Raw genomic sequence first — 230,686 nt, 5'->3', positions numbered from 1 at the left:
CTTTATATGTATATCGTTGCCATACGGTTACTGTTACCGCTGATAAGGACTTCATTTACCCATCCTTTGATTCAGACTATTATCCGAATCACCGAACCACTCTGCGCTCCGTTACGCAGTTTTATGCCCAGTACCCGAAAATTTGATTCTGCCGTTTTACTGCTATTGATTCTGGTCACATTAGTCAAACTGACGTTGTTGCTGAGTCTGGCTGGGGCATGGCCCGCCCTTATTGGCCTGGTTCTGCTGACGGCTGCAGAATTATTTTCCCTGTTTATCAGCCTGTTTACGGTGACGATTATTATCGAAGTACTGCTTAGCTGGCTGGCCCCTCAAGGCTATAATCCGGTCGCCAGTCTGATTCAGGCGATAAATGCCCCTTTGCTGGATCCAGTTCGTAAAAGAATGCCGTTAATGGGTGGCATTGATTTATCGCCATTGGTCGTCATATTAGGGTTGCAGGTACTGTCGATGTTAGTCATGCCCATCTTGCTTGGCACAGCGTACCCCCAGTATTAATTTTATAGGACACAGTAGCTTATGTCGGACTCCCTGCCAGCTGACTCTGTCGGATTGGTAACCCCTTCTCAATTGCATATTGATACGCCGTTGGCGCTGGATTGTGGGCGAACGTTGCCACAATTCGATTTGATTTACGAAACTTATGGCACGTTAAACGCAGAAAAGAGTAACGCTGTACTTATATGTCATGCCCTGTCTGGTGACCACCACGCTGCAGGGTTTAATTCACTGGATGATCGTAAACCCGGCTGGTGGGATACAGCGATAGGTCCAGGAAAAGCCATTGATACCAATCAGTTTTTTGTCGTTTGCCCGAATAATCTTGGCGGTTGTAAGGGTTCCACTGGCCCTAATACCATTAATTCTGAAACCGGCAAATTATATGGTCCGGACTTTCCCATTGTGACAGTAGCTGACTGGGTAAAAAGTCAGGCGATACTGGCAGACTCATTAGGTATTCATAAATGGGCTGCGGTGGTTGGCGGTAGCCTTGGTGGCATGCAAGCTCTGGATTGGGCAATTACATTGCCCGAGCGGGTTTGTCATGCACTGGTTATCGCTGCAGCGCCAAAGTTATCCGCACAGAATATTGCATTTAATGAAGTGGCCCGGACAGCCATTAAGTCTGACCCTGAATTTCATGAGGGCCGCTATCAGGAATTCGATACGGTTCCACGACAGGGACTGGGACTGGCCAGAATGCTGGGGCATATAACCTATCTTTCCGATGAAGCAATGGGTGAAAAATTCGGTCGTGAACTGCGCAGTGGCAAGATTCAGTATGGCTATGATGTTGAGTTCCAGATCGAGAGTTATTTACGTTATCAAAGCTCCAGCTTTGTAGAACGTTTTGATGCCAATACTTATTTATTAATGACCAAAGCACTGGATTATTTTGATCCGGCCAAGGAATATGACGACGATCTGACACAAGCAGTCAAAGCCATTCAGGCCAAATCATTGATTATTTCGTTTACCAGTGATTGGCGTTTTTCACCTTTACGCTCACTGGAAATCGTTGATGCCCTGCTCAGTGCTGGCAAGTCCGTATGTTATGCCGAAATTGAAGCCACGCAGGGACATGATGCCTTTTTGATGCCGATCCCCCGCTATATGGAAATTTTTGCCAGCTATATGCAGCAAGTTGCAAAAGAGGTGAATAGCTGATGACTTTACGGGTTGATTTACAAATTATCAGTGACTGGATCCCAGATAATGCCCATGTGCTCGATCTGGGCTGTGGCAATGGGTCTTTGTTAAAACATCTGCAACAACGCAATGTCACCGGCTACGGGTTGGAAATAGATAACAGCAAATTTTCCGAATGTATTGCCGGTGGTGTTAACGTCATTCAGGCAGATTTGGATGAAGGTCTCAGTCAGTTCGGTGATCAGAGCTTTGATTTTGTCATTCTGTCACAAACCCTTCAGGCAGTTAAACGACCTGACTTTTTGCTCAGAGAAATCATGCGAGTTGGCAAACAGGGAATTATCGGTTTTCCTAATTTCGGCCATTGGCAATGCCGTTTTCAACTGGGGTTACGGGGCAAAATGCCGGTGTCCAAAAACCTGCCAAATGCCTGGTTTGATACACCCAATATCCATTTATGTACGTTGAAAGATTTTGAAAAGCTCTGTGACCAATATGGATTTAGTGTGGTGAACCGCAGTGTCGTTAATCACGAACATAAAGATACACTTGGCATTCGCTTATTACCTAACCTGTTCGGCCAGATAGCTGTTTATTTGATTCATAACGGAAACTCATGAAAGATTATCAACGCGACTTTATCGAATTCGCCCTAGCAACCGGTGTTTTACGCTTTGGTGAATTCACCCTCAAATCCGGACGTATCAGTCCTTATTTTTTTAACAGTGGTTTGTTTAACAGCGGTGCAACACTGGCCCGGCTGGGACGTTTTTACGCCCAGGCAATAAGCGAATCCAAGCTTGATTATGATGTGTTATTTGGCCCGGCCTATAAAGGTATTCCATTAGCATCCACCACGGTTGTCGCATTGGCTGATCAGCATGATCGCGATGTACCCTATGTGTTTAACCGCAAAGAGAAAAAAGATCATGGTGAAGGCGGACAATTGGTCGGCGCGGAGCTTAAAGGTAAGGTGCTGATAATTGATGATGTAATTTCCGCCGGGACCTCCGTAGGAGAATCCGTCGATATCATTCGCGCGGCAGGCGCTCACCCAGCAGGCGTCATCATTGCACTGGATCGCCAGGAACGCGGTCAAGGCGAGCTATCCGCTATTCAACAGGTTGAACAAACGCATAAGATTCCCGTCGTCAGTATTATCTGTCTTAATGACTTACTCAGCTATCTGCAGGATCATCCCAACTTACAAAAGTATTTAGCTGCGGTGAAATCTTACCGCGAACAATATGGGGTCTGAGTTTTAGGGCTTGTTGGTCTTTCATATCCACCACTGCTGGCGGCTATTTTTGTGTCCGACAAGGCGGAAAGCACGCCGTGTAGCTTTCCTACATAAGTGTTTGACAACGCAGGCGGTCGCAAAAATAGTCCCAGCCCTTCGGGTTGTGACTGAAAAAGCGCCACTCTGCGTTGCTCGTCACTTATTTAGAATAACTAAAAGGCGCTCCTCGTGCCTTGATTGACGCTTTTTCAGCTCACAACAGAGGCGGAGATGAAAAACCAACAAGCCCTAGAAAGGCCCCCAAATCAATCTGATAGCAATTAATAAAGTCACAATTTCAAAGCTGCGCTTTATCCACTGGTTACCCCAACGCAAAGCCAGATGGGATCCCAAATAACCACCCAATAACGATCCTAACAGTAACGCAGGAAGCCAATCCCATTGTATTTCGCCCAGAATACCCAACGTAATCGCGCCTGCACCATTCCAGAATAATCCAACCAGAATCAGCGTGTAAGCCACTGCACGCTGGTAATCCATGCCAAACCATAATATCAGCCATATTGTGACAAACAGCCCGGTTCCCGAGGTGAGGGATCCATTTAGAATACCCAGAAAAAACAATACAACCGCACCAATCAGGTAACCATGACGCTCACGATTTAACGGCGTGTATAACTGTCCTAAAGCCGGTTTAAATACAGAATATATGCCCAAGGATCCGGTTAATAAGCCCAGGGCAATCTCTGCGATTCGGTCTGGAACCATTAAGATCACACTGCCACCAATAACTACCCCCGGCAGACCGGCCACCAACAGCAATATCACAAACTGACGTTCAAGCCGGCTGGTAGTAATGTAACGCAACGCTGCACCTAACCCTAACGCCACACTGGCTACTTTATGGGTGGCTAACGCCACAGAAAAGGTTAAGCCAAGGAATATCAAAACCGGGAACTGAATTAATCCTGCACCGCCGCCACTTAATGCCGAAAAAGTATTTGCCAGCAAAGAAATGACAAACAGAATAAAATGTTCAATAAAGCTCAATTTAATAAGGCTCTCTGGGAAAACATAATGATTTCAATACGCTTTGTAGCGGCTTCGATGCTAAGCGCAACATTATTAATTGCCACAACCGTAACCGCGGCTCAACTGTACCGTTTTACTGACGAAAACGGTACACCCACTATAAGCAAAACGTTACCGGCAGAAGTTGCTCAACAAGGTTACGATATTCTGGATGAGAAAACGATGCGGGTGATTGAACGGGTTCCCCCTGCACCGACTGAAGCGGAAATAGCTGAGCGTGAAATACAGAAAAAACTAGAGTTCGAGCAGCAAAAACAGGCTGAAGAAGCCGCCAGAATAGAAGCCGAAAAACGACGTAAACAGGCTATTTATGATCATAACCTGCTTTCCGCCTATCAATCCGAACAGGATTTGCTTAATGAACGTAATAAAGACCTGCAATACCGAGAAAAACGTATTGAAGTATTAAAAAAGAAGCGTAAGGGTTTGCAGCAACGATTGCAGCAGGTGCAACAGCAAGCTGCCGATAATGAATTAAGTGGTATTGGTCTCAGTGCCAATCTGCAAAGTCGCCTGCAAGCTGCGCAACAGGAACTTGATAATAATCAGTCAAGCATTCAACAGTTACAAACTGAAATTGATACGCTGAATATGCAATATGAACTGGATCGTCAGCGCCTGGATGAACTGTTGGGAACCGCAACTAAAGATTAAACCAGCAAATCCAGTTGACTCATTAATAATTGATTTTCAGCATGATTGCCAATACTGATCCGTAAAAACTGATCAATTCTCGGCTTGTTAAAGTGGCGAACAATCACCCCTTTTTCCCGCAAGCCCATCGCTAAGATTGCAGCATCGTGTTGCCGATGCCGGACAAACACAAAATTCGCCGCCGAAGGCAAAACCTCAAACCCCAGTTCTGTCAGAGACAGAGTTAGCCATTCGCGCTCGGTAATAACCTGTTGCTGACATTGTTTAAAGTAGCTTTCATCCTGATAGGCTGCGACGCCGGCTGCAATCGCCAGACTATCAAGCGGATAGGAATTAAAGCTATCCTTTATCCTGATCAGTGCTTCAATCAACTCTGGATGACCTACCGCAAAGCCAATACGCATACCTGCCAGAGAACGAGACTTAGACAAGGTCTGGGTGACCAACAGATTAGGGAATCGCTGAGTTAACGGAATGGCTGTTTCCCCGCCAAAATCGATGTATGCCTCATCAATGACCACTACCGTGTCGCGGTTCGTTTCCACCAGCCGACGAATGTCGTCCAGCGATAATAAACAGCCGGTCGGGGCATTGGGATTGGGCAGGATAATACCGCCGTTATCTTGTTCGTAATCAGTGATATCGATTGCAAAGTCAGCATTCAACGGTACTAAAATCGAATCAATTTCATATAACTGACAATACACCGGATAAAAACTATAGGTGATATCGGGAAATAAAACCGGCTTTTCATGCTTGAAAAAAGCATTAAACACATGCGCCAATACTTCATCCGAACCATTGCCAACAAACACACTTTCGGCTGGCACCTTATGGTAATCAGCAATTGCCTGTTTTAACGGGCCGCCATCAGGAACAGGATACAAACGTAAACGCTCGGTTGTGGCCATGCGAATGGCTTCCAGCACTTTGGGTGAGGGACCGTACGGGTTTTCATTGGTATTGAGTTTGACCAGATTATGGCCGCGCGGTTGTTCACCCGGCACATAAGGTTCTAATGAATGAACAAAATCACTCCAGAAGCGGCTCATTATTTTTCCTGTAAACGATACTCAGCACTGCGAGCATGTGCAGTCAGACTTTCACCGCGAGCCAGTACTGATGCAACTTGTCCGAGACTTTGGGCACCTTGTGGTGAGACCTGAATCAGGCTGGAACGTTTTTGAAAGTCATAAACGCCCAGAGGCGAACTGAATCGGGCAGTTCGGGAGGTTGGCAACACATGGTTTGGTCCGGCACAATAGTCACCCAATGCTTCAGGCGTATAACGTCCCATAAAAATCGCACCGGCATGACGGATTTGTTTGGCCATTTCCATCGGTTCATCAACAGATAATTCCAAATGTTCTGGCGCAATAAAATTGCACACTTCAACCGCCTGTTGCATATCATTGACCAGAATCATTGTGCCACGATTATTCAGTGACGTTTCAATAATAGCCTTACGTTCCATGGTGGGTAACAAGCGAGCAATGGATTGTTTCACCTTCTGCAGAAAATCTGCATCAGGAGAAATCAGAATCGATTGCGCATCTTCATCATGTTCAGCTTGAGAAAACAGATCCATGGCAATCCAGTCTGGATCGGTCTTGCCATCACAAATCACCAGAATTTCGGATGGTCCGGCAATCATATCAATACCCACGGTCCCGAACACCATGCCTTTTGCAGTCGCTACAAAGATATTGCCCGGACCAACAATTTTATCAACCTGTGGAATTGTTTCGGTGCCATAAGCCAACGCTGCAACAGCCTGCGCGCCACCAATTGCAAAAATTCGATCAACACCCGCTATCGCTGCAGCCGCTAACACCAGATCATTTACTTCATCATCCGGCGTAGGCACCACCATGATTAATTCCTGGACTCCGGCGACTTTGGCTGGGATGGCATTCATCAATACCGATGAAGGATAGGCGGCTTTACCACCAGGGACATACAGCCCGGCCCGATCCAATGGCGTGACCTGTTGACCTAATAATGTCCCATCAGCCTCTACGTAATGCCAGGATTCCTGTTTCTGGTGTTCATGGTACTGACGTACACGTTCTGCAGCTTTTTCCAACGCCTGACGTTGTGCAGCGGGGATAGATTCCAATGCTGCTGCTGCCCGTTCCAATGGAATTTCCAGTTCCGTCATAGCGGTTGCTTTAACCCGATCAAATCGTTGGCTGTATTCAACCACGGCCTGGTCGCCACGCTGTTTAACGTCTGCCAGAATATTTCTAACCGTGTCGGCTATTGCCGCATCAGAGACACCTTCCCAGGCCAACAGCTCGGAAAGCTTTGACCAGAAATCAGCTTGCTGGAAATTCAATTCGCTTATATCAATCATTTGCCTGCTCTTTTACTGCTATGCGGATCTGCTCAATAAATTGCTGGATCCGCACGTGTTTGGTTTTCATAGATGCCTTATTGACCACCAATCGCGAACTTATATCCGCGATATGTTCCATTGGTATCAAACCATTCGCTCGTAACGTATTACCCGTATCCACTACATCGACAATTCGATCCGCCATACCTACAAGCGGTGCCAGCTCCATTGAGCCATAAAGTTTGATGATTTCGACTTGCTGACCCTGCTCGGCATAAAAACGCTTGGTGCTTTCGACGAACTTGGTTGCCACTTTCAAACGGCCCTGCGGTTCTTCAGCATCTTTTTTGCCAGCCGTCATCAATTTGCAGCGGGCGATATTCAAATCAACCGGCTCGTATAGCTCGGCTTCCGGATGTTCCATCAATACGTCTTTACCTGCCACGCCCAGATCAGCCCCACCATATTCCACATAAGTAGGAACATCAGAGGCACGCACAATAATGAGCCTGACATCTGGCAGATTGGTTTCCAGAATCAATTTGCGGCTTTTTTCAGGATCGTCCAATGGTTCGATACCAGCCGCCTTTAAAAGCGGTAGCGTTTCCTCAAAGATGCGTCCCTTGGACAGAGCGAGCGTTATCATTTCAGCCATTAGAGGCCACCCTTGCCTGGGTCGGAATACGGCGGATACGTGCACCTAATTGCTGCAGTTTTTCTTCTATACATTCATAACCACGATCAATGTGATAAATACGCTCGACCTGGGTTTCTCCGTCAGCTACCAGAGCAGCCAGCACCAGACAGGCTGATGCCCGCAAATCTGTTGCCATCACCGGTGCTGCAGTGAGCTTTTCCTGTCCCTTGCACACCACCGTGTTGCCTTCGATTTGCAGATTTGCGCCCATACGCTGCATTTCCTGCACATGCATAAAGCGATTTTCAAAAACGGTTTCGACAATAGTGGCCTGCCCATCTGCAATACTGTTCAGCGCAGTGAACTGAGCCTGCATGTCCGTTGGAAAGGCAGGGTAAGGTGCGGTTCGGATATTCACTGCTTTAGGACGTCGGCCTTCCATATCCAGCGTGATCCAATCCTCACCAATTTCAATTTTTGCTCCAGCCTCTTCCAGCTTGAGCAATACTGCTTCCAACTGATTGGCGTCGGTATCCTTCAGTTTGACACGGCCACGGGTAATTGCCGCTGCAACCAGATACGTGCCGGTTTCAATACGATCCGGAAGAATCGCATAGTGCGTACCGTTGAGTTTTTTGACTCCTTCAATCTGAATCGTTGTCGAACCGGCACCGGTAATTTTCGCGCCCATTTGATTCAGGTATTTGGCTAAATCGACTACTTCGGGCTCTCGCGCCGCATTTTCGATAATGGTTGTGCCTTTCGCCAGCGTTGCCGCCATCATCAGGTTTTCAGTACCTGTCACCGTGACCTGATCCATAAAGATATGGGCCCCCTTGAGACCTTTACCACTGGTGGCTCGGATATAACCATTTTCCACTTTAATTTCTGCGCCCATCTGTTCCAGACCACGCAAATGCAGATCCACAGGACGCGAACCAATCGCACAGCCGCCCGGTAACGATACATCCGCTTTACCGAAACGGGCCAGTAAAGGTCCCAGCACCAGAATTGATGCCCGCATGGTTTTGACCAAATCATAAGCCGCTTCGGTAATGGTCAGCGTTGAAGGATCAATTAATACTCCTGAACGTTCATCAACGGTTAGTGTTACGCCCATACGGCCTAACAACTCAAGCGTGGTTGTAATGTCATGCAAATGTGGCACATTACCAATACGAACTGGCGAGTCAGCTAACAATGCGCCCATCAATATCGGCAACGCAGCATTTTTGGCACCGGAAATACGGATCTCGCCATCCAGCGCGACACCACCTTTAATGATTAATTTGTCCATGAGTTTGCTCTGGAAGATTAAGGGAATGGATTAGCGAGAGACGCCCGTTTTCAGTGACAATGCGTGTACAGCACCGCTACTGAAGCTGTCACCCAAGGTTGCTTTGACTATACGGTGTTGTTCTATCAGGCTTTTTCCAGAGAATGACGGACTAAAAACCCGAGCATCAAAATGCTGGCCATCTTCACCAAACACTTCAACATCAGCATCGGGTAAGCCTGCTTCAATCATTACTTTGATATCTGCTGCTTTCATGTTTCACCACTTAAATTATAGTTATTGCAGAGGAAGAAGTTCTTCCAGTCCGCTTGCTTCTGCCATCGCCAGCATCTGTGCCGGCATATTAAAATAACGAATCGGCTTGTTTAATTTTTCAGCCTGACGCATCCATTCGATCAATAAAGCCAATCCGGCACTATCACTGCGACTGACTTCAGTTAAATCAACATCGAGCGTATCCGTTTCAACAAACAATTGATCCGTCATATAGATACCGCTGGCCGCCGTATCAAACGTCAACTCTCCGGACACCAGGATACGTTTGGTGACATCATCAAAAATCAGCTTCATCATCTGGCTTTATCATTGCGTTTGGCAAGGTTTTCAATCAACGCATCCATGCCACTAGTTCGGATATCACGGTTAAAGGTTGAGCGGTAATTAGTGACCAGACTGATGCCTTCGATTTTGACATCGTATACTTTCCATTCATCGTTCTTGTCTTTATAAAGCGACAATGCCATTGGAACCGAAGGACCATTTGGCTGAACTACTTCCATTGGCACACTTACCCGGCCTTTTTCCACATCATCACGAAAAGGCAGAAAGCGGATTTCTTCGTTGGTATATTCCAGCATTGCCGTGGCATAGGTTCTGACCAGCAGCAGACGGAATTCCTCAACAAATTTGGCCTGTTGTTCAGCAGATGCATCGCGCCAGCTTAGACCTAATGCCAGTTTGGCCATACGCTCGAAATCGAAATGTGGAAACAGAATATCCTGCACCAGTGTATAGATTTTCTGCGGATTGGTTTCCAGTTCAGCTTCATTCTCCTTCAAAGCTTTCAGCATGTTGTCTGAGGCTTCTTTCACTAAAGCCTGTGGTTCCGGCATCGCCTGAGCAGATGCGCTGAACGCCAGCATGCCCAGCAAAAATGCTGCCATTAACTGGAGAGATACCTGTTTAAATTTAATCATCTTATTCACCTTCCGCTGTACTGTACAAGAATTGACCAATCACCTGCTCCAATACCACCGCTGGTTGAGTCAAATCAATCACATCACCGTCTTCCAGGAAAAAATCATCCGCACCTGGCGATAGACTGATGTATTGCTCTCCCAGCAGACCTGCAGTAAAGACACTGGCAGAGGTATCTATCGGAATGTTGTCATACTGTGGATAGATATTAATGGTGACTTTTGCATCATAGGTGTCAGGATCCAGTGATATTGATGTCACACGACCAACTCTTACGCCAGCCATCGTCACTGGAGATCGTGGCTTCAAACCACCAATATTCTGAAAATTGGCGACGACTTCATAGCCTTTTTCATCAGTAATATCGCCAAGGTTACTGACCTTCATAGCCAACACAAATAAGGCTGCCATGCCAGCGGCGACAAACAAACCGACCATAATTTCGGTACTTCTTTTCGAATTCATTTAAACATCTCCAAACATCAACGCAGTCAGAACAAAGTCCAGGCCGAGAATAGCGAAAGCGGAATGGACAACTGTCCGCGTTGTGGCGCGCCCCACACCTTCCGAAGTTGGTGAAGCATCATAACCTTCAAACAGAGCAATCCATGTCACGACAAAACCAAAGACAATACTTTTTATTACCCCGTTCAGGATATCTTCATACCAGTCAGTTTTAGCCTGCATCTGCGACCAGAAAGCACCATCATCGACACCGAGCAGGCCATGTCCAACCAAAAAAGCACCAAATATTCCTACAGCACTGAAGATAGCGGCCAGTAATGGCATGGATATAAGACCGGCTAAAAATCTTGGAGCAATGATACGGCGCATCGGATCGACAGCCATCATTTCCATCCCTGATAACTGTTCTGTACTTTTCATTAAACCGATTTCAGCCGTCAGGGCTGAACCAGCTCGACCAGCAAACAGTAATGCACTGACAACCGGACCAAGTTCTCTGACTAATGACAATGAAACCAGCACACCTAAGGATTCTTCAGCACCAAAATCTACCAGCGTATTATACCCCTGAAGCCCAAGAACCATGCCGACAAATAAGCCGGATATCAATATGATGAGTATTGATAAAACGCCCACATAAAATAATTGCTGAACAACCAGTGAAAAGCGGAATACCGAGCTTGGAATCCCTGCCAGCATCTGCACTAAGAACAAATGGCCCCGTCCAAGTCGCTGAAAGGTATTTTGTCCCCAGCGACCAAGGCTGCGCAGCAGCTCGATCATTGTGTTTCCTTTGAATTCAACAGATCATTTTTAAAATCATTACCCGGGTAATGAAACGGAACCGGTCCATCTGGCAAACCCTGTAAAAATTGCTTCACCCACTCCGAGCCAGAAGTTTTCAGCGTTTCTGGATTACCTTTCTCAATGACTTTTCCACCGGATAACAGATAAATTTCATCCGCAATTTTGGTGGTTTCAGCGACATCGTGAGATACGATAATACTGGTGAGCCCCATGGCATCGTTGATACGGCGTATTAGGTTCACCAGCGTTCCCATTGAAATGGGATCCTGTCCGGTAAAGGGCTCATCATACATAATCATCATCGGGTCCAGTGTGACGGCTCGGGCCAAAGCAACTCGGCGTGCCATACCACCAGATAACTCAGCCGGCATCATCTCCCGGGCATTTCTTAAGCCCACGGCCTGGAGTTTCATTAACACCAGATCACGAATCATGGATTCGGGTAACCTGGAATGTTCACGCAATGGAAAAGCAACATTTTCAAAAACATTGAGATCGGTCAGCAATGCACCACTTTGAAACAACATTCCCATTCGCTTGCGCAATTCGTAGAGCTTGGAGTGAGAAAGCTTGTGGACATTTTGACCGTCAACTTCAACAGTGCCGCGATCCGGTTTAAGCTGACCGCCAATCAGTTTCAACAGCGTGGTTTTACCCGTACCACTCGGCCCCATGATAGCGGTTACCTTACCTTGGTAGATATCAATATCCACACCGCTGAAGATAACTTTGTCTCCACGGTTAAAATACAAATCCCTGATTTTGATCAGTGGCGCCATTTATTACTGCCGATATTAGATATAAAGATCAGTAATTTTCTTGAATCGCTGTAGTTAAGTCAAATCGCTGTGTGGAAAAACCATTCTGTATCGGCTAAAGTGTTGTCGCCATGTTAAGTTTGAGGAACTAGCTCCATGGGTATTGACTCAAAGTTCCTGCAGATGTTTTGGTAAACCACCGATCAAACGGAGAAATTTAAGAATGAAGAAATTTTTGCAAATCGTTGCAGCCGCAGTTATCGCCTTACCTTTGGTAGCCACAGCGCACGGCCCTACTCGTCAGGAAGTTGATGAGAAAATAGTGATTAATGCTTCACCTGAGAAAGTCTGGACCATGCTCAAGGATTTTAGCGCCATTGATAAATGGCACCCAGCAGTTGAAAGTGTTGAGATGAAGAGCGATAAGGTTCGCGTTTTAACATTGAAAAGTGAAGGTAACCCGACTATTACCGAAGAGCTGGATAAAATTAACGACGAAAAAATGTCCTTGATTTACAAAATCACCGACATGAGCGTTGTTAAAACCATTACGTTTAATAGTAAAGATACGCCTTACTACACACTGCCCGTTTCTACCTACAAATCATGGATGTTTGTAAAAGAAGTTGATGGTGGTACAGAAGTCAGATGGCGTGGAAAGTTTTATCGTTCTTTCATGGGTAACCCCCCAGTGCCAGAAGGTCAGTCTGATGCTGAAGCAGTTGAAGCTGTAACGGCTGTATATAAAAGCGGTTTGGAAAACCTGAAAAACATTATGGAAAAATAATGCTTTTTTCAAAAGACCAAAATGCTTTTCTGAAAGCGGCCCTTAATCGGGTCGCTTTTTTTATATTTGTAACGACCAGCCTAAGCGCCTGTGCGGAATCAGCTAACTATGCCTTTATCACTAATCAGCTCAGTGATGACATTACGGTAATTGATATCAATAAACAGGAAGCTATTAAAACGATCACGGCAGGCAAAGCCCCGGCAGGCGTGGCATTAAGTCAGAATGGACAACGGCTGATGGTGACCAATCCAGACAGTCAGAATATTTCCGTGATTGATGCGCGTAAATTAACTGAAATCAGCCAGATTACAGTCGGTCAGGGACCGGTAGGTATCGCCACTAACCATGATGGCAGCATTGCTTATGTAGCTGACTGGTATGAACATAAAATCAGTATTGTCGAAGTTGATGAACAACAAATCCGTCACCGTATCGATGTAGGGAAATCACCTGCAGGTATTATCCTCGATGAATCACGTAACCGATTATATGTTGCTAACCGTGATGACAACACTGTCAGCATCATTGACACTATTACTGAACAGGTGCTGGAAACCGTAAAGGTTGGCAAATCACCGTTTGGCCTTGCATTAACGGCGGATGGTCAACGGCTTTTCAGCGTGAATGTTCAGGATAACAGTGTAACGATGATTGATACTGATAACTTGACTGTAGCGGCCACCATTGCGGTTGGTGAATGGCCCTACTGTGCGGTGGCTAGCCCTGATGGCAAGTTTCTTTATGTGACCAATCAGGATGAAAACAGCGTATCGGTGATAGACATTGCTTCACAGAAGAACATTAATACAATTGAGGTAGAAGACAGTCCGGAAGGTATTGATATAACAGCCAATGGTAAACATCTCTACGTTTCCAACTGGGGTAGTGACAGTGTATCCATCATTGATACGACTACAGGCAAACGTATTACTGATGTTAAAACCGGAAAAGGCAGCCGTGCTTTTGGTGATTTTATTATCAGTCAATAATCTGCTGTGACAATTCAGATAACTTCTCTGGCTGTAACCGATGCCACTTTGAGCGATAGGGCAGTATTACTGGCCGAGCAGCTTAATCTTGAATTGAAGTTGCCTGATGCAGAACAAGCCCAGCTGATTTTAACCCCTACCCGGCTGGAAATTCGTTATCCCGAGCTGGGGGGGCCGGTTTTTATCGATTTTGTTAGCGGTAAAAATCAGCACCGACGTCAATTTGGTGGGGGACGGGGTCAGCCACTGGCGAAAGCTGTAGGCCTTAAAAAAGGTGCTAATCCAACTATCATTGATGCCACTGCCGGTTTTGGCAGAGATGCTTTTGTATTTGCCAGTCTCGGTTGTCAGGTGACAATGATTGAACAGCAACCACTTGTAGCAGCTCTATTGGCCGATGCGATGCAACGAGCACAAACTGATGCAGAGACGGCACAAATTATCTCGCGCATGCAGTTACACCAGGGCGATGCTACCAAGTATTTAGCCAGCCTTAGCGAAGCAGAAAGACCGGATGTGGTTTATCTGGATCCGATGTATCCAGCACGAGAAAAATCAGCTCTGGTCAAAAAGGAAATGCAGCTTTTACATCAGCTGGTCGGACCCGATAGTAATAGTGCCGAATTAGTCAATATTGCACGTAAAGTTGCGTTAAAACGGGTAACCGTTAAACGACCAAAAGGTGCTGAATTTTTTGCCGATCAAAAACCACACGTCAGCATTGAAAGCAAAAATACCCGTTACGATATTTATACTGGTTAATTTCAGTTAGCGGCGTTGTTTATCCAGTTCTCTCAAATGCGCCAGTTTTTCGGCAATTTTGATTTCCAGACCACGGTTAACCGGCTGATAATAGTGTCGCTGAGGCATCGTTTCAGGAAAGTAATTTTCACCCGCCGCATACGCATCGGGCTCATCATGTGCGTAACGATATTCCTTGCCATAATCCAGCTCTTTCATCAGCTTGGTCGGGGCATTACGCAAATGCAAAGGCACTTCGGCTGAACCAAAGTTCCTGGCATCCTGCATCGCCGCTTTAAAAGCGGTATATACAGCATTACTTTTTGATGCACTGGCCAGATAGACCACGGCTTGAGCAATCGCCAGTTCGCCTTCAGGACGACCCAGTTTATCAAAACTTTCCCAGGCATCCAGCGCAATACGCAAGCCCCGCGGATCAGCATTACCGATATCTTCAACCGCCATCCGCACAATACGTCGCATCAGATAAACCGGATCGCAACCGCCGTCCAGCATCCGGCACAACCAATACAACGCTCCATCGGGCGAAGAGCCGCGGACCGATTTATGTAATGCCGATATCTGATCGTAAAAAGCTTCTCCGCCCTTATCAAATCGTCTTAAAGTGCCCGATAACACTTCGGCCAGATCTGTCTCATCGACTTCGGTTTGCTGTTTACTGTCTGCTAAATCAATGGCAATTTCCAACAGGTTCAGCACCCTTCGGCCATCACCATCAGCTGCTTGTGCCAACTGTTCACGTAACTTATCGCTCATAGCGATATCACGGCCAGCAAGTCCACGAATACCATCCTGCATCGCCCGCTCAATGATCAGTTTTAAATCATTAATTTCCAGCGACTTGAGCACATACACGCGTGCCCGTGATAACAATGCGTTATTTAATTCAAATGATGGGTTTTCAGTGGTGGCACCGATAAAGGTAAAGGTGCCGTCCTCTACATAGGGAAGAAAAGCATCCTGCTGCGACTTGTTAAACCGATGTACTTCATCGACAAACAGCATGGTGCGGCGACCACGTTCCTGTTGCAGCTGTTTGGCTCTGGCGACGGCTTCACGAACTTCTTTGACCCCGGCCAATACAGCCGAAATACTGATAAATTCCGCATCACAGTAACCGGCGATCAATCGTGCCAGCGTTGTCTTACCGGTTCCAGGAGGGCCCCAGAAGATCATTGAATGCGGCTGGCCTGTGGCGATGGCTTGCCTTAATGGCTTCCCCTCAGCCAGTAAATGTTGCTGACCGATATATTCTTCAAGCGACTGTGGCCGCATCCGATCAGCCAATGGGCGGCCGACCTGTGGATGCAGGTTATCAAACAGACTCATTAGGGAACGTCGCCCACCACATCAACACCTGACGGCGCTTTGAATTCGAATCTTGATGCCGGTAAATCGGGATTAATCTGCAGATTTTTAAACACCAGACGGGTGCGCTGGTCAAAACTATCTACCATCAGCATTTCACGAATCCCCTTTTCATCAAAAGCCAAAGCGACGGTCTGGTAATTGTTATCATCCGCTTTTGGTACCAGTCGAACCCATTGCAAATCGTCTTCCGATTCCAGTTCCTGAATATCGTATTCCGATTCTGGCAGGGTATTGCCTGATAATAAACCTGCCGGCGTCTCAGCTAAGGCTTCATCCTGTAACTTGACAGTAATTTGTTCCAAATCGACATCGTAAAACCAGATCCGCTCGCCATCAGCTACGATTTGTTGAGGGAAAGGCGTTTCATAATCCCAACGGAATTTACCAGGTCTGGATAACAGAAACTGGCCGGTTGCTTCTTCTACGACCTGACCATCAGTATCAATCACGGTTTGCTGGAAGTCCGCTTCCAACTGGGAGACCTCCTGAACAAATGTATTGAGCCTATCAACAGCTGATTCTGCAAATGCCAATGATGGCAGAACTAACCATCCAAGCATCAACCACTGTGTTGCACAGCGTTTTATCATTTCTTTACTCCAAATCATTTCAGGAACAACTAAGACATCAACTGTTACTAACTAATTGCATTAATTACGCGGAGGGGGTGCTAATACTTCACGACTACCATTGGTTTGCATTGCTGAAACCACACCTGCAGCTTCCATCGCTTCGACAATGCGAGCCGCGCGGTTATAGCCGATTTTCAGGCGACGCTGTACTCCGGAAACAGAAGCGCGGCGGCTTTCAGTCACAATCTGCACCGCTTGATCATAGAGTGGATCAGATTCTCCATCACTGGCATCACCGATGCCGCTGCCACCCTCGTTATCATCATCAGTATTATCCTGGGTAATTTCTTCCAGATAATTTGGGCCGCCCTGAGTTTTCAGAAAATTCACCACAGCATGCACTTCATGATCATCGACAAAGGCACCATGCACACGCTCCGGTAATCCACTGCCCGGGGGCAGATACAACATATCGCCCTGTCCTAATAGCTGCTCCGCTCCCATCTGATCAAGGATAGTGCGTGAATCAATTCGCGACGATACCTGAAACGCCATTCGTGTGGGTATATTGGCTTTAATCAAGCCGGTAATGACATCGACCGATGGTCTTTGGGTTGCCAGAATCAAATGAATACCGGCAGCACGTGCTTTTTGGGCCAGTCGAGCAATCAGTTCTTCAACCTGTTTGCCGACCACCATCATCATATCTGCCAGCTCGTCGATAATCACCACGATAAATGGCAAGGTTTCTAGTGTTGGAATCGGTTCCCCGGGTAAAACTTCAGCCATTGGATCCGGAATAGGCTCGCCATTATCAATCGCATCCTGAACTTTTTTATTAAACCCAGCGATATTTCTCACGCCCAGTGCCGCCATCAATGGATAACGTCGTTCCATTTCAGCAACACACCAACGCAACGCATTGGAGGCTTCTTTCATATCGGTAACCACCGGCGTCAATAAATGTGGAATATCTTCATAAATCGATAATTCCAGCATTTTGGGATCCACCATAATCAGCCGAACCTCTTTCGGGGTGGCTTTGTATAGCAGACTTAAAATCATGGCATTTACTGCGACAGACTTACCTGAACCCGTTGTACCCGCAACCAGTAAATGCGGCATTTTTTCAAGGTTAGCCACCACAGGCCTACCGGCAATATCTTTACCCAAGGCCATAACCAGCGGTGATTTACTGTTTTCATAATCACTACAGGCGAGAATTTCGCGTAACCGAACTACTTCACGGATTTCGTTGGGAATCTCCAAACCCACATAGGGTTTACCCGGAATAATCTCAACAATGCGCACACTGGTGATCGATAAGGCTCTGGCCAGATCTTTCGCCAGACCACTGATGCGGCTAACCTTGATACCGGCTGCAGGCTGTAATTCAAAGCGGGTGACTACCGGGCCAGGCTGAACCTCGACCACCTGCACTTCCACGCCAAAGTCTTTTAACTTCAACTCCACCAGACGCGATAGCGCTTGTAATACATCTTCACTGTAACCGGCTGTGACAGCTTTTGGCAGATCCAGTAACGACAGCGTCGGCATGCCGGGTGCGTCAGGTGTCTCGAATAAGGGTTGCTGACGTTCTTTTTCTTCGCGCTTGCTGGGCTCTTTTACCTGCAACTTTGGCTCAACTCTGACTTTGGCCTTGTGCTGCATTTTTTCTTTCTGGGCAATAAACGTTTCTTCGCGTTGCTGACGGGTGCGTCTAACCTGCAAATTTTCCTTTAATTCACGACTCCAGCGAGCCACATGAATTAACACCACCATGGCCATCGCACCAAGACGGTCAATAACCATCAGCCAGGATAAACCGGTAAACAACGTTACCCCGGTCAATAGCAGCGCCAATAGCAATAAACTGGTTCCGGAAGCACCAAAAACCGATTCAAAACCATGGCCGACCACTTCACCCAGCACCCCGCCAGCCCCTAATGGCAACAAATCGGCGTAGTCCATTAAACTCAAGGAAGACAAACCACTGGCTGCGGCCAAGGCCATTACTAATCCAACTGATTTCAATACCCAGAAATGTAATGCATCGTCGCCATCGGCACGTTTGCCCCAACTGAATAAAAGCCAGCCACTAAAGCCCACCATAAATGGCGCAAGATAAGCCGGGAAACCAAAGCCGTACAGCAAAGCATCCGCAAGCCATGCGCCGACAATACCACCGCGATTGGCAATCAGATCATCTGTTCCGGTGGTTGACCAGCCGGGGTCGGTAGGTTCGTAGGTTACTAAAGACAGTAATAAATAAGCCGCTAATGCGAGCGCCAGAATCAGTGCCGCTTCACGAAGTCTGAATCCGACTGCGCCAGCGGTGACATCCTGTTTATTTTTGTCGTTTGCCCGTGTCGCTTGTGCCAATGTGATAATTCCAATGAAGCCAATTGATTAAGCGCAAATTCTAACACAGGTTTTAACAGCTGATGCTTGTCCAAAAGCAAAGCAATGGGTACTCTAGGGCCTATTTATCTTTCACAGCCTACGCTGTTGTGAATTGAAAAAACATCACACAAGGTGCGAGGAGTGAAGTTTTGTTGTTCTAAATGAATAAGGAGCAACACCGGGTGGCGTTTTTTTCAATCACAACCCGAAGGGCTGGAGCTCTTTTTCCGCCCTCCTGCGTTGGAAATGATTGAGGTAGAATAACTACATCGCATCATTTCCGCCTTGTTGGACGAAAAAAAAGTCTCCAGCAGCGGAGGCTGTGAAAGATAAACAGGCCCTCATCACTTACTTTTTTATTCGATACTGGGAGACACTCTTATGGCGGACAGCAAACACTGCCGACTACTGATTTTAGGCTCTGGTCCGGCGGGCTATACGGCCGCGGTTTATGCTGCTCGTGCTGCTTTGGAACCCGTTTTAATTACTGGTATTGAACAAGGAGGTCAGTTAACCACCACCACCGATGTCGATAACTGGCCTGGTGATGCCGATGGTGTGCAAGGCCCGGAATTAATGCAGCGTATGCAAAAACATGCAGAACGTTTTGGTACCGATATTATCTTTGATCATATCCATACTGCGGATGTAACTCAGCGCCCATTCAAATTAACCGGCGATGCTGGAGAATACACAGCTGATGCATTAATCATTGCTACCGGAGCGTCTGCAAAATATCTGGGTATGGATTCTGAAGAAGCCTTTAAAGGCCGCGGTGTTTCAGCCTGTGCCACCTGCGATGGTTTCTTCTATAAAAATCAACCTGTTGCCGTCATCGGTGGCGGTAACACAGCAGTTGAAGAAGCATTGTATTTATCGAATATCGCTTCCAAAGTCACCGTAATTCATCGCCGTGATAGCTTCCGCAGTGAAAAAATTCTCAGTAATCAGTTACTGAAAAAAGCCGAAACCGGTAATGTGGAAATTCTCTGGAATCATACGCTTGATGAAGTGCTGGGGGATGATGCCGGCGTCACGGGTATTCGTGTTAAAAGCACGGAAACAGACAATACCCAGGAAATTGCCGTTCAAGGTGTGTTTATTGCCATCGGCCATCAACCTAACACCTGGATGTTTAAAGGTCAGCTGGAAATGCAGCACGACTACATTATCCTCAAGAAAGGTACCCAGACCAGTATTCCTGGGGTATTTGCCGCAGGTGATGTGTCGGATCCTATTTACCGTCAGGCGATTACCTCAGCCGGAGCCGGCTGTATGGCGGCGCTGGATGCTGAACGTTTTCTGGAAAGTGAAAAATAAAAACTATTCAGGCAGGGGCCTCCCCTGCCTTGTATATCCCTAGGAGAAAGACCCATGGCACTTTATCAACATATTCTGATTGCAGCGGATTTTTCCAACCATACGGATATGGTGATTCATCGAGCCAAAGCACTGGCAGCGGCCAACAATACACGTTTGAGTTTATGTCATATCGTAGAGGATTTTCCACTTACAGATTTTGCTTATGAGCCAATGATTAGTGTTGATGCCGATATGCGCGAGGCCTTACTCGATGCAGGCAAAAAACAACTGACCGCTTTAGGACAAAAATTTGATATTGAGCTAAACAATCAATGGATTGAATTTGGCAGTCCAGGGCGGGATATTGTGCGTATTGCCGAGGAAAATAATGTTGATTTGATTGTCGTGGGCTCTCACGGTCGTAAAGGCATTAAAATGCTACTGGGTTCCACCGCCAATGCTGTACTGCATCATGCTGGGTGTGACGTTTTAGCGGTCAGATTAAAGGACGAAAGTTAAGTCACAGATGACTTTACGCCTGTCCTCTTTAGGACCGTTTCTTGCTGTGGCGTTTATCAACGCCATGGTGGATCTGGGCCACAAAATTATTGTGCAAAACACCATCTTCAAAATTTATGATGATGCAGCGCAAGTCGGCCTGACAGCCGTTGTGAATGCATTAATATTATTACCCTTTATTTTATTGTTTACCCCGGCAGGTTATCTTTCAGATCGATTTGCCAAACCCGGTATTATGCGCTGGTCGGCTTTTTCTGCCGTCATTGTGACTTTATTGATTACACTCTCCTATTATCAAGGCTGGTTCATTTTTGCCTTTGCGCTAACCTTTGTTTTAGCAGCACAAAGTGCGATCTACTCTCCCGCCAAATATGGCTATATCCGCGAGCTGGCCGGTAAAACTGAACTTGCCCCTGCCAATGGTTTTCTGCAAGCCACTACCATCGTGGCAATACTAAGTGGGATATTTGTCTTTACCATCTTGTTTGAAAGCATGTTAAGCGGTCAGGTGTATCAAAACGAAGCCGATATTATTCGGCTGATTGCACCTCTCGGATGGTGTTTAGTGGGACTGTCATTATTCGAGTTATGGTTGGCATGGCGTCTGCCAATATTGCTTCCCAGCCAGGCAGAGCGGCGTTTTAACTGGGGAGCCTATTCGCAAGGTAAGCAACTAAAAACCAACGTAAAACTGGTGACGACCAATCCGATAATCTGGTTTTCGATACTGGGATTGTCTTTATTCTGGGCTTTATCCCAAACCATGCTGGCCGTCTTTCCAGCTTTTGCCAAAATCGTGCTGAGTGAAGACAATACGATTGTCATTCAGGGGTTATTAGCCTGCTCGGGCCTGGGCATTATCAGCGGTTCTCTTCTGGCCGGAAAACTCTGTCGTAAACAGATTCACTTCCCAATTATTGTGTTGGGAGCATTAGGGTTGATAGTAATGTTATTTCTCATCCCCTACCTCAGCTCTGTCTGGCTATTCGCCCTGGCAATAATTGGCTTTGGTTTTTTTGGTGGTTTGTTTATTATTCCACTCAATGCATTAATTCAGATGCATGCTGATATCACGCAACTGGGAAGCGTATTGGCTGCTAATAACTGGGTACAGAATCTGGCGATGATCAGTTTTTTAATGCTGACATATCTGGTAGCCAAAGCAGATACACCCAGTGCATTATTTTTACAATATTTACCTTGGTTAGCTGTACTATTGATTATCCCAATTCTCATTAAATTAAAACGCAAATTTGTCTGATAAAAACTCACTAAGAAGGATTTTTTGTGTCAACGTCATCATCATTCCCACCCGTTTACACTGAACCTTTTCATCAGGCCTCTGAAAATCTGCGCCGAGCATTACCCTTTATCAATCAGCATCAAACCCCGGTTAACCCGGTAAATTACGCCGTCTGGTATGAATATGTCTCAGGCACCAATCAGGCATTAAAAAAAGCGATTGACAGTCGATTACAACAGAAACAGAAAATCACAGCGGAAATCACTCAGCAGCTTTATGAAAAATACGTCTTAATGGGCATGCCTGAAAGGCTTGAGGCCACTAATAATGGCCTTAGACTGGTCGTCGACAACACGATGAATCAAATCAATAAGGTTGAACTGGCAGCTGATGACTTTTCAGAAGATTTAGCTGTTCAGCAAACGAGACTGGAACAATCCGAGGATATTTCAGTAATCAAAGGTGTGTTGTCAGAAATACTGGAAAATACTCGTCGACTCGGACAGTCAGGTAATGAACTGAAACAAGAACTGGCTGAAACCACACAGGAAATTCTGAAACTCAGATCAGAATTGGAAGCCGTAAAACAGGAAGCCATAACTGACGGGTTAACTGGTCTGTTAAATCGTCGCTACCTCAACAAAGAACTTGCCGAGTTGTGCCATCAAGGTAAAAACGTATTTACATTAGCCCTGTTTGATCTCGATAACTTTAAACAGGTGAATGACAGGTTCGGTCATTTACTTGGGGATCGCGTCCTGCAATTCTTTGCCAGTCTGCTGAAAAAACATTGTGAGAATCAACAACATATTGCAGCACGTTTTGGTGGTGAAGAGATGGCGTTGATTTTTATTGATACTCCATCAAACATAGCAATGCAAATTGCCGATACTATTCGTCAGCAACTCGCGGGAAGTAACCTGAAGAAAAAAGACAGCACTGAAACCATTGGAGCGGTGACTGTTTCGGTTGGCCTGAGTCAATATCAGCCCGGGGATACCACATTGAATATTATTGAACGTGCCGATGTCGCTTTATATGAATCAAAAGCGGCTGGCCGAAATTGTATTACGTTACGTTAATTAGAACTTGTAAAACTGGCTATTGAGATACTCGACCACCTGTTTTTGTTGATCAGGTGTCCAGTTAACGTCAGCAGCAATCGCACAATTAGCAACTCGTTTATTTAATCCATCCAAACTCTTAACTCCTCGCTCATCTCGCGTGTAGAGAGAGTTTGGCTGACCACCAGTCAATGACGCATGGCATTGCATACAGTTGGCATCATGTAATTGTTTTCCCTGTGCCAGCGCCGTAGCGCTGACAGTGAGGAAAATCATAGCCACTAAATAACGCATAGATCAGACAACCGCTCGTGTTTGTAATGCAGCAATACGCAAAGATGCGGGCGGATGCGAATCATAGATAGCCGACACCAAAGGGTCCGGTGTTAACGTACTGGCATTTTCTTTATACAAAGCCACCAACGCCGTTATCAAGTCATCGGCATTGGAAACCGATGCCGCATAGGCATCTGCTTCAAATTCATATTTGCGTGACATCGACGTCATCAGTGGATGCAGAAAGAAACTGAAGACCGGAATGACCAGCATAAACAGAATCAGTGCAATCGCGTTGTTTTGTGTGTCCACGCCAAGACCTGTGTAGAACCAGGATTGTGTTGATGCCCAACCAAGCAATGCCAGCCCAATCAAGCTCAGTACGGCCATCATCAGCATATTTTTAATAACATGTTTGCGACGGAAATGTCCCAGTTCATGAGCCAAAACCGCTTCAATCTGATCTTCATTCAACGTATTCAGCAACGTATCAAAAAATACGATGCGTTTGTTATTACCCAAGCCTGTGAAATAGGCATTGCCGTGACCACTGCGGCGTGAACCGTCCATCACATAAATACCCTGACTTTTGAAGCCACAGCGCTGCAATAAATTTTCGACCTTCTGTTTCAGGTTGGCATCATCCAGAGGGGTAAATTTATTAAATAACGGCGCGATAAATGCTGGATAGGCCCACATCATCACCACGGCAAAAACCATCCAGGCGGCCCATAAATACAACCACCAGAAGTCACCTGTACTGTTCATCAACCACAAGGTCACCCAGGCAATCGGTGCTCCGAGAACCAACATCAGCAACATCTGTTTACCAAAGTCACCTAAAAATAAGGCAGGTGTATTACGGTTAAAGCCGAATTTCTCTTCCATTACAAAAGTGCGATACCAGGACAACGGTAATTCCAGCAATGAACCAATTACCAGAAAACTCAGAATCAAAACCACACCAGTTGTCATTGCTGACCATCCCAGACTTTCCCAGGCTCCGGACAATAATGCCAAACCACCGCCCAATGTCCACAAGATTAAGACAATTGCACCAAACCAGCTTTCGCGGCGCATTTGAGCACCTTTAGCCACAGTGTAATCAGCAGCTTTCTGATGTGCAGCCAAACCGATCTGCTCACGAAATGCGGCAGGCACTTCATCGCGATTCGCCAGCACATGGCGACGTTGACGCAATGACAACCAGATCTCAATCCCCGTCATCAGGGCGAGTGCAATTAAAAATATCCAGCTAAATTCGTTCATAATTTTTTAAACCAGTTAGAATCGTATAATGTGTGGTGTACATTAGCCTTTGATACAATCAATGGCAACATAGTTCACTTAAATCTGCAGTAATAAAAAGACGGAGCCCATGGCCAAAAGCAAACATAACCTGATCTGGATTGACCTGGAAATGACCGGTCTCGATACCAATAACGACTATATTATCGAAATTGCCACCATTGTCACTGACAGCGACCTGAATATTTTGGCAGAAGGCCCGATCATTGCTATTCATCAATCTGACGCTATTCTGGCGGGTATGGATGAATGGAATACCAAACAGCATGGTGGTTCTGGGCTGGCTGACCGCGTTCGTAACAGCATTGTTACGGTCGAACAGGCCGAACAGGAAACCCTGGACTTTTTGAAAAAGCACGTCCCTGCTGGCATTTCCCCTATGTGTGGCAATAGTATTTGTCAGGATCGTCGCTTTATGGCGCGGTTGATGCCGGACCTGGAAGCCTATTTCCATTACCGTAATCTTGACGTCAGTAGCTTCAAGGAAATCGCGCGGCGCTGGGCGCCCAAAGTCGAAAAATCCTTCAAGAAAAAATCGTCACATCTGGCGATGGATGATATCAAAGACTCTATTCGCGAACTGCAGCACTATCGTGAGCATATGATTAAAGTGCCAGAGTAAATTTACAATTTATAACAACCTGAGATCTGCTTAAGCAATCACCATAGAATTACGCTCTACGTCAGTTAAATTAAGAGAAGGCTTATCTTTCTTTAAACAATAGGCTACCAATCCAGCAAGTAAATTAAGCATAAAGCCATTCATACTGCGATGCCTCGAGTGCTCTATGAATGAAATATTCTTCAATTGGTCATTGATTGTTTCAATAATAAAACGTTTCGAAAGCATTGCCCTGTCCCATAAAAAGAGGGCTTTTGCTTTCATATTTTTGCGAACGGTGGTGATGAGCGTTACACCCTCTTCGAATAGATCAGCTTCGAGCGCCTTACTCAAATAGCCTTTATCGCCATACAATTTATCCGTTAACCCTTTTGCCATCTCTGCTACTGGGCGAGTGTCATGCACATTTGCGGTGGTGACTTTTGCCGCCACAATTTCCCCCAGATAGTTCACAATTAAATGAAGTTTGAAACCATAGAACCACCCCATCGTCCCTTTCCCGCGTTGCGCTATGCCATCAAACGTTTTGTGCCTTGGTATACGAAAACTGTGGCACACCTTTATACTTGTAGAATCAATGAATTCAATGCCTGTAGGCTTGCCCTTGAGGGATGTGAAGTAAGCGCACATTGGCACAATGACTCTGGGCATAATCGCTAGAAACCGGGTGTAACTCAGCAAATGTGGAAATGCCTTTTTGTGTACAACAGAAACATACCCAAGGTAATAGTTTTTAAAATCACGATAGTGTGACATGTGAAATCCAATCACAATTGTCATGACTTCGCTAGTCGTCAGACGACCATCACGCCGACGTTTTTGAGTGCCATCATCTAACAACTGTTTTTGCCATTGGGGAATAAATACTTTGCAAAAATCATCGACATCGCAGTACAACTCAACTAAATTCTTCACATCTGTTCCTTGTTTTAGATAAATCTTTTTTTGTCGAAAGATCCGATCTAGGAACAGGTATTTAGTTCATTTTTCTTAAACGAGATTCAGGTTATAACAATTTCAATTCACGGTAATTTCACGACAACCGCAGGATGATTATTACACTCAATTAAATTGTTATTGTAATGGCGCATCTCAAACCACACTTACCATCCAAATTTTGTATGGTCTGCAACCGTCCGTTCAGCTGGCGAAAAAAATGGCGTGAGTGTTGGGAGCAGGTGCTTTACTGCTCAGAGCGGTGTCGTCGTCAGCGTAAGCAGGTCAACTACTTATGAAACCCTTATTTGGGTTCCCTGAAAAAATGGTATTACTTGATTGTGAGACCACCGGCGGTAATTCAATTCGTGATCGTCTCACCGAGATTGCTTTGATTGAAATCACTAATGGGGTGGAAACCGATCGCTGGCAAACCTTGATAAATCCGGGGGTCAGCATTCCACCGTGGATTAGCAAACTCACTGGCATTACCGATCCAATGGTGGCAAACCAACCGTCCTTTGCCGACATTGCTGAAGAATTACAGCAACGTCTAGCGGACAAAGTGTTTGTTGCCCATCATGTTCGATTTGATTATGGTTTTATCCGCGAATCGTTTCGGCGTATTGGTATAACCTTTTCTGCCAAAACGCTGTGTTCGGTCAAAATCAGTCGTTTGTTATACCCTGAGCAACGTCGTCATGGTATTGATGCGATTGTTGCCCGGCTCGGCCTGAACATTAATCAACGGCATCGGGCAATGGATGATGCCCAGGTTATTCTTGAGTTATTCCAGCAGACTCAACACGATTTTGATGAATCCACTATCCAGCAAGTGTGTAAGCAATTATCACAACAAACCCGATTGCCCAGTCATCTGGATATTGCTGAAATTAATAAACTGCCAGAACGCCCAGGTGTTTATCAGTTTTTTGATGAACAAGGCGCGCTGTTATATATCGGTAAATCCGTTAATATCAAACAACGTGTGCTCAGTCATTTTGTGCAGAATGGCAAGCTACGCAACACCGAAATGCAACAACAGCTGCAACATATCGATTTTATCGAAACCCCTTCCGATTTTGGTGCCCAGCTACTGGAAAACCAGTTAATCAAAAGTGAAACCCCACGCTATAACCGTCGCCAGACCAAAGCCAGACGACTGTATCAAATCGCTTTAACGGTTGATGATAAGGGGTACCACCGTACCACGATTGAAATGGCCGATTTGCATCAGCCGCCGGATATCAGTCAGCGTTATGGGTTGTTTCGCAGTCAGAAACAAGCAGAAAAAAAACTGCTCGATTTGATTAATGAACATCAGCTGTGTCAGAAACTTTGCGGCCTGGAAAAAACCAAAAACGGCTGTTTTGATCATCAATTAAAAAAATGTCGTGGGGCCTGTTGCGGTGAAGAACCGGTATTACATTACAACCTGAGATTGCAAACAGCGTTATCCGATATTAAAAATCAGGCCTGGCCTTGGTCAGGCCCGATTGTGATTACTGAACTGCCAGCAGATGGTGATTATGATTCAGCGCATTTTCATTTGGTCGATCAATGGCTTTATCTTGGGACCATCAAAAATCAGCATGATGTTTATGAAAAGCTGCAACAGCAATATGCTGACCCCCAGTATTTTGATTTGGATGCGTACAAAATCCAGCTACGATTTTTATTAAAACTCCGCCCTAAACAGTTACTGATTGAAACCTTACGTTTACCTGCAGAGGAGGCTTTATGATCTCCAAAAGTCATAGAATTTTAGGTTATGCCGGACTGCTGCCTTTCTTAGGATTGGCGATTATGAGCTGGCTGGGCTTTTTATATGCTATCTACTGGCTGCTCAGTTATGCTGCATTAATTTTCAGTTTTCTGGGAGGTCTGCTCTGGTATGTCAGCAGCGTTGAAAAGCTGCCCCGACATGTAGTGATTGTCAGTGTTTCCACCATGCTATGGGCCTGGTGTTGGCTATTATCTCCGACTCATTACTGGCTGTGGCTGGCTGCTTTATCATTTATCGGCTTGCACTTATACGAACGGCAGCATCTCGCTGAAATTTATTCTGCCGAATTGATGCAGCTGCGTGGACATCTCTCTTATGGTGCTGCGTTTTTTTTGTGGCTGGCCGCGCTGTCGACATTAAATGTCTGAGCTGCGTTATCTCAATCTTATCCTCGGTGATCAACTTGATGCCGAGAGTCTCTTGTTCGATGACTTTGATTCTCAGCGTGATCGACTGTGGATGGCTGAAGTGTCGGCTGAGTCCACAGAGTATTTATCGAGTAAACAGCGCACGGTTTTATTTTTATCAGCGATGCGGCACTTTGCTGAACAACTCAAAATTAATAGCTATCCTCTGATTTATTGGACGTTAAAAGATAAAAAATCCAGTTTCCCAGAGGCTTTATCTGCCACGTTAAAACACAATTCATTTGAAAAAATCCGCTGTGTATTGCCTGGTGATGTCCGTGTTATAAATGAAATACAACAATGCGCTAAAGGCTCTGATATCGAGATTGAATGGCTGGCCGATCAGCATTTCATCAGTGAAAAAGGAGAATTCAAAGCCTGGTTAGCCAATCGCAAACAACCGCGAATGGAATTCTGGTATCGCCAACTGCGTAAAAACCGGCAAATCCTGATGGAAAATGATCAGCCGATTGGCGGTCAATGGAATTTTGATAAGGACAACCGCAAAAGCTTTGGCAAAAAAGGCCCATCCAAATTGCCTGCTCCTTTATTGTTTGAAGCGGATGACATCACCAGACAAGTCACAGCGGATGTTGAAAAATTTCTGCCCAATCTCTACGGTAATATTAAAAGCTTTAACTGGCCAGTCACTCGTCAGCAGGCATTAGAAGCATTAAAAGATTTCATTAAACACCGGTTGAAACATTTCGGCGATTATCAGGATGCGATGTGGACTGATGAACCATGGCTTTATCATTCACGCTTATCGACCTGCCTGAATCTCAAACTACTCTCCCCTGCAGAAGTTATTGCAGCGGCTGAAACAACCTATGCCAAAAATGAAGCACCATTAAATGCTGTGGAAGGTTTTATCCGGCAAATCCTCGGCTGGCGGGAATATGTACGGGGACTTTACTGGAGCTATCGCGATGACTGGCTGCAGATGAATGCACTCAATGCCCGGCGTAATCTGCCAACGCTTTATTGGGATGCCGAAAGCGAAATGGCCTGTCTGCATCACAGTGTCAAACAGGTGTTAGATCATGGATACGGGCATCATATTCAACGGCTGATGGTGACGGGCTTGTTTGCGTTGTTATGGGGCGTCAAACCAAAGGCTATTCATGAATGGTATCTGGGGATGTATGTTGATGCGGTTGCCTGGGTGGAAATTCCTAATACCTTGGGTATGAGCCAATATGCCGATGGCGGCATCGTCGGCTCCAAACCATATATTGCCAGCGGTGCTTATATTGATCGCATGTCCAATTATTGTCAGTCTTGTCCATTTAATCCCAAGCAAGCCAGTGGAGAGAATGCCTGTCCATTTACCACGCTGTACTGGCATTTTGTCGACCAGCATCAGGATTTGCTGAGTAAAAACCCTCGCCTCGGTATGCAGGTCAAAAACTGGCACAACAAATCTCAAGAAGAACAACAGGCCATCAGCCAGCGTGCTGAGTTCCTGTTTAGAAATTTACCGTAAGGAAACAGTATGAAAGCAACGCAACTGGTCTGGTTACGTAATGATTTACGCCTAGATGATCATCCGGCATTGGCACTCGCAGCCGAACAAGGTCCCATTCAGGTAGTATTCTGCGCCACGCCTGAACAATGGCAACAACATGATGAGTCCCCGGCAAAATTAGGTCTTCGCGCAGCGGTATTACAGGATATCGCTGATCGACTTGCCCAGCTTGGCATACCGTTTCATTTACTCGAAGTCGATTTTTTTACCGATGTGCCCGATGAATTATTGAAATTTTGCCAGCAGCAAAATATCAGTGAACTCTGGTTTCAGGCCGAAACGCCGCTGGATGAACAACGCCGTGATCAGGCGGTAAATAATGTCTTAAGCAAAGCCAATATAAATGTACATTTGCTCGCCGAAGATTTACTGGTCGCCTTACCAGTAAAAACCCAGCAGGATGAGCCTTTTAAAGTATTTACGCCCTATTACCGTCGCTGGCTGCAAATCCTCGAAGATATTCAGCAAGCCCCGTATGCTGAGCCGAAACCACAGGGCAAAGCCTTAAAAACTGACTTATTGAAATGCGATTGGGCCGGTGAGTTTCGTGATGACTTATGGCCCGGCAACGAACAAAAAGCCTTGGAACGCGTTTCAGCTTTTTGTGAAATCAAACTCGATGATTACAAAAGCCAACGCGATTTTCCGAGCAAACCGGCCACCAGCACCCTGTCACCGTATCTGGCCAACGGTCAGTTAGGTCCGAGAAGATTACTGGCTACCATTCAGTTTTATTGCGGTGAGGCCAACCGTGACTGGCGTCATGATGACTGGCTTCGCGAACTCGCCTGGCGGGATTTTTATAAACAATTATTGCTGTATTTTCCACGCCTCAGCATGGGTAAAGCATTCAAACCGGAAACCGAAAAAGTTATCTGGCGCGAAGATGAAGCCGGATTCAAAGCATGGTGCGAAGGTAAAACCGGCTTTCCAATTGTTGATGCTGCTATGCGCCAACTTAATCAAACTGGCTGGATGCATAATCGTCTCAGAATGATCACCGCCAGCTTTCTCAGTAAACTACTGCTGCTCGACTGGCGACGGGGTGAACAGTATTTTATGCAGACTTTAATTGACGGTGAATTCGCCGCCAACAATGGTGGCTGGCAATGGAGCGCTTCAACTGGCGTTGATGCAGCCCCCTACTTTCGAATATTTAACCCAACACTACAATCCGAACGTTACGATCCACAAGGATTATTTATCAAACGCTTTGTCCCGGAATTAAAGGACGTTCCGATCAAACAAATCCATAACCCACCAGCAGATTTACGCGAACAATGCGGCTACCCGCAACCTGTAGTGGATTACAAACAAGCCAGAAAGGATGCCATCGCAGCGTTTAAGGATTTGCCGAAAGATTAATTTTCAATTGAATCCGAAGCTTTTGGTAACGGAACTCCAAAGGTTTAATCCGCAGATTACGCAGATGGACGCAGATTTTTTGGATTAACCACAGAGATGTATGGACTCCCTCCCCCTAGGGGGGATAACGTAATAAGCGAGTTAGCAGCTTGCTTTTACACATAAGGAGTCCATACATGATTGAGTCTAATGTAATCGCGATAGACCTCGCAAAAAATGTTTTTCAGGTGTGCAAGTTGTCCTCCAGAGGACAGGTCATTTGGAATAAGCAAGTTAACCGCTCAAAGCTGATAGCGCTATTAGTCAACGAACCTGTCTCGCTAGTAGCGATGGAGTCCTGCGGTGGAACCCATTACTGGGCACGTTTCGCCAAGACATGCGGGCACAGCATTAAAGCGATGTCTGCACGACGGGTAAAAGCGTTTTTGCAAGGCCATAAAACAGATGCCAATGATGCGATAGCGATTGGCCTGGCCGCCTTGCAACCGGCAGTCAAATCGAGCCGAACCATCACACTGGAAGAGCAATGTCAGCAAGGTATCACGATGATGCGCGACTTGGCGGTTCGGCAAAAAGTTGCCCTGGCCAAGCAATTGCGCGATCAGTTACTGGAGCTAGGCCATCCGATCAATAAAGGCGATGCCGCGTTGCTACGACGTGTGCCTGAAATAGTAGAAGACGCCGAAAATGGATTGCCGGATTTTTACCGTGAAGCGCTTTACCACCAATACCAGCAACTGAGAGCGTTTTTCGCCCATGTTGATGCCTTAGAGAAACGTTTCAAAGAAGCGGTCAGGCAAGATCCGGTGTGCCGTCGTTTAAGCGCTTTAGAAGGCGTCGGTCCGGTTGGCGCCATGCTGTTGAAACTGGCACTGAGCCAGCCGGGGCATTTTAACAATGCCCGACAGGCGGCCGCCTGCGTGGGGGTCACCCCAGTACAGCACAGCTCTGGAGGAAAGGAAAAGCTCGGCTCTATTAGCAAGTTGGCGGGTGATAAAAAGCTGCGTAGTGTCCTATTTGAAGGGGCATTAGCGGTTATCCGAAGCTTGGACAAGCGAGAAGCAAAAACCATCAAAGAGCAATGGTTAAAGCAATTAATCCACCGCCGAGGTAAGAAGGTCACGGCGATAGCCTTGGCTAACAAGACCGTCAGAACGGCTTATGCCATGCTGAAAAAGAATACCGACTACCAGCCAGCTTTGCTGGCTGGATAGAAAGTCCAGGATATGTTGGTCAATTAAGGCGTTAGTGAACGGGTAAGACCGACCTTCAAGAGACTGTTTTGTGTCAAGGCAATACATGCCGCCACAGAGATGAGTCATGAAGGGGCGAATACATGATAGGGCCGAGTTCGCTACTCAATCAGAGCCCGTATATAAGCTCGCATCTATTCTCGTTTAATCGCGTAACTTAATTGACAACATTGAGGGAGTCCATATAAGACACGGAGAGCACAGAGATTAATAAACAATTTAGATCGAGTTAACACAGCGTAACCGGACATATGAAGATGTGATTGTTATGCTTCGTTAATTAAGCGCCAACCCACAAAAGTTTTTTTGAATTCACCAATCATGATGGTTTATGCAGCGAGGTTAAATCAAAGTTACTTTCCATTAATCTGCGCCCATCGGCGAAATCTGCGGATAAATATCTATACAAACCTCTGTGCTCTCCGTGCCTCTGTGGTTAATACATTGGAATGTCTCAGCCATTTAAAACAATGATGCCCAAGGCGATCACATAAACAGAGAGAATTAAGGCACTTTCGAAACCAATTCGACCAATACCATATGTCTCGCGCCGCACCATGCCCAGCAACAGAATGGCAGTCATCAGAATACTGACCAACCCCCATGTCATCTGGACGGGTGACATATCGTGATAGATGGAATTATGCGGATAACCAGCATCGGCCGCGGCTACCACGAGAATATTAAAACAGTTGGTGCCGAAGATATTACTTACTGCCAGGGTCAGCGCGCCATAGCGTATCGCGGCAATAGTGGTCACCAATTCGGGAGTGGAAGTCGCCAGGGCAGTAAACAGGCCACCCACCAGGGTGTCAGAAAGGCCAGTGTGATCGGCAATACCTTTGGCTGATTCCATTACCATCCAACCCGCGATGCAGGTCACCAAAGCCAAAGCAATAAACCCAAGCCATGTTGCCGCCAAGCTACCATGATGTTGTTTTTCAGGTTTATCCGGAACTGTCTGCCGGGTTGATCGGGGAAACCACATGGGTATTGACTGCGTCTGGTGAACCAAGTGCAAACCAAACAGATAGGCGACGACGATCACCGGTGTAACCGGATGCACACCCCAGAAGGAAACCGAAGGTGTGACGATCGCCAGTAACGGCAGGGTTAGTAAAACAATCAACAAGCCTGCCAACATCAAGTTCACAGGGGAAGCAGCCGCATGCTCCAGATTGGCTTTGCGATACACTATGTCCGCAATGCCAAGAAACACCAGATTCACCGCCATGCTACCCATAACATTGCTCATGGCCAGATCGGGCCGTGAATCCATCGCGGCGCTTAAGGTCGCGGCAAAGTCCGGTAGCGAAGTCACCCCCGCCAGCAGCAATACTCCGAACATGGCTTCGCCCATACCAGTACGATCAGCCAGTTCATCGGCCAGCCTTGCCAGCCGGCTGCCAGCGAGCACAATGGACAGTGCAGCTATGCCAAAGACTATCAGATGAAATGTTAGGGATGAGAACATTTGAACCGTTAACCGCTATAAATCACATGTCATTTTCACAACCGTTTTCATATTGGAAAGGAGGGCTATTTATCTTTCATAGCCGTCGTTGTTGTGACGACTGGGGTTCAATGCTCAGTACCAAAATTGAAAAATAACGGCGCTATCCTTCTTTAACGCTACAACTACGTTTTGCCTTCAGTTTATGGCTTTACTTGCTAGTACCAGCCAAACTTCCCACTCCACTTTACATAATCTACTGGCAAATCAGAACATTAAGAACGCTTTTTGGCCCGGGGATGCGCTGCATCATAAACCTTTGCCAGATGCTGAAAATCCAGATGGGTATACACCTGTGTGGTACTGATATCGGAATGTCCAAGTAGCTCTTGCACGGCTCTCAAGTCACTGCTGGATTCAAGCATATGTGAAGCAAACGCATGACGCAATCGATGAGGATGCACATGCTCTGAGATACCGTGTTTTTTTCCCCAGAAAGCCAAACGTTGCTGAATGGATCTTACGCCAAGTCGTTTGCCCTGCTGGCTAGTGAATAAAGCCTGTTGTTGATACAGGCCGTTCTGATCACGTTTATCGAACCAGACTTTTAACGCATCAATCGCGGTGCGGCCAATCGGCAAAACCCGCCCTTTATTACCTTTACCGGCGATGATATGTACCAGTTGCTGGCCGAAATCGACGTCGCGTAAATCTAAAGCTGCCAGCTCTGCCAGCCGCAGGCCGGAGGAATAGAATAATTCCATAATCGCTCTATCCCGACAGGCGACAAAAGTGTCAGCCGGCGTGTTGTCGAGTAGCGAATTCATTTGATCGACATCGAGAGTTTTCGGTAAACGTTTTTCGGCTTTGGGTGCCTGCACCGACTGCGCCGGATTATGATCCACCAGACCTTCTTTCAACAGATAGTGATAAAAGCTGCGAACGGCTGACAGTAAACGCTGAATACTACGGGCACCTAAACCTTTTCGATGCAAACGGGCGATAAATAAACGGATATCCGCCGGTTTAAGTTGTTGCCAGTCGTTAAAGGATTGCTGATGACAGTAATCGACTAACTGCTGACAATCGCGCTGATAATTGAGTACGGTGTGCGGCGAAACCCGGCGCTGTTGCTCGAGATATTGCAGAAAATCCTGCAAGGATGTTTGCAGTTCAGCTGTCATTCTGTCCGTGGCAGAAACGGCGCAGCAGGCGCATAAATACTTCGCCAAGAAAGCTTAAATATTCAGTGCCCATATCGGCATGAAATCGGTTGGGGTCACTACTGGCAATGGCCAGTAAGCCGGCACAAGGCTCATGCCCTAATGGTAAGCAGGCCACCGAATGCACGTTATCGGCTTTTTCACCGAACAGTAATTGTTTCTGCGCTTTGGTCAGTCGACCACAAACCGGTTGTTGCTTGTCCAGAATATGATCAAACGCTTTGAGTTGGCTGTCATCAGCATGTATTTCGACAATGTTGCCTTCGACAGGCGGTAATGTCGGTTTTTGATCACCGCTGTAAAACAGTCTTAACGACACTTCGTCAGCCGAAAATTCTTGCTGTAATTGTTGCATCAACGTTGCCAGCAGGCTTTGCATATCCTGACAATCCATCAGCCGCAGACAGAGTTGATGGACGCGCTGCTGCAATGCAGCATTGCTATGCGCATTATCGATTAAGGCATGCAGCTGTTCATGCAGATGCTGATTTTTCTGGCGTAATTGCTGACGTTGGCGCTGTGCCAGCGAGATGGTGCCTTCAGGTGTGTTTTCGAATTCCAGTTCGGACAATAAATCCGGCTGATCGATTAAAAAATCTGTGTGCTGACGTAAAAATTCACTGACCTGCTCAGCGCTTACAGATTGTTGAGGGTTGCCCACGCAATTTCTCCATCAAATACATGTTGTGCCGGTCCGGTCATCCATACGGAAGAATTTTCATCCGGCCAGCTGATTTCTAATGTGCCGCCCGGCAGTAAAACACTGACCTGACGTCCAAGTATCCCGCGACGAATTCCACTGACTACTGCCGCACAGGCCCCGGTACCACAAGCCGTTGTCTCAGCAGAGCCGCGTTCATATACCCGCAATTTAATATGCTCGTGATCTACCAGCTGCATAAAACCGACATTGACCCGTTCCGGAAACTGCTGATGATTTTCAATTTTAGGTCCCAATTCGCCCACTGGCGCGGTCGTCACATCATCGACCAATAAAACCGCATGGGGATTCCCCATGGATAATGCAGCAATTTCCACCTGACGTCCTGGTTCGACCGCCAGCATATAGGTATTACTCTGCTCAGCCACGTTAAATGGGACTTGTTCTGGCGAGAAGCGGGGTTTGCCCATATCAACACAGACCTGACCATCAGCCTGCAAGATGGGATAAATCACCCCGGAAGCCGTTTCAACGGCAATGGAATCCTTTGTAGTAAGGCCATTATCACGTACATATCTGGCAAAACAACGTGCGCCATTACCGCACTGAGATACTTCGCCGCCATCAGCGTTAAAAATCCGATAACGAAAATCGACATCTTTCAGATCACTGTTTTCCACCAGCAATAACTGATCACAGCCGATACCAATATGTCGGTCCGCCATAAAACGAATTTGCTCAGTGGTCAGCTGCACAGACTGATTGATGGCATCAATCACCACAAAATCATTACCAAGACCATGCATTTTGCTGAATTTCAACATAGGATTAATCCTGCAATATCTGCTCACTTGCATAGAGACTTTCAACCGATTCGCGTTGTCGCGCCACATGCATATTTGTTCCATCTACCATAATCTCAGCCGCCCGTGGCCGTGAGTTGTAGTTGGAACTCATGGTAAAACCATACGCCCCAGCAGAGCGAATCGCCAGTAAATCCCCGCTTTGAATAGCCAGACTGCGATCCTTGCCTAAAAAGTCACCGGTTTCACAGACTGGACCGACAATGTCAAAGTTCTGTTCAGCTTCATCTATCCGAGGTTTAACGGCTTCAATTGCCATCCATGACTGATACAGGGCTGGGCGTAATAAATCGTTCATAGCAGCGTCAACGATGGCGAAGTTTTTGGCTTCTGTGACTTTGATATATTCCACTTTCGTCAACAATACACCGGCATTGCCTGCAATCGCCCGACCAGGTTCCAACATGATTTCCAGATCACGATCTTTTAATAATGCCTGCATCGCTTTGGCATATTCAGCTGGAGTCGGCGGTTTTTCATCGCGATAACAAATCCCCAGTCCGCCACCGATATCGAGATGTTTAATATGAATGTCCTGCTCCGCCAACGCATCGATCAACGCCAACACACGTTCCAGAGCATCAACAAATGGGGAAACAGAGGTCAGTTGGGAACCAATATGGCAATCCACACCAATCACTTGCAGATTTGGTAACGATACTGCCTGTTGATACACTGCCAGCGCATCATCAATGGCAATGCCAAATTTGTTTTCTTTCAGGCCAGTAGAAATATATGGATGGGTTTGCGCGTCAACGTCTGGATTTACCCGGATAGAAATTGGTGCTGTTTTTCCAAGGTTGACTGCGACATCACTGATACGCTGCAATTCAGAAATCGATTCCACATTAAAACAGCGAATACCCGTTTTCAGCGCATAATCAATTTCTTCAACGGTTTTACCAACCCCGGAAAACACGGTTTTCTCTGCTTGGCCCCCTGCCGCAATAACGCGAGCCAATTCACCGGCAGACACAATATCAAAACCCGAACCCAGTCTGGCCAGCACATTCAGCACTGCCAGATTTGAATTGGCTTTTACGGCATAGCAAACCAGATGTGGGTAAGCACTGAATGCATCATCAAAGGCTTTCCAATGCTGTTCGAGTCCAGCTCTGGAATACACATAAGTAGGGGTGCCAAACTGCGCCGCTAAATCCATCAATGATTGTTGCTCGGCATACAACTCACCGTGTTTTTGAGTGAAATAATCCTGCATTTTTAGGCGACCTTCACAGAATTAGCTTGTCCTTCCGGCAGGTATAAATCACCCTTTAAACCGCATGAAGCCAGTATTGACGTGGTACACAGAACAAAAGCCAGAACTTTCCAGCCAGGTATTTTTCGCATGATATCTTCCCCGATGCTTTAATGGCAGGCAGTATACACAGGAATATCCGCGACAGGCCCACATTGGAAACTAGAATTTATTATTTAACTTACATACTATTAAGCTCTATTTATTTTTCATAGCCACTACTGTTTGAAGCTACAAAAAATAAATAGACCCTAGTGCATTGAACGTAAGCAGTATATTAAGGAATCACGTCCAGTAATGGCAAATATGACAGCACCAATTAGATTAAGCGGTCTTGCTAGGCGACTAGTCAGTGAAGGATTGCTGAGTGAAGAGCAGGCACATACTGCTCAGGTCACCGCTAAACAGGCCTCACAATCTTTTGTGACCTATCTGGTCAATAATAAATTACTTAAAAGTGATGTAATTGGTGCTATTGCTTCGCAGGAGTTTGGGGTTCCTCTGTTTGATCTTGATAGTATGAATATGGAGCTTGCCCCTACCAGTCTTTTTCAGGAAAAACTGATTCGTCAGCATAATGCTTTACCGTTATTTCAACGGGGAAAACGCTTATATATAGCGGTATCCGATCCAACGAACCTGCAAGCACTGGACGAATTTCAGTTTAATACCGCGCTGAATACCTTTCCAGTTTTGGTTGATGAGCAGAAATTATCCATCACTATTGAAAAGGCTCTGGATAATAAAAACCAGGTTTTAGATGATTTTGATGACGCGGAACTGGATGATATTGATCTTGGGCCGGATGATGATGCCGAAGCTGGTGCTGAACTGACTGAAAAAAATATTGATGACACGCCTGTTGTCAGATTTATCAATGGCATTTTGACTCAAGCGATTAAAGCGGGTGCATCAGATATACACTTTGAACCTTATGAGAAAAAATATCGAGTCAGAGTGCGTATTGACGGTATTTTACATGAAACAAAAACAGCTCCTGTCGCTTTAGGGGGAAGGATTGCCGCTCGTCTTAAAGTTTTATCACGTATGAATATTGCTGAACGTCGGGTACCTCAGGATGGCCGAATGCGGTTGAAGATTTCCAAATCCAAAGCCATCGATTTTCGTGTCAGTACTTGCCCAACCTTGTTTGGTGAAAAAATCGTATTACGTATTCTGGACCCAACCAGTGCCCAATTGGGGATCGATGCCCTGGGTTACGAGGAAGATCAGAAAAAAATCTTTATGGAAACCATGCATAAACCCTATGGCATGGTGCTGGTCACCGGCCCGACGGGTAGTGGTAAAACCGTTTCTTTGTATACAGCACTGAATATTCTCAACACTGACGATCGTAATATCTCTACAGCAGAAGATCCTGCTGAAATTAATCTTCCCGGCATCAATCAGGTCAATGTACATCCGCAGATTGGTTTGGGATTTACTGAATGCTTAAGAGCGTTCTTACGGCAGGATCCAGACGTTATCATGGTGGGTGAGATCCGCGATCTGGAAACGGCTGAAATTGCCATTAAGGCTGCGCAGACTGGTCATATGGTGTTTTCAACATTGCATACCAACGATGCTCCCCAAACACTTACCCGTTTGGCCAATATGGGTGTGCCTGCGTTTAATATTGCCTCCGCCGTAACATTAATTATTGCGCAGCGTCTGGCACGTCGACTTTGTCAGCATTGTAAAAAGGGAGAAACATTACCAAAAGAAACCTTGATTGAAGAAGGTTTCAGTCCTGAACAAATTGCGACAGATTTCAAAGTTTACCACGCTGTAGGTTGCGAACATTGCACCGAAGGGTATAAAGGTCGTGTTGGTATTTATCAAGTCATGCCCGTATCCGAAGCAATGGGCCGCATGATTATGGAAGGCGGAAATTCGATTCAACTTGCGGATCAGGCAAAAGCTGAAGGGATTGATGATTTGCGTGCATCCGGTCTGAAAAAGGTCATGGCCGGAGCGACTAGTTTGGAAGAAATTAACCGCGTCATTAAGGAATAAACCGTGGCCACAGCAGCTAAAGCTAAACGCAAACCTAAAAAAGCCGAATTACCGAACCTGTTTATCTGGCAAGGCACAAATAAATCCGGCCGGAAAGTTAAAGGTGAACAAGCGGGTGAGAGTGTTCAGGCTGTTCGTGCAGATTTACGCCGACAAGGTATTACGCCGGGAAAAGTACGACGCAAACCCAAGGATTTATTTGCTCCCCGCAAACCCAAAATCAAACCGGTTCACATTGCAATCTTTAGCAGAATGCTGGCCACTATGATGTCTTCCGGTGTGCCGATGATGCAATCACTGCAAATCATTGGCGAAGGCCATGAAAATGCCAGCATGCAGGAAATGATTCTGGCGATTAAAGCCGATGTTGAATCAGGCACCAGTCTGGCGGAGTCATTAGCCAAATTCCCGTTACATTTTGACGATCTCTATATCAGTCTTATCAACGCCGGTGAACAGTCCGGTACGTTGGAAGCCCTTTTACATGAAATTGCGACCTATCAAGAAAAAACTGAAGCACTGAAATCCAAAATTAAAAAAGCGCTGGTCTACCCTACTGCCATTATGGTGGTGGCGTTTATCGTCACGGCGATTTTGATGATTTTTGTTATTCCACAGTTCCAGGCTTTGTTTACCGGGTTTGGTGCGGACCTACCGGGCCTAACCAAAATGGTCATCAGCATTTCCCAGGTATTTCAGGATTACTGGTGGTTAATTTTCGGCAGCATTATTGGTTCGGTAATGGGCTTTATGGCAGCACGACGCCGCTCTCGCAAGGTTCAGCATTTTATGGATCGTATGTTATTAAAATTGCCGGTTATTGGTGATGTATTAACAAAAGGTGCAATTGCCCGTTTTGCCAGAACCTTTTCGGTTATGTTCAAAGCCGGCGTGCCAATGGTTGAGGCGATGACCTCGGTAGCGGGTGCAACGGGCAATATCGTCTACAACGAAGCGACATTGGAAATGCGCGATGATGTCTCAACAGGTACTCAATTAAATAAAGCCATGACCGATACCGAGCTGTTCCCTAATATGGTGATTCAGATGGTTTCCATCGGTGAAGAATCGGGTTCTTTAGACGCGATGCTGGCAAAAGTCGCTGATTTCTTTGAGCGTGAAGTAGATGATGCCGTTGATAATATGACCGCATTGATGGAGCCATTTATTATGGCTTTTCTCGGGGTGTTAATCGGTACGCTGGTTATTGCAATGTACTTGCCGATTTTCAAACTCGGCGCTGTCGTTTAATCCTATGTCGCTAATTTATCTGCTGGAAACCTCCAGCATTTTTTTTATTGCCAGTATTTTCATTCTGGGATTACTGGTCGGCAGCTTTCTCAATGTGGTGATTCACCGACTGCCGCTGATGATGCAGCGTGAGTGGGCCCAACAGTGCCATGAATTGATTGGAACGACTGAACCTGAGACAGATGAACTTACGTTAAGCAAACCGCGTTCTCGCTGCCCGCATTGTGGTCATGCGATTACTGCATTGGAAAATATTCCGGTACTCAGTTATCTCGCTCTGAAAGGTCGTTGCAAGGAATGCAAAGCGCCAATTTCCAAACGCTATCCGCTGATTGAATTATTCACTGCAGTGATCTCGGCGATAGTGGCATGGCACTTTGGTTTCGACATTGCCGTAGTGGGCGCCTTATTGTTAAGTTGGGCTCTGCTGGCATTGACGTTTATCGATGTTGATCATCAACTGTTGCCCGACAGCATTACTTTACCCTTATTGTGGTTAGGACTCAGTTTTAACCTGTTTGCTATCTATACCGACATTAGCTCTGCCGTTATTGGTGCCATTGCCGGTTATCTGGCGCTTTGGCTGGTGTATCACGCCTTTCGTTTGGTCACAGGTAAGGAAGGCATGGGCTATGGCGATTTTAAGCTGCTGGCAGCCTTGGGAGGCTGGATGGGTTGGCAGGCGTTACCGATGATCATTTTATTATCCTCTTTAGTCGGTGCATTGGTTGGTATCAGCCTGATTTTGTTAAAACAACAGCATCGTGATATTCCCATTCCATTTGGTCCCTATCTGGCAGCAGCCGGTTGGCTGGCGCTGGTCTGGGGCGACTCCCTGACCACCGGATACCTGAATTGGAGCGGATTAAGCTGAGATGGTGTTTCGGGTTGGCCTAACCGGCGGAATTGCATCGGGCAAATCAACTGTCTCAACATTATTTGCAGATCTGGGCGTTACTGTTATTGATGCCGATATTATTGCTCGCGAACTGAGCCAGCCTGGTACAACCCAATTCCATAAAATTGTTGAGCAGTTTGGCAATCAATACGTGCTTGCAGATGGCCAGTTAAACCGACCAGCATTACGCAAGCTTTTGTTCTCGGATGCTGCAGCCAAAAAAATGCTCGAACAGATCCTGCATCCAGCAATTCGCCAACAACTGTTACAACAGGCAGAAAATGCCAAAAGCCGTTACTGTATTTTGAGTGTACCGTTATTAATTGAAGCCAAGATGCAGTCGTGCGTGGATCGTATTTTGGTCGTTGATGTGGATCACCAAACCCAACTAGCCCGTATGCAAACCCGAGACAATCTAACCATTGAAGAGGCTGCTCAACATCTTGCGGCTCAATCAAACCGCGAACAGCGATTGCAATGTGCTCACGATATCATCGACAATAGAGATGGAATTGAAAAATTGAAATTTCAAGTCACTCAACTGCATGCGTTATATTGTCAGTTGGCTGAGACAGCGCAAAATTAATCCCGGTCATCAAGCTGACCTTATGTAAATGATAAAAAACACACTATGCCCGACGTTATCACATACGAACAACCACTTAATGAACGCATAAGAACATTCCTGAGACTGGAATTTCTGTTGGCGCGCGTGGACTTTGCCATGCAGCATGATGATGAAATGAGTCATCGTGAAGCCATTGATGCCATGTTGAGTATGTTGCAGGTATTTGAGCGTGGCGATATGAAGTCCGAAGTGACCAAGGAAGTTGAACGGCTGATTACCAATCTATCCGCATTGGAAAACTCACCCGGTGTCGACAAAGAAACCTTGGATGCATTACTTGCTGAATTGGACCAGACGCTTGATGCTCTGCAGATTCGTAAAACTTCCATAGGTCAGGTTTTAAAAGAAAATGAATTTCTTTACAGCATCCGTCAGCGTTCCAGCATTGCCGGCGGCACTTGTGATTTTGATTTACCTGCCTACCATTACTGGTTACAACATTCCTCTGTTGAACAACGCCAGCAACAATTAAATTACTGGCTGGAACAGTTTGTAGCAGTACGTGGAGCGATAAATATTTCGTTGCAACTGATTCGTGGCAGTGCTGGTTTCAGTGGTGCTCAGGCAGAGAAGGGATTTTACCAACGCAGCCTGGACAGTAATCTGCCAACCCAGTTAATTCGGGTTCGTATTCCGTCAAGCACGCCTTATTACCCGGAAATAAGTGGTGGCAAACACCGTTTCACGGTGCGTTTTATGACGTTTGATATTAATCAACGTCCTCAACAAATTAATGATGATGCGGATTTTCAGCTTAGCTGTTGCACGATGTAATTATGGTATTGAAAGTAAATTGTCCACAATGCGGACGTAAAGTTGAATGGATTGATGACAACAAATGGAAGCCGTTCTGCTGTGAACGCTGTAAATTAATTGACTTGGGTGAATGGGCGGCGGGAAATCACCGCATACCCGGAGAATCGGTTATTGATCCGGAAGACGATGCCAATTCGTTTCATTAATTATTACTAATGCGCTTTCTTAATCACTACTGGCGGCGATGAAATAACTCTAGTTGCTAAACGAGGTAGAGGTTAGTTAACCGCTCAATAATCTGCATATTCGCAGCGGGAAACTCTCTGGCAGATAATTCAGCTAAGGGACACCACACCAAAGGCTGTCCTTCCTTGCCCGTTGCTTCACCGGAAAATTCTGAGACTAACCAGACATCAAGCTCGACCTGCAATTCTGGATAATCATGAATGATCTGCATTAAGGGTTCAGCCTGCTCAACCTGTAAACCGACCTCTTCGTGAATTTCCCGCTGCACAGCCTCTAACCGCGTTTCATTGGCTTCACGCTTGCCTCCAGGAAACTCCCACAGATCACCTTGATGCTGATGTGCATGACGGCGTGCAATTAAAACCTGTTCATCATTATTAACAATAATCGCAACAGCGACTTGCAGACGTTTTTTCATCAATCAATTTTTCAGCACAAATAGTGTACTGCAGTACGGACACAATACTTCACCATGGCTTTTGATTTCAAGATATACCCGTGGATGAGCATTCCATGCCGGCATATCCGGCATGGGACAGCTGATAGGCAAATCTTTTTTGCTCACTTCATAGCGTCGCTGTGTACAGGCTTGTTTGGTCTCTGACATAACGCGCTACTCCTGAATTAAATTGGTAAGGCGAGCATTCGATCCAGCGCCAGTTTGGCCTCTTTAGCAGTCACCGGATCCACTGACACCTGATTAACCACATGGCCTTCCACTAGGTTTTCCAGTACCCATAACAAATGCTGCGGGTCCACACGGAACATGGTCGAACACATACATACGGTCGGTGACATAAAGTGAACAGATTTACCCTGATCCTGGAAACGTTCATGTAAACGATTCACCAGATTCAATTCGGTACCCACCAGCCAGCGGGTGTTAGGTTCACTGTTGGCGATCGTGTTCACGATATATTCAGTGGAACCGACATAATCTGATTTCTGGCAGACTTCAAAGCTGCACTCCGGGTGAGAGATGACTTTGGTTTCCGGATATTTTTCCAGAAAGTTATCAATCTGTTGGGGCTGGAACATCTGATGTACAGAACAGAAGCCTTTCCACAGAATAATTTTGGCTTTCTTCAACGCTTCCGGCGTCAATCCACCCAGTGGTTTATCAAAATCCCACACCACCATTTCTTCCAGTGGAATACCCATCTTGTAACCGGTATTACGGCCTAGATGTTGATCCGGGAAGAACAGTACTTTTTCGCGTTGAGCAAATGCCCAATCCAGCACATGGGGTGCATTGGTAGAAGTACAGACAATACCGCCATGTTTACCACAGAAGGATTTCAGGTCTGCAGCCGAATTGATATAGGTGATCGGCGTAATCATCTCATCCGGATCCAGCACTTCACTCATTTCCTGCCAGGCACGATCCACATTTACCCGGTTCGCCATATCAGCCATTGAACAACCGGCGGCCAGATCGGGCAAAATCGCGATTTGATCGGGACGGGAAAGGATATCCGCTACTTCCGCCATAAAATGCACACCACAGAACACAATGTACTGAGCATCTGATTCGGCAGCATTGCGTGAAAGCTTTAGCGAATCACCTGAAAAATCTGCATGTTTGAAAACTTCATTACGCTGGTAGTGATGCCCCAGAATAACCAAATCATCGCCCAATTTCTGTTTAGCGGCATCAATACGTTGATCGCATGCCTCATCATCAATTGAGAAGTACTGTTCAAACGGGATTGCCGTTGTTGCTAGTTTTGTAGCCACTTCGCTTTCCTCTTAAATCCGCTATTGCTGTTTTGCTCAGACTTATGCTGTTGGCACTCTACGCAGACGAATATTCAATTCTTTCAACTGTTCATCACTGACGTGGCTTGGTGCATTGGTTAACAGACAAGCCGCTGACTGTGTTTTCGGGAAGGCCATTACATCACGAATCGATGCTGAGCCCGTCATTAACATCGCCAGACGGTCCAGACCAAATGCCAAACCACCATGTGGTGGACAACCATATTTCAATGCCTGTAACAGGAAGCCAAATTTCTCTTCCGCTTCTTCAGCAGGAATACCCAGCATTTCAAATACTTTCTGCTGCACATCGGTTTTATGGATACGAATCGAACCGCCGCCCAACTCAGTTCCGTTTAATACCATGTCATATGCACGAGACAGACACTTACCTGGATCGTTGCTTAATAGATCAATGTCTGACTCTCGTGGCGCAGTGAAAGGATGATGCAATGCATACCAGCGCTGCGTTTTGTCATCCCATTCAAACATTGGGAATTCAACCACCCATAACGGGCGCCAGCCATGTTCAACCATATCTAAATCATGGCCAATTTTGACACGTAAAGCACCCAAAGATTCATTCACAACTGAAGCTTTATCGGCACCAAAGAACACCAGATCACCTGTTTCAGCTGCCGTTCTTTGCAGAATCGCATCAACCACATTATCCGGCAGAAATTTCAGAATAGGTGACTGCAAACCTTCCCGGCCAGCCGCAAGATCATTCACTTTAATGTAAGCCAGACCTTTTGCACCGTAGATGCTGACAAATTTGGTGTAATCATCAATTTCTTTACGGCTTAAAGAGTTGCCACCTGGTAAGCGTAAAGCAGCCACACGTCCATTTTCATCATTGGCTGGTGCAGAGAAGACTTTAAAATCAACACCCTGCATCAAATCACTTACATCAACGAGTTCTAACGGAATTCGCAGATCCGGTTTATCACTGCCATAACGATCCATGGCGTCTGCATAGGTCATTCTTGGGAAAGGATTCGGTAACGGTTGCTCTAATACATTGGCAAACAGATCGCGGATCATTTCTTCCATCAATTGCATTAAATCTTCTTCTTCGACAAAAGAGGTTTCAATATCCAATTGGGTGAATTCCGGTTGGCGATCAGCACGCAAATCTTCATCGCGGAAGCAACGAACAACCTGGTAATAGCGATCCATACCGGCCACCATCAGCAGTTGTTTAAATAACTGTGGAGACTGTGGCAATGCAAAAAAATCACCAGGATGGGTGCGACTTGGCACCAGATAGTCACGGGCACCTTCCGGTGTCGCTTTGGTCAGGATAGGTGTTTCAATATCCATAAAGCCGTGATTATCGAGATACTGGCGTAATTGACGGATAATCTGTGAACGGAAACGCAGCTTTTGCAGCATTTCCGGGCGACGCAGATCGATATAACGATGCCGTAGCCGAATATCTTCATTAACTTCAGCCTGTTCAGTCAATGGGAACGGCGGCGTTTCGGAGCTATTTAAAATAGTCACGCGCTTGGCAATAATTTCGATTTTGCCGCTTTTTAAATCAGTATTTTCACTGCCCGCTGGACGCGGGTTTACCACACCTTCAATCTGCAAGACATATTCACTGCGAACTTTTTCAGCCACGGCAAAACTTTCGGCATCTTCCGGATTACAAACGATTTGCACCAGACCTTCACGGTCTCGTAAATCAATAAAGATAACACCACCATGATCCCGGCGACGATGCATCCAGCCTGCAACTTTTACCGTTTGTTCAATCAAAGATTCGTTTACATCGCCGCAGTAATGGCTACGCATAATTATTCCAACATCCAAAAATACTGTTTAACACTACACCTTTTATATGGATAAAAAGTGTCCGAAATTTTCTATTCAGTGAGCTGCTGATCCTGACGTTTCTTTTGATAGGCTTGTGAGTTTGGCACCACCACGCCCATCGAAATAATCATTTTCAGCCCCTCTTCTACCGCCATATCCAATTCAATAACATCGGACTCCGGCACCATCAACACAAACCCAGATGTAGGATTTGGTGTGGTCGGAATAAACACGCTGATGACATTGGCAATAGTTTTATCCTGCACTTCACCCAGATCATCCGATGTCATAAAAGCCAAGCTCCAGACTCCTTTGCGTGGATATTCCACCAATAATACTTTTCGAAACGATTTGGCATCTGTTGCCAGCACCGCTTCCATAATTTGCTTAACCGCTGAGTAAAGCGTTCTGACCAGCGGGATTCTTGCCAGTAATGATTCCCAGAACGCCACCAATCGACGTCCCAGTAAATTGGCCATTATCATGCCGGTGATTAAAACCAGTGCCACCGCCAGTAGCACTCCCAAACCGGGAATATGAAAACCAAGCAACCTATCTGGCTGAAAGGCATCCGGCAACAGCAACAGACTTTTATCTAAAAAACCAACGATTGCCCGAACCACTAAAAAAGTGACCCCAAGCGGCATCCAGACCAGAAGGCCCGCTATTAAATATTTACGCATTTAAATTATTAATGACTGCATCCTGTTCCACAGGTATGAGCAGCGGCAGTTGAACTGTCAGAGGTTCCGCTGTCAGCAAGGTTACGTTTTGAACCCGATTTAAAATCTGTTTCATACCAGCCCTGACCTTTAAGACGAAAACCCGCCGCTGAAATCAGTTTTTTCAGATTGGGTTGATGGCATGCTGGACAATCCACCAACGCATCATCACTGATCTTTTGCAACGCTTCAAAGTTATGATTACAGGCATCGCAGCGATATTCATAAAACGGCATGAGGTTACTCCCTAAAAATGAATCAACAAACAGCGCTGCTTATAAATGCGGCTAAAAATATTTGTTTCAAGCTTAAAATAGCCGATTATACCGAAAATTTAGTAATTCAGTCTTTGGCATTTTCACTAATACACTGATAATCCAGCGTAACCGGCATTATAAAATCTCTTCAAAATTAGCAAGGCATTTTTCAGTCTTTTATTTTTAAGTATGGCCATTTACAACAGACCTTAGTCCCCGTTTTGCTTCATCCAGAAACATTGCATTCATTAGTGCCTTACGTCACTGCGAATATATAGACACACAAGTTCAGGGAATTTTTATACAAAATTGTGCTATTTAAACAATTAAAGTCTTCTGCATTTCCCCAGTAGCAATTTTAAGGATTTACATGGCTTTTTGTCTGCCAAACTCAATTTATCGTTCGGTAAGTCATATCGTTGGTAATAGCATCTACCTTTATGGCTTCACCTTCAACGTCAAACTCGCGGAGTTCACGGCACCATGATCACGACGGTGGACAGCGTGCTTGAAAAGTTCTGGTTGAAAAAAATATAGCATTGACACAATACACATTACAAAAAACGCCTTCGTTTAATAAAACCACATTGCTAACAGCTTATTGTTCTTACAACAGAAGAGAAAACTATCATCATAGAGTTATGCCACAAGGCTAAATACTTACATGGGAAAAACACCAAACCTTGCTTTAAAGTGTCCGTTTGCTAATGTCTGGTAATTACAAAACTATCATGTACCAAATCTGTAACCTGTTTTTTAGCTTTCTTTCATCTAAGCCGTTATCAGTGACAAATTTTGTGAAATAGAATTGTGTTATTTGACACAAAAATGCCAGTAGCTATGGACATATCCCACAAATCACCAATATAGTTTCACAGTTTTGTGCTTGTACTACTTAAAAAAAGCAAGTCAAGACGAACAGCTTAATGTGTTCAGTGTGTGTTCAGTTTCGTTATGGGAGACTGGCGCCGCACTGAGGAAAATAACTCAAATATAGAGAGGAAATATTCATGAAATATGGCAAACCACTAATTGCTGCTGCTTTAGGTGCCGCATCTTTGTTTTCTGCAACTGTAATGGCTGAAAATCATGTTGTTTCAGCATCATTGACATCTTTTGACCCAATGGTTATCAAAATCCAACCAGGTGATACCGTATCTTGGGACACAATGAGTGGCCATTTAGTCAACACCAAATTTGTTACTAAAGATGGTGCAACTGATTATATTCCAGAAGGCGCTGAAGGTTTTATGTCTCAAATGGGGGAGAACTATCAAACACAACCCTTAACTGTTGAAGGCGTTTACCTGTATAAATGTGATCCACATTGGGGTGCTGGTATGGGCGGAGCAATCATTGTAGGTGAAGCAACTAATTTACAATCCTATGTCGACGCAAAGCCAAAGGGCGCTTTAAAACGTCTGGTTAAAAAAGTCCAGCAAGCGACTGCGGAGTAAATATTCAATCGTTTAAGCTAAGCTAAAAGCCCGTATTAATTGTGCGGGCTTTTTTGATCCAAAACATTTAACTTATGCTAAAATCTTTTGGTTTTTCAGCAAACACCTAAGCTTAGGTGTTTGCTGAATTTATATTAAACATCAAATAATATATCAGGGGATATTCATCTGATGAACAATTCTATAGATACTGGTAAAAGACGGTTTTTAACGGCCGCCGCTAGTGTAGTAGGCGGTGCCGGTGCAGTGGCTGTTGCCATTCCCTTTGTATCTTCTGTTGCGCCCAGCGCTAAAGCAGAAGCGGCCGGAGCCCCAGTACAGATTGATATAAGTCAGCTCGAACTAGGCCAATTATTAACAGTTGAGTGGCGAGGCAAACCGGTTTGGGTTTTTCGTCGTACAACAGAAGTGTTAGAAACGTTACCAACTTTGGACGATGAACTTCGTGATCCTCAAAGCGAAGTAGCTCAACAGCCAGAATATTGTCAAAATGAAACGCGTTCAATTCGTGATGAAATAATGGTTATGGTTGGTATTTGCACGCATTTGGGATGCTCGCCAACTTATCGGCCTGAAATTGCTCCCGCGGATCTAGGTGATGATTGGAAAGGTGGCTTTTTCTGCCCATGTCATGGTTCTCGGTTTGATATGGCTGGACGCGTTTATCAAGGGGTCCCTGCTCCAACAAATCTCGAAGTGCCACCTTATCATTTTCAGGGTGACAATATTGTAATTGTTGGTGAACACGCCCAAGGAGCTGCATAATGTCTATGATGGATTGGATTGATGACCGCTTTCCCGCAACAAAAATGTGGAAAGAACACCTTTCAGAATATTACGCACCGAAAAACTTTAACTTCTGGTACTTTTTCGGTTCTTTAGCCTTATTGATACTGGTTCTGCAAATCGTAACCGGTATATTTTTAACCATGAACTACAAACCGGATGCAAAGCTGGCTTTTGCGTCGGTTGAATATATCATGCGTGACGTAGAATGGGGCTGGTTAATCCGCTATTTGCATTCAACTGGAGCCTCGGCATTCTTCGTTGTCGTTTATCTTCACATGTTCCGCGGCTTATTATATGGGTCTTACAAGCAACCACGAGAGCTGATATGGATTTTTGGCATGCTGATTTATCTCGTATTAATGGCTGAGGCCTTTATGGGTTATCTGTTACCTTGGGGTCAAATGTCTTACTGGGGTGCTCAGGTTATTACCTCCTTATTTGGTGCCTTACCGGTTATTGGTGAAGATTTGGCGCTTTGGATTCGGGGTGATTACGTTGTCGCCGATGCCACTTTGAACCGTTTTTTTGCTATGCATGTTATTGCATTGCCAATTGTGTTATTAGGTTTAGTTGTAGCCCATATTCTGGCGCTTCATGAGGTTGGCTCCAACAACCCTGATGGTGTCGAAATTAAGAAAAATAAAGATAAGAATGGCAAACCGTTAGATGGTATCCCCTTTCACCCTTATTACACAGTGAAAGATCTCGTGGGTGTTGTGGTATTCCTATTTATATTTTCACTGGTTTTATTCTATATGCCAGAGTTTGGTGGCTGGTTCCTAGAGAAAGACAACTTTGTACCGGCTGACCCACTTAAAACCCCTGAGCATATCGTTCCTGTGTGGTATTTCACACCCTTTTATGCCATTTTACGTGCCGTTCCAGACAAATTAATCGGCGTTATAGCTATGGGATCAGCGATTGTTATGCTGTTCCTTTTACCATGGCTGGACCGTAGTAAAACCCGTTCAATTCGGTACAGAGGTCCTTATTTCCGCACTGCTTTAGTGGTGTTTGTGATTAGCTTTTTGTCGCTAGGATATTTAGGCACTCAGCCTGCGACGTCGCTTTATACTTTGCTGGCACAGATATGTACGGTTCTGTATTTTGCTTTCTTTCTTCTAATGCCGATTTACACAAAAATTGATAAAGATAAACCTGTACCAGAAAGGGTGACTTACAAATGAGAAATCTGATTTTTGCTGCTTTCGTTTCGATATTCAGTCTGTTCTCGACGCTCGCTTTTGCAGCGGGTCCGTCATCAAAGCTGGATAAGGTAGATATTGATTTAACCGATAATGCGTCATTACAACGTGGGGCACATACGTTTGTAAACTATTGTTTGAGCTGTCATGGTGCATCGTTAATGCGTTATAACCGTATGGCCAAAGATTTAGGTCTTACAGATGATCAAGTTGCTGATAATTTGATGTTTACCACCGATAAAATCGGTGACACCATGAAAATCGCTATGCGACCTGAAGATGCCAAACGTTGGTTTGGTGTAATGCCAGCTGATTTATCAGTGATTGCACGTGCCAGAGGCACAGACTGGTTATACACATACTTGCGTACCTTTTATCTTGATGATAGCCACCCAATGGGAACCAATAACCTTGCTTTTAAGGATGTAGGCATGCCGCATATTCTTTGGGAACAGCAGGGGTATCAGACGATTGATGAGCAAGGCCATCTGACTGTTGCACAAGAAGGCGAACTGACTCCTCGGGAATACGATATGATGGCCCGAGATCTGGTCAACTTTCTTGCCTATATCAGTGAACCATCAAAATTACAACGCTTAGCGCTTGGAAAATGGGTTTTACTCTACCTTGCGATTTTCTTTGTTATCGCGCTGGCACTGAAAAAAGCTTACTGGAAAGACGTTCACTAACGCTACATTCCAACACATAAGCAGTATTGCTAATGACAACACGTAATCGTAAACCGCTGATGACATTGTACTCTGACGTACAATGTCCATTCAGCCATCAAACCCGTATCGTAGTTCAAGAAAAACAAATTGATTGTCAAATTGTCTATCTTACTGATGGTCATTGGCCTGAAGAGGTCGCTTCAGCAAACCCATACGCTTACGGCCCGACATTATTTGATCGTGATATTGTGATTTTCCATTCACGGATCATTATGGAATATCTTGACGAGCGTTTTCCACATCCGTCTTTAATGCCTAATGACCCTGGTGCCAGAGCTCAAATGCGACTGATGCTGCATCGTCTGGAAACCGATTGGTTTTCAATGTGGCCTCAGTTATCTGAACGGGAGAAATCCCCGGCAACCAAGGCCAAAAAGACCTTACGTGAAGATCTGACTGTTCTGGCCCCCCTGTTTGAACAAAATGACTTTCTGATGAGTGATGAATTTTCTTTGATTGATTGTTATATCGCTCCTTTATTGTGGAGATTACCTTATTTGGGTATAAAGCTACCTGATTCAGCCAAAGCGATTGAACGTTATGCACAAAGAGTCTTTCAACGACAAACCTTTCAAGCAAGTCTGAGTGCTTCTGAGAAAGGAATGCGCTAAATAATGAGTATGTCTTCACAAAAGCCTTACCTGATAAGAGCAATTTATCAATGGTTACTAGACAATGGATGCACACCCTATTTATTAGTTAATACTGACAATGAAGGGGTTGTAGTTCCAGAACAGTACATTCGTGATGCCCGTATCGTTCTTAATCTGGCTCCTGATGCTATTAATGGATTGAATATGGACAATGCCCGGGTTTCCTTTTCGGCAAGATTTTCTGGCAAAGCGATGGATTTATTTATACCCGTGATTGCCATTCAGGCAATCTATGGTAAAGAAAATAATGAAGGTATGTTTTTTCCTGAAGAAGACCATACTCCGCCGTCTCCCCCTGATACGACTGAACCATCCACAACACCAACAAAAAAACCCAACGGTAAACCAAGTTTAAAACTGGTCAAATAAGTTACAGCTTATGCTTCTCCATGCGATAACGCATTGCCATTCGTGTTAACCCAAGTTGTCTCGCTGCTCTTGAAACATTCCCAGAACAGCGCTTTAGCGCAATCTCCAATAAGTATTTTTCGACTTGCTCCAGAGTCAGGTTATCCAGTTCCGATAGAGCTGCATTGCTTTGATGCAAACTGCTGAAAGGAGTTAATGAAACATCTGCATATTCAATCAACCCGTTTTTACAGAGCATAACCGCGCGTTCAAGTACATTTTCAAGTTCTCTGATATTCCCCGGCCACTCATATTTCTGCATTTGCTGCATGGCATCAATAGCTATTCTTGGCGGTTCCATTCGATAGCGTTTAGCAAATTGCTCAATAAAAAATTGCGCCAACTCTGCGATATCCTGTCGTCGATGTCTCAAAGGTGGTAATTCTATCTCGACGACATTCAACCGAAAATACAGATCGGCACGAAACTCACCGTCAACTACCATTTTATTAAGATTCCGATTGGTAGCAGCAATTACATGCGCATTAACCGGTATTTCTTTAGTTGAACCAAGTCTGCGTAAAAAACGACGCTCTATAATATTAAGTAATTTTGTTTGAGCTGAAAGTGATAGTGCTGCTATCTCATCCAGAAATAATGTTCCGTCCTCAGCCATCTCAATCAGGCCAGGATGGGCTTTTACCATACCTTGCTCAACAAAAGCCTCCTGACCAAATAGCTCAACCTCGACAGAATTTTCATGTAAGGTCGCACAATCCACTTGTACAAAAGGCCGATCATGACGCTGGCTCATTTGATGAAAATATCTGGCCAACAAGCCTTTGCCGGTGCCAGTTTCACCATTAATCAGAGCTACTGGCGTTGTGTCAGTATTTTTAGCCATAAGCTCTGCAAGTTGTTTTGCCTGCTTTCGGATAACTCTAATCTGTTGACTACTGCCAATTAGGTTAACAGGCTGATTGTTTTTTTGTGCACGTTGCTCCGCATAGCTCAGTTGACGACTGACAGTATGGTTATGAACTACTTTATCAATTGTTAACATCAGTTCATCCAGATCTACCGGCTTTTTGAGGTAATCTGAAGCACCAGATTTCATTGCATTAACAGCATCCTCCAATTCTCCGTAGGCTGTCATCATAATCACTGGCAGATTCTGCAGTGAGTGGCCATCCACTCGGATAGCGTTTAATACATCCAAGCCATTTCCATCCGGTAGTCTGACATCCAGAAGCAATACGTCAGGGGGTTCATTATTTAACAACACCACTCCGTTAGTAATAGTATCGGCAATATTGACTTTATAGCCTTCTCGTTCCAGCCTCCGCTTAACAGATTTGGCAAACAATCTTTCATCTTCAATTAATAAAAAATTCAGCATATAAGATCTCAGAAACTGTTTATCTTGTGTTGCTACCATTGGCAAACTACATTCGACAAAAGAAATAAAGCATATCTTGCAGCAATTCTATTGCTGCCATTGAATACTAAACGGACCTCCTTCCATGGCGGTAAAGAGCGATTACGAATTGTCTGTTTGTATAAGGCATAATGACAGCCAAATCGCGAGAACCTCTAGTGAACCGCTGTAGCCCCCAAATCGAACATGAGACTCACTCTAGCCCCTCCTTCAGGAAGATTTTCAAAACACAGTTCACCTTGATGTTGTTTGATCACTTTTTGAGCAAATGGAATACCCAGACCGCAATTCAGTTTTTTATGTAATTGGCTATTCTCTATACCCGGATTTTCCTCAAACCCAACACCTTGGTCATCAATTTGCAATCCAATTTGATACTGATTTTGCCAATAATAAATATCAATAACAGAGTTAGTCGGTGCAGCCTCGATTGCATTTTGCACTAAATTAAAAATCACCTGTTCCATCAGATTATTATCCATATTGACTTGATGAGCAGCGCTTGCCCATCCATGGCGTGACAATTTGATAGACTTCTCATTTAACTGCAGTTCAATCAACGATAAAGCATTGTCCGTCAGTTCGATGAGTGTTGACTCGACCAGTTGCGGTTTTAATGGATGTAAATACATTAAAAGGGAAGTTACCCAGTTTTCTAGCCTATCGACAGCAACAATAATATCTTTCAGAACCGCTCGACTTTCTTCATTTGCCTCTTCGATAGAAACCTGGGCAGCAGCACGAATTCCTGCTAATGGATTACGAATATTATGAGCCACTAAAGGCACTAGCTCTCCAAGAGCTGCCTGCTTCTTGGTTTCAATTAATTTGTCACGATTACTGGATAGCTCTTCAGCCATAGTATTAATTGCTAACGAAAGCCTTCGAAGCTCGTCCACCCCCATAAGTGGTATTTGATGATTAAAATCTCCGGTGCTGATAATTTTGGCACCCTTTGTAACATTACGCAGCGGTGCCAGCATATTACGCCTTACAAACCACTTTGAAATACTAAGTAATACCAGTGCAAGAATGATTGGCGTGGCTTCACTCAGAATCATTTTGCCAAACATACGTTCATCTGAATCAGTTAGATGTCTTTGCTGTTGCTGGAGATAGCGCTCAAGATCACCAAATGCCTTTTCCAACTGTCGAAAAGTTTGTTCTTCAAGCTGATGATCCAGCCAGGCTATATCTTCTAAGCTAAGAACATCAGCCCCAATGAAACGACTGGTTTCCTGATAAAACTTGCTATAAGCATTTTCGATATGGACAATCAGTGCCTCCTCCTCAGCGGACTGCGTGAGAGCTTTTAGCTTTAACAGATAACCGTTTATCCTTTCGACGAACAGGTAGTACTCCTCCACCGCCAGCGCATCATCCAGAAAAACCACATCAAATACTTCTTTCAACTGACGATAAAGATCACCGCGCAAATGTTGCACATGTGTATTGATTGAACTTAATCGCAACGATTGTTGAGAACTTTTCTGCCACGCCAGGGCCCAGTTAAAACTCATTAAGGCTGTCATGACAATCAACACCACAAAACTCAGTTCATGGAAACGTAAAGCACCCTGGATTGATTGAAGTTTTTTAAAACGTCTTTTCATATAAAAACGGGCTCTTAGGCCCGTTTTATAAATATATTATGGCAGATGACCACATTCCTACTCTGGTTCAAATCCCGTAAAAGTCACTTTCTCTTCTACCAGAACCGGTTCTCCTTCCTGCCAGGTTTTCCCATCTGGTACAACGGTTTTGATTTGGTAAATCTCACCAGGTATAGCTTCAGATAAGGTAAAAACATAATATTTGGACGAATACAATTTATAACGATCATTTTTGGGATCTTTGATGTAAGGCTGCACTGTGTACTCCCATGCCTTTACTTTTTCCCCATTGTAATCCACTTCAACTTGTTTTTTCTCGGCCCCCTCAGCAAATGACCAACGCAGTAAGCGCTGGAAATAACGCCATTCACCACCTGTTAGCCGTTTCATTTCATGTACATCATATTCCAAAAATAATACAAATATGCTGTTACCTCGTTGATCCAACCGTTCCTGATAAGGACGTTTATTCGGGCCGGTAAAAAATTCAAAATAGGTATCTGCTCGCCCTGTATTGCGGATGTTTTTAACCATGACCTCAATAGTGTCATTACGATTACCATCAACAAAACTGGTTTTGGAAAATTGATATTTCAGCACTCCAGGCTGGTCAATATTTTTGAGGTGTGATTTATCAAATAACTCATTATTAATTTCTGACATTCCCGGCGCTGCAAACGCTTTTCCACTTAATAGCATCATTAGTCCGAGCAAAAAAACGATATATTGGTTTGTCTTCACTGTTTGTTACCTCACGAATTTTTTTAGGTGTTATGCTTAAATTCTTATATTTCAAAATTATTATTTTATTTGCCTATGACTCTAATAGAACGCCTAAAGATTCCTGCAATTGTAATTTCAAGCGTGTTGGTTATTATCGCATGCCAATCGCCAAACACTAATCGAATACTTGAAAAAAACAGCCCATATAACTACGAAGAAACTCTGGCAAATCTGGACATAGCCATCTCCGAATATAATTATCGGATAATTCATAAAAGTGAAATCGGTTCGGCAATCCGCGATCGCGGAGATGACAATTTCCCGCTCTCTACTGTCATCAGCTTTTGCAATATTACCTATGCAAAAGAAATGATGCTTATTAATGAACAGCTTATTAATGATATGCCCTGCATCATTACAGTTAGAGAAAGCACCAATGGTGTCATTATTGGTACCAGATTAATGGATGAACACGTTTCGAATAATGATCAGGCTCGTTTTGCCGCCCGAATTAACAATAATCTAATAAAAATAATGGAGGCTACCATTTTGTAACCTCCATTATTCATATCTTCTTTAGCTAAGTAGTGTTTTAATCGTCATCATCCTTTCGCGGTTTCTTGGCCGGTGTCGGACTGACATTTTCCAATGAGGGTAGATTGTATTCGGCGATAATGGCATTTATCTCATCTTTATTCTGATCAATAAATTTGTTGAGTAGCTTATTCCAATCTCTGTTTGAATAGCGCGTTGCCATACTGAAACTGAAGACATGAAGCTGCCCCAATTCATTTAATGGATTTACGGTAATTGGCACATCAGATATCTTGGCATGGTAACCGGCGACAGGGCCCCACATAGGGATAACATCGATTTTACCAGCGGCTAAATCTTCAATCGCTCGGCCAGGACTTGCATTTACATCACCACTCATTAACTGATAATAAGAAATTCGATCTCCTAATCCCATATCAATAATTGCTTTAGTGGAAACTGCACGATCAAACAAACCTATTTTTAATGGGCCATGCTTGGCATCAGCTTCTTTTAAATCTGAGAGCTTTTTGATTTCATAACCTTCCCCACTGCGATAGGCAACCGCCTCAATTGAACTGAAATACGGTTTGGTTGGCAGCATAAAATCGGTATGCTCAGGAACACTCATGGCCAGATCACACATATACCCGCCACGTTCCGGATGTTCTTTTTTAATCGTATTTCGTGCAAAACCTATACGTTGGGGAAACCAGTAATATTCAATTGGGATGCCTAATTTTTCACCTAACAACTCGGCAATTTTATTATCAAACCCTTCCTTGTTTTTATTTGAATACGGCATATTGTTAGGATCTGCACAGACTCTTAGAACTTCTTGGCCGGGTAGCGGCTTCAAGTCTTCTGCATTAACTGCAAACGTGGCCCCCATTAGAGCTGATGCAAGGATTGCCCATTTTTGTAGTTTTATCATTCTCTCTTCCTTATTACTTGTGGGAACTTTTATGACATTCTATATACCGTTTTTGTTCAAAAAAAAAACCCGGCATCTGTAAAGATACCGGGTTTTCTTGTCTAACTTAAGTATATTTTTTAATACACTTAAGGTTCTTACAGGCTAAATACGCTCAGAACACCACCCAGGTTAGTCCAGCTAGACAGTGCACGATATGCACCAACTGCACCCAGACCATCTGTGTCATTTTCCAAACTTGGGATAGCCATACCGATACCAGCCCAACCACCTACACCAGACAGGATAGAAATATACTGTTTGTTGTTGTGTTTGTAGGTGTTGACGTTACCGATAATGCCAGATGGCGTTTTGAATCTCCACAGTTCACGGCCTGATTGGGCATCGACTGCTTTGATATAACCTTCCAGCGTACCGTGGAACACAACGTCACCTGCGGTGGCCAAAGCACCTGACCAGACTGAGAAGCGCTCTGGGTTGGACCAGACGATTTTACCTTCACGCGCATCCCAGGCAATGAAGTTACCCATGTGCGTGTCACCTTCTGGTGGGTACATGCTCAGTGTCGCACCAACGTATGGTTGACCGGCTACGTATTCAACTTCGAATGGTTCGTAGTCCATACAAATATGGTTGGTTGGTACATAGAACAGACCCGTACGTGGTGAGAAGGCAGCAGGCTGCATATCTTTGCTACCCTGTGCTGCAGGACAGATACCGGTTGTGTTTACATCTGCACCGTTACGGGCTGTAGAGTATTTCGCTACACGATCCGGTAAACCGGTTTTGATGTTAATTCCTGTCGCCCAGTTAACAGTAGGGTCAAATTTTTCTGCAACCAGCAATTCACCTGTTTCACGATCCATGGTGTACGCAAAACCATTACGGTCAAAATGCACTAACATTTTACGCATTTTGCCTTTAATTTTTTGATCGACCAGGACATTTTCATTGATACCGTCATAGTCCCATTCATCGAAAGGCGTCATTTGGTAAACCCATTTCGCCATACCGGTGTCTAAATCACGACCGAACAGTGTCATTGTCCATTTGTTGTCACCCGGACGTTGTACCGGATTCCAGGTAGATGGGTTACCAGAGCCATAGTAGAACTGGTTCAGATCTGGATCATACGAATACCAACCCCAGGTTGTACCACCACCAATTTTCCACTGGTCACCCTGCCAGGATTTCAGTGAAGAATCCTTGCCAACAGGTTTCAGCATCGACATGGTTTTGTCTGGATCAATCAGCATTTCGTCATCCGGACCAACGCTGTAGGCTTTATACACGGTGTTACCGTCAAAGTCATAAGCTTGCACATAACCACGAACACCAAATTCACCGCCTGAAATACCGACGATGATTTTGTCATCAAAAACATGTGCCGCCGCAGTACTGGTCGCACCGACTTTTGGATCGTCACGCTTGTCAGACCAGACTACTTCACCGGTTTCCATATCCAACGCCACCAGAGTGGTATCAGCCTGGTTCAGGAAGATTTTGCCATCGCCATAAGACAGGCCACGGTTGACGGTGTCACAGCACATGACTGGTACCGTTTCATCGTAGTTTTGTTTTGGCTCATATTTCCATTTGATGGCGCCATCGTTGTTCAGATCAAGCGCGAAAACGATGTTAGGGAAAGGTGTATGGACATACATCGTGCCGTCCATAACCAAAGCGTTACCTTCGTGACCACGTAATACGCCGGTTGAGAAAGACCAGGCCATGTTCAGATCGTTGACATTGTCTTTGGTGATTTGAGTCAGTTCGCTGTAACGCGTATTTGCATAGTCACCAGCGGGCATAACCCAGTTGTTATCATTTTTTTGCATTTCCAGGAGTTCATCTGCAGCGACCAGTCCTGGTACGGCTAACCCCATCATTGCAATTGATAATGTTTTCAGCTTCATAAAGTTGTCCTCTATTTACTTTTTAGTATTTACGTCACGACATGTTCAAAATGAACCTCATGCGTAGGACGAACCTTAATACCACTTCCCGACTTCGTCAAGAACTTTGCTTAGGTTTTTTGTGAGTATTTCCATCTAAATTTCGGGAATAATTTCCCAAGGCCATAACTAATTGAAAATAAAGAACTTAATTTCCTCACTCGAATCTAGGCACGATCTTTGATCCACTCAATCGATCGTTTAATTGCATCCAATGCGCGCTCACGACCATATAACTCCAATGTTGCATCTAATGATGGAGAAACCGTATTCCCCGTAATTGCTACCCGTATGGGCTGGGCAACCTTACCCATGCCAACTCCATGTTTTTCGGCACAATTTTCTAGAAGACCATGAATAGGTTCCGCCAGCCATTGTTTCAGTTCAGACAGCTCAGAAAAAACTGCCTTCAATAACGGCAGACTATTCTCATTCAGATTTTTGCTGGCCGCTTTTTCATTGTAGCTTTCCACTTTTTTATAAAAATAGACGCTGGATTCTGCCATCTCTTTCAGGGTCTTAGCACGTTCTCGCAATAACACCACAACCTTAGTTAACGCTGGGCCATTAGTTGGGTCAATACCTAATTCCCCCATATGCCAACTTAAATGTTGAGCAACATGTTCTGGGTCACTGGTTTTAATATAGTGTTGATTAAGCCAAATTAATTTATCGGTATTAAAACTCGAAGCTGCCCTATTCACATCTTGAATATTAAAAAGCTGTGTCATTTCTCCAAGCGAAAAAATTTCCTGATCCCCATGAGACCAACCCAATCGAACTAAATAATTCAACAAAGCTTCGGGAAGATATCCTTGATCACGATAATTCATTACGCTCACTGCACCATGGCGTTTTGAAAGCCGCGCCCCATCATCACCCAAAATCATAGGAACATGCGCAAATAAAGGAGGCTTGGCACCCAAAGCATTGAAAATATTAATCTGACGTGGGGAATTATTGAGATGATCGTCACCGCGAATGACATGTGTTATCTGCATGTCAAAATCATCCACTACTACTGTCAGGTTATAGGTTGGCGTGCCGTCTGGACGAGCAATAATTAAATCATCAAGTTCGCTATTTTCAAAAACTACATTGCCTCGAATCATATCTTTAACAACGACTTGACCAACGGTAGGATTTTTAAACCGAATAACCGGTTCAACGCCTTCTCTTGGAGTAGATAAATGACGACACCGCCCGTCATAGCGTGGTTTTTGTTTATTAGCTCGTTGTTCTTCACGCATCGCTTCCAGTTCATCCTTACTGCAATAACAGTAATAGGCGTCTCCCTGATCCATTAATTGTTGAATGACTTCCTTATAACGATCAAAACGCTCAGTCTGATAAAAAGGGCCCTCATCATAATCCAGACCAAGCCAGGTCATGCCTTCAAGAATGGCATTCACTGATTCAGCAGTTGATCGTTCAAGATCGGTATCCTCTATTCTGAGGATAAACCGTCCACCATGCCTTCTGGCATATAACCATGAAAAAAGCGCGGTTCGGGCACCTCCTACATGTAAATATCCTGTTGGGCTTGGCGCAAAACGTGTGCGAATTATCATAATCAAAGCTCTCTGCTGGCTAAATAGATGTATTGAATAAAGTACGTTATTGTAACAGTCTAGAGGCTGTCATATAGTGAGGCATATATATGCATTTATTGATTTCGTTTTTTTCGTTTATGGCTTTATCAATTGCTTTTGCGAGCGAGAGTCAGGTAAATCGTTATTCTGTAAAGCAGGTTGCGGAGGGTATTTTTTACCATCAGGGCAATCACGAAGAAGCTAATGCTGAGAATCTGGGCGCTATTGCCAATGTTGGCTTTATTATTGGTGAAAAATGTATTGCAGTGATAGATAGCGGCGGCAGTTTTTACGAAGGTGAGTTATTGCGTAAATCTATTCGCCAGCATAGTGACTTACCTATTTGTTATGTTATTAATACTCATGTTCATCCGGATCATGTGTTAGGAAATGCTGCTTTTACAATTGATAAGCCAGAATTTGTAGGGCACGAAAAATTACCGGCAGCAATGGCTAGTCGTCAACAACATTTTGCGAGACAATTTTCAGAGATTTTGGGTGATGCCTATAAAGGTACTAAGTTTATTGAAGCAGGGACACTGGTACAGGTTGACTCGCCGATAAAATTGGAGCTTGGCAACCGACCACTGGTACTAACGGCTTATACCACTGCCCATACTGATCATGATTTAACGGTTTATGATGTTAATAGCAGCACCTTATGGACCGGTGATTTACTTTTTGTTGAACGTATCCCAGCATTGGACGGCAGTATTAACGGTTGGATCGATGCCCTAGAAACACTGGGTGAACGTGATGTAGAAATGGTTGTTCCAGGTCATGGACCAGCTTTTGACGGCAAACAATCAAAAGGTTGGCAGGATTTATTGCACTACCTGACGACTGTCCGTAAAGAGGTCAGGGACATTATTAACGATATGGGAACCATTGAAGAGGCCATTGCCTCGGTAGGCACACAAGAAGCTGATAAATGGAAACTTTTTGAAGAGTATCATCGTCGAAATGTTACCGCTGCTTATGTAGAATTAGAGTGGGAATAATCCCTGGGAGAGAAAAATGATGGGCCGAAATACAATTTTTTGGGCTGTAATTAGCATATTGATGAGTCATAGCCTCATTACACAGGCTACAACAGCTGAAGAGGATTTATGGTCGGGGCTTAAGCAAACTTATTTTGGCGATCGTGAAATACGTGAAAATGCAGAGGATATTTTGAGCCTTGAAGCGCCTACCCGAGCTGAAGATGCTGCCATTGTCCCAATTAGTGTTAAATCCGTTCAACCGCAAACTGCTGAAAGATACATCAAAAACATACATATCATCATTGATAAAAATCCGATGCCCTACTCTGCAAATTTTCACCTATCACCAACACTAGGTGATATTGATATTGCTACACGTGTCAGAGTCGACCAATACACTGACATGCGTGCTATCGCGGAAATGAATGACGGTTCTTTGCACATGGTCTCAAAATTTGTCAAAGCCTCAGGAGGATGCAGCGCTCCGGCGGGTAAAGATATGGAAGCGGCAATGGCTCGTTTGGGCAAAATGCAGATCCGGATGCGCGAAGCCAACATTGGAGAAACGACTCAAGCACAGGTTGTTGTGAGTCACCCGAATAATAGTGGTTTACAGTTTGATCAAAAAACTCGCGGTTATATTCCACCGCATTATGTAAAAGAAATTGTTATAGATTTTGCAGATGAAAACCTGATCACGCTTGAAGCAGGTATTTCAATCAGTGAAGATCCTAGCATCCGTTTTAGCTTTACTCCTCAAAAGCACGGGGTATTGAAAGCTATGGTGAATGACAGTAAAGAAATGACCTATAGTTCAGATAAACAAATTTAATTACGTTTATTAAGGAACTGTATGGGAACAGTTTTATAGTGTAGTAGTGATCCGCTTAGACAATTTGAACGGTTCCGTGATGACACGCCGGTGGTAACTATATCACCGGCGTGTTCATTTTCTGTTCGAAGCTTGTTAACAAGTTTTTTTGTCTGCAATTTACGCTCGCCATTTATTTCTCAATACATTTCAGAATTAGAATTACCTCCGGCAGTGAAAACCGTCGGTAAATCATGCCTTTTCGACCATTGAGAACCACAAATATAAACAGGCCAATCCATATGCTCCAGCCATGACCACAGACGGCGGATCGCAATGAGCCATTGACAACAAAGCATTTTCCGAAGAAAGCCCCTTCCCGATAGCGCGATCGTCGATATGCTCATTGTAAAAGAGCCCAGCTCCGGACATGATAAAAGCTGGACTCCGAAACCATCAGATTAGTCAAAATAGCGTCGGAAGACTCCTTCACTCCACCGACACAGGGCATGACCATAGGGTCACATTTGGCAGAGTAGCCATATTTTGCCTGCAGAAAAACTAGCCTCTATTCCAACTTCAGAGTCAGCACCTGTCGGAACAATGAAAACCTACTGCGTTCGGCACATTAAAATATCTGAAAACAACATTACCTTGCTAAATTAAAGACATATTGAGTGCTTGGCACCGTTAAACTTGTCTTAAACCATACCATTGATTACCGCCTAAATTTACGGTAACGGTATCGTTTTTTAATAACATTTTGTCATTTTTCGGACTTGGGGCATTAAAATTCTATTGAATTCGACATTCTTTATAAGCAGAAGCCGATAGCTCTTCGTATTTATCGATACCACTACTCAAGCCTTTATCATCACGAAATTGTGCCCCACGATCAGCAGGAAGGTTTTTATACATGTATCCAGTGTTAATGTCTTCGAACTCAGTCTGCGTGAATGCCTCATCAAGCTTATCAACAACACATGAGCATTTATGTACACCTTCATAGACATTTAATTTTGTATTTGCTTGCATGCAATCGTTAACATATTGAACTTTTGTGACCGTTGAAAAATCCTTTTGATTCTCAGCAATAGCGTTAAAACTTAACATGCTTGCACTTGCTAAAAGGGCTGTCGACAGAATGGTTTTCTTCATTCTCTACTCCTAAAATTTAATTATTATGGTGTTGATGTGACTGATTCTTAACAACACAAGTTCCTACATAAAAGCAGGATATTGCCACTTTATCAGATCACCAATCAATGTTTTTGACGGAACACTTATACAGTTAAATTTCCTCACTTAAACAACATAGGGTAAAATTCAGCGTTTACTTATCTCACATCAAGCCATGCTAAATGCAGGAGAACATGATGAAAAAATACTGCTACATCTCGATACTGATACCGTCGCGAGCACTTTTGACCAAGCTGTTGCCTATGACTCGGGGGTTGACAACATCATCGCTCATGGCGGAGCAACTCGTGACAATGTCACCGCTCATGTTCATGGCATGATTTTTACTCGCGGAGGTAAAAACCTTAAAAACAGCGCAATTTTCATTGGTGGTTCAAATGTAACTGCCAGTGAACTGGTTGGAGAAGCGGTAAAAAAAGCATTCTTTGGCCCAGTTCGGGTTTCGGTAATGCTGGATCCAAATGGTTCAAACACTACCGCAGCCGCTATCGCACGTAAAGTAATGACCAATTACGACATAACAGGCAAAAATGTGGTGATTCTTGGTGCTGGCCCTGTTGGACAACGAACGGCATTGTACTTATTGAAAGAAGGAGCCAGTAAAGTAACCTTGACCTGCCGTAGTATGGCTCGCAGTAAAGCTACCGTTGAGCATATGAAGAAGGCTTATGGTGTTGATGTTATTCCTGGCGAAACACGAAGTGATGAAGCAGTTACAGCATTACTCAAAGATGCTCATGTCGCCATTGCTGCCGGGCCCGCAGGTGTTTGTATCGTACCTGAAGCGACTTGGACTGCCAGCAAGACTCTCGAAGTGATCGCAGACGTGAATGCAGTTCCTCCGTTAGGCGTTGAGGGCATGGAGGTTATGGATAATGGAACGGAAAAACAGGGGGTACGTTTTTACGGTGCCATTGCAATTGGTAACTTTAAAATGAAAGTACACCGTGGCGCTGTAGCATCGTTATTTGATACCAATGATTTATTCTTGGATGAAACCACTATTTACGATATCGCCTGCAAAATCGACAACGCTTAGTGACAACAGTGCAACAAATGGCTTCGCCTGTTCGACAGCAAATTATTAGCGTACAGGCACCAGCAAGGCTTCACCTTGGCTTTCTGGATCTAAATGGCGGCTTAGGCCGTCATTTTGGTAGCATCGGCTTAGCAATAGACAGCCACTTCACGCATATCAGCCTGACCGAAAACGACAATCATTTTCTCGCTGAAACACAACTTTCAGATTCGGTACAGAACAAAATTAATAAACTGATCGGTCAGTTTTACCTGACATTGGGAAAAGACATCCCTATCGATCTTCGTCGGGTCAGGTTGCATGTTCATTCGTTAATTCCGGAACATGCAGGGCTGGGGTCAGGCACTCAGTTAGCACTGGTGATTGGTCGTATATTGGCGACATATCATCAACGGGATTACACCACCCCAAGGATAGCTCAAGCAATGGACCGTGGAAAGCGATCTGGTATTGGTATCAATACATTTGATCGTGGCGGTTTTGTGGTCGATGCAGGCTTGGGAGTAAACTCTCCAACACCTGTCAAATTATTTCAGCATGATTTTCCTTCTCAGTGGCGGCTGGTGATGTTGATGGACAAAAACCATCAGGGTATACATGGTCAAACCGAAATTCAGGCTTTTCAACAGTTGCCAGCATTTCCTTTGCTACATAGCCAGAAGATTTGTCATTTGACTTTAATGCAATTACTGCCTGCGCTAATAGAGCAAAATATTGAATTGTTTGGCTCCGCAGTCAGCGAAATTCAGACACTCATTGGTCAACATTTTGCCCCGGCACAAGGCGGCCAATACACCAGCAAGGCAATAGCCAAATTAATACAGCACTGCCAGTCTTTGGGGTTTAGTGGTATGGCACAAAGTTCATGGGGACCAACATCCTGTGTATTTACCGAGAACCAGTCTCAGGCAGATCGTCTTATAGCTGAACTTCGCGGCATGATTAATTCAGATAGTCAATTGCAGAATATCGAATTATTAAGTGCTACTGGTGTAAATCAGGGTGCTGCCATTACAATCGACGACTAGACGTTACATTTTTATAAATAGTGAGGAATTAACATGTCCAAGCGTTCCATCATTCATATGCTCAACCCTATGAAACAAAACAGTCCGTTTGATATCAACATGGCATTGGATGCCGGTTACGACATCATCATGCCCTACAACAATGTTGAGTTGAATGAGGTGGCCAGCTTAACACAAGATGCCATTTTTTCCCGTGGTCCTTCCGGTGTAAAAAAGACAGGTATGTTTATCGGTGGAAGAGATATTGGCCTGGCGATGGATATGCTTGATGCAGCCAAGTCTGCAATGGTACCGCCATTCGAAATTCCGGTATTTGCTGATCCAAGTGGCGCTTTTACCACTGCAGCGGCGTTAGTGGCCTGTGTCGAACGAGAATTAAAGAAACAGTTCAAACAGGATTACAAAGGTGTTAAAGCGGTTGTGTTTGGCGGTACCGGTCCAGTGGGACTTGCCACCGCAGTAATCGCAGCATTGCAAGGTGCTGAAACCACGATTGTTGATCACTTTTCACTGGATACAGCTCTGCAGTTTTCTGATGAAGCCCGTAAACGTTACGGTGTTAATTTACGAGCCACCACTGCAGCATCTGACGCAGATAAAGCCCGTCTGTTAAGCGATGCTGATGTGGTTTTCTGTACAGCAAAAGCGGGCATTCAGGTATTGAATGCATCCGTACTGGGTGATGCCAAACAACTAAAAGTAGCAGGTGATGTGAATGCAGTTGCACCTTTGGGAATTGAAGGTTTAGAGTTAATGGATAACGGTAAACCTTTGAAATTTGCATCTCAATGTCCAAAAGCGGTTGGTATCGGTGCACTTGCAATAGGTAATGTGAAATATAAACTACAGCAAGCTTTACTCAGAGAAACACTTGAAAGTGATAAACCTGTTTATCTGGATTTCCGAAACGCCTTTGAAGGTGCTCGTAAACTAGTTTAAGCATAGAAAGTACAGGAGCCAGTAATGGCTGGTCATCCCAGGCTCCTGTTGATCGTTGCACAAAGCGCAAGAATGTTGGCGCAATCGGCTAGACGTGAGGGTTTTACCCCCCGTGTAGCTGATTGCTTTGCTGACATTGATACCCTCGAAGCTGCGGATAGATTTTTGAAACTATCTGCGTTGGATAACCTTGAAGCCCATCAATGGCTACAGGCCATTATTACCTTAAGTGATGATGAGCCATGCTGGTTAATCTGTGGCACCGGTATCGAGCGTTTTTATCCTGCCCTGTTACAATTACCCCCCCATATCAAATTTGCAGGCCCCTCATATGAATGCTTTGAGCAGATTTGCCTTCCTGAAAAATGGATTACGATACTGGATAGTTTATCTTTACCCCATCCACCAACAACATTTCAAAAAAAACAGACGTCAAATAGTAAATGGTTAGCCAAATCGGCTGCCAGTTGGGGAGGAACGCATATTGTTGAAGCAAATTCGGTAGCAGAAAGTCCCGACCGTTATTATCAACAATACATTGAGGGTATCAGTGGATCCGTACTGTTTCTGGCTGCAGCGAATGACATTCAATTGTTACTTTTCAACCAGCAATTTACTCGCGAGACCAATGATTTCAGCTTGAAGGCTATTACCAATGAGCTGCAACTTAATCCAAACCAACGACAATTTCTCCATCAGGCATTACAAAAACTGACCCTGCGACTTGCGTTATCGGGGTTGATGTCTTTAGACTTTCTGCTCAATCCTGCTGGCGAAATCTTTCTGCTAGAAATCAATCCACGGCCTACCGCATCATGTCAATTATTGCCTGCTACCGCTTCAATTATCAATTGGCAACTGACAGGGTCAACTGGTTTTATTCCTGAAGCCACCGATGAACTTTCAAAAAAAAAGCGACTCTTATGGTTTTGTTTTGCCCCGGAACAAATCATTATTCCGGCTGATTTTGACTGGCCAGATTATTGTAATGACCTGCCTGCCGGAGGAAGCGTTATTGATAAGGATGACATCATTTGCAGTTTAATGCTGGACGAAACCGAGCAGAATAATGCTCATCATCTGGCAAAGATATTGGTTAAACATTTATCGGTTACCGCTTGAAAACATTTCGCTGCTGACCCATATTACTGACAACTTAATCTCAAGGAATATCGAATGAAACGAATCATGTTGTACCTTGCCACCAATATTGCGGTGTTAGCGGTATTAAGCGTGACAATGAGACTGCTCGGTATAGATAGCCTGCTGGATGAGCAAGGTGCAGGTTTAAATATGACTTCCTTACTTATTTTTGCGGGAATTATCGGCTTCAGTGGTTCATTCATTTCTCTGGCGATTTCCAAATGGACTGCCAAACGACTGACTGGCGCCGAGGTGATTACCTCTCCTAAAAACTCAACTGAAAAGTGGCTGGTTGACACGGTTTCACGCCAAGCACAACAGGCGGGCATCGGAATGCCTGAAGTGGCCATCTTCCAATCCCCCCAACCTAATGCTTTTGCCACCGGCATGAATCGTAACAACGCATTAGTTGCGGTCAGCAGCGGTCTGATGCAAACCATGACTCAAGATGAAGTTGAAGCCGTTTTAGCTCATGAAGTCAGCCATGTTGCGAATGGAGACATGGTCACCATGGCGTTAATCCAAGGGGTAGTCAATACATTCGTTATTGTATTATCAAGAGTCATTGGTCATTTAGTGGACCGGACAGTTTTCAAAACCGAACGAGGTCATGGTCCAGCTTTTTGGATTACCTCAATCATTGCAGAATTAGTGCTGGGTATTCTCGCCAGTATTATCGTGATGTGGTTCAGTCGTCAGCGTGAGTTTCGTGCTGATGCCGGTGCAGCAAGACTGGTTGGCTCAGGTAAAATGATTGCTGCATTACAACGTTTGGCCGGAACTGCCGATGAACCTTTACCGGATCAATTACATGCGTTTGGTATTTCCGGTGGCCGAGCAGGTATATCAGCGTTATTTATGACTCACCCTTCACTTGAAAAACGTATTGAGGCATTACGCACAGGACGTCGCTAAGCAATAAAAAGCCGGTTATAAAAACCGGCTTTTGGGTCACAGCAGAAAAACACTAAAGATCTTCTTCTTCAAAGTTGTAATCAAGCCGATCCGAAGGTTTATGAATATAAAATCCCTGAGCATAATCGACACCTAATCGCCATAGCAGAGCCATGCTGACAGCATCTGAGACAAATTCGGCAATAGTGCGTTTATCAGCATGTTTTGCCATTTCGACGATGGCTTTGATTGCTGCCTGATTTTCGGCATCATGCGCCATATTCTCAACAAAATTGCCATTAATTTTCAGATAATCAACATCCAGCACGCTCAGGCTATGTGAGAAATCAATACCGGAACCGAAGTGCTCAAGACCAAATTCACAACCGATAGCCTTCAACTTGGCAATGGTATTTTTGGTATCTTCAAGATTATCCAATGCAGCAGTTTCACTGATTTCAAAAATCAACGCCTGGCCGGTCAGATTGTGTGCTGCCAGAGTTGCCGATAGCCAGTCTACATAATCTTTTTCGTGCAACGTTTGTTCGGAAAGTTTTATAAAAAAACGAGTTTTTGGGTGGGTCTGGTGATGTTCTGCAAGTTTTTTCAGTGCCGTACGAATTACCCATTTATCGACTTCCGTCATCATTTGTAATTTGACGGCATATTGAATAAATTCTTCCGCTCGCAAAGTTTTGTCACTGTCTTGGAGTCTCAACAAAATGTCATAAAGTTCTTGCTGCGGACCGTGTAAACCGACTATAGGCTGAAAGTGAATACTGAATAAATCTTTTTTCAGCGCATTTTGTAATATTGCCTGCCAAGCTGAAAGATCAGTGGTATCAGCTTGTGTCATTTTGTCCTGGAACCGGGCTGTTTGATTACCGCCAGCATGCTGAGCGATCGTACAGGCCTTATCAGCATTTTCCAGAGCAGTCTGGGCTGACGCCATATTTTCACTGATGCGAGCAATGCCGATACTGCAATGCAGATCAATAATTTTACCGTTGGCATGAGAAACAAATTCATCAACGCTTTTCAGAAAAGCTTCTGCGCGCTGGTTTACGACATTTTCATCTGCGTCAGGGATGACTATGGTAAAAATCTGGTCACCGTAACGTCCTAATGTTTCTCCATCCTGTGCCGTTTTGCGTAACAATTCAGCAACGCTTTTAATAACCATATCACTGGTTGCCAAGCCAACCATTTCTTTTATCTGCTGGAAATCATCAAGCACCATATACAGTAATGCAGAATCTTTTTGGTTTTCAGCTGCCTGATTAACGGTTTGCTGTAACTCATCCACAAACCGGCTCCGATTATATAGGCCTGTCAGTAGATCAAAATCACGCAATAAAATAAATTGTTCATTATCGTCGGTAATGGTTGAACTTCGGTCACGAACCACGACTTGAGTACAATCTTCTCCCTCCACTTGAGCATGGCTGAATTCAATATCGGCATCAAACACAAACCCATCGTTTCTCAGGCATTGAACCGTTACTGTTGCTGGTTTTGCATCATTTTGTTCAGTGAACTGCCGGAAAACCATTTTGAATTTTGCATGGTCTTCACCGTTAACCAGATCCAGGATAGGCAAACCATCAATTTCTTCCTGCTCTTCATAACCAAACAAAGTGAGGTAGGCATGATTAACATATAAATGCATACCCTCGTGCATATAGGCGACAGCATCTCGCGAACTTTCCAGCAGCGCACGAGAACGTTTTTCACTTTCGCGAAGCGCCCGTTCATTACGCCGTCCCAGACGCCGCATAAATAAATTATCCAACTCGCGCTCTGCGACAAACTGCAACCGTTCAACATCATCTTTTAAGACAACATCTTGAACACCCGTTCGAAACAGCTCTTTTTCTGCTTCTTTATGTTCGGTAATGACGACACACGGAAGATCTTTACCCAGACGTTTGATCAAGTTAACAATTTCAACAGGCGCCAAGGTTGGTAAATGATCCCGGCAAACAAGAAGGTCCCAGCTTTGTTTACATAAAGACTGTTCTAATGCATCAAAATCATCTTCTCGTCCAGCTCTGACAGCATGCCCAGCACTACGCAGCGTATTAATGACTGCATCTGCCTCAGTAAGAGAATCATCAACAATTAATAACCGTAAAATACCTTCAGCTCTCGCCACGCTGTTCACCTTTAGTAATTTCCACCGGTGTTTTCCCTTCCAGTTGGGTCATGGTTATTGTCATCCAATCATACGCGTGCTGGTTAACGGCAGTTGCCGACAAATCATGAGTGTCTATCTTAGTGCCTATCACCATTTTGATCACTCCAGGTCGTTTCAGGAATCCCCTTTTTGCCCAAAAGCTTCCAGCATTATGTGCCACAGGTATGACTGGAACGGCAGTATTCACTGCTAAACGTGCTCCACCAATACCGAATCGACCTATGGCTCCTGGAGGCAAACGAGTCCCTTCAGGAAACACCACCACCATTGCACCTGATTGCAATCGCTCTTTACCCTGCTCTATTACTTGATGCAAAGCTTTACGGCCAGCATTACGATCAATAGCAATTGGCCGTAACGACGCCAGTCCCCAACCAAAAAAAGGAATCCATAATAATTCACGTTTTAGCACCCATACCTGAGGAGGAAACACAGCCTGTAAAGCCAGTGTTTCCCAAGCTGATTGATGTTTGCATAAAATCACACAAGGCTCTGTCGGAATATTTTCGCGCCCTTCGACTTCAAGCCTTAATCCACAAATAATTTTTAACAGCCAGATATTCATGACCGCCCACCGGCTGACCACCCAGTAGCGTTGTTTAAACGGTAATGGCCAGATTAGCACGCCAATTACCGAGAATAGAATGGCTGTTATTGCGTAAATGATCAGAAAGATGAATGAACGGAAAATTTGCATCAAATTACGATTTCCAACAATGCATCGGCTACTGCAGCCAGATTGTCATATATCGGCACATCCTTGGGAATGCCTTTCTTCAGAGTCTTTTCACCTTTTCCGGTGCGTACCAGTATGGGTTTGGCTCCTGCAGATTGTGCCGCCTGGATATCGCGTAGAGAATCCCCTACCGCAGGAACATGGTCCAGGTTCACTCGTAACCGGTGAGCAAGTTCTTTAAATGCCGCATCTTTAGGTTTTCGGCACTCACAATTATCATCGGGACCATGTGGGCAGAAAAAAATGGCTTCGATGCGTCCACCAACTTGTGCCAGCATTCGTCGCATTTTGCTGTGGATACGGTTGAGAGTTTCCACATCCAGAAAACCTCTGGCAATACCAGACTGATTGGTGATAATCACCACCCGATAACCTGCATAATTCAATCTCGCAATGGCTTCCAGACTACCTTCAATAGGTCCCCATTCTGACGGCGATTTAATAAAATCATCCGAATCATGGTTTATCACACCATCACGATCAAGAATTATCAGCGACATATACGCATCCTAATTTTGTAACCGGGAAATATCTGCCACACCCATAAATAAAGCCCGAGTCTGATTCAACAACGCCAAGCGATTATGACGAATGGCTTCATCTTCTGCCATAACCATGACTTCGTCAAAAAACGCATCAATACTGTCTCGCATATCGGCTAGTCGACGCAACACGCCGGTGTAGTCAGCCTGCTGCATCAACGGTTCAACATCTGCAGATACACGTTTTAAAGTTTCCGCGAGTTGTTGTTCAGCTGTTGCTTCCAGTAAGGCGGGATTTAACTGATGATCCGCTTCATAGGCACCATTTTTACGTAGGATATTATCAATGCGTTTATTACCTGCCGCCAGCGCTTCAGCCTGTTCCATATCACGGAAAGCGGATACCGCCTGCATGCGCTGCATGAAATCCAGTGGGCGTGTGGGTTGTAAGGCTAAAACGGCTTCAAACACATCACCATGGTGACCTGCATCTGCTGCATAGCCACGCAAACGATCAAACAGATATTGCATCACCGGAGCCACGATTTCAGTTTCAGTAAGCTGTTTATCGTAACTTTGCACTGACTGTTGTAAAAGTTCAGCCAGATCCAAATCCAGATTATTTTCGATTATAATTCTCAGCACGCCCAACGCAGCACGCCGTAAGGCAAACGGATCTTTGGCACCTGATGGTGGCTGACCAATACCAAACAGACCGCACAAGGTATCGATTTTTTCAGCAAGACTTAATGCCTGCCCGGTTTTGCCCTGTGGCAAAGCATCACCGGCAAAACGTGGCAGATATTGCTCATCCATCGCTGCAGCCAACTCTTCCTGCTCGCCATCAAGACGCGCATAGAAGCTGCCCATAATGCCTTGCAGTTCGGGGAATTCGCCGACCATTTCAGTGACCAGATCACATTTGGCCAACATGGCAGCACGTTCGGCCAGTGCTACATCACCATCAATTTTGCCGGCAATAAAAACAGCCAGTTTCGCAACACGTTGGGATTTATCAAAGACCGTGCCCAGTTGATTCTGGAACACGATGGTTTTCAGTTGTTCCTGACGATCCGCTAATGGACGTTTTCTATCAGTATCCCAGAAAAACGCCGCATCGCTTAACCGGGGCAGAATCACCCGTTCATTACCGGCAATCACCTGCGCCGGGTCACGACTTTCGATATTACAAACGGTAATAAAAAATGGCAGTAACTTGCCTGCAGCATCTTTTACCGGAAAATATTTTTGATGGCCTTGCATTGAGGAGATTAACGCCTGCGACGGTAATTCCAGAAAACGCTTTTCAAACTCACCCGATAAGGCAACCGGCCATTCCACCAGACCGGTGACTTCATTGAGCAATTCATCATCAATAATGGCCTGACCACCCAGTTGGCTGGCCAATTCATTGACCTGTCCGCAAATGGCTTCGCGACGCTCAGCAAAATCAACCATCACATGGCCTTCGCTAAGCAATTGCGGCGCATAGGTTCGTGGACTGCTGATGCGAATCGCCTGGGGATGATGGAAACGATGTCCATAACTTAGTTGATTGGATTGCACGCCCAGTAAACTGGCTGGAATAATCTCATCTCCCAGCATCAACACCAGCCAATGCACCGGTCTGACAAATTCTTCAGATAAACTGCCCCAACGCATACGCTTGGGAATTGGCAATGCTGCTAAGGACTGCTTCACAATTTCCGGCAGTAACTCTGTGGCGGCCTGACCCGTCTGTTTTTCGCGGTAGACTAACCAGGCACCTTTATCCGTTTCCAGCGTTTCAAGTGCATCGACATCCACACCACAGGAACGGGCAAATCCCTGTAAGGCTTTGGTCGGGTTGCCTTCTTCATCAAAACCAGCGGTAACGGCAGGGCCACGCTTTTCGATATCACGATCGGCCTGGTGAGTCTGGAGGCCAGTAATCACTACCGCCAACCGACGTGGACTGGCATAGGCTTTTGACGTTGAGAAAGTGAGTTCTGCCTCAGTTAACCCTTTTTCAACACCTTTCAGTAAAGCTTCACTTAAAGTCGAAAGGGCTTTGGGCGGTAACTCTTCAGTGCCAAGCTCTAGCAGGAAATCACGTACATCACTCATGACTACACCTCATCCTGTTTACTTAACATCGGAAAGCCCAGAGATTCACGTCGGTCGAAGTAAGCCTGAGCAACTGCCCTGGCCAATGTTCTGACACGCAGGATAAAGCGCTGTCTTTCAGTGACCGAAATCGCTTTCCGTGCATCCAACAGGTTAAAGGTATGTGACGCTTTTAAAACCATTTCATAAGCAGGTAATGGCAAGCCCGCTGCAATCATTCTTTCACTCTCTTTTTCACAGGTATCGAACTGTTGAAACAGATGTTCGGTATTGGCATGTTCAAAGTTGTAGGTCGACATTTCGACTTCGTTCTGATGAAACACATCGCCGTAAGTCACTTTGCCGAGTGGACCATCAGCCCAAACCAAATCATAAACACTGGCTACGCCTTGTAAATACATGGCGATACGTTCCAGACCATAAGTGATTTCACCGCTGACGGGTTTACATTCGAGGCCGCCAACCTGCTGGAAATAGGTGAACTGTGTCACCTCCATCCCATTCAACCAGACTTCCCAACCCAGCCCCCAGGCACCTAATGTCGGTGATTCCCAGTTATCTTCTACAAAACGTATATCGTGGATGGTGGTATCAATTCCCAGCATTCTTAATGAGCCAAGATACAGCTCCTGAATATTCAAAGGCGATGGTTTGATCAACACCTGAAACTGATAGTAATGCTGGAGACGGTTAGGGTTGTCGCCATAACGGCCATCTGTCGGACGACGGGAGGGCTGCACATACGCCGCACTCCAGGGCTCCGGGCCAATAGCTCGCAGGAAGGTGGCCGGGTGGAAGGTACCCGCTCCAACCTCCATATCATAGGGCTGTAATAACACACAGCCTTGTTCTGCCCAGTATTGTTGCAGACGTAGAATCAGTTCCTGAAAAGTTTTTGGCGTGGCCGCCACAGTTGCCGCAGAATTACTCATTGAGAAAATTGTCTTCGCATGACTAAAAATGTACTGATTATAGCGAATAAAGCAGTGGCTTGTAGAGACAACTCCGTAATGAATTTATGCGCTTGACGGTTTGACTGAAGCGACAGTCACCGCAAAGAAACAGATACGGTACAATGCAGCCACCTTAATTTGTGTTAAAGAGCAGAATTATGTCGCGACTTATCGGCATCGTGATGGATCCCATTTCGGCCATCAATATCAAAAAAGACAGCAGTTTTGCGATGCTATTGGCTGCTCAGGCCAAGGGCTGGACAATCCAATATATGGAACAACAGGATCTGTATCTGAGCCAGGGCAAAGTGATGGCCAGCATGCGGGATTTACAGGTCATTGAAGATGCCAATAATTGGTATCAATTAGGCGAACCAACAACCCGCAGGCTTAGCGAACTTGATGCCATCCTGATGCGCATCGATCCCCCATTTGATATGGAATATATCTACAGCACATACCTGTTGGAACAGGCTCAGTCTGAGGGCGTATTAGTGGTGAACCATCCACAAAGCCTGCGTGATGCCAACGAAAAACTGTTTACTGCCTGGTTTCCGCAATGTTGTCCGCCTACCTTGGTCACCCGGAAAAAACAACTGATGCGTGAATTTCAGCAACAACATGGCGATATTATTATCAAACCATTAGATGGCATGGGCGGCGCTTCTATTTTCAAAGTCAGTCAGGGCGATCCGAATTTTTCGGTGATTGTCGAAACGCTTACCGAGCAAGGCAAAAAATCGGTGATGGTGCAGCAGTATTTACCGGCAATTAAAGACGGTGATAAACGTATTCTGCTGATTAACGGCGAACCAGTTCCCTTCGCCTTGGCCCGAATCCCTGCGGATGGCGAAACACGTGGCAATTTGGCAGCGGGTGGTCGGGGTGAAGGCCGACCACTCACAGATAGAGATCGCTGGATTTGTCAGCAGGTTGGGCCAAAATTACGTGAAAAAGGTCTGTTATTTGTTGGTCTGGATGTGATTGGCGATTATCTGACTGAGATTAACGTCACCAGCCCGACCTGTATTCGTGAGCTGGATCGGCAATTCAACCTGAATATTGCCGGTGATTTGATGAATTGTATTGAGGCACATTTATGAAGACTGTTTTACACAGCCTTGTATTGGTAATTGGTTTAAGTTTATTAAGTGCATGTGGTAATCAGGATAGGGCGCTGCAAGCCAAGTTTTATGCTTTTGGCACCGAAATCGACGTCAGTCTGTACGGTGTTGATGAAGAAACGGCAGCTCAAACTATTGATGCTCTGGAGCAATCCTTTTCAGAAGTAAATGACCTGTGGCATGCATGGCAGCCGAGTGTGTTAACCAAAATTAATGATGCAATTGCAGCAGAACAATCCATTGCAGTGGATGACAATGTTGCCAGCGTGATTTTACTGGCTCAGAAACTGGCGAAAGACAGTGGCCATTTGTTTAATCCGGCAGCCGGTAATTTATTTGCATTATGGGGATATGAGCAGGATGACTGGTTTGAATCCCGTCCACTTCCCCCACAGGCTGATATCGATGCATGGCTGGCCGTCAGCCCGACGATGGATGATATTGTTATCGAAAATGGGCAACTAACCAGTAAAAATTCTACCGTAAGACTGGGCTTTGGTGGTTTTGCCAAAGGTTATGCGGTTGATAATGCCATCGCAATTCTGCAGCAACAGGGTATTGAAAATGCCGTGGTCAATATTGGTGGCGATTTACGTGCCATAGGAACTCATGGCGAACGTCCCTGGATTATTGGCATTCGCCACCCCAGACATGACAGAGTGTTAGCCTCGGTCGCTGTCAGTGATGATGAAAGTGTTTTCAGCTCTGGAGATTACGAACGTTTTTTTACCTATGAAGGAAAACGTTACCCGCATATTTTGGATCCACGTACCGGCTATCCTGCTGATCAGGCAATGTCCTCTACCGTGATTCACGAGAATGCATCCTTGGCAGATGCTGCAGCAACAGCGATTTTTGTAGCAGGCAGTAACTGGCCAACCATTGCTGCCGAAATGGGACTTGATATGGTTATGCTGGTCACTGAAGATGGTCAGGTAGAAATGAGTCCTGCGATGCAGAAACGTGTCAGATTAACCGGACATGATGCCGAACCGGTAATTCGCGAAATTCCACACGAGTGAGTGAATGATTTCGACCAGCAGAGCCACTGATCGGATAATTCTGACCCTTATCGGGTCGGTCATTTTGCATGTTATCGTGCTGTTTTCAATCAGTTTTAACGTGTTTTCACCACCGACCAATGCACCCGTCAATCAACTGGATATCACGCTGGTCAAACAGCAGACTGAACAGCAATCGGAAGAGGCCAGTTACCTTGCTCAGGTCAATAATGAAGGTGGCGGTGAAACCGAAGAAAAAACGCCTGAACCCACACTTGACTTGCCGGTACCAATTGCCGAAGAGGCTCCCGCATCAACAGACCCCGTATCTGCCACGATTACGGAACTGGATCCGGTTCCTGTAGAACCGGTTATCCCCGCCCCCCTTGTAGAACCGGCTCCGCCAGTTGAACCATCTCCTCCAGCAGAGGCGCCAGCTGAAAAGGTGGTTCCAGAGCCCCCAACTGAAAAACCAGTGGTTGAGACAAAACCCGACCCCGAAACCGCCAGCAAAAAAGTCACGGCTGAAAAGGCTGAACGTAAGGTAGATACTTCTGAAATTGTCACTGAAGAGACCGTCGATACCGTTGAAGAAACAGCAGAAATTACGCCAAAAGTTTCTGGTGCAGAGCTGGTTGCTCGGGCAAGAAGCGAAATCGGATCACTGCAGAGCACATTGGAAAATAACAGTATGGCGTTAAGCAAATCCCCAAAAAAACGCCGTATTTCAGCGTCCACCAAAGAATATGCTGCTGCGGCCTATATGCGATCCTGGGAGATGAAAGTGGAACGTATTGGCAATATGAATTATCCCCAGGAAGCCAAGGATAAAGGTATTAACGGTAGCTTGATGTTATCAGTGGATATCAAACCGGATGGCAGCGTGCCGCCCGATGGTATTGTAGTGTCTCGATCTTCCGGGCATAAGGTACTGGATGATGCCGCCGTGCGAATTGTACGTTTAGGTGCTCCCTATGCCGCCATCCCCGAGGATGTTCTGCAAAATAATGACATGCTTACCATTATCCGTACCTGGAAGTTTGAAAGTGCCCGAGGCCTGTTGGCCCATTAGTTATTCAGTCAGTATTCTGTTGTTGATATAACTGGTAACCCGTCTCGGCCTTACTGCGGTTGTTATAACTCAGCGCCAATTCCGACTTCAGCTTTTCTGCAATTTGCTGTAACACTTCCAGTGAACCGTGACGTAACTCCAGTTCGACTTCATGAATAATCGCCTTGTTGTTACCCGAAACGGCCTCACCAAAATCATACGCCAGCTCAATCAGGGTATCCTGGGTGGCTTCCAGCATAAGAATATCCCGGTTAAATTTGGTATAGAACAGACGCTGCAACTGCTTCCAGCTGCCACTGTCATCGACCATCGGCGCTAACGGTGTTTGTCGAAGCAAGGGCAGATCAAACTCACCATTCATGATGGGATGTTCCCATTCTTCACGCTGATGCAGACCATCCTGAACCTTGCCACTGGTTTTAACGGTTTGCAGCCATTGATCGTCGATCTGTCGCATACGTAAAGCGATGCCCTGCTGTTTCAGTTTCAGTTGCGGGGTATCAAAGTACTCCGTCCGCAGATGCAACTGCTTTCGCTCACTGACCATGGCTTGCAGCCATTCCAGATCAGCAAGATTCAGTTTGGTCTCGCCATTCACGGTAAGTTTCATTTCCTGTTCAAGACTCATTTTAATAACGGCTTCAGATAATGTCCGGTATGCGAACGTGGATATTCAGTGATTTGCTCCGGCGTGCCGACAGCAATCACTTCACCACCGCCAGCGCCACCCTCAGGCCCCATATCAATTACCCAGTCGGCGGTTTTTACCACATCCAGATTATGCTCAATCACCACGATAGTGTTACCCCGATCGCGTAAATGATGCAAGACTTTCAGCAGTTGCTCAATATCGTAAAAATGCAGCCCTGTGGTCGGCTCATCAAGGATATACAGCGTTTTACCGGTATCACGTTTGGATAATTCTTTGGCCAGTTTGACCCGTTGCGCTTCACCGCCGGAAAGCGTCGTGGCATTCTGACCCAGCTTGATATAGGTCAGGCCGACATCAATCAAGGTTTGCAGTTTTTTCGCCACCACCGGAATATTTTCAAAAAACACATTGGCATCTTCGATAGTCATATCCAGCACTTCAGTGATGGTTTTACCTTTATAGCGAATATCAAGGGTTTCACGATTGTAGCGCTTACCTTTACAGACATCACAAGGCACATAAATATCGGGTAAAAAGTGCATTTCGACCTTAATCAAACCGTCACCCTGACAGGCTTCACAGCGGCCGCCTTTAACATTAAAGCTAAATCTTCCAGGTCCATAACCTCTGGCCCGTGCTTCCTGAGTACCCGCAAATAGCTCTCGTATCGGGGTGAAAAGACCGGTGTAGGTAGCAGGATTAGAGCGCGGCGTCCGACCAATCGGGCTTTGATTAATCGCCACGACTTTATCTAATTGTTCCAGGCCGAGAATATCGGTATGCGGTGCGGGTTCTTCGGAAGCACCATTTAATGTCTTGGAAGTCAGCTTCAGCAGCGTTTCGTTAATTAAGGTGGACTTTCCTGAACCAGACACGCCGGTAACACAAGTCATCAGACCGATCGGAATATCGACATCGACATGTTTCAGGTTATTACCGCAGGCACCACGCAGACCAATGGATTTACCGGCATGGGCGGTTTCGCGTTTAGCTGGGATTTCAATTTTTCGACGACCAGACAGGTATTGTCCGGTAAGCGAATGCTCACTTTTCATAATATCTTCTGGCGTGCCCTGCGCCACAATTGCACCACCATGGACCCCGGCACCCGGCCCGATATCCAGCACATAATCGGCACTGCGAATCGCATCCTCATCATGTTCAACCACAATCACCGTATTTCCCAAATCACGCAGCCGGGTCAGTGTTCCCAAAAGACGATCATTGTCACGCTGGTGCAGACCGATGGAGGGTTCATCAAGGATATACATCACTCCTACCAGACCGGCACCAATCTGGCTGGCCAGCCGGATACGCTGAGCTTCACCACCGGATAAGGTATCTGCACTGCGCGCCAGCGACAGGTAATCCAGCCCGACATTAACCAGAAAACTCAGACGGGCACTGATCTCGCTGACTATCTTGCTGGCTATCTCGCCACGTTTGCCAGGCAGCTCTAGTTGCTGGAAAAACTCGGTGGCTTCACCAATCGGCATCGCCGTTATTTCTGGCAAATTGGTTTCATTGATAAATACATTACGTGAGGCTTCCCGTAAGCGGGTGCCATGGCAATCCGGACAGGCTCTGATTGAATGGAATTTCGCCAGTTCATCACGAACACTACCCGATTCAGTCTCATGATAACGGCGTTGCAGGTTGGGAATAATACCTTCGAAAGCATGTTTTCGGCTTACTCGTTTGCCACGATCACTGATATAACTGAAATCAATTTCGGTACGACCACTGCCATACAAAATCACTTGGCGGACATTTTCAGGTAACGAGTCAAATGCCGCATCAATATCAAATTGAAAGTGATCGGCTAGCGATAGAATCATTTGGTAGTAATAGGCATTACGACGATCCCATCCGCGAATGGCACCGGCCGCCAAACTAAGTTCAGGGTGTGCAACGACTCGGGAAGGATCAACAAATTGCTTGATGCCTAAACCATCACAGGTCGGGCAGGCACCGGCCGGATTATTAAAGGAAAACATGCGCGGTTCGAGTTCGGCTATTGAATAGCCACACTCAGAGCAGGCAAAACGCGCCGAAAATAATGTTTGATCCGAGTCATCATCCATCGAGACGACTTTGGCCACACCATCGGCTAATTTCAAAGCCGTTTCAAACGATTCCGCCAGACGTTGTTGCAGATCTTCGCGTACTTTAAAACGGTCAACCACGGCTTCTATCGTGTGTTTTTTGCGTAATTCAAGCTCTGGTGGATCGTCCAGTTCAACGACTTCACCATTGACTCTGGCACGCACAAACCCTTGGGCCCGCAACCCTTCAAACACTGACAGATGTTCGCCCTTGCGATCCTGAATTACCGGAGCCAATAACATTAAACGTTTGCCTTCCGGCATGGCTAATACGGTGTCTACCATCTGACTCACGGTTTGTGCTTCCAGCGGCAGATGATGCGTTGGGCAGCGCGGTTCACCGGCTCTGGCCAACAACAATCTTAAATAATCATAGATTTCAGTGATGGTACCGACAGTAGAACGTGGATTATGTGATGTCGACTTCTGTTCAATCGAAATGGCCGGGGAAAGTCCCTCAATATGGTCAACATCGGGTTTTTCCATCATCGATAAAAACTGTCTGGCATAGGCTGAAAGCGATTCCACATAGCGCCGCTGACCTTCCGCATATAAGGTATCAAAAGCCAGTGACGATTTGCCTGATCCGGACAAGCCGGTAATCACAATCAGTGCATCTCTGGGCAGGTCCAGATCGATGTTTTTAAGGTTGTGCGTACGGGCGCCGCGAATACTGATTTTTTTCATGCCTGTTCCGTAGTAAAATCCAACGGATCAATATACTCTGTCACCCTATCATGACGCAAAAGCAAGCCACACCTGACGCACTTAGTGCGCTGGAGAAACGTACCATTTCCGGTTTATCAGTCATCTTCGCCCTGCGTATGCTGGGTTTGTTTATGATTTTGCCGGTATTTTCGCTCTCCGCCCAACAATATTCACACAGCACGCCTTTATTAATAGGTCTCGCGATTGGTGCCTATGGTTTAACGCAGGCGCTGTTGCAAATTCCATTTGGCATGCTCTCCGACCGAATTGGCCGTAAGAAGGTCATTTATCTGGGTTTGCTCCTGTTTGCCCTCGGTAGCCTGTTAGCCGCCATGGCAGACTCAATTTACACTGTCATTATTGGTCGATTATTACAAGGCAGTGGCGCGATTGCCGCCGTAGTCATGGCCTTAACCGCAGACCTTACCCGCGATCAGCATCGCACCAAAGCGATGGCCGCCATCGGTATCAGCATTGGCTTATCATTTTCCGTGGCATTAGCCAGTGGGGCGGCTTTAGAAAGCTGGATTGGACTGGATGGTATCTTCTGGGCCACTGCATTAATGGCTGTTTTTGGCATGTTGGTATTGCATTGGTGGGTTCCCACTCCTTATAAACACAAACAACATCAGGATATGAAACCAGCCCGCGCACAAATTGGCGAGGTATTGGCGAATATTTCCATTATGCGTCTGGTCGCCAGTATTCTGATTCTCCATTTATTACTCACGTTAAGTTTTTTCGCGCTACCAATCGCCTTGCAGGATTTTGCCGGCGTCGCCAAAGCGGATTTAGCGTTAACCTATTTACCAGTGTTATTACTGGCGTTTATCTGCATGGTGCCGTTTATTCTGCTGGCCGAAAAACAGCGCAAAATGAAACTGGTATTTACCGGCGCAATTGCCGTGCTGGCTGTCGCTCAGATCGGTTGGGCTCTATTACCCGGCTCATTGGCCATGCTGATGATTTGCTTATGGTTATTTTTCACAGCATTTAATATTCTTGAAGCCAGCCTGCCATCGATGATGTCCAAACTCAGTCCGATTAAAAACAAAGGCACAGCGATGGGAATCTATTCCAGCGCGCAGTTTATCGGTGCTTTTATTGGCGGTATATTAGGTGGCATTATTTACAGCATTGGTGATATCAGCTGGATCTTCTGGTCTGCAGGACTGATCAGTGCTGGGTGGTTGATTATGATGTTGCCGATGCAGGCACCAAAACATTACAGTAGCCGCATTGTTCCATTAAACGAAGTCACCGCTGAAACGGCTGATGAATTTGTAGAACGGCTGAATGCTATTAAAGGCGTGGTTGAGATCGTGATTGTGCTTGAAGAGCGGATCGCGTACGTTAAATATCTTGCCGATGATGTCGATTTGCATGAACTCGAAGCGTGTCTGATTTATGCATAGTAAAATGAACCAAAATTTGAATTAGTAAAGGAATTCACCATGTCAGTAAACAAAGTTATTCTGGTTGGCAGACTCGGGGTTGATCCTGAAAGCCGGGCTTTTCCTAATGGTGGCTCGATCTGTAATTTGCGGATTGCGACCTCAGAAAGCTGGCGTGATAAACAAACCGGTGAGCGCCAGGAACGCACCGAATGGCATCGCGTTGTATTACGTAATAAACTGGGGGAAATTGCTCAGCAATATCTGCGTAAAGGCTCGCAAGTCTATATTGAAGGCCGTATTCAGACGCGTAAATGGCAAAACCAGCAAGGTCAGGACCAATACACCACCGAAATTGTTGGCAATGAAATGACCATGCTGGACAGTAAAGGCGCCGGTGGCGGCAGTAATGATAGTCAGGATTACGGTCAAGGTCGTCCATCTCAGCCCGCAGCAAAAGGTAATTACAACAATCCACAACCGGCTTCAGCCTCTGCCGGCCCGGATTACGGTTCAGGTGGTGATGCTGATTATTACGATGATGATATTCCTTTCTGAGAAGGTCACCTAAGAGTGAAAGTGTAAAGTAAATCTGCTAAGCCCCATATATTTGGGGCTTTTTTGTATTGTTTGCCATATTTTTTACATTGATTCCCAAACCCAACAGTGGGAGTATGTCGGATTGCTATTTTTATCAATAGAAGTCTATGAACAAAATTCAACACACTACGATTCGCCCGTTAAGAACCTTAAATCTGCTGTCCCAGGAAGAAATTCAACGCATCAGCAATACCAGCGAAGATTTGCATCGTCTGTTTCGTGATTGCGCTTTGGCGATTTTAAATACCGACAGTCATCAGGATGATGCAGAACAGATCTTTCATACCTATGCGGATTTCGATATCAAACTGGTCCCGCAATCCCGAGGGGTCGTGTTGGAAATCAAAAATGCCCCTGCACAGTCTTTTGTTGATGACAAAATTATTCGCGGAATACAGGAGCATTTGTCATCAGCGCTGCGCGATATTATCTATACCGATTTCAAAATTCTTGCCCGGCAAACCTCACCGACCTCTGAACAGATTACCGATAGCGTGTTTATGATTCTGCGTAATGCGGATGCCATTAAACCCAATATGACGCCAAATCTGGTGGTGTGCTGGGGTGGCCATTCGATTCCACGGGAAGAATATGATTACGCCAAACACGTAGGCTATGAACTGGGCTTGAGAAATCTCGATATCATTACTGGCTGTGGTATTGGTGCAATGAAAGGCCCGATGAAAGGTGCGGCGGTGGGTCATGCCAAGCAACAATTCAAAAACGGTCGTTATATCGGTATCAGTGAACCCGGTATTATTGCCTCAGAATCACCGAATGCAATTGTCAATGAACTGGTAATCATGCCAGATATTGAAAAGCGGCTGGAGGCCTTTGTCCGGCTGGGTCATAGCTTTATTGTTTTTCCCGGTGGAGTAGGAACTGTCGAGGAAATTTTCTATTTACTAAGTATATTGCTACATCCAGAAAACAAGCAGGGTATTCCACTAGTCTTTGCTGGTCCTGAATCCTGCCGTAATTATTTTGTGACGCTGGACAAATTCCTGCGCCGCTGCCTCGGTGATGCTGTGGCAGAACTGTATCAAATCATTATTGGCGAGCCAGCTACAGTAGGTCAGATCATTCGTGATTCCGTTAATCAGGTGCACCAGGCTCGGCGCGAATCTCAGGATGCCTATTACTATAACTGGCAATTACATATCGATCCGATGCTACAACAGCCATTTATCCCCACTCATGAAAATATGGCGTCATTAAGGTTATACCCAGATATGCCACGTCATGAGCTGGCCAGCAATTTACGTTCGGCATTTTCCGGCATCGTTGCTGGTAATGTAAAAGCCTTTGGGATCCGTGAAGTGGCTAAACATGGTCCCTACATCATCAACGGCGATCCGGATTTAATGCAAGCCATCGATGACTTGTTACGTATTTTTGTCCGTGAAAAACGTATGAAACTGGGACAGGACGAATATGCTTACAAACCGTGTTACAAACTGCTGGATTAATCCAGCAGTTTGTAACAATTGTTAGGCTTCATCATGCAGATGAAAAACTTTATTCATCACCTGCCATTTGCCATCAATTTTTAACAAATTGAAAAAGTCAGTAAATCGATGACCGGTCCAGTTATCTGATTCGAGTCTGACGCTGGCTGCCGTACCAACCACATCGATATGTGTAATTTTTGATTTCATGTCTTTGGCCGGCCCATTTTCATCATTCCAGTCATACAGTCCCTGAATAGGACCAGCAAATAAATCCGGGCCAACATAACCATAAATAGTGGCGTCCTGGTGAAAGGCTGGCTTCATGAGTTCACCACGTCCAGAAACGGCACCATCAATATAGTGCTGTATCAGCTTACTGATGGCATCATGATCACTCATTAAAGTAGCGGTGGTGTTTGACATGGGGATCCCCTTGCTGTTTATTGAAGCGTTCAATATAACATAACCTTTTCGGGGAAATTTCCCGCTGGGTTAGCGTAAAACAACATTCAAAAAATAAGTTTCAGTTGCTTTACATAAATCAATTCGCAAGCATTGGCACCCGTATCTTCGCGGCTTAAGGAGCTGCGCCAGCGCCAGCCATCATCGGCACTCACATTGACCAAATAACCTTGCAACGTAATTAATTGACCCGGACGGATCTGTTTGAGCGTTCTGGCGACTTCATCATTCGCCGGAATCAAATGCATATTGGCACTTTGGGTTTCAATACTCCGGCGCGGTATTGGAAATGACTCTACTTGCCAGAAATACCACCGACCAGACTGGCGAATGTTGATCTGTTTGACAACTTGCGGATTGGCCATTTCGCCCCAGCCCAATACCAAATCGGTAGGTGATAAATCGGCTTCACGTCCCAACCAATAGTCTTCGCGTGATAACACTCTAGCTTTTAGTTTAAATTCCGCCACGGGTTGTATTGCATAGGCCTGTAAAGGAATAGGCTGCAAGCCTGACACCTCGGATTGTTGAGGTGCGTTATCTATAACCTGGTGAGGAGCAGCATAGTTGATCTCAGCAGTCGAACAATGGCGCCAGCCGAAAAAAATTACTCCGATAATAAACAGCCAACGCCACATACGATAATCAGCTAACCATCAATTCGAAAACGTCTAGCAGCCAGGAATACCAAAAGCAACACCGGTATTCCCATTAATGCCGTCAGCAAAAAGAACTGCTCATACCCCATACTTTCGACCATCGTCCCGGAATAACCACCGAGTATTTTTGGCAATAAGGTCATCAGTGAGCTGAAGATGGCATATTGCACTGCGGTAAACGATATATTCGTTAGGCTGGATAAAAAGGCAATAAACGCGGCGCTGGCCATACCGCCGGACAGATTATCAGCAGAAATCACGATATACAGCATCCAGATATCATTGCCCATTTGAGCAAGCAGCATAAACAACAGATTGGTCAGTGCCGATAAAACGGCCCCTAAAAACAGGATCCGCATGACCCCGAAACGTAATGCCAGGATGCCGCCAAGAAAACCACCAACAATGGTCATAAACAAGCCAAACGTTTTTACCACCGTAGCAATCTCGGGCTTGGTAAAGCCCATATCCTGATAAAAGATATTGGCGATCACGCCCAGTACAATGTCGGAGATTCGATACAGCCCTATCAATGACAACAGCAGTAACGCCATCGACAGTCCATAACGTTTGAAGAAGTCCTGCACAGGCTCAACATAACTGCGATGCACAATGTTCTTTTGTACCCAGCCCATTAATATCAACACTTTGGCAATAATCACCGCCACAATCGTGGCCAGTACCAATCGCACCAGTTCAACACCGATGGCAGCCAATGGGCCATTATTTACCCAGCTGAGCATTTGCAACCGCGCTTGAACCGCCCAGTCACCAGTGAGATAAAAACAGCCAATAAAACCACTGATCGACAGAGAAAAAGTCAGCATCAAACCCAGATAATCACGTTTGCGATCATCGTGTATTTTTTTATTAACTTCAGGCTCGGGGCTTAATAACGTGGTGACCACGCCAATCAACATCAGCGACGCCATAATCAGATAACTTTGACGCCACGCCCGATAATCATATTCGCCCACTTCCGAACCAAAATAACTGGCCAGCATCAATGCGCCCGCTCCGGCCAGTAACATGCCAATTCGATAACCGGCGATATAACTGGCAGACATTAATGCCTGTAAACGGGTATCGGCAGATTCGATACGATAGGCATCAATCACCACATCCTGCGTTGCAGCTGAAAATCCCAGTAACACCGCCGCGATAGCCATTAAAGTCAGAGAATGCGTTGCCGGATCGACCATCGCCATCAATATGATTGAAGTAATAATCATCAGTTGCGATAAAAATAACCAGCTACGCCGTCGACCTAACAGCCGATGCAAAATCGGTAACGGCAGAATATCCAGCAGCGGGGCCCAGACAAACTTGAAGGAATAACCCAGCGCCGCCCAACTGAAATATGTGACTGCGCTGCGATCAACGCCAGCTTCACGTAACCATAGGCTGAGTGAGGAAAAAATCAGTAATAACGGCAACCCTGCCGCAATACCCAGAAACAGCATGGTGACGACTTGTGGGGTTAAAAAAGCCCGCAGACTTTCCTGCCAGGAACGGATGCTTGCAATCAAATTGAGCTCACTGATGAGGTTAAATCGGTTAGGGCCAGTTTCTCTTTCATAACCGTTTCTGTTGTGAATTGAAAAATCGTCACGCAAAGCGCGGGAAAAAATTATTAGCTATTCTAAATGAATGACGAACAACTCGCTGTGGCGTTTTTTTCAATCGTATCAATGGTTGGATTATAAAAAAATAAATCACCCCTAAAGTAACATCGTCGCTTGTGGCAATCCACTCAGAAATAAATGCCCGTTCAGATAAAAGCTCTCACTTGCCACAACAGTGAGTTGATTGTGTGAAAATAGCGAGAACTCAATCATCCCTATATTTCAATGGCAAAACAACGAAAAATCATTCACGTAGATATGGACGCGTTTTATGCCTCAGTTGAACAACGTGACTTTCCCGAACTGAAAGGCAAACCACTAATCGTGGGTGGTCAACCCGACAGTCGTGGCGTGGTGGCCGCGTGCAGCTATGAAGCGCGCAAATTTGGCATTCATTCTGCAATGGCTTCATCACGGGCCTATCGATTATGCCCCGAAGCCATTTTTGTCCGTCCCCGTTTTGATGCCTATAAAGAAGTATCCAACCAAATCCGCGAAATCTTCTGGCGCTATGCTTCGGAAGTCGAACCGCTGTCACTCGACGAAGCCTATCTGGATGTGACTTATACCGAGTCGTTCAACGGTTCGGCCACATTAATCGCCAAAGCCATCAAAAGCGAAATTCTCGCCGAGACTGGACTCACCGCTTCAGCCGGCGTCTCCTACAATAAATTTCTCGCCAAAATTGCCTCCGATATGGATAAACCCGATGGCCTGTATCTCATCCGCCCAGAACAGGGCCAGGAATTTGTAAACAAACTACCCATTGGCAAATTTCACGGCATCGGCCCCGCCACTGAAATTAAAATGAAAAACCTCGGCGTCCATACCGGCCATGACTTACGGCAGAAATCCTTAACCGAACTGAGCGAACGCTTCGGTAAATCTGGTCAGTATTATTACAACATCGCCCGGGCTATTGATGACCGCCCGGTCCGTAGTCAACGCATCCGCAAATCACTAGGAAAAGAAACGACTTTTGCCGAAGACATTCTTTCCATACCGGATCTAAACAACATCCTGCTCGACGTCGCCGAACAAGTACTCGGCAGCCTTAGCAAACACAATATGCAAGGCAGAACGGTTACCGTTAAAGTGAAATACGCTGACTTTCAGCAAGTCACCCGTGCTCAGACACTTGATCACAGTATTGGCTTTGCTGATTTGCAGGAATGGTTACCGAAGTTGTTGGCTCGGACTGAAGCTGGGCACAAACCGGTTAGATTAGTGGGGTTGAGTTTGAGTGGGTTTGATTTGCCGGTTGTTGAGAAGGGGCTGGCGCAGTTGGATTTAATGTTAAGTCATAAATCTTAACTGATAAATATGCTATTTTCATTTTAAATTACATGTTTTTTCTATACAAAACATGACTGTATAAAAGAGAAAAACAATGAAATTAGATGAAAAAATATGGGGTATTGCTAAATGGAGGTTTTTGCAATCAGAAGCTTCACATTGGCTTGTTAATAATAAGGCTCTTGAAATTGTCTTTTTCGTTGGATTATCTGTATGGGCGTATTTTGAGTTTTTCTCATCTGGTAATTATTCAAATATTAAATATTTAGGCCTAATATCAGCTGTGTCAGCTTTTGTAGTTATGCGCACTAGGTACAGTAGTTATACTGGCTTTTTTGATGGTTACGAATGTGGTTTTAAGGATGCTTAGATTACTGGGGTAAAACTCATAATGAGGCCTCCGATAGTATTATTATTGAGGCAGTATTGCGCGACATCGAGATTAATGAAACAAAAATAAGTGATGAAAACAAGATATCCCGAGATACTGAAGTAAAAAAAGGATTCTCAAAACTTGTCGGATTCTTTCTTACTTGGAAAAAACTTCAGTAGATTGTAAAAATGTCCAAGCAGCCAATCATCTCCCCGCCCTTATCATTGAGCTACTTACACTTCGCTACGCCATTTTCTAGCTGCCAGTTATTGGGAAATAGCGATGAGTAACGACTCTGAGAAAAAACAACATGAGGTAGAGGTATTTCGTGAGTTCGTTGCTCGCTCCCATTACGACATAATCGCAGACTCCATAATAAATGGGAATCACATAATGGAGGAGCCCGATATTCTTTGTAGGACTTATAATAACGAAGCGCTTGCTTTCGAGCTGAGCGGTCTTACAGACGAGAACCTAATGATAGTAAAAAAGAGGTGGGAATCGAAGAATGCTGAATATACTCGTACCTCAGACCCAGTTTACGGAATTGTCTCCAAAAAACTAACAAGAGTTTACGCTGTGTCCTGTCCGGTACATCTACTAATTTATCGAAATTATCTTGGTACTCCTGATTCGATGGTCGTGGAACAGATCAAGCAAACCTGCAAGCTAATCCCACATAATTTCGCATCTATTTGGTACTTGGGTCAGGAAGTCCATAAAATCGAATAAAAAACTAATAGCTCGTAGGTTGAAACCTAACAATTTGAATCCTTTTCCCGATGTTGCCGCTGCCGCTGGGCGTTCATTTATTTTGCATGCCCACAAATTCATCAGGAATGAATTTGGATGCCAGAGGCACCCGAAGGGTAAGCGACAGGGATGTCGCGAATCAAAATAAACGAACCAAACAAAAGGGCAGCCCATACTCGCCCTGCGGGTTCCCTGCGCTTCTCGATCTGGTCGGGCATGACGGAAACTTCCTTCGGTCAGACAGCCGTCATGCTGATCCGACCAGCTCTGCGATGCTCGGCTTCGCATAAGGGCGTTAGGGAAAGCCGTTGAGGTCGGCGATAAAATCCCCTTTTGTGCTGCCGGTAAAAATGGTTAACTCAGGATAAGAAATCGGAATGTTTGAGCGCAGCGAGTTTTTTCGATTTCCTGAGATAACCATTTTTATCGGGGAGCCGCAGGCCAGCACAAGGGGTGCCTTTTCTTTTGGTTCGTTTTCTTTGGGCAAACAAAGAAAATGAACTCGCCCAATAGGGCGAAATATTTCCCCAAACTTCTTGAATTGTTGGGCTTCATTGCATTCAACCCAAACCTAAAGGATGATGGGGCATGACGGAAATTGATTCGTGGCATCCATGCCACTCACCCTCCGGGCGCCTCCGGCGTCCAAATTTGTTCCAGACAAATTTGTGAGCGCAGCGAGTTTTGTGAGTCTCCCTGACAAAAACCGCAACGCAGTGAAGCTGCAGGCCAATACAAGGAGTGCCCTTGGGTTGTTAGGGAATTGGGCACGCAATTCCCTGACTCGACATTAAGTCGAAACAGAAATTATCAACACCAACTTTATGATCGTTTTCTTTATCCTTCCCATGCTACCCACACTGTAAGCATCATCATAATCATCAACCTGCATTTGACATACCATATATGATATAGATACCATTTTTAGTATGTGGGAGATATTTGAGCATAAACGCGTGGCTAAGAATCTGTCTGCAGCACCTGCTGAAGTACAGAAACGCTATGAAAAATGGAAAGATATTGTTTCCATTTCAGGGCCGCAGGGATTGAAACAAATCCGCGGTTTTAACGATGAAGCATTATTGGGAAAATGGCAGGGGTTTAGATCCTCGCGGCTGAATATTCAATATCGTGTTATCTACAAGGTTCAGAACGACCAAGTATTGGTAGAAGTCGAAAAAGTAACACCTCATGACTATGGGAGGAAATGACATGAGCGATTATCGTAAAGCAAAAAGAAGGATTGAGGTTTCAGTCGGCGAATCTGTGCGGATTTTGCGTGAACTTCAGGAAATGAGCCAGAATGAACTGGCAACAGCCACCGGCATCCCCCAATCAACCATCTCGGCTATTGAAAATAACCGAGTACGTTTGGGTGTAGAGCGCGCAAAGGTTCTGGCCCGTGCGCTGCAGTGTCATCCTGCTGTTTTGGTTTTTCCGGGCTGGGATATTGAGCACGAATCGGCTGCATAAAATATTACCCTCGCCCCAGCCTTCTCCCATCAAGGAAGAAGGGCTTAACATTGTTGGGCTTCATTGCATTTAGCCCAATTTAACCGGCAACACGCCACACCCTAACCATTTGATTTTAATTTATTTTTTAATATTTTAAAACGACTGAGAGCACATTTCACAAAATTGCCGTCTTTATGTTTGAATTGCTTTTTCAAAGCTTTTTTAACTTCCCAGGTGCCTTTGTAACCATTCGGGAAAACCACTAAATCACCCGCTTTAAAGGTGGTTGGCGGGCCACCATCGTTAGGCGTCATGACACATTCACCTTCAACGATATAAGCGATTTCTGTAGTGACAAACGACCATGGGAAGACAGATACGCCTTTTTCCCATGTTGGCCAGTGAGCAACGCCCAAGTTTTTTAAAATGGCTTCGCTGGGATTGCTATCAACTGTAATTTCTTTCATTTACCTTCCTAAAATTTTAGATTTATCCCCAACAGCAGAATGCTTTTGGATGGACGCTGGTGATTTGCATGCGTTATTTTGCCTGTCTTTTAACGATAAACCGAATTTATCGTGCACATCCCTTGTTAGGTCATGGGGGATCTCGTAGGTTTGTGCCGAGCATGTGAAGTGAAGACAGCGTTTTTAAATAATTTCGATGAATTATTGGGCTTAATTTCATGCAGCCTACCCCCCTTTTTTTTGTGTTGACGAGTAGCGGCTTTTTGTCAGGATTAGAGACTTACCTGTCTGATTCGTGGCATCCATGCCACTCACCCTTCGGGCGCCTCCGGCGTCCAAATTTGTTCCAGACAAATTTGTGAGCGCAGCGAGTTTGGTGAGTCTCCCTGACAAAAAACGCAACGCAGTGAAGCCGCAGGCCAACACAAAGGGTGCCCTGGGGTTGTTAGGGGAATGGGCACGCATTCCTCTGACTCGGCATTTAGTCGAAACAATCTTATTAAACATCAAACCGGTTTAAATATGACCATGCCGATTGTTAGGTTTCATTGCACTCAACCCAACTTACCGATCAGCTTATCGCATTTAAATAATTTATAAACACTTGCACAACAATAAACAGCGTCTTGTTTAAACACGTGAAGCTCACAAAAAAGCAGCCGTTCGCTAGAGCGAATGGCTGCTTAGTTCATTATCTTGCAGCGGTGGAATCAATAGTAAGCTGAGTGGCGCTTAATCAATCATTCCCCCAAAACTTCCACCATGGTCTACGGGCTTCATCACTCTTATCATCATCCTCAAAATTCGACCATTTCTGGCTATGTTCTTCTCTGGATTCCTGACCTTGTTCTGAGCCTTTTCCGAGCTCCTTGCGCTCTTTATCCATTTTCTTGTCATGATGCTTGTCCATGTGTTTCGAATCATGCTCGTAATTACGATGTTTTTCATCATCGTTGTGATGCTTCTGGTCGTGCTGTTCATGCTGTTTTTTGCCCTTATCCTGGGCATTTCCCGGGCCTTCATCAGCAAAACTGCTTACCGAGAAAACAGCTAAAGCCGTTATATATATAATTGTAATGAACTTTTTCATCATGTTGTCTCTATCGAAAAGAGGAAATATCTATGACATCCGATTTACTGCCCATGGTTAAAATGAGTATACGCTTGGGGCAACAAGTTATATTACGTAAATGCGAGCACCCAATGGTTGGGGTATAACGAAACTCATCCAACCCTTGATATTCGTAATATTCTGAACTCGTTATGCATAATCAGGCTTGATTTGCCATAATGCTCCTTTCCTTTAATCACTGATTTTTTATGCAGCATGTCGGGCAACCCGCGCTGGAAGTGTTACAAAACGTTTTTGGTTACAGCGCTTTTCGTCATAATCAGCAAACTATCGTTGACCATGTGATTGCCGGTGGCGATGCCTTGGTGTTAATGCCGACCGGTGGTGGTAAATCATTGTGTTATCAACTCCCAGCGCTGATTCGCCAGGGAACAGGAGTGGTGGTTTCACCGTTGATTGCCTTGATGCAGGATCAGGTGATGGCGTTGCAACAACTGGGCGTGAACGCGGCATTCCTCAATTCCAGTTTATCCGCTGCTGAAGCCAATGCTGTTGAGACACAGCTTGAAGCCGGTCAGATAGATTTGCTGTATGTGGCACCCGAGCGTTTATTAAACGAACGCACGCTGGCGATGTTGTTGCGGATTCAGGTTTCACTGTTTGCCATTGATGAAGCGCATTGTGTATCCCAATGGGGCCATGATTTTCGTCCGGAATATCAACAGTTGCGGATGTTGCATGAACGCTTTCCGGATATTCCGCGTGTTGCCCTGACCGCCACCGCCGATAAACGTACCCGCATTGAGATTATTGAGCAGCTCAATCTGCATGATGCCAATGTGTATCTGAACAGTTTTGACCGAAGCAATATTTTTTATGCCATTGCCGAGGCCAATCAGGCCAAGCAGCAGCTTTGGCAGTTTATTGAAACCCAACATGCCAATGATGCCGGGATTGTTTATTGCCTGTCGCGTAAAAAGGTCGAGGCAATTGCTGAATGGCTGACCGATCAGGGTCGGGTCGCTTTGCCCTATCACGCCGGTTTATCATCAGAAATGCGTGCTAAGCATCAGCAACGGTTTTTACGCGAAGAGGGCGTGATTATTGTCGCTACCATTGCTTTTGGTATGGGGATAGATAAACCTGATGTGCGCTTTGTCGCGCATTTAAATCTGCCAAAAAATATCGAAGCCTATTATCAGGAAACTGGCCGCGCTGGTCGTGATGGTCTACCGGCTAATGCCTGGATGGCTTATGGACTGCAGGATGTCATCACCCTGCGTCAGTTTATGCAGAACTCTGATGCTCCTGACATCATCAAACGTGTTGAACATCATAAGCTGGATGCCATGTTGGGTTTATGCGAATCCATCAGTTGCCGGCGGCATGCCCTGCTCGCCTATTTTGATGAAACGTCACCGGAAACCTGTGCCCAGTGTGATAACTGTCAGAACCCGCCAGAGCATTTTGATGCCACCGAAGTTGCCCAAAAAGCCTTGTCGTGTGTGTATCGCACCGACCAGCGCTTTGGGGTGAATTATTTAATTGATGTGTTGGTAGGTAGCGATGATGAACGCATTAAAACTAACCAGCATGATCAGCTCAGTACGTTCGGCATTGGCTCAGATCTGACCGCCACCCAGTGGCGCGGTATATTCCGCCAGCTTATCGCCACAGGCTATCTTGATATTGATATCAATCGCTACGGTGCTTTACGCCTTACAGAAAAATGCCGGGCGATTTTACGCGGTGAGCAAAAATTGCTGCTGCGCAAACAGCAAGCCAAACAAACGCTGAGCAAAAAGGATAAAAAACAATCTACTGTGCGTCCTCAGGATCAGGAGCTATGGGAAGCGTTACGCCAGTTACGAACCGAGATTGCCCAACAAAATGGCGTGCCGCCTTTTGTGATCTTTCATGATTCAACGTTGCAGGAAATGTGTCAGACCAGACCTAACGATATGCAAGCCATGGCACGTATTTCCGGTGTCGGCGCTCAGAAACTGGAACATTACGGTCAACGGTTTTTAACGGTTATTCAGCAGTTTCCATTATCAGAATTATTAAATAATGGCTTACGTGACACGGTGAATCAGACGTTGATGTTGCATGAACAGGGATTGAGCCCTGATCAAATAGCGAAACAGCGTGAGTTGAAAGTCAGCACGATATACAGTCATCTGTCAGATGGTATTGAAGCTGGTTTGCTGGATGTTAAAAAAGTGCTTGATCTGGCTGATAATGAATTTAATGAAATCATCTCGACCATTGAGTCACTTGGCGATGAAGCTGATAGCTTAAAAAACGTTTTTGAAGCGTTGGATGAAGCCTATGATTATGGGGTGATTCGGTGTGTCAGGGCTTCGATTTATTAGCATTTTCAATGCTAAAGTTGTTTAGATTCTGAGTTTTCACATACGCTACCACTTGGCGTTATCAACGTTTTCCGTAGGTGGGATTGAATTCAATGAAGCCTAACAATTGAATAAGTTTGGCTTTGAAGGTTTCGCCCTATTGGACGAGTTCATTTTCTTTGTTTGCCCAAAGAAAACGAACCAAAAGAAAAGGCACCCCTTGTGCTGGCCTGCGGCTCCCCGATAAAAATGGTTATCTCAGGGAAATCGAAAAAACTCGCTGCGCTCAAACATTCCGATTTCTTATCCTGAGTTAACCATTTTTACCGGCAGCACAAAAGGGGGATCCGTTATCCTCAAGTTTTGGGGCCTTCCCTCAATGCCCTTATGCGAAGCCGAGCATCGCAGAGCTGGTCGGATCAGCATGACGGTTGTTTGACCGAAGGGAGTTTCCGTCATGCCCGACCAGATCGAGAAGCGCAGGGTACCCGTAGGGCGAGCATGGGCTGCCCTTTTCTTTGGTTCGTTTCTTTTGGGCAAACAAAAGAAATGAACTCGGGCTTTAGTCCGAAATTGCTAAGTTGAAAGTCACAATACAAGTTATTGAGCGATCGGGGTAACCCATGTAGTTGAATTAAACTGTTACCGATGTATGTGAATCCTAAACTTTCTTTTTGTTTGGTTCGTTTATTTTGATTCGCGACGTCCGTCTCGCTCACCCTACGGGTGCCTCCGGCATCCAAATTCATTCATGATGAATTTGTGGGCAAGCAAAATAAGTGAATGCCCAACGGCAGCGATAGAATTCGGAGATGGTTCTGATTGTTGGGGTTCGTTCCTCAACCAAAACCTACCCTGGATTAAGATTCAAGCCGCTTGATTTCATCAGCCAACACTTGAGACTCCTCGGTAAGCGTAGCAAATTTCCGTATATCACCACTGCGCTGTGCGAGCATGGCTTGCTCCTGCTTTTGAGCAAGCTGCTTTTTTAACTTTTTGGCAGGGTCCGACTTAAATAATGAAAACATGGTTTGTTTCTCTCAGATAGGTGCTAATCAGAGAGAAACAAACACTGAAAGTTCATTAATCATTTAGCTGGTAATCATAATCAATGGTCAACGGCGCATGATCCGAGAAACGTTCATCGCGGTAAATATCGGTGGCTTTGACTTTGCCTCTCAGGCTCGGGCTCAGAATATGGTAGTCAATGCGCCATCCGGTGTTATTGGCCCAGGCCTGACCACGGTTAGACCACCAGGTGTACTCATGCTCTGCCTGTGGTAACTCGCGGAAAGCATCGACAAAATTCATCTCATAAAACAGTTTGTCCAGCCAGGCACGTTCTTCGGGTAAAAAGCCGGAGTTTTTCTGATTGCCTTTCCAGTTACGAATATCTTCATTTTTATGAGCAATATTCCAATCGCCGCAAATAATGTAATCACGACCAGATTGTTTCATTTCCAGCATTTTATTTTCAAAAAACTCCATGCAGCGATACTTAACCTGTTGGCGTTCATCACCAGAAGTGCCTGATGGCAGATACAAGGAGATCACACTGAGTTTGCCGAATTTGGCTTCAATATAACGGCCTTCAATATCAAATTCGGCATTACCCATACCGGTAATAACTTCATCTGGCTGAAGACGGCTGTAGATTGCTACGCCGCTGTAACCTTTTTTGACTGCGTCGTGGTAATAGCAGTGGTAGCCTTCAGGAGTGAAAATCTTGTCTTCCAGCTGATGTACTTGCGCTTTTGTTTCCTGAATACACACCACATCGGCATCTTGTTTTTTTAACCAGTCAAAAAATCCTTTTCGCGCAGCGGCTCGGATCCCGTTCAAATTCGCTGTTATAATTCGCATCATTCACTCGTGCTTAAAAAAGACAGCATCATACCATTTACAAATGGAAGCAAAATCAGGATAATGGCCGGTTCATATACAAATAGCTGATTCTTAGGAGAAACACTTTGGCAAACTCAGCACAAGCAAAAAAACGCGCCCGTCAGGCGGAAACTCACCGTCAATTAAACGCTAGTCAGCGTTCTGCGATGCGTACTAAAGTAAAAGCACTCAGAAAAGCGATTGCTGTTGGTGATAAAGAACAAGCCGTTGCTGCATTTCAAGCTGCAGTGCCAGTTCTGGATCGCATGGCTCGTAAAGGCCTGATTCACAAAAACACTGCTGCCCGTGGCAAAAGCCGTTTAAACAACGCTATCCGCGCAATGTAATTGACTGTTCTATAGAATCAGCTAAAAAAACCGGCACGCGCCGGTTCTTTTATATCTTTCATTTATCCAGTGACGACCAGATTGTCCCGATGAATTAACTCCGGTTCATCAACGTATCCCAATAAGCTTTGAATCGCCTGACTGGGCTGGCCCATGATCCTTACAGCCTCATCAGCACTGTAATTCACCAAGCCGCGAGCTACTTCGTGCCCCTGCAAATCGGTGCATAATACCAGTTCACCACGAGTAAACTGCCCATCCACTTGCCGCACACCAACGGGTAAAATACTTCTACCCTGCTGTTTGATCACTGCTACAGCACCATCATCAAGCATTAATCTTCCTTTAGGAATTAAATGTCCAGCAAGCCATTGTTGACGAGCTTTAATCGGTTTCATATCCGGCCATAATAATGTGCCTACGCCCTGGCCAGCCGCCAGATGACGTAAATTCAATGGATGTTTACCAGATAGAATCACCGTAGTCGCGCCGGATCTTGCCGCACGTCTGGCCGCCGCCAGTTTGGTGGCCATACCGCCACGACCTAATTCGCCTTTACTGTCACCAGCCATATCGTCCAGATTGGGATTACTTGCAGCTGAAGCGGCCAGCATTCTGGCATTAGGATTTAATCGTGGATCGCTATCGAATAGACCATCTTGATCGGTCAAGATAACCAAAACATCAGCCTCAACCAGATTGGCGGTCATTGCGGCCAGGGTATCATTATCACCAAAACGGATTTCATCGGTGGCGATGGCATCATTTTCATTAACCACTGGCAGAACCCCCATCTCCAGCAAGGTATGTAAAGCACTGCGAGCATTAAGATGACGTCCACGGTCGGCCAAATCAGAGTGAGTCAGTAGAATTTGGGCGGTATGAATACCATGCTGTTCACAAGCCGTAGCATAGGCATGGATAAGCCCCATCTGACCCACACTGGCTGCGGCTTGTAATTGATGCAAGGCATGGGGTCGGCGACGCCAGCCCAGCCTTTGCATCCCGGCTGCAACCGATCCTGAAGTGACCAGAACGATCTCTTTCCCCTGACTTCTCAACTCGGCAATCTCTCCACTCAGCCAGCGAATACGATCCACATCCAGGCCTTCTCCGGGCTTGGTTAATAAAGCACTCCCAATTTTAATCACCCAACGTTTGGTTGATAAAAGTTGCTGATGCGGATTTTCCACAGTTAGTCCTCGATGGGTTTAGCGGGAGGCTGCTCACTCTGACGTAAATCATCTAAGTATTGCATGATATCTTCACACAACTGCGCGCATCCTTCACCAGTTTGTCCACTGATTTTGTAGACTGGCCCTTGCCAGTTAAGACGAGTCAATACTTCCTGAGTGAGTTCATTACGAATATCCTCCGGAACCAAATCCATTTTGTTGAGGATCAGCCATTGCGGTTGCTTGCCAAGAGCTTCACTGTAATGGAGTAATTCTCGGTTAATAATATTAACGCTCTCCACCGGATCCTGTTTAACATCAACTGGTGCCATATCAACCAGATGTAACAGCAATCGTGTACGGGTTAAATGCTTAAGGAACTGAATCCCCAGACCGGCACCTTCAGCTGCACCTTCAACCAGACCTGGAATATCGGCAATAACAAAGCTGCGAACATCTCTAAGTGTCACCACACCAAGATTGGGGTGTAAGGTCGTAAAAGGATAATCGGCTACTTTGGGTTGAGCAGCAGAAACCTGACTGATAAAAGTAGATTTTCCAGCATTGGGTAATCCCAATAATCCAACATCGGCCAATAATTTCATTTCAAGGCGTAATGTACGCTCTTCGCCTGGGGTTCCGTCTGAAGTTTGGCGTGGTGCACGATTAATACTGGATTTATAACGGGCATTACCTAAACCGTGCCAGCCACCTTTTGCCACCATCAGTTTGTCACCATGTTTGGCTAAGTCACCAATCAGTTCATTGGTGTCTTCATCCCAAGCTTCCGTACCGACGGGAACTTTGATAACCAAATCTTCACCACGGGCACCGCTGCAGAGTTTGCCTCGACCATGTTCGCCACGTTGCGCTTTAAAGTTACGCTTATACCGAAAATCAATCAGTGTATTAACTTGAGTATCTGCCAGCAGATACACATCACCACCGTCACCACCATCACCGCCATCGGGACCACCGAAAGGGATATATTTTTCACGCCGAAAGCTCAGGCAACCATTACCGCCGGCACCCGCGCTGATTTTTATTTTCGCTTCATCAACAAATTTCATACTGCCGACCAGATAATTTTTTAATAATTGCCACAAACAAAAAACCCCGCATCAGCGGGGCTTTCAGCTGTTTGCCCCAACGGGCTAACAAAATCTTTATTCAGCGATAACGCTGACAAACATGCGATTATTGGCACCTTTGGTTTCGAATACAACCTTACCATTGGCTGTCGCGAATAACGTATGGTCTCTACCGATACCAACATTGCGACCTGCATGGTAACGCGTACCACGTTGACGAACCAGAATATTACCACCTAAAACCGCTTCACCACCGAAGCGTTTAACACCTAGGCGTTTCGACTCGGAATCGCGACCGTTGCGGGTACTACCACCAGCTTTCTTATGAGCCATGTTAAATCCTCTTTAAATTTGTCAAATCTTAGGCAGTGATGCCAGTGATTTCGATTTCTGTATAAGATTGGCGATGTCCCATCTGTTTACGATGGTGCTTACGACGACGGAATTTGATGATTTTGACTTTATCGCCACGGCCATTCGCGGACACAGTTGCAGTGACTTTGGCACCTTCCAGGTAAGGAGCGCCGACTTTAATGTCATCGCCTTCACCTACCAACAGAACTTTATCCAGCTCAACCGTATCTCCGGCTTCTGCGGATAATTTTTCAATACGGAGCTTTTCGCCCTCTTTAACCCGGTACTGCTTACCACCTGTCGCGACAATAGCGTACATCGCTTTCTCCAAAAAAATAAAATGTTATTGTAGGTAACCCAACAAAAGACCGAGAATTTTAACCGCTTTCTACATACAGATCAAATGCAAATTGAATTATTTGCGAATCCTGATAACCCATGAGAAAGTACGCGTTTAATTAATCTAGACAGGCAGACACAAGCCCCGTGGATATACAATCCATTTACGCACTTATCCAGCAGGATATGGATGCGGTTGACGCAATGATACAACATCGGCTGCACTCTGAGGTTGTATTGATCAATCAACTCGGACATTACATCATCAATAGTGGTGGCAAGCGTTTGCGGCCCGCTATTGCTTTGTTAAGTGCCCGCACCTGCAATCATCAGGCAACTGCACATATCAATCTTGCAACGATTATCGAGTTCATTCATACCGCGACATTGTTACATGATGATGTGGTCGACAACTCATCAATGCGTCGAGGTCAGGAAACCGCCAACAGTGTCTGGGGAAATGAAGCCAGTGTATTGGTGGGTGATTTTCTCTATACCCGAGCGTTTGAAATGATGGTAGAACTTGATTCGATGCGATTGATGCAAATCCTCTCGCATACCACCAATGTAATTGCCGAGGGTGAAGTCTTACAATTACTTAATGTGCATAATGCAGACACCACAGAAGAAAGTTATCTGCAGGTCATTCATCATAAAACCGCCAAGTTATTTGAAGCAGCTGGGCAGTTAGGTGCATTAATCAGTAATGCTTCCGCTGAAATTGAAACTGCATTAGCGCAATATGCTATGCATCTTGGCAGTGCCTTCCAACTGGTGGATGATTTACTGGATTACAGTGCATCCAGTGAGACCATTGGCAAAAATATCGGTGATGATTTGGCTGAAGGCAAACCAACTTTGCCGCTTATTTATGCCATGCAAATGGGATCTACTGAGCAATCAGCGATCATCCGTGAAGCAATTGAAAAAGGCCAGCGTGATAAAATTAATGAAATTATTAAGATTATCCACAGTTCCGGCGCCATTGATTACACTGCCGCTGCAGCACACAGGGAAGTTGAGCAGGCTAAGGCTAATCTCGAAATTGTTCCCGATTCGGAATATAAAGCAGCCTTAATTGGACTGGCTGATTTTGCGATTTCCCGTCATTTTTAATTTATGTTTTTATCTGTTTTGTGTCTTAAATACGGCTTGATTAGGCTGAAAAACTATGACTGAAATATATAAATATCATATGTTCATTTGCACGCATCAACGTGATGATGGCACCGATTGCTGTGAGGAGCACGGAGCGCAGTCACTCCGTGATTATGCAAAACAGCAAGTGAAAGAACTCAATTTAAAAAAAGTCCGGGTTAACAATTCAGGCTGTCTGAATCGCTGCAAATTGGGTCCGATAATGGTGATTTATCCGGAAGGCGTTTGGTATCAATATCATGATAAAGCTGATATCGATGAAATCATCGACACACACCTGATGAACGGCAAAATTGTCGAACGGCTTTTAAAATGACACCACAGCAATATTGTCGGGACAAAGCGGCGAAAAGTGGTTCCAGTTTCTATTACAGTTTTCTGTTTTTACCCGCCAAAAAACGAGATGCCATCATGGCCTTGTATGCGTTCTGCCGGGAAGTTGACGATGCCGTTGACGAGATAAGCGATCCGTTAGTTGCAGCACAAACTCTCGCCTGGTGGCGTCAGGAAGTAGCAAATACCTTTTTCGACCAAGCCACTCACCCCGTTGGAAAAGCCCTCGCTGATATACTGCAGGATTTCGATCTGCATGAAGAATATTTTCACGAGATCATTGATGGCATGGAAATGGATTTAACTCAGCATCGTTATCCATCCTATAAAAACCTGGCCTTATATTGTCATCGTGTGGCCAGTGTTGTGGGTTTATTGTCAGCACAGATATTCGGTTATTCCGATCGCAACACATTAAAGTTTGCCGAAAAACTGGGGCTGGCGTTTCAACTCACCAATATCATCCGGGATGTTCGCGAAGATGCTGGCCGCGGTCGTATATATCTGCCGTTGGATGAAATGCAACAATTTGGTGTTACAGAACAGACTATTCTGTCTTTGCAGCAAACCAGTGAATTGACCAAAATACTCGAGTTTCAGGCTAAACGTGCAGAAGGATTTTATCAGGAAGCCATGCAGTTACTGCCCAATCAAGATCGCTATCATCAATGCACCGCATTGATTATGGCTGAAATCTATCGCACTACTTTGCAGGAAATTGCTGTTGATAATTTTCAGGTAATGAAACAACGAGTCTCGCTTACCCCAATTCGTAAATTATGGCTGGCATGGCGCACTTTCCGACGTGAAAAAAAGCTCGCTAAAAACCATAAATAATATGCAACCCATCATTGTTGGTGGTGGCTGGAGTGGTCTTGCGGCAACTGTTCATTTGGCAGAAGCGGGACAAAAGCCCATCTTGTTTGAAGCAGCAAAACAACTTGGGGGCGTGCCCGCACCGTCAAATGGCAAGATCTCGAAATAGATAATGGTCAGCATCTGATGATTGGTGCTTACCAAAACATGCTCGATCTGCTTAAGCGAATCGGTATTGAAGAAAACAGCGTTTTTCAACGTACAGCATTGGATCTACACATCCTTGATCCGAAGTACCCTTCATTACATTTATCTGCACATCCACTTTTACCCTGGCAACTTGCCCTTTTACCCAAGCTTATCTCCTGTCTCGGCTGGCAAGAATTAAGGTTTTTTTTGCGACTAGCGCGTCAACTTAACGCTCCCTCTTTTACACAAAATATTACTGTTGAGCAGTGGTGCCGACAGACAGGCCAATCGACAAGACTTATCACACAGTTGTGGATTCCATTATGTCTGGCGATTTTGAACACACCGATAGAACAGGCTTCAGCCAGTGTTTTTGCTGCAACTCTCCGGGATAGTCTTACTGCAAAAAGAAAATCGGCTGATTTGCTGATCCCGAAAAAGCCGCTGGGCAATATATTACCTGAGCCTGCGAGACATTTCATTACAGAGCATGGCGGAGAAATTAAGTCACAAAGTCGTATTGAAAAAATTGTTATTGAAAATCGCAAAGTGGTTGGAGTTATTACTGGTAACAAAGAATACTTTGCTACAGATAATATTATTGTCGCCGTATCCCCCAGTATTCTCTATAAACTTTTAGGTGAGCAGCTTAATCTTCCAAAAGTCTCTGAGTATCCAATAAGCACCGTCTATCTGCAGTATTCACCGCAATTTCGGCTCAAGGCACCTATTATCGGATTGAGCAGCTCCTTGCCCCAATGGGTGTTTGATCGATCAGACCAGTCTCCGGGATTAATTGCCGTCGTTATCAGCGGTCCTGGAGAGCATGAATCACTGACTAAACAGCAGCTGACTGAACAGGTCGTTTTAGCGTTAACAGAGCTTTTACCGGATTTACCGGCTAACTATGACACCGCACATGTAATTCGTGAAAAAAGAGCTACTTTTCGTTGCGGAGTAGTTGAAAATAACCAAAGACCAAGCTGTAAAACAACCATTAATGGCCTTTGGATTGCGGGTGATTACGCTGAAAATCCTTATCCAGCAACTCTGGAGAGTGCTGTTATGAATGGCTTTCGGGCAGCTGAAAAAGTTTTAACGGGAAAAGTCCCATAGGGCTTGTTTATCTTTCATCTCCGCCTCTGTTTTGAGCTAAAAGATCGCCAATCAAGGCGCGAGAAGAGCAGTTTAGTCATTCTAAACAAACAAACGAACAACGCAGAGTGGTGGATATGAAAAAAAATAAATAAGTCCTAACAACCTGTCGATATCCTTGCGATTGCTTGTTATACTCCGAGATTAGTTTTTAAACCTAATGAGGGGATGTCATGTTAAATCGTATGCGTTTAATTTTTACCGGTCTTTTTTTAAGTCTGGCCCTGATTGCCTGTAGCGATGAGAGTGACACTGCTATCACCGATAGTAGCGAAACTGAGACATCAGCTCCTGCAACAGTTGAATCTGCACCAGAAACTGCTGAAGCTACAACTGGAGGTAGTGAAAATGGCATTGAATCAGGCATGTCCAAAGCCGAACTTGTTGAAGCCTACGGCGAACCTGATATCGCTCAAGAAAGCACATTAGATCAAATGAATATCGAAATTCTTGAATGGCACAACGATGATGCGTTAATTACTGCTCAATTAGTTGATGGTAAAGTTACCTACGGACGTATTGTCCCTAAAGCTGAATAAAGTTTTTTTATGTTGTCTCAGTCTGAACCATTGCTACTCCGCGATAAAATTGTGCTTGTTACCGGTGCTCTCGGCGGCATCGGTAGCGAAGTCGCTTTAGCCTATGCCAGACAAGGTGCGACGATTATTCTGCTCGATAAAAATATTACCCAGCTAGAAAAATTGTACGATGTCATTCTACAAGAAAGCGGTATTGAGCCCGCAATATTTCCAGTGGATTTTAAAGGCGCAAAAGCAGAAGACTACCAGCAACTTGCACAGACCATCAAAGAGACTTTTGGTCAGCTCGATGGATTAGTTCATTGTGCAGCCGATGTAGGACAGCTTGCCCCGACAGCTAATCAGGAGATCAAGCAATGGTCTGAAACGCTGCAGGTTAACTTGACAGCAACATTTTTGCTTACACATGCCTGTCTTCCTCTGATGCAAGCCACTAAGCAACAAAGTTTTATTATTTTCACGACTGATCGTCAGCATGATAAAGCCTATCGTGGCGCCTATGGATTGAGCAAAGCTGCCATAGAGTGTTTCTGCCACCAGTTAGCTCTGGAAACGAAAGCTGCCGCTAAAATCAGGGTAAATTGCATTGATCCCGGTCAAGTGAAAACCAAATTGCATGCACGGGTTTTTCCTGCAGCGGATCCTCAACACCTTCCAGAACCCAGTGCCGTCATTCCGGCATTTCTTTATCTTGCCAGTGAGCAAAGCGGCCATTTACATGGTCAATGTCTAAATGCACAGCAGGATCTACCTGTCAAAGTTTTGGCATAACACTATAACACGTTGTATTTATTGATATATTTAACCATGGCATATATTTAGCATGGTTAATGTAAATTATCCAATTTATGAGCGTGCCCATGATCCATTCACTGCCTTCAGATACTACAAATTTGCGTCGCCTGGAACAGAATACTGTTTCAGTTGTACAAACCCCTCCTGTGTCAGTGGAATGCGAAGATGTATTGGCAAAACTACCTTTAATTCTGCAAACCTCACTGGATACCAGACAGATACTCAGATTGTTTGACGAGAAAATCAAACCACTACTCGCCCACAACGGCCTTCAGTTTACCCACCCTGATAATAAATTTGAGTTCAGATTAGGGGCTTCGCGTCATCATAAATGTAACTACCAGCTGGAAATTGATCATGAATACCTTGGACGATTAACAGTGAGTCGTGCCTCCCGCTTTTCCGAGAACGAAATAAATCTGATAGAAGATTTATTATGCAAACTGGTTTATCCACTGAGAAACAGCCTGCAGTACGCTCGTGCGCTAGATGCAGCATTAACGGATATGTTAACGCAACTTCCCAACAGACAGGCCTATAAAAATACCCTTGAACGTGAAATAGATCTGGCACATCGACTAAAACTGCCCCTTTCACTGATGGTGCTTGATATTGATTACTTCAAGAAGATTAATGACAGTTTTGGACATCAGGTCGGTGATGATACGTTATGCCGAGTTGCGGATACCTTACTACACAGCTTACGCCGCAGTGATGCATTGTTTCGTATAGGAGGCGAAGAATTTGCCATTGTGCTCAGCCATAGCAATCATGGTGCTGCTCTGCAGGTAGCTGAAAGATTACGGGCGGCGATTGATGACCTAAATCAAACCCATGCCGAACAGAAATTTCCCATTTCAATCAGTATTGGTCTGGCAGATTTGTGTGTCGGCGAATCAGCTGATAGCTTGTTTCTTAAAGCAGATGAGGCTTTATATCAGGCAAAATTTGCTGGTCGCAATCAGGTCATATCTTCCCGCGAGATATTTTAACGATCATTGCGTCCACGAATCCGTGGACCTCGTTTAGCCGGTTGATCATCAGCTTTTCTGGATCTAGGTGCAGCCTTTTTTGCCGCTTTATCTGGCCACTTGGATTTTGGCGCTTTTTCTAATTCCACATCCTTGACTGCAGCCACTTTTTCCACACTACCACGTTTAGTGGTTTTTGTTTTTAAACCCGCTTCTTCGTATAGAAATTCCAACTCTTTGCCTTCCAGCATCATCCAGCGGCCAGGCTTGAGTTTATTTGGCATGATGACCGGACCATAACGCAGACGAACCAAACGGCTTACCTGCACGCCCTGGCTTTCCCACAGCCGTCGGACTTCACGGTTACGTCCTTCCTGAATCACCACATGAAACCAGCTGTTTGCGCCTTCACCACCACCTGGCTGAATATCAGAAAAATGGGCTTTGCCATCTTCTAGCTCAACCCCATCGCGTAAGGTTTGCATCATCTCGGAAGTGACCTCCCCCAGGACACGCACAGCGTACTCACGATCCATTTCATTGGATGGGTGCATTAACTGATTAGCCAGTTCACCATCGGTGGTCAGAATGATCAACCCACTGGTATTCAAATCAAGTCGTCCTACACTGACCCAGCGGCCATCTTCCGGTGCCGGTAATGATTGATAGATAGTTCTGCGACCTTCCGGATCATTACGGGTACACACTTCACCTACCGGTTTGTGATACAGCAAAACCTGCGGCATGCTTTGTTGCCAGATGCGCTTGGAGGATAAAGGTCGCCCTTCAAGGGTGACTCTATCCTTTTCAGTTATCTGATCACCCAGCGTGGCTGACACACCATTAACTTGTAATTTACCTTCTTTGATCCAGCTCTCTATCAAGCGACGTGAGCCATAACCGGCACGAGCCAGTACTTTTTGTATTCTTTCAGCCATAATTATTTTTCCTTGGGCTATTTATAAGCCAGACCCATTGCTGCACGAACTTCGCTCAATGTTTCCTGAGCCACTTCTCTTGCTGCTGCACTGCCATCATCAATAATACGTCGTACATCTTCTGGATGTCGGCTGAAATCATCCGCACGTTCACGGATAGGTTTGAGCTCGCCAATAACCGAGTCGATCAAAGGACCTTTGCAATCAAGGCAACCGATTCCAGCCGAACGACAGCCCTGCTGAACCCACTGCTTCTGATCATCATCAGAATACACTTCATGTAATTGCCAAACCGGACATATATCGGGGTCACCCGGATCAGTACGTCGTACCCGATTTGGATCGGTTGGCATGCGTTTAATTTTTTCGGCTACTGATTGATCTGACTCACGTAATGAAATTGTATTACCATAGGATTTGGACATTTTTTGTCCATCCAGACCTGGCATTTTAGGAGCCGGTGTCAACAGCGCTTTAGGTTCGGGGAGAATGACTTTACCGCCACCTTCCAGAAAACCAAACAAACGCTCCATATCACCAAGCGCTAAGCTTTGCTGATTTTTTAAGAGTTCACGAGCGGTCTGCAATGCTTCTGCATCACCCTGCTCCTGATAAGCTTTACGCAAATGGTTATATAATTTCGCGTTTTTCTTACCCATTTTTTTAACGGCAGCTTCGGCTTTTTCTTCAAAGTCCGCTTCACGGCCATAAATATGATTAAAACGACGGGCAACCTCCCGAGTTAACTCAACATGCACCACCTGATCTTCACCAACCGGTACCTGACCTGCCCGATAAATCAAAATATCAGCACTTTGCAGCAACGGATAACCTAAAAAGCCATAGGTCGATAAATCTTTTTCTTTAAGCTTTTCCTGTTGATCTTTGTAAGTCGGTACGCGTTCCAGCCAGGATAAAGGCGTGATCATCGATAATAACAAATGCAGCTCAGCATGCTCTGGCACACGTGATTGCAGGAATAATGAAGCAGAAGATGGCTCAATTCCGGCAGCCAGCCAATCAATGACCATTTCCCATACACTGTCTTCAATCACCCGACTATCTTCATAGTGAGTTGTCAACGCATGCCAATCAGCAACGAAAAAGAAGCAATCAAATTCGTGTTGTAATTTAATCCAATTTTTCAGCACTCCATGATAATGCCCCAAATGCAATTGCCCTGTCGGGCGCATGCCTGAAACAATACGACGTGACTGATACGCTACCGTGTCCAAAATAATCTCCTGATGAGCTTGCTCAATTCAGTGTTTTATAAAATAAAGAATACTTGCATTGGCATATCAAAAATAAATGCCAGCAATCCCATATAAGCCTGCATCAAAGGCCATAAAATCATCATCACGATGCCAAAATAGAGTAACGCCAGCAAGATAAAAAAGCCGTACGGTTCAACTTTTTCCACTCGCCAGGCCAGATGAGGCGGCAAGATGCTGACTAATACCCTTCCCCCATCTAATGGAGGCAAAGGTAACAGGTTTAGCAACATCAACATGCCATTCACTAAGACACCTGCCACACCCATGTAAATCATCGGTCCGGAAATCAGTACATCATTCACGGCCAATACCAAGCCCAGCTTGGCGACCATAGCCCATAAAAATCCCATTACCAGGTTTGCGCCGGGTCCAGCCAAAGCCACCCAGGCCATATCTTTTTTTGGATTGCGCAGATTCTGGAAAGTCACCGGCACCGGTTTAGCCCAGCCAAACATAAATCCGGTAAACATAAGCAGCAATCCCGGGACCAGAATAGTGCCAAGCGGATCAATATGCTTAATTGGATTGAGTGTCAGACGCCCCATCATCTGGGCCGTTTTATCACCCAGTTTTAACGCAGCCCAACCATGAGCGACTTCATGTACGGTAATCGCAAATAGAACCGGTAATGTCCAGATAATGATCTTCTGGATCAGACTAAACTCGTCACCCATGAATTTTATCTACACCGCCCATATAGGCACGAAGTGGCTCGGGGATAATGACGCTACCATCGGCCTGTTGATGATTTTCCAAAATAGCCAATAAGGTCCGACCTACAGCCAGCCCTGATCCGTTGAGCGTATGAACCAATTCGGGTTTACCTGTTTCGGGATTACGCCAGCGTGCTTGCATACGCCGTGCCTGAAAATCACCAAAGTTACTACAGGATGATATTTCACGATAAGTATTCTGGCTGGGTAACCAGACTTCCAGGTCGTAGGTTTTCGTTGAGGCAAACCCCATATCGCCAGTACAAAGTAGCATTTTACGGTAGGGTAAACCCAGCATTTGCAGGATTTTTTCAGCTTGTCCGGTCAATTGCTCATGTGCTTCAGCCGATGCTTCCGGGGCAACAATCTGTACCAGTTCGACTTTTTCGAATTGATGCTGACGAATCAACCCCCGCACATCACGACCATGCGAACCGGCTTCGCTACGAAAACATGGCGTATGCGCGACAAACTTCAATGGCAACTGAGCGGCATCAACAATACTGTCCCGCACGATATTGGTTACTGGGACTTCGGCGGTTGGGATCAGATAAAGATGACCATCATCAACGGCAAACAAATCTTCAGCAAACTTAGGCAATTGTCCGGTACCGCGTAATGAATCAGCATTGACCAGATAAGGCACGTAGGTTTCAGTATAGCCATGCTCGGTAATATGGGTATCCAGCATCAACTGGGTTAATGCACGTTGCAGTCGGGCCAGTTGGCCGGTTAACGTTACAAATCGTGCACCCGTAATTTTGGCTGCTGTTTCAAAATCCATCTGCTGCAGACCGGCGCCCAAATCGACATGATCTTTCGGTTCAAAATCAAATTGACGCGGCGTACCCCAACGAGAGACTTCTACATTGTCGCCTTCATCATTACCGGCTGGCACATCGTCCTGCGGAATATTAGGTATCGCCATTGCCAGATCATTAAGCTGTTCCAGAACTTTAGCTAATCTGGCCTCGGCAGCTTTATGCTGATCGCCTAAATCTTCAATTTCGGCCAGTAATGGCGCAATATCTTCACCGGAAGCTTTTGCCTTACCAATCATTTTGGAACGAGCATTGCGCTCGGTTTGCAATGTCTGCGCATCAAGCTGTGCCTGGCGACGTTCGGTTTCCAGCGTTTCCAGCAAATCAACATCAAGCTGAAAGCCACGACGAGCCAAAGCCGCTGCTACTGATTGCGGTTCAGTTCGTAATAATTTGAGGTCTAACATGTTAAATTCCGCTTTGCACTGGCCAGCTGACAATATGATCAGCTTCAACCATTGTTTTTATTGTGGTGATGATATCGTTTATTTGTTCCGGTTTATCAAAAAGTTCGATAACCATTGGCAGATCCGAAGCAAGATCCAACAACGAAGCTTTGTGAACCAAGCCATCTGACCCCAGGCCCGCAATCCCGCGAAATACGGTAAAGCGAATTTTATTCTGCTCAAGCCATTTAATAACCTGCCGCACTTCATGCCGGCCATCAGATAAATATATTCTTACCAATGTCAGACTCATAGCTGTCTTCCAAGACTAATACCCAACCAGGTGGCCGCCAGACATAATACAACGCTTAAAAACACATTTAATCCCGCTTTGATAAAGGCTCCATTTTCCATCAACGTAAAGGTTTCCAGTGAAAATGTTGAAAAGGTAGTAAATGCCCCGAGCAATCCAACCAGCAAACCAGCTCGCCATTCCGCCGCGACGGCAAGTTTTTCAATCAGCAGGATAAACAGCACCCCGATAAGCAAAGAACCCAGGACATTCACGGCTAACGTACCATAGGGAAAGTCACGACCAAATAGTTTATAAACACCGTTAGACATGGCAAAACGCAATATTGCGCCAACTGCGCCACCTACAGCGATAGCAAAAAGTTGCAACACGGGATATGCCCTGTAATTAGCAAGTGTGTTATTTTACCTGAATCACGGCAAAGACTGGCAGCGAATGTCAGAAGACACGTTTATCCAGCTTTAACTAATTTCACAAAATCCTGCAATATTGCTCACCCGTCACAAATTACCGTTAATTTAACTTAGGGGTAAGTTCACCACTACGATAACGATCTACCATGCTTTGTAATGAAATAGGTTTGATTTTACTGGCATGTCCAGCACTGCCAAATGCTTCATAACGTGCCTGACAGATCGTCTGCATCGCTTTGGTCGCTTCTTTATAAAATTTACGCGGGTCGAACACCGCTGCATTTTTTTCATCGGTCAAAAACTGGCGGATAGAACCGGTCGAAGCCAACCGTAAATCAGTATCAATATTTACCTTACGCACACCGAATTTTATGCCTTCAACAATTTCTTCCACTGGCACACCATAGGTTTGACCGATATTTCCGCCATGGGCATTGATGATTTCCAACCAGTCCTGTGGCACTGAACTGGAGCCATGCATCACAAAATGGGTGTTGGGCAAACGTTGTTGCAAGGTTTTCAAATGACTGATTGCCAGCACTTCTCCGGTGGGTGGCTGGGTAAATTTATAAGCACCATGACTGGTACCAATGGCAACAGCCAACGCATCTACCTGGGTCTGCCTGACAAACTCAACGGCTTCATCGGGATCGGTTAACAAATGACCATGGTCTAATTTACCTTCAGCACCATGGCCATCCTCATCCCCCATCTTGCCGGTTTCCAGCGATCCAAGACAGCCAAGCTCACCTTCGACTGAAACACCACAGGCATGAGCCATTTCACTGACTTTGCTGGTCACGTTTACGTTGTAGTCAAAGTCTGAAGGTGTTTTCATATCTTCCAGCAGAGAGCCATCCATCATCACCGAGCTGAAGCCGGATTGAATAGAACGCGCACAAATAGCCGGATTAGCACCATGATCCTGATGCATTACCAAAGGAATATGTGGATAGGCTTCAATCGCGGCCAGAATCAAATGCCGTAGAAAGGGCTCCCCAGCGTAGTCACGTGCCCCGGCACTGCCTTGCATAATTACCGGGCTGTCAACAGCATCAGCCGCCCGCATAATGGCATGTATCTGTTCCATATTATTGACATTGAATGCGGGGATGGCGAACTGATGTTCTGCTGCATAATCCAATAATTGTCGCATTGAAACTAATGCCATATGATCATCTCCAATTGAGCCTGTTTATTCACAACTATTACCTTGGGAAAGAGGTTCAACCAGCTCGCCCACTTTCACAATCTTTATCATATTGGTGCTGCCCTGCACCTCGAGATCACCTTTGGTAATAATAACAACATCCCCCTCTTTGACTACTCCGCGACGCTGCAATTCATCAATCGCTTCTTTATTCAATGAGGCATGATCAGTATGGTCTACAACAAAACTCACGGGATACACCCCACGATACAAAGTCACTCTCCGCCGAGTCGCAACATGGGGGTTAACGCAAAAATGGGAATTCCGGAGCTGATACGTGACATCCACAAGGGTGATGAACCTGATTCAGTCATCGCTGCAATTGCTTTGACATCAAGATGATTAGCGGTATACATCGCCGCCATTGCAATGGCTTCATCAATTCGTTCAAATTTTGAATCCACTCGATGACGAGAAACACGTATTTCACGCTGTTGCTCCGCCTGAAGACAAATACGGTCCATTGCTTCAATGACTTTAACCGGATAATGCCCGACTGCGGTTTCTCCTGAAAGCATCACCGCATCAGAGCCGTCCAATACAGCATTCGCTACATCAAATACCTCGGCACGGGTTGGGAGAGGACTTTCAATCATTGATTCCATCATTTGCGTTGCAGTGATAGTTAATCGATTCATGCGTCTGGCTTTGGCAATTAGCTGTTTTTGAATTGGCGGTAATGCGGCATCTCCCATTTCCACGCCTAAATCACCTCGGGCAATCATTATGCCTTCCGATGCTTCAATAATCGCATCAATATCATCCAGCGCTTCAGCACGTTCAATTTTGGCAATAATACCGCCATAGCCACCGGCTTCACGCAACAGGCGACGGGCCAGATGAATGTCTTCAGCACTTCGTGGGAAAGAAACGGCGAGGTAATCAGCCTGTATTTCAGCAGCGGTTTTTATATCGGCCATATCTTTGATTGTCAGCGCAGATGCCGATAATCCGCCGCCCTGCCGGTTAATACCTTTATTGTCGGTAAGCATTCCGCCCACGGAGATCCGGCAGTGAATCTGTTGATCGATAACCGATTCAACCCACAAAACAATGCGGCCATCATCCAATAACAGCGTGTCACCACGTTTTACATCATGGGGAAGTGATTTGTAGTCAACGCCTACCTGAGTGTCATCACCTTCATCATCGGCCAGGGCCGCATCCAAGATAAAAGCCTCATTTTCAACAAGTTCCACACCACCGTTTTTGAACCGAGAGATGCGAATTTTCGGTCCCTGCAAATCAACTAATACGCCAACCTCACGTCCAAAGTCGCTGGCACGGTTACGCACCCTGTCAGCCATATCAATATGCGACTGTGATGACCCATGCGAGAAATTAAGCCGCACAACATCCATGCCTGCCGATATCATCGCGTCAAGAACGGCATGATCTTTTGTCGCAGGCCCCAGGGTTGCAACAATTTTCGTTCTTCGACGGGCAGCCATAATTAGTTACTCATTAATTTACTCGAGGGCACGTTGCTCAAGAATTTCCACTGCAGGTAACTTCTTACCTTCAAGGAATTCCAGAAAAGCACCACCACCGGTAGAAATATAAGAAACATCATCACAAATTTTGTATTTAGACACTGCTGCCAGCGTATCTCCGCCACCAGCAATCGAGAAAGCATCTGATTCCGCTATTGCCATCGCTATTTCTTTGGTGCCTTCACCAAACTGGCTGAATTCAAAAACACCTAGCGGACCATTCCATACAACCGTACCAGCTTGTTTAATAATTTCAACCAGCTCCGCCGCGGATTTTGGACCGATATCAAAAATCATATCGTCATCCGTTACTTTATCTACCGCTTTTAATTCCGCTTCCGCATTTTCAGCAAAATGTTTACCGCAGACCACGTCTTTGGGCACTGGTATATTGCCACCACGACTGACCGCTTCTGCTGAAAGTTTTTTACATGTGTCGATTAAATCCGGCTCATAGAGCGATTTACCCACGTTATGTCCCGCTGCTGCAATAAACGTATTGGCAATACCACCGCCCACGATCAATTGGTCCACTTTCTTCGACAGGGTTTCCAGCACGGTAAGTTTGGTAGAAACTTTTGAGCCACCTACGATAGCAACCATTGGTCTGGCAGGATTATCCAGTGCTTTAGATAATGCTTCCAGTTCCGCAGATAATAAAGGCCCGGCACAGACAGTCGTGGCATATTTGGCAATACCGTGCGTTGAAGCCTGAGCACGATGCGCGGTGCCAAAGGCATCCATAACAAACACATCACACATCTTGGCCATACGTTTTGCCAGATCATCATTATTGGCTTTTTCACCAATGTTAAAGCGTACGTTTTCACACAAAACAACTTCGCCCACTTCGACTGGAATAAAATCGGGTTCCAGCCAGTTCTGTTCCAGACGTACCGGTTTTTCCAAGAGGGCCGAGAGATAATTGGCAACCGGTGCTAATGAATATTTATGTTCATATTCTCCCTCAGTCGGACGTCCGAGATGAGACATAATCATAACTTTGGCACCTTTCTCCAATGCCAGATTTATGGTCGCTAAAGAAGCGTGGATACGAGTGCCATCTGCAACAACACCTGATTTGAGTGGAACATTCAAATCTTGTCGGATCAACACACGTTTTCCAGCCAAGTCCAAATCGGCCATTTTTATTACTGACATAAGGTATTGCCCTCTTGTGTAAATTTTGTGAACCCGTTCTGATTATAGCCTTCAAAATACATAAAAAAAGGCCTCCTTCACAGGAAGCCTTGAATTAATGGTTAAATGGCTAAAATGAATTAACGAGCAACATGCTCAACCAGACGCATCATATTGCAGGTATAACCATATTCATTGTCATACCAGGCGACTACTTTTACAAAGGTGCCATCAAGTGCAATACCTGCACCTGCATCAAAATTTGAAGGTGCAGTATGCCCACGGAAATCTGTGGAGACCACATTTTCTTCGGTGTAACCCAACACACCTTTCAATTCACCTTCGGCAGCAGTTTTCATTGCTGCGCAAATTGATTCATAACTGGCATCGTTGTTTAATTCAACGGTTAAGTCGACGACGGAAACATCGGAAGTAGGCACGCGAAAAGCCATCCCGGTCAATTTACCATTTAATTCCGGCAGCACTTTGCCTACTGCTTTTGCCGCGCCGGTAGAAGAAGGAATGATATTCTCCAGAATACCGCGACCTCCACGCCAGTCTTTCATTGACGGGCCATCAACGGTTTTTTGTGTTGCCGTGGCTGCATGCACTGTTGTCATCAAACCACGTTTAATACCAAAACTGTCATGCAGGACCTTGGCAACCGGTGCCAAAGCGTTAGTGGTGCAGGAGGCTGCTGAAACAATTGCCTGACCGGCATAACTGTCATGGTTCACACCATAAACAAACATTGGCGTGTGATCTTTGGAAGGTGCAGATTGCACAACTTTTTTGGCACCGGCATCAATATGCGCCTGACAGGACTCTTCGGTCAGAAAAAAGCCGGTGCATTCAATAATTAAATCAGCGCCAACCTCATCCCATTTCAAATCAGCAGGGTTGCGCTCAGCAGTAACACGAATGGTTTTACCATTAACCACCAGATGACCGTCCCTAACCTCAACATCACCGTCGAAACGGCCATGTACAGAATCATATTTGAGCATATACGCCAGATAATCGGGATCAAGTAAATCGTTGATTGCCACTACTTCGATCTCAGGGAAATCTTTTGCTGCAGCACGAAATGCCATACGGCCGATACGGCCAAAACCATTAATACCCACCTTGATAGTCATTCTATTTCCTCTGAAGCGGTTTGATATTGTATCTCAGAGCTGAAATCTTAATAAAAACTGCAGTTATGAGACCTTGAAACTGTTTATCTTTCATGGCTCCCAGCAGTGGTGCGATGAGAGATAAACAGTCTCTTACGTTATTTAGAAAAATGACCAGTAGATTTGCATCTACTGGTCATCTCCTTTTAGCTCGCTAAAAACAGCTCTTTAATTACAGAACTGATTTAACAGTTTTAACAACGTTTTCGACAGTAAAGCCGAAGTGTTTCATCAAAACACCACCTGGTGCAGATTCACCGAAGGTATCGATACCGACAGTGCCGCCTTCCAGACCAACGTATTTACGCCAGAAGTCAGTTACACCGGCTTCAACAGAAACACGTTTAACGCCAGGAGTCAGGATGCTGTCTTTATAAGCCTGATCCTGACGATCAAAGACGTTCGTTGAAGGCATAGAAACAACACGTGCATTGATACCATCTTCAGCCAATGCTTCCTGTGCTTTTGCTGCCAGATCCACTTCTGAACCGGTTGCAATCAGGATAACATCCGCTTTGCCACCTTTGGCTTCAGACAGGATATAAGCACCTTTACGCATTCCTTCAAAGTCAGCAGCATCATGCTTGCGACCCGGAATACCTTGGCGACTTAATACCAGGCTGGTTGGGCCATCTTGACGTTCAATAGCAGCAACCCAAGCCACAGCAACTTCGACTGAATCTGCAGGACGCCATACATCCATATTAGGAATGTAACGCAGGCCAGCGGTGTTTTCGATTGGTTGGTGAGTTGGACCATCTTCCCCCTGACCGATTGAGTCATGCGTCAGAACCGCGATAGTACGCAGCTTCATCAACGCTGACATACGCAAAGCTGATTTCGCATAGTCAGAGAACATATGGAACGTACCACCGTAAGGCAGTAAACCGCCATGCAGCGCCATACCGTTCATGATTGCAAACATGCCGAACTCACGTACACCGTAAGAGATGTAGTTACCAGGCTCTTTACCTGAAACGTGCTTGAAGCTTGAACAGCTGGTCAGGTTAGACCCGGTCAAGTCAGCAGAACCACCCAGATATTCAGGCAGCGTTGGAGCCAGAGCAGCAATCACATTTTGTGACGCTTTACGTGACGCAACGCTCTCTGCTTTTTCATTGGTTTCTGCAAACAGTTTTTCGGTGACTTCTTTCCAGTTAGCCGGTAAATCACCTGCCATACGGCGTTTGAACTCTGCCGCTAATTCTGGATATTCTTTTTCATAAGCAGCAAATTTTTCGTTCCATGCTGCTTCTGCAGCATCGCCTTTATCTTTTGCATTCCAACCGGCATAAACATCTTCAGGAATAACAAATGGCTCGTATTCCCAACCCAGTTGCTTACGGGTCAATTCAACTTCTTCTTCACCCAATGCTGCACCATGGCAATCATGGCTTGCACATTTGTTTGGTGAACCGTAACCAATGATGGTTTTACAGCAGATCAATGATGGTTTATCAGTGACTTTCTTCGCTTCTGCAATGGCTTTGTTGATTGCATCAGCATCATGACCATCGACAGATTGAACATGCCAGCCGTAAGCTTCAAAACGCTTAACAGTGTCATCGGTGTACCAGCCATCGATGTGACCGTCGATAGAGATATTGTTGTCATCCCAGAATGCGACCAGGTTGCCCAGGCCCCACGTGCCAGCTAAAGCACATGCTTCATGAGAAACACCTTCCATTAAACAGCCATCGCCCATAAAGACATAGGTGTGGTGGTTAACGATGTCATGACCTGGTTTGTTGAACTGATCAGCCATTAATTTTTCAGCCATTGCAAAACCAACACCGTTGGTAATACCTTGGCCTAATGGACCAGTCGTTGTTTCTATGCCTGGTGCATAACCGTATTCAGGGTGACCCGCACATTGTGAATGCAGTTGACGGAATGTGCTGAGGGATTCCATCGGTAAATCATAGCCACTCAAATGCAGCAATGAGTAAATCAGCATAGAACCGTGGCCGTTAGACAAAATGAAACGGTCACGATCAGCCCATTTCGGGTTGTTCGGATTGTGTTTCATGTGGTCGTTCCACAGTACTTCAGCGATATCCGCCATCCCCATTGGTGCACCCGGATGGCCGGAATTCGCTTTTTGCACTGCATCCATGCTCAACGCACGGATTGCATTTGCTAAATGTCTACGTGTAGCCATTATCTACGTTCTCCTATTAAAAAAAATTAAGCTGCCCGCCATTTGATGGAGCAGCCCATACTGGGTATCTGTTGTTCTGGACCATGACCGGTTTGTGCGACTTGTTTCATTGCTTCAAATAAATCACGGCGTACGTCCGCTGGAGCGGCTTCTTTGCGGCTGGCATCAAGGCGACCACGGTATTGCAACTTCAAATCTTTGTTGTAACCAAAAAAATCAGGAGTACACACCGCGCCATAGGCTTGAGCAACCTCTTGGCTTTCGTCATACAGATAAGGGAAAGAAAACCCGTTTTGTTCGGCAACCGTTTTCATGTTGTCAAAAGAGTCTTCTGGGTAATCAGCGACATCATTGGCAGATATTGCCACAGAATTGATGCCCAGCTGTTTGAGTTCGTTGGTATCACGGATCAGTCTATCCATTATGGCTTTGACATAAGGACAATGATTACAGATGAACATGATTAATAAGCCATTCTCACCACGACAGTCTTCCAGTGTCCAGATTTTGTTATCTGTGCCCGGCAGGGCAAAGTCTATAGCCGCTTGGCCAAAGTCACAGACGGGTGTCTCTAAAGCCATTAAGATCTCACTTTAGTTCCTGTTTTTAGGCAATTTCGGTGATCTTTAACCACACGAAACCAATTTGGAGTTCAGCATATTACCAGACAATTTAGATAATGCGAAATAAGCCACTTCGCCAGAATATGTTCGCTAGGTTTTTGTATATTGAGACAAAACCGATATATTCGCAGCACTTGTTTTAGTCAGTACAGCTTATTCAGCAACTTCATTCACCAACATTGCTCTGCGCTCAGCATTATCAGGGTGAGAATCAAGATAACTTTGCCAACCCGTTCCCTCAGTTGCTTGCCTAATAAGCCAGCCTTTCTGTTGAGCCTGTTGTAAACCTCCAGGAGTTTCACACAGGGATGATTGCAAGTTATCTTCAGCGTGTAAGGAAAAATAGGCACGACATCTGATATTGAGTTCAATACGATCCAATAGATCAGCCAAATGAAAGCCTGCTATCTGATTGGAGTGCATATATCGCAAAGCAAAGCGATCCGCTTCGCGCTCAAAATCTCTTGAATAGGCATTCTGCATCATCACAATAGGCATCCCCATAAAGAGTTCAGCAATCCCTGATGTGTCACCGACAAAAGCCATTGCCATCACCACCAGCAATGAACTCTGCATCACCGACTGGGTTCCGTGCCGATGAGCCACATGGCCAATCTCGTGCAGCAATACCGCCATCAACTCTTCTGGCCGCTCTGCCAGTTTCACCAGCTCATCCGTGAATACTATTGTGCCATCCGGCAAAGCAAACGCATTTGCACCAAAATTACCACCATGTCGAAACTGGATATTTATCGGTGTATCGGGTTGCTCAGTAAACGACTGAAACTTCGCTAAAAGCATGTCTTGTTGCTGTTGAGGAAGTTCTGAGGGGGACAAAACCGTCTCATCCAACAAACGAAGTGTATGATTTGCCGCCTTATCAGAAATAGTTGAGGGTAACCAAAAAGCCATTTTCTTTGCTGCAGCTGGCACACCATACTGCATCATGGCGTAGCCAAACCCGACAAACAGTATCAGCGCAAGGAAAACCAGTTGCCAGCGACTTTCAAGCAGATGAATAAATCGGGAAAAGCCATGACCTTTGGCAATAAGCAGTTGATCGATGGCCTCATTATCCAGACTTTCAAATTTCTGGCCCTGCTGAAAATACAATTGGCGGCTGGTGTTACCCAAACGTGAGGAAATTTTCAGGTCATTCAGTGAACAGCAAGCCAACTGAGTGCCATCCGACCTGTCTACAACTTCAATATCCTGCTCGGAAATATGTCGTAAAAAGGCAGCGCGCTGTCTGGAAACACCTTCTTCATACCAGAGGCCATCGATCCGCACACGTTGCCAAAGCGGTTGCATTATTAAAAACCGACATCCATATCAAACACATCGCTGACACCTTCGCCCAACGGTCCCACACGCTGGCTGACGGCACTGGAAAACTGATTCAAATCGCCCTCCACCAGCATCTTAGTATGTACTGCCTTATACGCCGCCACTCGAACTTTTGCCCATGGAATAAACAAGCCTAAGGTGAGCACAATCGCCACAGTATTACTCAAAACCAACCACATATAAGACGGTGTGGTGTAGTTGGCAGAAAAAGCATGAGAAGAAAGTGTGGCATGGTTAAACCGTAAATTCGTCGTCTTTACGGTGAAAAATACAAACAACGTGAGATACATCATCACAGTTAACACCATCGTCAGAATTCCCACGGCTTCGCGGTTTAAAAGCGTTGCCAGCAGAAACACACCTAAGAACGTCATGAAAACGATGCCAACCATCGCCAAAGCAATTTTATAGTAGGCGCTGGCTTGAGGTTCGAACTCAAATGCCGTATCACCGTAGCGCATATTTCTCACCAGAAAACACTGCTGTTTATAAATGGCATAGGGCATCAGCAGAGAAAACGTCACTAAACCGAGAATCGGCCAGAGAATATAAACCTTGAAGGCTTCATTATATTGGCCATCAAACCCAAACCGCACATTGCGATACTCACTATAAAAAGCATTGAATGCCAGTGATTTTACGACCAGCCAGGGAAATAACACGATAAACAGTAGACCAAATATCGCGCCTGTAGCCGGAAAAAGTGAAGTGGCAACGATATAGACCACAAAAAAAGCAAAAGCTATCAGTCGCCCTTTGAGAATCTGTAATGGAACGGCTTGATAGTTAAAGCTTGCTCCATCAAGCTGGGTGTTTGCATAGAAGTACTGTTTATTACGGACTTTGGCCCAGGCTGAATATATGCCCAAAGTCATAATCGTAAGCACGATATTAACTATCCAAATCCGGAAATATTCAGCACCTTGACCACTGAAAAAAAATGCCCTTTGTCGAGGCTGTATTTCAGCAGCTATCTCAACATTCTGCGTTGGGGGCAAACCATCGCTTTTTGAAGCCTGATCCATAGCCGGCATTCGCGGTTCTTTTCTAACATGCCTTATCAAGTAGGATTCGGCACCGGCACTCTGCAACTTTTCCTGTTGTCGCTGAGCTTGCTCGTAATCCACCCCGTTCAACACAATCGCATTTTTCTGCTGAAACAGTTCGCTCACAGCATTTTCTGTTACGGCAAGCAATCTCGCTAGATTTTGTACCACTTCCTCAATATTGAATCCATCCAATAATTGTCCACTAAGCATCACGTCATAACGTAGTTCTGACACGTTAGACCTCCTTGTCTGTTTTAATGAGTTTTGCCGAAGTATAGAAGCAAGCAGAATTGTCAGCAACTTTTCGCTTTAAATAGTCAGAAATAATCATTGCAGAAGTAACTATTGAAAGACTTTGCTAATATAAGCGGCACCTTGACGATATTCCAGCCAAACTAAAGTCATTATGGTTTGCCTGACACATTTCGATTGCCATTCTTTCTACTCTCACTCCTCAGGTTATGGTAAGTAAAAAAATCCCACTCCATCCCAGCAGCGGCGTAATTCTCGCTCTAAAAAAAACCGTAAAGCCTTCATTTCTAAAGGCACACTGTTCAAGCTGCTGTTTATTATTCTGCTTTTGCTAGGTGGGGCAACACTGTATCTGGATCAGCAAATCCGCAGTCAGTTTGAGGGCAAACGCTGGGCTCTACCCGCTAAAGTCTTTGCCAGACCACTTGAGTTATATGTTGGCGCACCAGTGTCACTCAATGATTTAAAAATTGAACTAAAAGCGTTGGGCTATCAATTTGTTGATAAGGTCAGCGCACCAGGACAAGTCACTTTTTCTGCTTCACGGGCAACGCTTTCTACTCGCGGTTTTCACTTCCCAGACGAACATGAACCAGCCAGACAACTTATTTTAAAGTTCAGTGGTGACAGCTTAAGTCAGATCCGTTCGGCGGATCAGCAGTCACTCACATTAATCCGTCTTGAACCCGCCCTAATCGGCGGTATTTATCCACTTAATAATGAAGATAGAGATTTAATTCAGCTGGAAGAAGCGCCGCAGGCGTTTATTGATGCATTAATCGCGATTGAAGATCGGGATTTTTATGATCATTTTGGTATTTCACCTAAAGGCATTGCTCGTGCAACCTTAGCCAATATTCGTGCAGGGGCATTTGTGCAGGGAGGCAGCACCTTAACCCAGCAATTAATTAAAAACTTTTATCTGACAGCCGATCGTACTTTGCTACGCAAAATGCTGGAATTGCCAATGGCGATGCTCCTCGAATTTCATTACAGCAAAGACGAAATTCTCGAAGCCTATTTGAATGAGGTCTACCTGGGCCAATCCGGCAATCGTGCCATTCATGGCTTTGGTCTGGGTGCGGCACATTATTTTTCCCAGCCAATACAGGAACTCAAATTACATCAATTGGCGTTATTGGCCGGTCTGGTAAAAGGTCCATCCTATTATGATCCACGGCGTAATCCTGAGCGTGCCAAAACGCGACGGAATCTGGTGCTGAGTGTTTTGCATCAGCAAGGTTCTATAACCGATGAAGAATACATGCTGGCCTCAACGGCTGAACTGGATGTCGTTCCATCAGGCAGTTCGATGAAAGAGGCTTATCCGGCCTATATTGATTTAGTAAAACGGCAATTACGTCGAGAATATAAAGATGAAGATCTTGGCTCAGAAGGACTAAAGATTTTCACCAGTCTGGATCCTATCAGTCAGCATAAAGCAGAAGCTTCTCTGGTCAGCACCATTGAAGATTTAGGCAGAACCTATGGTGAAAGTCTGGCTAAACTTCAGGGCAGCATGGTGGTTACGGATCCACAAACAGGTGAAGTACTGGCGTTGATTGGCGATCGCAATACCCGCTATCAGGGTTTCAACCGTGCCTTAGATGCCAGTCGGCCGATTGGTTCGCTGGTAAAACCTGCTGTTTATCTTACCGCTTTGGAACAGGGGTATACCTTGATAAGTGAACTGGACGATTCACCTTTCAGCCTGACCTTACCCAACCAGCAAACCTGGTCCCCCAAAAATTATGATGGCCAAACCCATGGCATAGTCCCTATGCATGAAGCTTTGACGCATTCCTATAATCTGTCGACCGCGCAACTGGGGATGGAGCTGGGAGTAGAAAAAGTGATCGACACCCTGAAACGTCTCGGGGTTGATCGGCCTATGGATGCCTATCCGTCATTATTATTAGGTGCGCAGAGTTTATCGACACTGGAAGTTGCCAGTATGTATCAGACGATTGCCGCAACCGGGTTTCAGATTCCACCACGCACCATTCGTACTGTCACCGACAGTGCAGGTGAACCACTTTCCAGCTATCCATTTCAATTGCAGCAAAGTATTGATGAGAAACCCATGTTTTTGCTGCAATACAATTTGCAGCAGGTTACCCGCAGTGGTACCGGCCGTAGCATCTATCAACAGTTGCCGATTAATATCAATACTGCCGGCAAAACCGGAACATCGGATCAACAGCGTGACAGTTGGTTTGCCGGGTTTACCGGCAATCGTCTCGCTGTAGTCTGGCTGGGGTTGGATGATAATAGTCCGATGCCAATCACCGGCTCGAGTGGGGCCTTACGTGCCTGGACGCGGTATATTGCACAGGAACCATTACAATCCTACGAGCCGGCGATGCCTGAAGGTATTGAAATGCTCTGGATTGATCCGTTAAGCGGAAAACTTGCCGATGGTTTATGCGAGAATGCCACACAAATACCGTTTATCAGTGGCACACAACCGACAGAAACAGCTGCCTGTTCCACACCAGAAGAAACTTTTATCGAAAATCCCATCAAACGTTCAATCGATTGGGTCAAAGATATTTTCAGATAGGTCCGTTATGCCAGTAACAATGCACAAAATGCTTTTTATTATGGCCAGCCTGGTCATGTTTTTATCTGCCTGTAGTACCACACCGGTCAGCCAAAGACCTGCGGTAGAGAGCAGAGATGTACCCGCATCGTCACCAACAACTGAATCAGCACAAACCAGTCCTGTGCCAAGCCAGCAGGCTAATCCACAAGCCATGCCACTTCCACCGGGCGAATCGACAGGCACTGATATACCCACCACTAAACCCGCTCCAGCACCAACCAACCCTGCCGTGCTGGCATTATTAAGTGATGCAGAAAAATATCAACAACAGGGCAATATGTCGGCAGCGCAATCACGGTTGCAGCGCGCCCAACGTATCGCCCCCAGCGATCCAAAAGTCTATTATCAGTTAGCCAAAGCACACTATGAACTGGAAGATTTTCGCCTGGCGGAACAAGTCGCTTTAAAAGGCGTGTCATATGCAAAAGGCGATAACACCGAACAAAAACGCTTTTGGTTATTATTGGCGGATATTCGCACTAAAAAGGGCGATAAGGCTGGCGCCAAAGCAGCGCGCGAACAGGCCGCTCGCTATTAATTAATTCCGCAGATCTAACACGTCCTGCATATCAAACAGACCGGTTTGCTGTTGCATCAGCCATTTCGATGCACGCATAGCGCCGTAGGCAAAGGTCATTCTGCTTGATGCTTTATGGGTAATTTCCACCCGTTCGCCTTCGGCAGCAAATAATACTGTGTGATCGCCGACGATATCTCCGGCACGGACTGTCGCAAAACCAATGGTATTACGATCGCGTTCGCCGGTACGTCCTTCACGACCATAAATAGCACACTCTTTTAAATCGCGGCCCAAAGCATCTGCAACCACTTCACCCATTCTTAGGGCAGTACCGGAAGGCGCATCCACTTTGTGACGGTGATGAGCTTCAATAATCTCAATATCAACGCTATCACCTAAAACCCGGGCAGCCATGTCGAGCAATTTCAGGGAAAGATTCACCCCAACGCTCATATTGGGCGCTAGTAAGGTGGCAATGCGATCGGCTGTTTGTTGAATAATCTGTTTTTGCGCTTCATCAAAACCTGTTGTACCAATTACCGGGCGGCACTGGTTCTCTGCACATAATGGCAAAAGTGCCATGGTGGCCTCAGGGATAGTGAAGTCTATGATCACATCCGATTGCTGAGTTGCCTGCTCAAGATCTGCTGACAACACCACGCCTAATTTACCGACTCCTGCCAATTCGCCGGCATCCACACCAATCAAAGACGATTCCGGTCGATCAATAGCAGCGGATAGCTCCAAACCATCTGTTTCAGCGACGGCTTGAATCAGGCAACGGCCCATGCGGCCCGCAGCACCGTTAATAGCAATATTAATAGCCATGTTTAATATCCTTATGGCGGTAAATCAGAAAATAAAAAGCTGGCTGGCAAAAATAGCCCAGTCAGCTTCCTATTGGCAAATATCTTATTCAAAAAAACGTTTTACAGCATCAAGCCACGATTCGTGTTTTGGACTGTGGGTTGCCCCGGAACCTTCCATTGTTTCGGCAAACTCCTGCAACAACTCTTTTTGTTTTTTCGATAATTTAACCGGCGTTTCAATAATCACGCGACACATTAAATCGCCAACTTCACCGGTACGGACTGATTTGACACCTTTACCGCGCATCTTGAATTGCTGGCCAGTTTGCGTACCTTCAGGCACTTTCAGCACGGCTTTACCCTGCAATGTGGGAACTTCCAGTTCTCCGCCCAGGCAGGCGGTGGTGAAACTGATTGGTACATCGGCAAACAGGTTATTACCATCACGGGTAAATACATCGTGACGTTTAACCGCAACTTCGACATATAAATCACCGGCTGGGGCACCACGGCTTCCGGCTTCACCTTCACCAGCAAGACGAATGCGATCACCCGTATTAACACCGGCGGGAACTTTAACCGACAGCGTTTTATGCTCTTGTACGACGCCTTGACCATGACAATCATGACAAGGATCCTGAATCATCTGACCCGTTCCACGACAATGTGGACAGGCTTGCTGAACAGTGAAAAAGCCTTGTTGGATACGCACCTGACCATGTCCGCCACAGGTCGTACAGGTAACGGGTTGTGTGCCAGGTTTGGCACCGGAACCATTACAGGTTTTACACTCCACATTCACCGGAATGCGTATTTTTGCTGTGGTACCGGCGACTGCTTCTTCCAGCGTCAGATCCAGGCGATAGCGTAAATCGGCACCACGGAAGCTTTGTCCACCCGGACCGCCACCGCCGAAAATATCATTAAATACATCGCCAAAAATATCGCTGAAACCGCCGGAGCTTCTGAACCCACCACCGCCATTACTGTTATCTACTCCAGCATGACCAAATTGATCATAAGCGGCACGTTTTTGGGAATCAGACAGAATTTCGTAAGCTTCTTTAGCCTCTTTAAACCTGGCTTCAGCAGTTGCATCATCCGGATTACGATCAGGATGATATTTCATCGCCATACGACGATAGGCTTTTTTGATTTCAGCTTCTGTCGCAGTGCGCGATACACCAAGTAGTTCGTAATAGTCTTGTTTGGCCATGTTGTGTTTTTCTTGTATCTCTTAAACAAGACAGGCGTAAGCTCAATGCCTACGCCTGTTTTTAGTTAATTGTGTGAAAGATTATGAATTTTTATTGCCGTCATCGACTTCTTCAAATTCGGCATCTACCACATCATCGTTTTGTGCTGCTGAGTCATCAGTTGCGGCACTTTCACCTGCTTCTGCATTTTCAGCATACGCACGTTCAGCCAGCGTGCCGGCAGCTTCTGACAACGCAGCAGTTTTGGCTTCGATATCCGCTTTATCTTCACCTTTCAGAGCCTGTTGTAACTCTTCAATGGCCGCTTCAATCTTGGCTTTTTCATCCGCTTCCACTTTATCACCCAGATCAGTCAGTGATTTGTTGGTCGCATGAATCAAACCATCTGCCTGGTTGCGTACTGTGACCAGTTCATGGAACTTACGGTCTTCATCAGCATGCGCTTCAGCATCTTTAACCATTTGTTCGACTTCATCGTCAGACAGACCGCTGGAAGCTTTAATCACAATCGACTGCTCTTTACCTGTCGCTTTATCTTTAGCAGACACGTTCAGAATACCGTTAGCGTCAATATCAAAGGTGACTTCGATTTGTGGTGTACCACGTGGAGCAGGTGGAATATCCGCTAAATCAAAACGTCCCAGTGATTTATTGGCTGAGGCAATTTCACGTTCACCCTGCAATACATGGATAGTAACGGCCGGCTGATTATCATCTGCTGTCGAAAACACCTGATTCGCTTTAGTTGGGATGGTGGTGTTTTTCTCAACCAGTTTGGTCATTACGCCGCCCATGGTTTCGATACCCAGACTTAATGGGGTAACGTCCAGCAACAATACGTCTTTCACATCACCAGCCAACACCGCAGCCTGAATTGCAGCACCAACGGCAACCGCTTCATCCGGGTTCACGTCACGGCGTGGTTCTTTACCAAACATTTCTTTAACCGCTTCCTGCACTTTCGGCATGCGGGTCTGACCACCAACCAGAATGACATCATTAATGTCAGACAATTTCAGGCCAGCATCTTTCAATGCCATTTTGCATGGTTCCATACTGCGTGAAATCAAGTCTTCTACCAATGATTCCAGCTTGGCACGGGTCAAACGGATTTCCATATGTTTAGGACCACTGGCATCTGCAGTAATGTAAGGCAGATTAATGTCCGTTTGAGAGCTGGAAGACAACTCAATTTTGGCTTTCTCGGCAGCATCTTTCAAACGTTGCAAGGCCAATGGATCTTTACTCAGATCAACGCCCTGGTCTTTTTTGAATTCAGCAACCAGATAATCAATGATGCGTTGGTCAAAGTCTTCACCACCCAGGAATGTATCACCGTTGGTAGCCAGTACTTCAAACTGATGCTCACCTTCAATATCAGCAATTTCAATGATCGATACGTCAAACGTACCACCACCCAAATCGTATACAACAACGGTGGAATCACCACGTTTTTTGTCCATGCCATAAGCCAGAGCTGCAGCGGTTGGTTCGTTGATGATACGTTTGACTTCCAGACCGGCAATCTTGCCCGCATCTTTAGTGGCTTGACGTTGTGAGTCATTGAAATAAGCCGGAACGGTAACAACCGCTTGAGTGACTTCTTCACCCAAAAATTCTTCAGCGGTTTTTTTCATTTTCATCAAAACGCGCGCTGAAATTTCTGGTGGCGCCATTTTTTTGCCGTTGGCTTCTACCCAGGCATCGCCATTATCGGCTTCAACGATTTTATACGGCACCATATCGATATCGCGCTGAACAACATCGTCTTTGAATTTACGGCCAATCAAACGCTTGATTGCATACAACGTGTTTTTAGCGTTAGTAACAGCCTGACGTTTGGCAGATTGACCTACCATCACTTCGTTATCTTTGTTAAATGCAACAATTGACGGGGTTGTGCGATCGCCTTCACTGTTTTCGATGACACGGGCTTTACCGTCTTCCATCACCGCTACACATGAGTTGGTCGTACCCAAGTCAATACCAATAATTCTACCCATAATCTTTTCTCCATCGTACTTAGTTCGTCTGGCTATTCCAGCCGTTGTGATAATAGATGGGGCAGGAAATTTTGATTTCAAGCCCTTAAATTTCGTCAGGTTATTGAGAGACCACTACCATCGCCGGACGTAGCAGACGCCCATTAAATCGATAACCTTTCTGCATGACTTTCAATACATGGTTAGCTTCTACGCCTTCTTCAGGCTGCATCGCCATCGCCTGATGCAGGTCAGGATCAAAAGCCTCACCTTCCGGATCAAGCTGCTCCAGGCCGAATTTCCCGATCGAGCTCATGAACATTTTAAGTGTCATTTCCATGCCATCCCGAACAGTTTCAAGCTTGGCATCTTCATTTTTTGCTGCGTCAAGACCAAGTTCCAGGCTGTCGCAGATAGGCAACAGCTCTGTTACGAACTTGTCCAGCGCATGTTTGTGGGCGTTTTCCAGATCACGACTGTGTCTGCGACGCATATTTTCCAGATCCGCTCTGGCACGCAGCAATTCGTTCCAATGTTCATCGGCTTTGTTACGTGCATCTTCCAGCTGTTTTACAACATCTGCTTCAGATTCCGCTTGCTGAGCTGACTCAGCTGTTTCGGATGAGGTTTCGACCGGCTCAGATTCCGCCGTCGATTTTTCGATTTCTTCGTTGCTCATGATTAATCAGATTCCGCTTTGCTCAACACAAAGCTGCTACTTGGGGGTCAAAAATCTGATTTCAAGCGGCGGACAGAACTTTTTGTTAAAACAACTTCAACTTTGCTTAAGCCAGACACAATTTCCATCGCTGCTGGCCTGTAATTTTTCCAGCATGGCCTGATGAGCAGCCAACTCTGCTGCGTCGGCCTCAATGACCTTTAATTCTGTACGAGGACGTTCAATTGTCGTGAGCTCATTTTGCTGTGCATCGTGTTGCGGTTCGAATTGCTCGGCTGCCAGTGACAAGCTGACCTGACCACCTGTCATCATCAGATAGACGTCTGCCAGAATCTCGGCATCTAATAAGGCACCATGTAATTCCCGGTTGGAATTATCCACCCCATAGCGTTTACATAACGCATCCAGGTTGTTTTTCTGACCCGGATGTTTATCCCGCGCAAGTTTTAGCGTGTCCATCACTGAACAAATATCGTCAATTTTGGTGGTGTGGCCTAACTTGGTTAGTTCATGATTTAAGAATCCCACGTCAAACGCGGCGTTATGAATAATCAATTCAGCCCCTTCAATAAACCGCAGAAAATCTGTAGCTATGTCTGCAAATAAAGGTTTATCGGCTAATGATTCATTGGTAATGCCATGAACCTCTATCGCCCCGGCATCAATTTCCCGCTGTGGATTTATATATTGATGAAACGTCTCACCAGTCAGCCGTCGATTCACTAATTCAACACAGCCGATTTCAATAATGCGGTGATCATCTGCTGTACTGAGGCCGGTGGTTTCAGTATCTAAAACAATTTGTCGTTGACTGGTTTGCTCTGCCATCGGTTAGTCCTGTAATGCAATTTGAGTACGTGCTGCTACCGCCAGCTGATCGGCACGTTCATTTTCCGGATGACCATCATGACCCCGAACCCATTGCCAGGATAATTTATGTGGCTGGGAAGCTGCGTCCATACGTTGCCATAAATCAGCATTTTTCACTGGTTGTCGGCCGGCAGTTCGCCAATTTTTGGCTTTCCAGCCTTTCAACCATTCCGTCATACCTTTCATCACATATTGTGAATCGGTGGTAATGGTGACATGACAGGGTCTTTTCAATGCTTCCAGACCGGCTATAACTGCCATCATTTCCATTCGATTATTGGTGGTCATTTTTTCGCCGCCGGATAACTCCTTTTCGTTATCTTTGGCACGAAGAATGGTTCCCCAACCTCCCGGCCCCGGATTACCACTGCAGGCACCATCGGTAAAAATTTCAACGTGTTCCATTAATGCTCTTTTCGTGTTGCTGAGGGATTCACCAGTTGTGGTCTGGGAAATAATTTCCTATTTTGCCACCGGCTTTGTAATGGGGTCACCAGAAAAGTGCGCTTTTTAGCGACAATTGCGGTGACGCCACCAAGATATGGCCAGAGACGTCGCCCCCATCTTTCTAAAAAACCACCGCGTTTTATCCAGCGTTCATTTTGCCATGGGGGACAATAAATGATCGATCGGGCTTCCACTACATCAAAATCCAACAATGACAGCCAATCTTTTAACCGCTGACGTGAAAAAAACTGTCCCCGCCACGGCAAACTATCCTGCCAGGAAAATAATCGACGTAAACCCCATACGCTAAACGGGTTAAAACATAGTATTACCATTGTGCCGTCTTCGTTTAACACTCTGTCGGCTTCTCGTAACAATTGATGCGGTTGGCGCGAAAATTCCACCACATGTTGCAACAGCATCACATCAACACTGTCAGACTTAAATGGCAGTTGTTCACTTTGCGCATAAAATTGTCCGCTGCTTCCCATTAAAGCCTGATAACAAGGTCGCAATGAAGTCGGTAGAATAAGCATTTGTCCGCCAAGCTGCAGCTGAAAAAAACCATGCAACTTTGCCTGTTGATACTTCAGCCATTGTTGTTCCTGGCTTTGTATATAACGGGCAAGCGAAGATTGCCACCATTGTGTCATCTCGCGGTCTTGCTCTTTATAATTACACATAGGCCATTCCGGCGGAGTTAGAAATGTTACAAATTCATGCCGTTAAGGCATTTAATGATAATTATATCTGGTTGATCCAGTCAGCCGGGAATCAGGACGTATTAATTGTTGATCCGGGTGATGCGGGTCCAGTGATTAACTTTATCGAAAAAAACGATCTGCTTCCTGCGGCCATCTTAGTCACCCATCATCATAATGATCACGTTGGCGGTATCCGTCGCCTCGACGATCTGTATGATCTGCCCGTTTTTGGTCCGCAACATGAACATATCAAAACAGTCGATACACCTTTGTATGCTCAGGCTGACCAACAACTGCATCCATCTTTTCCGCACTTCAGAGTAATCGATACTCCTGGGCACACGCCAGGTCATATCAGCTATCTGGTAGAGACTAACCTGTTCTGTGGCGACACATTATTTGCTGGTGGTTGTGGTCGCCTGCTCGGAGGCACAGCAGAACAACTCTTTGATTCACTGCAAAAAATAAAACAATTAGCTGACGATACGCGGATTTATTGTGCGCATGAATATACGCTGGCTAATCTGCAGTTTGCCACAGCCGTTGATCCCAAAAATAACAACCTGCTTGAACGCTTAGCCAAAACAGAGGCGTTAAGGGAACAGCAGATCGCCACCGTACCATCACAGCTAAAAGTGGAAAAACGCACTAATCCATTTTTGCGGTGTGATGATGCTGCGATAAAAAAAGCGGCTGAAGCTTACGCTGATCAGCCGCTTGATTCTCCTTTGGCGGTATTTAAGGTATTACGCGCCTGGAAGGATGATTTCTAGGATCTAAAGCTCCTAGGCCGATTCGTTTTTAGTCTGGCTTGATTCATTGGCAGCATCCACATTATTAAAATGCACATCCATTTGTGGATAGGGAATACTGATGCCATTTGCATCAAACGCCAGTTTGATTGTTTCAATCAGATCAGCTCTTACTGTGGCTAGATCCGATGCGTTTACCCATGGCCAGACATTGAAAGTAATGCTGCTATCGCCCAGTTCGGCAACACGGATAATTGGCTCGGGATCGTTAAGCACCAATTCATGACCCGTGACAATATCGGTAATGATTTGTTTGGCTTTGAGCAAATCATCGTCATACCCGATGCCAAATACCATATCAATACGTCGGGTATCTCTTGCTGAGTAGTTGGTAATAACACCTGCATAGATATTGCCGTTCGGTACAATGATTTCGCGGTTATCCGGTGTTCGCATCACAGTGTTAAAGATGGTGATTTGCTCAACAATACCGAGTACGCCAGCAACCTCTACAAAGTGACCAATTCTGAATGGTCGATACATGATCAACATTACGCCGGCAGCAAAATTCTGTAATGAATCCTTTAGCGCCAACCCCACAGCTAAGCCGGCAGCACCCAGCACCGCTATCATCGAGGTGGTGTTTACACCCAATTGATCCAAAACCGCGATCAACACAAACAGCAACAATAGGATATTAATGATCGAGCTGGAAAAATTAATCAGGATCGGATCCATATTGGCCCGGACCATAATTTTTCGAGACAGCTTTACTAACCAGCTAACCACTGTGCGCCCCACAATGACAATGACAGCGGCAAAGAAAATATTCAGCAGAATGTCACCAATGACGCTGCCAGTTCCGGTTTCCATGTTATCTCCTCTTTTGAATGGTTTTAACGATATCTTGAATTAATTTTGGCCCCTGATAAATCAGGCCACTGTATATTTGAATCAGTTGAGCCCCCGCCTCCAGCTTTTGCATCGCATCTTCTGCGCTCATAATGCCGCCAGCAGCAATAATCGGCATGTCAGCCGGTAAAGCCTGTCGGAATTGTCGGACAATTTCTGTCGATTTGGCAAATACCGGTTTACCACTCAAGCCACCAGCTTCATCAGCATGAGGCAAGCCTGCGACAGCTTCGCGGGAAAGCGTCGTATTGGTGGCAATCACCGCATCAATCCCGACACGACTGAAACATTCTGACAGTTGCTGAACTTCTTCCAGGGTTAAATCCGGTGCGACTTTGACCGCCATCGGTACATAACGCTGAAATTTTTCCGCAAGTTCCGCCTGACGATTTTTCAAAGCGCTCAGAAGATTATCCAGTGCTTTACCAAATTGCAGATTACGTAAACCGGGAGTATTGGGAGAGGAGATATTGATAGTAATGTAATCTGCATGAGGATAGGATTTTTCCAGTCCTATCAGATAGTCATCCAGCGCTTTATCTACCGGCGTATCAACGTTTTTGCCAATATTGATGCCAATAATTGCATCTGTTTGAGCGGCCTGAACCTGTTCCAGCAAATGATCTACACCCAGATTATTAAAGCCCATCCGGTTAATAATCGCCTGTGCTTCTGGAAGTCGAAAAAGTCTGGGCTTGGCATTACCCGGTTGAGGTCGGGGTGTCACAGTACCCACTTCAATAAAACCAAACCCCAAAACCGATAACGCTTCCAGGTAGTCAGCGTTTTTATCAAGACCCGCAGCTAATCCCACTGGATTAGGGAAACGCAATCCCATCACATGCACTGGTACCGTCGGCATTTTGGGCATTAGCAAGCCCAACACTCCAGACATTTCCATCCACTTCAGGCTGTTCATGCCTAGGTGATGTGATGTTTCAGCATCCAGTTTAAACATCAGATTTCGTAGTAACGGGTACATATACATCAAGCCTTCATTGATATTTGATAGCCAGTAAACTTACGGATATTTAAAACGCCTTTATCCATAATCAGATATTGCCCTTTTATACCCAATAATTTACCCGCAATTTCCGGTGTTTTATCAAAATTCATAGAACTGACTTTTTCTGGATATTGCTGCACAGGGTAGTTTATTTCCAGGGTTTTACCATCCGTCAGTGTGGTGATGGCATCCTCGCCTAACTCTTGCTGTAAAAGCTTGATTTGATCAGCACATTTAGCCTGTAATTGATCACGCTTCTCTGCAAGATCAATTGCTGCAGCAGGGCCGCGCAACATTTTTCGCCAGTCCGTGCGGTCCGAAACATGATTTTTAAACATGACTTCAACCAAACCGGAATGATAGCGGCTGCTCACACGAAAAATAGGCAACGCCTGGGTTGCTCCCTGATCCAGCCAGCGTGTCGGCATTTGCGAAATTCGGGTAATACCCACTTTGATCCCTGAACTATTCGCCAGATAAACAATATGATCCTGCATACAGACCTGAACACCCCACTCAGGTTCACGACAGGTCCCTTGAGCAAAATGGCATAACTCTGGCTTCATAAAGCACAAATCACATTGCGCCAGTTTTTGTGAACAGGGAAAACAAAAACCACCACTGTAACTTTTCTTGGTCATTCGCTGGCAGTTCTGGCAACGAATCTCACCCGCATAAATCAGCTGTATATTCGATCCAATCAGCGGATTCATCGGGAGCTGCTGTTCTCCCACTATCATTTGATAACTTACTGACCCACCAGTTTCTGGCAGGGTCGCCTGCATCTTGTTAAGTTGTCCTGCTAGTTCTGTCACGAAGGGAACCTTTACTACAAATTAGAAGGTAGTTTAACGTAGCCGGACAGCCAGACCTATCAACTCTTGATTATTTATTCAAAAGCCTGAGATTACCTCCGTTTTATAAATTTTATCCCTCTCTCGCAGAGCAACGATTGTGAAGGGAATTGGCAATGTAATGCTGAGGCTTCAGTTACAGACAGAAACATTCGGTTAGTTTAAAGGCTGGTCTTTAACTATTTATTCCGGTATATATTTAGCACAAATATATGCTTACGATATTATGATAAACCTTTATGTTAAAAACTAAAAATCTACTATGGCCCCTGTTTGCAGTGCTTTCGGTGCTCTTTACTGGCTGTAGCTCAACCCCTAAACATACTGAAACTGTCAGCGCTGAACCGTCTCAAAAAACCTCTCATGGTCCTTTAACAAAACACACCAACTGGAAAAAAAATCAGCTGACACAACTGAGTCCACTGGATTTGGATTTATCGGTTCTTGATGAACCGGAAACTGATCCTCAAGTCACTGATGTCTGGCAACGTATTCGTAATGGTTATCAGCTGGCTGAATATCAGGATCTGGATCCAGAAACCCAAAGTCGCCTTACCTGGTTTGCCAACCACCCGGAATATTTCAATAAAGTTGTCGAGCGTGCCCGCCCCTATCTTTTCTATATCGTTGAAGAACTTGAAAGTCGCGATATGCCGTTGGAAATTGCTTTATTGCCAATTATTGAAAGTGGCTACCAACCTTTTGCACTGTCATCTGGCCAAGCTGCCGGTATCTGGCAATTTATTCCGGCAACTGGTCGTGTATTCGGACTGGATCAGAATTGGTGGTATGACGGTCGCCGTGATGTTATTCAATCCACCAATGCGGCGCTGGACTATCTGCAAAAGTTACATAACGACTTTAACGATTGGGAGCTTGCCTTAGCCGCTTACAATGCCGGTGAGGGCACCGTGGGTCGCGCCATCAAACGAAATAGGGATGCCGGTTTGCCGACAGACTTCTGGTCTCTGGAATTGCCGGCAGAAACCACGGCCTATGTCCCCAAATTGTTGGCCGTAGCACAGCTGGTAAAACAACCGGCTCATTATGATCTGCAACTGGCGCCGGTGGCTAATAAACCCTATCTGAGCGTGGTAAATGTCGGTAGCCAGATTGATTTATCTCTGGCTGCCAATCTGGCAGATATCACACTTGATGAGCTTTATCTGTTAAATCCTGGCTTTAATCGCTGGGCGACAGCTCCACAAGGGCCGCACCAGCTGGTTCTGCCGTCGTCCAAGGCAGAAGCATTTGAAACAGCATTACTGGATCTTTCGGAAAAAGATCGGCTGCGTTGGAAACGCCATGAAGTAAAACCCGGAGAATCACTGAGCAAAATCGCCGCGATGCATCACACGACGGTCGCCGAGCTGAAAAAAGCAAACAAAATGAACAGTAGCTTTATCCGTGCAGGTGCACATCTGTTAATACCCGTTTCCACTGCTATGGCAGATGAAGCTGAAGCAACTGTCTTGGCGAAACGGAAATTGCAGCAGGGGAAAAAATTTAATTATTCGGTGAAAGCGGGTGATACCTGGTGGAACATTGCCAAAGCGCATACTGTTGATGTGCTTGAATTAACCCAATGGAACAAAAAAAACCCTTCGGATGTGTTGCATTCAGGTCAGCAATTGATTATCTGGCAACCCAATCAAACTGTTTCTAAGCTAAAAGCCATCAATTACACCATCCGTAATGGTGACTCACTTTGGACGATTTCCCGTAAATTTAATGTTACGGTGGATAAAGTTAAGGAATGGAATGGTTTAAGCGATCGCACTTTATTACAACCAGGCCAAAAACTGACCCTGTACGTCGATCCAACCGTCCAAATCAGCCATAGTTAATCGTGTTACACATCGCGCTCTATGAGCCTGAAATCCCGCCCAACACCGGTAATATTATCCGCCTATGCGCCAACACCGGTGCACAGCTCCATCTGATTGAGCCATTAGCCTTTGTTTTGGATGATAAACGTCTCAGAAGAGCCGGACTGGACTACCATGAATTTGCACCGGTAAAAGTACATGCTGATTTTGCAGCGTTTCAACAATGGCAGCAAAATCGACCTTTGTTTGCCTGCACCACTAAGGCGAAACAATTTTACCATCAGGCAACCTTTATCGAAGACAGTATTCTGCTGTTTGGTCCGGAGTCACGTGGATTGCCAGCAACGATATTGGACAGTTTGCCTGATAGGCAGAAAATTCGGATCCCCATGAATCCAGAAAGCCGTAGCCTGAATCTTTCCAATGCTACGGCAATTATTCTGTATGAAGCCTGGCGGCAACTTGACTATAACGGAGCGGTATAAAATACCGCCCCCTGATTTAAGATTTCTATTTTCTAATGAGCCAGACTAATCTTACGTGGCCCATCCTTAAGTGGGATGGAGCTGGTTTGTTTTCCTTGCTGTAAATCAATAATCGATAATGAGTTACTAAACCAATTGGTGACGTAAGCATGCTGTTGATCAGTTGATAGCTCAACGCTTTCCGGCATTTTCTCGGTTTTGATAGTCTGTGTTATTTGCAGACTTACTGCATCAAACTCCACCAGAGTGTTGTCATTCTGATTTACCACATAAAACCGATTGCCGTCGTCGCTCACCGTAACACCATAAGGTGCTTTACCAGGTTTGAGAGCAGCAATTTTTTCATAGGTTTTCGTGTCAATGACCGTCAGTGAATTATCTTTCACACAAGTAACGTATAAATGACCATTAATTGGATTAAAGGCAACCGCATAAGGACGCTCGCCTGTTTCTATGGTTGCATGCAGATCCGGCGTATCAGCATCAAGCACCATTACAGAATTGCTTTCACGATTTGCCACAAACACCTTGCGTCCGTCGGGATCTATTGCAATACCGGCAGGACTTTCCCCAACCGCAAGCAGGTCCACCAATTGCCTGCTGGTAGTGTTAATCACTAATAGTGCATTTCTGGACCAGTCTGTCACAAAAAGTTGAGACCTTTGGCTATCCAGAATCATAGCAAAAGGTTGTCCACCAGTTTTTATCTCATTGATTAATTCAAAACTATTCAAATCAATGACCGACAATTTACCTTGCTCGGGATGCGAAAGATAAATAGCGTCGTTGGATTTATCGACAGCTAACATTACCGGACCAGCAGAAACCTCTATCGCTTTGGTTATTTCATCTGTTTTTGAATCAAATAGAGAAAGATGACTACCTGCCTGGCTGCTGATATAAAAATCGTCAGCCAGTGCCACAGCAGGTAATATTCCCAGGCAAAAAATAAGTGGTTTAATAGACATCACTGATTATTTTTCCAAACTGGCTTTTAAACCTTCCAGCCCGGACTTTGCATATTCCGTCATGGCTTTAACGGCGGCTTCATCATTCAGGTTTTCCGGCGGAAAATTGCCGGTGTCGGCACGATAAAAACGACCACTCCAACTTACTTTACTGCCGGTGTCAGCTGCTTCTACTTCGATACCGATGGTATAAAAGCTGACAGGTATGGCTTCAATATTTTCCGTTAATAAACGGTATCCGATGTAATGTCGCTCGGCATCTGATTCATCAAGACTTTCGGTAATTTCACCGCCGGATTTTAAGGTCACGATTCTGGTCGTTTTATCCTGCATGGTGATTGATTCCACCGCTGGATGCCATTTATCCAATTGGTCAAAGGCATTAACTTTTTGCCAGACAGTGGCAACATCCGCATCAATATTAATCTGTTCATCAACCCGTTGTGGCGTTGGTCCATGAGCAAAAACACTGCTGCTCAATAGCACTAAACTCAAACCTGCCAGCGATAGTTTATTAATCATTTTATTCACGTTCTAACCTTTATCATAAAAAAATAAATTTACTTAGGACTTCTATTTGTATTACCTAGAGTCTCAATATAATTATTTATAATTCCAATCTGTGTGTATTTATATGTTTTATCAGTATTGCCAACTTTAACAATATTTTTATAAACCCAGAACTCTACTGTTCCACTTTCATTTTCACGCTTCATTATCTCTGCAGGCTCTCCCAATTTTTCTCTTATAAAATCAGCATCTTTACCTGAAAATATTTTGACAAACTCGAATTCGGCTACAGGTAACGCTAACGCCTCTTCAGAATAGGCAACATTCATAGAAAATAAGGCAATGAATGCCGACAGTACTACTGTGTTTAAAAAAATTTTCATTCAATTTGGCTCCCATAAAATCTCGACTTATCCTACAGATTGTCTGCATTCCTCAAATAGAGCAGATGGCTCGCATCATTTAGGGAATATGTCATGGTTATAGTTATGACTTTTTCCTGTTTTTTATTTTTTTATAATTTTCATCATTATTTGCATATACATATCAAAAATAATCGTCATAGAATAGTCGTTTATCTCAAAATTAAATATGGGCGAAACTACATGATGTCACCTAAATTATCCCCTGCCGATAGAAGCAACAGGGGCAAAACGGATTTAGTTGTCATTATAGGCGCGTCACTATTTACCTATTTTGTTGCTGGATATTTTGATTTGGCTGAACGCTGGATTAATTGGGCCGCATTAGGGGAGTTTTATCAGCTGGATGAAATTATTTTTGTTTTGCTGGTCTTCAGTGCCGGATTAATGTGGTTTGGCAGAAGACGTTATATTGAACTGCAAGAGACCTTAAAGCGTAACCTTGAAATTAAAACCAAACTTGAAGTACAAAATGCTGATAATGCAAAATTATTGCTACAAAATCGTGCTCTTATCAAACACATAACACAGGTCAGGGAAGCAGAACGTAATCATCTTGCTGCTGAATTGCACGATGTTTTCGGCCAGTATCTTGCAGCAATTGATGTAAATGCCTCGGTCGCCATCAAATACAGCACGGTCATTGATCCCAAACTGCAATCTATATTAAAAACCATCCAGGATAGCGCGAGCTTCCTTCGAAATGTTACCCGTTCACAGTTGCGCAGTTTAAAACCTCCTGGTCTGGAAACTGTTGGGCTTTCAGCAGCGATTGAAGATCTTATTTCACAGTGGCAAATGTCGTTTCCAGATTACGAGATTAATATTGCTATTGAAGTGGATGATCAGCTTGTTGACTATGACACGGCATTAACAATTTATCGTTGCATGCAAGAGGCATTAACCAACATAACCCGTCATGCAGAAGCCAGCATAATTCACATTGATCTATGTACCCAAAACAAATCAGCTCAATGTAACGATATCAGCCTGACCATCCGTGACAACGGAATAGGGTTTGATCCCAATGAAGGAATGGGTAAAGGGCTTGGACTCATTGGCATCCGAGAACGGATACATGCTTTAAATGGCCAGTTCAACCTGCATCCAGCAGATCCCCGAGGCACGGTTTTAGCGCTGCATATTCCGTTATGAAAACCTACCGTAAACAATACATGTTAATAATGAGGCATCAGAAGAAATGAACAAACAACGTACCACCATACTATTAATAGACGATCATGCCATTCTCAGAGAGGGATACCAGCAACTACTTGAATCGGCAGGCTTTGAAGTCATCGGACAATCTGGAAATGCTGAAGAGGGTTATCAAGCGTTTATTGCACTACAACCTAAAGTCTGCATTATCGATTTGACCATGCCTGGAACGGGTGGATTGGAGTGTGTCAGAAGGATCTGTAACCGTGATAAAGATGCCCGCATCCTGGTCTGCAGCATGCATGAAGAAACGACTTTGGCCATGAGAGCACTGGAACTTGGCGCAATTGGCTATATCACCAAATCCTGCTCATCTGATGTGTTGATTGAAGCAGTAAAATCTGTCGCCGAGAAACGTCATTATCTCGGTGCCGAAGTTGCACGCTCCATTGCAATGGAAAAATTAATCAAAACGGATCAGAAAATCGATTCCCTGTCACATCAGGAATTTGCCGTTTTCAGGATGGTTGCTGAAGGAATGAGTATCGAGGAAATTTCCAAAAGTCTCACGTTGGCCCCTAAAACTGTCTCAAATTATAAAACCAATATGATGCGAAAACTGGGTACATCTAAGCTTGCAGATATTATATTTCTGGCACAGAAAATTGGTTTGATCCATCCACCAAATAATCAATAGTTTCTGTAAAGAGCCTTATAACAAGACAAAATCTTATCACCCTAATCATTATGTGACGACTTCCCTATAACAGAGATGGCAAGGCTCTCTATCCCATACCCCTAGTAAAAACTGATGATAACACTGGTGCACAGCCACATTTCCGAATGTGTGCTGAGACACAGGGTCAGCGCAAGCTGACATCCAGTTAAAATAGGAGGATATATGAGAGAGAAAAAACTAAGCCGGTTAACAAAAACCGGTTCAGCTGCATTGGTCAGCTCTGTCATCGGCATGATGACAGTAGGCGCTGCATTCGCCAATGACAAGCTGGTTGAACTTCAAAAGGATGAAGCTAACTGGGTTATGCAGGGTAAGAACTATTCTGCTGATCATTACAGTTCTTCAAAACAAATCAACAAAAAGAACGTCAGTAAGTTGGCGCCATCTTGGACTTTCTCCACCGGTGTATTAAGTGGTCATGAAGGTGCGCCTTTGGTTATTGGTGACATGATGTACATCCACTCGCCATTTCCAAACAACACGTTTGCTATCAACTTGAATGATCCTGGCACCATCGTCTGGGAACATAAACCAAAACAAGATCCAGCAGCTCGTGCAGTTGCATGTTGTGACGTGGTCAATCGTGGTCTGGCTTACTGGCCTGGTGATGATAAAACACCTGCCATGATCGTGAAAAGCCAGCTGGATGGTCATGTGGTTGCATTGAATGCCGAAACAGGTGAACTTCACTGGCAGGTTGAAAATGGTGATATCAGTGTTGGTCAAACCCAGACACAAGCACCATTTGTTGTAAAAGACCTGGTTATCCAAGGTTCTTCTGGTGCTGAGCTGGGTGTTCGTGGTTATGTCACCGCGTTTGACATTCACACTGGTGAAATGGCCTGGCGTTGGTATGCAACGGGTCCTGATTCAGAAATCGGTCTGGCTAAAGACTTTAACAGTGAAAACCCACATTACGGCCAAAAAGATCTGGGTCTGAAAACCTGGGAAGATGAAGCATGGAAAATTGGTGGTGGTACTAACTGGGGTTGGTATGCATATGACCCTGACTTAGAAATGTTCTATTACGGTTCAGGTAACCCTGCTCCATGGAACGAAACCATGCGTCCTGGTGATAACAAATGGACCATGACTATCTGGGGTCGTGATGCTGATACTGGTTTAGCCAAATTCGGTTATCAAAAAACACCTCATGATGAGTGGGACTACGCTGGCGTTAACGTCATGATGCTTTCTGAGCAAAAAGACAAAAGCGGCAAAATGCGTAAATTGCTGACTCACCCTGATCGTAACGGCATTATTTATACGTTGGATCGTGAAACAGGTGATTTGGTTTCTGCAGACAAAATGGATGACACTGCAAACTGGGTGAAAAAAGTTGATCTGGAAACAGGTCTGCCAATTCGTGACCCGGAATTCAGCACCAGAATGGGTCACCGTTCACGTGATATCTGTCCTTCAGCCATGGGTTTCCACAACCAGGGTATGGATTCATACGATCCTGAAAGACAAAATTTCTACTTGGGTATCAACCATCTGTGTATGGATTGGGAACCGTTCATGCTGCCTTACCGTGCAGGCCAGTTCTTCGTAGGTGCAAACGTATGGAGTTACCCTGGACCTAAAGGTGATCGCCAGCGTGGTATTGGTTCTGGCCAGGTGAAAGCTTACAACGCCATTACGGGTGAGTTTGCTTGGGAGAAAATGGAAAAATTCTCAATCTGGGGTGGCACCATGGCAACCGCTGGTGGCTTGGTATTCTACGGCACACTCGATGGCTTCATCAAAGCTCGTGATGCAGACAATGGTGACTTGCTGTGGAAATTCAAACTTCCTTCAGGCGCTATCGGTCATCCAATGACTTACACCAAAGATGGTGTTCAGTATGTTGCCATTAACTATGGCGTAGGTGGTTGGCCTGCCGTTGGTCTGGTGTTTGACTTGAATGACCCATCTGCTGGTCTGGGTGCTGTAGGTGCCTTTAAAGAATTGGCACGTAACACTCAAATGGGTGGTGGTCTGATGGTCTTTGCTCTGGATGGTAAAGGACCTTACGACGATCTGAGTGTTGGTGAATACGAAATGTAATCACTGACTCGCAATATAACTTAGTACATCAAGTTATATCGTCGTATTCAATCCGGCTGGCAACACAAAGACTGTGTTGCCAGCCCCTTCTGAGAGTGTAAGACATGTTAAACAACCATACTAAAACCAATAACAAAGCAGTCAGTTCAAAACACTTAACGCAATGCAGCCTGATAATGGCTTCACTGCTGTCTGTACTGACTCCAGCACATGCAAACAATGGATTACCGGAAACCTTAAAAGTCTGTGCAGCGGCGAATGAAATGCCCTACTCAAACAAACAGCAGCAGGGTTTCGAAAATGAAATCGCCGAAACGCTCGCAGAGAGCATGGAGATGCCTTTGGAATTTGTCTGGTCAGACAAAGCAGCAATTTTTTTAGTGACCGAACATTTATTAAAAAATGAATGTGATGTGGTTATGGGGGTAGATTCCGATGATCCTCGCGTTGCCACCAGCTATCCTTACTACAAATCCGGCTATGTGTTTGTCTATCGTACCGATAAAAATCTGGACATCAGTGACTGGGATAGCCCTGACATTCAAAAACTGAACCGTTTTGTAGTAGTACCAGGTAGCCCATCAGAAGTGATGTTACGAGAAGTGGGTAAATATGAAGGCAACTTCAATTACACCAAATCTCTGTCAGGTTTCAAATCCCCACGCAATAAATATATTCGTCTGGAACCTAAAAAACTGATCAGCGAAGTGACCTCAGGTAAAGGTGACATCGCTCATCTATGGGCTCCAGAAGTAGCCCGTTATGTTCGTGATTCAGATACTCCATTAGAAATGGTGTTATCTCCTGAATTCGAAGAAGTCGAAGGTGGTGAAGGTATTGTGCAGCACTATGATCAATCAGTAGCTGTTCGTGAAGGTGATAAAGCCTTGCTTGATGCCATTAATAAAGGATTGGCAGATGCTGCACCGAAGATTGCTGCCATCCTCAAAAAAGAAGGGATTCCACTGCTTTGACTTGTCGTCATGCAACCTCTTTAATTCAACAGGATTATAAAAAAACCATGATTAGTAATGTAAAACTTTTTAGTCGTAAGACAGTATTTATGCTGGGATTATCAATGTTGACAGCTGTCAGTATGACACCAGTAACAGCAGAAGCTCAGGTGCAATTTCGCAATGCAACGACCGGGGTGCTGATTGATTTTTCTTTTGGCAAAAAAGGTGAAGAAACTGAAGCCGTAAAACATTTTATGGAAACAGCAGAAAATAAATATAACCAGGATGAAGAAGCCATCAAGGTGGGTGAAGATTTGTATATGACGGCCTGTTCTGGCTGCCATGGTCATCATGTTGAAGGCAAACTTGGTCCCGCTTTAGGGGATGCGTACTGGACCTATCCTGCAGGTCGTTATGATAAAGGTTTTTTTGAAATTATTTATGACGGCGCCCGCGCCATGATGGGTCCTCAACGTAACAACCTCAGTATTGATGAAATTCTGAAAGTGATGGCGTACGTCCGTAGCGTCTACTGGGATGATCCGGAAAAAGCCTTATGGTTATCAGAAGAGGAACGTGCTGAGTTGGTTCCTGCTGAAATGCCAGATGACTTCAGAGAAGCTTTAGACAACTTTAATAAAACCCATTAAAGATGGTTAACCATTTAATGTGCCAATTGGCAGATTATAAAGATTAGTGATTGGTAGTGTGGTCCATAACCACTAAAGGGTAACTACTACGCTACCAAGCATTATGTCGTCAAAACCTAAAGGAGAGAAATATGAAGAAAATTAAAACACTTGCCGTTACCGGCGCTACAGCACTCTTGTTATCAGTAGGTATGTCAGCAATGGCATACGATGGTACAAAATGCCAAGAAGCAGGAAAATGCTGGGAAGCTAAACCAGGATTTCCTGAAAAAATCAAAGGATCAAAATTTGATCCTAAACATAGCCAAGCTGAACTGGATAAACAAGACAGTGCAATGGAAGCAATGGAAGCTCGTAACGCTAAACGCGTAGAAAACTTCAAAAAATCGGGTAAGTGGTCTTACTAAACCCAAGCTGAGGCCAGTTTTAACGACTGGCCTCTTTTTTTGTTTTGTTTCTGACCTGCGAGTCAGTTTGGGCAATTATCACCATGAGCAATGTCGCTGAAAATTCCGAAAATCTTTTAACCGACTGGCATCAACAAGCCATCACCCTGCAAAAAAATATCAATCAAACAATATTAGGTCAGGAACACATCATTGATTTAATGGTTGTGGCTATTTTCTGTCGTGGCCATATCCTGCTTGAAGGTGATGTTGGCGTCGGCAAAACGACCTTGCTGAGAGCAACGGCAGAAAGTCTGGGTGGTAATTTTGAGCGTATTGAAGGCACCATTGATTTAATGCCGCATGATTTGGTCTATTACACCCATATTGCCAATGACGGTAAACCCGCTGTGAGTGAAGGACCTTTACTCAAACATGGCGAAAATTTATCGATATTTTTCTTTAACGAAATCAATCGTGCCAGACCTCAAGTACATTCATTACTGCTTCGGGTAATGGCTGAACGTAGCGTCAGTGCATTTAATAAAACGTTCTTTTTTCCTCATCTGCAGGTTTTTGCTGATCGTAACCGCATTGAAAAAGACGAAACCTTTGAATTACCGGCAGCTGCCCGGGACCGTTTTATGATGGAACTGCACATAAAACAACCCACAGCAGAAGAACAGCTTAAAGAGTTGATGTTTAATAGCCGATATTATGATGCCGATAAACTGATCGACAGTGCTGACAAAGCGGTACTGCCATTTCATCAGCTCAATGATATCGCTGTGGCCATTCAGTCTTATATCCATTCCAGTGACACTATTCAGGATTACGGGTTTCATCTGTGTCAGGCACTTCGAAAACCACAGGATTACGGTATCCAGATCAGCGATATAGACACAGAAAAGTTAGTACTGGGAGGCATGGGGCCGCGTGGCATAAGTTATCTTGCCAGAAGTGCTCGCGCTCATGCATGGCTCAATCAACGTAATAGCGTCACCCCAGAGGATTTCCATGCAGTCATTCGGGCCATCAGTAAACATCGCATTTTTATCAATCCTGTTTACAACTATAACGGTGAAGCGATTATCGAAGAACTGATTAGTGGTGTACTGAATACTATTCCATCCCCATGAATCAGCACGAAATTCAACATCTGATCTTTGATTACAGATCACCTTTTCTGCTGAATGCACTGCGTGAAAGTGAGCATAAAAGCAAACGTCAGGGGCCCGGCAGTGATTTTTATAAAAAGTCTCCATTTTTAGCGGATCCGAATCCTGCGCGTATTGATCTTGCTATGAGCGTGACAGATCCGTTTGAATCGATTTACGTCAAAACCTTTCGTCAACGCAGCAAACTTGACGTACTGACTTTGGTCGATGGCTCTGACTCAATGACTGTTCAGGATAAAACACAACTGGTCAATTTAACTGAAAAGAGTATTGCTTATTCTGTGGCTGCCAGAAATGATAATCATCAAAGTTATTTGCTGAGTCAGTCCATACAGTCAATTACCAATTCCGAAATACTGCCACAGCATTTCAAGTCTGCTACCGAGCAGGTCTCAAATCATAATAAAGCTGAGGCGTTTAACGAAATAGAGCGGTTGTTACCAGCGCGTCGTTGTTTAGTATTTTTGCTTTCTGATTTTCACTGGAGTAATGAAAAACTCTACCGGATTCTCAATAGCTTATCAGGACACTATCTGGTGCCAATTGTTATCTGGCGTTCCGCCGAATACAACGACTATCCACTATGGCGCTTTGTTCAGATCAACGATGCTGAGACAGGCGAGAACAGTTTGATTTTTGTGACACCCAAGCAGAAAAAACTGATCGAATCGACTTTCGCTGATCGGAAGGTTTTCCTTAATCATCAATTCCAAAAGCACAATTGCAGAGCGTTTTGGATGATTGATCAATTCTCAGCACAACAATTAAGCGAATTCTTCCATGGCCATTAATAAGCTATTAAAACAAAAAATGTACGTGCCGATGTTTTTGGCTGTGTTGTTAGCTGTTTTTTGCAACACAGCTTTGTATGCTGACCAAGTCCGTACCGGCATTGTTCAGCAATCATTGGGAAGAGACTTTGGCATTCTGGTCGGTGATGTCATTGAACATTATTATATTGTTCAGGTACCGGCAGAATATAGGTTAACGCCAGCCTCACTTCCTCCTGATGGAGAGTTAGATTATTGGTTGTTATTACTCGACAGTGACTATGAACTCATCAGCGAAACTGCTGAGTTACGCCAATACCGACTGCATTTCACGTTTCAGACATTTTATGCGCCACTGGATGTCCGGGCATTAGCAACGCCCCCATTAACGGTAAGTTTTAACGCTGGCGACAAAACCGAGCAGCTCACCATACCGGCCTGGAACTTCACCATGTCCCCGTTAAAAGAAATTGCGCCTCGTGGTGTGGCCAAAGACTCCAACCAGAATGCCTTTATGAAGGCAGATTTAGCTCCATCCACTATTCCCACCAAAGATTTGCAGCAACAAATCTGGATACTGTCTATTATGCTACTGATTCTGGTGATCTTATGGTTAACCCTTAAGGGATTTCTGTTTGCACTGACGCGATCACCGTTTCAGCAGGCTTATCATCAAGTCAAAAAGCTACGCAAATACCATAACGACGAGTCGGCATTTAATCAGGCCTTACAAGCGGTACATCGGGCTTTTAACAGATTGGCCGGCCATGCCCTGTTTGCTCACCAAACAGATCAGTTTATTAATAAACATAAAGAGTTTTCTGGCTACCAGGATCAAATTGATAGTTTTTACCAGTTATCCACAGAAGCGCTCTACTCCGAGCAAAAGCTAGCGTCAGAGAAAGACTTTGACCAATTAATGAAGCTCTGCAAACAATTGGCTGGTGCGGAAAAACTGGCGCTGAAAAAATCATGAACATCGCATTTGCCCACCCATGGGTGCTCGTTTTATTACTACTAGTCTTGTTGCCATTTATGTCAGGTATATTCAAGCAACGGCTCACCAGTTGGAATCGGCTAATTCCAGCATCCAATACAACTCGATGGGTTAATCGACTCATTAAACTCTTGGGGGTACTGGCATTTATCAGCATCGTGCTGGGGTTGGCAGGACTTAATCAAACGGAAAAAACCTTTACCCGAATCGGTACTGGCGCACATATTGTCTTTGTCCTCGATCGTAGCGCCAGCATGAATGAAACATTTGGGGGCAAGGTCCCGGATAACGCTACGCCAGCCAAAAGTCAGGTCGCACGTCGTTTATTGTCTGAATTTGTGAATAATAGGCCGCATGACTTATTTGGCGTTGTCGGGTTCAGTACACAACCTTTTTTTATCAGTCCCCTCACAGAGCACAAATCTGCCACCCAGGCGGCGATAAACAGTCTGACCAGTCCCGGCCTGGCATTTACCAATGTAGCCAAAGGACTCGGCATGGGCTTGAGTTACTTTGAGGATCAACCGCATACCGGTTCCCGTGTCATTGTATTGGTCTCTGATGGCGCAGCGACACTTGATCACCGTGCACAGCGAGTGTTGCGTGAGTGGTTTGAGCGTTATCAGGTAAGTTTATATTGGTTTTTTCTGCGTACCGAAAACGGATTAGGTATCACCTCTGAACCTGAAACAGCGCGAGATGATAATCCCCGGGTGATGCCGGAGCGTTATCTTGATCAGTTTTTCCGTACCCTGCCGATCCCCTATCACGCATATGAGGTGGATACACCGGAATCTATGGAAGCAGCCATTCACCAGCTGGATAATCTGGAAAGCATGCCACTGGTTTATAACGAACTGATACCCCGCAACGATATGACGCGCTTATGTTTTTTGACTGCCCTGTTTGCCGTTCTTATTTTACTGGGCATCAAAGCGCTGGAGGCAAAATGATGTTTTTGAATCGAAATCATTTTATTTATCTGATTAGCCTGTTGGCATTGGCTGTTATCACTGCACTGATATTCAGTCTCTATACCCTGCAACAACAGCAGCAAATCAACCAACAAATCCTCCTGCTGAATAAAGGTGAGCTGGTTGGTGCTGAACAATTGAATATGCAATCACCCGAAGTCAGAATTGCTTATGCCTATCTGCAGGGCAAATTGAACTTATTTGATGAAGCAGTAGAAACCTACAGCGGCACTGAGCGGCTGGCTAACCCGCAACAACTTGTCCATATCCACTATAACCTTGGCAATCTTTATTTGGTTCAGGCTATCGATTTGGCAGAAAACCTCTCTGTTGATCGGGCGGTGGCGATGGCGGATGTGGCAAAGGACTTTTATCGCTCAGCACTGAAAAACCAGCCCTCCTTCTGGGAGGCTAAATACAATCTGGAAGCCGCCCAACGTCTGTCGCGGGATTTGCCTCTGGGTGATGTCACCATCAGTGAAGAATCTCAGGATGCCAGTACCGAGTTATGGTCGGCAATGCCTGGCTTTCCCATTGGTTTACCCTAAGGGATTGTCTGATGAAATCTATCTGGTTGCTGGGTAGTTCTGCAGTGCTACTGATTATTGCCGTTTTAATGCCAAACCTGCCATTCCCCAGTAAAAAATATGATTATTTTTTTATGGTGGATATCACCCGCAGCATGAATGTAGAAGATTATCGTGATAATAACGGTGATCCCATTAGTCGGCTGGAAAAAGTCAAAGCGGATGCGTTAGCTGCCATACAACAACTTCCCTGCGGCTCACGAGTTGGGCTAGGCGTGTTTACTGAACGTATGCCCACCCTGCTCTATACCCCCATGGAAGCGTGTTCAGACTACCCTGAAATCCGGGAGAGCATCAGACGTATTGACTGGAGAATGGCCTGGGTTGCCGACAGTAATATTATTCAGGCGTTTGCCAACACGTTGGAGTTGATGCGCATTGTTGAATTAACCGATGCCACTTTGGTGTTTTTTACCGATGGGCAGGAAGCACCTCCGATGAACACACGGTATGCGCCAGATCTTGCCGAACTACAATCCACTGATGAAAATAATAACCAGGCACTCATCAACGGTCTGATTGTGGGCGTCGGTGATCATGCATTGAGCCGGATCCCTAAATATGATGAAGATGGCATCCAGATTGGCTTCTATACGGCGGAGGATGTACCACAGGGAACAACTTTTGGTTTGCCGGAAGATCCCGGCAAAATTGAAGGCTATGTCCCTCGGAATGCTCCATGGGGAAATCAAAGTCGTGCTGGGAATGAACACCTTTCCAGCGTAAAAGAAGACTATTTGAAATCGCTGGCTGAACCAGCCAAATTTCACTACCATCATTTACAAACATCGACGGCTTTGTTGAATGCACTCACGCACGATGATTTCTCCCAACGCCACATCCGGGAAACCGATTTAAGTTATATCCCGGCAAGTTTGTCGCTGTTTTTATTATTTCTGGCCTATCTGCCTGAACATATTTTTTCCCGTAAAAAAACCTTACACAAACCAAACATCAACGAGCGCATACCTCTTAACTCAGGTTAAAACAGTTCGCTCCGTTGAATCACTCATCCGGACACCAATAATCCGCCAACGAATTGAAATTCTTGTTATTATCGGCAAGCAATTCGAAAATGGATCCCATGCGCGTTATACCTCACAGGTTTACTTTTTTTCTGCTGTTTATTCTGCTTGTATGCTTATTTGGCGAAGCCAAAGCTGCATCGACGGAATCCGTTACGCTGCAGCTTAAATGGCGACATCAATTTCAGTTTGCCGGTTATTACGCCGCTATTCAGCAAGGCTACTTCGAACAGGAAGATTTGCAGGTTACGCTGCGAGAACGCCAACCCGGTATTAATGTTATCAATGAAGTCACCAGTGGCCGTGCAGACTATGGCATTGGTGGTATCGGACTACTGGCAGAATATGCTGCTGGATCACCCATTAGAGCCTTGGCTGCCATTTTTCAGCATGATGCCTTAGTGCTGGTCAGCAAAGCTCAATCCGGCATTGTCAGTCCGTATGAAATGATTGGTAAGCGCATCATGTTTGATGATTCGGCAGGCAACGATGCTGTTTTCCTCGCTATGTTTGCTGATGCCGGTATTTCCCCCCACGACTACAAACTCATCCCGCAGGATCTGCAACTGGATAGTTTTATCAATGATCGGGTTGATGCTATCTCAATTTACCGAACCGATCAGCTTTTCACGCTGGAACAGTTGGGCGTAAAGCTCAATATCATTAATCCCCAAAGCTATGGTTTTGATTTTTATGGTGACATTTTGTTTACCGGGGATAGAGAGCTTCGCAATAATCCTGGACGAGCAGAGCGGTTTCGCCGGGCTTCGTTAAAGGGCTGGCGCTACGCACTGGAAAATCCTGAAGAAATGATTGATTTGATAATCAATCAGTATGGCAGTCAGACCAGCCGCGAACAGCTACAACATGAAGCCAGGAAAATTCAAAAACTGATTTTGCCAGACCTGATTCCTTTGGGCCAATTGGATCCAGCTCGTCTTCGTCACAGTGCTCAGATATACGAACGGCTGAATATTGCACCTCCACTCTCCGAGGCGCAATTAGAGGGCTTTATCTACCAATCCAATGCCGCGTTACGACTGACGCCAGAAGAACAAGCCTGGCTAGAGGATAACCCTGTCATCAAACTCGGTATTGATCGTGATTTTGCACCGTACGAATGGATTAACAGCAAAGGGAATTATCAAGGCTTGGCAGCTGAATACATTCAGTTATTGCAGGCAAAACTCGGGGTGGAATTTGACATCATAGATAATAAGCCCTGGCATGAAATTATCGCAATGGCACAACGGGGTGAGCTGGATATGCTTTCCTGTCTGCATATGAGTCCGGAACGTTCCGAGTATTTATTGTTCAGTCAGCCGTATATCACTAATCCAGTGGTCATCGTCAACGCTAATCGCTTCGGCTATATCGGTCACCTGGATAATCTGAAGGGGAAAACTGTCGCCGTTGAAAAGAATTATCATGTCCAGGAAAATCTGGCTCTGAACTATCCTGAAATAAAGCTTTTACTTACCGATACCACCCTCGACGCTTTAAAAAAGGTCAGTACCGGCGAAGCCGATGCCTATGTGGGAGATGCTGCATATGCCAACTATGCCATCAAACAAGCCAACCTGATCAACTTGCAATTTTCCGGACAGACGCAGCAATATAATGCATACAGAATGGGAATAAACCCCTCGCATCCCCAGCTGCAATCCATCATCAATAAGGTTGTCAATAATCTTTCGGACGAAGAAAAACAACGAATTGAACAAACCTGGATGGGACTGAGCATTGAAAAAGGCATTTCAAGAACGACTTTGATCAACATTCTGTTAAGTATTTTGGTCATTATTTTAATATTTACCTTCTGGATCTATCGCCTTAAACAATCTGGACAGGCGCTAGCTCGTAACGAATCAAAATTACGCACGATTGTGAATGCCTCGCCAATACCACATGTCCTATCCGATGGAAAAAATAAAGTATTTTATGTAAATCAATCTTTTATCGATACTTTCGGAGTGACTTTAAAAGATATTCCAAACTTGACTGCATGGTTTGACAAGGCCTATCCCGATCCAAAGTATCGTCAGAAAATCAAAAAAATCTGGGATGACTTTGTTGTTGACGCGCTGCAACAATCACTCCCTTATAGAGGGGAGGCTGTTGAAGTTAAAATTACGACCCACCCGCGGCGAGTCAAACAGGTGTTGATTTCCAGCACCGTAATCAACGATGGTCAATCGAATGTGTTTATCACTATTTTTTATGACATCAGTGAACGCAAGCGGGCCGAAGAAAAACTGAAACTATCCGGTCGTGTTTTTCATCAAGCGCATGAAGGAATTCTGATTACGAATCCAGAAGGTCGAATTGTTGATGTAAATCCAGCTTTTTGTGACATTACCGGTTACCGTCGTGATGAAGTGATTAACCAACATCCTTCTATTCTAAAATCGGGTAAACATAATGAAGCGTTTTATCGAAATATATGGCAAAACCTGCTTGAAAAAGGTTACTGGCAGGGAGAAATATGGAATCGACGCAAAAATGGCGAGTTATTTGCAGAGTTGCTAACCATCTCTACCTTGATGGATGATCAAGGTGATACCTTGCATTATCTTGGCTTATTTTCCGATATAACTGAAATTAAGCAACAACAGCAGGCGCTGGAAATGATGGCGCATTATGACATGCTCACCCAGCTGCCCAACCGTACATTATTTGCAGACCGCTTCCAGCAGTCCATTGCACACAGTATTCGGCAACATAGTCTGCTGGGTGTGATATTTCTGGATCTGGACGGGTTCAAACCGATCAATGATAACTATGGTCATGAAATCGGCGATCAAGTACTGATTGAGGTGGCCCAGCGAATAAAAGCCTGTATTCGTCTGGATGACACCGCATCACGACTGGGTGGAGATGAATTTGCTCTTTTGCTCAATGACATCAGTTCAGTAGAACATTGCGAAAGATTGGTCAGCCGACTATTACGTACCATTCAACTGCCTTATCGGATTGATGGCGATATCATCCAGTTAGGGGCCAGTATGGGGGTAACCCTCTACCCGTTGGATCAGTCCGATGCAGATACGTTGTTGCGTCATGCTGATCAGGCCATGTATCAATCTAAACAGACCGGTCGAAATCGCTACTCAATCTTTGATGCTGTGCATGATAAGCAAATTCTGCTTAAGCAAAGTCAATTGGACAATTTACATCAAGCCTTCAACAAAAATCAGTTTTGCCTGTATTACCAGCCGAAAATTAATATGCGAAATGGGCGTATTCATGGCGCAGAAGCGCTGCTTCGCTGGAACCACCCTCAGCAAGGAATCCTGGAGCCTGCGACATTTTTAAGTTCAATGGCGGGCACCGAACTGGAAATCCGTATTGGTAACTGGGTCATTGATCAGACGTTAAAACAGTTACAAAATTTTCATCAGCAAAACAGAGTCATTGAAATCAGCGTGAATATTTCCGCTCATCACCTGCAATGGCCAGGATTTTTTGACCATCTTGATCGTCTACTGGCCAAATATCCGGACTTGCCTGCCGAATATTTGCAACTTGAAGTGCTTGAAAGCAGTGTGTTAACCGATATCCAGAATATTTCGGCGATTATCAGCACCTGCCGTGAAGGCCTTGGGGTAAGAATAGCACTGGATGACTTTGGCACCGGATACTCATCATTAAGCCATTTACGGCATTTGCCGGTTGATGTCATTAAAATTGACCAGAGTTTCGTTCGCGACATCATGGATGACCCCAATGATTTCACCATAGTGGAAGGTGTTATTGGGTTAAGTCATGCATTTCAGCACCAGGTCATCGCCGAAGGGGTAGAAAGTATTGAACATGGTTTGATGCTGATGACTATCGGTTGCGATATGGCACAGGGATATGTCATTGCCCAACCCATGCCAGCGGATGAATTAGGCCTGTGGATGGAGGATTACCAGCCCGAATCACGTTGGCTGAATCATGCCCATAATACCTTATCCCCCCAACAGCGCTTGCTGGCATTAATGCAAATGCAGGGCGAGCAGTGGTTACAGCGGGTAATTGATAATCTGCACAGTAGTCCTGCTCAAATCAGCAGCTGGCCATTAATGAATCCCAAACGCAGCCACTTTACTCACTGGCTGGAGCAGGGTAAGCAGGAAGAGCTATTTAATCAGTTATGGCTGGATCGACTTAAATTAGCCTATTACGAGTTATTTCATGCCGCTGCCGGTTTACGGAATCAATTCGAAGAAAATGAAATAGCGTTAGCCCGCAAAGGTATTGAGGATTTACAAACGTTATATGCTGAAATTCAGCAGCTGCTGGCGTCACCATCACAGTGGTGATGTTGAGTAATAACCACGTTTAACTACCGGTGGATTTTCAAATTTCAGTCAGATTTTCCAGATCACATTTCAAAAACTGGAATCGCATGATGTTGGATATACATACAAAACCATCAGACTTCGTCAATAAGATCCCGTTCGGCATCCCAGCCAGACTGTTTGGCTTGAGTAATTGCTGCATCATGAATATGCATAAATTTCTGTTGCATTTCCGGTGGCAGGTTTGCCACCTTGAAACCATATTTTTCCCATTCCAGATTCACCTTGCCCCAAAGATCCTCAAGACCTTGAACCACCCAGCCTTCGCAGGTTTCGGTCTCCGGTATTAAACCGAATACCCAGGCATCACGAATGATTTTTCCGGTGTCGGTCATGCCACCATTTATTTCTTTATCAATACCAACGTAACGTTTTTGATCTTTCATGATTTTTCCTAGGGCTTGTTGATCTTTCATATCCACCACTGCTGGCGGCTATTTTTTCGTCCTACAATACGGAAATGATGCGATGTAGTTGTTCTACATAAGTCATTTCCAACGCCGTAGGGCGGAAAAATAGCCCCAGCCCTTTGGGTTGTGACTGAAAAAACGCCACTCTTCGTTGCTCGTCACTTATTTAGAACAACTAAAAAGCGCTCCTCGTGCCTTGATTGACGTTTTTTCAGCTCACAACAGAGGCGGAGATGAAAGATCAACAAGCCCTAACGGGTCAGGCTGGCAAATAAAGTGGGCAGTTTTTCAGGCAATCGATCCACATGATCAACAATGGTGTAGTTATTTTCGCCAAAAATACGTTTAACATAGCTGTCAGCATTGGCATCCAGCGTCAGACAATAGGTCATAACGCCTCTGCTCCACAGCTCATCGACGGCTTTGCGAGTGTCATGACGTAAATGTTGAGGATCACGTTCATCTATATCCGAAGGTTCACCATCGGTCACCAGCAATAATAGCTTGCGGCGTTCCGGCTGTTTTAACAAATGTTGAGCGGCATGTCGCATAGCCGCCCCCATCCGGGTCGATAAACCACCTTTCATGCCGGCCAATCTGGCTTTTGTTTCATCATCAAATGGCTGATTAAAATCCTTGAAACGGAAATACTGCACATCATGACGGCCATCAGAGGCAAAGCCATGTAAAGCAAATGGATCACCGATGCCATTAATGGCCGTAGCCACTAAGGTTGCTGCTTCACGCGTCAAATCCAGAACCGTCTTATCACTACCTTCAATAACATCATTGGTTGATTCCGATAAATCCAATAACACTGTTACGGCTAAATCACGATTTTTTATCACATTACGCATGGTGATACGTGTATTGGGTTGCTCGCCCATACGGATAGCAATCATCGCATCGACGGCCGCATTGATATCAATCTCATCACCATCTTCCATATTGCGAACCCGCTGGACACCGGCCGGCGACAGCAAATCGATGATCTGCCGGATACGATGTGCCACCGGTTTGTATTCTTTCAGAATATTATCGATGTCATCCGGATCGCCTTTTTTGGGACGATATTCATAGACCGTGCTCCAGTCCGGACGATACAGCTGCACCTGATAATCCCATTCCTGATAATGATACGATTCTGAGACGGGAGCTTTGCCCCACATCTCATTAAAGCTGACCGTGGCCTCACCGGCATCTTCATACGGCATGAACTTGGTAGAACACACCCAGATTTCCTGGGCATCATCGCCAGCCAGCTCACAATCCACTTCATTGGCCATTTCAACCGCGCTGACATATTTACGTACCTGTCGCTGGCTCGCTGGAATATATTCCGCTCCGTGCATCAGGAAATCGAATTCTTCAAACTCCCAGATAAAACGGTTATCGTCGCGATAAGGCAAACGAATGGATTCTAAAATTCGTAAGCTGGGTACCTGCCGCTGTTCGGCAAACAGATGAAATAATTCCATGCCCAGATCCCAGCTGAACTGGTTATTTTGTGCTTGCTCAGCAATGTTTTGATGGAATCTGTCCGCCAAGGCATTCAATGGGTCATCGTTGTTTTTAATCGATGCATCATGCAGGCTGCGGGCAAACTGTTCGAGTTTTAGCAGACCCTTATGCTCGACATCCTGACTTTGTTCGATAGTTAACAGGCAGCCCCAGAGTTTCTGCAAACCGGGGAAAGCCTGTATCGCCAGATATTCAACGCGGGCGTCTTCCAGCAGTCCGATAAAAAACATCTGCGCCGGACTGAGCTGCTCAGCAGAAATAGGCGCACGGGTGTACTGAATATGAGCTGCCAAATGTGCCGCCTGAGCCCGATACAGCTCCAGACCACTGACACCGTCAATATCATCCACCGCATCTGGCAGATGCATAACAAAGTGTTCAATATACGGTTTGAACCCTTCATAATCCGCTGCAGTGGGTCGTAGAAAGAAATCCCTGCCCCACAATGCACGCAGGTAAAAATTCAGCTTACGCTGGGTATCAATAAACAGCGTGCCACGGCGTTCTTTCTGTAGCATTTTCTTGCTGTCTGCCGTTTCCAGGGCAAAGTATTTGACGAGATTATTCAGATCACGACGGTAGGCTTCAGCACCAAAATTGGCCCAGCGTCTTAAACCGGATAAGGTGAGTTTAGACAATAATTCATCAATAATGCCCAACATCGGCCTTAAGCCTCGTGAAGCTTTGGCAGACAGTTGATGAATCAGGCTTAAATAACCGCGTAATAACTCCGGGTCGCCCAACCGCCGAGCAGCAGTCGGTAGACTATGAATCATCAGCGCTATCACCTCGCCCGAGGTCATTGACGATAATTTCATTGCCGCATTGATGCAATCGCGGATTACATCCTCGCCACATTCTTTGACCACTTGCGGAATATCTTCCAGAAAGGCAACCACCAGCTCTTTACCACGGCCAAGATCTGCCAGGCCTTTCGCACCTCCCATATATTCCTGTAAACCAGCAGGTGACATGCTTCTGGCTGCATCTTGAAAAGTACTATCCAGCGTATGCACCAGTTCTGGCGCTATTTTTTCAAGCTGTTCGCGGTAATCGTTTAGATTGACGCTCATGATGTAATATCCAAACCGGAGAAACCGGGTCGGCCTTTATCAACTAACAAAGAAGGTATGAACAGCGGCTTCCAGCGTTTCACGCATATCCGGATCATCCGTCAATGGGGTGACTAATGTCATCTGGCAGGCAGCCAAAGGCTCAACCCCTTCTGCAATCATTTGTCCTGCATAGACCAGCAGACGAGTGGAAATACCTTCATCCAGGCCATGGCCTTTCAAATTACGTGCACGATGGGCGATTTGTACCAGTTTCTTGGCAATATCGGCGTCGACACCGGCTTCCTTGGCGACAATTTCGGCTTCCAGCACGGCGTCCGGATAATCAAAATTCATCGCACCGAAACGTTGCTTGGTCGATTGCTTGAGATCTTTCATCAAACTTTGATAACCGGGGTTATAGGAAATCACCAGTTGAAAATCTTTGTGAGCCTCAACCAGCTCACCTTTTTTATCCAGCGGCAGACTGCGACGATGATCGGTCAGAGGATGGATAACCACCGTTGTATCCTGACGTGCTTCAACCACTTCATCCAGATAACAGATTGCTCCGATACGGGCTGCCGTGGTCAAAGGGCCATCCTGCCATTTGGTGCCATCCTTATCGAGCAGAAAACGCCCGACCAGATCGGAGGCGGTCATGTCTTCATTACAGGCAACTGTGATCAGCGGGCGACCCAGTTTCCAGGCCATATATTCGACGAAACGGGATTTACCGCAGCCAGTCGGACCTTTCAGCATTACCGGCATACGGCGCGCGTAAGCGGCTTGATACAGCTCCACTTCATTACTGACCGGACGGTAAAAAGGTTCTGTTTTGACTTTATACTGTTCAGCAATTTTCTCGCTCATCGCAGTATCCTCAGGATATTCATTGGGAAAATTGGTGGTACGTATTTGAAAAAGCCCCTGACGCTGCGGTCAGGGACTGATTCGATTTGATGTTATACAGACTGACCGCGGAACACGACCATCTCTGCTCCTTTAGACTGAGCATAATTATCATACCCCACCAAACGCACATGGTTTTTTGGATGCGCCTTGTGGCAGGCTTCAGCTTCAGCAAGAATGCGGTCCACATCGGTTTCACCGAATAGAGGCAGCTTCCACATGTACCAGTAGTGACCAAACGCGTTTTCAGGTTCAGTGTGTTCTACTGCAGGGTTCCAGCCTTTGCTGACGATGTATTCAACCTGTTTACGGATGCGTGCAGCATCCATTTCTGGCAAATACGAGAAGGTTTCAAACTTACGGCTTGATGTATCAGCCAGGCTTGACGCGTAATCTTGCATTTCACTCATTGTCATTTCCTCAAATAATGTCAAATTCGGTATCAGTTAACGATGGTCAGCAGTACCGACCAACATCAATTACTTGTGTGCAACGTCTAATTTGTCGACAGTGTCGAATTCGAATTTGATTTCTTTCCAGGTTTCCATGGCCACTTTCAACTCTGGACTATGTTCAGCAGCGGCGGTCAGGATTTCTTTACCTTCTTTTTCCAACTCTCTGCCGTGGTTACGTGCTTCTACACATGCTTCCAAAGCCACACGGTTTGCTGCAGCTCCCGCCGCATTACCCCATGGGTGACCCAATGTACCGCCACCAAACTGCAATACCGAATCATCACCAAAGATGCTGACCAGGGCCGGCATATGCCATACGTGAATACCACCGGAAGCGACTGGCATAACACCAGGCATGGATACCCAATCCTGATCAAACATAATGCCGCGGCTGCGATCTTCTTTGATGTAAGAATCACGCATGATATCGATCCAGCCCAATGTCGCAGCACGATCGCCTTCCAATTTACCAACCACAGTGCCTGAGTGCAGATGGTCACCACCTGACAGACGCAGCATTTTGGTCAATACACGGAAGTGGATACCATGGTTCGGATTGCGATCCAGTACCGCATGCATTGCCCGGTGAATATGCAGCAACATGCCGTTATCACGACACCAGTTGGCCAGACCTGTATTGGCCGTGAAACCGCCGGTCAGGTAGTCATGCATGATGATTGGCGCGCCCAGTTCTTTGGCATACTCGGCACGTTTGTACATTTCTTCAGGGGTTGGCGCTGTGACGTTCAGATAGTGGCCTTTACGTTCACCCGTTTCGATTTCAGCTTTGTCGATCGCTTCCATAACAAAGTCAAAACGTTGTCTCCAGCGCATAAATGGCTGTGAGTTAACGTTTTCATCGTCTTTGGTGAAATCCAGACCGCCACGCAAACATTCATATACGGCACGACCGTAGTTTTTTGCAGACAGACCCAGTTTTGGTTTGATGGTACAGCCCAGTAATGGCCGACCATATTTGTTCATAATGTCACGTTCAACCTGGATACCATGAGGAGGGCCACCGCATGTCATGACGTACGCAACCGGAATTCGCACATCTTCCAGACGCAATGAACGCACGGCTTTAAAGCCGAACACGTTACCCACCAGAGAAGTCAGCACGTTAACCACTGAACCTTCTTCAAACAAATCAATCGGGTATGCAATAAAGGCATAGAACGCTTCATCGTTGCCGGGAACATCCTCAATAGCGTAAGCACGACCTTTGTAGTAATCCAGATCAGTCAGCAAATCGGTCCAGACTGTGGTCCAGGTACCCGTTGATGATTCCGCCGCTACCGCAGCAGCCGCTTCTTCGCGTGGCACACCTTCTTGAGGAATGACCTTGAAACAGGCCAGAAAATCGGTGTCTTTGGGGGTGTAATCGGGCATCCAGTATGTTTCGCGATACTCTTTTACACCCGCTTGGTAAGTTTTTGCCATGGTGCTCTCTCCAGGTATATGCGCAAGCAGATTAATCAAACTGTTACTTTGGGTTAGTCAGAGCCTGTATATCTCTCACAGGTATCTTGAGATGGACAAATTTTGTCTCCAGCCATGGTGGCTGTGAAAGCGAATTTTATCCAAGTGTAACCCAGCGACTATTTCATGTCTGTGGTAAAAATAGTTGACTTTACCCATTAAAACAAGTTAATAGTTTTTATCCTTATCATAAATTAAAGTTATATATGTTACATGCCTCATTACAACAGTTACGCCTATTCGAAGCGGTTGCACGCCTGAAGAGCATTACCCGCGCGGCTGAAGAAAAACATTTAACCCAACCCGCCGTGTCAATTCAGATGAAAAAACTGGAAGAATCTGTCGGCATGCCTTTATTTGAAAGCGTCGGGCGGCAGTTACATCTTACTGTCGCAGGTAATGAACTCTATGATGCCTGCCGAGATGTTTTACAACGTCTTGCCGATCTGGACGCCGCATTAGCCGATTTACAAGGTGAGGTTGCTGGCCCAGTAAACCTTGTTGTTGTCAGTTCTGCCAAATATTTTCTACCCTATCTTCTGGGCAATTTTATTGCGCGCTATCCCAAAGTTGAACCACGGCTACAGGTAACGAATCGAGCCAGACTACTCGAACGGCTGGATGCCAATGAAGATCATCTTTATATCATGGGTCAGGTGCCAGACGATCTGCCCGTGGTTGAATATCCGTTTTTAGAAAATGTTCTGGTTATCGTCGCCCGGCCCGACCAGCCATTGGCCAAACAAAAAAATATTTCATTAAAAACTATCTCTGAACAACGTCTGATTGGCCGCGAACCAGGTTCGGGCACACGCAAAGCGGTGGAAGAGTTATTCGCCAAAAGCGGTTTAAAAGTCTCGCCGTATATGGAACTAGGCGGAGCGGATGAAATCAAGCACGGCGTGATGGCAGGGTTGGGGCTGGCAGTATTATCACTGCATAGCCTGCGGTTAGAACTGGCGGCAAAAAAACTGGTGGTATTGGATGTGGAGAACTTTCCATTAAGGCGGCGCTGGTATGCTGTGCATCGGCAAGGCAAAAGACTATCGCTTGCCGCACAAACATTTCTGGAGTATCTGCAACAGGAAGGTGAGCAGGAAATCGAGCATTTACTGACGCATGATGCGTCTATTCTTACTGACAACCCAGACGTTTAGCCTGGGCAATCAAGTCGGCCACCGTAGTATGCTGTTGATTCTGGCATCGGCTGAGAAAGCTTCTCTGAGTGCCAAGTGCATAAGTATTTTCAATAAATCGACAGTTATTCATTGATGCAGATTTATCCCATCCCGCCAGGTATTGAACGGGTTGCGAAAAATTGGCTTTCTGAAATAACACTACCTCAGCCGGACGCTGTTCGATTTTACTCAGGTGTGCCTGGAATTTATCATCACAGTCCAGCTGCTGCAGAGAATATTGTTGATATAACTGCTGCATCGTTTTGATTTGATTTTGCTGCTCCCGCTGTTGCAGCTTTGGCTCTATCAAAAGCAGGTATCCTGCAAATATCACCACCAACACGATTGCGGCAGCAAATGATCTGCGAGCCCAATTCAGCTTCTCGACTAGCGTGAAGATAACGCCGGTAAGGCACAATAAAATGCCCGCATAGAAAAAAAGCGGAACCAGCCATTTTGCATAATGTGAAGGGTTACCGATTAGCCCAGCCAAATAGCCATAAAAAAATATCCCGCCAAGCAATAAAGCAGCAAGAAGACTTACAGCAACTCTGGCAAGCAATAACATCATGCAGCACAACTAAACCACCGGAAATCAAAAGATCTCCGGTTTATTTTGGAAAGCTTATTTTTCTTTGAGCAGATCACGAATTTCAGTTAACAGAATTTCTTCTTTAGTTGGTGCTGGCGGGGCTGCAGGAGCAGCCTCTTCTTTTGCTTTCAGTGAGTTCATTGCTTTAATCACCAAAAAAATCACAAAGGCAATAATCACAAAATCAACAATGGTTTGAATAAACTGTCCATAAGCGATAACCACGGCCGGCGTATCACCAACCGCTTCTTTAAGCACTATTGCCAGATCTTTGAAATCCACTCCCCCCATTAATAAGCCCAGTGGCGGCATAATCACATCAGCTACAAATGAAGAAACAATTTTGCCAAAAGCGATACCAATGATAATACCGACGGCCATCTCTATCACATTGCCACGCATCGCAAATTTCTTGAATTCTTGTACCATGCCCATATCTGCTCTCCTTTTTGACTTTAATAAATTTCCCGATAAAACAGTTTTTTACGGCTTTTATATCAGCAGTTTAGAATATATGACATAAATAATTATTTGTCGGTAAAAATTAGCGGACAATGGAAGCAATGTGATTTTCCACCGACACTTACTTCATCACTCGATAAAGTTATAAGGCTTACTATATGGCTATTGGTTTTTTTCAAAAACGTATTGAAGAGATTATCGACAATGTTGCGAACTCTGACGATACAACCTCATTAACGGCCGAACAACTGTCGCAGTTGTCCTCAGAATTGGCATTATATTTTTCGACCATTTTGCTCACGCTTGCTGGAGCTTTGCTGATCGCATTCTTTGTTTTATGGATTCTGAAACGACGTGCAAATCCCACTACAACGGCAAATAAAGAACTGGAACGTCAACGTGTATTACAGGAATTGGAAAGCCAATTTCTGGCTATCAGCAATCAACCCGCAGTATGGTTAACCAACAGATCTAATTTTGACGCAAAACTGGTCTATGAATTCTCACTGGCATTGACGCCGGAGGTACGTTGGCAGGTCCCTCAAACAGTTGAAACATCATGGCATATGGGAGATCGACTGATCACGATTACAGATCAACAAGATTTGCTGACCGCCAGTTTGCTGGATGAAATATTATTCTGGTTCCGTCGCCTGGACCGATCCGTTGCCGGAGAAATTATCAAAGTTGAAGATATTTATAGTTTATGGCGCCAGATATTGCCATTTGCCATTGATAACCGCTTCAGTTTTATGGCCGCTTATTTTGCAGAAGATAAACGCGGCAGCCTCAATGATATTGAAGCAGTACGGCAAGTCTTGATTGGGGTGATTCGTTATTGTCAGCAGCAAAAACACTCACAACCACTGAGTTACATTAATGGCAGGCTGGATCCGCTATTCTTTGAACAGCTGCCTAAAGGAATGAAAACGGGTATCGAAGCGGCAAGACAGAATACAGTTCGCAAGGATCCAGTGGTGATGGATGAGGTTTCTGCCCCTATTCAACAAAATAGATCTGAGCGAAAGGAACCTGTCGTTACTGCACCGGAAAATGTAACTGAAACATCGGAAAAAACGACTCGTAAAGAACCTATCGTCAGCTTTGATAATGTGGATGCCGAAACCAAAAAACCGGAGTAATATTATAGACTTGAATCAGTCAGTGCTAAAACTGATTTGTTGAAAAGTCCGAAATAGTGTTTATGAGGGAGCTGAGTAATGAAAAATTATTCTATTGCTTTATTGATTTGCCTAGGCATCCCTCATTTTTCTAACGCACAACAATCTGATATGCATGTTATTGCTGATGGTCGCGTGCCACTTGAGAGTCCCGATCAGGGCCATTGGTTAACCCACCCGGCAGTTTTGCAAGCGGCTAATAAGGCAAGACCATACTGGCAAGAACAGAATAGCGTTTACGAAGAAGATTTTCGCATTATGGCTAGCAGCCAAGGTGACTTTACCCGGCCACAAAGTAAACAAACAGCCGTTCTGTATCTGTTAAGCCGGTGGCCACGCTGTTGCAGTAATATGGGGCTAGCCATCCTCGAAGAGGATCAACTTATCCGTAATATTGTATTTTCCGGTGGCACTCATCATTTGTATACCGTGGCAGATATTAATCATGATAACTTGGATGAATTGGCTCTGATCAGCAGTTTCGGCATGGGCGGTAGTAATGAAAGCTCGGTAAGTATTGTTTCACTGCCGGCTGATAAAGCGGTGTTATTAGGCAGAATGCCACTTGTCCTAGACAATTGTGCAGCCATTCGTGAAGACAGCAAACACACAGCATTTCGGATCAGTGTTAATCAACATGCTACAGATACGTTTAAGCTTGAGGAATTTCAGCAAGACTGTGAGATTCCGGAAAATGAAATGACCAGTTCGGTGAAAAGCATCCCGATAGAAAGCAACGACGTTAATGACGAATATATTGATTTACCAATAACTTAGTCCAGATGTTGGCATATTTTACCTAATAACGTGACAGCCAAATCAATCTGGTGAGTCGATTGTTGATTCTCCTGCAGAAAATGTTGTTGCACCCGATAGGCCTGCCGCTCTTTTTCGATGCGCTGTTCACAATTCATCTCATCGGCTGCCAGTTCACCATTAATATCCTGAAGATAATGCACCATTTCATGGACAATAAATCCTCTGGCATTTGCGTCATGAGTCAGTTGCATACGTTCATCGTAATAAATAGTCTGCAGATTGCTGTCGTAATACGCTACAGCCGTACAGAACTGGTCATTACATAATGTCTGTATCAGCTGTTGATGCGTCACTGCTTCAATCCTAGGCAATTCAACTGGCTGTTCATAACCGGTTGACGCTACAACCCAGACCAGCAGGCTATTGATCAGCTCCTGCATATCCAATGCTCCGTTGCGGATGAAAAGCCACGCATGCATCCTTCGAAGTTAAAGTATTGATGTGGGAAGAATGGTTTATTCAAAATTTCCATAACGTTCTTTTACAGCAGAAGGACTAATATACATAGCTGCAACCAACTCCCAGCGCTGTTCAGCATCAAAAACCCGGCTACAACCTAATGCCTGTGATGTATCAGGTTTAAGCGGAAACATTGATATTCCTGCCTGTCTTACATCATAAAAATAACGATCCAGTTGTAAATCTATGATGTGTGTCTGGTGAGTATTTTTTACAAATACTCTGGCCCCACCTTTCTCCTCACAATCCTCATCCCACTCTTCATAAAACTCAATATAGTGAGTTGCTTCATTTGCTTCTGCCATTAAAACTGAGCTGTTTGCAAGGCAAAATAGCCCCCCGGTAAAAACAAACAAACTGGCAGTAGAAAGTTTAGTGAGCATAAAAATTTTACTCCTGAATCAAATTAGGGTTCATAGCTAAGTCCTGACTCAGCGCCAAGAATCAAAGTTTCACCCTGAACAAAAGTCAGGACATCATCCCTAGATAATGTCGTCACGAGATTTATTATAATTGCCCTCAAATCAATCTGGGCGAGGTATTTTCGATGGTGGAGAGCACGCGACGACATGACATTTCGGATGCAACCTGGGCACTGCTGGAGCCGCACCTCCCGGGACAGCGCGGCCAATGGGGCGGCATTGCGCACAACAACCGGCAGTTCATTGACGCGGTGTTCTGGATACTGCGCACGGGAGCGCCCTGGCGAGACCTGCCCGCCAGTTACGGAGATTGGAAGAACACCCACCGGCGCTTCTGTCGCTGGCGAGATCGGGGGGTATGGGAGGCGCTGCTGGAATGCCTAATTGATGAGCCCGACTATGAGTGGCTGATGATTGATGCCAGTCACTGCAAGGTTCATCCTCATGCGGCGGGCGCACGAGGCGGCAATCAGGGGATGAGCCGCACAAAAGGGGGCTCAACACCAAGGTACACCTGGCCGTGGATGCGCATGGTATGCCGGTCCGAATTATTGCTACAGAGGCTACCCGAGCGGATTGCTCTCAAGCTGACGCATTGATTGATGGCCTTGAGGCACAGCACTTGATAGCCGACAAGGGTTACGACAGCGATGCCATTGTTGAGAAAGCAAAAAACCGGGGGATGCAAGCGGTCATCCCGCCGCGAAAGAACAGGAAGACGCAACGTGAATACGACAGACATCTCTACCGGCAGCGCCACCTGATTGAAAATGCCTTTCTGCATCTCAAGCGTTGGCGCGGCATTGCGACGCGCTATGCCAAGAATCTGGCGTCCTTTTTGGCTGCCGTGCAGATCAGATGTTTGGTGCTCTGGCTCAATGTTTCGTGACGACACTATCTAGATGACTCAGGAATAAAGAATATTTATGGTTCAAAAACATTCAGGCAACTGTCCTGAAGCAGGAAACTTGATTGATCGAAAACAACCCGATAGTTTATTTAAGCAGGCAACTGCAATTTTTCAGGCCTGATAAATTAATCCCCGCTAAACCTTTATTGTGATTGAATCCGTTAACCATCCTGAGTCACCGCGTTAACTGGATTCCAATCAGTTTTGTGTTAACACAGCCCCAGCTGTTCATTGCGTTTTTTCATCATTTATTTGGAGAACATTAATGTTTGACTGGAATTTAGGGAGTGATTGGGAGACATGGATATCTCAACCAGCCGTAGTGAATTTCTTCCTGGTGCTCGCAATTGCAGTTGTAAGCTACATGTTACTTCGCATGGTGATGCGTTTTTTTATTACCCGCAGCGTCGATCTGCTCTCACGCTCCAAAGGACGTTGGGGTCGATATGGCGCTAAAGTTTTCAGGCATACCAGTCGATTATTAATAGCCGCCATGGCCGTACAAATTGGGCTGGCACTCGTTGAACTTGGTCCCGACTGGGATAATCGGTTCAGTCATATCTGGTTTCTGGTTCTCGCATTGCAACTCGGACTATGGATTGATGCTGCCATTGCAATGTGGAAAAAAGAAACCATCGAAACGCGGGTAGACCGTGAAAATCAATTAACCGTCACCATAGTTTCCTTACTGGTTCGTACCAGCATCTGGGCGGTGGTATTGCTCTCCGTACTGGCCAATCTGGGAGTCAATATCACCGCACTGGTTGCCAGCCTGGGTATTGGTGGTATTGCCATCGCTCTGGCACTTCAGACGCTGCTTGGGGATTTGTTTGCTTCAGCTTCAATCGGCGTCGACAAGCCATTCAGGACAGGTGATTTTATTGTATTTAATGATGTTGCTGGCACCATTGAATACATCGGGCTGAAAACCACGCGTATTCGAAGCCTGAGTGGCGAACAGATCATTTGCGGTAATACCAACCTGCTGCAGCAAATCATTCACAATTACAAACGAATGGATGAACGCCGAGTGGTTTTCTTTCTGGCTATTTCATTCCGTACGCCAGTCGCCAAAGCCAGACAGGTACCTGGCTTAATAAAGGAGATTATCGAGTCTCACGATAAAACCCGATTTGATCGCGCACATTTATTCAAATTTGATGATTTTTCGATGAGATTCGAGGTTGTCTATTATGTGCTGAGCTCAGACTACAATATCTATATGGATATCCAGCAAAACATTAATTTTACGTTGCTGGAAGAGCTGGACAAAAGAGAAATCAGATTTGCCATGCCTGTGCGTTCGATTGAGTTTCTAGATGATATACCGATGCCCGATAGACGACATAGTGAACAGGTAAAAAGTGAAAGTTCATAAGCCTTTTCAAAAAGGTCCGATGAATAAGATTTTACCGCTTAAGAAGCTTGCAATGAAGGCAAAATATCGAGCAGGTAGAAAGGAAGTTAACTGACACAAACCAAACAACGGTTGTTGTGTAAACTCGTGGAAAAGAAGTGGTGGCTACACCTAGATTCGAACTAGGGACCCCATCATTATGAGTGATGTGCTCTAACCAACTGAGCTATGTAGCCACGAAGCCGAGCATTTTACGTTGCTGGGCAATAAATATCAACATTAAGAGCCTGTTAATCTCGCACAGCCTGAAAGGCTGAGGAGAAGGTTTATAACCAGTCGCTGAACTGGATACCAAACCCTATGCTGTTGGTGCGGTGATCATAATCAATCATGCTTTCGCCATAGCCATTAAACCACTGCACATAACCTCTGAAGTTTTTATAGAGCGGAAAGCTCCATCCCAGTTGAGTAGCGCCTTTATTATCGCTGCGCAGGTTATTGCGTATCATCAGGTCAAAGCTGTGGTCGCCATATTTATAAACTGACGTGAAATCAAAATTCCCCATATATTTTTCAATATCCGGGTTATCGTCTGAACTATCTCTTTCAGGAACCCGATACCAGGGGCGAACGGAGAAGTAAAAATCACCTTTTTCTACAATAAACTCGGCAAATATACGATTCCAGCTACGCGATAACGCCCCATTCTGTCCATTCGATTGATGATTAAAACCGACATTAATCAGTGAGTTTTTAAACCCGAATAACTCCGTATCATTGGCAAAAGAGAGCCATGCTTCTGGTTCGTGATTGGAATCTCGGAATGCCTGTGAATTATCGTTATTAAACATTTGCCAGAAAGAGCGGTTGGTGTAGGCGATAAACGCATCAGCCCGATCATTGAACAATCCTCTGACAACAGGGAGTTTCAAGCTGATCTGAAACTTGCTTTCCCATGACTGAAAATCATAATCTCGATCTGGATCGGCTGCGTCAAATGGGGCTTCGTTATATGAACCGACATTATTACTGAAAATGAAATAATTCGGACGATGTGGCAAGAAAGCAAACGGGTTATTTGACTGGCTTTTTTCCAGAACCAAACGTCTGGATAACGCTGAACCATCGGCTGTTTCGATTTTTGTAGCCTCGTTCTCATCAATTGAAATGCTTTCCTGATCATCCTCAGTCATCTCAGAAAGATATGCCGGCTCAGTCTGCTCTTGCTTTTGCATGGAAATTTCTGCTATACAGATTTCACGAATATTGCCGACAGTGACACTATCATCAGATGTGGCCATTTTTGACAGTATGCATTCATCCATGGCCTGGTCGGCATGTGCTGAACTCATCATGATTGATGTGAATATCGCCCCGGCAAACCATTTGTTCATGATTATTCCTTGAAATTCAGAGCGACTCGAGGATTACCTGAGCAGCAGAAAGTTGAATTAAACGTTGAACCTGAAATGCATTACATCGCCATCTTTGATGACATATTCTTTGCCTTCCAGACGCCATTTTCCGGCATCTTTAGCACCCTGTTCACCATTAAACTGCACAAAATCTTCATAGCCGATAACTTCTGCGCGAATAAAGCCTTTTTGGAAATCAGTATGAATGACACCGGCACCTTCCGGTGCGGTCGCGCCGACTTCAACAGTCCAGGCACGCACTTCTTTAACACCAGCGGTAAAGTAGGTATGTAAACCAAGCAATTGGTAACCACTACGAATTACTCGATTCAGACCGGGCTCATCCTGGCCAAGTTCCTCAAGGAATTCTGCTTTATCCTCATCTGCCAGATCAGCAATTTCCGATTCAATAGCAGCACATATTGACACAACAATAGCATTTTCTTTGTCAGCCAATGCCATTACTGCATCCAAAGCAGGATTGTTTTCAAAGCCATCTTCAGCAACATTGGCAATATACATTGTTGGTTTGATGGTCAATAAATGCAACCCCGTCAATAATGCCAACTGATCATCATCAAGATTCATTGCCCGAACAGGTGCGCCCTGGTCCAGATGTTCACGGATCTGTGTCAATAAATCCAGGCGTGCTTTGGCGACCTTATCACCGCCTTTGGCGTCTTTGGTCGTTTTGGTGATCGCTTTTTCTACAGACTCAAGATCAGCCAGTGCGAGTTCAGTATTGATCACTTCAATATCATCCACTGGTGAGACTTTACCGGCCACATGCACCACATTTTCATCTTCAAAACAGCGAACAACATGGGCGATAGCATCGGTTTCACGGATATTGGCCAGAAATTTATTTCCTAACCCTTCTCCCTTGGAAGCCCCGGCAACCAGGCCGGCAATATCAACAAATTCCATTGTCGTCGGCAAAACACGTTGTGGATTGACGATCGCAGCCAGTTTATCCATACGCGGATCTGGCACTGGCACGATGCCAACATTAGGCTCGATGGTACAGAACGGATAGTTCTGTGCTTCGATACCCGCCTGCGTCAACGCATTAAATAACGTTGACTTGCCTACGTTAGGTAAACCGACAATACCGCATTTAAATCCCATGAGAAATCCTTAGGGGTTATTTATAACAATGACAAAATTCTTTCCTCGCACCTTATGCAGGTGTTTTACAGGTCACAATAAGAGAGGTAAAAAAACGATTCTTACTGTGAGTGCAGCCAGTTCATGGCTTTGTCGAGGTTTCCTGAGAGTACATCAGGTAAAACACGCAGGCTGTTATCAATGCCTGCCATCATATTTTCCCGATCTGTTGCAGAGGGTTTACTCAACACATAATCGGCAACTTGCTTACTATTGCCCGGATGATCAATACCAATCCGGCAACGTAAAAAATCTTTGCTGCCCAGTTGGCTGATAATGTCACGCAGACCATTGTGTCCACCATGACCACCACCACGTTTCAGACGTACCGTACCGGCGGGTAAATCCAACTCATCGTGGATAACGAGAATATTTTCTGCAGGGATTTTATAAAAGTTGGCCAGCGCCGCAACAGATTGACCGCTGCGATTCATAAAGGTCAGTGGTTTGATCAACCAGACTTTGTGTTCAGGATTTGTGTATTGAATCAGTTGACCATGAAATCGGGACTCTGTTTTAAAACTCAGCCCAAAATCACTAGCCAACTGATCCAACCACCAGAACCCGACGTTGTGCCGGGTCTGTTCATACTGAGAACCGGGATTGCCCAGACCGGCGATAATCCAGTTTGCCATAACGGTTCCCGACGACTGAATTAATCTTCAGCCGCTTCTTCCTCATCATCAGCTTCTGTATCTTCGTCCAGATCCACTTTAGCAACACGTGGCTCATGAATACTGACAACGGCTTGATCGTAAGAAGAACGTTCCCCTTCTTCCAACTGCTCATCCTGAGTATGCGTCAAGGCAGTCAGCGTGACACCTTTAGGCAGTTTCAATTCACTCAGGTGGATGGCTTCATCCATAGCCAGTTTTGCAACATCAACTTCGATGTATTCTGGCAGGTCTTTAGGCAGGCAAGAGATTTCAACCTCGGTCATCAGATGCGAAATCAAACCACCGGCTTTAACACCAACCGCTTTTTCTTCATTGACAAAGTGCAGTGGAATGGTCATTGTCATTGCGTGCTTGGAATCAATACGCAGGAAGTCTGCATGAATGATTTTGTTATCATTTGCTGGATGACGTTGCAGATCTTTCAATACAACCTGATTTTTCTTGCCATCAATAACCAATGTCAGAATATGCGCGTAAAATGCTTCTTCTGCCAAATGGCGAATCAACTGGTTATGGTTTATTGAAATTGAAACAGGTTCTTTTTCAGCACCATAGACTACTGCTGGTACTTTGCCCGAATGACGTAGGCGGCGGCTCGCACCTTTCCCCTGGTCAGTACGCGCTTCAGCATGTACTTCAAATAAATTTTCCATCTTTTTCTCCAAGACTAAAAAACGGACACGAAGCCCGTTAAATATGCCGATTTACGGCTTTTCGCTTCCCCCGCGACCAGGTTCAGCACATACAACCAAAATAAATTTTTTGGTTAATCCATATATAGAGAGCTAACAGACTCTTCATTACTAATTCGGTACATCGCTTCTGCGAGCATTTCTGCAATGCTCAATACGCGAATTTTGTCACATGCTGCCGCAGCTGGCTGCAGTGGAATGGTATCTGTCACGACTAATTCATTCAGCAAAGAATTACTGATATTTTCAATGGCTGCTCCCGATAAAACGGGGTGTGTACAATAAGCAACCACATTGGTAGCACCATGTTCTTTTAAAGCGGCCGATGCGGCACACAAGGTGCCAGCAGTGTCGACCATATCATCAACCATCACACAAGTACGGCCATCAATATCACCAATAATATTCATCACTTTCGCCACATTGGCACGTGGACGTCGTTTATCAATAATTGCCAGTTCGACATCAAGATGCTTGGCTAATGCACGGGCACGGACCACGCCCCCAACATCCGGAGAAACCACAACCAAATCCTGATATTTGTGTTTCCAGATATCCCCCAACAATACGGGTGAGGCATAGACATTATCAACAGGGCAATCAAAAAATCCCTGAATCTGATCAGCATGTAAGTCTACAGTTAACACTCGATCGGCACCCACACCGGTCAGCATATTTGCAACAACTTTGGCGGTAATGGCAACACGGGCTGAACGAGGACGACGATCCTGACGGGAATAACCAAAATATGGAACAACCAGAGTAATCCGTTTGGCTGAGGCACGACGGATAGCATCGGTCATGACCATTAATTCCATCAGGTGATCATTGGTAGGCATACAGGTTGGTTGGACAATAAACACGTCCTTACCTCGAACATTATCGAGAATTTCAACCATGATCTCGCCATCACTGAACTTTTCAACTGTGGCTTTACCCAAGCTGATATTCAGAAAATTGGCGATACTTTCTGACAGTTTACGATTAGCGTTACCGGTGAAGACCATCATATTGCCATCTGCGGTACGCTGTTGTAACTGGAGGAGTCGGTTTTGAGTCACTATAGAGATGCCGAGTTCGTTCAATAAACAAAAAGAGTGGCTGGGGTACCAGGATTCGAACCTGGGAATGACGGGATCAAAACCCGTTGCCTTACCGCTTGGCGATACCCCAACTGTTTTTACTCAACTCTATCAAATTGCAGTTACATCAAGACGTCTATCGAAGTCTTTTGCACAAAAACTCAACGGTGATTCGTTGCAGCCTTTTGCAGTAAAAGCATGCCAGTGTGCCGGCACATGTTCTAAAACATTTTCAGCCGCACTGGCCGATTCAAAGCGGGCAAAAACACAAGAACCCGTTCCGGTCATTCGTGGAATGGTTGCATATTGTGCCAACCATGCCAGTGCTTGTGCAACTGGTGGATGCAATTTTGTTACCACCGATTCGCATATATTACTGCCTTCCCCCGCAAGGAAGCCCGCTATTGTGATGGGTTCACAATCACGTGTCAATTGCGTTGCAGAAAATATTTCTGCTGTTGAGACGGCACATTCGGGGAAGATAACTAAATACCACGGTTCTGGTGGTTCAATTTTAGTAAAAATTTCTCCCACACCTTCGGCCCAGGCGGCGTGACCTCGCACAAAAACCGGTACATCTGCGCCTAGCTGCAACCCCAGGCTCGCTAATTGATCTTCTGTTAAACCACATTGCCAAAGCTTATTTAGCGCAACAAGGGTTGTCGCTGCATCCGAACTGCCCCCTCCCAGACCGCCTCCCATTGGCAGGTTTTTTTCCAGTTGGATAATGGCTCCTGATCGACTTTTACAGCTTGTCTGTAAAAGACGGGCAGCTTTTACAATCAGATTATCCTCTTCAACAACCTCAGGAAGATCGGCTTTTAGCGTGATCTGTGCGTTTTCGGTGATAGTAAATTTAAGTTTGTCACCATGATCAAGAAACTGAAATGCCGTCTGTAACTCATGATACCCATCTGGCCGTCTGCCGGTGATATGTAAAAACAGATTTAGTTTTGCCGGTGCAGGCCACCATTTATTCATTTACCAGCTTTCCATCCATTCATAATCAGGCGAATACTTAACTGGGGATGTTCGATAAAAATCTTGGCCGGCACATCATTGCCTTCCAGCGGTGCATAATCAACAAACTCCACTTGCCACCCTGCCTGGGAAAGCGTAGTTAAGCGGCCTTTTTCATCCAGGGTTTTCTCATCAACCTTGATAGGTGAATGCGGCAAGCCTCTGACCCAGTCACGCAAAGCGCTAACCGGTAATAACCAGCCGAGCACTTCTGCCAGAAGCTCTTCCGGTGTAGCAGCAGAATAGGTTTCACCATCAGAAAAGGTCATGGTGACCAGTTTGTCATCACCTGCTAACTCCACCGCCCCTTGAGAAAAGGGACCAAACAGGCCGATATTGAATTTTTCCTGCTGCTGTTGCCAGGTCACGCCAACATTCCAGCCTTCTTTATCCTGACGAATAACCGTACGACCACGAAATGACCAATCATCCATTTGTTTTAATGCTGTCTGGCGGTTTTCCCACAACAGTTCTGCAGGTTCCAGCGGCTTTGTCTGCCAGAACGGGGTACAGGCAGTCATCAACAGCAGACCAGTTACTACGAGAAGCTGTTTCATTTGGTTAACCGCTGCAGGGTCTCCTGAAGTACTTTATTATTCGGATCCAGCTTCACGCCCTGATCCCAATACTTTCTGGCTTCATTTTTTTTATTCTGCATCCACAGCACTTCACCCAGATGGGCAACAAACTCTACATCGGCCTGAATCTCCACCGCTTCACGCAGGTAATATTCAGCTTTTTCCAAATTACCCATCCGGTAATACACCCAACCCAGACTATCCAGATAATAAGGATCATTAGGGCGCAGTTCCAAAGCTTTGTTAATTAATTGCAAAGCTTCTTCATGTCGATCAGTACGATCGGTAAGGGTATAACCCAAGGCATTCATCGCCTGAGCATTTTCCGGGTCAATTTTTAAAATGGTGCGCAGATCCTGTTCTAGCATCTCCAGTCTGCCAATTGATTCGGCCACCATGGCGCGGCTGTATAACAGGTCCAGATTGCCCGGGTGATTGGTCAGAGCTTCCGTTAACACCTCAACAGACTCTTCAGGCATGTCGTGCTCCCGCAAAAAAGCGGCTTCAAACAAATAAAAATCTATCGCCTGCTGAGGACGCTCCTGACGCAGCAGTTGCAGATGCTGTCGTGCTTTATCAATATCACCTTGATCGGCGAGTAAATTGATATAACGGGTTTGCGCCATTTCAAAACGCTGGCTGTCTACAGGCACAGAAGCAAACCACACCAAAGCAGAATCCACGTTATCATTCATTTCCTCGGCAAGCCCCATAAAATAGCTGGCCTGACCGCCAGCATCCCCCATTTGTAATAACTGAGTGAAATACGACTTGGCCGTTTGTCCATCATCACGTTCCAGAGCCAGCAATCCCAGCGCAAATACCACATCCGGGTTTTCCGGATTCTCCAAATGCAATTCTTCAAATATGCGTTTTGCTTTTTCCGATTCGCCACTTTCACCTAACAGTTTTCCGTAGGTAAAACGTAAGGATTCACTCGCTCCATCACGCTGAGCTGCTTTGGCAATTAACTTTAATGCTTCTTCATTCTTATCAAAGGTTTGCAGCAAATCTGCTTTAAGGCTCAGATAAGCTTCGTTGTTTGGGTCTTCTTCCAGCAATTCATCGACGGCGATTTCAGCCACATCAAAGCGCTGGAAATAAGCCGCTAATCGGGCATAGGTAAAGCGAGCTGCCGGATCATCATTTTTGTACAGGTCCAATTCCAGAATCGTCTGCAGACCTCTTTCTGGATCACCTTTCTCGCTTAAATTGGCGGCCAAACTTTCCAGATATTTTTCTTTGTTCTCCGGCTCCAATGCGAGCGCTTTGTTCATGTTCACAACGACTTCGGGATAATTATCTTCCATTAATAAAAATGGAACCCGCATCACATAGACCTCAGCCTCTTCCGGCGAGACTTCCTGCCAGCGGGTCAACGCCCGGTCGATACGCTTTGGATCACGGGAAAATGTCGAAATTCGTGCAGAACGTCCCGCCAGATTTGGCGAGTCGGTCAACTCTGCTGCCTGGTTATATAGATCGACCGCAATATCAAGTTGACCGCGCTGACCCGCAATTTCAGCCGTTAACACGTAATAAACCAGTTCGGGAGTAAGCGGTAAAGCTAATTCAGGCTGCGTAGTATCAACGGTCGTTGTTTCATTTAACTCCACCGGCTGCAGGGGCGTTTTTTCGTCTGATTGTTTAGCAGTTGCGGCGCATCCAAACAATAAAATAGGTATCATCACCCAGCCCGCAGATGTAGCGAACTGTTTTGAATGACAGCGTAACTGTTGCAATAAATCCATAATTCAACGACCTGACTGATTGAGTTTGATAGAATGGCGAATTAGTCTTGTCCAGACCGAGATATAAGACAACTTAGCTCACGGCTGTAAATTTTAACAGCATACAACACGACTCCTAAATTATGCATCTTGTCACTTACGGCATTAATCACACAACCGCACCGGTTGATGTGCGCGAGAAGCTTAGCTTTGATGCTGATAAATTACCTTTGGCTTTAGCGTCACTGATGCTGAATGAAAGCGTGATTGAAGCAGTCATTGTCTCAACCTGCAACCGCACCGAAATATACTGTCATCTGGACGAAGATTATGACAATAGTGTCCTGTTATGGTTGCATAACTTTCAACAACAGGATGCCAATGCCCTCAAGTCCTATCTTTATTGTTATGAAGGCGCTGATGCGGTAAGACATTTATTCCGGGTTGCCTGTGGTCTGGATTCGTTAGTTTTAGGCGAACCGCAAATTCTCGGTCAGTTAAAAACCGCCTACACCCAGGCCCTTAACGCAAAAGCGCTGGGGAAATCGCTGGGTCGTTTGTTTCAACATGCCTTTGGCGTAGCCAAACAGGTGCGAACCGATACCGCCATTGGCAACAGTCCGGTTTCTGTCGCCTTTGCTGCTGTCAGTCTGGCAAAACAGATCTTCAGTAATCTGGCCGAATCAACCGCCCTGTTAATCGGTGCCGGTGAAACCATCGAACTGGTAGCCCGTCATCTGTTTGATAACGGCATCAAGCGTCTGATTATTGCCAATCGCACCGTTGAAAAAGCCCATCTTCTGGCAACCTCAGTGAATGGATATGCGATTAGTCTGAGTGAAATTCCGGCCCATCTCGCCGAAGCGGATATTGTGATCAGCTCCACCGCCAGTCAGCTGCCCATTCTTGGCAAAGGCACGGTCGAAAGTGCCTTAAAGCTGCGCAAACGAAAACCAATTTTCATGGTAGATATTGCGGTTCCACGTGATATCGAAGCAGAAGTCGGACAACTTGAAGACATCTATTTATACACCGTTGATGATTTGCATGACATTATTGAAGAAAACCTGCAGTCACGGCGCGATGCAGCCAAGCAGGCAGAGGAAATCATTGATACGCAGGCTGATCATTTTGCCGGCTGGATGCGCAGTCAGGATGCAGTACCGGTTATCAGAGCGATTCGTGATCAGGGACAAATGTTCAGCACTCAGGCCGTCGATAAAGCCTTACGCCAGCTCGAACAGGGCATGAATGCGGAAATGGTGATGACTGAACTGGCCCGCACCCTGACCAACAAACTATTACATGAACCCAGTAGACAACTGCGGCAATCAGCATTTGAATCTGATGAAAATAATCCGATGATTGATGCTGCCCGCCGTTTATTTAATATTAAGGATTGATCTGTGAAAGATTCCATCAGGCATAAACTTGAAGCATTAGTTGATCGTCATGAAGAGATCAGTGGCCTGCTATCTGATCCGGAAACCATGGCCAATCAGAACAAATTTCGCACTTTATCGCAGGAATACGCACAGCTGGAGCCTGTTGTTAAACACTTTGGCTTATATCTGCAGACTTTGAGTGATCTGAAAGATGCTCAGGCAATGATGCAGGAAAGTGATCCGGAAATGCGTGAAATGGCCAAGGAAGAACTGGCCATTGCTGAGGAAAAACAGGAACAGCTTGCCATTGATTTGCAGAAATTGTTGTTACCTAAAGATCCAAATGATCAACGTAATATCTTTCTCGAAGTCCGCGCCGGTACCGGTGGTGATGAAGCCGCCATTTTTTCCGGTGATTTATTTCGAATGTACACCCGTTATGCTGAATCACGTCGCTGGCAGGTTGAAGTGCTCAATGCTCAGGAAGGCGAGCATGGCGGTTATAAAGAAATCATCGCCCGTATTGTTGGTGATGGGGCTTACTCACGGCTGAAATTTGAATCCGGCGCCCATCGGGTACAACGGGTTCCGGAAACTGAATCCCAGGGGCGGATTCATACCTCAGCCTGTACGGTAGCGATTTTGCCGGAAGCCGATGAAATTGATCAGATTGAAATCAACCCGGCGGATATCAAAATGGATACCTTCCGTTCATCCGGTGCCGGTGGCCAGCATGTTAATACTACTGATTCCGCCGTGCGTATCACGCACATTCCAACCGGCATTATCGTTGAATGTCAGGAAGAACGTTCACAACATAAAAACCGCGCCAAAGCGATGTCCGTTCTGCAGTCACGCATCATGGCAGCGAAAGAGGAAAAACAAGCCTCCGAACAAGCCGAAACCCGCAGATTATTAGTCGGTAGCGGTGATCGCAGCGAACGCATCCGTACTTATAACTATCCACAAGGCCGTATTACCGACCATCGAATCAATTTAACGTTATATAAATTGGATGAAGTCATGTCAGGTCAGCTGGATCAGGTCATTGATCCGTTAATCAGCGAATACCAAGCCGATCAGCTGGCCTTATTATCTAAAGATTCCTAGGGACTGTTGATCCTTCAGAGCCACCACTGCTGGAGGCTATTTTTTTGTCCAACAAGGCGGAAATGATGCGATGTAGTTGTTCTACATAAGTCATTTTCAACGCCGTAGGGCGGAAAAATAGCCCCAGCCCTGCGGGTTGAGGCTGAAAATGCACCACTCTTCGTTGCTCATCGTTTATTTAGAATTACTAAACTGCTCTCCTCGCGCCTTGATTGGTGCATTTTCAGTCACAACAGAGGCGGCTATGAAAGATCAACAGACCCTAGCCAATCCTGCGGTTGTAAATAATGCTCATATAACCTGGCTTCCGCAGAGCCCGGCTCGGGTTGCCAGTTATAGCGCCATTTCACCAATGGCGGCAATGACATCAGGATCGACTCGGTACGGCCACCTGACTGCAAACCAAACAAGGTTCCGCGGTCATAAACCAGATTAAATTCCACATAACGACCACGACGATACAGCTGAAAGTCACGCTGTTGTTCGGTGTAACTTAAATCTTTACGACGTTCGACGATTGGTAAATACGCTGCAGTGTAGCTGTTGCCAACACTTTGCAACAAGCCAAAACACTGTTCAAAATCCGGTTGATTCAAATCATCAAAAAACAACCCGCCTACGCCCCGCGGTTCGTTGCGATGTTTGAGAAAGAAATACTCATCGCACCATTTTTTGTAATCTTCGTATACATTGTCACCAAAAGGATTACAGGCATTTTTAGCTGTTTGATGCCAATGGATAACATCTTCATCAAAGGTGTAATAAGGCGTCAAATCATAACCACCTCCAAACCACCATATGGGTTCTTCGCCGGCTTTCTCAGCTATAAAGAAACGTACATTGGCATGAGAGGTTGGCACATACGGGTTATGTGGATGAATCACCAGCGATACCCCCATCGCCTGAAAACTGCGTCCAGCAAGTTCAGGCCGGCTGGCAGTTGCTGATGGCGGTAAGTTATCACCACTGACTTCGGAGAAATTGACCCCGGCCTGTTCAAACACTGCGCCGTTATTTAAAACACGGGTTCGCCCACCTCCACCGGCCGGTCGCTGCCAGTCATCTTCAGCAAATTTCTGTTTGCCATCTGAATTTTCAACTTCTTTACAGATAGTATCTTGTAGTGAGAGTAGGTATTTACGTACGGCATTAATATCCGGCGCACTCATCGCAGTACCTCACCAGTGAATGCATCACGGATAGTGGATGGCTTGGAAGCCCCGCCCAATGCTCCGGGCAGCACATAATCCAGTTCAGGTAACTGCCAATGCACTTGATGGACATTCTTGGCAGGTCGCAGACCAGTAATATTGGCGCTGCTTGAAACTAGCGGACCGCCAAATCTGCGGCATAGCTCTGCTGCTAAGGGATGCGCTGTTACTCTGACTGCCAGTGTGCCCCGGCCACCGGTTAATAATGGAGAAACCGAAGAACGAACCGGCAATAACCAGGTGTTTGGGCCTGGCCAGCTTTGAGTGACTTTGGCGAGAATGTCAGCAGATAACGGCTGGATAAAATCCTGCAACTGATTGAAGTCTGATGCAATCAGAATCAGGCCTTTTTCCAATGGACGACGTTTCATCATCAGTAATCTGATAATGGCGGTTTCGCTTGAGGGATCACAGCCAACGCCAAACACTGCTTCGGTAGGATAGGCGATTACCCCATCCTCCTGCAAAGCAAGGTAGGCCTGTCTCAATTGCCAGTTAGAAAAATTCATATTCGGTGCAGATCGCTACTTTTAAAAGATTAATTAAACACGTTGCCGTTTTTTCTGCATCATTTCCTCAACAAACGGCATTAGAATAATTTCAATAGCCAGGCCCATTTTGGTTCCTGGCACAACCATATTGTTGGGCCGTGACATAAATGAATCCTTCAGCATTGATAGGTAATACGGAAAATCTGCCATCTTGGGATCTTTAAAACGGATAACACACAGACTTTCATCCGGGGTGGGAATTTCCCGCATCACAAACGGGTTTGAGGTATCAATTAACGGCACCCGCTGAAAGTTGATATGGGTGCGGGAAAACTGAGGCGTAATGTGGTGAATGTAATCCGGCATACGTTTCAAAATAATATCGACAACGGCATCCTGAGAATATCCACGGTTGGCACAGTCACGTTTGATCTTCTGGATCCACTCGATATTGATAACCGGCACCACACCAATTAACAGATCGGTATGTTGGGCAATATTCACTTCATCGGTAACCATACCGCCGTGCAGCCCCTCGTAAAACAGCAGATCACTGTCATTATCCAACTCTTCCCACTCGGTAAATGTTCCGGGTGGTTGATTGAATTTAACTGCTTCGGATTCGTCGTGAATGTAATAACGTTTTTCGCCACGGCCGGTTTCTGAGTAGGTCTGAAACAATCTTTCCAGTCGATCAAGACAATTGGCTTCAGGACCGAAATGCGTCAACGCGCGACCTTCGGCTTCCGCCTGAACTACAGCGGCACGCATCTCCTCACGATTATATCGGTGAAAGCTGTCACCCTCGATAACAGCAGGCTTAACATTGGTACGACGAAAAATGTCTTCAAATGCATGTTTTACATTCGAAGTGCCTGCGCCGGAAGACCCTGTAACTGCAATAATCGGATGGGATACAGACATTCCGCCTTCTCCTTAAAGTCGCAATATATCAGCCTTTTTGTTGCTCTCGGGCAACTGCACGATAGGCAATATCAGTTCGATAATAAGCATCCTGCCATTGAATCTTTGCGACTCCAGCATAAGCCTGTTGCTGAGCAGCAGCAACACCTTCGCCCAGAGCGGTCACACATAAAACACGGCCACCAGCGGTGACAACTTTATCTTGATCAAATGCCGTACCTGCATGGAATACACGAGTATCAACTGAATCCACGACATCCAATCCGCTAATCACATCGCCTTTTTTATAGCTGTCCGGATAACCACCAGCAGCCATGACGACACCTACGGCAGCACGGGGATCCCACTCAGCGGTGACTTGATCCAGGCGTTTATCCAGTGCCGCTTCACATAACTCGACTAAATCAGAAAGCAGACGCATCAATATTGGTTGGGTTTCCGGATCACCAAAACGGCAGTTATATTCCACTACCCGTGGTGCCCCCATTTCATCAATCATCAACCCGGCATATAAAAAACCAGTGTAGGGCCGTCCATCTGCTGCCATACCTTTAACAGTAGGTTCGATGACTTCACTCATCACCCGTTCAAAGACGCTATCTGTCACAACCGGAGCAGGCGAATATGCTCCCATGCCACCGGTATTTGGTCCTTTATCGCCATTATCGCGGGCCTTGTGATCCTGAGAAGTTGCCAGCGGCAGAATATGCTCGCCATCCACCATCACAATAAAACTGGCTTCTTCGCCGGCCATAAACTCTTCGATAACTACACGGTGACCTGCTTCACCAAAGGCATTACCGGACAACATGTCTTCAACTGCCGCAATCGCTTCTTCAACCGTCTGCGCAACGATCACACCTTTACCGGCAGCCAGACCATCAGCTTTCACCACGATAGGCGCGCCACGCTGCAGAATGTATTCAATAGCATTGGAGATATTGGTAAAGACTTGATAGGCAGCGGTGGGAATTTGATGACGGGCCAGAAAATCTTTGGTGAATGATTTGGAAGCTTCCAGTTGAGCGGCATCCATACTTGGGCCGAAACAGCGTAAACCGGCTTTTTCAAAGGCATCGACGACACCTTTAACTAATGGAGTTTCAGGGCCAACAACGGTTAAACCGATATCATTCTGCCGTGCGAAGGCCACCAGCGCATCAATATCATCAACTGCGATGTTGACATTGCTGACACCTGCCTCATTTGCGGTTCCCGGATTGCCTGGAGCGACAAAAACGTCACTGCAACGCGGTGATTGTTTCAGTTTCCAAGCCAGCGCATGCTCACGACCGCCACTACCAATGACCAGAACTTTCATTATCTTGTTGCCACACCTGCTGAAATAAAGCGGCAATGATACCGTAGATGACTGTATAACCAAACATTAATACATGGTTATGACATACCCAAGTCAGCTTATATAAGGCATAGATTGTAACTATGGCGGCTTTTGATTATTGTGATCTAAAGCCTTTGCCAAGTGAGAAAAATACGAGTGGAAGATTTAAAAACATCGGAAGCCTGGCGCGTCTTCCGCATCCAATCTGAACTGATTGACGGTATTGAAACCCTAAATGAGCTTGGTCCGGCCGTATCCATCTTTGGCAGTGCGTGTTTAACAGAAGACTCGCCGTATTATCAGGCGGCTAAACAGGTTGCCCAGTCTCTTTCCCAGGCAAAGTTTTCCATTATTACCGGTGGCGGTCCCGGCATTATGCATGCCGCCAATGCCGGTGCGTTCAAACAAGGATCACACTCTGTTGGCCTCAACATTGAACTGCCGATGGAACAAAAACCCAACCCGAATCAAGATATCAGTTTAAGTTTTCGCTATTTTTTTGTGCGCAAACTGATGTTTGTTAAATCCTCGATGGGCTATGTAGTGTTTCCCGGTGGTTTTGGTACTTTGGATGAATTCTTTGAAGCATTAACACTTATCCAAAGCCGCAAAATCCGTCACTTCCCGGTAATTTTGTATGGCTCAGAATACTGGAAAGGACTGATCGACTGGCTTCGGGCTGAAGTGCTGCGAATGGACTGTATCAAAGAAGACGATCTGAATATTTTCCATCTGGTAGATAAACCCGAAGACGTGTTACCGATTATTCAGAAACATTTTGCTGATTTAGGTGCTCATCCTGAAAACGACCAACGTTTTCCAGTCTGAGCATGACACAAAACAGGCATTAACCCCTCGAGCAAAAATCTGCTGTATAATCTTAACCTTACGTGTTTAGGGGCTTTGCTATGCAAAATGAGCTGATTATAAACCGCTTACTTATTCAAAAATATGATACCGCTGGGCCGAGATATACCTCCTACCCCACCGCTTTGGAATTCCATGAAAATTTTAAGGCAAAGGAATTTATAGAGCATGCTGAAATATCCAATCAGCGAGGGGGGCCATTATCTCTGTATTTTCACCTGCCTTTTTGCGATACCGTATGTTTTTACTGTGCCTGCAACAAAATCATTACTAAAAATCGCGACCATGCCACACCCTATCTTGAAAACCTTTATAAAGAACTAGCTATTAAGGCCGCATTAGTTGATACCAGCAGACCGGTGACGCAACTGCACTGGGGCGGTGGCACACCAACATTTATCAGCGAACAGCAAATGCAGGATCTGATGAATGAAACCCGTCGTCATTTTCATATTGCTGACGATGCTGATATCTCGATTGAAATTGATCCACGTGAAGCAAATGCCGAAACTATCGCCCTGTTAAAAAAAATAGGCTTTAACCGTATCAGCCTTGGCGTTCAGGATTTTGACCCTGCAGTGCAAAAAGCCGTCAACCGCATTCAATCAGAAACCGAAACATTAGCGGTGATTGATGCGGCTCGCCAGCAAGAGTTTCGATCTATAAGTGTAGATTTAATCTATGGTCTGCCACTGCAAACGTTAGCAGGCTTTAGTACCACGATCGATAAAATTATCGCTGCAGATCCTGATCGTATCTCATTGTTTAACTATGCTCATATGCCTAAGCTTTTTAAAACTCAGCGTCAGATCAATAGTGAAGACTTACCGACTCCAGAACAAAAGCTGAGCATCCTGCAACTGTCAATCAATAAACTAACCGATGCTGGTTATCTATATATTGGTATGGATCACTTTGCCAAACCAGATGATGAACTGAGTGTGGCACAACAACAAAATCGATTACATCGAAATTTTCAAGGTTATGCCACCCATGCCGAGTGTGACCTTATCGGCTTTGGCATTACTTCGATTGGGCAAATCGGCGATGCTTATGTTCAGAATGTCAAAACACTACTCGAATACGATAATCTGCTTAAACAAAATCAGTTGCCCTTAATGCGAGGTATCAGCCTTACCGAAGATGATAAGTTACGGCGAACCATTATTACCCGTTTAATCTGTGATTTTGCTTTGGATATAGTGGAAATAGAACAGGACTACAGTATTCAATTTAAAGAATACTTCACAGAGGCTTACCTTCAACTCGAACAATTTGCCGAAGACGGTTTGTTGGAATATAACCGGCAAAATATTTCGGTTTTACCCGCAGGCCGCTTGTTGATACGTAATATTTGTATGGCCTTTGATAAATACAGCCAACAAGCAAAACAGAGATTCTCCAAAGTTATATAAGGCCGATACTGGAAAAATTCCACAACATTGAAAGCAACTCTTGCGACGTTAACTATGCTGTATGCTGAAACGCACCGGTAACCCGGAAATTATTCGCCCAGATATGCACCCCATCGTCTCTTCCGGTTTGATAATTCATAACGCCTTCAAACTGGAACCTTTATTCGTCAACATAATGCGATTAAAAAGACTGGCTTTTTGCAATACCTCTCCCAAACACTTCGCAAAATTAGCATTGGCACAGCGATGCAACGCAATCTCGGCATCTTAAATCAACAACTCAATTGTGAGCTGACCTCGCACGCTATCGAAAACAATCCAGAATGAATTTTAATCCCCCAAGAACGTCTTTCGATTGCCTTAATGCTCGCCAACGACCTGGCCAGAGAGCTAAAAAGATGCAGAGACATCAAAACCAAATTTGATATAAATCTCGAACAGCATACAAAATGACATAAAATCTCATTAAATAGCAGCCACAAAGCCTGCCAGGTGCTTAATATCAATATGAAGGCGATGCGATGTACATCAAGTTGACAAGCTACCCTGATGATCGACAGAGTTTCCTTAAGGAGGAGGTCCTCAAAATGATTGAAAGGCATTAACAATTACCCTCTTCTGCAAAAAATAAAGTAATTTGGTGTGAACAATTGTGAAATCTTGTTTATAATGTTCGGCTTGCTGCCCGGGTGGTGAAATTGGTAGACACAAGGGACTTAAAATCCCTCGACTTTGCGGTCGTGCCGGTTCGATTCCGGCCCCGGGCACCAACAGAAATATTTAAGCCTCAATATGGAAACATGTTGGGGCTTTTTTGTTTTTACTAAATCCTTTTCAACAAATTAGGAGAACCCAACTACTAAAGATTATAGAAACGTGTTGGAATACTGAGTATTTAAATTTAAAAACATGCACTTTGCCCTTCTCTACGCACCACACTAGCGCGAAGCTTCCTAGTGACGGTTTTACATTAATTCCTGACCTATCCTCAGTCGGCCCCCATATGACTACTACATGGAAATTGCTGGAACACGCTACTATCTCAGCGCAAATAATATGAAAAGTATCGAAATTGGCAGCAAGGTTCAATTTGAACATGAGTCCGACAATCCAAAGGACAAAAATGCTATCGCTGTATTTTGCAACGGTGTGCAAATTGACAATGTGAATAGAGTAGTGTCCTCAGAGATCAGACAACTTCTAGAGAATAAACAGCTAAGTGGGGTCGTATCTAAACTTATCCCTGATGAAGAGCGTCCTCTGATCTATGTATTGATAAAGGTATCTAATCAGGGCTCTACCCCGTTTCTACGGGCGGTTTAAAAAAGGTTCAAAACTGCATATCATTTTTAAGTTAGTTACGCGCGCCCGTTTCTCTGACAAAAATTAACTGGCAGAATCACTAAATGTTTTGAACAAGTGATCACTTTAAGCCCATCTGCAGCCTCTATGACCCCTTCACGACCGTCGGCAAATGGCGGCCGTTTTCCTCATCCTTTTGTCACCTGTCATAATACCAAACTCCTACAACCTTCAAATACGAGATCCCCATGCAAGAAACAACCTTTCAACTGGCACACTTTAACGATTTTCTCACCATCGCCCGACAGCAAGAAGAGCCCCAAACGCTGCTGATAGTGCTCGCGCGACGTGAGTTGCCCACTGGCTACACCGAAGAACAGAAGCAGCGGTTTGATCGTGGAGAGGGTGGACACCTAGCACCGCAGGCCGCTGTCGACAAACGCCCCGAGGAGCTGACCAACTTTTCTGGACTGGTCAGCGAAGCTAGCCAGATGGTTCAGGACTGGGACGCCGTTTTTGTAGCCGCCCTGCTCGGACAGAACGGGCAGGCGCCCCGGGAAGCGAACATCGACCAAGAGCTGGAACGCATGGTTCAGGCTATTCGCGATGGGCGCATCAATCAATTTCTGGTGTTCGACCGTCAGGGGGCCCCCATGGCCTTGGAAGTCGGTTAGTCGCCTTGCTCTCATAGGCGAGGGAAAGGCAACGGGCGAGCCCTCAGAATTCGACCAGATTCTGGCATAACAAATGGTGCTTTGGCGGCCCCCTCAACCGTTTTGTGATGGGCCAAACCTGCCAGCCGCTCCCCGGGGAAGTATCTACAGCAGAGATCCTGCCAGTTCGGGGGACCTCTATAAATTGTTTGCCAACTCTGGCATTCTGAAAATTTCGCCTGCATGGGTGCAGGTGATAGAGTTACGCAGAAAGCCAAAGCCGCAGCGGCCACAATTAATTTATAGTGACCCTCTGATCAATTACCAGACGGCAGAGCTTTCCGAGGTCAAGTCGGCTGTGCCGGTTCGAGTCCGGCCTCGACACCATTAGAAATATTTAAGCCCCAATATTGAAGTGTTGGGGCTTTTTTGCCCCCCGATTGACATCAAATAAAACTCTTTCCGCTTGAACTCAAACGTAAGTTGACAAAGAGTGACTTTCAGTATGGACATGAAGGCAAACAACAAGCTTTGAGAGAGCCGGGAACAGCTCTACGAGCACTATCTTGACAAAACCAAAAGAGAGATGGTAGGGTCAGGTCAAAAGCCTCTTAAACTCTTTGAAACTCAGAGATATCTCAAACCTCGGTTCACAACGTTAACAGCAAGCATAGCCCTTCAGGGCTCTCGGCGATAAAAGGGCTAAATATTGAGGCAATGTCCTCAAAAAGGGGTTCCCCTTAGTTTTACAAGTCATAAAAAGCAGTTATTCATCTTTCCTCTGTTGGTAGGCCGTGCAGATGAGATGGCTTAGAAATGTAGCAGCTAACAGCCCCACAAAAAACTAAAAGAAGGACTGAGTAGCTATCACGTACATCTTTTGACAGGAGCTCGTATGCAACAGAAAAAATTTTATGGGCCACTCCGAATATTTAGCTTTGTTGTGTTATTGCTGATGGCATCGGGCATTATCTACGCTACTTCAATCTCAATTCTTTATTGGGGTGGCATCAGCGTCTAGTACGAGGGATAACTATGACTAATCGGCAGGCTCGAATTTTTGCAATTGCATCCACTGGCATTGCTGCTTTTATATTTCTAGTACTTACCCTGGATACTCACCGTCAAATTGACGATCTGACGCATGCTGAAAATATCAACGATGAAGTGATCCACGGGAAAGACGTATGGCACAAATACAATTGCATTAACTGCCATACGATTTTTGGTGAAGGTGCTTATTACGCACCTGATCTGACTAAGATAACAAAACACCGAACAGTAGATTATCTCACCGCTTATATGCGAGACCCTTCAAAATTTTATGATGAGCAAAAGCATCGCCGGCTCATGCCCACTCAAAATTTGAGCGAAAAGGAGATTGCCGATCTGATTACTTTTCTCGAGTGGGTTTCCAATGTAGATAATCAAGGATGGCCTCCTCGTCCCATAACCGTCACGGGAAGCGGTGTTTCTGGTGGTGTAATAGCGGATGCAGCCCCCCAGGGAGTTACTCCAGTAGACGGGAATGACGATCCACGTGCAATAGGGGAGCACATTTTCCGAACAGCTCAGCCAGCTTGTGCCTCATGTCACTCCACAGAACCTGACGTCAATATGGCTGGCCCGTCCATGGCTGGCTTAGCAAAGCGGGCGGCTGAAATTATTGAATCACCGGAATACGACGGAGAAGCTACCAATATTGAAGAGTACATACGAGAATCCATTATCGCGCCTAGTGCTTATTTGGTGCCCGGAGAAATGTATTCTTCCGGTGAAACATCATTCATGCCGACAGGTTATGAACAGAGCCTTTCAAAGGAAGAACTCGAGCAATTAACAGCCTTTCTGGCAACACTGAAATGATGTTTCACGACCGATTAGCTTGTGTGATGCAAGACGACAGAAACCTCAAGGAGAATAACGATGCGGTATAAATCGCAATCAGTTGCGTATTGGTACTTTGCTGTTGCTATGGTCTTGTTTGGATTACAGCTGGTATTCGGTCTTTTATCTGCCACCAAGTATTTGGGTCCGGATCCTCTGCTTTACATTCTGCCGTTCGACGTGACCAAGGTCATACACACCAACCTTCTTATTGTATGGGTATTAACAGGCTTTATGGGGGGGACCTATTGGATGGTTCCCGATGAGTCGCGTACTGAACTACATAGCGTCAAGCTTGCTTACCTACAACTGATTCTCTGGACGGGTATGGGTGTGGCCGCCATCATTGGCTATCTTTTTCGTTATGGCACAGGCAACAAGCTATTGGAGCAACCCTTGCCGCACAAAATCATCATCGTAATCTGTATGTTGATTTTTCTTTATAACATCGCTATGACAATTAAAAAGTCTGGTCGCTTTACCACCACCGAAGGGGTCTTATTACTAGGGTTGGGTAGCTCTGCATTGTTATTTTTCCCAGCATTACTTCATTACGAAAATTATACGATTTCCATTTTCTATCGGTGGTGGACAATTCATCTTTGGGTGGAAGGCGTCTGGATGATGATTATGGGGTCATTTCTTGCCTATCTCCTGATTCGTCTGTCCGGAGCGGATCGGGAGGTCATGGAAAAATGGCTTTATGTCATTGTCGGATTAGTGTTTATCGCGGGAATTCTCGGAACTGCGCATCATTACTACTGGGTAGGAGTGCCTCAGTATTGGCTTCCGATCGGTGGTTTTTTTAGTGCTCTTGAACCAGCAGCACTAGTTGGCATGGCCGCGTTTGCATATGCAGCCATGCGCCGCTCAGGTTTGGCCCACCCCAATACGCTAGCATTACACTGGACCATTGGCAGCACAGTATTTGCGCTTTTTGGTGCGGGATTGTTGGGTCTTGCACACACTTGGCCAGCAGTCAATAAATGGACGCATGGGACGCTAATTACGGCGATGCATGGTCATGCGGCTTTTTATGGTGCCTACGCCATGATTGTGCTAGCAATGATAACGTATATTCTACCGAAGATGACTAATCGTTCAGAAGAGGGTTCCACATTGGGCTATTGGGCTTTCTGGCTACAGCTTGCGGGTATGTTTGGTATGACTTTATCTTTTGCTACTGCAGGCCTCGGGCAGGTTTATCTGGAACGGATCATGGGCATGGGATATTTGGATGCCCAACTTAAAATTCAGGTTCATTTTCTGATGCTAATTGCAACGGCATCAATTTTTACTATTGGAGTTGCATTATTCATATTCGACTTTTTCAGGTACCGGCCTCATTTTGAAACATCACATGAAGAAGATCCGGTTAACAAAGAAACTGTAGAACGGTGACAGCTGAATTTCTGCATAAACGCTCTGTGCCTGAAGTTAAAGCTGAACCTTTCTATTTGCCATCGGGCAATGAAGTAGACATTTTTGCGCAATGTCATGCACAAAATCTTGCCGTCATGCTTAAAGGCCCGACGGGTTGTGGTAAAACCCGTTTGGTTGAACATATGGCCTGGCGGCTTGGTCGACCACTGATTACCATTCCCTGTCATGACGATTTAGCCGCCAGTGATCTTATTGGCCGGTTTCTGATTCGGCACGATGGAACACAATGGTACGATGGGCCACTAACTCAGGCGGTACGTGAAGGTGCAATCTGCTATCTCGATGAAATCGTTGAGGCCCGACAGGATACTATCGTTGTGTTACATGCATTAACAGATCACAGACGTATTCTTCCGATTGATAAAACGGGTGAAACCGTCAAAGCAGCGACAGGATTTCAGCTGGTGGTTTCCTACAACCCTGGCTATCAACGGATGCTAAAAGATCTTAAACCTTCCACCCGCCAGCGTTTTGTCGCCATGGATCTGGACTTTCCGTCTGCCAGGCATGAACTCACCATTATTCGCGAAGAAAGTGGCGCAGATTATTCGACGGCGCATGCCCTGGTATCACTGGCGCACAGAATTCGTGCCCTTAAAGACCGTGGGCTTGCAGAAGTACCCAGCACTCGGTTGCTGATAGCTACTGCTTTGTTAGTCGAAAAAGGCATTCCAATTCGTGAAGCCTGCTACGCCGGTTTAATTTCACCTTTGTCTGATGATGAATCACTGGTCGGTGCCATGCGTGATCTGGTTGACGCCACTTTTGTATAAAGCTGACTCGTTGATAATGAGTGAGGAGCTCAATGGCAGAAGCTGAAGAACTCATCTCTGATGCTGCTCGCCATGCGACGATATTTGTACAAAAGTTTTGGCGCAAACATAGAACACCACCAGAGCAAAGACAAGCGGTTACTCTGTGCGATGTTGCAGCACGTCTGGATCTGTTGATAACAGCGATATTCGGCAGCAGTTATAATTTACGTTCAGCGCAACGGCCATCACGGGCCACCTTGCTCGCGATGCTATTTCGATATGACCGAGAGCCCCGTCGACAAGATCCAATACCCGCAACTAATGGCTCATCTATCTGGTTACCACCGGACTTAGAAATCGCAGATTCAACCCAAGCTACAGAAATTTATCGTGCTATGGTCCTTCAACAGGCGATTAGAGCTCATCGGGGTGGAGCAGCATATGCAAATATTGAGAGGAGCGCTTTGCAAAATGATGTCTATCTTTTGCTTGAGGCCTATGCCGCCGACGAGGAATTGGTAACGCTATTACCCGGCATCACGGAAACAGTAAACAAGTTACGCGGGAAAGCTCTTAAAAAAAGACCCGCTTTAGCAACGTTTTCTGATGCGCGGAAACCGCTCGAACTATTCCTGCGTAGACTTTTAAAAACGCAATGTGGTCATCCAGATAAGGATATTCCTCTTACCATCACACCAGATGGTTCTTTGAACAATGTCTCGGAAGTTATACGAACTTTTCAACTATTGCCAACCGGTGTTGATGAACGTTATCTTGGTCCCTCTCCATTAGTGAAGGATTGGTGGACAGGTGAACTCCGGCCTCCCTCCCCACAACATGACGTTATTCCGACAGCAATGGAACAAGATAATGGCGAAGATCTAAACAGTACGCCGAGATCAGCAAGGCTTTCCCGCCGCCCCGATGAACGCGAAGCCACAAAAGAGGAACAAAACGAGAACCCAGAATCGGGGATCTGGATGGTTCAGGCCGATGAGTCACATCCACATGCAGAAGATCCCTTTGGACTTCAACGACCAACAGATCGAGATCGGGACACCAGCGCCGATGAATTTGGTGAAATGGTTTCCGAGCTCGCTAATGCACGCCTGGTTTCTACACCAGGTCGGCCAAAGGAAGTGCTTCTATCAGACGATCCTCCAGATGCTCGTGCACGAAAGGAACTTAAAGCGGCAATAGTTGAAGGTAAAGGTTTCAGCTATCCAGAATGGGACTATCGCGAGCAAATTTACCGTGAACCAGGAGCGACTATTCGAGTACTTTCTTCTCAGGAGGGCTCACAAAACTGGGTCGACAATACCCTGGCCGCCCATGAATCCATGCTTCAGTCAATACGCAAACGCTTCGAAATGCTACAGGCACGCCGAGTAACGCGTCGTAAACAGCTTGACGGGGATGATATTGATCTTAATGCTTACACAGACAGTTATGCGGATTTTCGTGCCGGTAAATATTTGGCCGAGGCTTTGTACCAAACACGACGTTATACTGATCGTAACATGGCTATCACTCTCCTTATTGACATCAGTGGCTCCACCGACAGTTGGGTTTCAGCGAACCGACGAGTAATTGATGTAGAAAGAGAAGCGCTTCTTCTGGTTTGCGTTGCTCTTGAGGGCCTGGGCGAACCATATTCCGTTCAGGCCTTTTCCGGTGAAGGCCCCAATGCAGTTACTATTCGACAAATCAAAGACTTTGATGAGCGCTATAACAATGATATTGCCCTTAAAATTAGTGCCTTAGAGCCACAGCACTATACTCGTACTGGAGCCGCCATACGTCATGCGACATCAGGCCTTATGCATCAGCCTGCAGCTCACAGACTGCTATTATTGATTTCCGATGGTAAACCTAGTGACAAAGACGATTATGAAGGTCGTTATGGTGTAGAGGATATGCGTCAATCAGTCACTGAATCAAAGTTGCAAGGCATTCATTGCTTCTGTTTGACCATCGATCGTCAGGCGGCGAACTACCTTCCTCGTATTTTTGGGTCTGGTGGATATGCGCTCTTGACCAAACCCGAATTATTATCGACAGCCTTGTTAGATTGGATGAGGCGACTGGTGAGTGCTTAAGTGACCTTGGTGTTGTTTCATCAAACGTGTTTACACAAAATTTATGTCGGAAACCTGGCTTTCCGGCATTTTCGCAGACATTTTAACCAAGCGACGAACAAAGCTTCCGCATTCTACTCAGCCTTCTGACCTCCTCGTAGACTTGGCAGAATGGCGTTTTTTAGTTCACAACAGCGCCCGAGAAGAAAGTTAAACCAGCCCTGAATAAGTGACAGCATTACAGTTTTTACGTTTTGTTGCCAGAAACCATGCCTTAGCAGTGTTCGTTATATGCGTTTCACTTTTTGTTATGAAGTTACTCTAATTTGTGTGTTACCGTTACATCAAACGCTAAAAACTGTAGGAGACCAAGACATGAGTCACTTGCTAGATAAACTTCGTTTTTTTAAACAGCGGTCAGAAACTTTTTCAGCGGATCATGGTGTTACAACTGATGAGAACCGTGAATGGGAAAAAGGTTACAGGCAGCGTTGGCAACATGACAAGATTGTCAGATCAACCCATGGAGTGAACTGTACTGGATCATGCAGTTGGAAAATTTATGTTAAAGATGGCTTGATAACATGGGAAACCCAGCAAACGGACTACCCTCGTACCCGCCCAGATCTACCTAATCATGAACCGCGAGGATGCCCTCGTGGCGCAAGCTTCTCCTGGTACATATACAGTGCCAATCGGCTCAAATACCCAAAAGTACGGCAGACACTCTTGTCTTTATGGAGAGAAGCCAAGCAGATTCATGCCGATCCAGTCGATGCCTGGCAATCTATCGTAGAGGACAGTACAAAAACGAACAGCTACAAAACTCGCCGAGGTATGGGTGGCTTTGTTCGAGCTGATTGGGATGAAGTCAACGAAATTATTGCTGCGAGCAATGTTTACACCGCAAAAACTTTCGGTCCAGATCGAATTTCGGGGTTTTCACCTATTCCAGCGATGAGTATGGTCAGTTACGCTGCAGGATCACGTTATCTTTCTCTAATTGGCGCGAACTGTCTTAGCTTTTATGATTGGTATTGCGATTTACCACCCTCATCACCTCAGACTTGGGGTGAACAGACCGATGTACCCGAGTCAGCTGACTGGTTCAATTCAGCTTACCTAATCGCCTGGGGTTCTAATGTTCCGCAAACGCGTACTCCTGACGCACATTTTTTCACTGAGGTCCGTTACAAAGGCACGAAAACAGTTGCTATTGCTTCAGATTACTCAGAATGTGCGAAGTTATCCGATATTTGGCTATCTCCAAAACAAGGTACTGATGCGGCCCTGGCGATGGCTTTTGGCCATGTCATTCTTAAAGAGTTTTATGTAGATAAACAGGTCGATTACTTTATCGATTATGCGCGTCGTTATACCGACTTACCTTTATTAGTAAAGCTGGAACCTCACGACTCGGGAAGCTTCGTTCAAGGATCATTCTTACGCGCCAGCGATCTGATAGATAACTTAGGCGAGGAGAATAATCCGCAATGGAAAATGGTAGGTATTGATGAACAAACGGCTCAGCTGGTATCACCAAATGGCAGTATCGGTTATCGCTGGGGGGAGAAAGGAAAATGGAACCTGCAGCAAAATTTTGGCGCTGATAGTAAGCCATGTCAGCTATTATTGAGCCAGAAAGAATCAGCTGATGATGTCGCCGAAGTGCTGTTTCCATATTTCGGATCAAAGGTACACGATCTCGGTTATTTTCAGCATACCGATCATAAAGAGCTCCAACAGCGAAAAGTACCGGTTAAAAATATCACGTTAAAGGATGGCAGCACTCTCCAGGTTGCTACGGTATTTGATCTGATGCTGGCACATTATGGTGTCGACAATGAGCTCAATGATCAGAATACGGCTCGCAGCTATGAGGATAATATTCCGTACACGCCAGCCTGGCAGCAACAGATTACGGGAGTTCCTGCCGATCGTGTGGTTCAAATTGCGCGTGAATTTGCAGAGACTGCTGCCAAAACCAACGGTCGAAGCATGATTATTGTTGGTGCGGGTTTGAACCATTGGTTCAACATGGATATGAACTATCGTGGCCTTATCAATATGCTTATTTTATGCGGGTGTGTTGGTCAATCTGGCGGAGGTTGGGCACATTATGTTGGGCAGGAAAAGCTACGACCACAAACAGGCTGGCTACCTCTCGCATTTGGGCTTGATTGGAGCCGTCCACCACGCCATATGAACGGCACTTCATTCTTTTATACTCACTCGAATCAGTGGCGTTATGAAAAACTGTCTATCAATGAAATGTTGTCGCCTTTGGCAGATGAGTCCCGCTGGCAAGGGTCGATAATTGATTTCAATACCCGTGCCGAGAGAATGGGGTGGTTACCATCGGCACCTCAATTAGGTCGCAACCCCCTGAAACTTACCCGTGAGGCGGAAGCAGCAGGAAGAGATCCCCAGGATTATGTGGTTGACCAATTGCGTACAGGCAAGCTCAATTTTGCTTGTCTTGAACCAGACAGTCCTGAGAACTTTCCTCGGAATTTATTTATTTGGCGATCCAACCTGTTGGGGTCTTCGGGTAAAGGTCATGAATACATGTTGCGACACCTGCTGGGTACGCGCCATGGTCTACAGGGCAAAGATCTCGGTGAATCTGGTCAAGCTAAACCAGTAGATGTTCATTGGCAGGATGAAGCTGTTGAGGGAAAAGTTGATCTGTTGGTAACACTTGATTTTCGTATGTCTACGACATGTTTGTATTCTGATATTGTGCTGCCAACAGCAACCTGGTACGAAAAAGATGACCTCAATACCTCAGATATGCATCCCTTTATACACCCATTATCTAAAGCCGTGGATCCGGTATGGCAATCAAAAAGTGACTGGGATATTTTTAAAGGCATTGCGAAGGCTTTTTCAGCAGCGTGTGTTGGACATTTAGGCGTTGAGAAAGATTTGGTTACTCAGCCGCTGCAACATGATACACCTGCTGAAATTGCACAGGCCGACGGTGTCAAGATGTGGTGGAAGAATGAATGTGAACTAATACCCGGAGTAACGGCACCGAGTATGGTTGTTGTTGAACGCGATTATCCAAACACCTACCAGCGTTTTGTTTCACTTGGACCACTGCTTGAAAAGTTGGGTAATGGCGGCAAAGGCATCAGTTGGGACACCAAAGATGAAGTTAACTTTCTCGGTAAGCTCAATTATGTTCACCAGGCACCAGGAATCAACAAAGGGCGGCCAAGAATCGAGAGTGCAATCGATGCTACCGAAATCATTTTAGGCCTGGCTCCCGAAACCAACGGCCAGGTGGCAGTAAAAGCTTGGGCAGCATTATCTGAGTTCACCGGAATTGATCACACCCACCTTGCCAAAAACAAAGCAGAGGAAAAGATCCGGTTTCGGGATATTCAGGCGCAGCCTCGTAAGATCATCAGTTCGCCTACCTGGTCTGGACTTGAAGATGAACATGTTTCCTACAATGCTGGCTATACCAATGTACATGAACTAATCCCCTGGCGTACTTTGACTGGTCGACAGCAATTTTATCAGGATCATCCATGGATGCGTGATTTTGGTGAACAATTCGTTTTGTACAAGCCACCGATGAACCTCAAAACGACAACTCCGATTCTTAACATCAATCCCAATGGTCATAAGGAAATTGTGCTGAATTGGATAACCCCGCATCAGAAATGGGGCATTCACTCAACCTATTCAGATAACTTGTTAATGCTGACATTGAGTCGGGGTGGCCCAATCGTGTGGATGAGTGAAATTGATGCAAAAAATGCAGGTATTGAAGACAACGATTGGATTGAAGTTTTCAATGTGAATGGCGCACTCACATGCCGTGCTGTTGTTTCTCAACGTGTTCCTCAAGGTATGAGCATGATGTATCACGCACAGGAGAGAATAGTAAATATTCCGGGCTCAGAAATAACGGGGGGTCGTGGTGGAATCCATAACTCTGTGACTCGTATCGTGATGAAACCAACGCATATGATTGGTGGCTATGCGCAGTTCTCTTATGGTTTCAATTACTACGGTACTGTTGGCTCTAACCGTGATGAGTTTGTCATTGTTAGAAAAATGAACAAAGTCGATTGGCTTGACGATGAGCAGGAGGAGAGATTATGAAAGTACGTGCACAAATCGGCATGGTGCTTAACCTCGATAAATGTATTGGCTGCCATACCTGTTCCGTGACCTGCAAAAACGTCTGGACCAGCCGTGAGGGTATGGAATATGCGTGGTTCAATAATGTGGAAACCAAACCCGGCATTGGCTATCCCAAAGAGTGGGAAAATCAGGAAAAATACAACGGCGGCTGGACACGCAAAAAAAATGGCAAGTTAGTCCCAAAACAAGGGGGTAAATTACGGATCCTAGCTAATATTTTTGCCAATCCTGATCTACCTGAAATTAATGACTACTACGAACCCTTTGATTTTGATTATCAACATTTACATACGGCAAAAGACAGCAAACATCAACCGATAGCCAGACCACGATCACTTATCAGTGGTAAACGTATGGAAAAAATTAACTGGGGCCCGAATTGGGAGGAAATACTCGGCACAGAGTTTGAAAAACGTAAACGCGATAAAAACTTTGATCAAATTCAAAAAGATATATACGGGCAGTTTGAACAGACGTTCATGATGTATTTGCCTCGTCTTTGTGAACACTGTCTTAATCCAACCTGTGTAGCAAGCTGTCCTTCGGGTGCAATTTATAAAAGAGAAGAAGATGGCATAGTTCTTATTGATCAGGATAAATGCCGTGGCTGGCGCATGTGTGTATCAGGTTGTCCCTACAAGAAAATTTATTACAACTGGAAAAGTGGCAAATCTGAAAAATGTATTTTTTGTTATCCACGTATCGAGGCAGGTCAACCTACCGTTTGTTCTGAAACATGTGTTGGGCGTATCCGCTATCTTGGTGTTCTGCTTTATGACGCCGATCGTATAGAAGAAGCGGCAGCTGTCGCAGATGAACAGGACCTTTATCCGGCACAGCTTGATATCTTTTTAGATCCCAGTGATCCAGAAGTGATTGCTGCTGCTCAAAAAGAAAATATTCCTGACAGTTGGCTCGAAGCTGCTCGCCAGTCACCCGTATATAAAATGGCGATTGATTGGCAGGTCGCTTTACCTCTTCATCCGGAATACCGGACGTTGCCTATGGTTTGGTATATACCGCCATTATCTCCAATCCAATCTGCTGCGGAAGCTGGCCATGTATCGATGAATGGAGTGATTCCAGAGCTTGAGTCACTAAGGATACCTGTACGATACCTTGCCAACCTGCTGACTGCCGGAGATGAAAAACCGGTTATTCGTGCATTAAAACGTATGATTGCCATGAGGGCCTACAAACGTGAACAGCAAGTGGATGGTGTCGAAAACCATTCCATACCTGAGCAAGTAGGAATAACGGCTGAACAAATTGAAGAGATGTATCGGTATATGGCTATTGCTAATTATGAAGATCGTTTTGTTATTCCCACGAGCCATGCTGCCTATGCTGAAAATGCCTATGACATGAAAAGTAGTTGTGGTTTCAGTTTTGGTAATGGCTGTAGTGATGGCAACAGTGAGGCTAATTTGTTTGGACAGACCAAGACGACACAACGGAAAGTCAAAGTCATTCCCATCACAATCAGTAAATAATTATGGACGTCTTATTTGTATTTTCTCGCTTACTGGACTATCCAACCACGAGTCTGTCACAGGAAGAAGTACTCTTTCATGAACTGATTGACAACAGCAACCTGAGCCCGACAGCTAAAAGCCAATTGCGACGTTTTATCAAAAAGCATTTGGCAATGGAATTAATGAACTGGCAAGCGCAATACGACGAATTGTTTGAACGGGGCAGGAGTCTTGGGCTTTGGCTTTTTGAACATGTGCACGGCGAAAGCCGTGATCGGGGTCAGGCTATGGTTGACCTGTTGTCGAATTATCGTGAAGCAGGTCTGGATATTAATCAGCATGAGCTGCCGGATTATATTCCTTTATTTCTTGAGTTTCTGGTCACGCAAGGTGATGAGAATGCGCGTGAGTGGTTAAGACAAGTGGAGCACATTTTGGCGCTATTGATGTGCCGATTGCAACAACGTGAAAGCGACTATGCTGTATTGTTTTCATTATTACTGGAATTAGCTGACACTGAGGTAGACCTTGACGTAATTCGTCAGCAACTGGCAACTGAAAAGCGTGATGACACTGCCGAAGCACTCGATAAAGAGTGGGAAGAAGAGGCCGTAACCTTTGGCCCAGACATGGAGAATGGTTGTAACTCACAAACAACCGATAATAAAGTTGTCAGTGAGGTGCCTGTTACCTGGATGGATTTTAATAAGGCACCGTGACACTTAACATATAAGCAAATATGAGAGGGTGAGATATGGCATACCTAAATTTCTTGTTATTTGGTGTTTTTCCGTATATTGCATTAGCTATTTTGCTTCTGGGCTCGTTAATACGATATGAGCGCGAGCAATATACCTGGAAGGCAAGTTCTAGCCAGTTACTTGAGAAGAAACAGCTCCGACGCGGCAGCATCCCTTTTCATATCGGCATCATAGGTATATTTATTGGTCACTTTGTTGGTCTACTGACACCAAATGTGGTTTGGCATGCATTGGGAATCTCTCCCGGAGTCAAGCAGATTGTTGCGATTGTGGCTGGTGGCATATTTGGCTTGCTATGTCTTTATGGTTTATTAATTTTAATGCATCGAAGACTGACGCACCCAGCTGTTAGAGCATCGAGTACTAACATGGATATTCTCATTCTGTTTTTACTTCTCGGTCAGCTTTTGCTTGGACTGGGGAGTATTTTTGTTTCAGTGGGCCATCTTGATGGCAGCGAGATGCTTAGATTAATGGGATGGGCCCAGAATATTCTGATTTTGAACCCCCAAACAGCGGCTCCGATAATTTCAGAAGCCCATTGGATTTTCAAAATGCATGTGACATTAGGTCTTATTATTTTTGCAATCTTTCCTTTTAGCCGTCTCGTTCACATGATAAGCGTGCCAGTAAAGTACTTATTCAGAAACTATCAAGTAGTCAGAACGCGTGGCGGCAATTAGTCAAGGGATAAATGGGGATGATAAAAGTCAACAATGTTGAGATTTCAGATTCAGCCGTCTTAGCTGAAATGCAGTACCATCCGGCAGCGTCTCATGATGCTGCATTTCACAAAGCGGCTCAATGCTTGGTTATTGCTGAAGTGATGCGTCAGCAGGCCATAGCATGTGGGATCAGTACAGAGGACTATCAAGGCACAGACTATATAGATGAATTGATTGATATAGAAGTTGAAGTGCCACAGGCAAGCCAAGATGAATGCTATCAATATTACCAGGCCAACCCTGATAAATTCTGTACTTCGCCATTGATAGCTGCTCGGCATATTTTAATTGCTGCACACCCCGAAGATCCCCAAGCAAGGGAAGAAGCATTAAATCTTTCTGAATCATTGATAAATAAAATAACGCTTCATCCCGAAAGTTTTGGTGATCTGGCAAAACAGTATTCTCATTGTGATTCAGCGAAACACGATGGTCAGCTGGGGCAGTTGAGTCGTGGACAAACCGTAAGCGAGTTTGAACGGCAAGTATTTGCTGCACCATTAGGGCTAATACCTCGTCCAGTCGAAACTCGTTTCGGTTTTCATGTGGTTTGGGTTGATCAGCATATTGATGGTGAGTTGCTACCTTATGAGCATGTTGTCAAGCAAATTTCTGAGTATCTCGATAATCGAGTACAACATAAAGCGTATGCACAATATATAGAGTACCTATTATCTGAGGCCGAGATAGAGGGTATTGAAATTGACGTTTCCGGCTCTCCCTTAATGCAATAGATGACAGATTGCTGAATCATGATCAGTAAATCTTTCCCACCAACAGAATTCGCCCAAAAACGTACCCTGTGGTTAGTCAGTATCTCGCTGATGTTTTGTTTTGCTGCCTGGACGGTTTTATCTGTCGTTGGCATCAAAATTCGTGACGAGATGGGTTTTTTAAACACGCAGCTTGCACTTTTGATGGCCATGCCTGTTCTAACTGGCGCGCTCTGCAGACTGGTTTTTGGTGTGCTGTCAGATTATCTTGGTGGCAGACGGGTTTTCACTTTACTGATGCTTATTCCTGCGGCTTTTTTGTGGTTATTCAGTCTAAGTGAAAGTTACGGCATGATGCTCTTGTCATCTGCCGGTTTTGGTCTGCTGGGAGGAAGTTTTGTTGTTGGAGCCGGATACACATCGTCTTGGTTTAGCCAGTCAGATCAGGCCAAAGCATTAGTTATTTTAGGTTCTGCTACGATGGGCATGGCGATGACATCTTTTGGCACCGCCCTGCTGCTTCAGTATCTGAGCTGGCAGCAAATGATTCAACTTACTGCCTTAACATTGGTTGTTGTTGCGATTGGCTTCCAGCTTTTGGCTCACCCAGAACCGGTCCGTAGCGAGTTACGTAAACAATTACTTTCACGACTCACACCCATTACCGAACCAGCGGTTTGGCGATTTGCATTTTACTACTTTTTGCTTTTCGGTGGCTTGATTGCACTGGTTTTATGGTTGCCAGTTTACCTCATCGAAGTCTATCGTTTAGGATTAATCCAAGCGGGAGCAGTGACAGCAATATTTATTGTAGTGACATCGTTAATGCGACTGCCCGCTATGAAATTAGTCAGCAGGATCGGCGCCAGACGGTCAATGTACCTTAGCTTTGGCATGGTTATGGTGAGTACTTTTTTACTCAGCTACCCACCGACAACCTACGTAGTTCATGGCGTGACAGCCAGCTATCAATTTGCTTTTTCAATCAATATTGTAAGCTTCATAGTATTAATTTGTGTTTTGGGGTGTTTTCTTTCTCTGGGGAATGTGGCCGTGTTTAAACACATTCCAGATTATTTCCCCAATCATATTGGTATTGTTGTTGGTACGATCGCCATGATCGGTGGGCTGGGAGGCTTTTTATTACCCTTAACTTTTGGGCTCATTAGTGATGTTGTCGGAGTATGGCAAATCAGTTTTATTTTGCTGTGTTTCATGGCGGGCACCTCAATGCTATGGATGCATTTCACCATCCGTCGTGCAGAGCGCATTGAATGGAGTTTAGGACAAAGCGTTTCTGATCTGCCCGAACTCTCTACACCGTCTGTTTTTATATTAGAAGATTGGCGACCAGAAGATCAAAGATTTTGGCAACAAACGGGTAAAAGCATTGCTAGGCGCAACTTATGGATCTCAATTCCCTGCCTGTTTCTTGCTTTTGCAGTCTGGACCATTTGGAGCATTCTGGTCGTTAAAATGCCAGACTTAGGTTTTGCTTACAGTGCCAACCAGTTGTTTTGGCTGGCCGCTTTACCAGCACTGTCAGGTGCAACCTTACGTTTATTTTATGGCTTTATGGTACCTGTATTTGGTGGGCGGCGCTGGACAGCTTTGTCGACGGCAAGCCTTTTGATACCCTGTATCTGGTTAAGCCTTGCACTGCAGAATCCTGATACTCCCTACATAACGATGATGATACTGGCATTGTTGTGTGGTTTTGGCGGTGGCAATTTTTCTTCCAGCATGGCCAATATCAGTTTTTTCTTTCCTAAAAAGGAGAAAGGTACTGCACTTGGACTGAATGCTGGGCTAGGGAATCTAGGGGTCTCCGCAATGCAATTGATTGCGCCCATTATTATCTCCAGCAGTCTTCTTGGTGGGGAGCCTTTAATTGTGATGCAAGGCTCGCAAATTGATAAGCCCATCTGGTTGCATAATGCGGCATTGATCTGGGTACCTTTTATTGCCGTTGCAGCGATTGTTGCATGGTTTGGTATGAATGATATTTCTTCCACAAAATCATCATTTTCTGATCAAGCAATTATATTTAAACGACTTGATAACTGGACAATGTGTATATTGTATCTCGGTACCTTTGGCAGCTTTATAGGATTTGCAGCAGGATTCCCATTATTGAGTGGCAAACTTTTCCCGGAAATAGATGCCATGAAATATGCATTTATCGGCCCATTAATTGGCGCTTTAGCAAGGCCTTTAGGGGGGCTATTAGCCGACAAGTTTAGTGGTGCGGTCATCACGTTCTGGTTATTTATTGTGATGGTTGTTGGCGTTGTTGGGGTTATGACCTTTTTGCCATCCGCTAACTCCCAGGGTCATTTTGGCGGATTTTTCACGATGTTTCTTTTACTCTTTCTGGCCAGTGGAGCAGGGAATGGTTCAACATTTAGGATGGTGCCTGTGATCTGCCTTACACTACGATCTAAAGCTTTAGGGAAGGATAAGCAAGAACAAGCAATAATTGAAGCAAATCGTGAATCTGCAGCCATTCTGGGTTTTATATCGGCAATTGCTGCATATGGTGGATTTTTTATTCCAAAAGCTTACGGAACTGCATTGTCGATATCCGGAGATGTCAGAGCGGCCTTTTTCGGCTTTATCCTTTTTTATCTCATCTGTATCTTCCTCACAGCCTATTTTTACATGGGCAAAAAGGCGCGTGTTAAATGCTAATCATCCCTCTTAACATAAGGTTGAATATTTTATGGATGCAATAATACTATTGTTGCATGTGCTTGGTGCGACCATCTGGACTGGCGGCCACATTGTCCTTGTTGTGGTCATTTTGCCCAAAGTACTCCGCGACCGCTCACCGACAAGGCTACTGGAATTTGAGTCAGTTTATGAAAAAATTGGTATGCCAGCACTGCTTATACAAGTCATAACAGGGCTATGGCTTGTATATCACATGATTCCGGATGTCTTTCAGTGGTTTGATTATACCAATCCATTAACACACCCCATAATGGCAAAGCTCATTCTTTTGCTGCTAACGATTAGTATTGCGGCACATGCACGATTACGGGTGATTCCTGCCCTTTCTGAAAATAATCTTGTAGTGATGGCATGGCATATTGTCGCCGTGACAACTCTCTCTATACTTTTTGTAGTTGTCGGGGTCTCATTTCGAACTGGATGGCTCTATTAAACAAATTAATTGCTTTGCAAGCGTTGATTTTGTATCAATGATTCAAGATGTGGCAGTAGTTCATTATGCTTCTTGAGCCGAAAAATATAACGTGGAGTATCAATTCCTGTTTGATTCGTCATAAACGGCTCACCCCAAAAGCTCAATAACGCTTCCACACATTTACTTTCAGATTGTTCCGCCATAATAAAAGATAAACTCGCCGCTAAAGAGCACCATTTTGGTTCGCGTAAAATGCCACGCCGTGGATGTCCTGAGAGTCTCGAGGTAATGGTTCTTTCCCAGTTGGCTTGTTGTCCAACATCAAGTATGAAACAGACGGAGCTAACACCAGGATTATCGAAAACAGGTCGCAGCAACCCATTAAACATTGCTTCAGCAGAATACATTTTGAGACAAATATTATAAAAAACAACATCTCCGCTGATTTCTTTTAGAAAACGGTCATTTTCTGAACGTAATTTACGTGGGCCGATGAGTTCTATATCTGATTCTTTGAGCGAATTCTGCACCAAATCAATCTGCTTATGGATCTTTTCTATTGTTTCCGCCGTTATTTCATTGTTTTTTGAATGTCGCAGGAAATTAATAAACAAAAGCCCAATAAGAGCAAGCAAAATTGGCAATAACAAGTCAGCTTGAGCGATGTGTAGAAAATGTAAGACTATAGCAACGATAGCGGCAATAATCCCCGCAATGGCATCCCACTCCAACTTTAATAAACTTTTTGGTCTCATAGTAATAGTATTTCCTCATTCAAAGTGGAAACTGGCTCAGGTCTGTTTATCTGTTCGTGGACGACTCAGTATTGGTCTGGCCTATATTGAAAAGAAAAAACCAAATCAGGATAACAGTCTATGCCATGCTGATCCGTAACTTTTCATATTTTGACGTAGATAACGACACAAAAAACCTGCTGGCAGGCCGTTTTAAGCTAATCATTTTGTCAGCAAGGATTTTTGTCATCATACTCCGGATTAATGTCTGGCAGTGCATCATCACACAGGCTGAAACGCCAATGCCCGACATAACAGTGATCAACAAAAGACACTGAAGAGCGTCTGATTTGGTAAAAAGGGAGAATCATCCAGCACCGTATAATGACTTATGTCTTTAGATAGCTACATTACGCTGCTTCAGTATACAAAATACGGGATGAACTATTGAAAATAAAAGAGAGTTGTGTTTGCTATATTACCGACTATTGATCCAGATCAAGCATACTTGTTAACCCGCTATATTATAGTCTTCAAGCTTAATGCCACAAACGTGCTTTTAGGTTTTAACAGTGAAACTATTTATCTCGAATAGCGGAGTAAGAAATGAAAATCAAACCCTTCTTGAGCCTGACGATAACATCCATATCGTTCTGTATCTCTTCACAAAGTTTCGCCATCGAAAATTCAGAAAGTTTTATTGAAGGCAAAAAGCTCTATGAAAGTAACTGTCTTGCGTGTCATCAAGCTAATGGCCAAGGAATGAAAGGTGTTTTCCCACCGCTCGCAGGCTCCGATTATCTGATGGCAGACAAACAACGCGCTATTGGCGTTATCCTCAATGGTTTACAAGGAGAAATCATCGTTAATGGCGAAAAGTACAATAGTGTCATGCCTGCTTTCACCAGTCTCAAAGATAATGAGATCGCCCATATCATGACCTATGTAATGAATGCCTGGGGCAATCAAGGTGAATTAGTCACTGTTGATGAAGTCACACAGCTACGTGAAGGGAACTGAGGGTAAGCTATAAATACTTCGGCTGATTTCTTGCGACCACGGACCAAGGCGCAAGAAAAAACCTAATCAACCACATCCTGTTATTCATCAGAATAAACACCCCGGAGCTTAGGTTCTTTATTCAGCAACAACTGCAATATAGTCCATCCCGGATTGACCACTCCAATAACCGTCACATGCAGGAGCGTTCAGCCAGGATTCAACCTCCGTATTCTTTGATTCACCATTTAGGACCTGGGCATAGCGCTGAACTATCTCATTCATATCGTGGGGCTGAGGACTAAGCCGCATAATGTCTACACCAATCTGTTGCATTTGTTGCCAATGCGGCAATAAATGCTGAATGCGGCCTGATTGTGTCTGAATACCGTTAATGGTGAAAAACGCTTGACCTTCCTGACTATCCATTGGCAAGCCTTCAGCATAATCCTGACACACAAGTTGACAGTCATCCTTGGGCAGCTGACGATAACGGGCGGTAAAACAACGGGCTGAATAAGCCAGCGGCATGCGACCAAATGAGAAAACTTCAGTTTCAATCTTTCCACCCAGACCCAAGGATTCCGCATCAGCCAATATCGCTTTCAGTGTTTCCGCATCCAGTTCAACCGGCATGACCCAGCGGATTAAACCCTGCTTATATAACTGTTTAAGTGTATGGGCATTGTAGATATTTAAACTGGGCCCGCCGACAAAAGGAAGCGTCTGCTCGGCCATTAATTGCACAGCACCAATGTCATTCGCTTCTACCAATAAGTCACCGTTGTTACATAAACGTTTGACGCTTGCCATATCGGATCTGGCTTCAATCAAAGTCAGTGTAGACAGCACGATTTGCTTTCCTGATTGTGCCAGTTGCTTCGCCAGTTCAATCCATTCTGCTGTTTTCAGAAACCTTCTTTTGGCACACACAGTTTCACCCAGATAAATAATATCAACTGGACTCTTCAGCTGTAATTGATAAAAATCCTCCACTGTTTGCCGAGGCCACAGATACTGAATTGCTCCTAATGATAAACGCATGAAAACTCCAAAAGTCTTGTGCTTGACCTGACTTTATTTATTGCCAGGGGCGGTTGTAAGCGCCCAGAGTGGTTTGTGTACCTTCAGATACATCAGCAAGCGCCTGCATCCACTGTGCTTTTGCCGCATACGACTGCGGGTTTGACTGACAACTATCTATCGCTTCCCGCCAGACTTTGACCACCTTGGTAATGTATGCGGTACTGCGCTGACGACCTTCTATTTTTATGGCACTGACCCCTGCTGCCAACAGCTCAGGCAATAATGCCAACGTATTTAAACTGGTGGGCTCTTCCAAGGCATGATAGGTATGGCCGTCAACATTAAACCGTCCTTTACAGACCACCGGATAGCCGGCTTTTTCACCCACTGCAAAACGGTCAATCAATACCTCATTTAATCGGCTCTCTGTGCCTGCCGGCGTTTCCACCCAGCGCACAGCTTTCGCCGGACTGCAGGCACCGCAAGTATTTGGGGATTCACCGGTTGCATAAGACGATAATAAACAACGCCCTTCCACCATGACGCATAAGCTGCCAAAACCGAATACTTCAAGCTTAACAGGACTGTCTTCGGCCAATCGTTTTACCTGCGCCATCGACAATACACGCGGTATGACGGCACGGCGAATAGCAAACTGTTGCTGATAAAATCGTAATGCCTCAGCGTTGGTAGCTGAACCCTGTACCGACAAATGCAACGCCAGATGCGGATATTTTTCTGCCGCATAGGCCAGCACACCAATATCAGCAACAATTAAAGCATCAACACCTATATCTGCTGCGACATCAACTGCTTTTTGCCATCTCGACCAACCGGTCGGTTGTGGATAGGTATTAATAGCGACATAGACCTGGCTACCGTGATCATGTGCATAGTTAACGGCTTTCTGTGCGGCACCATCTTGAAAATTCAAGCCGGCAAAATGCCTGGCATTAGTGTCATCTTTGAAACCGATATAGATTGCGTCAGCACCATGCTCGGCTGCGGCTTTTAACATTGAGATATTCCCCGCAGGACAGACCAGCTCCATTTTTTCCTCCATATTTTTGTAACAACATAATATAAGTTTCTAATGCGTAAATGATGGCTAGTTGCCCATCTATTGATCTAGGTCATGGTTATTTACCTCGTAAAACCATCATCATAGTCATTTCATTTACATATCAGGCTCTTCAGGAACAACTGACTATGGTTTCGATGCCAACAAAACTTGTTTCATCCATACCGGAAAAATTGGCTTTATTGCCTGGCATTCAATACCTGCCCTGGCGGATACCGTTTAGACTGTTGCCGCAAGCCGCACAGTTCATCGTTGTGGAAAAAGTGTCCAATGTTATATTCAAACAACAGCTGCTCGAAGGTGAGTTAAGCTTTCTGGAAAATACGCTGTTACGAATACAAATAAAAGATCTGGCTTATGATTGGCAGGTGACGTTAAAGCAAAATCGTTTATCATTCAGTTCTGGCAGCGACCGTGCTGACACTACTTTTTCCGGCAACAGTAAAGATTTTCTGTTGTTAGCTGGTCGCCGTGAAGACCCGGACACACTGTTTTTTCAACGACGCTTGTCTATTGAGGGCAATACCGAATTGGGTCTACAGATTAAGAATTTAATTGATAGTGTTGATATGGATGAATTACCATCCATTTTTAATCATGCGCTAACTTTGATGGCTGACGTTGTTGAGGCTTTTCCACAGTAGTTTTTTAGAAGCAACAGACTCCTAGTTTTTGGGTCGAAATGGTTTAATAACTGTTTCGTCACATTCTAGGTAGGGCCCTTCCATCAGATCGATACAGTAAGGTACTGCTGGAAAAACAGCATCAAGGCATTCTCGGATTGCTTTCGGTTTACCGGGAAGGTTGACGATAAGACTTGATCCTCTTAACCCCGCTGTCTGGCGGGATAAAATGGCAGTAGCAACAAACTTCAACGATTCAGCCCGCATTAATTCACCAAATCCGGGCATCATGCGATCGCATACGGCTTCGGTCGCCTCTGGCGTAACATCACGTTTTGCAGGTCCGGTACCGCCAGTCGTCACGATCAGACAACAACCCAATTCATCAGCCATTTTAATCAGCGTTGCACAAATCACGTCTTTTTCATCTGGAATCACTTCATAAACCGGTTGCCAGGGTGATGTCAGAAATTCATCCAATGTCGCCATAATGACCTGCCCGGAAAGATCATCATAAACACCTTTGCTAGCCCGATCACTGACCGTCACAATACCGATTTTTGCTTTTTTTATCGTCATAACTTACTACCATTCATTTCAGCCGCCACGAAAAGCTAATTGATGAAATAGAGTGACATTATTTAGTTCTGGATGAAACGTCAGGCCGATATGGCGATCTTGACGAACAGCAACGGGGTCATTGTTGTATCGTGCCAGCACTTCAACATTGGACCCAATGGTATTAATCTTGGGCGCCCGGATAAAGCAACCAGGAACGGTTTGCTGGTGATCCGCCACCTCCACCGTCAAATCATCAACAAAAGAGGCCAATTGTCGTCCATAAGCATTACGCGTTACCGTAACATCTATCAGGTCTAATGTCTCAATACGTGGGTCAGGCTGTTGCAGCCTGCCCATCATTATCAAACCAGCACAGGTGCCCAATATCGGAAATTGCTGTGCGAATGAAACCAACGGCTGGCAGAATCCATTCGCATTGATCAGTTTGCTCATAGTCGTCGACTCTCCACCAGGAATAACCAGTCCTGCCACATCGTTCAATTGTTGTGGGTAACGAACCAGAACAGTTTGCAGATCCAGGCGGGATAAAATCTGACTATGTTTTTCATAATCACCCTGTAATGCCAGCAGACCGATTTTCACTTACCAACCCCGCTCCTGTAACCTTTGCTCAGCTGGTATTTCTGCAATATCAAGGCCTTTCATGGCACTTTTTAAACCAGCCGATATTTCAGCCAGCTTTTGTGCATCTTCGAAATAGGTTACGGCCTCCACAATGGCTTTGGCACGTCGTTGTGGGTCTTCACTCATGAAAATACCCGATCCGACAAACACTGTCTCGGCCCCTAATTGCATCATAAGAGCAGCATCAGCAGGAGTAGCAACTCCACCTGCGGCAAAGTTAGGTACGGGTAATTTCCCAGTTTCAGCTACCAGACGAACCAAATCGAAAGGTGCGCCCAATATTTTAGCTTGTGCCATTAATTCCTCGGTTCGTAACCCCATGAGGTTTTTCATGTCGTTTTGAATCTGACGCATATGACGAACGGCTTCGACAATGTTGCCACTGCCAGCTTCACCTTTGGTACGGATCATAGCAGCCCCTTCACCGATACGCCGTAACGCTTCACCCAGGTTCCGACAACCACACACAAAAGGTACATTAAATTCATGCTTCCAAATATGATTGGTTTCATCTGCGGGTGTCAGTACTTCACTTTCATCAATAAAATCAATTTCCAGCGCCTGTAATATCTGGGCTTCAACAAAATGACCAATCCGACATTTTGCCATCACTGGAATGGTGACAGTTTCCTGAATTTCCCGAATCATCTCCGGATCACTCATCCGCGCAATGCCACCATCCTTTCTGATGTCAGAAGGGATTCTTTCCAGAGCCATGACCGCAACAGCTCCGGCATCTTCGGCAATCTTTGCCTGTTGTGGATTGGTGACATCCATAATCACGCCACCTCTAAGCATTTCGGCCAATCCTGTTTTTACTGAAAAAGATGTGGTCTTTTGTGCCACTGTCAAACCTCCGAAAAATAACCGTACCGTCACCGGCCGGAACAAAAATAAGCTTCTTTTCTAATAATTTCTGTGCTGATCACGTCGTTACTGAAAAAACTACAGCGAAACATTTTAATATAAAAATCAGATAATTACATCATTCAATATTAGCCATAGCGTAACGTAAAATGGGAAAACATCTTTTCAAGTTGTGCTGCCAGTGAACCGTCATGAAATAAAGATGCTTTTTGCATCTGATAGCCTGCAACTGGTCTGCATTCCTGCAAAGCATAGTGCGTAACACCTTCTGCTGCCAGGCTCTCAGCCAACTCAATAACTGTTTTGTGGGTAAAGAAATTCGGATCAACCGTAGTTCGCACTTCATAGGCAATACCACTGGCCAGAATCGACTTTAGACTTTGCTGAACTTGTTCACCACTTCCTTTTATTCCGGTAATTTGGGAATACTCTGTAAAGGTCGTTTTGATATCCAGGCCAACCCAGTCAAGCATTGACAGGTATTTTTCAAGCCTTTGAGGGTTGGCTCCGGCGGTATGAAGTGCCACTTTAAACCCCATAGCTTTGATGCCGTTAATGGCATCTGCTAATCCGGTTTGCAGTAGCGGTTCACCACCGCTCAGAACAACCCCGTCAAGAAACCCCCGTCTTGGTTGCAAAAATGCTCGCAACTTCTCCCAATCATCACCTTGCTTATCAACCTCAAGCAGGTGCGGATTATGGCAATAGGGACAACGCCAAGCACAGCCTTGAAAAAAAACGACTGCAGCCAAATGGCCTGGAAAATCGATGGTCGTAAACGAAGTCAGCCCACCAATCTTTAGTCCCATTAAATGGCGTCTCCTTTACAATCAGCTATTGGCCGAAGATTCAATGAAATGCCGACGTTCTGCATGCTCGCTTTGTTTGCCTGGGTTGAATGACGTCAACGGACGATGATATCCCATTACCCGGGTCCAGATTTCACAGCGTTGACGTTCTTCTTCACGCAGCTCTATTGTCATAAGATTGTTAGTTGTCATGTCATTACTCCTTGTTGATAAATGATTAAGCCACAACTTGTTCGTTGTGTTTTTCCGCGAGTAGTTCCTGATCACAATGCGGACAAAACTCGTGTTCCCCAGCAAGATAACCATGCTTGGGACAAATGGAGAATGTCGGCGTAATCGTGATATAAGGAAGTCGGAAACGTTCCAGCACACGTCGGACCAATGTGCTACAGGCGAGTGAATCCGAGATCCGTTCATTCATATAAAGGTGAAGAACCGTACCGCCTGTATATTGTGTCTGCAGCTCATCCTGCAGCGATAAAGCTTCAAAGGGATCATCTGTCAGCCCCACTGGCAGCTGTGATGAGTTGGTGTAATAAGGTGCAGCTTCAGTACCGGCTTGAATAATATCTGCAAAACGCTTGCGATCTTCTTTGGCAAAACGATAGGTCGTACCCTCGGCAGGAGTGGCTTCAAGGTTATACATATGCCCGGTTTCATCCTGAAAAACAATCAATTTTTCTCGAACATGCGTGAGTAGTCTTAATGCAAATTGCTGGCCCCACTCATCGCTGACATCATGGGCATCATCACTGAAGTTACGGATCATCTCGTTAATTCCGTTCACTCCAATAGTGGAAAAATGATTTCTCAAGGTTCCCAGATAACGTTTGGTATAAGGATATAGGCCACCATCCATATAGCGCTGAATCATCTTGCGTTTGACTTCCAGACTGTTCTTGGCCAGCTCCATCAGCCGGTCAAGGCTCTTAATTAAGGCTGGTTCATCATTTTTGTAAAGGTAGCCAAGCCGAGCACAATTGATTGTAACCACACCAATAGACCCTGTTTGTTCAGCAGAACCGAATAAACCATTACCTCGTTTTAACAACTCTCTTAGATCCAGTTGCAGTCGGCAACACATTGAGCGAACCTGGCCCGGTTCCATATCGGAATTAATAAAATTCTGAAAATAAGGTAAGCCGTATTTGGCGGTCATATCAAATAACCGTTCAGCGTTATCACTTTCCCAGGGAAAGTCTTTTGTAATGTTATATGTAGGAATAGGGAAGGTGAAAACACGTCCTTTTTCATCACCGGCAATCATGACCTCAATATAAGCCTGATTAATCATGTCCATTTCTGTCTGCAGATCACCATAAAAAAATGGCATTTCTTTACCAGCAATTACCGGAATCTGCTCCCGCAGATCTTCGGGACACACCCAGTCAAAAGTCAGGTTAGTAAAAGGTGTTTGCGTTCCCCAACGTGAAGGTACGTTAAGGTTATAGATAAATTCTTGTATCCCTTGACGCACCACATCATAGGTTAAATTTTCATTGCGAACATAAGGCGCCAGATAAGTATCAAATGAGCTGAACGCCTGAGCTCCGGCCCATTCATTCTGCAGTGCTCCAAGAAAGTTAACCATTTGGCCCAAGGCACTGGAAAAACGCTTAGGCGGTCCGGCTTCAACCTTGCCAGGCACCCCATTGAAGCCTTCCGTTAACAAGTTACGCAAAGACCAGCCGGCGCAATAACCCGCCAACATATCAAGATCATGAATATGAAGATCGCCTTCACGGTGTGCTAAACCTGCCTCCGCAGGATAAACATGATTGAGCCAGTAGTTAGCAGTAACTTTGCCTGCAGTGTTCAAAATCAAACCGCCCAGAGAATAACCCTGGTTGGCATTGGCATTGACCCGCCAGTCGAGTTGCTGCAGGTATTCATTCATTGAGGTTTCGACGTTGATTATCGTGGTTTGATCATGCCGTAATTTACCGTGCTGTTCTCGGTAAACAATATAAGCACGTGCGGTACGGAAATAATCAGAAGAAATCAAAACCTGTTCAACCACGTCCTGAATTTGCTCTATCTCGGGCAAGCTTTCTGCGTAACGATGATGCAGCACTTTTAATACCTGCAGAGTTAACTGGCGCGCTTCTTCTATAGAAAATTCTTCAGTGGCCATTCCTGCATGATGAATCGCCGAAAGGATTTTTTCAGCATCAAACCGGGCCTGTCTGCCGTCACGCTTGATCACCATGTCAGGCAGTTTGCCTACCGATAACTCGTCTGTGGCAGTGGCTATGTCTGTGTACATTTTTATCCCCTTCCTAATTCATTTTCTCTGTTGAGAAACGTCAGCAACTCAGCACCGAACAGCGACAAGATGTCATCTCATTTCTACCTCTTTAGTCTTTATTTAACGCAGCACACTCGGTTAATCAAAAAGACATAAAACACAATATATTGTGTTTATTAAAAATAAAAGCACAACATGTTGTGTAATTGATCTGGATCAAGTTTTGGCAAAACTTAAGCTGGATGATGTACTTAGGTCAGTTCGAGTACACCATATAAAAGAAACATCAGACTCTGAGCAAGAGCAAAAAAATGTCAATTATTGTTCATATTGGTCGGTCTACAAACCATTCCAAGGGTTGCTCTCAGTGCTATCGAGGTTTTTTACTGGGGTTCCATGTGGTTAAGGTATTAACTTGTTTAGAATGATTACAAAAACGTCAGTAAATAGCCTTTGCAGTCTGCAACTAAATATTTTCAGGCATAAGCCCCATGGATAGAGAACCCCTAAGACAGCTCGCCATCTTTTCTCTCTGTTTGCTGATTTGGTTGGGTTTCAATCACATCCTGTAAAGTTGAGACTGTTTTCGCAACCCACTGCGTTGATGAAACACATCTCTGTATTTATAAATCGTTCAAACGAGTTCCAGACTGAAGGCTAAACTTCCTGCTTAGCGCCTCATCAAACACAAAAATAGCCGTCAGCAGCGTTGGAGGATATGAAAGATAAACAATCCCGATATAGGCTAAAAAAACAGAACATCAACTGTTATTAATTTAATCCCCTGTGGAAAGAGCGTTAATCTGTTCTTACACTTTCTTCATTTTTTCTCTATTTGGTCTCTCGACCAGATATTTTTGCTTGTGTTATCGCCTCGAAAGCCAGCACTGTGCCGCCGTATTCTTTAGCAAACCTGTTGGCAATTTCTTTTTCCGCAAAACTGGCCAAGGTCGGCCCCATTGCCCCTTGTTGACGATGACCAATAACAAACCACGCTTGGCGGGCATCAATATAGAACTCATCATCTGGGGCATCCCATGATGTTTGAGCCATATCATGAACATATACTGTTTGTATGGCGTGCTGATGTTCCGGATCCAGTAAATAGGCAAACATATCGCGAGTAGAGCAAAACTTCAGCACTTGCTCAGTGCCGCGCTGATACAACTGTCCTTTTGGTCCAGGGAAGTGCTTGATAATCATGCCACATTGATGACACTCATCACCGCTTTCGACTTTGACAGCGTGCTGAACCAATGTAAGTTCTGAAGGTGATTCACCACAGGCAGTGATAATCAAAACTATCGCCACCATTAACGGTCGTATTTTTTTGCTTAGCGTCATAATGTTCTCTTATTAAACTTGAACAAGGTATACAGTAACGGAATCAACAGCCAAACCACCATTCCGCAAAACAATATGCGGGTAGTGAATTGCGCCTGTTGTGCCACGGCCATCAGTCCGCTTAGCTGTTGGTCGGCAAAATACTGAATAATTGCTAAGCGATAGATATCAGTTGGATTGAGTAGCAATAGATAGGGAAACATCTCCGCATTGACATTGCCTTCGGTCGTCACCAGCAACCCCAGTAACATCAAATCAAACATCAAGACGACACTAAACCAGACGATTAATGCGAGCCCCGCAGCTTTCGATTTTTCAGTAACCGTCACACTAATAACATAAGCAAATGCAATAAATATCCATCCCAACAAGACCGAAAAAAGAATAAAAAAAACATAGGCATCAAACAACTCTGACCAAGAGGTGTTATCGGAAAAAAGTCCTGTCACTAACGCTGACAAACCAAACCCTGTAATGCTGGCACATGCCAGGATCATTCCGTGTCCAAGCATTTTACCCGCAATAAACTGCCAGCGTTTCATCGGATAAGTCATTAACAATAATAAGGTGCCTTGTTCATCTTCGCCAACGACACTGTCATACGCAAGCATGAGAGCAATTAATGGGATAAGAAACACTGCAAGGGTGGCGAGACTGACCAAAGTGGCAGAAAGCGAAGAAAATCCGGCCTGCCCAGAGGCTGCGGAGCCAAAATAAGCCAATCCCGTGGCAAGAATGGCAAAAATAAGGCTAATGGATACCACCCAGCGATTGCGAAGGCCATCACGAAACTCCTTGCCTGCAACGGTTAACAATACGTTTGACATCAGACGGTTCCAGAAGAAGGTTGATTAAAATGCGCGTACACATCATCCAGAGAAGGCATATGGATCTCGATGTTTTCTAGTCCTGGCAGCGAAAGCAGTTGTGGTAATAAATGCATTTTCTGTTGCTGACTGATCTGGCATTCAATCCCCTTTTCAGTACGATGAAAGTCAGCGAATAGATTTTGTGGAAGTTGCAGACCTTGACCCTGGAGTTCAATATTTACTGGTAAATCAGCCTGTTGGCGTAGTTCACTTAGGCTGCCGGCAGCCAATGCGCGTCCTTGTTTTAAAATCAAAGCCCGATCAATGACCTTCTCAACTCCAGCCAACAGGTGTGAACATAGCACAATGGTGCTACCCGCTTGTTTTAAAGCGTCAATACTGCTGTAAAAATCGCGTGTGGCGAGCGGATCCAGTCCAACCGTAGGTTCATCTAATAATAATAGTTTTGGTGCACCCAGCAAGGCTTGTGCAAGCCCTAAACGCTGACACATACCTTTTGAGTAGGTTTTTACTCGGCGATCTGCTGCCTGTTCCAGCCCAACTTGTGCCAACAAATCACGGGGCTGTCTCGCTGTGCAACCTTTTAATTTTGCAAAATAATTCAGCACTTCCAATCCAGTCATTTGCTGATAAAAACTGACATTTTCCTGCAAAAAACCGAGTTGACGGCGTATCTGATAGGCGTGACTGCCAGCGGGATTTTTATCAAATACCCGTACTTCACCCTGGCTAGGTTTGATCAGGCCTAAGATCAATTTAATGGTTGTCGTTTTACCAGCACCGTTATGACCGAAAAGGCCTAATATTTCGCCCTGCTGGATCTGCAAATCAAGTTGTTGCAGAGCGTGTACACCACGGTAATGTTTTTCCACTTGTGATAAATCAACAATAATCATGGCGTGAGCTCAGCGGGTAAAGTCATTAATGGATGACTATCTTTGACACCGGGAGATTTCAATATCGGAAACTGTTTTTGCACCCAGCGCAACAACATAACCGATGGGCTGTTGATCAGTAATTTGGCGTCAGGATATTTCCATAACAAACGATCAATACCGTCATTGGGTTCATATGCCGTATCGCCAATATCATCTTTATTTAAATCCCAGCCAAGATAATCACTCCAATAGTTACCAACACCATCTGTTGACCACTCCTGCAGCCGATTAGAGACATATTTCACTTGATTAGTGTTATTGATAAAAGCGTTATTTTTGAATTTATTATCTTCCGATCCAGCTGTCAGATGGATTCCAATATTGTTGTCGACAAAAAAATTGCTTTCGAAGCGGTTATACAAAGAGTTATAAACAAATAGTCCCTTACCTTCTGCACCGGAAATATCCAATCCAGCGGTCTGCCCTTGAGAAACACCTTCAACCACGTTGTTAAGAAAAATTGAGTCGGTGATAAAATTCAGCAAAATACCGTAATTCTCATCATTCTCAGAGCGGTTCCCGATAACCCTCAGCCGTTTACTTTGCATCAAGGCATAGCCCGTACGAGTATTTCGAGTGATATTATTTTCCAATAAATTATCCATGGAATACATGTAATGAATACCATAGCGTAATGATGTCATCAGGTTGTTGCGTATAGTGTTGTTGTTTGCAGCTTCAATATAAATGCCATCCCGGGTCTGGATGATTTTGTTTTCTTCAATGAGAGCGCCGGAAGTATTAAAAAGATGAATACCATTTCCCCGATCTTGAGAGCGTATCCCGGCATCTCCCTGAATATAATTGTTTCGCACAACCACGTCAGCCGTTGCATCCACCCAGATTCCAAAAGCTGGCCCTGTCAGACGATTATTATGAATAACTGATCCTGTCGCTTGACGGGATACAAAAATTCCCGCGTCTAACTTGGTGAGATCCTGCCCCCAATTGCGAATTTGACAATCACTGAACGAAATTCCAGCAGCGAGAATTTCAACAGCATGGCCCTGACCTTCTGCATCAATAACCGTATTTTTATCACATGATACCGTCACATTCGGAACGCGCAGAACCATAGAGGATATTTCTCCCGCAGGCAAGGTAATGGTTCCTCCCGGTTCGATCTGATCCAAGTTTGTCTGCAACTCAGCATTTGAGTCGAAGGAAACAAAAAAACAAAGTGCCGCTAATAAATAATGAAAGCTTTGGCATCCCTTGAAATGTCGCCGCTTTAAATTAACCACAAAGATCCTCTTGTTATATTCGTATACCAGTAGCTAATTGAGCAAAGAGTGGACGGAAATAACTTTCCGTCCACGGTTTTCTTAAACCTTTTCGACGATCATGCGTCCAGTCATTTCCATATGCATGGCATGGCAGAACCATGAACAATAGTACCAATGAACCCCTGGTTTTGACGCAATAAAGGTTATTGAAGAGGTCTGTTGCGGACTGATCTCCATATTTACGCCATGGTTCACCATACAAAAACCATGCGTAACATCTTCAACCATCTCACGATTGCTGACATAAACCGTTACTTCATCTCCCTGCTTAACCTTGAATTCATTCAGCCCAAACACTGGAGCAACAGATGTCATATAAACACGTACCTTGTTTCCATCACGGATAACCGTATTATCAAATTCAAGTTCGACGCCATCTTTCTCAGCTTGTTTGCGTGCGCTGGCAAAAAATGGATCTTGTGGATCCCAGATTTTTTTTGTCTTGATTTGATCCCGGCGTACCAGAATGCAGTCATGTGGTTCAGCGTATGTAGGACCATCATGTACAAGCTTCATTTCATCGCCAGAAATATCAATCAACTGATCATTTTCTGGATGTAACGGCCCGACTGGCAGAAAACGGTCTTTGGAGAATTTGGATAAAACCACCATCCATTTTCCGTCTGCATCACGTGATTCGGTCAATGAAGCATGGTTATGTCCGGGCTGATAGTGTACATCCAACTTCTGACGGATATAGCTAACATCTTCGCCTTGATAATGTTTGATTGCGTCTTCGATGTTCCATTTCACAACTTGGCTATCAATAAACAGCGTGGTGTAAGCATTACCCCGTCCATCAAACGTAGTATGTAGCGGGCCAAGTCCAAGCTCTGGTTCACCAATAATCGGATCACGCTCAGAAATTTTATCATCGAACAAATCGTCCAATCTGTCAGTCGCAATAATTGAACAGGTCGGAGACAATTTACCATTTGCAATAAAATATTTACCATCAGGCGAAGTGTTGAGACCATGCGGATTTTTTGGCACCGGAATATAGCGTGTCAACTCGCTCCCTTTGCGACCATCCACAACTGGCACTTTTGAATCTCCGATAGTTTTGAAATTACCTGCGTTGACAGCAGCTTCGATCCGTTCGATATTAAAGACGACTACCCAGTCACGCTCATTACGCATTGTGCCAGCTAAATCCAGGGCTTTTTCGGAGTTATAACAGGTCGATGCGGCATATTTTCCAGTATAGTCTGCATCCATATTATCCAGATTACCATCAACTATAACTTGCCATGCTACCTCCATGGTTTCAGCGTCAATGGCGTTGAACATCGTATAGCTATTTTCCAGTGTAAATTCGCTACCATCGTTAGGATGTGGAATTAGAAACTCAGCATTACAAAATACATATTTTGTATGGGGTACTTTCTGCAGTCTCAAGCCATGAATAGCCTGGACATTTGGAACGTGAACAATACGGTCCGTTTTCATAATATCCAGACGGATTCTGGCTACCCGGGTATTTGCCTTATCATTAATGAAAAGATACTTACCGTCATAACGACCGTCCGTTAGGGAAATATGTGGATGATGACAATCGCCATTTTGATACAGTTGATCACCCAGTATCTCTTTACTCTCATTAGTTAACCCCCAACCAGTCGCTGAATCTATGTTGAACACTGGTATCCGCATCAGTTCACGCATTGAGGGAACCCCAAGCACCCGAACCTCGCCCTGATGACCACCACTCCAGAAACCGTAGTATTCATCCAGCTCACCAGGGCCAATGGTATGATGTCCAGCACCATTATTTTGTGTATCAGCCATTGTAGAACCTGAGAACACTGAACCGATGCCAGCTCCCAATGCACCTACAGCACCTGCTACTGCAGTAGAGGATCCAAGAAATAACCTTCGACTCATTTTGACATGCTCACTGGCATGACTATCTTCCGTATCAATCTTCGGAAGATTGTTATCTTTTTTGTCTATCATCTTTCTACTCCTGATCAGGTATACAAGTTTATTGACTTCAGTTTATTTCTTTTCTGCTGCAATAGTAATAGGGATAAACCCTTTTTCCATTTTGTGGCGTTTGTTATATCGCTTAATTAAAGGAGGGCATTTTGTTTCGTTGTGATAAGTGACCTGACAATCCAGACACCAATGACATTCATTGGCATTAATTTTACCGCTGGGATGGATCGCTTGAATTTCACACTCGTTTGCACAGATTTGACACTGAGTACCACACTCCTTGCGACGTTTAAGCCAATCAAACAGACGAAACCGTGAAGGAATAGCTAATGCCGCCCCCAAAGGACAAATATAACGACAGTAGGCTTTATGAGTGAACGCTGAGATGATTAGTAAAACTGCCGCATAGAAAACGTAAGCCCATTCACGTTGAAATTTGAGCATAATTACGGTTTTAAAGGGCTCAACTTCAGCATAGCGCTCGGCATCGCTCATCGATTCCAGCGAAATGGCAAACAAAAGCAACAAGATCAGATATTTCAGTGCCCATAACCGCTCGTGGACGGCAAAAGGTAATTCAAACTGACGCACCCGCAATTTACGTGCTATTTCACTTATGAGTTCCTGTAATGCACCAAACGGACAGAGCCAGCCACAAAAAATTCCACGCCCCCATAACAACAATGTGACGGCGACAAAGCTCCATAAAATAAACATGATCGGATCAAGCAGAAAAGTATCCCATTTGAAACCATTCACCAGGGAATGAACGAAAGTGAACACATTGACAATCGACAACTGCCCCAGTGTGTACCAACCGATAAAAAACAGGGTATACACCAGAAAACTCAGACGGAACCAGCGGAAAAATCGAGGATACTTGACCAAAACATCCTGCATCACGATCACACTGAACAACATGAATAAGCTGATACCAAGCACGGTTATCTGAAAAACCTTATTACGCCAGACAGACACCCATAAAGCTTCATCCTGGGCTTCAGTTATTTCCATTGGTGGTTTTTCAAGATATTTTTCAGGGACGCTATAATCACCGGAAAAACGAGTAAAAACGCCGTCCAGCGCACCTACCTGACGGCGAACCAGTAATTCGAGTTGCCAGTTTTGGCTGAGTTCAAACTCATAAGAATCACGGATAATAAAAATAGCCATTTCGGAAAAACTCGGCATCCCTTGCAAATAAACATCACTGAGCCGGTAAAAATCGCTATCGCGAAACATAATGGATTTATCATCCTGCTGGAGTTGAATCCGGTCAAAAATACCGCCTCTAACGTAACCGGTTCCCTTGAATGAATAATCCCCTTTGCCAAAAACAGCAATGGCATGGTCTCCGGGGTTAAGTTCACTGACTAGCCAATTATATTGATCCTCACCCAGCACGTTTCTGCCTACGGTCGGAATGTCCAAAAGGGTGTAATACAGGTCTATAAAGTTTTTTTGCTCCCGTTCAGCTGCATTTGCTTTACCTTTGAAAGCCGCTCTGGTGCCTTCAAAGGCCTTATCGATATCACCATAACTCAGCTGAAGACGCCGTATAGAACCATCACCGGTTAATTGGGGCCAGTCGGCTTCATTAAAAACATCCTCGTTAATAGAGGCCGCTTGCTTTGTTACTTTATCAGTTATGCCACCGATATTGAGCAGACTGGCAACTTTTCGGGCTGAACGCATGACAACTTCATTGACCACCATCACCGTGACCGTTGCTCCAGAGATGGAATCTATGCTGTGAGCATTCTCTATACCGGAACGACCAACAATGACATGGTCCTTGACATCCATACCAACTAGTTGATCGGCAAAGTCAAAAAGCTGCTGCTCGGGTATACCTATCAGCAGAATTGGCTCATGATGCTCAAGCACCCGAGCAACTTTGATTTCGCCTTTGGTATCTATGGCCACCAGTAGATTAACTGGCTTACCGGAGTAAGCAGCCACATCCACCACATCAACAGTTTCAAAGGCATAACCTATAATTTCTTCACCTTGATAAATGGTTCTTATTTCGGGCTGTTTATGTGCGAAAGGGATTTTATCGCTGATTTTTGTTGCTGATGGAAAAGCTTCTTTGAGGGTTGCTGTCTGCTCATCAAAATTGACCGGGACCATCGAATAAGCAAAACTGGGGAAGATCAGTAATAACAACAGAACCCGTTGCAAAAAGTTACGATTCGACCATAAAAAAATCTTTTTCAGCATAGCGCTATTCTACTCGTTTTCTTCGACAAAATTACACAAAAAAACACTTTTACCCTCCTGATTGTTTGATGAAGATAAAAATCAAAGTAAAGTGTATTCCTTATATCAATTCGCTAAATCCAGCTGCAATAAACATACGGTTAGTAAAGCGATTGGTTGAATAAATTTTGATACCTGAACATTTTGTGAACACAGCGTTAAAAGTCAGGAATCCATGGAGGATTATTTTACTAGCCGCTATTGATCTTTGCTGTACAAAAATTAATCAACCCACATTGGCAGCCACATCATAGTAAACGCCAGCATGAGCATGCTGTAATAATTCCGTTCGAGCTTCTCGTAACGCGTTGCAATCGCCCGGAAATGCTTGATTCTGGCAAAGGCATTCTCAACCAGATGTCGATACCGATACAAACTCCAGTCCATGTTTTCATTGCCAACACGGCTATGTTTACGTCGAGGAATGACTGGTTTTACGCCTTGCCTTTCGATTTCATTCCTGAAGACTTCACTATCATAGCCTTTGTCAGCAATCACCTTGTCAGCGGCGCAAACGGCATCCATCAGGCTTTGAGCATGGACGATATCATTGACCTGACCGCCTGATAACTCGACATGGACTGGCAGACCATAACTCCCCACCGCCAAATGGATTTTGGTGGAATGGTCGCCCCGGCTTTGACCTATCGCTTCACCTTTGGGAGAGGCTGCGCCAGAGCTATGTTGGTGGGCTTTGACGATACTGCCATCAATGAACAACCATTCCATGTCCGTGCTGCGCGATAATGCTTTAAATAGCCTTTCCAATAGACCTTTCTTCGACCATAAGTTAAATCGTCGGAAAACGGTACTCCATTGCCCAAACTCTCGGGGTAAATCCCGCCAAGGGCAGCCGGTTCGCATTCGGTACAAGATCCCTTCGAGCGTCATTCTGTGCTCGGGTTTGTTGTAGATACGGCCACTTTGATACATCAGTCTGGATAGCGTTTGCCACCGTTGGTCGGTTAACATAAGTCTTGGCATGGTGATTTGGTGTAATTTTTGTTTGTTGTGAAACGCATTATACCGAGTCACCATGCTGCTCAAAAAATAACCATCAAAGATCAACAAGCCCTAAGGTTATTCATGGTTTTGTTCAATAATTTGAAATCATTTTTTGCATTCGTAATGGACCTTGCGTTATCAAGCTACTAAAAACCTGGACCAGGGATGCGCCAGCTGCCATCAATTGCTCAATATCATCGCAAGATCGTATGCCTCCAACGACAATTAATGGAAAATCTTCATTCGTCGATTTTAATTGACTCACATAGTCTGCTACCCGACTGATATCTGGCCAATTCTCAAAAGCAATTACTGCACCATCAAACTGCTGCGCTTTTAACGATAACAGGATTTCAGGAATATGCTCATTACACTCGTGGTCGATAGCAACTTTTGCCACGATCGGCACGTAACGGCGAAATTCCGAAGCAAATTGGCTGTGATCGCGCTTGATATTAGTTAAAAATGACGTTAACGCTTTGGGTTCAAGAGAAGGATTTCGTGTGGGGCTATTCGGTCGGCTCAAATTAATGACAAGGTAATCCGCGTACGGCCAAAATAACATCATGCCGTTTGCAAAGTCGGCTTCCGTTTGTTTCGTTAATCCATCGTGAAGACTGCCCAGACTGATTCCCCGGCGTTGCACACTGTTTTTGGAGTACTTCGTAGCTTTTTTCAGGTTATCTAATGTTGCCAGGACGGCACTGTCAGGCGTTTTTGACGCATTTACATTAATAGTGCCAATTTCAATAAAGCCAAAGCCTACCCGTTGAGTATAAGGCAAAAATCTGGCATACCGGTCAAAGCCAGCGGCAAGTCCCACCGAATTAGGAAAACGTATCCCCATTATTTCTACAGTTGCGGACGATAGCGGTGAATGTGGAAAAAACCTGTTTATCCGGCTAAGTATATGTGCGATTAAATAGGCTCGTTTGTATTGATAACTTGTATAGTTCGCCGCCATCTGATCTATGATCTGTTATCCATGGAAAGATTTTTTCAACCGTGTTTGGGATTGGCTGGCCGAATAAGTTTTCATAAAAGCAACCAAAGCATCAACACCCTCAATGGGCATTGCATTATAAAGGCTGACCCGAACTCCGCCTCGAATGCCATGCCCTTTTAGGTTAACAAAGCCTTTTTTACTCGCCTCACTGAGAAAGTCTTCTGTCCGGCTCATATCGGTTAATTCAAAACAAACATTGACGATAGAGCGTGCAGATGGATCAACAGAGCATTGATAAAAACTGTTATTGTCGATGAATTCGTAAAGTCGCTGAGCTTTATGCTGATTGGCTTGTTCTATTGCTTTTATTCCACCTTGCTCTAGCAGCCATGAGAACATCAATCCGGCGATATAGACGCTGTAAGTCGGTGGAGTATTAACTCGCCCGTTGTTGCTTGCCTGACGGCCATAGTTAAAGACTGTCGGCACCATTTCCATTGCTTGATTCAATAGCGTGTTGTGGATAATGACGATCGTTAATCCCGTTGGTCCAATATTTTTCTGAGCACTGGCATAGATAAGACCAAATTGTGAAACGTCCAATTGGCGGGTCAAAAAATCAGAAGTGACATCTGCCACCAGAGGGATGGGTAGCTTGGGAATATCATGAAACTGAACCCCGTTAGCGGTCTCATTGGTGGTGATATGACAATATGCCGCCTCCGGGTTCAGTTGCCACTGCTCATAGGGAGGAATGCGGTTAAAACCTGAAGACACAGAACTGGCGGCTATATTGATATCGCCATACCGTCTGGCTTCATTCAACGCTCGTGTCGACCAATGACCCGTCTGTATGTAATCAGCGGTTTGTTTCTGACCCAATAAATTCATAGCGACAAGGGCAAAATGGGCATAAGCCCCACCTTGTAGAAACAAAATATGATAATCATCCGGCAGGTTTATCAATTTACGCAGATCGTTGTGGGCTCTCTCACTGATAGCTTTATATTCATCCGAGGTAAAGGGCATCTCCATTACTGACATACCAGAGCCATGCCAATCCAGCAGATCTTCTTTAGCCTTATTTAATATTTCTTTGGGAAGCTGAGCCGGGCCAGCAGAAAAATTATACATAGTGAGATAGCTCTGCTTAGGAAAACAAAATTAATCCGTGAGCACCGGCAATCATGAAAAACAAGGTGAACACTGAAAGGACAGAGTTTGTTCTAGAGGATAGAAAAGTGATGCGAGAACAACGAATACGCTCATTATCCTCAGCAGGAACAAAACCAAGAACTTTTTTCTGATGTGGCCAAAGAACAAACCATAAATTGAGAACCATGATAATTCCCAACCAGACCCCTATGCCAATGTATAAAGCTGAATCTGATAGCGTTAAAGCATCCATTAATAAGCCTCTATACCACAGCATATAAACGCCTGTAGCCAAGACTACCAGTGAGGCATAACGGAAAGTGCCGTGTTCGCGTTGCATTGCGGCCAGCATTGATCCAGGGTCGCTGGGTTGTGCCGGTTTAAACCGAGGATTTTGGATCACATTGGCATAATTATGGCCCATCCATACAAGTATGCCCATCAGATGTAGCCATCTGGCGAAAAGATCTATAGATGCAGTAAGTGTCATCAGAACTCCATGCGTCAAAAATTATTACCGTAATCGTTTCGGTAAACAAAAAAGTATCGTGATAGGCCCATAACAACATGATGCGACCATCAATCAGTTATGAGCCCGGCATAAGCTTTTATCGAAGAAAATCGGTTGAGATTGCACCCTTTTTACGGAAAACCAGTGGTTTTTCAACTCTATGGGGATTGGTGGAGTTGGCTACACAAGATCCAACAACATCGTGCATCGGTGATTTAGAACACACAGGATCTGTGTTAGCAGCATCACCTGTCAGCAGAAAAGCCTGGCATCGGCAACCACCATGATCCTGTTCTTTTTCATCACAGCTTTTACACGGATCTTTCATCCAGTCATCGCCACGATAAGCATTAAATACTGGAGAGTTATTCCAGATCCAATCCAAAGACTCATCCCGGACATTGGGGAATTCAAGTCCTTTGATTACGCGCGCTTCCTGACAGGGAAGAGCAGCACCATCCGGTCCGATGGTCAAATGAATATTTCCCCAACCATTCATACAGGCTTTTGGACGATCATCAAAGTAATCGGGAATAACAAAATAAATTTGCATTTTGTTGCCAAGCCGTTCGCGATATTCTGCAACAACAGCTTCGGCAGCTTTTAACTGGTCGAGAGAAGGCAGAAACTCATCGCGATTCAATAATGCCCAGTTGTAATATTGAATATTGGCAAATTCGATATATTCAACCTCAAGCCTTTCGGCCATTTCCAGCATAGCGCGTGTTTGATCAATGTTTTGTTTACAGATAGGGATATTTAAAACCATAGGGAACCCTTCGGCTTTAATATTTTCTGCTACCGCCATTTTTTGATCGAAAACATCAACACCAACTAATTGGTGTGATAACTCGCGATCACTGGATTGCACGCTAAGCTGTATCTGCTTGAGTCCGCCGGCTTTCAATGCCTTCAAACGTTCGGGCGTCAAACCAACGCCTGAGGTAATCAAGTTAGTGTAATACCCGAGCCCATCTGCTTCTCTAACGAGTTCTTCAATATCATCTCGCAGCATAGGCTCACCACCGGTAAATCCCAGCTGTAATGCCCCCATTTTTCGGCCGTCACGTAGAACTTTTTTCCACTCTTCTGTTGAAAGCTCATTTTTGAATTTATCGAAATTCAAAGGGTTGCTGCACCAAGGGCAATGTAAAGGACAGCGATAGGTCAGCTCTAGCGTGAGCCACATCGGTATCCCTAAACCATCCAGCGTTAATTCTGAATGATCAAGACTTGATTCTGATCCATCCTTTGGCATAGGACACCTCCAAAAATTTTTGAACACTTTCACTGACATCAGTGGTATAGAGATCACTTAACAGTGTGCTGATTTCTTTAACCGTATGGGTGCCATCACAATGCTTTATTATTGCCGCCCCCGTTTCATTGAGCTTTACCACACCCTCAGGATAGAGCAGGATATGGGCCTGCTGTGGTTCTTCCCATCGAAACAGGTAGAGTGGTGCTAATTCAACAATATTTTCCGGCGTTATATTTTTAACCATGTAACAAATCCAATTTATATATTTCAATATATGATTTGTTATAAACAGAGAGAGAGTGATTGTTTCCACTCTCTCACTGTTTATAAGTTTAATTAACGAACAAAAACATACGCTGTAACTTCAAAGCCTAAGCGTAAATCACAATATGCTGGATCTTTCCATTGCATAGTAAATCTCCTCATTTAAGTAATTACTGCCTGACGATTCAGCCAGTGGAGTTAACCATACTCTGTTGTCATAAGGCTCTTCCTCAGGATTTTCCTTAAGCCAAATAAAAATTGATCTGGATCAAGATTGTTTGTGGTGTGCTATTGATAGTTTCATTTTTCAGGGGTTGATGTACTGAAATAGGAGGACTTTAAAGCGACAGAAAGTGTTGACTTTTTTTGCCATCAAAAAGACGGATACCTTGAAAATATCTGGGGCAGACGTACCCTAATACAAGGATCGGCAAATCTGACCTATCCACCCATTTTTTAAAACAATGTCACTGAAGAGTGTTGCGTCTACCCAGAGCCGGTTTAGGCGTTGTACTGTGA

General features: G+C 45.1%; 224 protein-coding genes, 3 tRNA genes and 2 pseudogenes (1 of these 229 cut by a window edge). 103 read left to right on the top strand and 126 right to left on the bottom strand.

Going from position 1 to position 230,686, the window contains the following annotated elements; genetic code table 11:
* The 4 genes in view from Q7A_RS03255 to pyrE are tightly spaced (at most 21 nt apart) and all read left to right on the top strand, a layout consistent with a single transcriptional unit that may run on beyond the window.
* On the top strand, positions 1 to 519 hold the 3' portion of the coding sequence (locus Q7A_RS03255) for a YggT family protein (RefSeq protein WP_014705908.1). Its footprint begins 57 nt before the window's first position; 519 of the gene's 576 nt are visible here — the last part of the coding sequence; its start codon lies off the left edge, out of view; the stop codon is at positions 517 to 519.
* A gap of 21 nt (positions 520 to 540) precedes the next feature.
* On the top strand, positions 541 to 1,689 hold the full coding sequence (gene metX / locus Q7A_RS03250) for a homoserine O-succinyltransferase MetX (protein WP_014705907.1): 1,149 nt from the start codon (positions 541 to 543) through the stop codon (positions 1,687 to 1,689).
* Positions 1,689 to 2,291 carry a methionine biosynthesis protein MetW gene (metW, locus tag Q7A_RS03245; protein WP_014705906.1) on the top strand — a complete coding sequence of 201 codons (603 nt, stop codon included), beginning with the start codon at positions 1,689 to 1,691 and terminating at the stop codon, positions 2,289 to 2,291. Before metX ends, metW begins: the two co-directional genes overlap by 1 nt.
* Complete coding sequence (gene pyrE / locus Q7A_RS03240; RefSeq protein ID WP_014705905.1) at positions 2,288 to 2,929, top strand: orotate phosphoribosyltransferase; 642 nt, start codon at positions 2,288 to 2,290, stop codon at positions 2,927 to 2,929. Before metW ends, pyrE begins: the two co-directional genes overlap by 4 nt.
* 270 nt (positions 2,930 to 3,199) lie before the next feature.
* On the opposite strand, the gene Q7A_RS03235 is transcribed toward pyrE, so the two are convergent.
* Entirely contained in the window at positions 3,200 to 3,961 is a 762-nt protein-coding gene (locus Q7A_RS03235; protein ID WP_014705904.1) for a sulfite exporter TauE/SafE family protein, read from the bottom strand.
* A gap of 27 nt (positions 3,962 to 3,988) precedes the next feature.
* Between Q7A_RS03235 and Q7A_RS03230 the strand changes: the two genes are divergently transcribed.
* On the top strand, positions 3,989 to 4,657 hold the full coding sequence (locus Q7A_RS03230) for a DUF4124 domain-containing protein (RefSeq protein ID WP_014705903.1): 669 nt from the start codon (positions 3,989 to 3,991) through the stop codon (positions 4,655 to 4,657).
* Here the strand turns inward: Q7A_RS03230 and hisC are convergent.
* Genes hisC through Q7A_RS03180 form a run of 10 tightly spaced genes read right to left on the bottom strand, consistent with a single transcriptional unit; the run spans position 4,654 to position 12,177 of the window.
* Positions 4,654 to 5,709: a histidinol-phosphate transaminase gene (gene hisC / locus Q7A_RS03225; RefSeq protein WP_014705902.1), complete on the bottom strand. Its 1,056-nt coding sequence runs from the start codon at positions 5,707 to 5,709 to the stop codon at positions 4,654 to 4,656. The two genes, Q7A_RS03230 and hisC, sit on opposite strands and share 4 nt — an antisense overlap.
* Positions 5,709 to 7,013 carry a histidinol dehydrogenase gene (gene hisD / locus Q7A_RS03220; RefSeq protein WP_014705901.1) on the bottom strand — a complete coding sequence of 435 codons (1,305 nt, stop codon included), beginning with the start codon at positions 7,011 to 7,013 and terminating at the stop codon, positions 5,709 to 5,711. Before hisD ends, hisC begins: the two co-directional genes overlap by 1 nt.
* Positions 7,006 to 7,650, bottom strand: a complete 645-nt coding sequence (gene hisG / locus Q7A_RS03215; RefSeq protein ID WP_014705900.1) for an ATP phosphoribosyltransferase — start codon at positions 7,648 to 7,650, stop codon at positions 7,006 to 7,008. The genes hisD and hisG overlap by 8 nt, the downstream gene beginning before the upstream one ends.
* Positions 7,643 to 8,929, bottom strand: a complete 1,287-nt coding sequence (murA, locus tag Q7A_RS03210; protein ID WP_014705899.1) for a UDP-N-acetylglucosamine 1-carboxyvinyltransferase — start codon at positions 8,927 to 8,929, stop codon at positions 7,643 to 7,645. The genes hisG and murA overlap by 8 nt, the downstream gene beginning before the upstream one ends.
* Positions 8,930 to 8,959: 30 nt before the next feature.
* Positions 8,960 to 9,184: a BolA family protein gene (locus Q7A_RS03205; RefSeq protein ID WP_014705898.1), complete on the bottom strand. Its 225-nt coding sequence runs from the start codon at positions 9,182 to 9,184 to the stop codon at positions 8,960 to 8,962.
* A 21-nt stretch (positions 9,185 to 9,205) separates the two neighbouring features.
* Positions 9,206 to 9,502, bottom strand: a complete 297-nt coding sequence (locus tag Q7A_RS03200; RefSeq protein WP_014705897.1) for an STAS domain-containing protein — start codon at positions 9,500 to 9,502, stop codon at positions 9,206 to 9,208.
* Positions 9,499 to 10,125 (bottom strand): MlaC/ttg2D family ABC transporter substrate-binding protein, encoded by a 627-nt coding sequence (locus Q7A_RS03195; protein WP_014705896.1) that lies wholly within the window; start codon positions 10,123 to 10,125, stop codon positions 9,499 to 9,501. The genes Q7A_RS03200 and Q7A_RS03195 overlap by 4 nt, the downstream gene beginning before the upstream one ends.
* A 1-nt stretch (position 10,126) precedes the next feature.
* Complete coding sequence (mlaD, locus tag Q7A_RS03190; protein ID WP_014705895.1) at positions 10,127 to 10,591, bottom strand: outer membrane lipid asymmetry maintenance protein MlaD; 465 nt, start codon at positions 10,589 to 10,591, stop codon at positions 10,127 to 10,129.
* Complete coding sequence (gene mlaE, locus Q7A_RS03185; protein WP_014705894.1) at positions 10,592 to 11,374, bottom strand: lipid asymmetry maintenance ABC transporter permease subunit MlaE; 783 nt, start codon at positions 11,372 to 11,374, stop codon at positions 10,592 to 10,594.
* Complete coding sequence (locus Q7A_RS03180; RefSeq protein WP_014705893.1) at positions 11,371 to 12,177, bottom strand: ABC transporter ATP-binding protein; 807 nt, start codon at positions 12,175 to 12,177, stop codon at positions 11,371 to 11,373. Before Q7A_RS03180 ends, mlaE begins: the two co-directional genes overlap by 4 nt.
* 202 nt (positions 12,178 to 12,379) lie before the next feature.
* Here Q7A_RS03180 and Q7A_RS03175 point away from each other — a divergent pair, with 202 nt between their 5' ends.
* The 3 genes from Q7A_RS03175 to Q7A_RS03165 are packed head-to-tail and all read left to right on the top strand — an operon-like array spanning position 12,380 to position 14,697.
* Positions 12,380 to 12,943, top strand: a complete 564-nt coding sequence (locus Q7A_RS03175; RefSeq protein ID WP_014705892.1) for an SRPBCC family protein — start codon at positions 12,380 to 12,382, stop codon at positions 12,941 to 12,943.
* Positions 12,943 to 13,935, top strand: coding sequence for a YVTN family beta-propeller repeat protein (locus Q7A_RS03170; RefSeq protein WP_014705891.1), 993 nt, complete (start codon positions 12,943 to 12,945; stop codon positions 13,933 to 13,935). The genes Q7A_RS03175 and Q7A_RS03170 overlap by 1 nt, the downstream gene beginning before the upstream one ends.
* A 6-nt stretch (positions 13,936 to 13,941) precedes the next feature.
* Complete coding sequence (locus Q7A_RS03165) at positions 13,942 to 14,697, top strand: class I SAM-dependent methyltransferase (RefSeq protein WP_014705890.1); 756 nt, start codon at positions 13,942 to 13,944, stop codon at positions 14,695 to 14,697.
* A 6-nt stretch (positions 14,698 to 14,703) separates the two neighbouring features.
* Here Q7A_RS03165 and Q7A_RS03160 read toward each other — a convergent pair whose 3' ends face one another.
* From Q7A_RS03160 to Q7A_RS03150, 3 genes are read right to left on the bottom strand one after another with little or no spacing between them, the layout of a single operon-like run.
* Positions 14,704 to 16,026, bottom strand: coding sequence for a replication-associated recombination protein A (locus tag Q7A_RS03160; RefSeq protein WP_014705889.1), 1,323 nt, complete (start codon positions 16,024 to 16,026; stop codon positions 14,704 to 14,706).
* Positions 16,026 to 16,658 (bottom strand): outer membrane lipoprotein chaperone LolA, encoded by a 633-nt coding sequence (lolA, locus tag Q7A_RS03155; protein ID WP_014705888.1) that lies wholly within the window; start codon positions 16,656 to 16,658, stop codon positions 16,026 to 16,028. Before lolA ends, Q7A_RS03160 begins: the two co-directional genes overlap by 1 nt.
* Before the next feature lie 60 nt (positions 16,659 to 16,718).
* Positions 16,719 to 19,022: a DNA translocase FtsK gene (locus Q7A_RS03150; RefSeq protein WP_014705887.1), complete on the bottom strand. Its 2,304-nt coding sequence runs from the start codon at positions 19,020 to 19,022 to the stop codon at positions 16,719 to 16,721.
* A 402-nt stretch (positions 19,023 to 19,424) separates the two neighbouring features.
* Here Q7A_RS03150 and trxB point away from each other — a divergent pair, with 402 nt between their 5' ends.
* Genes trxB through Q7A_RS03130 form a run of 4 tightly spaced genes read left to right on the top strand, consistent with a single transcriptional unit; the run spans position 19,425 to position 23,189 of the window.
* Complete coding sequence (gene trxB, locus Q7A_RS03145) at positions 19,425 to 20,363, top strand: thioredoxin-disulfide reductase (RefSeq protein ID WP_014705886.1); 939 nt, start codon at positions 19,425 to 19,427, stop codon at positions 20,361 to 20,363.
* A 54-nt stretch (positions 20,364 to 20,417) separates the two neighbouring features.
* Positions 20,418 to 20,864 (top strand): universal stress protein, encoded by a 447-nt coding sequence (locus tag Q7A_RS03140; RefSeq protein WP_014705885.1) that lies wholly within the window; start codon positions 20,418 to 20,420, stop codon positions 20,862 to 20,864.
* A 7-nt stretch (positions 20,865 to 20,871) separates the two neighbouring features.
* Positions 20,872 to 22,125, top strand: a complete 1,254-nt coding sequence (locus Q7A_RS03135; RefSeq protein ID WP_014705884.1) for an MFS transporter — start codon at positions 20,872 to 20,874, stop codon at positions 22,123 to 22,125.
* Between the two features lie 26 nt (positions 22,126 to 22,151).
* Positions 22,152 to 23,189 carry a GGDEF domain-containing protein gene (locus tag Q7A_RS03130; protein ID WP_014705883.1) on the top strand — a complete coding sequence of 346 codons (1,038 nt, stop codon included), beginning with the start codon at positions 22,152 to 22,154 and terminating at the stop codon, positions 23,187 to 23,189.
* On the opposite strand, the gene Q7A_RS03125 is transcribed toward Q7A_RS03130, so the two are convergent.
* Together Q7A_RS03125 and Q7A_RS03120 are read right to left on the bottom strand one after the other, a co-directional pair.
* Positions 23,190 to 23,465, bottom strand: a complete 276-nt coding sequence (locus tag Q7A_RS03125; RefSeq protein ID WP_041354289.1) for a c-type cytochrome — start codon at positions 23,463 to 23,465, stop codon at positions 23,190 to 23,192.
* 3 nt (positions 23,466 to 23,468) lie between these two features.
* Positions 23,469 to 24,716 (bottom strand): M48 family metallopeptidase, encoded by a 1,248-nt coding sequence (locus Q7A_RS03120; protein WP_014705881.1) that lies wholly within the window; start codon positions 24,714 to 24,716, stop codon positions 23,469 to 23,471.
* A 109-nt stretch (positions 24,717 to 24,825) separates the two neighbouring features.
* On the opposite strand from Q7A_RS03120, the gene orn reads away from it, so the two are divergent.
* Positions 24,826 to 25,377: an oligoribonuclease gene (orn, locus tag Q7A_RS03115; RefSeq protein WP_014705880.1), complete on the top strand. Its 552-nt coding sequence runs from the start codon at positions 24,826 to 24,828 to the stop codon at positions 25,375 to 25,377.
* A 30-nt stretch (positions 25,378 to 25,407) separates the two neighbouring features.
* Here orn and Q7A_RS03110 read toward each other — a convergent pair whose 3' ends face one another.
* The gene (locus Q7A_RS03110) at positions 25,408 to 26,292 is read right to left on the bottom strand and encodes an IS982 family transposase (protein WP_014705879.1); all 885 of its coding nucleotides are present in this window, start codon (positions 26,290 to 26,292) and stop codon (positions 25,408 to 25,410) included.
* Positions 26,293 to 26,459: 167 nt separating this feature from the next.
* On the opposite strand from Q7A_RS03110, the gene Q7A_RS03105 reads away from it, so the two are divergent.
* The 6 genes from Q7A_RS03105 (at position 26,460) to Q7A_RS03080 (ending at position 32,613) form a co-directional block, all read left to right on the top strand.
* Positions 26,460 to 26,612, top strand: a complete 153-nt coding sequence (locus tag Q7A_RS03105) for a DUF2256 domain-containing protein (protein ID WP_084227435.1) — start codon at positions 26,460 to 26,462, stop codon at positions 26,610 to 26,612.
* On the top strand, positions 26,609 to 28,057 hold the full coding sequence (locus Q7A_RS03100; protein WP_014705878.1) for an exonuclease domain-containing protein: 1,449 nt from the start codon (positions 26,609 to 26,611) through the stop codon (positions 28,055 to 28,057). The genes Q7A_RS03105 and Q7A_RS03100 overlap by 4 nt, the downstream gene beginning before the upstream one ends.
* Positions 28,054 to 28,467, top strand: coding sequence for a DUF3429 domain-containing protein (locus tag Q7A_RS03095; RefSeq protein WP_014705877.1), 414 nt, complete (start codon positions 28,054 to 28,056; stop codon positions 28,465 to 28,467). Before Q7A_RS03100 ends, Q7A_RS03095 begins: the two co-directional genes overlap by 4 nt.
* Complete coding sequence (locus tag Q7A_RS03090; protein WP_014705876.1) at positions 28,460 to 29,992, top strand: cryptochrome/photolyase family protein; 1,533 nt, start codon at positions 28,460 to 28,462, stop codon at positions 29,990 to 29,992. Before Q7A_RS03095 ends, Q7A_RS03090 begins: the two co-directional genes overlap by 8 nt.
* A gap of 9 nt (positions 29,993 to 30,001) precedes the next feature.
* Positions 30,002 to 31,399: a cryptochrome/photolyase family protein gene (locus Q7A_RS03085; RefSeq protein WP_014705875.1), complete on the top strand. Its 1,398-nt coding sequence runs from the start codon at positions 30,002 to 30,004 to the stop codon at positions 31,397 to 31,399.
* 176 nt (positions 31,400 to 31,575) lie between these two features.
* Positions 31,576 to 32,613, top strand: coding sequence for an IS110 family RNA-guided transposase (locus tag Q7A_RS03080; RefSeq protein ID WP_041354287.1), 1,038 nt, complete (start codon positions 31,576 to 31,578; stop codon positions 32,611 to 32,613).
* Positions 32,614 to 33,106: 493 nt separating this feature from the next.
* Here the strand turns inward: Q7A_RS03080 and Q7A_RS03075 are convergent, their stop codons facing one another.
* The 6 genes from Q7A_RS03075 to lptM form a co-directional block, all read right to left on the bottom strand.
* Positions 33,107 to 34,126, bottom strand: a complete 1,020-nt coding sequence (locus Q7A_RS03075) for a sodium:calcium antiporter (RefSeq protein WP_014705873.1) — start codon at positions 34,124 to 34,126, stop codon at positions 33,107 to 33,109.
* A gap of 254 nt (positions 34,127 to 34,380) precedes the next feature.
* Positions 34,381 to 35,289 (bottom strand): tyrosine recombinase XerC, encoded by a 909-nt coding sequence (gene xerC / locus Q7A_RS03070; protein WP_014705872.1) that lies wholly within the window; start codon positions 35,287 to 35,289, stop codon positions 34,381 to 34,383.
* Positions 35,279 to 35,989 carry a DUF484 family protein gene (locus Q7A_RS03065; RefSeq protein ID WP_014705871.1) on the bottom strand — a complete coding sequence of 237 codons (711 nt, stop codon included), beginning with the start codon at positions 35,987 to 35,989 and terminating at the stop codon, positions 35,279 to 35,281. The genes xerC and Q7A_RS03065 overlap by 11 nt, the downstream gene beginning before the upstream one ends.
* Complete coding sequence (dapF, locus tag Q7A_RS03060) at positions 35,965 to 36,813, bottom strand: diaminopimelate epimerase (RefSeq protein ID WP_014705870.1); 849 nt, start codon at positions 36,811 to 36,813, stop codon at positions 35,965 to 35,967. Before dapF ends, Q7A_RS03065 begins: the two co-directional genes overlap by 25 nt.
* A 4-nt stretch (positions 36,814 to 36,817) precedes the next feature.
* A complete protein-coding gene (gene lysA / locus Q7A_RS03055; protein WP_014705869.1) occupies positions 36,818 to 38,071 on the bottom strand; it encodes a diaminopimelate decarboxylase in 1,254 nt (417 codons plus the stop codon).
* Between the two features lie 2 nt (positions 38,072 to 38,073).
* Positions 38,074 to 38,202, bottom strand: a complete 129-nt coding sequence (gene lptM, locus Q7A_RS03050) for an LPS translocon maturation chaperone LptM (RefSeq protein WP_014705868.1) — start codon at positions 38,200 to 38,202, stop codon at positions 38,074 to 38,076.
* Positions 38,203 to 38,407: 205 nt separating this feature from the next.
* On the opposite strand from lptM, the gene pilB reads away from it, so the two are divergent.
* From pilB to yacG, 6 genes are read left to right on the top strand one after another with little or no spacing between them, the layout of a single operon-like run.
* The gene (pilB, locus tag Q7A_RS03045; protein WP_014705867.1) at positions 38,408 to 40,126 is read left to right on the top strand and encodes a type IV-A pilus assembly ATPase PilB; all 1,719 of its coding nucleotides are present in this window, start codon (positions 38,408 to 38,410) and stop codon (positions 40,124 to 40,126) included.
* 3 nt (positions 40,127 to 40,129) lie between these two features.
* Entirely contained in the window at positions 40,130 to 41,377 is a 1,248-nt protein-coding gene (locus Q7A_RS03040) for a type II secretion system F family protein (protein WP_014705866.1), read from the top strand.
* 4 nt (positions 41,378 to 41,381) lie between these two features.
* Positions 41,382 to 42,251 carry a prepilin peptidase gene (locus Q7A_RS03035; protein ID WP_014705865.1) on the top strand — a complete coding sequence of 290 codons (870 nt, stop codon included), beginning with the start codon at positions 41,382 to 41,384 and terminating at the stop codon, positions 42,249 to 42,251.
* A gap of 1 nt (position 42,252) precedes the next feature.
* Positions 42,253 to 42,861, top strand: a complete 609-nt coding sequence (gene coaE, locus Q7A_RS03030; protein WP_014705864.1) for a dephospho-CoA kinase — start codon at positions 42,253 to 42,255, stop codon at positions 42,859 to 42,861.
* A 45-nt stretch (positions 42,862 to 42,906) separates the two neighbouring features.
* Positions 42,907 to 43,677, top strand: coding sequence for a cell division protein ZapD (gene zapD, locus Q7A_RS03025; RefSeq protein ID WP_014705863.1), 771 nt, complete (start codon positions 42,907 to 42,909; stop codon positions 43,675 to 43,677).
* Positions 43,678 to 43,679: 2 nt separating this feature from the next.
* Positions 43,680 to 43,865 (top strand): DNA gyrase inhibitor YacG, encoded by a 186-nt coding sequence (yacG, locus tag Q7A_RS03020; protein WP_014705862.1) that lies wholly within the window; start codon positions 43,680 to 43,682, stop codon positions 43,863 to 43,865.
* Between the two features lie 56 nt (positions 43,866 to 43,921).
* Here the strand turns inward: yacG and mutT are convergent, their stop codons facing one another.
* From mutT to Q7A_RS02990, 6 genes are all read right to left on the bottom strand, one after another.
* On the bottom strand, positions 43,922 to 44,323 hold the full coding sequence (gene mutT / locus Q7A_RS03015; protein ID WP_014705861.1) for an 8-oxo-dGTP diphosphatase MutT: 402 nt from the start codon (positions 44,321 to 44,323) through the stop codon (positions 43,922 to 43,924).
* 3 nt (positions 44,324 to 44,326) lie between these two features.
* The gene (locus Q7A_RS03010) at positions 44,327 to 44,512 is read right to left on the bottom strand and encodes a zinc-finger domain-containing protein (RefSeq protein WP_014705860.1); all 186 of its coding nucleotides are present in this window, start codon (positions 44,510 to 44,512) and stop codon (positions 44,327 to 44,329) included.
* A 17-nt stretch (positions 44,513 to 44,529) separates the two neighbouring features.
* Positions 44,530 to 45,642 (bottom strand): quinolinate synthase NadA, encoded by a 1,113-nt coding sequence (gene nadA / locus Q7A_RS03005; RefSeq protein ID WP_014705859.1) that lies wholly within the window; start codon positions 45,640 to 45,642, stop codon positions 44,530 to 44,532.
* Positions 45,643 to 45,684: 42 nt separating this feature from the next.
* Positions 45,685 to 47,463 carry an aspartate--tRNA ligase gene (aspS, locus tag Q7A_RS03000; RefSeq protein ID WP_014705858.1) on the bottom strand — a complete coding sequence of 593 codons (1,779 nt, stop codon included), beginning with the start codon at positions 47,461 to 47,463 and terminating at the stop codon, positions 45,685 to 45,687.
* A gap of 71 nt (positions 47,464 to 47,534) precedes the next feature.
* Positions 47,535 to 48,167, bottom strand: coding sequence for a DUF502 domain-containing protein (locus Q7A_RS02995; protein WP_014705857.1), 633 nt, complete (start codon positions 48,165 to 48,167; stop codon positions 47,535 to 47,537).
* A gap of 8 nt (positions 48,168 to 48,175) precedes the next feature.
* Complete coding sequence (locus Q7A_RS02990; RefSeq protein ID WP_014705856.1) at positions 48,176 to 48,442, bottom strand: FmdB family zinc ribbon protein; 267 nt, start codon at positions 48,440 to 48,442, stop codon at positions 48,176 to 48,178.
* Between the two features lie 1,031 nt (positions 48,443 to 49,473).
* Here Q7A_RS02990 and Q7A_RS02985 point away from each other — a divergent pair.
* The 6 genes from Q7A_RS02985 (at position 49,474) to Q7A_RS02960 (ending at position 53,667) form a co-directional block, all read left to right on the top strand.
* Positions 49,474 to 49,920, top strand: coding sequence for a plastocyanin/azurin family copper-binding protein (locus Q7A_RS02985; RefSeq protein WP_014705854.1), 447 nt, complete (start codon positions 49,474 to 49,476; stop codon positions 49,918 to 49,920).
* Positions 49,921 to 50,091: 171 nt separating this feature from the next.
* On the top strand, positions 50,092 to 50,685 hold the full coding sequence (gene petA, locus Q7A_RS02980) for a ubiquinol-cytochrome c reductase iron-sulfur subunit (protein WP_014705853.1): 594 nt from the start codon (positions 50,092 to 50,094) through the stop codon (positions 50,683 to 50,685).
* Between the two features lie 5 nt (positions 50,686 to 50,690).
* A complete protein-coding gene (locus Q7A_RS02975) occupies positions 50,691 to 51,896 on the top strand; it encodes a cytochrome b (protein ID WP_014705852.1) in 1,206 nt (401 codons plus the stop codon).
* On the top strand, positions 51,893 to 52,603 hold the full coding sequence (locus Q7A_RS02970; protein ID WP_014705851.1) for a cytochrome c1: 711 nt from the start codon (positions 51,893 to 51,895) through the stop codon (positions 52,601 to 52,603). The genes Q7A_RS02975 and Q7A_RS02970 overlap by 4 nt, the downstream gene beginning before the upstream one ends.
* A gap of 32 nt (positions 52,604 to 52,635) precedes the next feature.
* Positions 52,636 to 53,256 carry a glutathione S-transferase N-terminal domain-containing protein gene (locus Q7A_RS02965; RefSeq protein WP_014705850.1) on the top strand — a complete coding sequence of 207 codons (621 nt, stop codon included), beginning with the start codon at positions 52,636 to 52,638 and terminating at the stop codon, positions 53,254 to 53,256.
* Positions 53,257 to 53,259: 3 nt separating this feature from the next.
* On the top strand, positions 53,260 to 53,667 hold the full coding sequence (locus tag Q7A_RS02960; RefSeq protein ID WP_014705849.1) for a ClpXP protease specificity-enhancing factor: 408 nt from the start codon (positions 53,260 to 53,262) through the stop codon (positions 53,665 to 53,667).
* 1 nt (position 53,668) lies between these two features.
* Here Q7A_RS02960 and Q7A_RS02955 read toward each other — a convergent pair whose 3' ends face one another.
* The 3 genes from Q7A_RS02955 to Q7A_RS02945 all read right to left on the bottom strand — a co-directional run bounded on the left by Q7A_RS02955 (position 53,669) and on the right by Q7A_RS02945 (position 57,438).
* On the bottom strand, positions 53,669 to 55,045 hold the full coding sequence (locus Q7A_RS02955; RefSeq protein ID WP_014705848.1) for a sigma-54-dependent transcriptional regulator: 1,377 nt from the start codon (positions 55,043 to 55,045) through the stop codon (positions 53,669 to 53,671).
* A gap of 194 nt (positions 55,046 to 55,239) precedes the next feature.
* A complete protein-coding gene (locus Q7A_RS02950; protein ID WP_014705847.1) occupies positions 55,240 to 56,697 on the bottom strand; it encodes a sensor histidine kinase in 1,458 nt (485 codons plus the stop codon).
* 57 nt (positions 56,698 to 56,754) lie between these two features.
* Positions 56,755 to 57,438 (bottom strand): hypothetical protein, encoded by a 684-nt coding sequence (locus tag Q7A_RS02945; protein WP_238595942.1) that lies wholly within the window; start codon positions 57,436 to 57,438, stop codon positions 56,755 to 56,757.
* Between the two features lie 75 nt (positions 57,439 to 57,513).
* Between Q7A_RS02945 and Q7A_RS02940 the strand changes: the two genes are divergently transcribed.
* Complete coding sequence (locus Q7A_RS02940; protein ID WP_041354870.1) at positions 57,514 to 57,975, top strand: DUF302 domain-containing protein; 462 nt, start codon at positions 57,514 to 57,516, stop codon at positions 57,973 to 57,975.
* A gap of 37 nt (positions 57,976 to 58,012) precedes the next feature.
* On the opposite strand, the gene Q7A_RS02935 is transcribed toward Q7A_RS02940, so the two are convergent.
* The 3 genes from Q7A_RS02935 to gltX form a co-directional block, all read right to left on the bottom strand.
* On the bottom strand, positions 58,013 to 58,888 hold the full coding sequence (locus Q7A_RS02935; RefSeq protein ID WP_041354276.1) for a quinoprotein dehydrogenase-associated putative ABC transporter substrate-binding protein: 876 nt from the start codon (positions 58,886 to 58,888) through the stop codon (positions 58,013 to 58,015).
* A 137-nt stretch (positions 58,889 to 59,025) separates the two neighbouring features.
* Positions 59,026 to 60,804, bottom strand: coding sequence for a methanol/ethanol family PQQ-dependent dehydrogenase (locus tag Q7A_RS02930; RefSeq protein WP_014705843.1), 1,779 nt, complete (start codon positions 60,802 to 60,804; stop codon positions 59,026 to 59,028).
* 206 nt (positions 60,805 to 61,010) lie between these two features.
* Complete coding sequence (gene gltX / locus Q7A_RS02925; RefSeq protein ID WP_014705842.1) at positions 61,011 to 62,414, bottom strand: glutamate--tRNA ligase; 1,404 nt, start codon at positions 62,412 to 62,414, stop codon at positions 61,011 to 61,013.
* A gap of 89 nt (positions 62,415 to 62,503) precedes the next feature.
* Between gltX and Q7A_RS02920 the strand changes: the two genes are divergently transcribed.
* Positions 62,504 to 63,436: a quinoprotein relay system zinc metallohydrolase 2 gene (locus Q7A_RS02920; RefSeq protein WP_014705841.1), complete on the top strand. Its 933-nt coding sequence runs from the start codon at positions 62,504 to 62,506 to the stop codon at positions 63,434 to 63,436.
* 61 nt (positions 63,437 to 63,497) lie between these two features.
* Complete coding sequence (locus tag Q7A_RS02915; RefSeq protein ID WP_014705840.1) at positions 63,498 to 64,250, top strand: quinoprotein dehydrogenase-associated SoxYZ-like carrier; 753 nt, start codon at positions 63,498 to 63,500, stop codon at positions 64,248 to 64,250.
* Positions 64,251 to 65,024: 774 nt separating this feature from the next.
* Here the strand turns inward: Q7A_RS02915 and Q7A_RS02910 are convergent.
* Entirely contained in the window at positions 65,025 to 65,387 is a 363-nt protein-coding gene (locus Q7A_RS02910; protein ID WP_014705838.1) for a hypothetical protein, read from the bottom strand.
* 196 nt (positions 65,388 to 65,583) lie between these two features.
* Here Q7A_RS02910 and Q7A_RS02905 point away from each other — a divergent pair, with 196 nt between their 5' ends.
* Genes Q7A_RS02905 through htpX form a run of 5 tightly spaced genes read left to right on the top strand, consistent with a single transcriptional unit; the run spans position 65,584 to position 70,493 of the window.
* Positions 65,584 to 66,468, top strand: a complete 885-nt coding sequence (locus Q7A_RS02905) for an NAD(P)-dependent methylenetetrahydromethanopterin dehydrogenase (protein WP_089418498.1) — start codon at positions 65,584 to 65,586, stop codon at positions 66,466 to 66,468.
* A 17-nt stretch (positions 66,469 to 66,485) separates the two neighbouring features.
* Positions 66,486 to 67,496 carry a beta-ribofuranosylaminobenzene 5'-phosphate synthase family protein gene (locus Q7A_RS02900; protein WP_014705836.1) on the top strand — a complete coding sequence of 337 codons (1,011 nt, stop codon included), beginning with the start codon at positions 66,486 to 66,488 and terminating at the stop codon, positions 67,494 to 67,496.
* A 33-nt stretch (positions 67,497 to 67,529) separates the two neighbouring features.
* Positions 67,530 to 68,435: an NAD(P)-dependent methylenetetrahydromethanopterin dehydrogenase gene (locus Q7A_RS02895; protein WP_014705835.1), complete on the top strand. Its 906-nt coding sequence runs from the start codon at positions 67,530 to 67,532 to the stop codon at positions 68,433 to 68,435.
* Positions 68,436 to 68,459: 24 nt separating this feature from the next.
* Positions 68,460 to 69,557, top strand: a complete 1,098-nt coding sequence (locus Q7A_RS02890) for an ATP-grasp domain-containing protein (RefSeq protein WP_089418497.1) — start codon at positions 68,460 to 68,462, stop codon at positions 69,555 to 69,557.
* A 54-nt stretch (positions 69,558 to 69,611) separates the two neighbouring features.
* Complete coding sequence (htpX, locus tag Q7A_RS02885) at positions 69,612 to 70,493, top strand: protease HtpX (protein WP_014705833.1); 882 nt, start codon at positions 69,612 to 69,614, stop codon at positions 70,491 to 70,493.
* A 52-nt stretch (positions 70,494 to 70,545) separates the two neighbouring features.
* On the opposite strand, the gene Q7A_RS02880 is transcribed toward htpX, so the two are convergent.
* Genes Q7A_RS02880 through glyQ form a run of 5 tightly spaced genes read right to left on the bottom strand, consistent with a single transcriptional unit; the run spans position 70,546 to position 76,925 of the window.
* On the bottom strand, positions 70,546 to 72,627 hold the full coding sequence (locus Q7A_RS02880) for an EAL domain-containing protein (protein ID WP_014705832.1): 2,082 nt from the start codon (positions 72,625 to 72,627) through the stop codon (positions 70,546 to 70,548).
* Positions 72,614 to 73,366, bottom strand: a complete 753-nt coding sequence (locus tag Q7A_RS02875; RefSeq protein ID WP_014705831.1) for a lysophospholipid acyltransferase family protein — start codon at positions 73,364 to 73,366, stop codon at positions 72,614 to 72,616. Before Q7A_RS02875 ends, Q7A_RS02880 begins: the two co-directional genes overlap by 14 nt.
* Positions 73,366 to 73,905, bottom strand: a complete 540-nt coding sequence (gene gmhB / locus Q7A_RS02870) for a D-glycero-beta-D-manno-heptose 1,7-bisphosphate 7-phosphatase (protein ID WP_014705830.1) — start codon at positions 73,903 to 73,905, stop codon at positions 73,366 to 73,368. The genes Q7A_RS02875 and gmhB overlap by 1 nt, the downstream gene beginning before the upstream one ends.
* 9 nt (positions 73,906 to 73,914) lie before the next feature.
* Positions 73,915 to 75,993 carry a glycine--tRNA ligase subunit beta gene (gene glyS / locus Q7A_RS02865; RefSeq protein WP_014705829.1) on the bottom strand — a complete coding sequence of 693 codons (2,079 nt, stop codon included), beginning with the start codon at positions 75,991 to 75,993 and terminating at the stop codon, positions 73,915 to 73,917.
* Between the two features lie 2 nt (positions 75,994 to 75,995).
* On the bottom strand, positions 75,996 to 76,925 hold the full coding sequence (gene glyQ / locus Q7A_RS02860; RefSeq protein ID WP_014705828.1) for a glycine--tRNA ligase subunit alpha: 930 nt from the start codon (positions 76,923 to 76,925) through the stop codon (positions 75,996 to 75,998).
* A gap of 179 nt (positions 76,926 to 77,104) precedes the next feature.
* Between glyQ and gshB the strand changes: the two genes are divergently transcribed.
* From gshB to Q7A_RS02845, 3 genes are read left to right on the top strand one after another with little or no spacing between them, the layout of a single operon-like run.
* Positions 77,105 to 78,049, top strand: coding sequence for a glutathione synthase (gene gshB, locus Q7A_RS02855; RefSeq protein WP_014705827.1), 945 nt, complete (start codon positions 77,105 to 77,107; stop codon positions 78,047 to 78,049).
* On the top strand, positions 78,046 to 79,092 hold the full coding sequence (locus Q7A_RS02850) for an FAD:protein FMN transferase (protein ID WP_014705826.1): 1,047 nt from the start codon (positions 78,046 to 78,048) through the stop codon (positions 79,090 to 79,092). The genes gshB and Q7A_RS02850 overlap by 4 nt, the downstream gene beginning before the upstream one ends.
* 4 nt (positions 79,093 to 79,096) lie before the next feature.
* Positions 79,097 to 80,143, top strand: coding sequence for an energy transducer TonB (locus Q7A_RS02845; protein ID WP_014705825.1), 1,047 nt, complete (start codon positions 79,097 to 79,099; stop codon positions 80,141 to 80,143).
* Between the two features lie 4 nt (positions 80,144 to 80,147).
* On the opposite strand, the gene Q7A_RS02840 is transcribed toward Q7A_RS02845, so the two are convergent.
* Both Q7A_RS02840 and uvrA read right to left on the bottom strand, forming a co-directional pair.
* On the bottom strand, positions 80,148 to 80,771 hold the full coding sequence (locus Q7A_RS02840) for a CYTH domain-containing protein (RefSeq protein WP_014705824.1): 624 nt from the start codon (positions 80,769 to 80,771) through the stop codon (positions 80,148 to 80,150).
* Complete coding sequence (uvrA, locus tag Q7A_RS02835) at positions 80,768 to 83,587, bottom strand: excinuclease ABC subunit UvrA (protein WP_014705823.1); 2,820 nt, start codon at positions 83,585 to 83,587, stop codon at positions 80,768 to 80,770. Before uvrA ends, Q7A_RS02840 begins: the two co-directional genes overlap by 4 nt.
* A gap of 50 nt (positions 83,588 to 83,637) precedes the next feature.
* On the opposite strand from uvrA, the gene Q7A_RS02830 reads away from it, so the two are divergent.
* From Q7A_RS02830 to ppnN, 3 genes are all read left to right on the top strand, one after another.
* Positions 83,638 to 85,023 (top strand): MFS transporter, encoded by a 1,386-nt coding sequence (locus Q7A_RS02830; RefSeq protein WP_014705822.1) that lies wholly within the window; start codon positions 83,638 to 83,640, stop codon positions 85,021 to 85,023.
* A gap of 39 nt (positions 85,024 to 85,062) precedes the next feature.
* Positions 85,063 to 85,560: a single-stranded DNA-binding protein gene (ssb, locus tag Q7A_RS02825; RefSeq protein WP_014705821.1), complete on the top strand. Its 498-nt coding sequence runs from the start codon at positions 85,063 to 85,065 to the stop codon at positions 85,558 to 85,560.
* A gap of 149 nt (positions 85,561 to 85,709) precedes the next feature.
* Positions 85,710 to 87,071: a nucleotide 5'-monophosphate nucleosidase PpnN gene (gene ppnN / locus Q7A_RS02820; protein WP_014705820.1), complete on the top strand. Its 1,362-nt coding sequence runs from the start codon at positions 85,710 to 85,712 to the stop codon at positions 87,069 to 87,071.
* Between the two features lie 21 nt (positions 87,072 to 87,092).
* Here the strand turns inward: ppnN and Q7A_RS02815 are convergent, their stop codons facing one another.
* From Q7A_RS02815 to Q7A_RS02805, 3 genes are all read right to left on the bottom strand, one after another.
* A complete protein-coding gene (locus Q7A_RS02815) occupies positions 87,093 to 87,476 on the bottom strand; it encodes a nuclear transport factor 2 family protein (protein WP_014705819.1) in 384 nt (127 codons plus the stop codon).
* Positions 87,477 to 87,562: 86 nt separating this feature from the next.
* Positions 87,563 to 88,153, bottom strand: a complete 591-nt coding sequence (locus Q7A_RS02810) for a hypothetical protein (protein ID WP_014705818.1) — start codon at positions 88,151 to 88,153, stop codon at positions 87,563 to 87,565.
* Between the two features lie 11 nt (positions 88,154 to 88,164).
* Positions 88,165 to 89,703 (bottom strand): AmpG family muropeptide MFS transporter, encoded by a 1,539-nt coding sequence (locus Q7A_RS02805; protein WP_041354866.1) that lies wholly within the window; start codon positions 89,701 to 89,703, stop codon positions 88,165 to 88,167.
* Positions 89,704 to 90,024: 321 nt separating this feature from the next.
* Here Q7A_RS02805 and dinB point away from each other — a divergent pair, with 321 nt between their 5' ends.
* The 5 genes from dinB to Q7A_RS02780 all read left to right on the top strand — a co-directional run bounded on the left by dinB (position 90,025) and on the right by Q7A_RS02780 (position 93,694).
* Positions 90,025 to 91,113 (top strand): DNA polymerase IV, encoded by a 1,089-nt coding sequence (dinB, locus tag Q7A_RS02800; protein ID WP_014705815.1) that lies wholly within the window; start codon positions 90,025 to 90,027, stop codon positions 91,111 to 91,113.
* A gap of 76 nt (positions 91,114 to 91,189) precedes the next feature.
* A complete protein-coding gene (locus Q7A_RS02795) occupies positions 91,190 to 91,465 on the top strand; it encodes a hypothetical protein (RefSeq protein ID WP_041354273.1) in 276 nt (91 codons plus the stop codon).
* A 285-nt stretch (positions 91,466 to 91,750) separates the two neighbouring features.
* Entirely contained in the window at positions 91,751 to 92,200 is a 450-nt protein-coding gene (locus Q7A_RS02790; RefSeq protein WP_041354271.1) for a hypothetical protein, read from the top strand.
* A 977-nt stretch (positions 92,201 to 93,177) separates the two neighbouring features.
* A complete protein-coding gene (locus tag Q7A_RS02785; protein ID WP_202971548.1) occupies positions 93,178 to 93,432 on the top strand; it encodes a type II toxin-antitoxin system mRNA interferase toxin, RelE/StbE family in 255 nt (84 codons plus the stop codon).
* Position 93,433: 1 nt separating this feature from the next.
* Positions 93,434 to 93,694, top strand: a complete 261-nt coding sequence (locus Q7A_RS02780) for a helix-turn-helix domain-containing protein (protein ID WP_014705811.1) — start codon at positions 93,434 to 93,436, stop codon at positions 93,692 to 93,694.
* 101 nt (positions 93,695 to 93,795) lie between these two features.
* On the opposite strand, the gene Q7A_RS02775 is transcribed toward Q7A_RS02780, so the two are convergent.
* Together Q7A_RS02775 and Q7A_RS02765 are read right to left on the bottom strand one after the other, a co-directional pair.
* Positions 93,796 to 94,143: a cupin domain-containing protein gene (locus Q7A_RS02775; RefSeq protein ID WP_014705810.1), complete on the bottom strand. Its 348-nt coding sequence runs from the start codon at positions 94,141 to 94,143 to the stop codon at positions 93,796 to 93,798.
* Positions 94,144 to 94,879: 736 nt separating this feature from the next.
* Positions 94,880 to 95,236: a hypothetical protein gene (locus Q7A_RS02765; protein ID WP_014705809.1), complete on the bottom strand. Its 357-nt coding sequence runs from the start codon at positions 95,234 to 95,236 to the stop codon at positions 94,880 to 94,882.
* 227 nt (positions 95,237 to 95,463) lie between these two features.
* On the opposite strand from Q7A_RS02765, the gene recQ reads away from it, so the two are divergent.
* On the top strand, positions 95,464 to 97,590 hold the full coding sequence (gene recQ / locus Q7A_RS02760) for a DNA helicase RecQ (protein WP_014705808.1): 2,127 nt from the start codon (positions 95,464 to 95,466) through the stop codon (positions 97,588 to 97,590).
* Positions 97,591 to 98,429: 839 nt separating this feature from the next.
* Here the strand turns inward: recQ and Q7A_RS15105 are convergent.
* A complete protein-coding gene (locus Q7A_RS15105) occupies positions 98,430 to 98,597 on the bottom strand; it encodes a DUF6435 family protein (RefSeq protein ID WP_014705807.1) in 168 nt (55 codons plus the stop codon).
* Positions 98,598 to 98,652: 55 nt separating this feature from the next.
* The gene (locus tag Q7A_RS02755; RefSeq protein ID WP_041354864.1) at positions 98,653 to 99,432 is read right to left on the bottom strand and encodes an exodeoxyribonuclease III; all 780 of its coding nucleotides are present in this window, start codon (positions 99,430 to 99,432) and stop codon (positions 98,653 to 98,655) included.
* Between the two features lie 107 nt (positions 99,433 to 99,539).
* Between Q7A_RS02755 and rpsT the strand changes: the two genes are divergently transcribed.
* Positions 99,540 to 99,800 (top strand): 30S ribosomal protein S20, encoded by a 261-nt coding sequence (rpsT, locus tag Q7A_RS02750; protein WP_014705805.1) that lies wholly within the window; start codon positions 99,540 to 99,542, stop codon positions 99,798 to 99,800.
* A gap of 62 nt (positions 99,801 to 99,862) precedes the next feature.
* On the opposite strand, the gene proB is transcribed toward rpsT, so the two are convergent.
* From proB to rplU, 4 genes are all read right to left on the bottom strand, one after another.
* Positions 99,863 to 100,993 carry a glutamate 5-kinase gene (proB, locus tag Q7A_RS02745; protein ID WP_014705804.1) on the bottom strand — a complete coding sequence of 377 codons (1,131 nt, stop codon included), beginning with the start codon at positions 100,991 to 100,993 and terminating at the stop codon, positions 99,863 to 99,865.
* A gap of 2 nt (positions 100,994 to 100,995) precedes the next feature.
* Positions 100,996 to 102,045, bottom strand: a complete 1,050-nt coding sequence (cgtA, locus tag Q7A_RS02740) for an Obg family GTPase CgtA (protein WP_041354862.1) — start codon at positions 102,043 to 102,045, stop codon at positions 100,996 to 100,998.
* 96 nt (positions 102,046 to 102,141) lie between these two features.
* On the bottom strand, positions 102,142 to 102,399 hold the full coding sequence (rpmA, locus tag Q7A_RS02735; protein WP_014705802.1) for a 50S ribosomal protein L27: 258 nt from the start codon (positions 102,397 to 102,399) through the stop codon (positions 102,142 to 102,144).
* Between the two features lie 28 nt (positions 102,400 to 102,427).
* Positions 102,428 to 102,739, bottom strand: a complete 312-nt coding sequence (gene rplU / locus Q7A_RS02730) for a 50S ribosomal protein L21 (protein WP_014705801.1) — start codon at positions 102,737 to 102,739, stop codon at positions 102,428 to 102,430.
* Positions 102,740 to 102,906: 167 nt separating this feature from the next.
* On the opposite strand from rplU, the gene ispB reads away from it, so the two are divergent.
* The 8 genes and pseudogenes from ispB (at position 102,907) to Q7A_RS02690 (ending at position 108,736) form a co-directional block, all read left to right on the top strand.
* The gene (ispB, locus tag Q7A_RS02725; protein ID WP_014705800.1) at positions 102,907 to 103,875 is read left to right on the top strand and encodes an octaprenyl diphosphate synthase; all 969 of its coding nucleotides are present in this window, start codon (positions 102,907 to 102,909) and stop codon (positions 103,873 to 103,875) included.
* Between the two features lie 55 nt (positions 103,876 to 103,930).
* Complete coding sequence (locus Q7A_RS02720) at positions 103,931 to 104,233, top strand: (2Fe-2S) ferredoxin domain-containing protein (RefSeq protein WP_041354267.1); 303 nt, start codon at positions 103,931 to 103,933, stop codon at positions 104,231 to 104,233.
* Entirely contained in the window at positions 104,230 to 105,087 is an 858-nt protein-coding gene (gene hpnD, locus Q7A_RS02715) for a presqualene diphosphate synthase HpnD (protein ID WP_014705798.1), read from the top strand. The genes Q7A_RS02720 and hpnD overlap by 4 nt, the downstream gene beginning before the upstream one ends.
* 1 nt (position 105,088) lies before the next feature.
* Positions 105,089 to 105,235, top strand: coding sequence for an NAD(P)-binding protein (locus Q7A_RS15705; protein WP_089418496.1), 147 nt, complete (start codon positions 105,089 to 105,091; stop codon positions 105,233 to 105,235).
* Positions 105,196 to 106,371: pseudogene (gene hpnE / locus Q7A_RS02705) on the top strand (hydroxysqualene dehydroxylase HpnE); the annotation flags it as partial. The gene Q7A_RS15705 and the pseudogene hpnE, both read left to right, overlap by 40 nt.
* Before the next feature lie 212 nt (positions 106,372 to 106,583).
* Positions 106,584 to 106,949: a hypothetical protein gene (locus Q7A_RS02700; RefSeq protein WP_014705796.1), complete on the top strand. Its 366-nt coding sequence runs from the start codon at positions 106,584 to 106,586 to the stop codon at positions 106,947 to 106,949.
* Between the two features lie 9 nt (positions 106,950 to 106,958).
* Positions 106,959 to 107,720: an SDR family NAD(P)-dependent oxidoreductase gene (locus Q7A_RS02695; protein WP_014705795.1), complete on the top strand. Its 762-nt coding sequence runs from the start codon at positions 106,959 to 106,961 to the stop codon at positions 107,718 to 107,720.
* A gap of 89 nt (positions 107,721 to 107,809) precedes the next feature.
* Positions 107,810 to 108,736 (top strand): GGDEF domain-containing protein, encoded by a 927-nt coding sequence (locus Q7A_RS02690; RefSeq protein WP_014705794.1) that lies wholly within the window; start codon positions 107,810 to 107,812, stop codon positions 108,734 to 108,736.
* Here Q7A_RS02690 and rluB read toward each other — a convergent pair.
* From rluB to Q7A_RS02620, 14 genes and pseudogenes are all read right to left on the bottom strand, one after another.
* Complete coding sequence (gene rluB / locus Q7A_RS02685) at positions 108,733 to 109,653, bottom strand: 23S rRNA pseudouridine(2605) synthase RluB (protein WP_014705793.1); 921 nt, start codon at positions 109,651 to 109,653, stop codon at positions 108,733 to 108,735. The genes Q7A_RS02690 and rluB overlap by 4 nt on opposite strands.
* Positions 109,654 to 109,670: 17 nt before the next feature.
* Entirely contained in the window at positions 109,671 to 110,888 is a 1,218-nt protein-coding gene (locus Q7A_RS02680) for a tryptophan--tRNA ligase (protein ID WP_014705792.1), read from the bottom strand.
* A 35-nt stretch (positions 110,889 to 110,923) separates the two neighbouring features.
* A complete protein-coding gene (locus Q7A_RS02675) occupies positions 110,924 to 111,604 on the bottom strand; it encodes a site-2 protease family protein (protein ID WP_014705791.1) in 681 nt (226 codons plus the stop codon).
* Positions 111,597 to 112,871: a serine--tRNA ligase gene (serS, locus tag Q7A_RS02670; protein ID WP_014705790.1), complete on the bottom strand. Its 1,275-nt coding sequence runs from the start codon at positions 112,869 to 112,871 to the stop codon at positions 111,597 to 111,599. Before serS ends, Q7A_RS02675 begins: the two co-directional genes overlap by 8 nt.
* Position 112,872: 1 nt before the next feature.
* Positions 112,873 to 113,163: a DUF190 domain-containing protein gene (locus tag Q7A_RS02665; protein WP_014705789.1), complete on the bottom strand. Its 291-nt coding sequence runs from the start codon at positions 113,161 to 113,163 to the stop codon at positions 112,873 to 112,875.
* Positions 113,160 to 113,534, bottom strand: a complete 375-nt coding sequence (gene crcB, locus Q7A_RS02660; RefSeq protein WP_014705788.1) for a fluoride efflux transporter CrcB — start codon at positions 113,532 to 113,534, stop codon at positions 113,160 to 113,162. The genes Q7A_RS02665 and crcB overlap by 4 nt, the downstream gene beginning before the upstream one ends.
* A 142-nt stretch (positions 113,535 to 113,676) precedes the next feature.
* On the bottom strand, positions 113,677 to 114,747 hold the full coding sequence (gene fba / locus Q7A_RS02655) for a class II fructose-bisphosphate aldolase (RefSeq protein ID WP_014705787.1): 1,071 nt from the start codon (positions 114,745 to 114,747) through the stop codon (positions 113,677 to 113,679).
* A gap of 24 nt (positions 114,748 to 114,771) precedes the next feature.
* Positions 114,772 to 116,237: pseudogene (pyk, locus tag Q7A_RS02650) on the bottom strand (pyruvate kinase).
* Positions 116,238 to 116,255: 18 nt separating this feature from the next.
* Entirely contained in the window at positions 116,256 to 117,440 is a 1,185-nt protein-coding gene (locus Q7A_RS02645; RefSeq protein ID WP_014705785.1) for a phosphoglycerate kinase, read from the bottom strand.
* 119 nt (positions 117,441 to 117,559) lie between these two features.
* Entirely contained in the window at positions 117,560 to 118,558 is a 999-nt protein-coding gene (gap, locus tag Q7A_RS02640; RefSeq protein WP_014705784.1) for a type I glyceraldehyde-3-phosphate dehydrogenase, read from the bottom strand.
* 211 nt (positions 118,559 to 118,769) lie between these two features.
* Entirely contained in the window at positions 118,770 to 120,758 is a 1,989-nt protein-coding gene (gene tkt / locus Q7A_RS02635) for a transketolase (protein WP_014705783.1), read from the bottom strand.
* A 26-nt stretch (positions 120,759 to 120,784) separates the two neighbouring features.
* Positions 120,785 to 121,339, bottom strand: a complete 555-nt coding sequence (locus Q7A_RS02630) for a thioredoxin family protein (protein WP_014705782.1) — start codon at positions 121,337 to 121,339, stop codon at positions 120,785 to 120,787.
* Positions 121,340 to 121,534: 195 nt separating this feature from the next.
* Positions 121,535 to 122,692 carry a M48 family metallopeptidase gene (locus Q7A_RS02625; RefSeq protein ID WP_014705781.1) on the bottom strand — a complete coding sequence of 386 codons (1,158 nt, stop codon included), beginning with the start codon at positions 122,690 to 122,692 and terminating at the stop codon, positions 121,535 to 121,537.
* Positions 122,693 to 122,694: 2 nt separating this feature from the next.
* A complete protein-coding gene (locus Q7A_RS02620; RefSeq protein ID WP_014705780.1) occupies positions 122,695 to 124,011 on the bottom strand; it encodes a YjgN family protein in 1,317 nt (438 codons plus the stop codon).
* Between the two features lie 301 nt (positions 124,012 to 124,312).
* On the opposite strand from Q7A_RS02620, the gene mrcB reads away from it, so the two are divergent.
* Complete coding sequence (gene mrcB, locus Q7A_RS02615; protein WP_151903892.1) at positions 124,313 to 126,592, top strand: penicillin-binding protein 1B; 2,280 nt, start codon at positions 124,313 to 124,315, stop codon at positions 126,590 to 126,592.
* Positions 126,593 to 126,611: 19 nt separating this feature from the next.
* Positions 126,612 to 127,172 carry a tetratricopeptide repeat protein gene (locus Q7A_RS02610; protein WP_048480973.1) on the top strand — a complete coding sequence of 187 codons (561 nt, stop codon included), beginning with the start codon at positions 126,612 to 126,614 and terminating at the stop codon, positions 127,170 to 127,172.
* Here Q7A_RS02610 and dapB read toward each other — a convergent pair whose 3' ends face one another.
* The 7 genes from dapB to Q7A_RS02575 form a co-directional block, all read right to left on the bottom strand.
* Positions 127,173 to 127,982: a 4-hydroxy-tetrahydrodipicolinate reductase gene (gene dapB, locus Q7A_RS02605; RefSeq protein ID WP_014705776.1), complete on the bottom strand. Its 810-nt coding sequence runs from the start codon at positions 127,980 to 127,982 to the stop codon at positions 127,173 to 127,175.
* A gap of 84 nt (positions 127,983 to 128,066) precedes the next feature.
* The gene (gene dnaJ, locus Q7A_RS02600) at positions 128,067 to 129,179 is read right to left on the bottom strand and encodes a molecular chaperone DnaJ (protein ID WP_014705775.1); all 1,113 of its coding nucleotides are present in this window, start codon (positions 129,177 to 129,179) and stop codon (positions 128,067 to 128,069) included.
* Positions 129,180 to 129,260: 81 nt separating this feature from the next.
* A complete protein-coding gene (gene dnaK / locus Q7A_RS02595) occupies positions 129,261 to 131,183 on the bottom strand; it encodes a molecular chaperone DnaK (RefSeq protein ID WP_014705774.1) in 1,923 nt (640 codons plus the stop codon).
* 100 nt (positions 131,184 to 131,283) lie between these two features.
* Positions 131,284 to 131,841 (bottom strand): nucleotide exchange factor GrpE, encoded by a 558-nt coding sequence (gene grpE, locus Q7A_RS02590; protein ID WP_014705773.1) that lies wholly within the window; start codon positions 131,839 to 131,841, stop codon positions 131,284 to 131,286.
* Positions 131,842 to 131,937: 96 nt separating this feature from the next.
* Entirely contained in the window at positions 131,938 to 132,669 is a 732-nt protein-coding gene (gene dnaQ / locus Q7A_RS02585; protein WP_014705772.1) for a DNA polymerase III subunit epsilon, read from the bottom strand.
* Between the two features lie 3 nt (positions 132,670 to 132,672).
* Positions 132,673 to 133,116, bottom strand: coding sequence for a ribonuclease HI (gene rnhA, locus Q7A_RS02580; protein WP_014705771.1), 444 nt, complete (start codon positions 133,114 to 133,116; stop codon positions 132,673 to 132,675).
* On the bottom strand, positions 133,116 to 133,841 hold the full coding sequence (locus Q7A_RS02575; protein ID WP_014705770.1) for a class I SAM-dependent methyltransferase: 726 nt from the start codon (positions 133,839 to 133,841) through the stop codon (positions 133,116 to 133,118). Before Q7A_RS02575 ends, rnhA begins: the two co-directional genes overlap by 1 nt.
* 23 nt (positions 133,842 to 133,864) lie before the next feature.
* On the opposite strand from Q7A_RS02575, the gene gloB reads away from it, so the two are divergent.
* Positions 133,865 to 134,635 carry a hydroxyacylglutathione hydrolase gene (gene gloB, locus Q7A_RS02570; protein ID WP_014705769.1) on the top strand — a complete coding sequence of 257 codons (771 nt, stop codon included), beginning with the start codon at positions 133,865 to 133,867 and terminating at the stop codon, positions 134,633 to 134,635.
* Positions 134,636 to 134,647: 12 nt separating this feature from the next.
* Here the strand turns inward: gloB and Q7A_RS02565 are convergent, their stop codons facing one another.
* The 3 genes from Q7A_RS02565 to Q7A_RS02555 are packed head-to-tail and all read right to left on the bottom strand — an operon-like array spanning position 134,648 to position 137,317.
* On the bottom strand, positions 134,648 to 135,487 hold the full coding sequence (locus tag Q7A_RS02565; protein WP_014705768.1) for a mechanosensitive ion channel family protein: 840 nt from the start codon (positions 135,485 to 135,487) through the stop codon (positions 134,648 to 134,650).
* A gap of 1 nt (position 135,488) precedes the next feature.
* Positions 135,489 to 136,508, bottom strand: coding sequence for a quinone-dependent dihydroorotate dehydrogenase (locus tag Q7A_RS02560; protein ID WP_014705767.1), 1,020 nt, complete (start codon positions 136,506 to 136,508; stop codon positions 135,489 to 135,491).
* Positions 136,509 to 136,513: 5 nt separating this feature from the next.
* The gene (locus Q7A_RS02555; protein WP_014705766.1) at positions 136,514 to 137,317 is read right to left on the bottom strand and encodes a DUF2797 domain-containing protein; all 804 of its coding nucleotides are present in this window, start codon (positions 137,315 to 137,317) and stop codon (positions 136,514 to 136,516) included.
* 308 nt (positions 137,318 to 137,625) lie between these two features.
* On the opposite strand from Q7A_RS02555, the gene Q7A_RS02550 reads away from it, so the two are divergent.
* Positions 137,626 to 139,233, top strand: coding sequence for a LysM peptidoglycan-binding domain-containing protein (locus tag Q7A_RS02550; protein WP_014705765.1), 1,608 nt, complete (start codon positions 137,626 to 137,628; stop codon positions 139,231 to 139,233).
* Positions 139,234 to 139,235: 2 nt separating this feature from the next.
* Positions 139,236 to 139,700 carry a tRNA (uridine(34)/cytosine(34)/5-carboxymethylaminomethyluridine(34)-2'-O)-methyltransferase TrmL gene (trmL, locus tag Q7A_RS02545; RefSeq protein WP_014705764.1) on the top strand — a complete coding sequence of 155 codons (465 nt, stop codon included), beginning with the start codon at positions 139,236 to 139,238 and terminating at the stop codon, positions 139,698 to 139,700.
* Positions 139,701 to 139,732: 32 nt separating this feature from the next.
* Here the strand turns inward: trmL and Q7A_RS02540 are convergent, their stop codons facing one another.
* The 3 genes from Q7A_RS02540 to Q7A_RS02530 are packed head-to-tail and all read right to left on the bottom strand — an operon-like array spanning position 139,733 to position 141,561.
* Positions 139,733 to 140,668 (bottom strand): YncE family protein, encoded by a 936-nt coding sequence (locus tag Q7A_RS02540; protein WP_014705763.1) that lies wholly within the window; start codon positions 140,666 to 140,668, stop codon positions 139,733 to 139,735.
* A 6-nt stretch (positions 140,669 to 140,674) separates the two neighbouring features.
* A complete protein-coding gene (locus Q7A_RS02535; RefSeq protein ID WP_014705762.1) occupies positions 140,675 to 141,190 on the bottom strand; it encodes an SRPBCC family protein in 516 nt (171 codons plus the stop codon).
* A gap of 38 nt (positions 141,191 to 141,228) precedes the next feature.
* Positions 141,229 to 141,561 (bottom strand): hypothetical protein, encoded by a 333-nt coding sequence (locus Q7A_RS02530; RefSeq protein WP_014705761.1) that lies wholly within the window; start codon positions 141,559 to 141,561, stop codon positions 141,229 to 141,231.
* A 222-nt stretch (positions 141,562 to 141,783) separates the two neighbouring features.
* Here Q7A_RS02530 and Q7A_RS02525 point away from each other — a divergent pair, with 222 nt between their 5' ends.
* From Q7A_RS02525 to Q7A_RS02465, 13 genes are all read left to right on the top strand, one after another.
* Positions 141,784 to 142,755 carry a sensor histidine kinase gene (locus Q7A_RS02525; protein ID WP_014705760.1) on the top strand — a complete coding sequence of 324 codons (972 nt, stop codon included), beginning with the start codon at positions 141,784 to 141,786 and terminating at the stop codon, positions 142,753 to 142,755.
* Between the two features lie 46 nt (positions 142,756 to 142,801).
* Entirely contained in the window at positions 142,802 to 143,455 is a 654-nt protein-coding gene (locus tag Q7A_RS02520; RefSeq protein ID WP_014705759.1) for a response regulator transcription factor, read from the top strand.
* A 204-nt stretch (positions 143,456 to 143,659) separates the two neighbouring features.
* Entirely contained in the window at positions 143,660 to 145,546 is a 1,887-nt protein-coding gene (locus Q7A_RS02515) for a methanol/ethanol family PQQ-dependent dehydrogenase (protein WP_014705758.1), read from the top strand.
* Between the two features lie 176 nt (positions 145,547 to 145,722).
* Complete coding sequence (gene moxJ / locus Q7A_RS02510) at positions 145,723 to 146,520, top strand: methanol oxidation system protein MoxJ (RefSeq protein WP_014705757.1); 798 nt, start codon at positions 145,723 to 145,725, stop codon at positions 146,518 to 146,520.
* A 104-nt stretch (positions 146,521 to 146,624) separates the two neighbouring features.
* On the top strand, positions 146,625 to 147,152 hold the full coding sequence (moxG, locus tag Q7A_RS02505) for a cytochrome c(L), periplasmic (RefSeq protein WP_238595941.1): 528 nt from the start codon (positions 146,625 to 146,627) through the stop codon (positions 147,150 to 147,152).
* Between the two features lie 131 nt (positions 147,153 to 147,283).
* Positions 147,284 to 147,559: a methanol dehydrogenase [cytochrome c] subunit gene (locus Q7A_RS02500; RefSeq protein ID WP_014705755.1), complete on the top strand. Its 276-nt coding sequence runs from the start codon at positions 147,284 to 147,286 to the stop codon at positions 147,557 to 147,559.
* Positions 147,560 to 147,642: 83 nt separating this feature from the next.
* Complete coding sequence (locus tag Q7A_RS02495; protein ID WP_014705754.1) at positions 147,643 to 148,677, top strand: AAA family ATPase; 1,035 nt, start codon at positions 147,643 to 147,645, stop codon at positions 148,675 to 148,677.
* A complete protein-coding gene (locus Q7A_RS02490) occupies positions 148,674 to 149,507 on the top strand; it encodes a DUF58 domain-containing protein (RefSeq protein ID WP_014705753.1) in 834 nt (277 codons plus the stop codon). Before Q7A_RS02495 ends, Q7A_RS02490 begins: the two co-directional genes overlap by 4 nt.
* On the top strand, positions 149,497 to 150,462 hold the full coding sequence (locus tag Q7A_RS02485; RefSeq protein WP_014705752.1) for a hypothetical protein: 966 nt from the start codon (positions 149,497 to 149,499) through the stop codon (positions 150,460 to 150,462). The genes Q7A_RS02490 and Q7A_RS02485 overlap by 11 nt, the downstream gene beginning before the upstream one ends.
* On the top strand, positions 150,459 to 151,436 hold the full coding sequence (locus Q7A_RS02480; RefSeq protein WP_041354257.1) for a vWA domain-containing protein: 978 nt from the start codon (positions 150,459 to 150,461) through the stop codon (positions 151,434 to 151,436). The genes Q7A_RS02485 and Q7A_RS02480 overlap by 4 nt, the downstream gene beginning before the upstream one ends.
* Complete coding sequence (locus Q7A_RS02475) at positions 151,433 to 152,005, top strand: MxaK protein (protein WP_238595940.1); 573 nt, start codon at positions 151,433 to 151,435, stop codon at positions 152,003 to 152,005. The genes Q7A_RS02480 and Q7A_RS02475 overlap by 4 nt, the downstream gene beginning before the upstream one ends.
* An 11-nt stretch (positions 152,006 to 152,016) precedes the next feature.
* On the top strand, positions 152,017 to 153,030 hold the full coding sequence (locus Q7A_RS02470) for a vWA domain-containing protein (protein ID WP_014705749.1): 1,014 nt from the start codon (positions 152,017 to 152,019) through the stop codon (positions 153,028 to 153,030).
* A gap of 98 nt (positions 153,031 to 153,128) precedes the next feature.
* Positions 153,129 to 157,376 carry an EAL domain-containing protein gene (locus Q7A_RS02465; protein WP_151903890.1) on the top strand — a complete coding sequence of 1,416 codons (4,248 nt, stop codon included), beginning with the start codon at positions 153,129 to 153,131 and terminating at the stop codon, positions 157,374 to 157,376.
* 113 nt (positions 157,377 to 157,489) lie between these two features.
* Here the strand turns inward: Q7A_RS02465 and Q7A_RS02460 are convergent, their stop codons facing one another.
* The 5 genes from Q7A_RS02460 to Q7A_RS02440 all read right to left on the bottom strand — a co-directional run bounded on the left by Q7A_RS02460 (position 157,490) and on the right by Q7A_RS02440 (position 163,208).
* Complete coding sequence (locus Q7A_RS02460) at positions 157,490 to 157,801, bottom strand: hypothetical protein (RefSeq protein ID WP_041354852.1); 312 nt, start codon at positions 157,799 to 157,801, stop codon at positions 157,490 to 157,492.
* A gap of 275 nt (positions 157,802 to 158,076) precedes the next feature.
* Complete coding sequence (locus tag Q7A_RS02455) at positions 158,077 to 160,419, bottom strand: nitric oxide reductase activation protein NorD (RefSeq protein WP_014705746.1); 2,343 nt, start codon at positions 160,417 to 160,419, stop codon at positions 158,077 to 158,079.
* 39 nt (positions 160,420 to 160,458) lie between these two features.
* Positions 160,459 to 161,271 carry a CbbQ/NirQ/NorQ/GpvN family protein gene (locus tag Q7A_RS02450; RefSeq protein ID WP_014705745.1) on the bottom strand — a complete coding sequence of 271 codons (813 nt, stop codon included), beginning with the start codon at positions 161,269 to 161,271 and terminating at the stop codon, positions 160,459 to 160,461.
* Between the two features lie 92 nt (positions 161,272 to 161,363).
* Complete coding sequence (locus Q7A_RS02445) at positions 161,364 to 161,720, bottom strand: ribulose bisphosphate carboxylase small subunit (protein WP_014705744.1); 357 nt, start codon at positions 161,718 to 161,720, stop codon at positions 161,364 to 161,366.
* 69 nt (positions 161,721 to 161,789) lie between these two features.
* Positions 161,790 to 163,208: a form I ribulose bisphosphate carboxylase large subunit gene (locus tag Q7A_RS02440; protein ID WP_014705743.1), complete on the bottom strand. Its 1,419-nt coding sequence runs from the start codon at positions 163,206 to 163,208 to the stop codon at positions 161,790 to 161,792.
* A 245-nt stretch (positions 163,209 to 163,453) separates the two neighbouring features.
* On the opposite strand from Q7A_RS02440, the gene Q7A_RS02435 reads away from it, so the two are divergent.
* Positions 163,454 to 164,404, top strand: a complete 951-nt coding sequence (locus Q7A_RS02435; protein WP_014705742.1) for a LysR family transcriptional regulator — start codon at positions 163,454 to 163,456, stop codon at positions 164,402 to 164,404.
* Here the strand turns inward: Q7A_RS02435 and Q7A_RS02430 are convergent.
* Positions 164,382 to 164,996 (bottom strand): hypothetical protein, encoded by a 615-nt coding sequence (locus Q7A_RS02430; RefSeq protein ID WP_041354254.1) that lies wholly within the window; start codon positions 164,994 to 164,996, stop codon positions 164,382 to 164,384. The two genes, Q7A_RS02435 and Q7A_RS02430, sit on opposite strands and share 23 nt — an antisense overlap.
* Positions 164,997 to 165,050: 54 nt before the next feature.
* Positions 165,051 to 165,452: a large-conductance mechanosensitive channel protein MscL gene (gene mscL, locus Q7A_RS02425; RefSeq protein WP_014705740.1), complete on the bottom strand. Its 402-nt coding sequence runs from the start codon at positions 165,450 to 165,452 to the stop codon at positions 165,051 to 165,053.
* A gap of 185 nt (positions 165,453 to 165,637) precedes the next feature.
* On the opposite strand from mscL, the gene Q7A_RS02420 reads away from it, so the two are divergent.
* Together Q7A_RS02420 and Q7A_RS02415 are read left to right on the top strand one after the other, a co-directional pair.
* Positions 165,638 to 166,621 (top strand): hypothetical protein, encoded by a 984-nt coding sequence (locus Q7A_RS02420; RefSeq protein WP_014705739.1) that lies wholly within the window; start codon positions 165,638 to 165,640, stop codon positions 166,619 to 166,621.
* A gap of 78 nt (positions 166,622 to 166,699) precedes the next feature.
* A complete protein-coding gene (locus Q7A_RS02415) occupies positions 166,700 to 167,437 on the top strand; it encodes a hypothetical protein (protein ID WP_014705738.1) in 738 nt (245 codons plus the stop codon).
* Here Q7A_RS02415 and Q7A_RS02410 read toward each other — a convergent pair.
* Positions 167,434 to 167,859, bottom strand: coding sequence for a hypothetical protein (locus tag Q7A_RS02410; RefSeq protein WP_014705737.1), 426 nt, complete (start codon positions 167,857 to 167,859; stop codon positions 167,434 to 167,436). The genes Q7A_RS02415 and Q7A_RS02410 overlap by 4 nt on opposite strands.
* Positions 167,860 to 167,934: 75 nt before the next feature.
* A complete protein-coding gene (locus tag Q7A_RS02405; protein WP_014705736.1) occupies positions 167,935 to 168,321 on the bottom strand; it encodes a hypothetical protein in 387 nt (128 codons plus the stop codon).
* A 164-nt stretch (positions 168,322 to 168,485) separates the two neighbouring features.
* Here Q7A_RS02405 and Q7A_RS02400 point away from each other — a divergent pair.
* Both Q7A_RS02400 and Q7A_RS02395 read left to right on the top strand, forming a co-directional pair.
* A protein-coding gene (locus Q7A_RS02400; protein WP_089418494.1) for an IS5 family transposase occupies positions 168,486 to 169,249 on the top strand; the annotation gives its coding sequence in 2 pieces (ribosomal slippage) (positions 168,486 to 168,858 and positions 168,858 to 169,249; 765 coding nt in all).
* Positions 169,250 to 169,535: 286 nt separating this feature from the next.
* A complete protein-coding gene (locus Q7A_RS02395) occupies positions 169,536 to 170,648 on the top strand; it encodes a mechanosensitive ion channel family protein (protein ID WP_014705732.1) in 1,113 nt (370 codons plus the stop codon).
* A gap of 138 nt (positions 170,649 to 170,786) precedes the next feature.
* Here Q7A_RS02395 and Q7A_RS02390 read toward each other — a convergent pair.
* From Q7A_RS02390 to Q7A_RS02345, 10 genes are all read right to left on the bottom strand, one after another.
* Positions 170,787 to 170,863 (bottom strand) — tRNA-Met (locus tag Q7A_RS02390).
* A gap of 90 nt (positions 170,864 to 170,953) precedes the next feature.
* Positions 170,954 to 172,021, bottom strand: coding sequence for a phospholipase A (locus Q7A_RS02385; RefSeq protein WP_014705731.1), 1,068 nt, complete (start codon positions 172,019 to 172,021; stop codon positions 170,954 to 170,956).
* A 57-nt stretch (positions 172,022 to 172,078) separates the two neighbouring features.
* Positions 172,079 to 173,170, bottom strand: coding sequence for a redox-regulated ATPase YchF (gene ychF, locus Q7A_RS02380; RefSeq protein WP_014705730.1), 1,092 nt, complete (start codon positions 173,168 to 173,170; stop codon positions 172,079 to 172,081).
* A 101-nt stretch (positions 173,171 to 173,271) separates the two neighbouring features.
* A complete protein-coding gene (gene pth, locus Q7A_RS02375) occupies positions 173,272 to 173,844 on the bottom strand; it encodes an aminoacyl-tRNA hydrolase (protein WP_014705729.1) in 573 nt (190 codons plus the stop codon).
* Positions 173,845 to 173,864: 20 nt separating this feature from the next.
* The gene (locus Q7A_RS02370) at positions 173,865 to 174,539 is read right to left on the bottom strand and encodes a 50S ribosomal protein L25/general stress protein Ctc (RefSeq protein ID WP_014705728.1); all 675 of its coding nucleotides are present in this window, start codon (positions 174,537 to 174,539) and stop codon (positions 173,865 to 173,867) included.
* A gap of 113 nt (positions 174,540 to 174,652) precedes the next feature.
* Positions 174,653 to 175,588, bottom strand: a complete 936-nt coding sequence (locus Q7A_RS02365; protein ID WP_169697853.1) for a ribose-phosphate diphosphokinase — start codon at positions 175,586 to 175,588, stop codon at positions 174,653 to 174,655.
* Positions 175,589 to 175,676: 88 nt separating this feature from the next.
* Positions 175,677 to 175,751, bottom strand: a tRNA-Gln gene (locus Q7A_RS02360).
* Between the two features lie 20 nt (positions 175,752 to 175,771).
* Positions 175,772 to 176,641, bottom strand: a complete 870-nt coding sequence (gene ispE, locus Q7A_RS02355; RefSeq protein ID WP_014705726.1) for a 4-(cytidine 5'-diphospho)-2-C-methyl-D-erythritol kinase — start codon at positions 176,639 to 176,641, stop codon at positions 175,772 to 175,774.
* Positions 176,638 to 177,237: a lipoprotein insertase outer membrane protein LolB gene (lolB, locus tag Q7A_RS02350; RefSeq protein WP_014705725.1), complete on the bottom strand. Its 600-nt coding sequence runs from the start codon at positions 177,235 to 177,237 to the stop codon at positions 176,638 to 176,640. Before lolB ends, ispE begins: the two co-directional genes overlap by 4 nt.
* Positions 177,234 to 179,009 (bottom strand): tetratricopeptide repeat protein, encoded by a 1,776-nt coding sequence (locus Q7A_RS02345; RefSeq protein ID WP_014705724.1) that lies wholly within the window; start codon positions 179,007 to 179,009, stop codon positions 177,234 to 177,236. The genes lolB and Q7A_RS02345 overlap by 4 nt, the downstream gene beginning before the upstream one ends.
* A gap of 122 nt (positions 179,010 to 179,131) precedes the next feature.
* Here Q7A_RS02345 and hemA point away from each other — a divergent pair, with 122 nt between their 5' ends.
* Together hemA and prfA are read left to right on the top strand one after the other, a co-directional pair.
* Positions 179,132 to 180,391, top strand: coding sequence for a glutamyl-tRNA reductase (gene hemA, locus Q7A_RS02340; RefSeq protein WP_014705723.1), 1,260 nt, complete (start codon positions 179,132 to 179,134; stop codon positions 180,389 to 180,391).
* Between the two features lie 3 nt (positions 180,392 to 180,394).
* Positions 180,395 to 181,483: a peptide chain release factor 1 gene (prfA, locus tag Q7A_RS02335; RefSeq protein WP_014705722.1), complete on the top strand. Its 1,089-nt coding sequence runs from the start codon at positions 180,395 to 180,397 to the stop codon at positions 181,481 to 181,483.
* 242 nt (positions 181,484 to 181,725) lie between these two features.
* Here the strand turns inward: prfA and hemF are convergent, their stop codons facing one another.
* From hemF to purD, 4 genes are read right to left on the bottom strand one after another with little or no spacing between them, the layout of a single operon-like run.
* Positions 181,726 to 182,652: an oxygen-dependent coproporphyrinogen oxidase gene (hemF, locus tag Q7A_RS02330; RefSeq protein ID WP_014705721.1), complete on the bottom strand. Its 927-nt coding sequence runs from the start codon at positions 182,650 to 182,652 to the stop codon at positions 181,726 to 181,728.
* Entirely contained in the window at positions 182,649 to 183,203 is a 555-nt protein-coding gene (locus tag Q7A_RS02325; RefSeq protein ID WP_014705720.1) for a Sua5/YciO/YrdC/YwlC family protein, read from the bottom strand. The genes hemF and Q7A_RS02325 overlap by 4 nt, the downstream gene beginning before the upstream one ends.
* A 33-nt stretch (positions 183,204 to 183,236) precedes the next feature.
* Entirely contained in the window at positions 183,237 to 184,109 is an 873-nt protein-coding gene (locus Q7A_RS02320; protein WP_014705719.1) for a phosphoribulokinase, read from the bottom strand.
* A 28-nt stretch (positions 184,110 to 184,137) separates the two neighbouring features.
* Positions 184,138 to 185,430 (bottom strand): phosphoribosylamine--glycine ligase, encoded by a 1,293-nt coding sequence (purD, locus tag Q7A_RS02315; RefSeq protein WP_014705718.1) that lies wholly within the window; start codon positions 185,428 to 185,430, stop codon positions 184,138 to 184,140.
* Positions 185,431 to 185,607: 177 nt separating this feature from the next.
* Here purD and Q7A_RS02310 point away from each other — a divergent pair, with 177 nt between their 5' ends.
* The 16 genes from Q7A_RS02310 (at position 185,608) to Q7A_RS02230 (ending at position 206,852) form a co-directional block, all read left to right on the top strand.
* Positions 185,608 to 186,279 carry an LOG family protein gene (locus Q7A_RS02310; RefSeq protein ID WP_014705717.1) on the top strand — a complete coding sequence of 224 codons (672 nt, stop codon included), beginning with the start codon at positions 185,608 to 185,610 and terminating at the stop codon, positions 186,277 to 186,279.
* 80 nt (positions 186,280 to 186,359) lie between these two features.
* Positions 186,360 to 187,733 carry an oxygen-independent coproporphyrinogen III oxidase gene (gene hemN / locus Q7A_RS02305; RefSeq protein WP_014705716.1) on the top strand — a complete coding sequence of 458 codons (1,374 nt, stop codon included), beginning with the start codon at positions 186,360 to 186,362 and terminating at the stop codon, positions 187,731 to 187,733.
* Positions 187,734 to 188,416: 683 nt separating this feature from the next.
* Positions 188,417 to 188,503 (top strand) — tRNA-Leu (locus Q7A_RS02300).
* A 244-nt stretch (positions 188,504 to 188,747) separates the two neighbouring features.
* Positions 188,748 to 189,056, top strand: coding sequence for an HIRAN domain-containing protein (locus Q7A_RS02295; protein WP_044326371.1), 309 nt, complete (start codon positions 188,748 to 188,750; stop codon positions 189,054 to 189,056).
* A 227-nt stretch (positions 189,057 to 189,283) separates the two neighbouring features.
* Positions 189,284 to 189,709: a hypothetical protein gene (locus tag Q7A_RS02290; RefSeq protein WP_014705714.1), complete on the top strand. Its 426-nt coding sequence runs from the start codon at positions 189,284 to 189,286 to the stop codon at positions 189,707 to 189,709.
* 1,014 nt (positions 189,710 to 190,723) lie between these two features.
* Positions 190,724 to 191,554, top strand: coding sequence for a c-type cytochrome (locus Q7A_RS02280; protein ID WP_014705712.1), 831 nt, complete (start codon positions 190,724 to 190,726; stop codon positions 191,552 to 191,554).
* A 60-nt stretch (positions 191,555 to 191,614) separates the two neighbouring features.
* Positions 191,615 to 192,976, top strand: coding sequence for a cbb3-type cytochrome c oxidase subunit I (locus Q7A_RS02275; protein ID WP_014705711.1), 1,362 nt, complete (start codon positions 191,615 to 191,617; stop codon positions 192,974 to 192,976).
* On the top strand, positions 192,973 to 193,791 hold the full coding sequence (locus Q7A_RS02270; protein ID WP_014705710.1) for a CbbQ/NirQ/NorQ/GpvN family protein: 819 nt from the start codon (positions 192,973 to 192,975) through the stop codon (positions 193,789 to 193,791). Before Q7A_RS02275 ends, Q7A_RS02270 begins: the two co-directional genes overlap by 4 nt.
* 32 nt (positions 193,792 to 193,823) lie before the next feature.
* Positions 193,824 to 195,872 carry a nitric oxide reductase activation protein NorD gene (locus Q7A_RS02265; RefSeq protein WP_014705709.1) on the top strand — a complete coding sequence of 683 codons (2,049 nt, stop codon included), beginning with the start codon at positions 193,824 to 193,826 and terminating at the stop codon, positions 195,870 to 195,872.
* A 354-nt stretch (positions 195,873 to 196,226) separates the two neighbouring features.
* Entirely contained in the window at positions 196,227 to 199,970 is a 3,744-nt protein-coding gene (locus Q7A_RS02260; RefSeq protein ID WP_014705708.1) for a nitrate reductase subunit alpha, read from the top strand.
* Positions 199,967 to 201,505, top strand: coding sequence for a nitrate reductase subunit beta (gene narH / locus Q7A_RS02255; protein WP_014705707.1), 1,539 nt, complete (start codon positions 199,967 to 199,969; stop codon positions 201,503 to 201,505). The genes Q7A_RS02260 and narH overlap by 4 nt, the downstream gene beginning before the upstream one ends.
* Positions 201,506 to 201,507: 2 nt before the next feature.
* A complete protein-coding gene (gene narJ, locus Q7A_RS02250; RefSeq protein WP_014705706.1) occupies positions 201,508 to 202,206 on the top strand; it encodes a nitrate reductase molybdenum cofactor assembly chaperone in 699 nt (232 codons plus the stop codon).
* A gap of 35 nt (positions 202,207 to 202,241) precedes the next feature.
* A complete protein-coding gene (gene narI, locus Q7A_RS02245) occupies positions 202,242 to 202,931 on the top strand; it encodes a respiratory nitrate reductase subunit gamma (RefSeq protein WP_014705705.1) in 690 nt (229 codons plus the stop codon).
* A gap of 17 nt (positions 202,932 to 202,948) precedes the next feature.
* Entirely contained in the window at positions 202,949 to 203,707 is a 759-nt protein-coding gene (locus Q7A_RS02240) for a peptidylprolyl isomerase (RefSeq protein ID WP_014705704.1), read from the top strand.
* Between the two features lie 18 nt (positions 203,708 to 203,725).
* Positions 203,726 to 206,377, top strand: coding sequence for a nitrate/nitrite transporter (locus Q7A_RS15610; RefSeq protein WP_014705703.1), 2,652 nt, complete (start codon positions 203,726 to 203,728; stop codon positions 206,375 to 206,377).
* Between the two features lie 31 nt (positions 206,378 to 206,408).
* Entirely contained in the window at positions 206,409 to 206,852 is a 444-nt protein-coding gene (locus tag Q7A_RS02230) for a copper resistance protein CopD (protein ID WP_014705702.1), read from the top strand.
* Between the two features lie 5 nt (positions 206,853 to 206,857).
* Here the strand turns inward: Q7A_RS02230 and Q7A_RS02225 are convergent, their stop codons facing one another.
* Entirely contained in the window at positions 206,858 to 207,589 is a 732-nt protein-coding gene (locus tag Q7A_RS02225) for a hypothetical protein (RefSeq protein WP_014705701.1), read from the bottom strand.
* Between the two features lie 585 nt (positions 207,590 to 208,174).
* On the opposite strand from Q7A_RS02225, the gene Q7A_RS02215 reads away from it, so the two are divergent.
* The gene (locus Q7A_RS02215; RefSeq protein WP_048480972.1) at positions 208,175 to 208,588 is read left to right on the top strand and encodes a c-type cytochrome; all 414 of its coding nucleotides are present in this window, start codon (positions 208,175 to 208,177) and stop codon (positions 208,586 to 208,588) included.
* 117 nt (positions 208,589 to 208,705) lie between these two features.
* Here Q7A_RS02215 and Q7A_RS02210 read toward each other — a convergent pair whose 3' ends face one another.
* Positions 208,706 to 209,611, bottom strand: coding sequence for a U32 family peptidase (locus Q7A_RS02210; protein ID WP_014705697.1), 906 nt, complete (start codon positions 209,609 to 209,611; stop codon positions 208,706 to 208,708).
* A gap of 37 nt (positions 209,612 to 209,648) precedes the next feature.
* A complete protein-coding gene (gene ubiU / locus Q7A_RS02205; protein ID WP_014705696.1) occupies positions 209,649 to 210,644 on the bottom strand; it encodes a ubiquinone anaerobic biosynthesis protein UbiU in 996 nt (331 codons plus the stop codon).
* A gap of 50 nt (positions 210,645 to 210,694) precedes the next feature.
* On the opposite strand from ubiU, the gene ubiT reads away from it, so the two are divergent.
* Positions 210,695 to 211,318, top strand: coding sequence for a ubiquinone anaerobic biosynthesis accessory factor UbiT (ubiT, locus tag Q7A_RS02200; protein ID WP_084227432.1), 624 nt, complete (start codon positions 210,695 to 210,697; stop codon positions 211,316 to 211,318).
* 21 nt (positions 211,319 to 211,339) lie between these two features.
* Here ubiT and mog read toward each other — a convergent pair whose 3' ends face one another.
* From mog to pqqA, 19 genes are all read right to left on the bottom strand, one after another.
* Positions 211,340 to 211,876, bottom strand: coding sequence for a molybdopterin adenylyltransferase (mog, locus tag Q7A_RS02195; RefSeq protein WP_014705694.1), 537 nt, complete (start codon positions 211,874 to 211,876; stop codon positions 211,340 to 211,342).
* An 18-nt stretch (positions 211,877 to 211,894) separates the two neighbouring features.
* Entirely contained in the window at positions 211,895 to 212,461 is a 567-nt protein-coding gene (gene pdxT, locus Q7A_RS02190) for a pyridoxal 5'-phosphate synthase glutaminase subunit PdxT (protein WP_014705693.1), read from the bottom strand.
* Entirely contained in the window at positions 212,462 to 213,349 is an 888-nt protein-coding gene (pdxS, locus tag Q7A_RS02185; protein ID WP_014705692.1) for a pyridoxal 5'-phosphate synthase lyase subunit PdxS, read from the bottom strand.
* A 149-nt stretch (positions 213,350 to 213,498) separates the two neighbouring features.
* Positions 213,499 to 214,179 carry an anaerobic ribonucleoside-triphosphate reductase activating protein gene (locus Q7A_RS02180; RefSeq protein ID WP_014705691.1) on the bottom strand — a complete coding sequence of 227 codons (681 nt, stop codon included), beginning with the start codon at positions 214,177 to 214,179 and terminating at the stop codon, positions 213,499 to 213,501.
* 21 nt (positions 214,180 to 214,200) lie between these two features.
* Positions 214,201 to 214,371, bottom strand: a complete 171-nt coding sequence (gene nrdD, locus Q7A_RS15605) for an anaerobic ribonucleoside-triphosphate reductase (RefSeq protein WP_014705690.1) — start codon at positions 214,369 to 214,371, stop codon at positions 214,201 to 214,203.
* Between the two features lie 25 nt (positions 214,372 to 214,396).
* The gene (locus Q7A_RS02170) at positions 214,397 to 216,445 is read right to left on the bottom strand and encodes a ribonucleoside triphosphate reductase (protein ID WP_014705689.1); all 2,049 of its coding nucleotides are present in this window, start codon (positions 216,443 to 216,445) and stop codon (positions 214,397 to 214,399) included.
* 813 nt (positions 216,446 to 217,258) lie between these two features.
* Positions 217,259 to 217,771 (bottom strand): nitrous oxide reductase accessory protein NosL, encoded by a 513-nt coding sequence (locus Q7A_RS02165; RefSeq protein WP_014705688.1) that lies wholly within the window; start codon positions 217,769 to 217,771, stop codon positions 217,259 to 217,261.
* The gene (locus tag Q7A_RS02160) at positions 217,768 to 218,598 is read right to left on the bottom strand and encodes an ABC transporter permease subunit (protein WP_014705687.1); all 831 of its coding nucleotides are present in this window, start codon (positions 218,596 to 218,598) and stop codon (positions 217,768 to 217,770) included. Before Q7A_RS02160 ends, Q7A_RS02165 begins: the two co-directional genes overlap by 4 nt.
* Positions 218,598 to 219,497 carry an ABC transporter ATP-binding protein gene (locus Q7A_RS02155; RefSeq protein WP_014705686.1) on the bottom strand — a complete coding sequence of 300 codons (900 nt, stop codon included), beginning with the start codon at positions 219,495 to 219,497 and terminating at the stop codon, positions 218,598 to 218,600. Before Q7A_RS02155 ends, Q7A_RS02160 begins: the two co-directional genes overlap by 1 nt.
* On the bottom strand, positions 219,494 to 220,672 hold the full coding sequence (locus Q7A_RS02150; RefSeq protein ID WP_202971547.1) for a nitrous oxide reductase family maturation protein NosD: 1,179 nt from the start codon (positions 220,670 to 220,672) through the stop codon (positions 219,494 to 219,496). Before Q7A_RS02150 ends, Q7A_RS02155 begins: the two co-directional genes overlap by 4 nt.
* A gap of 192 nt (positions 220,673 to 220,864) precedes the next feature.
* Positions 220,865 to 222,781, bottom strand: coding sequence for a TAT-dependent nitrous-oxide reductase (gene nosZ, locus Q7A_RS02145; RefSeq protein WP_044326370.1), 1,917 nt, complete (start codon positions 222,779 to 222,781; stop codon positions 220,865 to 220,867).
* Between the two features lie 42 nt (positions 222,782 to 222,823).
* Entirely contained in the window at positions 222,824 to 224,986 is a 2,163-nt protein-coding gene (gene nosR / locus Q7A_RS02140) for a transcriptional regulator NosR (protein WP_014705684.1), read from the bottom strand.
* Positions 224,987 to 225,247: 261 nt separating this feature from the next.
* Positions 225,248 to 226,009, bottom strand: a complete 762-nt coding sequence (locus Q7A_RS02135; RefSeq protein WP_041354834.1) for an IS5 family transposase — start codon at positions 226,007 to 226,009, stop codon at positions 225,248 to 225,250.
* 112 nt (positions 226,010 to 226,121) lie between these two features.
* Positions 226,122 to 226,877: a beta/alpha barrel domain-containing protein gene (locus Q7A_RS02130; RefSeq protein ID WP_014705682.1), complete on the bottom strand. Its 756-nt coding sequence runs from the start codon at positions 226,875 to 226,877 to the stop codon at positions 226,122 to 226,124.
* A gap of 132 nt (positions 226,878 to 227,009) precedes the next feature.
* On the bottom strand, positions 227,010 to 228,110 hold the full coding sequence (gene serC / locus Q7A_RS02125; RefSeq protein ID WP_014705681.1) for a 3-phosphoserine/phosphohydroxythreonine transaminase: 1,101 nt from the start codon (positions 228,108 to 228,110) through the stop codon (positions 227,010 to 227,012).
* Between the two features lie 16 nt (positions 228,111 to 228,126).
* Entirely contained in the window at positions 228,127 to 228,621 is a 495-nt protein-coding gene (locus Q7A_RS02120) for a urate hydroxylase PuuD (protein WP_041354243.1), read from the bottom strand.
* A 118-nt stretch (positions 228,622 to 228,739) separates the two neighbouring features.
* The gene (pqqE, locus tag Q7A_RS02115) at positions 228,740 to 229,900 is read right to left on the bottom strand and encodes a pyrroloquinoline quinone biosynthesis protein PqqE (RefSeq protein ID WP_014705679.1); all 1,161 of its coding nucleotides are present in this window, start codon (positions 229,898 to 229,900) and stop codon (positions 228,740 to 228,742) included.
* A complete protein-coding gene (gene pqqD / locus Q7A_RS02110; RefSeq protein WP_014705678.1) occupies positions 229,869 to 230,147 on the bottom strand; it encodes a pyrroloquinoline quinone biosynthesis peptide chaperone PqqD in 279 nt (92 codons plus the stop codon). Before pqqD ends, pqqE begins: the two co-directional genes overlap by 32 nt.
* 92 nt (positions 230,148 to 230,239) lie before the next feature.
* Positions 230,240 to 230,314 carry a pyrroloquinoline quinone precursor peptide PqqA gene (gene pqqA / locus Q7A_RS15700; protein ID WP_084227491.1) on the bottom strand — a complete coding sequence of 25 codons (75 nt, stop codon included), beginning with the start codon at positions 230,312 to 230,314 and terminating at the stop codon, positions 230,240 to 230,242.
* Positions 230,315 to 230,686 lie beyond the last annotated feature (372 nt).

The sequence above is a fragment of the Methylophaga nitratireducenticrescens genome (assembly GCF_000260985.4).
GTDB lineage: Bacteria > Pseudomonadota > Gammaproteobacteria > Nitrosococcales > Methylophagaceae > Methylophaga > Methylophaga nitratireducenticrescens.
Note: the sequence above shows the minus strand (reverse complement) of the source record. Positions and strands in the feature narration are given on the sequence as shown.

Excerpts from the sequence above, each read along its gene's own strand:
- metX (WP_014705907.1), top strand. The coding sequence starts at position 541 with ATGTCGGACTCCCTGCCAGCTGACTCTGTCGGATTGGTAACCCCTTCT.
- metW (WP_014705906.1), top strand. The coding sequence starts at position 1,689 with ATGACTTTACGGGTTGATTTACAAATTATCAGTGACTGGATCCCAGAT.
- pyrE (WP_014705905.1), top strand. The coding sequence starts at position 2,288 with ATGAAAGATTATCAACGCGACTTTATCGAATTCGCCCTAGCAACCGGT.
- Q7A_RS03230 (WP_014705903.1), top strand. The coding sequence starts at position 3,989 with ATGATTTCAATACGCTTTGTAGCGGCTTCGATGCTAAGCGCAACATTA.
- hisC (WP_014705902.1), bottom strand. The coding sequence starts at position 5,709 with ATGAGCCGCTTCTGGAGTGATTTTGTTCATTCATTAGAACCTTATGTG.
- hisD (WP_014705901.1), bottom strand. The coding sequence starts at position 7,013 with ATGATTGATATAAGCGAATTGAATTTCCAGCAAGCTGATTTCTGGTCA.
- hisG (WP_014705900.1), bottom strand. The coding sequence starts at position 7,650 with ATGGCTGAAATGATAACGCTCGCTCTGTCCAAGGGACGCATCTTTGAG.
- murA (WP_014705899.1), bottom strand. The coding sequence starts at position 8,929 with ATGGACAAATTAATCATTAAAGGTGGTGTCGCGCTGGATGGCGAGATC.
- Q7A_RS03205 (WP_014705898.1), bottom strand. The coding sequence starts at position 9,184 with ATGAAAGCAGCAGATATCAAAGTAATGATTGAAGCAGGCTTACCCGAT.
- Q7A_RS03200 (WP_014705897.1), bottom strand. The coding sequence starts at position 9,502 with ATGATGAAGCTGATTTTTGATGATGTCACCAAACGTATCCTGGTGTCC.
- Q7A_RS03195 (WP_014705896.1), bottom strand. The coding sequence starts at position 10,125 with ATGATTAAATTTAAACAGGTATCTCTCCAGTTAATGGCAGCATTTTTG.
- mlaD (WP_014705895.1), bottom strand. The coding sequence starts at position 10,591 with ATGAATTCGAAAAGAAGTACCGAAATTATGGTCGGTTTGTTTGTCGCC.
- mlaE (WP_014705894.1), bottom strand. The coding sequence starts at position 11,374 with ATGATCGAGCTGCTGCGCAGCCTTGGTCGCTGGGGACAAAATACCTTT.
- Q7A_RS03180 (WP_014705893.1), bottom strand. The coding sequence starts at position 12,177 with ATGGCGCCACTGATCAAAATCAGGGATTTGTATTTTAACCGTGGAGAC.
- Q7A_RS03175 (WP_014705892.1), top strand. The coding sequence starts at position 12,380 with ATGAAGAAATTTTTGCAAATCGTTGCAGCCGCAGTTATCGCCTTACCT.
- Q7A_RS03170 (WP_014705891.1), top strand. The coding sequence starts at position 12,943 with ATGCTTTTTTCAAAAGACCAAAATGCTTTTCTGAAAGCGGCCCTTAAT.
- Q7A_RS03160 (WP_014705889.1), bottom strand. The coding sequence starts at position 16,026 with ATGAGTCTGTTTGATAACCTGCATCCACAGGTCGGCCGCCCATTGGCT.
- lolA (WP_014705888.1), bottom strand. The coding sequence starts at position 16,658 with ATGATAAAACGCTGTGCAACACAGTGGTTGATGCTTGGATGGTTAGTT.
- trxB (WP_014705886.1), top strand. The coding sequence starts at position 19,425 with ATGGCGGACAGCAAACACTGCCGACTACTGATTTTAGGCTCTGGTCCG.
- Q7A_RS03140 (WP_014705885.1), top strand. The coding sequence starts at position 20,418 with ATGGCACTTTATCAACATATTCTGATTGCAGCGGATTTTTCCAACCAT.
- Q7A_RS03135 (WP_014705884.1), top strand. The coding sequence starts at position 20,872 with ATGACTTTACGCCTGTCCTCTTTAGGACCGTTTCTTGCTGTGGCGTTT.
- Q7A_RS03125 (WP_041354289.1), bottom strand. The coding sequence starts at position 23,465 with ATGCGTTATTTAGTGGCTATGATTTTCCTCACTGTCAGCGCTACGGCG.
- Q7A_RS03120 (WP_014705881.1), bottom strand. The coding sequence starts at position 24,716 with ATGAACGAATTTAGCTGGATATTTTTAATTGCACTCGCCCTGATGACG.
- orn (WP_014705880.1), top strand. The coding sequence starts at position 24,826 with ATGGCCAAAAGCAAACATAACCTGATCTGGATTGACCTGGAAATGACC.
- Q7A_RS03105 (WP_084227435.1), top strand. The coding sequence starts at position 26,460 with ATGGCGCATCTCAAACCACACTTACCATCCAAATTTTGTATGGTCTGC.
- Q7A_RS03100 (WP_014705878.1), top strand. The coding sequence starts at position 26,609 with ATGAAACCCTTATTTGGGTTCCCTGAAAAAATGGTATTACTTGATTGT.
- Q7A_RS03095 (WP_014705877.1), top strand. The coding sequence starts at position 28,054 with ATGATCTCCAAAAGTCATAGAATTTTAGGTTATGCCGGACTGCTGCCT.
- Q7A_RS03090 (WP_014705876.1), top strand. The coding sequence starts at position 28,460 with ATGTCTGAGCTGCGTTATCTCAATCTTATCCTCGGTGATCAACTTGAT.
- Q7A_RS03085 (WP_014705875.1), top strand. The coding sequence starts at position 30,002 with ATGAAAGCAACGCAACTGGTCTGGTTACGTAATGATTTACGCCTAGAT.
- Q7A_RS03080 (WP_041354287.1), top strand. The coding sequence starts at position 31,576 with ATGATTGAGTCTAATGTAATCGCGATAGACCTCGCAAAAAATGTTTTT.
- Q7A_RS03075 (WP_014705873.1), bottom strand. The coding sequence starts at position 34,126 with ATGTTCTCATCCCTAACATTTCATCTGATAGTCTTTGGCATAGCTGCA.
- xerC (WP_014705872.1), bottom strand. The coding sequence starts at position 35,289 with ATGACAGCTGAACTGCAAACATCCTTGCAGGATTTTCTGCAATATCTC.
- dapF (WP_014705870.1), bottom strand. The coding sequence starts at position 36,813 with ATGTTGAAATTCAGCAAAATGCATGGTCTTGGTAATGATTTTGTGGTG.
- lysA (WP_014705869.1), bottom strand. The coding sequence starts at position 38,071 with ATGCAGGATTATTTCACTCAAAAACACGGTGAGTTGTATGCCGAGCAA.
- lptM (WP_014705868.1), bottom strand. The coding sequence starts at position 38,202 with ATGCGAAAAATACCTGGCTGGAAAGTTCTGGCTTTTGTTCTGTGTACC.
- pilB (WP_014705867.1), top strand. The coding sequence starts at position 38,408 with ATGGCAAATATGACAGCACCAATTAGATTAAGCGGTCTTGCTAGGCGA.
- Q7A_RS03035 (WP_014705865.1), top strand. The coding sequence starts at position 41,382 with ATGTCGCTAATTTATCTGCTGGAAACCTCCAGCATTTTTTTTATTGCC.
- coaE (WP_014705864.1), top strand. The coding sequence starts at position 42,253 with ATGGTGTTTCGGGTTGGCCTAACCGGCGGAATTGCATCGGGCAAATCA.
- zapD (WP_014705863.1), top strand. The coding sequence starts at position 42,907 with ATGCCCGACGTTATCACATACGAACAACCACTTAATGAACGCATAAGA.
- yacG (WP_014705862.1), top strand. The coding sequence starts at position 43,680 with ATGGTATTGAAAGTAAATTGTCCACAATGCGGACGTAAAGTTGAATGG.
- mutT (WP_014705861.1), bottom strand. The coding sequence starts at position 44,323 with ATGAAAAAACGTCTGCAAGTCGCTGTTGCGATTATTGTTAATAATGAT.
- Q7A_RS03010 (WP_014705860.1), bottom strand. The coding sequence starts at position 44,512 with ATGTCAGAGACCAAACAAGCCTGTACACAGCGACGCTATGAAGTGAGC.
- aspS (WP_014705858.1), bottom strand. The coding sequence starts at position 47,463 with ATGCGTAGCCATTACTGCGGCGATGTAAACGAATCTTTGATTGAACAA.
- Q7A_RS02995 (WP_014705857.1), bottom strand. The coding sequence starts at position 48,167 with ATGCGTAAATATTTAATAGCGGGCCTTCTGGTCTGGATGCCGCTTGGG.
- Q7A_RS02990 (WP_014705856.1), bottom strand. The coding sequence starts at position 48,442 with ATGCCGTTTTATGAATATCGCTGCGATGCCTGTAATCATAACTTTGAA.
- Q7A_RS02985 (WP_014705854.1), top strand. The coding sequence starts at position 49,474 with ATGAAATATGGCAAACCACTAATTGCTGCTGCTTTAGGTGCCGCATCT.
- petA (WP_014705853.1), top strand. The coding sequence starts at position 50,092 with ATGAACAATTCTATAGATACTGGTAAAAGACGGTTTTTAACGGCCGCC.
- Q7A_RS02975 (WP_014705852.1), top strand. The coding sequence starts at position 50,691 with ATGATGGATTGGATTGATGACCGCTTTCCCGCAACAAAAATGTGGAAA.
- Q7A_RS02970 (WP_014705851.1), top strand. The coding sequence starts at position 51,893 with ATGAGAAATCTGATTTTTGCTGCTTTCGTTTCGATATTCAGTCTGTTC.
- Q7A_RS02965 (WP_014705850.1), top strand. The coding sequence starts at position 52,636 with ATGACAACACGTAATCGTAAACCGCTGATGACATTGTACTCTGACGTA.
- Q7A_RS02960 (WP_014705849.1), top strand. The coding sequence starts at position 53,260 with ATGAGTATGTCTTCACAAAAGCCTTACCTGATAAGAGCAATTTATCAA.
- Q7A_RS02955 (WP_014705848.1), bottom strand. The coding sequence starts at position 55,045 with ATGCTGAATTTTTTATTAATTGAAGATGAAAGATTGTTTGCCAAATCT.
- Q7A_RS02950 (WP_014705847.1), bottom strand. The coding sequence starts at position 56,697 with ATGAAAAGACGTTTTAAAAAACTTCAATCAATCCAGGGTGCTTTACGT.
- Q7A_RS02940 (WP_041354870.1), top strand. The coding sequence starts at position 57,514 with ATGACTCTAATAGAACGCCTAAAGATTCCTGCAATTGTAATTTCAAGC.
- Q7A_RS02935 (WP_041354276.1), bottom strand. The coding sequence starts at position 58,888 with ATGATAAAACTACAAAAATGGGCAATCCTTGCATCAGCTCTAATGGGG.
- Q7A_RS02930 (WP_014705843.1), bottom strand. The coding sequence starts at position 60,804 with ATGAAGCTGAAAACATTATCAATTGCAATGATGGGGTTAGCCGTACCA.
- gltX (WP_014705842.1), bottom strand. The coding sequence starts at position 62,414 with ATGATAATTCGCACACGTTTTGCGCCAAGCCCAACAGGATATTTACAT.
- Q7A_RS02920 (WP_014705841.1), top strand. The coding sequence starts at position 62,504 with ATGCATTTATTGATTTCGTTTTTTTCGTTTATGGCTTTATCAATTGCT.
- Q7A_RS02915 (WP_014705840.1), top strand. The coding sequence starts at position 63,498 with ATGAGTCATAGCCTCATTACACAGGCTACAACAGCTGAAGAGGATTTA.
- Q7A_RS02910 (WP_014705838.1), bottom strand. The coding sequence starts at position 65,387 with ATGAAGAAAACCATTCTGTCGACAGCCCTTTTAGCAAGTGCAAGCATG.
- Q7A_RS02905 (WP_089418498.1), top strand. The coding sequence starts at position 65,584 with ATGCTAAATGCAGGAGAACATGATGAAAAAATACTGCTACATCTCGAT.
- Q7A_RS02900 (WP_014705836.1), top strand. The coding sequence starts at position 66,486 with ATGGCTTCGCCTGTTCGACAGCAAATTATTAGCGTACAGGCACCAGCA.
- Q7A_RS02895 (WP_014705835.1), top strand. The coding sequence starts at position 67,530 with ATGTCCAAGCGTTCCATCATTCATATGCTCAACCCTATGAAACAAAAC.
- Q7A_RS02890 (WP_089418497.1), top strand. The coding sequence starts at position 68,460 with ATGGCTGGTCATCCCAGGCTCCTGTTGATCGTTGCACAAAGCGCAAGA.
- htpX (WP_014705833.1), top strand. The coding sequence starts at position 69,612 with ATGAAACGAATCATGTTGTACCTTGCCACCAATATTGCGGTGTTAGCG.
- Q7A_RS02875 (WP_014705831.1), bottom strand. The coding sequence starts at position 73,366 with ATGCAAATTTTCCGTTCATTCATCTTTCTGATCATTTACGCAATAACA.
- gmhB (WP_014705830.1), bottom strand. The coding sequence starts at position 73,905 with ATGTCGCTGATAATTCTTGATCGTGATGGTGTGATAAACCATGATTCG.
- glyS (WP_014705829.1), bottom strand. The coding sequence starts at position 75,993 with ATGAGTGATGTACGTGATTTCCTGCTAGAGCTTGGCACTGAAGAGTTA.
- glyQ (WP_014705828.1), bottom strand. The coding sequence starts at position 76,925 with ATGAGTAATTCTGCGGCAACTGTGGCGGCCACGCCAAAAACTTTTCAG.
- gshB (WP_014705827.1), top strand. The coding sequence starts at position 77,105 with ATGTCGCGACTTATCGGCATCGTGATGGATCCCATTTCGGCCATCAAT.
- Q7A_RS02850 (WP_014705826.1), top strand. The coding sequence starts at position 78,046 with ATGAAGACTGTTTTACACAGCCTTGTATTGGTAATTGGTTTAAGTTTA.
- Q7A_RS02845 (WP_014705825.1), top strand. The coding sequence starts at position 79,097 with ATGATTTCGACCAGCAGAGCCACTGATCGGATAATTCTGACCCTTATC.
- Q7A_RS02840 (WP_014705824.1), bottom strand. The coding sequence starts at position 80,771 with ATGAGTCTTGAACAGGAAATGAAACTTACCGTGAATGGCGAGACCAAA.
- uvrA (WP_014705823.1), bottom strand. The coding sequence starts at position 83,587 with ATGAAAAAAATCAGTATTCGCGGCGCCCGTACGCACAACCTTAAAAAC.
- Q7A_RS02830 (WP_014705822.1), top strand. The coding sequence starts at position 83,638 with ATGACGCAAAAGCAAGCCACACCTGACGCACTTAGTGCGCTGGAGAAA.
- ssb (WP_014705821.1), top strand. The coding sequence starts at position 85,063 with ATGTCAGTAAACAAAGTTATTCTGGTTGGCAGACTCGGGGTTGATCCT.
- ppnN (WP_014705820.1), top strand. The coding sequence starts at position 85,710 with ATGAACAAAATTCAACACACTACGATTCGCCCGTTAAGAACCTTAAAT.
- Q7A_RS02815 (WP_014705819.1), bottom strand. The coding sequence starts at position 87,476 with ATGTCAAACACCACCGCTACTTTAATGAGTGATCATGATGCCATCAGT.
- Q7A_RS02810 (WP_014705818.1), bottom strand. The coding sequence starts at position 88,153 with ATGTGGCGTTGGCTGTTTATTATCGGAGTAATTTTTTTCGGCTGGCGC.
- dinB (WP_014705815.1), top strand. The coding sequence starts at position 90,025 with ATGGCAAAACAACGAAAAATCATTCACGTAGATATGGACGCGTTTTAT.
- Q7A_RS02795 (WP_041354273.1), top strand. The coding sequence starts at position 91,190 with ATGAAATTAGATGAAAAAATATGGGGTATTGCTAAATGGAGGTTTTTG.
- Q7A_RS02790 (WP_041354271.1), top strand. The coding sequence starts at position 91,751 with ATGAGTAACGACTCTGAGAAAAAACAACATGAGGTAGAGGTATTTCGT.
- Q7A_RS02780 (WP_014705811.1), top strand. The coding sequence starts at position 93,434 with ATGAGCGATTATCGTAAAGCAAAAAGAAGGATTGAGGTTTCAGTCGGC.
- Q7A_RS02775 (WP_014705810.1), bottom strand. The coding sequence starts at position 94,143 with ATGAAAGAAATTACAGTTGATAGCAATCCCAGCGAAGCCATTTTAAAA.
- Q7A_RS02765 (WP_014705809.1), bottom strand. The coding sequence starts at position 95,236 with ATGATGAAAAAGTTCATTACAATTATATATATAACGGCTTTAGCTGTT.
- recQ (WP_014705808.1), top strand. The coding sequence starts at position 95,464 with ATGCAGCATGTCGGGCAACCCGCGCTGGAAGTGTTACAAAACGTTTTT.
- Q7A_RS15105 (WP_014705807.1), bottom strand. The coding sequence starts at position 98,597 with ATGTTTTCATTATTTAAGTCGGACCCTGCCAAAAAGTTAAAAAAGCAG.
- Q7A_RS02755 (WP_041354864.1), bottom strand. The coding sequence starts at position 99,432 with ATGCGAATTATAACAGCGAATTTGAACGGGATCCGAGCCGCTGCGCGA.
- cgtA (WP_041354862.1), bottom strand. The coding sequence starts at position 102,045 with ATGAAATTTGTTGATGAAGCGAAAATAAAAATCAGCGCGGGTGCCGGC.
- rpmA (WP_014705802.1), bottom strand. The coding sequence starts at position 102,399 with ATGGCTCATAAGAAAGCTGGTGGTAGTACCCGCAACGGTCGCGATTCC.
- rplU (WP_014705801.1), bottom strand. The coding sequence starts at position 102,739 with ATGTACGCTATTGTCGCGACAGGTGGTAAGCAGTACCGGGTTAAAGAG.
- Q7A_RS02720 (WP_041354267.1), top strand. The coding sequence starts at position 103,931 with ATGACTGAAATATATAAATATCATATGTTCATTTGCACGCATCAACGT.
- hpnD (WP_014705798.1), top strand. The coding sequence starts at position 104,230 with ATGACACCACAGCAATATTGTCGGGACAAAGCGGCGAAAAGTGGTTCC.
- Q7A_RS15705 (WP_089418496.1), top strand. The coding sequence starts at position 105,089 with ATGCAACCCATCATTGTTGGTGGTGGCTGGAGTGGTCTTGCGGCAACT.
- Q7A_RS02700 (WP_014705796.1), top strand. The coding sequence starts at position 106,584 with ATGTTAAATCGTATGCGTTTAATTTTTACCGGTCTTTTTTTAAGTCTG.
- Q7A_RS02695 (WP_014705795.1), top strand. The coding sequence starts at position 106,959 with ATGTTGTCTCAGTCTGAACCATTGCTACTCCGCGATAAAATTGTGCTT.
- Q7A_RS02690 (WP_014705794.1), top strand. The coding sequence starts at position 107,810 with ATGATCCATTCACTGCCTTCAGATACTACAAATTTGCGTCGCCTGGAA.
- rluB (WP_014705793.1), bottom strand. The coding sequence starts at position 109,653 with ATGGCTGAAAGAATACAAAAAGTACTGGCTCGTGCCGGTTATGGCTCA.
- Q7A_RS02675 (WP_014705791.1), bottom strand. The coding sequence starts at position 111,604 with ATGGGTGACGAGTTTAGTCTGATCCAGAAGATCATTATCTGGACATTA.
- serS (WP_014705790.1), bottom strand. The coding sequence starts at position 112,871 with ATGTTAGACCTCAAATTATTACGAACTGAACCGCAATCAGTAGCAGCG.
- Q7A_RS02665 (WP_014705789.1), bottom strand. The coding sequence starts at position 113,163 with ATGAGTCTGACATTGGTAAGAATATATTTATCTGATGGCCGGCATGAA.
- fba (WP_014705787.1), bottom strand. The coding sequence starts at position 114,747 with ATGGCATTAGTTTCAATGCGACAATTATTGGATTATGCAGCAGAACAT.
- Q7A_RS02645 (WP_014705785.1), bottom strand. The coding sequence starts at position 117,440 with ATGTCAGTAATAAAAATGGCCGATTTGGACTTGGCTGGAAAACGTGTG.
- gap (WP_014705784.1), bottom strand. The coding sequence starts at position 118,558 with ATGACTATCAAGGTGGGTATTAATGGTTTTGGCCGTATCGGCCGTATG.
- tkt (WP_014705783.1), bottom strand. The coding sequence starts at position 120,758 with ATGGCTACACGTAGACATTTAGCAAATGCAATCCGTGCGTTGAGCATG.
- Q7A_RS02630 (WP_014705782.1), bottom strand. The coding sequence starts at position 121,339 with ATGGCTTTAGAGACACCCGTCTGTGACTTTGGCCAAGCGGCTATAGAC.
- Q7A_RS02625 (WP_014705781.1), bottom strand. The coding sequence starts at position 122,692 with ATGCAACCGCTTTGGCAACGTGTGCGGATCGATGGCCTCTGGTATGAA.
- Q7A_RS02610 (WP_048480973.1), top strand. The coding sequence starts at position 126,612 with ATGCACAAAATGCTTTTTATTATGGCCAGCCTGGTCATGTTTTTATCT.
- dapB (WP_014705776.1), bottom strand. The coding sequence starts at position 127,982 with ATGGCTATTAATATTGCTATTAACGGTGCTGCGGGCCGCATGGGCCGT.
- dnaJ (WP_014705775.1), bottom strand. The coding sequence starts at position 129,179 with ATGGCCAAACAAGACTATTACGAACTACTTGGTGTATCGCGCACTGCG.
- dnaK (WP_014705774.1), bottom strand. The coding sequence starts at position 131,183 with ATGGGTAGAATTATTGGTATTGACTTGGGTACGACCAACTCATGTGTA.
- grpE (WP_014705773.1), bottom strand. The coding sequence starts at position 131,841 with ATGAGCAACGAAGAAATCGAAAAATCGACGGCGGAATCTGAGCCGGTC.
- dnaQ (WP_014705772.1), bottom strand. The coding sequence starts at position 132,669 with ATGGCAGAGCAAACCAGTCAACGACAAATTGTTTTAGATACTGAAACC.
- rnhA (WP_014705771.1), bottom strand. The coding sequence starts at position 133,116 with ATGGAACACGTTGAAATTTTTACCGATGGTGCCTGCAGTGGTAATCCG.
- Q7A_RS02575 (WP_014705770.1), bottom strand. The coding sequence starts at position 133,841 with ATGTGTAATTATAAAGAGCAAGACCGCGAGATGACACAATGGTGGCAA.
- gloB (WP_014705769.1), top strand. The coding sequence starts at position 133,865 with ATGTTACAAATTCATGCCGTTAAGGCATTTAATGATAATTATATCTGG.
- Q7A_RS02565 (WP_014705768.1), bottom strand. The coding sequence starts at position 135,487 with ATGGAAACCGGAACTGGCAGCGTCATTGGTGACATTCTGCTGAATATT.
- Q7A_RS02560 (WP_014705767.1), bottom strand. The coding sequence starts at position 136,508 with ATGTACCCGTTACTACGAAATCTGATGTTTAAACTGGATGCTGAAACA.
- Q7A_RS02555 (WP_014705766.1), bottom strand. The coding sequence starts at position 137,317 with ATGCAGGCGACCCTGCCAGAAACTGGTGGGTCAGTAAGTTATCAAATG.
- Q7A_RS02550 (WP_014705765.1), top strand. The coding sequence starts at position 137,626 with ATGTTAAAAACTAAAAATCTACTATGGCCCCTGTTTGCAGTGCTTTCG.
- Q7A_RS02540 (WP_014705763.1), bottom strand. The coding sequence starts at position 140,668 with ATGTCTATTAAACCACTTATTTTTTGCCTGGGAATATTACCTGCTGTG.
- Q7A_RS02535 (WP_014705762.1), bottom strand. The coding sequence starts at position 141,190 with ATGATTAATAAACTATCGCTGGCAGGTTTGAGTTTAGTGCTATTGAGC.
- Q7A_RS02530 (WP_014705761.1), bottom strand. The coding sequence starts at position 141,561 with ATGAAAATTTTTTTAAACACAGTAGTACTGTCGGCATTCATTGCCTTA.
- Q7A_RS02525 (WP_014705760.1), top strand. The coding sequence starts at position 141,784 with ATGATGTCACCTAAATTATCCCCTGCCGATAGAAGCAACAGGGGCAAA.
- Q7A_RS02520 (WP_014705759.1), top strand. The coding sequence starts at position 142,802 with ATGAACAAACAACGTACCACCATACTATTAATAGACGATCATGCCATT.
- Q7A_RS02515 (WP_014705758.1), top strand. The coding sequence starts at position 143,660 with ATGAGAGAGAAAAAACTAAGCCGGTTAACAAAAACCGGTTCAGCTGCA.
- moxJ (WP_014705757.1), top strand. The coding sequence starts at position 145,723 with ATGGCTTCACTGCTGTCTGTACTGACTCCAGCACATGCAAACAATGGA.
- moxG (WP_238595941.1), top strand. The coding sequence starts at position 146,625 with ATGTTGACAGCTGTCAGTATGACACCAGTAACAGCAGAAGCTCAGGTG.
- Q7A_RS02500 (WP_014705755.1), top strand. The coding sequence starts at position 147,284 with ATGAAGAAAATTAAAACACTTGCCGTTACCGGCGCTACAGCACTCTTG.
- Q7A_RS02495 (WP_014705754.1), top strand. The coding sequence starts at position 147,643 with ATGAGCAATGTCGCTGAAAATTCCGAAAATCTTTTAACCGACTGGCAT.
- Q7A_RS02490 (WP_014705753.1), top strand. The coding sequence starts at position 148,674 with ATGAATCAGCACGAAATTCAACATCTGATCTTTGATTACAGATCACCT.
- Q7A_RS02485 (WP_014705752.1), top strand. The coding sequence starts at position 149,497 with ATGGCCATTAATAAGCTATTAAAACAAAAAATGTACGTGCCGATGTTT.
- Q7A_RS02480 (WP_041354257.1), top strand. The coding sequence starts at position 150,459 with ATGAACATCGCATTTGCCCACCCATGGGTGCTCGTTTTATTACTACTA.
- Q7A_RS02475 (WP_238595940.1), top strand. The coding sequence starts at position 151,433 with ATGATGTTTTTGAATCGAAATCATTTTATTTATCTGATTAGCCTGTTG.
- Q7A_RS02470 (WP_014705749.1), top strand. The coding sequence starts at position 152,017 with ATGAAATCTATCTGGTTGCTGGGTAGTTCTGCAGTGCTACTGATTATT.
- Q7A_RS02465 (WP_151903890.1), top strand. The coding sequence starts at position 153,129 with ATGCGCGTTATACCTCACAGGTTTACTTTTTTTCTGCTGTTTATTCTG.
- Q7A_RS02460 (WP_041354852.1), bottom strand. The coding sequence starts at position 157,801 with ATGAAAGATCAAAAACGTTACGTTGGTATTGATAAAGAAATAAATGGT.
- Q7A_RS02455 (WP_014705746.1), bottom strand. The coding sequence starts at position 160,419 with ATGAGCGTCAATCTAAACGATTACCGCGAACAGCTTGAAAAAATAGCG.
- Q7A_RS02450 (WP_014705745.1), bottom strand. The coding sequence starts at position 161,271 with ATGAGCGAGAAAATTGCTGAACAGTATAAAGTCAAAACAGAACCTTTT.
- Q7A_RS02445 (WP_014705744.1), bottom strand. The coding sequence starts at position 161,720 with ATGAGTGAAATGCAAGATTACGCGTCAAGCCTGGCTGATACATCAAGC.
- Q7A_RS02440 (WP_014705743.1), bottom strand. The coding sequence starts at position 163,208 with ATGGCAAAAACTTACCAAGCGGGTGTAAAAGAGTATCGCGAAACATAC.
- Q7A_RS02435 (WP_014705742.1), top strand. The coding sequence starts at position 163,454 with ATGTTACATGCCTCATTACAACAGTTACGCCTATTCGAAGCGGTTGCA.
- Q7A_RS02430 (WP_041354254.1), bottom strand. The coding sequence starts at position 164,996 with ATGATGTTATTGCTTGCCAGAGTTGCTGTAAGTCTTCTTGCTGCTTTA.
- mscL (WP_014705740.1), bottom strand. The coding sequence starts at position 165,452 with ATGGGCATGGTACAAGAATTCAAGAAATTTGCGATGCGTGGCAATGTG.
- Q7A_RS02420 (WP_014705739.1), top strand. The coding sequence starts at position 165,638 with ATGGCTATTGGTTTTTTTCAAAAACGTATTGAAGAGATTATCGACAAT.
- Q7A_RS02415 (WP_014705738.1), top strand. The coding sequence starts at position 166,700 with ATGAAAAATTATTCTATTGCTTTATTGATTTGCCTAGGCATCCCTCAT.
- Q7A_RS02410 (WP_014705737.1), bottom strand. The coding sequence starts at position 167,859 with ATGCAGGAGCTGATCAATAGCCTGCTGGTCTGGGTTGTAGCGTCAACC.
- Q7A_RS02405 (WP_014705736.1), bottom strand. The coding sequence starts at position 168,321 with ATGCTCACTAAACTTTCTACTGCCAGTTTGTTTGTTTTTACCGGGGGG.
- Q7A_RS02395 (WP_014705732.1), top strand. The coding sequence starts at position 169,536 with ATGTTTGACTGGAATTTAGGGAGTGATTGGGAGACATGGATATCTCAA.
- Q7A_RS02385 (WP_014705731.1), bottom strand. The coding sequence starts at position 172,021 with ATGAACAAATGGTTTGCCGGGGCGATATTCACATCAATCATGATGAGT.
- ychF (WP_014705730.1), bottom strand. The coding sequence starts at position 173,170 with ATGGGATTTAAATGCGGTATTGTCGGTTTACCTAACGTAGGCAAGTCA.
- pth (WP_014705729.1), bottom strand. The coding sequence starts at position 173,844 with ATGGCAAACTGGATTATCGCCGGTCTGGGCAATCCCGGTTCTCAGTAT.
- Q7A_RS02370 (WP_014705728.1), bottom strand. The coding sequence starts at position 174,539 with ATGGAAAATTTATTTGAAGTACATGCTGAAGCGCGTACTGACCAGGGG.
- Q7A_RS02365 (WP_169697853.1), bottom strand. The coding sequence starts at position 175,588 with ATGATGGTCTTCACCGGTAACGCTAATCGTAAACTGTCAGAAAGTATC.
- ispE (WP_014705726.1), bottom strand. The coding sequence starts at position 176,641 with ATGAATAAATGGTGGCCTGCACCGGCAAAACTAAATCTGTTTTTACAT.
- lolB (WP_014705725.1), bottom strand. The coding sequence starts at position 177,237 with ATGAAACAGCTTCTCGTAGTAACTGGTCTGCTGTTGATGACTGCCTGT.
- Q7A_RS02345 (WP_014705724.1), bottom strand. The coding sequence starts at position 179,009 with ATGGATTTATTGCAACAGTTACGCTGTCATTCAAAACAGTTCGCTACA.
- hemA (WP_014705723.1), top strand. The coding sequence starts at position 179,132 with ATGCATCTTGTCACTTACGGCATTAATCACACAACCGCACCGGTTGAT.
- hemF (WP_014705721.1), bottom strand. The coding sequence starts at position 182,652 with ATGAGTGCGCCGGATATTAATGCCGTACGTAAATACCTACTCTCACTA.
- Q7A_RS02325 (WP_014705720.1), bottom strand. The coding sequence starts at position 183,203 with ATGAATTTTTCTAACTGGCAATTGAGACAGGCCTACCTTGCTTTGCAG.
- Q7A_RS02320 (WP_014705719.1), bottom strand. The coding sequence starts at position 184,109 with ATGTCTGTATCCCATCCGATTATTGCAGTTACAGGGTCTTCCGGCGCA.
- purD (WP_014705718.1), bottom strand. The coding sequence starts at position 185,430 with ATGAAAGTTCTGGTCATTGGTAGTGGCGGTCGTGAGCATGCGCTGGCT.
- hemN (WP_014705716.1), top strand. The coding sequence starts at position 186,360 with ATGCAAAATGAGCTGATTATAAACCGCTTACTTATTCAAAAATATGAT.
- Q7A_RS02295 (WP_044326371.1), top strand. The coding sequence starts at position 188,748 with ATGGAAATTGCTGGAACACGCTACTATCTCAGCGCAAATAATATGAAA.
- Q7A_RS02290 (WP_014705714.1), top strand. The coding sequence starts at position 189,284 with ATGCAAGAAACAACCTTTCAACTGGCACACTTTAACGATTTTCTCACC.
- Q7A_RS02280 (WP_014705712.1), top strand. The coding sequence starts at position 190,724 with ATGACTAATCGGCAGGCTCGAATTTTTGCAATTGCATCCACTGGCATT.
- Q7A_RS02275 (WP_014705711.1), top strand. The coding sequence starts at position 191,615 with ATGCGGTATAAATCGCAATCAGTTGCGTATTGGTACTTTGCTGTTGCT.
- Q7A_RS02265 (WP_014705709.1), top strand. The coding sequence starts at position 193,824 with ATGGCAGAAGCTGAAGAACTCATCTCTGATGCTGCTCGCCATGCGACG.
- Q7A_RS02260 (WP_014705708.1), top strand. The coding sequence starts at position 196,227 with ATGAGTCACTTGCTAGATAAACTTCGTTTTTTTAAACAGCGGTCAGAA.
- narH (WP_014705707.1), top strand. The coding sequence starts at position 199,967 with ATGAAAGTACGTGCACAAATCGGCATGGTGCTTAACCTCGATAAATGT.
- narJ (WP_014705706.1), top strand. The coding sequence starts at position 201,508 with ATGGACGTCTTATTTGTATTTTCTCGCTTACTGGACTATCCAACCACG.
- narI (WP_014705705.1), top strand. The coding sequence starts at position 202,242 with ATGGCATACCTAAATTTCTTGTTATTTGGTGTTTTTCCGTATATTGCA.
- Q7A_RS02240 (WP_014705704.1), top strand. The coding sequence starts at position 202,949 with ATGATAAAAGTCAACAATGTTGAGATTTCAGATTCAGCCGTCTTAGCT.
- Q7A_RS15610 (WP_014705703.1), top strand. The coding sequence starts at position 203,726 with ATGATCAGTAAATCTTTCCCACCAACAGAATTCGCCCAAAAACGTACC.
- Q7A_RS02230 (WP_014705702.1), top strand. The coding sequence starts at position 206,409 with ATGGATGCAATAATACTATTGTTGCATGTGCTTGGTGCGACCATCTGG.
- Q7A_RS02225 (WP_014705701.1), bottom strand. The coding sequence starts at position 207,589 with ATGAGACCAAAAAGTTTATTAAAGTTGGAGTGGGATGCCATTGCGGGG.
- Q7A_RS02215 (WP_048480972.1), top strand. The coding sequence starts at position 208,175 with ATGAAAATCAAACCCTTCTTGAGCCTGACGATAACATCCATATCGTTC.
- Q7A_RS02210 (WP_014705697.1), bottom strand. The coding sequence starts at position 209,611 with ATGCGTTTATCATTAGGAGCAATTCAGTATCTGTGGCCTCGGCAAACA.
- ubiU (WP_014705696.1), bottom strand. The coding sequence starts at position 210,644 with ATGGAGCTGGTCTGTCCTGCGGGGAATATCTCAATGTTAAAAGCCGCA.
- ubiT (WP_084227432.1), top strand. The coding sequence starts at position 210,695 with ATGATGGCTAGTTGCCCATCTATTGATCTAGGTCATGGTTATTTACCT.
- mog (WP_014705694.1), bottom strand. The coding sequence starts at position 211,876 with ATGACGATAAAAAAAGCAAAAATCGGTATTGTGACGGTCAGTGATCGG.
- Q7A_RS02180 (WP_014705691.1), bottom strand. The coding sequence starts at position 214,179 with ATGGGACTAAAGATTGGTGGGCTGACTTCGTTTACGACCATCGATTTT.
- nrdD (WP_014705690.1), bottom strand. The coding sequence starts at position 214,371 with ATGACAACTAACAATCTTATGACAATAGAGCTGCGTGAAGAAGAACGT.
- Q7A_RS02170 (WP_014705689.1), bottom strand. The coding sequence starts at position 216,445 with ATGTACACAGACATAGCCACTGCCACAGACGAGTTATCGGTAGGCAAA.
- Q7A_RS02165 (WP_014705688.1), bottom strand. The coding sequence starts at position 217,771 with ATGACGCTAAGCAAAAAAATACGACCGTTAATGGTGGCGATAGTTTTG.
- Q7A_RS02160 (WP_014705687.1), bottom strand. The coding sequence starts at position 218,598 with ATGTCAAACGTATTGTTAACCGTTGCAGGCAAGGAGTTTCGTGATGGC.
- Q7A_RS02155 (WP_014705686.1), bottom strand. The coding sequence starts at position 219,497 with ATGATTATTGTTGATTTATCACAAGTGGAAAAACATTACCGTGGTGTA.
- nosZ (WP_044326370.1), bottom strand. The coding sequence starts at position 222,781 with ATGATAGACAAAAAAGATAACAATCTTCCGAAGATTGATACGGAAGAT.
- nosR (WP_014705684.1), bottom strand. The coding sequence starts at position 224,986 with ATGCTGAAAAAGATTTTTTTATGGTCGAATCGTAACTTTTTGCAACGG.
- Q7A_RS02135 (WP_041354834.1), bottom strand. The coding sequence starts at position 226,009 with ATGCCAAGACTTATGTTAACCGACCAACGGTGGCAAACGCTATCCAGA.
- Q7A_RS02130 (WP_014705682.1), bottom strand. The coding sequence starts at position 226,877 with ATGGGGATACGTTTTCCTAATTCGGTGGGACTTGCCGCTGGCTTTGAC.
- serC (WP_014705681.1), bottom strand. The coding sequence starts at position 228,110 with ATGTATAATTTTTCTGCTGGCCCGGCTCAGCTTCCCAAAGAAATATTA.
- Q7A_RS02120 (WP_041354243.1), bottom strand. The coding sequence starts at position 228,621 with ATGACACTTACTGCATCTATAGATCTTTTCGCCAGATGGCTACATCTG.
- pqqE (WP_014705679.1), bottom strand. The coding sequence starts at position 229,900 with ATGCCAAAGGATGGATCAGAATCAAGTCTTGATCATTCAGAATTAACG.
- pqqD (WP_014705678.1), bottom strand. The coding sequence starts at position 230,147 with ATGGTTAAAAATATAACGCCGGAAAATATTGTTGAATTAGCACCACTC.